This window comes from Micromonospora radicis (genome assembly GCF_003583405.1).
Taxonomy (GTDB): domain Bacteria; phylum Actinomycetota; class Actinomycetes; order Mycobacteriales; family Micromonosporaceae; genus Micromonospora; species Micromonospora radicis.
In genome coordinates this window covers 1-229,024 of the sequence record NZ_QXEC01000005.1, presented here as the reverse complement: position 1 = coordinate 229,024, position 229,024 = coordinate 1, and the positions used below count along the sequence as shown (strand labels likewise).

At 72.3% G+C, this 229,024-nt stretch carries 203 protein-coding genes, 3 pseudogenes and 1 riboswitch (1 of these 207 cut by a window edge); of the genes and pseudogenes, 89 read left to right on the top strand and 117 right to left on the bottom strand.

Translation table 11 applies throughout. The annotated features are described in order from the left end of the window. A protein-coding gene (locus tag D2L64_RS08135; protein WP_119574091.1) for a helix-turn-helix domain-containing protein crosses the window boundary here: on the bottom strand, window positions 1-1,088 show its 5' portion. The gene continues 40 nt to the left of window position 1, outside the view; only the first 1,088 of its 1,128 coding nucleotides appear in the window; the start codon lies at window positions 1,086-1,088; its stop codon lies beyond the left edge, outside the window. A gap of 403 nt (window positions 1,089-1,491) precedes the next feature. On the opposite strand from D2L64_RS08135, the gene D2L64_RS08125 reads away from it, so the two are divergent. Continuing rightward, the gene (locus D2L64_RS08125) at window positions 1,492-1,671 is read left to right on the top strand and encodes a hypothetical protein (protein ID WP_119574089.1); all 180 of its coding nucleotides are present in this window, start codon (window positions 1,492-1,494) and stop codon (window positions 1,669-1,671) included. Window positions 1,672-2,153: 482 nt separating this feature from the next. Here the strand turns inward: D2L64_RS08125 and D2L64_RS08115 are convergent, their stop codons facing one another. After that, window positions 2,154-2,741 carry a GIY-YIG nuclease family protein gene (locus tag D2L64_RS08115; RefSeq protein WP_233558840.1) on the bottom strand — a complete coding sequence of 196 codons (588 nt, stop codon included), beginning with the start codon at window positions 2,739-2,741 and terminating at the stop codon, window positions 2,154-2,156. A 234-nt stretch (window positions 2,742-2,975) separates the two neighbouring features. Here D2L64_RS08115 and D2L64_RS08110 point away from each other — a divergent pair, with 234 nt between their 5' ends. Further along, window positions 2,976-3,695, top strand: coding sequence for a VOC family protein (locus tag D2L64_RS08110; protein WP_119574086.1), 720 nt, complete (start codon window positions 2,976-2,978; stop codon window positions 3,693-3,695). A 30-nt stretch (window positions 3,696-3,725) separates the two neighbouring features. On the opposite strand, the gene D2L64_RS08105 is transcribed toward D2L64_RS08110, so the two are convergent. Next, window positions 3,726-4,775 carry an aldo/keto reductase gene (locus D2L64_RS08105; protein ID WP_119574085.1) on the bottom strand — a complete coding sequence of 350 codons (1,050 nt, stop codon included), beginning with the start codon at window positions 4,773-4,775 and terminating at the stop codon, window positions 3,726-3,728. 106 nt (window positions 4,776-4,881) lie between these two features. Here D2L64_RS08105 and D2L64_RS08100 point away from each other — a divergent pair, with 106 nt between their 5' ends. After that, window positions 4,882-5,301, top strand: coding sequence for a MerR family transcriptional regulator (locus D2L64_RS08100; protein ID WP_119574084.1), 420 nt, complete (start codon window positions 4,882-4,884; stop codon window positions 5,299-5,301). Between the two features lie 88 nt (window positions 5,302-5,389). Here the strand turns inward: D2L64_RS08100 and D2L64_RS08095 are convergent, their stop codons facing one another. The 9 genes from D2L64_RS08095 to D2L64_RS28245 form a co-directional block, all read right to left on the bottom strand. Beyond that, window positions 5,390-6,085, bottom strand: coding sequence for an Ntn hydrolase family protein (locus tag D2L64_RS08095; RefSeq protein ID WP_119574083.1), 696 nt, complete (start codon window positions 6,083-6,085; stop codon window positions 5,390-5,392). A gap of 147 nt (window positions 6,086-6,232) precedes the next feature. Next, the gene (locus tag D2L64_RS08090; RefSeq protein ID WP_119574082.1) at window positions 6,233-6,973 is read right to left on the bottom strand and encodes an ABC transporter permease; all 741 of its coding nucleotides are present in this window, start codon (window positions 6,971-6,973) and stop codon (window positions 6,233-6,235) included. 15 nt (window positions 6,974-6,988) lie between these two features. Further along, window positions 6,989-7,867 carry an ABC transporter ATP-binding protein gene (locus D2L64_RS08085; protein WP_119574081.1) on the bottom strand — a complete coding sequence of 293 codons (879 nt, stop codon included), beginning with the start codon at window positions 7,865-7,867 and terminating at the stop codon, window positions 6,989-6,991. After that, window positions 7,864-8,607 (bottom strand): SDR family NAD(P)-dependent oxidoreductase, encoded by a 744-nt coding sequence (locus D2L64_RS08080; protein WP_199714464.1) that lies wholly within the window; start codon window positions 8,605-8,607, stop codon window positions 7,864-7,866. Before D2L64_RS08080 ends, D2L64_RS08085 begins: the two co-directional genes overlap by 4 nt. Window positions 8,608-8,633: 26 nt before the next feature. Continuing rightward, window positions 8,634-9,275 (bottom strand): TetR/AcrR family transcriptional regulator, encoded by a 642-nt coding sequence (locus tag D2L64_RS08075; RefSeq protein WP_119574079.1) that lies wholly within the window; start codon window positions 9,273-9,275, stop codon window positions 8,634-8,636. 48 nt (window positions 9,276-9,323) lie between these two features. Further along, window positions 9,324-9,869 carry an ADP-dependent glucokinase/phosphofructokinase gene (locus D2L64_RS08070; protein WP_158603475.1) on the bottom strand — a complete coding sequence of 182 codons (546 nt, stop codon included), beginning with the start codon at window positions 9,867-9,869 and terminating at the stop codon, window positions 9,324-9,326. After that, window positions 9,806-10,090: a hypothetical protein gene (locus tag D2L64_RS27230; protein WP_158603474.1), complete on the bottom strand. Its 285-nt coding sequence runs from the start codon at window positions 10,088-10,090 to the stop codon at window positions 9,806-9,808. The genes D2L64_RS08070 and D2L64_RS27230 overlap by 64 nt, the downstream gene beginning before the upstream one ends. 1 nt (window position 10,091) lies before the next feature. Beyond that, window positions 10,092-10,229 (bottom strand): hypothetical protein, encoded by a 138-nt coding sequence (locus D2L64_RS08065; RefSeq protein WP_199714463.1) that lies wholly within the window; start codon window positions 10,227-10,229, stop codon window positions 10,092-10,094. A gap of 407 nt (window positions 10,230-10,636) precedes the next feature. Continuing rightward, complete coding sequence (locus tag D2L64_RS28245; RefSeq protein WP_267898663.1) at window positions 10,637-10,759, bottom strand: hypothetical protein; 123 nt, start codon at window positions 10,757-10,759, stop codon at window positions 10,637-10,639. A 177-nt stretch (window positions 10,760-10,936) separates the two neighbouring features. Between D2L64_RS28245 and D2L64_RS08060 the strand changes: the two genes are divergently transcribed. Next, on the top strand, window positions 10,937-12,166 hold the full coding sequence (locus D2L64_RS08060; protein ID WP_119574077.1) for a glycoside hydrolase family protein: 1,230 nt from the start codon (window positions 10,937-10,939) through the stop codon (window positions 12,164-12,166). 63 nt (window positions 12,167-12,229) lie between these two features. Here D2L64_RS08060 and D2L64_RS08055 read toward each other — a convergent pair whose 3' ends face one another. Genes D2L64_RS08055 through D2L64_RS08045 form a run of 3 tightly spaced genes read right to left on the bottom strand, consistent with a single transcriptional unit; the run spans window position 12,230 to window position 15,443 of the window. Next, on the bottom strand, window positions 12,230-12,544 hold the full coding sequence (locus D2L64_RS08055; RefSeq protein ID WP_119574076.1) for a nuclear transport factor 2 family protein: 315 nt from the start codon (window positions 12,542-12,544) through the stop codon (window positions 12,230-12,232). Then, entirely contained in the window at window positions 12,541-14,415 is a 1,875-nt protein-coding gene (locus tag D2L64_RS08050; RefSeq protein WP_119574075.1) for a hypothetical protein, read from the bottom strand. Before D2L64_RS08050 ends, D2L64_RS08055 begins: the two co-directional genes overlap by 4 nt. After that, window positions 14,412-15,443: a zinc metalloprotease gene (locus D2L64_RS08045; RefSeq protein ID WP_119574074.1), complete on the bottom strand. Its 1,032-nt coding sequence runs from the start codon at window positions 15,441-15,443 to the stop codon at window positions 14,412-14,414. The genes D2L64_RS08050 and D2L64_RS08045 overlap by 4 nt, the downstream gene beginning before the upstream one ends. Before the next feature lie 128 nt (window positions 15,444-15,571). Between D2L64_RS08045 and D2L64_RS08040 the strand changes: the two genes are divergently transcribed. Then, a complete protein-coding gene (locus tag D2L64_RS08040) occupies window positions 15,572-18,253 on the top strand; it encodes an ATP-binding protein (protein ID WP_119574073.1) in 2,682 nt (893 codons plus the stop codon). Between the two features lie 6 nt (window positions 18,254-18,259). Here D2L64_RS08040 and D2L64_RS08035 read toward each other — a convergent pair whose 3' ends face one another. The 3 genes from D2L64_RS08035 to D2L64_RS08025 are packed head-to-tail and all read right to left on the bottom strand — an operon-like array spanning window position 18,260 to window position 22,924. Next, window positions 18,260-19,720, bottom strand: a complete 1,461-nt coding sequence (locus tag D2L64_RS08035; protein ID WP_119574072.1) for a hypothetical protein — start codon at window positions 19,718-19,720, stop codon at window positions 18,260-18,262. Between the two features lie 33 nt (window positions 19,721-19,753). Then, a complete protein-coding gene (locus D2L64_RS08030; RefSeq protein WP_119574071.1) occupies window positions 19,754-22,600 on the bottom strand; it encodes an ATP-binding protein in 2,847 nt (948 codons plus the stop codon). 36 nt (window positions 22,601-22,636) lie between these two features. After that, window positions 22,637-22,924 (bottom strand): hypothetical protein, encoded by a 288-nt coding sequence (locus tag D2L64_RS08025; protein ID WP_119574070.1) that lies wholly within the window; start codon window positions 22,922-22,924, stop codon window positions 22,637-22,639. A 152-nt stretch (window positions 22,925-23,076) separates the two neighbouring features. On the opposite strand from D2L64_RS08025, the gene D2L64_RS08020 reads away from it, so the two are divergent. After that, window positions 23,077-23,721 (top strand): nitroreductase family protein, encoded by a 645-nt coding sequence (locus D2L64_RS08020; RefSeq protein WP_119574138.1) that lies wholly within the window; start codon window positions 23,077-23,079, stop codon window positions 23,719-23,721. A gap of 9 nt (window positions 23,722-23,730) precedes the next feature. Then, entirely contained in the window at window positions 23,731-24,291 is a 561-nt protein-coding gene (locus D2L64_RS08015; RefSeq protein WP_119574069.1) for an NUDIX domain-containing protein, read from the top strand. A gap of 134 nt (window positions 24,292-24,425) precedes the next feature. Here D2L64_RS08015 and D2L64_RS27050 read toward each other — a convergent pair whose 3' ends face one another. After that, complete coding sequence (locus D2L64_RS27050) at window positions 24,426-24,827, bottom strand: hypothetical protein (protein WP_147376212.1); 402 nt, start codon at window positions 24,825-24,827, stop codon at window positions 24,426-24,428. 526 nt (window positions 24,828-25,353) lie between these two features. Between D2L64_RS27050 and D2L64_RS08005 the strand changes: the two genes are divergently transcribed. Then, window positions 25,354-26,382 (top strand): hypothetical protein, encoded by a 1,029-nt coding sequence (locus tag D2L64_RS08005; protein ID WP_147376211.1) that lies wholly within the window; start codon window positions 25,354-25,356, stop codon window positions 26,380-26,382. Between the two features lie 6 nt (window positions 26,383-26,388). Here the strand turns inward: D2L64_RS08005 and D2L64_RS08000 are convergent, their stop codons facing one another. Continuing rightward, a complete protein-coding gene (locus D2L64_RS08000) occupies window positions 26,389-27,243 on the bottom strand; it encodes a hypothetical protein (RefSeq protein WP_119574066.1) in 855 nt (284 codons plus the stop codon). 256 nt (window positions 27,244-27,499) lie between these two features. On the opposite strand from D2L64_RS08000, the gene D2L64_RS07995 reads away from it, so the two are divergent. The 5 genes from D2L64_RS07995 to D2L64_RS07975 all read left to right on the top strand — a co-directional run bounded on the left by D2L64_RS07995 (window position 27,500) and on the right by D2L64_RS07975 (window position 32,008). Next, window positions 27,500-27,928, top strand: a complete 429-nt coding sequence (locus tag D2L64_RS07995; protein ID WP_119574065.1) for a Fur family transcriptional regulator — start codon at window positions 27,500-27,502, stop codon at window positions 27,926-27,928. Window positions 27,929-27,951: 23 nt separating this feature from the next. Beyond that, the gene (gene katG, locus D2L64_RS07990) at window positions 27,952-30,231 is read left to right on the top strand and encodes a catalase/peroxidase HPI (RefSeq protein WP_119574064.1); all 2,280 of its coding nucleotides are present in this window, start codon (window positions 27,952-27,954) and stop codon (window positions 30,229-30,231) included. A gap of 152 nt (window positions 30,232-30,383) precedes the next feature. After that, a complete protein-coding gene (locus tag D2L64_RS07985; RefSeq protein ID WP_091591861.1) occupies window positions 30,384-30,506 on the top strand; it encodes a 50S ribosomal protein L36 in 123 nt (40 codons plus the stop codon). A 161-nt stretch (window positions 30,507-30,667) separates the two neighbouring features. Then, window positions 30,668-31,414 carry an MIP/aquaporin family protein gene (locus D2L64_RS07980; RefSeq protein ID WP_119574063.1) on the top strand — a complete coding sequence of 249 codons (747 nt, stop codon included), beginning with the start codon at window positions 30,668-30,670 and terminating at the stop codon, window positions 31,412-31,414. A gap of 60 nt (window positions 31,415-31,474) precedes the next feature. Next, window positions 31,475-32,008 carry a hypothetical protein gene (locus tag D2L64_RS07975; RefSeq protein ID WP_147376210.1) on the top strand — a complete coding sequence of 178 codons (534 nt, stop codon included), beginning with the start codon at window positions 31,475-31,477 and terminating at the stop codon, window positions 32,006-32,008. 47 nt (window positions 32,009-32,055) lie between these two features. On the opposite strand, the gene D2L64_RS07970 is transcribed toward D2L64_RS07975, so the two are convergent. From D2L64_RS07970 to D2L64_RS07945, 6 genes are all read right to left on the bottom strand, one after another. After that, complete coding sequence (locus D2L64_RS07970; protein WP_119574061.1) at window positions 32,056-32,406, bottom strand: UBP-type zinc finger domain-containing protein; 351 nt, start codon at window positions 32,404-32,406, stop codon at window positions 32,056-32,058. Between the two features lie 97 nt (window positions 32,407-32,503). After that, window positions 32,504-32,671 carry a DUF952 domain-containing protein gene (locus D2L64_RS07965; RefSeq protein WP_233558852.1) on the bottom strand — a complete coding sequence of 56 codons (168 nt, stop codon included), beginning with the start codon at window positions 32,669-32,671 and terminating at the stop codon, window positions 32,504-32,506. Window positions 32,672-32,784: 113 nt separating this feature from the next. Further along, entirely contained in the window at window positions 32,785-34,167 is a 1,383-nt protein-coding gene (locus tag D2L64_RS07960; RefSeq protein WP_119574136.1) for a rhodanese-like domain-containing protein, read from the bottom strand. Window positions 34,168-34,269: 102 nt separating this feature from the next. Next, window positions 34,270-34,698 carry a carbonic anhydrase gene (locus tag D2L64_RS27845; protein ID WP_233558839.1) on the bottom strand — a complete coding sequence of 143 codons (429 nt, stop codon included), beginning with the start codon at window positions 34,696-34,698 and terminating at the stop codon, window positions 34,270-34,272. Then, window positions 34,695-36,437 carry a SulP family inorganic anion transporter gene (locus D2L64_RS07950; protein ID WP_119574060.1) on the bottom strand — a complete coding sequence of 581 codons (1,743 nt, stop codon included), beginning with the start codon at window positions 36,435-36,437 and terminating at the stop codon, window positions 34,695-34,697. The genes D2L64_RS27845 and D2L64_RS07950 overlap by 4 nt, the downstream gene beginning before the upstream one ends. Next, window positions 36,434-37,024 (bottom strand): rhodanese-like domain-containing protein, encoded by a 591-nt coding sequence (locus D2L64_RS07945; RefSeq protein WP_119574059.1) that lies wholly within the window; start codon window positions 37,022-37,024, stop codon window positions 36,434-36,436. Before D2L64_RS07945 ends, D2L64_RS07950 begins: the two co-directional genes overlap by 4 nt. A gap of 140 nt (window positions 37,025-37,164) precedes the next feature. On the opposite strand from D2L64_RS07945, the gene D2L64_RS07940 reads away from it, so the two are divergent. Continuing rightward, complete coding sequence (locus D2L64_RS07940) at window positions 37,165-37,431, top strand: metal-sensitive transcriptional regulator (protein WP_119574058.1); 267 nt, start codon at window positions 37,165-37,167, stop codon at window positions 37,429-37,431. Window positions 37,432-37,564: 133 nt separating this feature from the next. Here D2L64_RS07940 and D2L64_RS07935 read toward each other — a convergent pair. From D2L64_RS07935 to D2L64_RS07925, 3 genes are all read right to left on the bottom strand, one after another. Next, window positions 37,565-38,430, bottom strand: a protein-coding gene (locus tag D2L64_RS07935) for an IS5 family transposase (RefSeq protein ID WP_119574135.1) whose coding sequence is annotated in 2 segments (ribosomal slippage) — window positions 37,565-38,091 and window positions 38,091-38,430 — 867 coding nt in all. Because the reading frame shifts where the segments join, the coding sequence is not laid out codon by codon here. A 209-nt stretch (window positions 38,431-38,639) separates the two neighbouring features. Further along, window positions 38,640-39,200: a GNAT family N-acetyltransferase gene (locus D2L64_RS07930; RefSeq protein WP_119574057.1), complete on the bottom strand. Its 561-nt coding sequence runs from the start codon at window positions 39,198-39,200 to the stop codon at window positions 38,640-38,642. Window positions 39,201-39,317: 117 nt separating this feature from the next. Next, the gene (locus D2L64_RS07925) at window positions 39,318-44,780 is read right to left on the bottom strand and encodes an ATP-binding protein (RefSeq protein WP_119574056.1); all 5,463 of its coding nucleotides are present in this window, start codon (window positions 44,778-44,780) and stop codon (window positions 39,318-39,320) included. A gap of 273 nt (window positions 44,781-45,053) precedes the next feature. On the opposite strand from D2L64_RS07925, the gene D2L64_RS27225 reads away from it, so the two are divergent. The 5 genes from D2L64_RS27225 to D2L64_RS07905 all read left to right on the top strand — a co-directional run bounded on the left by D2L64_RS27225 (window position 45,054) and on the right by D2L64_RS07905 (window position 50,250). Continuing rightward, the gene (locus D2L64_RS27225) at window positions 45,054-45,203 is read left to right on the top strand and encodes a hypothetical protein (protein WP_158603473.1); all 150 of its coding nucleotides are present in this window, start codon (window positions 45,054-45,056) and stop codon (window positions 45,201-45,203) included. Window positions 45,204-45,242: 39 nt separating this feature from the next. Beyond that, complete coding sequence (locus D2L64_RS07920; protein WP_119574055.1) at window positions 45,243-45,686, top strand: helix-turn-helix transcriptional regulator; 444 nt, start codon at window positions 45,243-45,245, stop codon at window positions 45,684-45,686. Window positions 45,687-45,725: 39 nt separating this feature from the next. Beyond that, entirely contained in the window at window positions 45,726-48,110 is a 2,385-nt protein-coding gene (locus D2L64_RS07915) for an ATP-binding cassette domain-containing protein (RefSeq protein ID WP_119574054.1), read from the top strand. 58 nt (window positions 48,111-48,168) lie between these two features. Then, window positions 48,169-48,579: a VOC family protein gene (locus tag D2L64_RS07910; RefSeq protein ID WP_119574134.1), complete on the top strand. Its 411-nt coding sequence runs from the start codon at window positions 48,169-48,171 to the stop codon at window positions 48,577-48,579. Between the two features lie 84 nt (window positions 48,580-48,663). After that, complete coding sequence (locus D2L64_RS07905) at window positions 48,664-50,250, top strand: GGDEF domain-containing protein (RefSeq protein WP_119574053.1); 1,587 nt, start codon at window positions 48,664-48,666, stop codon at window positions 50,248-50,250. Window positions 50,251-50,273: 23 nt separating this feature from the next. Here D2L64_RS07905 and D2L64_RS07900 read toward each other — a convergent pair whose 3' ends face one another. The 3 genes from D2L64_RS07900 to D2L64_RS07890 form a co-directional block, all read right to left on the bottom strand. After that, entirely contained in the window at window positions 50,274-51,647 is a 1,374-nt protein-coding gene (locus D2L64_RS07900) for a permease prefix domain 1-containing protein (protein ID WP_119574052.1), read from the bottom strand. Beyond that, the gene (locus D2L64_RS07895; RefSeq protein WP_119574051.1) at window positions 51,644-52,018 is read right to left on the bottom strand and encodes a PadR family transcriptional regulator; all 375 of its coding nucleotides are present in this window, start codon (window positions 52,016-52,018) and stop codon (window positions 51,644-51,646) included. The genes D2L64_RS07900 and D2L64_RS07895 overlap by 4 nt, the downstream gene beginning before the upstream one ends. A gap of 137 nt (window positions 52,019-52,155) precedes the next feature. Continuing rightward, a complete protein-coding gene (locus D2L64_RS07890) occupies window positions 52,156-52,722 on the bottom strand; it encodes a nucleosidase (protein WP_119574050.1) in 567 nt (188 codons plus the stop codon). A 319-nt stretch (window positions 52,723-53,041) separates the two neighbouring features. On the opposite strand from D2L64_RS07890, the gene D2L64_RS07885 reads away from it, so the two are divergent. The 14 genes from D2L64_RS07885 (at window position 53,042) to D2L64_RS07820 (ending at window position 66,255) form a co-directional block, all read left to right on the top strand. After that, entirely contained in the window at window positions 53,042-53,815 is a 774-nt protein-coding gene (locus tag D2L64_RS07885; RefSeq protein WP_119574049.1) for a (Fe-S)-binding protein, read from the top strand. 17 nt (window positions 53,816-53,832) lie between these two features. After that, complete coding sequence (locus D2L64_RS07880; RefSeq protein ID WP_119574133.1) at window positions 53,833-55,242, top strand: lactate utilization protein B; 1,410 nt, start codon at window positions 53,833-53,835, stop codon at window positions 55,240-55,242. After that, window positions 55,239-55,841 (top strand): LutC/YkgG family protein, encoded by a 603-nt coding sequence (locus D2L64_RS07875; protein WP_119574048.1) that lies wholly within the window; start codon window positions 55,239-55,241, stop codon window positions 55,839-55,841. The genes D2L64_RS07880 and D2L64_RS07875 overlap by 4 nt, the downstream gene beginning before the upstream one ends. Window positions 55,842-56,072: 231 nt before the next feature. Then, window positions 56,073-56,819 carry a cellulose binding domain-containing protein gene (locus D2L64_RS07870; protein WP_119574047.1) on the top strand — a complete coding sequence of 249 codons (747 nt, stop codon included), beginning with the start codon at window positions 56,073-56,075 and terminating at the stop codon, window positions 56,817-56,819. Between the two features lie 70 nt (window positions 56,820-56,889). Beyond that, a complete protein-coding gene (locus D2L64_RS07865; RefSeq protein WP_119574046.1) occupies window positions 56,890-57,786 on the top strand; it encodes a bile acid:sodium symporter family protein in 897 nt (298 codons plus the stop codon). 245 nt (window positions 57,787-58,031) lie between these two features. After that, the gene (locus tag D2L64_RS07860) at window positions 58,032-59,408 is read left to right on the top strand and encodes an FAD-dependent oxidoreductase (protein WP_199714462.1); all 1,377 of its coding nucleotides are present in this window, start codon (window positions 58,032-58,034) and stop codon (window positions 59,406-59,408) included. Between the two features lie 98 nt (window positions 59,409-59,506). Then, entirely contained in the window at window positions 59,507-59,827 is a 321-nt protein-coding gene (locus D2L64_RS07855) for a DMT family transporter (RefSeq protein ID WP_119574132.1), read from the top strand. 71 nt (window positions 59,828-59,898) lie between these two features. Continuing rightward, window positions 59,899-60,357 carry a hypothetical protein gene (locus D2L64_RS07850; protein WP_147376209.1) on the top strand — a complete coding sequence of 153 codons (459 nt, stop codon included), beginning with the start codon at window positions 59,899-59,901 and terminating at the stop codon, window positions 60,355-60,357. A gap of 159 nt (window positions 60,358-60,516) precedes the next feature. Further along, window positions 60,517-60,744 (top strand): heavy-metal-associated domain-containing protein, encoded by a 228-nt coding sequence (locus tag D2L64_RS07845; RefSeq protein ID WP_119574043.1) that lies wholly within the window; start codon window positions 60,517-60,519, stop codon window positions 60,742-60,744. A gap of 117 nt (window positions 60,745-60,861) precedes the next feature. Continuing rightward, entirely contained in the window at window positions 60,862-61,776 is a 915-nt protein-coding gene (locus D2L64_RS07840; RefSeq protein WP_119574042.1) for a cation diffusion facilitator family transporter, read from the top strand. A gap of 154 nt (window positions 61,777-61,930) precedes the next feature. Beyond that, window positions 61,931-63,943 carry a cytochrome c oxidase assembly protein gene (locus tag D2L64_RS07835; protein WP_119574041.1) on the top strand — a complete coding sequence of 671 codons (2,013 nt, stop codon included), beginning with the start codon at window positions 61,931-61,933 and terminating at the stop codon, window positions 63,941-63,943. A 215-nt stretch (window positions 63,944-64,158) separates the two neighbouring features. Continuing rightward, a complete protein-coding gene (locus tag D2L64_RS07830; protein ID WP_119574040.1) occupies window positions 64,159-64,845 on the top strand; it encodes a C39 family peptidase in 687 nt (228 codons plus the stop codon). Between the two features lie 127 nt (window positions 64,846-64,972). Next, window positions 64,973-65,635, top strand: coding sequence for a DsbA family protein (locus D2L64_RS07825; protein ID WP_119574039.1), 663 nt, complete (start codon window positions 64,973-64,975; stop codon window positions 65,633-65,635). Further along, complete coding sequence (locus D2L64_RS07820; RefSeq protein WP_119574038.1) at window positions 65,632-66,255, top strand: vitamin K epoxide reductase family protein; 624 nt, start codon at window positions 65,632-65,634, stop codon at window positions 66,253-66,255. The genes D2L64_RS07825 and D2L64_RS07820 overlap by 4 nt, the downstream gene beginning before the upstream one ends. A 43-nt stretch (window positions 66,256-66,298) precedes the next feature. On the opposite strand, the gene mgtA is transcribed toward D2L64_RS07820, so the two are convergent. Further along, window positions 66,299-68,857 carry a magnesium-translocating P-type ATPase gene (mgtA, locus tag D2L64_RS07815; RefSeq protein WP_158603472.1) on the bottom strand — a complete coding sequence of 853 codons (2,559 nt, stop codon included), beginning with the start codon at window positions 68,855-68,857 and terminating at the stop codon, window positions 66,299-66,301. A gap of 95 nt (window positions 68,858-68,952) precedes the next feature. Continuing rightward, window positions 68,953-69,576: a DedA family protein gene (locus D2L64_RS07810; RefSeq protein WP_199714461.1), complete on the bottom strand. Its 624-nt coding sequence runs from the start codon at window positions 69,574-69,576 to the stop codon at window positions 68,953-68,955. A gap of 106 nt (window positions 69,577-69,682) precedes the next feature. Here D2L64_RS07810 and D2L64_RS07805 point away from each other — a divergent pair, with 106 nt between their 5' ends. After that, on the top strand, window positions 69,683-72,028 hold the full coding sequence (locus tag D2L64_RS07805; protein WP_119574036.1) for a lysylphosphatidylglycerol synthase domain-containing protein: 2,346 nt from the start codon (window positions 69,683-69,685) through the stop codon (window positions 72,026-72,028). Between the two features lies 1 nt (window position 72,029). Here the strand turns inward: D2L64_RS07805 and D2L64_RS07800 are convergent, their stop codons facing one another. The 9 genes and pseudogenes from D2L64_RS07800 to D2L64_RS07760 form a co-directional block, all read right to left on the bottom strand. After that, window positions 72,030-72,833 (bottom strand): polysaccharide deacetylase family protein, encoded by an 804-nt coding sequence (locus D2L64_RS07800; protein ID WP_119574035.1) that lies wholly within the window; start codon window positions 72,831-72,833, stop codon window positions 72,030-72,032. Further along, window positions 72,821-73,984 carry an MGDG synthase family glycosyltransferase gene (locus D2L64_RS07795; RefSeq protein WP_233558838.1) on the bottom strand — a complete coding sequence of 388 codons (1,164 nt, stop codon included), beginning with the start codon at window positions 73,982-73,984 and terminating at the stop codon, window positions 72,821-72,823. Before D2L64_RS07795 ends, D2L64_RS07800 begins: the two co-directional genes overlap by 13 nt. Window positions 73,985-74,088: 104 nt before the next feature. Next, on the bottom strand, window positions 74,089-74,817 hold the full coding sequence (locus D2L64_RS07790; protein ID WP_119574034.1) for a polysaccharide deacetylase family protein: 729 nt from the start codon (window positions 74,815-74,817) through the stop codon (window positions 74,089-74,091). 95 nt (window positions 74,818-74,912) lie between these two features. Further along, window positions 74,913-75,290 carry a sensory rhodopsin transducer gene (locus D2L64_RS07785; protein WP_199714460.1) on the bottom strand — a complete coding sequence of 126 codons (378 nt, stop codon included), beginning with the start codon at window positions 75,288-75,290 and terminating at the stop codon, window positions 74,913-74,915. Beyond that, entirely contained in the window at window positions 75,290-75,928 is a 639-nt protein-coding gene (locus tag D2L64_RS07780; protein WP_233558837.1) for a D-arabinono-1,4-lactone oxidase, read from the bottom strand. The genes D2L64_RS07785 and D2L64_RS07780 overlap by 1 nt, the downstream gene beginning before the upstream one ends. 123 nt (window positions 75,929-76,051) lie before the next feature. Beyond that, window positions 76,052-76,717 (bottom strand): annotated as a pseudogene (locus tag D2L64_RS28240) (MFS transporter); the annotation flags it as partial. Next, window positions 76,699-77,352 carry an MFS transporter gene (locus D2L64_RS28235; protein ID WP_325049899.1) on the bottom strand — a complete coding sequence of 218 codons (654 nt, stop codon included), beginning with the start codon at window positions 77,350-77,352 and terminating at the stop codon, window positions 76,699-76,701. The pseudogene D2L64_RS28240 and the gene D2L64_RS28235, both read right to left, overlap by 19 nt. A gap of 224 nt (window positions 77,353-77,576) precedes the next feature. Continuing rightward, a complete protein-coding gene (locus D2L64_RS07765) occupies window positions 77,577-77,957 on the bottom strand; it encodes a YccF domain-containing protein (protein ID WP_119574031.1) in 381 nt (126 codons plus the stop codon). A 61-nt stretch (window positions 77,958-78,018) separates the two neighbouring features. Beyond that, entirely contained in the window at window positions 78,019-80,118 is a 2,100-nt protein-coding gene (locus D2L64_RS07760; protein WP_119574030.1) for a cellulase family glycosylhydrolase, read from the bottom strand. A 245-nt stretch (window positions 80,119-80,363) separates the two neighbouring features. On the opposite strand from D2L64_RS07760, the gene D2L64_RS07755 reads away from it, so the two are divergent. Further along, the gene (locus tag D2L64_RS07755) at window positions 80,364-81,578 is read left to right on the top strand and encodes an FUSC family protein (RefSeq protein ID WP_233558836.1); all 1,215 of its coding nucleotides are present in this window, start codon (window positions 80,364-80,366) and stop codon (window positions 81,576-81,578) included. A gap of 8 nt (window positions 81,579-81,586) precedes the next feature. On the opposite strand, the gene D2L64_RS07750 is transcribed toward D2L64_RS07755, so the two are convergent. The 4 genes from D2L64_RS07750 to D2L64_RS07735 all read right to left on the bottom strand — a co-directional run bounded on the left by D2L64_RS07750 (window position 81,587) and on the right by D2L64_RS07735 (window position 86,698). Further along, window positions 81,587-82,129, bottom strand: a complete 543-nt coding sequence (locus tag D2L64_RS07750; RefSeq protein WP_233558835.1) for a hypothetical protein — start codon at window positions 82,127-82,129, stop codon at window positions 81,587-81,589. Window positions 82,130-82,154: 25 nt separating this feature from the next. Next, window positions 82,155-82,679: a hypothetical protein gene (locus D2L64_RS07745; RefSeq protein ID WP_119574127.1), complete on the bottom strand. Its 525-nt coding sequence runs from the start codon at window positions 82,677-82,679 to the stop codon at window positions 82,155-82,157. Window positions 82,680-82,887: 208 nt separating this feature from the next. Beyond that, complete coding sequence (locus D2L64_RS07740; protein ID WP_119574029.1) at window positions 82,888-85,665, bottom strand: helix-turn-helix transcriptional regulator; 2,778 nt, start codon at window positions 85,663-85,665, stop codon at window positions 82,888-82,890. An 82-nt stretch (window positions 85,666-85,747) separates the two neighbouring features. After that, on the bottom strand, window positions 85,748-86,698 hold the full coding sequence (locus D2L64_RS07735) for a helix-turn-helix transcriptional regulator (protein WP_119574028.1): 951 nt from the start codon (window positions 86,696-86,698) through the stop codon (window positions 85,748-85,750). A gap of 336 nt (window positions 86,699-87,034) precedes the next feature. Here D2L64_RS07735 and D2L64_RS27835 point away from each other — a divergent pair, with 336 nt between their 5' ends. Together D2L64_RS27835 and D2L64_RS07725 are read left to right on the top strand one after the other, a co-directional pair. Beyond that, window positions 87,035-87,694 carry a hypothetical protein gene (locus D2L64_RS27835; RefSeq protein WP_233558834.1) on the top strand — a complete coding sequence of 220 codons (660 nt, stop codon included), beginning with the start codon at window positions 87,035-87,037 and terminating at the stop codon, window positions 87,692-87,694. 167 nt (window positions 87,695-87,861) lie between these two features. Beyond that, window positions 87,862-89,229, top strand: coding sequence for a cation:proton antiporter (locus D2L64_RS07725; RefSeq protein WP_119574027.1), 1,368 nt, complete (start codon window positions 87,862-87,864; stop codon window positions 89,227-89,229). A gap of 69 nt (window positions 89,230-89,298) precedes the next feature. On the opposite strand, the gene D2L64_RS07720 is transcribed toward D2L64_RS07725, so the two are convergent. Next, entirely contained in the window at window positions 89,299-91,008 is a 1,710-nt protein-coding gene (locus D2L64_RS07720; RefSeq protein ID WP_119574026.1) for a hypothetical protein, read from the bottom strand. A gap of 265 nt (window positions 91,009-91,273) precedes the next feature. On the opposite strand from D2L64_RS07720, the gene D2L64_RS07715 reads away from it, so the two are divergent. The 4 genes from D2L64_RS07715 to D2L64_RS07700 are packed head-to-tail and all read left to right on the top strand — an operon-like array spanning window position 91,274 to window position 96,320. Next, the gene (locus D2L64_RS07715; protein ID WP_119574025.1) at window positions 91,274-92,107 is read left to right on the top strand and encodes an ABC transporter ATP-binding protein; all 834 of its coding nucleotides are present in this window, start codon (window positions 91,274-91,276) and stop codon (window positions 92,105-92,107) included. A gap of 57 nt (window positions 92,108-92,164) precedes the next feature. Further along, window positions 92,165-93,148: an ABC transporter substrate-binding protein gene (locus tag D2L64_RS07710; protein WP_119574024.1), complete on the top strand. Its 984-nt coding sequence runs from the start codon at window positions 92,165-92,167 to the stop codon at window positions 93,146-93,148. Beyond that, window positions 93,145-95,256: an iron ABC transporter permease gene (locus D2L64_RS07705; protein WP_119574023.1), complete on the top strand. Its 2,112-nt coding sequence runs from the start codon at window positions 93,145-93,147 to the stop codon at window positions 95,254-95,256. Before D2L64_RS07710 ends, D2L64_RS07705 begins: the two co-directional genes overlap by 4 nt. A gap of 38 nt (window positions 95,257-95,294) precedes the next feature. Further along, complete coding sequence (locus D2L64_RS07700) at window positions 95,295-96,320, top strand: siderophore-interacting protein (RefSeq protein WP_119574022.1); 1,026 nt, start codon at window positions 95,295-95,297, stop codon at window positions 96,318-96,320. 201 nt (window positions 96,321-96,521) lie between these two features. On the opposite strand, the gene D2L64_RS07695 is transcribed toward D2L64_RS07700, so the two are convergent. Together D2L64_RS07695 and D2L64_RS07690 are read right to left on the bottom strand one after the other, a co-directional pair. After that, window positions 96,522-97,037 (bottom strand): 2'-5' RNA ligase family protein, encoded by a 516-nt coding sequence (locus D2L64_RS07695; protein WP_119574021.1) that lies wholly within the window; start codon window positions 97,035-97,037, stop codon window positions 96,522-96,524. 32 nt (window positions 97,038-97,069) lie between these two features. Next, window positions 97,070-98,116 (bottom strand): NAD(P)-dependent alcohol dehydrogenase, encoded by a 1,047-nt coding sequence (locus tag D2L64_RS07690; protein WP_119574020.1) that lies wholly within the window; start codon window positions 98,114-98,116, stop codon window positions 97,070-97,072. Window positions 98,117-98,314: 198 nt separating this feature from the next. On the opposite strand from D2L64_RS07690, the gene D2L64_RS07685 reads away from it, so the two are divergent. Next, window positions 98,315-99,196, top strand: coding sequence for a DUF72 domain-containing protein (locus D2L64_RS07685; RefSeq protein ID WP_119574019.1), 882 nt, complete (start codon window positions 98,315-98,317; stop codon window positions 99,194-99,196). A gap of 49 nt (window positions 99,197-99,245) precedes the next feature. Here the strand turns inward: D2L64_RS07685 and D2L64_RS07680 are convergent, their stop codons facing one another. From D2L64_RS07680 to D2L64_RS07665, 4 genes are all read right to left on the bottom strand, one after another. Further along, window positions 99,246-99,623 (bottom strand): hypothetical protein, encoded by a 378-nt coding sequence (locus D2L64_RS07680; protein ID WP_119574125.1) that lies wholly within the window; start codon window positions 99,621-99,623, stop codon window positions 99,246-99,248. A 62-nt stretch (window positions 99,624-99,685) separates the two neighbouring features. After that, window positions 99,686-100,336 (bottom strand): hypothetical protein, encoded by a 651-nt coding sequence (locus D2L64_RS07675; RefSeq protein WP_119574018.1) that lies wholly within the window; start codon window positions 100,334-100,336, stop codon window positions 99,686-99,688. Between the two features lie 70 nt (window positions 100,337-100,406). Continuing rightward, window positions 100,407-101,258, bottom strand: coding sequence for an alpha/beta hydrolase family protein (locus D2L64_RS07670; protein ID WP_199714468.1), 852 nt, complete (start codon window positions 101,256-101,258; stop codon window positions 100,407-100,409). 119 nt (window positions 101,259-101,377) lie between these two features. After that, a complete protein-coding gene (locus D2L64_RS07665; protein ID WP_119574016.1) occupies window positions 101,378-102,634 on the bottom strand; it encodes an SGNH/GDSL hydrolase family protein in 1,257 nt (418 codons plus the stop codon). A gap of 342 nt (window positions 102,635-102,976) precedes the next feature. Here D2L64_RS07665 and D2L64_RS07660 point away from each other — a divergent pair, with 342 nt between their 5' ends. Both D2L64_RS07660 and D2L64_RS07655 read left to right on the top strand, forming a co-directional pair. After that, window positions 102,977-105,034 (top strand): DNA gyrase/topoisomerase IV subunit B, encoded by a 2,058-nt coding sequence (locus D2L64_RS07660; RefSeq protein WP_119574015.1) that lies wholly within the window; start codon window positions 102,977-102,979, stop codon window positions 105,032-105,034. 32 nt (window positions 105,035-105,066) lie between these two features. Then, on the top strand, window positions 105,067-107,550 hold the full coding sequence (locus D2L64_RS07655; RefSeq protein ID WP_119574014.1) for a DNA gyrase/topoisomerase IV subunit A: 2,484 nt from the start codon (window positions 105,067-105,069) through the stop codon (window positions 107,548-107,550). 134 nt (window positions 107,551-107,684) lie between these two features. Here D2L64_RS07655 and D2L64_RS07650 read toward each other — a convergent pair whose 3' ends face one another. The 10 genes and pseudogenes from D2L64_RS07650 to D2L64_RS07610 all read right to left on the bottom strand — a co-directional run bounded on the left by D2L64_RS07650 (window position 107,685) and on the right by D2L64_RS07610 (window position 118,156). Continuing rightward, complete coding sequence (locus D2L64_RS07650) at window positions 107,685-108,077, bottom strand: hypothetical protein (RefSeq protein WP_119574013.1); 393 nt, start codon at window positions 108,075-108,077, stop codon at window positions 107,685-107,687. 535 nt (window positions 108,078-108,612) lie between these two features. After that, complete coding sequence (locus D2L64_RS27535; RefSeq protein WP_199714458.1) at window positions 108,613-109,950, bottom strand: uracil-xanthine permease family protein; 1,338 nt, start codon at window positions 109,948-109,950, stop codon at window positions 108,613-108,615. A 226-nt stretch (window positions 109,951-110,176) separates the two neighbouring features. Beyond that, a pseudogene (locus tag D2L64_RS27530) lies at window positions 110,177-110,811 on the bottom strand (alpha-ketoglutarate-dependent dioxygenase AlkB). 20 nt (window positions 110,812-110,831) lie between these two features. Beyond that, window positions 110,832-111,899 (bottom strand): PseG/SpsG family protein, encoded by a 1,068-nt coding sequence (locus D2L64_RS07640; protein ID WP_119574124.1) that lies wholly within the window; start codon window positions 111,897-111,899, stop codon window positions 110,832-110,834. Continuing rightward, window positions 111,896-112,630, bottom strand: a complete 735-nt coding sequence (locus tag D2L64_RS07635; protein WP_119574011.1) for a cytidylyltransferase domain-containing protein — start codon at window positions 112,628-112,630, stop codon at window positions 111,896-111,898. The genes D2L64_RS07640 and D2L64_RS07635 overlap by 4 nt, the downstream gene beginning before the upstream one ends. Next, window positions 112,627-114,435 carry a class I SAM-dependent methyltransferase gene (locus D2L64_RS07630; RefSeq protein ID WP_119574010.1) on the bottom strand — a complete coding sequence of 603 codons (1,809 nt, stop codon included), beginning with the start codon at window positions 114,433-114,435 and terminating at the stop codon, window positions 112,627-112,629. Before D2L64_RS07630 ends, D2L64_RS07635 begins: the two co-directional genes overlap by 4 nt. Further along, on the bottom strand, window positions 114,432-115,268 hold the full coding sequence (locus D2L64_RS07625; protein WP_119574009.1) for a hypothetical protein: 837 nt from the start codon (window positions 115,266-115,268) through the stop codon (window positions 114,432-114,434). Before D2L64_RS07625 ends, D2L64_RS07630 begins: the two co-directional genes overlap by 4 nt. Window positions 115,269-115,279: 11 nt before the next feature. Continuing rightward, a complete protein-coding gene (locus D2L64_RS07620; RefSeq protein ID WP_119574008.1) occupies window positions 115,280-116,437 on the bottom strand; it encodes a DegT/DnrJ/EryC1/StrS family aminotransferase in 1,158 nt (385 codons plus the stop codon). Beyond that, window positions 116,434-117,417 (bottom strand): UDP-N-acetylglucosamine 4,6-dehydratase (inverting), encoded by a 984-nt coding sequence (pseB, locus tag D2L64_RS07615; RefSeq protein ID WP_119574007.1) that lies wholly within the window; start codon window positions 117,415-117,417, stop codon window positions 116,434-116,436. Before pseB ends, D2L64_RS07620 begins: the two co-directional genes overlap by 4 nt. A gap of 229 nt (window positions 117,418-117,646) precedes the next feature. Beyond that, window positions 117,647-118,156 (bottom strand): GNAT family N-acetyltransferase, encoded by a 510-nt coding sequence (locus D2L64_RS07610; protein WP_119574006.1) that lies wholly within the window; start codon window positions 118,154-118,156, stop codon window positions 117,647-117,649. A 78-nt stretch (window positions 118,157-118,234) separates the two neighbouring features. Here D2L64_RS07610 and D2L64_RS07605 point away from each other — a divergent pair, with 78 nt between their 5' ends. Genes D2L64_RS07605 through D2L64_RS07590 form a run of 4 tightly spaced genes read left to right on the top strand, consistent with a single transcriptional unit; the run spans window position 118,235 to window position 121,079 of the window. After that, window positions 118,235-118,486, top strand: coding sequence for an acyl carrier protein (locus D2L64_RS07605; RefSeq protein WP_233558833.1), 252 nt, complete (start codon window positions 118,235-118,237; stop codon window positions 118,484-118,486). Next, window positions 118,483-119,754, top strand: a complete 1,272-nt coding sequence (locus D2L64_RS07600; protein ID WP_119574004.1) for an AMP-binding protein — start codon at window positions 118,483-118,485, stop codon at window positions 119,752-119,754. The genes D2L64_RS07605 and D2L64_RS07600 overlap by 4 nt, the downstream gene beginning before the upstream one ends. Next, a complete protein-coding gene (locus D2L64_RS07595; protein ID WP_119574003.1) occupies window positions 119,747-120,505 on the top strand; it encodes an SDR family NAD(P)-dependent oxidoreductase in 759 nt (252 codons plus the stop codon). Before D2L64_RS07600 ends, D2L64_RS07595 begins: the two co-directional genes overlap by 8 nt. Further along, the gene (locus tag D2L64_RS07590; protein WP_233558832.1) at window positions 120,489-121,079 is read left to right on the top strand and encodes a hypothetical protein; all 591 of its coding nucleotides are present in this window, start codon (window positions 120,489-120,491) and stop codon (window positions 121,077-121,079) included. The genes D2L64_RS07595 and D2L64_RS07590 overlap by 17 nt, the downstream gene beginning before the upstream one ends. Before the next feature lie 383 nt (window positions 121,080-121,462). Here the strand turns inward: D2L64_RS07590 and pseI are convergent, their stop codons facing one another. Further along, window positions 121,463-122,512: a pseudaminic acid synthase gene (pseI, locus tag D2L64_RS07585; RefSeq protein ID WP_119574002.1), complete on the bottom strand. Its 1,050-nt coding sequence runs from the start codon at window positions 122,510-122,512 to the stop codon at window positions 121,463-121,465. Beyond that, a complete protein-coding gene (locus D2L64_RS07580) occupies window positions 122,424-123,554 on the bottom strand; it encodes a glycosyltransferase family 2 protein (RefSeq protein ID WP_119574001.1) in 1,131 nt (376 codons plus the stop codon). The genes pseI and D2L64_RS07580 overlap by 89 nt, the downstream gene beginning before the upstream one ends. Before the next feature lie 248 nt (window positions 123,555-123,802). Here D2L64_RS07580 and D2L64_RS07575 point away from each other — a divergent pair, with 248 nt between their 5' ends. The 5 genes from D2L64_RS07575 (at window position 123,803) to D2L64_RS07555 (ending at window position 128,920) form a co-directional block, all read left to right on the top strand. After that, a complete protein-coding gene (locus tag D2L64_RS07575) occupies window positions 123,803-125,011 on the top strand; it encodes an acyltransferase family protein (protein ID WP_233558831.1) in 1,209 nt (402 codons plus the stop codon). 91 nt (window positions 125,012-125,102) lie between these two features. After that, window positions 125,103-125,576 carry a hypothetical protein gene (locus tag D2L64_RS07570; protein WP_119574000.1) on the top strand — a complete coding sequence of 158 codons (474 nt, stop codon included), beginning with the start codon at window positions 125,103-125,105 and terminating at the stop codon, window positions 125,574-125,576. Between the two features lie 162 nt (window positions 125,577-125,738). Further along, window positions 125,739-126,497: a hypothetical protein gene (locus D2L64_RS07565; protein WP_119573999.1), complete on the top strand. Its 759-nt coding sequence runs from the start codon at window positions 125,739-125,741 to the stop codon at window positions 126,495-126,497. 319 nt (window positions 126,498-126,816) lie between these two features. Then, window positions 126,817-126,958, top strand: a riboswitch (cyclic di-AMP (ydaO/yuaA leader). Between the two features lie 224 nt (window positions 126,959-127,182). Then, a complete protein-coding gene (locus D2L64_RS07560; RefSeq protein ID WP_119573998.1) occupies window positions 127,183-128,055 on the top strand; it encodes a C39 family peptidase in 873 nt (290 codons plus the stop codon). 124 nt (window positions 128,056-128,179) lie between these two features. After that, window positions 128,180-128,920 (top strand): alpha/beta fold hydrolase, encoded by a 741-nt coding sequence (locus D2L64_RS07555; RefSeq protein ID WP_119573997.1) that lies wholly within the window; start codon window positions 128,180-128,182, stop codon window positions 128,918-128,920. A gap of 17 nt (window positions 128,921-128,937) precedes the next feature. Here D2L64_RS07555 and D2L64_RS07550 read toward each other — a convergent pair whose 3' ends face one another. The 4 genes from D2L64_RS07550 to D2L64_RS07535 form a co-directional block, all read right to left on the bottom strand. Continuing rightward, window positions 128,938-130,632: a CDP-glycerol glycerophosphotransferase family protein gene (locus D2L64_RS07550; protein ID WP_119573996.1), complete on the bottom strand. Its 1,695-nt coding sequence runs from the start codon at window positions 130,630-130,632 to the stop codon at window positions 128,938-128,940. Between the two features lie 57 nt (window positions 130,633-130,689). After that, window positions 130,690-132,192, bottom strand: a complete 1,503-nt coding sequence (locus tag D2L64_RS07545; protein ID WP_119573995.1) for a bifunctional cytidylyltransferase/SDR family oxidoreductase — start codon at window positions 132,190-132,192, stop codon at window positions 130,690-130,692. A gap of 150 nt (window positions 132,193-132,342) precedes the next feature. After that, window positions 132,343-133,143 carry an ABC transporter ATP-binding protein gene (locus tag D2L64_RS07540; protein WP_119573994.1) on the bottom strand — a complete coding sequence of 267 codons (801 nt, stop codon included), beginning with the start codon at window positions 133,141-133,143 and terminating at the stop codon, window positions 132,343-132,345. A gap of 10 nt (window positions 133,144-133,153) precedes the next feature. Then, window positions 133,154-134,053, bottom strand: a complete 900-nt coding sequence (locus D2L64_RS07535; protein WP_119573993.1) for an ABC transporter permease — start codon at window positions 134,051-134,053, stop codon at window positions 133,154-133,156. A 218-nt stretch (window positions 134,054-134,271) separates the two neighbouring features. Between D2L64_RS07535 and D2L64_RS07530 the strand changes: the two genes are divergently transcribed. From D2L64_RS07530 to D2L64_RS07510, 5 genes are all read left to right on the top strand, one after another. Beyond that, window positions 134,272-134,871 (top strand): TetR/AcrR family transcriptional regulator, encoded by a 600-nt coding sequence (locus D2L64_RS07530; RefSeq protein ID WP_119573992.1) that lies wholly within the window; start codon window positions 134,272-134,274, stop codon window positions 134,869-134,871. Window positions 134,872-135,074: 203 nt separating this feature from the next. Continuing rightward, window positions 135,075-137,657, top strand: a complete 2,583-nt coding sequence (locus D2L64_RS07525; protein WP_199714457.1) for a DUF6077 domain-containing protein — start codon at window positions 135,075-135,077, stop codon at window positions 137,655-137,657. A 133-nt stretch (window positions 137,658-137,790) separates the two neighbouring features. Beyond that, on the top strand, window positions 137,791-138,102 hold the full coding sequence (locus D2L64_RS07520; protein ID WP_119574123.1) for a hypothetical protein: 312 nt from the start codon (window positions 137,791-137,793) through the stop codon (window positions 138,100-138,102). 101 nt (window positions 138,103-138,203) lie between these two features. Then, window positions 138,204-138,860, top strand: a complete 657-nt coding sequence (locus D2L64_RS07515; RefSeq protein WP_119573991.1) for a response regulator transcription factor — start codon at window positions 138,204-138,206, stop codon at window positions 138,858-138,860. Window positions 138,861-138,870: 10 nt separating this feature from the next. Further along, on the top strand, window positions 138,871-140,322 hold the full coding sequence (locus tag D2L64_RS07510; RefSeq protein ID WP_119573990.1) for a sensor histidine kinase: 1,452 nt from the start codon (window positions 138,871-138,873) through the stop codon (window positions 140,320-140,322). A gap of 10 nt (window positions 140,323-140,332) precedes the next feature. Here the strand turns inward: D2L64_RS07510 and D2L64_RS07505 are convergent, their stop codons facing one another. The 4 genes from D2L64_RS07505 to D2L64_RS07490 form a co-directional block, all read right to left on the bottom strand. Next, the gene (locus tag D2L64_RS07505) at window positions 140,333-141,241 is read right to left on the bottom strand and encodes a TAXI family TRAP transporter solute-binding subunit (protein ID WP_407663063.1); all 909 of its coding nucleotides are present in this window, start codon (window positions 141,239-141,241) and stop codon (window positions 140,333-140,335) included. A 114-nt stretch (window positions 141,242-141,355) separates the two neighbouring features. Further along, a complete protein-coding gene (locus tag D2L64_RS07500) occupies window positions 141,356-142,027 on the bottom strand; it encodes a hypothetical protein (protein ID WP_119573988.1) in 672 nt (223 codons plus the stop codon). 98 nt (window positions 142,028-142,125) lie between these two features. After that, the gene (gene yaaA, locus D2L64_RS07495) at window positions 142,126-142,920 is read right to left on the bottom strand and encodes a peroxide stress protein YaaA (protein WP_119573987.1); all 795 of its coding nucleotides are present in this window, start codon (window positions 142,918-142,920) and stop codon (window positions 142,126-142,128) included. A gap of 62 nt (window positions 142,921-142,982) precedes the next feature. Then, window positions 142,983-144,614 carry an ArnT family glycosyltransferase gene (locus tag D2L64_RS07490; protein WP_119573986.1) on the bottom strand — a complete coding sequence of 544 codons (1,632 nt, stop codon included), beginning with the start codon at window positions 144,612-144,614 and terminating at the stop codon, window positions 142,983-142,985. A 116-nt stretch (window positions 144,615-144,730) separates the two neighbouring features. Between D2L64_RS07490 and D2L64_RS07485 the strand changes: the two genes are divergently transcribed. Further along, window positions 144,731-145,771: an App1 family protein gene (locus D2L64_RS07485; protein WP_119573985.1), complete on the top strand. Its 1,041-nt coding sequence runs from the start codon at window positions 144,731-144,733 to the stop codon at window positions 145,769-145,771. A 134-nt stretch (window positions 145,772-145,905) separates the two neighbouring features. On the opposite strand, the gene glgB is transcribed toward D2L64_RS07485, so the two are convergent. The 3 genes from glgB to glgA all read right to left on the bottom strand — a co-directional run bounded on the left by glgB (window position 145,906) and on the right by glgA (window position 151,509). Beyond that, window positions 145,906-148,008 carry a 1,4-alpha-glucan branching protein GlgB gene (gene glgB, locus D2L64_RS07480; protein ID WP_119573984.1) on the bottom strand — a complete coding sequence of 701 codons (2,103 nt, stop codon included), beginning with the start codon at window positions 148,006-148,008 and terminating at the stop codon, window positions 145,906-145,908. After that, complete coding sequence (locus D2L64_RS07475; RefSeq protein WP_119573983.1) at window positions 147,996-150,023, bottom strand: alpha-1,4-glucan--maltose-1-phosphate maltosyltransferase; 2,028 nt, start codon at window positions 150,021-150,023, stop codon at window positions 147,996-147,998. The genes glgB and D2L64_RS07475 overlap by 13 nt, the downstream gene beginning before the upstream one ends. Window positions 150,024-150,306: 283 nt before the next feature. Next, window positions 150,307-151,509, bottom strand: coding sequence for a glycogen synthase (gene glgA / locus D2L64_RS07470; protein WP_119573982.1), 1,203 nt, complete (start codon window positions 151,507-151,509; stop codon window positions 150,307-150,309). Between the two features lie 71 nt (window positions 151,510-151,580). Here glgA and glgC point away from each other — a divergent pair, with 71 nt between their 5' ends. Further along, a complete protein-coding gene (glgC, locus tag D2L64_RS07465) occupies window positions 151,581-152,813 on the top strand; it encodes a glucose-1-phosphate adenylyltransferase (protein ID WP_119573981.1) in 1,233 nt (410 codons plus the stop codon). Window positions 152,814-152,865: 52 nt separating this feature from the next. Then, the gene (gene pgm, locus D2L64_RS07460; RefSeq protein ID WP_119573980.1) at window positions 152,866-154,509 is read left to right on the top strand and encodes a phosphoglucomutase (alpha-D-glucose-1,6-bisphosphate-dependent); all 1,644 of its coding nucleotides are present in this window, start codon (window positions 152,866-152,868) and stop codon (window positions 154,507-154,509) included. A 56-nt stretch (window positions 154,510-154,565) separates the two neighbouring features. On the opposite strand, the gene D2L64_RS07455 is transcribed toward pgm, so the two are convergent. Beyond that, on the bottom strand, window positions 154,566-156,440 hold the full coding sequence (locus D2L64_RS07455; RefSeq protein ID WP_119573979.1) for a nucleoside-diphosphate sugar epimerase/dehydratase: 1,875 nt from the start codon (window positions 156,438-156,440) through the stop codon (window positions 154,566-154,568). 248 nt (window positions 156,441-156,688) lie between these two features. After that, window positions 156,689-157,618: an NAD(+)/NADH kinase gene (locus D2L64_RS07450; protein ID WP_119573978.1), complete on the bottom strand. Its 930-nt coding sequence runs from the start codon at window positions 157,616-157,618 to the stop codon at window positions 156,689-156,691. Between the two features lie 190 nt (window positions 157,619-157,808). Between D2L64_RS07450 and wecB the strand changes: the two genes are divergently transcribed. Then, complete coding sequence (gene wecB, locus D2L64_RS07445; RefSeq protein ID WP_119573977.1) at window positions 157,809-158,933, top strand: non-hydrolyzing UDP-N-acetylglucosamine 2-epimerase; 1,125 nt, start codon at window positions 157,809-157,811, stop codon at window positions 158,931-158,933. Window positions 158,934-159,109: 176 nt separating this feature from the next. Here the strand turns inward: wecB and D2L64_RS07440 are convergent, their stop codons facing one another. Genes D2L64_RS07440 through D2L64_RS07430 form a run of 3 tightly spaced genes read right to left on the bottom strand, consistent with a single transcriptional unit; the run spans window position 159,110 to window position 162,330 of the window. Further along, a complete protein-coding gene (locus tag D2L64_RS07440) occupies window positions 159,110-159,991 on the bottom strand; it encodes a dTDP-4-dehydrorhamnose reductase family protein (protein WP_119573976.1) in 882 nt (293 codons plus the stop codon). Next, window positions 159,988-161,244 (bottom strand): glycosyltransferase family 4 protein, encoded by a 1,257-nt coding sequence (locus D2L64_RS07435; RefSeq protein ID WP_158603470.1) that lies wholly within the window; start codon window positions 161,242-161,244, stop codon window positions 159,988-159,990. Before D2L64_RS07435 ends, D2L64_RS07440 begins: the two co-directional genes overlap by 4 nt. Window positions 161,245-161,295: 51 nt before the next feature. Further along, window positions 161,296-162,330 (bottom strand): polysaccharide biosynthesis protein, encoded by a 1,035-nt coding sequence (locus D2L64_RS07430; protein ID WP_119573974.1) that lies wholly within the window; start codon window positions 162,328-162,330, stop codon window positions 161,296-161,298. A 236-nt stretch (window positions 162,331-162,566) separates the two neighbouring features. On the opposite strand from D2L64_RS07430, the gene D2L64_RS07425 reads away from it, so the two are divergent. Then, entirely contained in the window at window positions 162,567-163,946 is a 1,380-nt protein-coding gene (locus D2L64_RS07425; protein WP_158603469.1) for a lipopolysaccharide biosynthesis protein, read from the top strand. Between the two features lie 14 nt (window positions 163,947-163,960). Then, complete coding sequence (locus D2L64_RS07420; RefSeq protein WP_147376208.1) at window positions 163,961-165,136, top strand: glycosyltransferase; 1,176 nt, start codon at window positions 163,961-163,963, stop codon at window positions 165,134-165,136. Here D2L64_RS07420 and D2L64_RS07415 read toward each other — a convergent pair. After that, window positions 165,112-166,278 (bottom strand): glycosyltransferase family 4 protein, encoded by a 1,167-nt coding sequence (locus tag D2L64_RS07415; protein ID WP_147376207.1) that lies wholly within the window; start codon window positions 166,276-166,278, stop codon window positions 165,112-165,114. The genes D2L64_RS07420 and D2L64_RS07415 overlap by 25 nt on opposite strands. A gap of 228 nt (window positions 166,279-166,506) precedes the next feature. Between D2L64_RS07415 and D2L64_RS07410 the strand changes: the two genes are divergently transcribed. The 3 genes from D2L64_RS07410 to D2L64_RS07400 are packed head-to-tail and all read left to right on the top strand — an operon-like array spanning window position 166,507 to window position 169,272. Then, on the top strand, window positions 166,507-167,259 hold the full coding sequence (locus tag D2L64_RS07410; RefSeq protein ID WP_119573970.1) for a sugar transferase: 753 nt from the start codon (window positions 166,507-166,509) through the stop codon (window positions 167,257-167,259). Next, window positions 167,256-168,230 (top strand): NAD-dependent epimerase/dehydratase family protein, encoded by a 975-nt coding sequence (locus D2L64_RS07405; protein ID WP_119573969.1) that lies wholly within the window; start codon window positions 167,256-167,258, stop codon window positions 168,228-168,230. Before D2L64_RS07410 ends, D2L64_RS07405 begins: the two co-directional genes overlap by 4 nt. Continuing rightward, entirely contained in the window at window positions 168,214-169,272 is a 1,059-nt protein-coding gene (locus tag D2L64_RS07400) for an LCP family protein (protein ID WP_119573968.1), read from the top strand. The genes D2L64_RS07405 and D2L64_RS07400 overlap by 17 nt, the downstream gene beginning before the upstream one ends. 40 nt (window positions 169,273-169,312) lie before the next feature. Here the strand turns inward: D2L64_RS07400 and D2L64_RS07395 are convergent, their stop codons facing one another. From D2L64_RS07395 to D2L64_RS07365, 7 genes and pseudogenes are all read right to left on the bottom strand, one after another. Further along, on the bottom strand, window positions 169,313-170,689 hold the full coding sequence (locus D2L64_RS07395) for a UDP-glucose dehydrogenase family protein (protein ID WP_119573967.1): 1,377 nt from the start codon (window positions 170,687-170,689) through the stop codon (window positions 169,313-169,315). A gap of 144 nt (window positions 170,690-170,833) precedes the next feature. Continuing rightward, window positions 170,834-172,114 (bottom strand): glycosyltransferase family 4 protein, encoded by a 1,281-nt coding sequence (locus tag D2L64_RS07390; RefSeq protein ID WP_233558829.1) that lies wholly within the window; start codon window positions 172,112-172,114, stop codon window positions 170,834-170,836. A gap of 34 nt (window positions 172,115-172,148) precedes the next feature. After that, a complete protein-coding gene (locus D2L64_RS07385; RefSeq protein ID WP_119573966.1) occupies window positions 172,149-173,483 on the bottom strand; it encodes a lipopolysaccharide biosynthesis protein in 1,335 nt (444 codons plus the stop codon). A gap of 58 nt (window positions 173,484-173,541) precedes the next feature. Further along, window positions 173,542-174,177 carry a sugar transferase gene (locus D2L64_RS07380; protein WP_119573965.1) on the bottom strand — a complete coding sequence of 212 codons (636 nt, stop codon included), beginning with the start codon at window positions 174,175-174,177 and terminating at the stop codon, window positions 173,542-173,544. A gap of 241 nt (window positions 174,178-174,418) precedes the next feature. Then, on the bottom strand, window positions 174,419-175,597 hold the full coding sequence (locus tag D2L64_RS07375) for a DegT/DnrJ/EryC1/StrS family aminotransferase (RefSeq protein WP_119573964.1): 1,179 nt from the start codon (window positions 175,595-175,597) through the stop codon (window positions 174,419-174,421). A 142-nt stretch (window positions 175,598-175,739) separates the two neighbouring features. After that, the gene (locus D2L64_RS07370) at window positions 175,740-176,171 is read right to left on the bottom strand and encodes a hypothetical protein (protein ID WP_233558827.1); all 432 of its coding nucleotides are present in this window, start codon (window positions 176,169-176,171) and stop codon (window positions 175,740-175,742) included. Window positions 176,172-176,247: 76 nt separating this feature from the next. Then, window positions 176,248-178,705, bottom strand: a pseudogene (locus tag D2L64_RS07365) (Tex family protein). Between D2L64_RS07365 and D2L64_RS07360 the strand changes: the two are divergent. Then, entirely contained in the window at window positions 178,704-180,215 is a 1,512-nt protein-coding gene (locus D2L64_RS07360; RefSeq protein WP_119573961.1) for a deoxyguanosinetriphosphate triphosphohydrolase family protein, read from the top strand. The pseudogene D2L64_RS07365 and the gene D2L64_RS07360 overlap by 2 nt on opposite strands. A 10-nt stretch (window positions 180,216-180,225) precedes the next feature. Here the strand turns inward: D2L64_RS07360 and D2L64_RS07355 are convergent, their stop codons facing one another. The 6 genes from D2L64_RS07355 to D2L64_RS07325 all read right to left on the bottom strand — a co-directional run bounded on the left by D2L64_RS07355 (window position 180,226) and on the right by D2L64_RS07325 (window position 187,119). Beyond that, window positions 180,226-180,876, bottom strand: a complete 651-nt coding sequence (locus D2L64_RS07355) for a NeuD/PglB/VioB family sugar acetyltransferase (RefSeq protein ID WP_119573960.1) — start codon at window positions 180,874-180,876, stop codon at window positions 180,226-180,228. A 55-nt stretch (window positions 180,877-180,931) separates the two neighbouring features. Continuing rightward, window positions 180,932-182,074, bottom strand: coding sequence for an MBL fold metallo-hydrolase (locus tag D2L64_RS07350; RefSeq protein ID WP_119573959.1), 1,143 nt, complete (start codon window positions 182,072-182,074; stop codon window positions 180,932-180,934). Between the two features lie 52 nt (window positions 182,075-182,126). Further along, window positions 182,127-183,083, bottom strand: a complete 957-nt coding sequence (locus tag D2L64_RS07345; RefSeq protein WP_233558825.1) for a serine hydrolase — start codon at window positions 183,081-183,083, stop codon at window positions 182,127-182,129. Window positions 183,084-183,728: 645 nt separating this feature from the next. Then, a complete protein-coding gene (locus tag D2L64_RS07335) occupies window positions 183,729-184,490 on the bottom strand; it encodes a succinate dehydrogenase/fumarate reductase iron-sulfur subunit (RefSeq protein WP_119573958.1) in 762 nt (253 codons plus the stop codon). Next, a complete protein-coding gene (locus D2L64_RS07330) occupies window positions 184,487-186,424 on the bottom strand; it encodes a fumarate reductase/succinate dehydrogenase flavoprotein subunit (protein WP_119573957.1) in 1,938 nt (645 codons plus the stop codon). The genes D2L64_RS07335 and D2L64_RS07330 overlap by 4 nt, the downstream gene beginning before the upstream one ends. Window positions 186,425-186,426: 2 nt before the next feature. Next, window positions 186,427-187,119: a succinate dehydrogenase cytochrome b subunit gene (locus tag D2L64_RS07325; RefSeq protein WP_267898661.1), complete on the bottom strand. Its 693-nt coding sequence runs from the start codon at window positions 187,117-187,119 to the stop codon at window positions 186,427-186,429. Window positions 187,120-187,196: 77 nt separating this feature from the next. Between D2L64_RS07325 and D2L64_RS07320 the strand changes: the two genes are divergently transcribed. Beyond that, entirely contained in the window at window positions 187,197-188,129 is a 933-nt protein-coding gene (locus tag D2L64_RS07320) for a LysR family transcriptional regulator (RefSeq protein ID WP_119573956.1), read from the top strand. A 77-nt stretch (window positions 188,130-188,206) separates the two neighbouring features. Then, the gene (locus D2L64_RS07315) at window positions 188,207-189,550 is read left to right on the top strand and encodes an NAD(P)/FAD-dependent oxidoreductase (RefSeq protein ID WP_119573955.1); all 1,344 of its coding nucleotides are present in this window, start codon (window positions 188,207-188,209) and stop codon (window positions 189,548-189,550) included. On the opposite strand, the gene hrpA is transcribed toward D2L64_RS07315, so the two are convergent. Next, window positions 189,517-193,575 (bottom strand): ATP-dependent RNA helicase HrpA, encoded by a 4,059-nt coding sequence (gene hrpA / locus D2L64_RS07310; RefSeq protein ID WP_119573954.1) that lies wholly within the window; start codon window positions 193,573-193,575, stop codon window positions 189,517-189,519. The two genes, D2L64_RS07315 and hrpA, sit on opposite strands and share 34 nt — an antisense overlap. A 176-nt stretch (window positions 193,576-193,751) precedes the next feature. Here hrpA and D2L64_RS07305 point away from each other — a divergent pair, with 176 nt between their 5' ends. Continuing rightward, the gene (locus D2L64_RS07305; protein WP_119573953.1) at window positions 193,752-194,135 is read left to right on the top strand and encodes a cytidine/deoxycytidylate deaminase family protein; all 384 of its coding nucleotides are present in this window, start codon (window positions 193,752-193,754) and stop codon (window positions 194,133-194,135) included. A 104-nt stretch (window positions 194,136-194,239) separates the two neighbouring features. Here D2L64_RS07305 and D2L64_RS07300 read toward each other — a convergent pair whose 3' ends face one another. From D2L64_RS07300 to trmB, 3 genes are all read right to left on the bottom strand, one after another. Continuing rightward, a complete protein-coding gene (locus tag D2L64_RS07300; protein WP_119574120.1) occupies window positions 194,240-194,884 on the bottom strand; it encodes a hypothetical protein in 645 nt (214 codons plus the stop codon). A 139-nt stretch (window positions 194,885-195,023) separates the two neighbouring features. Then, window positions 195,024-197,528, bottom strand: a complete 2,505-nt coding sequence (locus D2L64_RS07295; protein ID WP_119573952.1) for a DEAD/DEAH box helicase — start codon at window positions 197,526-197,528, stop codon at window positions 195,024-195,026. A gap of 47 nt (window positions 197,529-197,575) precedes the next feature. Further along, window positions 197,576-198,199: a tRNA (guanosine(46)-N7)-methyltransferase TrmB gene (gene trmB, locus D2L64_RS07290; RefSeq protein ID WP_233558846.1), complete on the bottom strand. Its 624-nt coding sequence runs from the start codon at window positions 198,197-198,199 to the stop codon at window positions 197,576-197,578. 216 nt (window positions 198,200-198,415) lie between these two features. On the opposite strand from trmB, the gene D2L64_RS07285 reads away from it, so the two are divergent. Together D2L64_RS07285 and D2L64_RS07280 are read left to right on the top strand one after the other, a co-directional pair. Beyond that, window positions 198,416-199,027, top strand: a complete 612-nt coding sequence (locus D2L64_RS07285) for a hypothetical protein (protein WP_407663062.1) — start codon at window positions 198,416-198,418, stop codon at window positions 199,025-199,027. 156 nt (window positions 199,028-199,183) lie between these two features. Beyond that, the gene (locus D2L64_RS07280; protein ID WP_119573949.1) at window positions 199,184-200,002 is read left to right on the top strand and encodes a class F sortase; all 819 of its coding nucleotides are present in this window, start codon (window positions 199,184-199,186) and stop codon (window positions 200,000-200,002) included. Window positions 200,003-200,031: 29 nt separating this feature from the next. Here the strand turns inward: D2L64_RS07280 and D2L64_RS07275 are convergent, their stop codons facing one another. The 3 genes from D2L64_RS07275 to D2L64_RS07265 form a co-directional block, all read right to left on the bottom strand. After that, on the bottom strand, window positions 200,032-200,343 hold the full coding sequence (locus tag D2L64_RS07275; protein WP_119573948.1) for an antibiotic biosynthesis monooxygenase family protein: 312 nt from the start codon (window positions 200,341-200,343) through the stop codon (window positions 200,032-200,034). A gap of 88 nt (window positions 200,344-200,431) precedes the next feature. Further along, window positions 200,432-201,229: an exodeoxyribonuclease III gene (locus D2L64_RS07270; RefSeq protein ID WP_119573947.1), complete on the bottom strand. Its 798-nt coding sequence runs from the start codon at window positions 201,227-201,229 to the stop codon at window positions 200,432-200,434. A gap of 70 nt (window positions 201,230-201,299) precedes the next feature. Further along, complete coding sequence (locus D2L64_RS07265) at window positions 201,300-202,214, bottom strand: proteasome assembly chaperone family protein (RefSeq protein WP_119573946.1); 915 nt, start codon at window positions 202,212-202,214, stop codon at window positions 201,300-201,302. Between the two features lie 189 nt (window positions 202,215-202,403). Between D2L64_RS07265 and D2L64_RS07260 the strand changes: the two genes are divergently transcribed. Further along, the gene (locus D2L64_RS07260; protein ID WP_119573945.1) at window positions 202,404-203,246 is read left to right on the top strand and encodes an EcsC family protein; all 843 of its coding nucleotides are present in this window, start codon (window positions 202,404-202,406) and stop codon (window positions 203,244-203,246) included. On the opposite strand, the gene D2L64_RS07255 is transcribed toward D2L64_RS07260, so the two are convergent. After that, entirely contained in the window at window positions 203,234-204,097 is an 864-nt protein-coding gene (locus D2L64_RS07255) for a GDSL-type esterase/lipase family protein (protein ID WP_119573944.1), read from the bottom strand. The two genes, D2L64_RS07260 and D2L64_RS07255, sit on opposite strands and share 13 nt — an antisense overlap. Before the next feature lie 111 nt (window positions 204,098-204,208). Continuing rightward, complete coding sequence (locus D2L64_RS07250; RefSeq protein ID WP_119573943.1) at window positions 204,209-204,850, bottom strand: antibiotic biosynthesis monooxygenase; 642 nt, start codon at window positions 204,848-204,850, stop codon at window positions 204,209-204,211. Between the two features lie 143 nt (window positions 204,851-204,993). On the opposite strand from D2L64_RS07250, the gene D2L64_RS07245 reads away from it, so the two are divergent. The 3 genes from D2L64_RS07245 (at window position 204,994) to D2L64_RS07235 (ending at window position 207,780) form a co-directional block, all read left to right on the top strand. Continuing rightward, a complete protein-coding gene (locus tag D2L64_RS07245) occupies window positions 204,994-205,257 on the top strand; it encodes a DUF6343 family protein (RefSeq protein ID WP_119574119.1) in 264 nt (87 codons plus the stop codon). Between the two features lie 15 nt (window positions 205,258-205,272). Next, window positions 205,273-206,685 carry an NADP-dependent succinic semialdehyde dehydrogenase gene (locus D2L64_RS07240; protein WP_119574118.1) on the top strand — a complete coding sequence of 471 codons (1,413 nt, stop codon included), beginning with the start codon at window positions 205,273-205,275 and terminating at the stop codon, window positions 206,683-206,685. A 117-nt stretch (window positions 206,686-206,802) separates the two neighbouring features. Continuing rightward, window positions 206,803-207,780 (top strand): TIGR03885 family FMN-dependent LLM class oxidoreductase, encoded by a 978-nt coding sequence (locus D2L64_RS07235; protein WP_119573942.1) that lies wholly within the window; start codon window positions 206,803-206,805, stop codon window positions 207,778-207,780. Window positions 207,781-207,831: 51 nt separating this feature from the next. Here D2L64_RS07235 and D2L64_RS07230 read toward each other — a convergent pair whose 3' ends face one another. Both D2L64_RS07230 and D2L64_RS07225 read right to left on the bottom strand, forming a co-directional pair. Then, complete coding sequence (locus D2L64_RS07230; RefSeq protein WP_119573941.1) at window positions 207,832-208,053, bottom strand: GNAT family N-acetyltransferase; 222 nt, start codon at window positions 208,051-208,053, stop codon at window positions 207,832-207,834. Between the two features lie 291 nt (window positions 208,054-208,344). After that, on the bottom strand, window positions 208,345-210,954 hold the full coding sequence (locus tag D2L64_RS07225) for a glycoside hydrolase family 9 protein (RefSeq protein ID WP_119573940.1): 2,610 nt from the start codon (window positions 210,952-210,954) through the stop codon (window positions 208,345-208,347). A 222-nt stretch (window positions 210,955-211,176) separates the two neighbouring features. Between D2L64_RS07225 and D2L64_RS07220 the strand changes: the two genes are divergently transcribed. The 3 genes from D2L64_RS07220 (at window position 211,177) to D2L64_RS07215 (ending at window position 212,430) form a co-directional block, all read left to right on the top strand. Beyond that, the gene (locus D2L64_RS07220) at window positions 211,177-211,905 is read left to right on the top strand and encodes a PP2C family protein-serine/threonine phosphatase (RefSeq protein ID WP_119573939.1); all 729 of its coding nucleotides are present in this window, start codon (window positions 211,177-211,179) and stop codon (window positions 211,903-211,905) included. A 106-nt stretch (window positions 211,906-212,011) separates the two neighbouring features. Continuing rightward, window positions 212,012-212,173, top strand: a complete 162-nt coding sequence (locus tag D2L64_RS27220) for an epoxide hydrolase N-terminal domain-containing protein (RefSeq protein ID WP_158603468.1) — start codon at window positions 212,012-212,014, stop codon at window positions 212,171-212,173. Between the two features lie 68 nt (window positions 212,174-212,241). Then, window positions 212,242-212,430, top strand: a complete 189-nt coding sequence (locus tag D2L64_RS07215; RefSeq protein ID WP_233558823.1) for a hypothetical protein — start codon at window positions 212,242-212,244, stop codon at window positions 212,428-212,430. Window positions 212,431-212,483: 53 nt separating this feature from the next. Here the strand turns inward: D2L64_RS07215 and D2L64_RS07210 are convergent, their stop codons facing one another. Both D2L64_RS07210 and D2L64_RS07205 read right to left on the bottom strand, forming a co-directional pair. Next, the gene (locus tag D2L64_RS07210) at window positions 212,484-212,684 is read right to left on the bottom strand and encodes a DUF397 domain-containing protein (protein ID WP_119573938.1); all 201 of its coding nucleotides are present in this window, start codon (window positions 212,682-212,684) and stop codon (window positions 212,484-212,486) included. Between the two features lie 43 nt (window positions 212,685-212,727). Next, complete coding sequence (locus D2L64_RS07205; protein ID WP_119573937.1) at window positions 212,728-213,570, bottom strand: helix-turn-helix domain-containing protein; 843 nt, start codon at window positions 213,568-213,570, stop codon at window positions 212,728-212,730. A gap of 144 nt (window positions 213,571-213,714) precedes the next feature. Between D2L64_RS07205 and D2L64_RS07200 the strand changes: the two genes are divergently transcribed. The 3 genes from D2L64_RS07200 to D2L64_RS07190 are packed head-to-tail and all read left to right on the top strand — an operon-like array spanning window position 213,715 to window position 216,494. Further along, window positions 213,715-214,341, top strand: coding sequence for a GOLPH3/VPS74 family protein (locus D2L64_RS07200; protein ID WP_407663061.1), 627 nt, complete (start codon window positions 213,715-213,717; stop codon window positions 214,339-214,341). Window positions 214,342-214,383: 42 nt separating this feature from the next. Next, the gene (locus D2L64_RS07195; RefSeq protein WP_119573936.1) at window positions 214,384-215,904 is read left to right on the top strand and encodes an APC family permease; all 1,521 of its coding nucleotides are present in this window, start codon (window positions 214,384-214,386) and stop codon (window positions 215,902-215,904) included. Beyond that, window positions 215,901-216,494: a GNAT family N-acetyltransferase gene (locus tag D2L64_RS07190; RefSeq protein ID WP_119573935.1), complete on the top strand. Its 594-nt coding sequence runs from the start codon at window positions 215,901-215,903 to the stop codon at window positions 216,492-216,494. Before D2L64_RS07195 ends, D2L64_RS07190 begins: the two co-directional genes overlap by 4 nt. Window positions 216,495-216,554: 60 nt before the next feature. Here D2L64_RS07190 and D2L64_RS07185 read toward each other — a convergent pair whose 3' ends face one another. Next, window positions 216,555-217,379: a SigB/SigF/SigG family RNA polymerase sigma factor gene (locus tag D2L64_RS07185; RefSeq protein ID WP_119573934.1), complete on the bottom strand. Its 825-nt coding sequence runs from the start codon at window positions 217,377-217,379 to the stop codon at window positions 216,555-216,557. 378 nt (window positions 217,380-217,757) lie between these two features. Between D2L64_RS07185 and D2L64_RS07180 the strand changes: the two genes are divergently transcribed. Both D2L64_RS07180 and D2L64_RS28230 read left to right on the top strand, forming a co-directional pair. Beyond that, window positions 217,758-218,471 carry an acetoacetate decarboxylase family protein gene (locus tag D2L64_RS07180; RefSeq protein ID WP_119573933.1) on the top strand — a complete coding sequence of 238 codons (714 nt, stop codon included), beginning with the start codon at window positions 217,758-217,760 and terminating at the stop codon, window positions 218,469-218,471. 122 nt (window positions 218,472-218,593) lie between these two features. Further along, window positions 218,594-218,722 (top strand): hypothetical protein, encoded by a 129-nt coding sequence (locus D2L64_RS28230; RefSeq protein ID WP_267898660.1) that lies wholly within the window; start codon window positions 218,594-218,596, stop codon window positions 218,720-218,722. 59 nt (window positions 218,723-218,781) lie between these two features. Here the strand turns inward: D2L64_RS28230 and D2L64_RS07175 are convergent, their stop codons facing one another. After that, on the bottom strand, window positions 218,782-219,771 hold the full coding sequence (locus tag D2L64_RS07175) for a pirin family protein (RefSeq protein ID WP_119573932.1): 990 nt from the start codon (window positions 219,769-219,771) through the stop codon (window positions 218,782-218,784). An 11-nt stretch (window positions 219,772-219,782) separates the two neighbouring features. After that, complete coding sequence (locus D2L64_RS07170) at window positions 219,783-220,259, bottom strand: MarR family winged helix-turn-helix transcriptional regulator (protein ID WP_119573931.1); 477 nt, start codon at window positions 220,257-220,259, stop codon at window positions 219,783-219,785. Window positions 220,260-220,430: 171 nt separating this feature from the next. Between D2L64_RS07170 and D2L64_RS07165 the strand changes: the two genes are divergently transcribed. After that, window positions 220,431-220,952 carry a GNAT family N-acetyltransferase gene (locus D2L64_RS07165; RefSeq protein WP_233558821.1) on the top strand — a complete coding sequence of 174 codons (522 nt, stop codon included), beginning with the start codon at window positions 220,431-220,433 and terminating at the stop codon, window positions 220,950-220,952. Between the two features lie 121 nt (window positions 220,953-221,073). Here D2L64_RS07165 and D2L64_RS07160 read toward each other — a convergent pair whose 3' ends face one another. Further along, a complete protein-coding gene (locus D2L64_RS07160; RefSeq protein ID WP_119573929.1) occupies window positions 221,074-221,661 on the bottom strand; it encodes a general stress protein in 588 nt (195 codons plus the stop codon). Window positions 221,662-221,789: 128 nt separating this feature from the next. Further along, entirely contained in the window at window positions 221,790-223,151 is a 1,362-nt protein-coding gene (locus D2L64_RS07155; protein ID WP_119573928.1) for a glycoside hydrolase family 6 protein, read from the bottom strand. Window positions 223,152-223,348: 197 nt separating this feature from the next. Between D2L64_RS07155 and D2L64_RS07150 the strand changes: the two genes are divergently transcribed. Next, window positions 223,349-224,284 (top strand): NAD(P)/FAD-dependent oxidoreductase, encoded by a 936-nt coding sequence (locus tag D2L64_RS07150; RefSeq protein WP_119573927.1) that lies wholly within the window; start codon window positions 223,349-223,351, stop codon window positions 224,282-224,284. A gap of 43 nt (window positions 224,285-224,327) precedes the next feature. On the opposite strand, the gene D2L64_RS07145 is transcribed toward D2L64_RS07150, so the two are convergent. Then, on the bottom strand, window positions 224,328-226,454 hold the full coding sequence (locus tag D2L64_RS07145) for an ATP-binding SpoIIE family protein phosphatase (RefSeq protein WP_119573926.1): 2,127 nt from the start codon (window positions 226,452-226,454) through the stop codon (window positions 224,328-224,330). Window positions 226,455-226,642: 188 nt separating this feature from the next. On the opposite strand from D2L64_RS07145, the gene D2L64_RS07140 reads away from it, so the two are divergent. After that, a complete protein-coding gene (locus D2L64_RS07140) occupies window positions 226,643-227,485 on the top strand; it encodes a mechanosensitive ion channel family protein (RefSeq protein ID WP_119573925.1) in 843 nt (280 codons plus the stop codon). A gap of 63 nt (window positions 227,486-227,548) precedes the next feature. On the opposite strand, the gene D2L64_RS07135 is transcribed toward D2L64_RS07140, so the two are convergent. After that, window positions 227,549-227,923 (bottom strand): DUF6401 family natural product biosynthesis protein, encoded by a 375-nt coding sequence (locus D2L64_RS07135; protein ID WP_119573924.1) that lies wholly within the window; start codon window positions 227,921-227,923, stop codon window positions 227,549-227,551. Window positions 227,924-228,087: 164 nt separating this feature from the next. Here D2L64_RS07135 and D2L64_RS07130 point away from each other — a divergent pair, with 164 nt between their 5' ends. Then, entirely contained in the window at window positions 228,088-228,534 is a 447-nt protein-coding gene (locus D2L64_RS07130; RefSeq protein ID WP_119573923.1) for a hypothetical protein, read from the top strand. A 12-nt stretch (window positions 228,535-228,546) separates the two neighbouring features. Here the strand turns inward: D2L64_RS07130 and D2L64_RS07125 are convergent, their stop codons facing one another. Beyond that, window positions 228,547-228,759 (bottom strand): hypothetical protein, encoded by a 213-nt coding sequence (locus D2L64_RS07125; RefSeq protein WP_119573922.1) that lies wholly within the window; start codon window positions 228,757-228,759, stop codon window positions 228,547-228,549. Window positions 228,760-229,024: the final 265 nt, after the last annotated feature.

The window sequence follows — 229,024 nt, the reverse complement described above, 5'->3', positions numbered from 1 at the left end:
AGGCTGTAGACGATAGAGGTTAGTTCCTGACGGGATTGTGGAGAGACGTGGTCGCTGTCCAGGATCCGGATACTGCGTTTGAGGAGCGCGCGGCTTTCGGCAGGGTTGCCGAGGGTGAGGCCACGGCGTACGGCCAGCAGAGCCCAGAGGTTGTGGACGTTGAGGTCGACGAAGGGGTGCGTGGGGTCGAGGCGCTGGACCAGGTGCCGGAAGAGAACCGAGCCGTGCCAGTCTGCGAGCGGAGCCGGCATGAACGAGTCGTCGTGCTGGCGGTACGGGATCTCGCCGACCCAGTAGGCCGAGTAGTTCAGGGCTGCTCGTTCGCAGGTGTCATCCGGATGCGCGCGAGCGAGGAAGTCTCGTAAAGGTTCCGGGTCGCCCTGATTCGCAAGGGATGTGACTACGGAGCGGGCGTCAGGCCACAGCGGTGACCAGCTTCGGAACGTGATCGCCCTGCGGGTACGGGTGGTGGTCTGGGAGAGCCATCCTGCGGCTGTCCTGGTGGGGTCCATGCCTGCGAGAAAGCAGGCTTGTCGATGCAGCAGAACGCTCGGGTCACGTCCGGCGGCTGCCCGTTCGGCGAGCAGGTGAAGCCGGGTGAAGAACGCGCGTCGCTCGTCGGCGGGCAGGGCCGGCCCCGACGCCACCGGACCTCGCCGGGCTTGGGTGGCGGGTATGCCTCTGGCGAAGGTCGGTGTCTGCCCGAGAACAGCCCAGAGGATCAGATCGGTCAGACGGTGGGTGAGTACGCACCAGCCGAGCGGCTGTTCGGCGATGTCGCACCGATCCACCTGAGCGTCGAGGACTGCGGCGAGGATGAAGTCTGCCTCGGCGGCGTCGTCGAGTGCGGCGAGCAGGGTCACGTTCGCTCCGAGCCGACCGAGCCTGTGCCGGACGGCTATCGCCTGCCCGAGCGGTACCGCCGTGAATGGCCGCCGCCCGGACTCCCAGCTCTGCACGGTCACACGGTCGACACTGAGGTCTGCGGCGAGTTGCTCCTGCGTCAGCGGAATGGATTCCCGGATCAGCTTGAGCAGGTAGCCGGTCACCTCGCCCCGCTGTGGTGCTGATCGTCCGCGACCTGCCATGCGTCATCCCTACGTTGACCGGTGGTCGACGTTTCCGCCCTGAAACAACCGCTGCGCCGACATATGGGCTGCTCACCCGTACTGCGGGTGAGTCCCACCGTCGTCGTTGTGATCGTAGCGTCGCAGTTACCGAACGTTCTAGATCCGGTCCCGTGGCTGGGGGTCGGCCATGGGGCGCTGCCCGGCGGAGGGGGCCAGCAATGCGTGACAGGACGCCACCTTGGCGACGAGTGTCCTACGAGCAGTACCTGATCGCCGTAGCGATGACCTTGGCACGGCGACACCGACCGGCATGGTCGTGGCGCAAATGGAGGTGGCTGTGCCGGTGCGGGGCCGACCTGCCCTGTCGTGCTCGGCATCGCATTCCGATCAACCGTGGGCACTGGCCGACAAAGGATGAGCAATGACCAGCGGCGCGGAGCGGACGATCCTGGCGGTGCACGTCCGGGGGCTCGACGGTTGGTGCGTCGGTTGTCGGGTGTGGTGGGCGCTGCTGGTGCCGTACCCGTGTTGGCAGGTGGAGTGGGCGACCAGTCGGCAGGCTCGCGCGAGCGTCGTCCGGTTTCTGGGTGGTGTGCGGTGACCAGTCACGGTCCGGTGATGCCGATCTGGAGTTGTGGTGGCTGTGACCTGCCGTGGCCGTGTCCGACGCGGCGGCGGGAGTTGCGCGCGGAGTACGTGGACGCGCCGGTGTCGCTGGCGCTCTATCTCGGGGCGTACCTTGTCCAGGCCGCCGAGGACATGCCCTGGGCACCCGCCGGCACCCTGCACCGCCGTTTCATCGGCTGGATGAGACAGCCGCCGGAAGTACCGCAGCGAAGTACAGCAACCGTGCCAGCCACACCCGACCGGAAGGAGCGCCACCAGGCCGGATGACCTCGTACGACATCCGATTCGACCGGCCTGCCGTGAGTTCACACCGAAGAGGTCGCCGGTTCGAATCCGGTGTCGCCCCCCGAGTGTCCCTGAACTGGGGGAATGTGAGCCTCTGGTTGGCGGTGCGGGAACCGCCTCGGGCGCCCGCTCGGCCGTAAGCGCGCACCGGCAGGTGTGTCGGGCAGACGGTTACGGCGTTCGCGCGGGCTCGTCCGGTCGGCTGCTGGCGTTGTATGAGTTCTTGGCGGCGACCACAGCCGCCTGGAGGTGCTCGGGGTCGACGCCGTGCACGTTGAGCGGCGGGTGCAAACGCCGGACGAGTTCGGCCTCGATGGTCGCCGGTTCCGCGTCCTCCGCCCACGTCAAACGTAGGTGCGCGGATATCCACGCGGTGAGCCGCGACTCGTCCTCAGGGACCAGGACGACACGATCGGTCCAGGTCGTCCGGTATCCCTCGGACACCAGAAGCCCGGCTAAGGTGCGGCGCAGTGTCGAGCTGCCCGAACGCCTCAGATGGTTGCGCAGGATCCGGCCCCGTAGGCTGGTTGCCCGGCCGAGATACAGCAGCCGTAGCGACGGGATGTTGTCATTCGGTAGCCCGGGAAGGTCGGGAAGGATCGAAGGACCGGCCCACCAGGCGTAGACACCGCTGCCACGGCTGAGCCGCTTGGCGGCGACATCGACTTCGACCGGCGTACCGCAGAGCAGTCGCAGGGCCTCTTCGACCCGGGGTCCGTCGGTGGGGGCACCGTCGGGTCGGGTTTCGGGAATGGTCATCGAGATCATCCTAGGCGTCCCCGGCGGATCCTGGCCGGGGCTGCAGCCATGCTCGCGCGAATCGCGGCAGATCCGGGCGCCTGATCTTGGCGAGCCGTATGGCGGGCAGGAATGCCCGTTGATGGCTCGGCGGGCGGCGTCGCGTACTCAGGTCATCAGCCGATCGGGTGGCCGAAGGCGATGATCGGCTATTTCCATGTGCGATGAGGGCGCTGCGGCGTTTAGGAAGGTGGCATGACCAACGAGGTGACCGTTCCCCTGCTGCCGTGCGCGTCCATTGACGACATCGAAGCCTTCTACGGAGTTCTCGGTTTCCGCACCACGTACAAGCAGCGCAAGCCCCACGCCTGTGTGGGGGTGCAGCGGGAAGACCTACGCCTACAGTTCTTCGAGATCGCCGGGTTCGACCCGGAGCAGTCCTACGGCTCCTGTCTCGTACTCACCGCGGACATCGAGGGACTGCACCGGGCGTTCACGGCCGGCATGCGCGCCGCGTACGGCAAGGTACTGGTGTCCGGAACGCCGCGGATGACCCGGCCCAGGGTGCGGAAGAACGCCGACGGGCTGGGCGGGTTCAGCATCATCGACCCGGGCGGCAACTGGATCCGTGTCTTCCGGGACGCCGCCACCGCGCCCGTGTCGGCCACCACGCCTGCCGGGCGGCTGGCCAAGGCCCTGGAGAATGCTGTCGTGCAGGCCGATTCCAGGGGAAACGTCGGACAGGCCGTGCGGATCCTCGACAGCGCGTTGGCCCGGCCGCAGGCCGACGACGACCCGGTCGATCTGGTAGAGGTGCTGGTCTACCGCGCCGAACTCGCGATGGTGCTGCACGATCCAACGACCGCGGCCGAGATGCTGGCCCGCGCCCAGTCCGTCACGCTCACGGAAGACGAATCCGAAAGAGCGGCATCCGCGTTCGACAACGCCGCCGAACTCGCCGCAGCACTGCGGTGACTCACCACACGGACGCGTGACTTTGTGTGATCAGGCTGCCGCGCGGTCGGCAGTCGGGCGACGGCGCAGCGCCGGGTCGGTCAGCGCCGGTGGACGCCAGGCGCCGTCGGCCCGGTACAGGTTGGTGCCCGGCGGGACGATCTCGTCGATCCGGTCAAGTACGGCATCGTCCAGGGTCAGCGCGGCGCCCTTCAGCGCGGCGTCGAGCTGCTCCATGGTGCGCGGCCCGATGATTACCGAGGTGACCCCGGGATGCGCTACCGGGAAGGCCAGCGCCAGCTCCGGCAGCGTGCAGCCGATCTCCGACGCCAGCTCGACGAGTTGCTCCACCACGTCCAGCTTGCGCGCGTTCTCCTCGATCGCCGGGTCGAACCGGGCGGGGGTGAGCGCGGCCCGGCCGGTGGACAGGTCCACCGGCTGCCCCTTGCGGTAGCGGCCGGTCAGGAATCCGGAGGCAAGCGGACTCCAGGTCAGCACGCCCATGCCGTATCGCTGGGTGACTGGCAGCAGGTCGGTCTCGATCCCTCGGGCGAGCAGCGAGTACGGTGGCTGCTCGGTGCGGAACCGGTGCAGGCCGCGCCGCTCCGCGACGTGGTGCGCCTCGACGATCTGCTCGGCCGGGAAGGTCGAGCAGCCGAAGGCGCGAATCTTCCCCTGGCGTACCAGGTCGGTCAGTACCGACAGGGTTTCTTCGATGTCGGTGGTGGGGTCCGGTCGGTGCACCTGGTAGAGGTCGATCCAGTCGGTGCTCAGCCGGCGCAGGCTCTCCTCGACCTCCCGGACGATCCAGCGCCGCGAGTTGCCGCCCCGGTTCCGTCCCTCACCCATCGGGAAGTGCACCTTGGTGGCGAGCACCACGTCGTCCCGGCGGCCTCGCAGCGCCTTGCCGACGATCTCCTCGGACTCGCCGGCGGAGTACAAGTCCGCGGTGTCCACGAAGTTGATCCCCTGGTCGAGGGCGGCGTGGATGATTCGCGCGCAGTCGTCGTGGTCGGGATTGCCCACGAAGCCGAACATCATGGTGCCGAGGCAGTGGACGCTGGCCTCGATGCCGGTACGGCCGAGGACGCGGTAACGCATGGGTGCTCCTTGTGGTCGTCCGTGCCGGGCGGTCGGCCCGCCGGCTACGCGTGCGAGCACCCTAGGAGCTGGAGTCGACTCCAGGTCAACCCGTACGCTGGCCACCATGTCCGAAGTCGTCGCGGATCTGAGCATCGGCGAGGTCGCCGAGCGCACTGGGCTGAGCGTGCACACGCTGCGGTTCTACGAGCGGGAGGGCATCCTGGCCAACCCGGTCCGGCGCGATTCCGGCGGGCGCCGCGTCTACCACGAGAACGATGTGGACTGGCTCAACCTCTGTATGATCCTGCGCGCATCCGGCATGCCGCTGCCGGCGATCCGGCGCTACACCGAACTGGTCCGCGCGGGCGACGGCACCGAGGCGGAACGGCTGGTGCTACTGCGGAAGCACCGAGAACGGGTGCTGGACCAGATGGACCAACTTCGGAAGTGTCTGGACCTGGTCAACTTCAAGGTCGGGGTGTACGAGGACGCGCTGGACCAGGTCGCCGTCTCGTCCGCCACCGGTACCGATGCCCGCCGGTGACCCCACGGCCCGGCCGCGACCGGCACTGCCATGATGGAGATGGCTCTCGGCTCTCCACCCGCCGGTCGTCGCCGTTCACCCGCCGGAGTCAGTCGAACAGCCGATCGAGCGCTTCCTGTTCGAGGTCGCGCCAGCGCTTGGCGTCCTTCAGCGCCTTGGCGATCTCCTTGTCGTCGAGGTGGTGGGCGCCCTCCTCGCGGATGCACGCGACGCTGAACGGCCCGCCGACCGACGGTGAGGTCCGCTCCAGCGACTCCAGCACCCGTACCACGCCCACCACGCCGTACTCGGCGGTGCGCGTGGTCATCCGGAAGTGGGACAGCAGCGCGCCGGCCTGCTGGGCCATCGGCGCGCCGGAGCCGATGGCGTGGAAGCCCACGTCCTCGTAGCGGCCGATGAGCCCGTTGGGGTTGATCTCCACGATCCACGGTCCGCCCTGGCTGTAGCCGGCCGCGAGCAGGTACGCCGACACCCCGCCGCTACCTTCCTCGCCGGGCACGTCCGGGATGTAGTTCTCGTAGTGCTTCTTGAAGACGGGCAGGACGCGCTCCTGCAACTCGTCACCGATGTCGGGTGCTTCGAGGATCGCGGTGGCCGAGTCCTGGAGGAGTGGGCGCAGGTCGTTGAGCACTCCCCGGGCGCCGCTGCCGCCCCACGCGGCGCAGGAGCCCAGCGGGTGCAGCTTCTGGGCGGGGAAGCTCAGACCGCGGCCGCTCTCGGTGATCTGGGAGTCCGCGCCGATCACCACCCCGTCGCTGCAGACGATGGCGAGTACGACGGTCATAGCGGCCTCCTGAGCAGGGGTGCGGGGTAGCTCGCGAGGTACCCCGCACCCCGCCTGCCTACACCCCGACAGGTGCCTCTGCCGCTCCCCTTCAGCGGGAGCCGGTTCTCCAGCCGTGGTTGATCGAGTCTCCGCGCGGGGCGGGCTTCAGTTGAACCGGCGGACCTGGTCGCGGCGGTGGCCCCAGACGGTGAGTCCGGCGAGGATCGTGATCCACACGGCGAGCATCACCAGTGACAGCGGCCCGACGGACTCACCGGTGAGCGCGACCAGCACCAGGTCGGTCGCGCCCCGGGTGGGTACGAAGGGTGCGATCCGCTCGATGATCTCCGGGGTGTCCGCCTTGTCGAAGAACATCCCGCCGGCCACCGCCAGCGGCAGGAAGCCGACGCTGTTGGCGATGACCGCCGCCCGCATCGACATCAGGTAGCCCATCGCCAGCCCCAGCAGAGTGAAGGTCACCACCGCGATCAGTAGCGCCCCCGCCGCCAGCAGCACCCGTGCCGGCGGTGCCGAGGCGGCGGTGAACAGCCCGGCCACCAGCAGGATCGGGATGATCGCCGCGGCGACGACCGTCAGCCCGACCAGCAGGTAGCCGAACATCTGCGGTGCGATCCCGCCGGGCAGGGTGCGCAGATAGTTTCCCCAGACCGACTCCCGTTGCGACGCGATCGCGATGCTGAAGTGGCCGATGCAGGCCATGAGCACCCCGAACACCACCAGGGTCGCGGTGGCCGAGGTGATCGCCGCCGCATCCTGTCCGATGAACGGTACGACGAAGAACACCATGACTCCGACCGGGACCATCGCCACGGTCAGGAACATCGTGGGCGTACGGATGGTCTCGGCGAGGTTCCGCCGGGTGTACGTCATGGTCAGGGACGACATGGAACGGCCTTTCGGTCAGGTGGTCCGCCGGTCGCCGGTGATCGCCAGGAAGGCGTCCTCCAGCGATGCGGATTCGATCTCGATGTCGGTGAAGGACGCACCGGAGGTCACCAGTTCCCGGACCAACGCGGTGGCGTCGTTGGTGAGCAGGTGGGTGCGGTCGGTGTCTCGCTCGATCGAGGCGACCCCGCTCAGCGGGGGCAGGATCGGGTCGGTCAGGGTGACCCGCTTGAGCCGGACCTGGCCGCGGATCTCGGCGACGCTGCCGTCGGCGATGATGCGGCCCTGGTCCATCACCACGACCCGGTCGGCCAGTGCCTCCACCTCCTCGATGTAGTGGCTGGTCAGCAGGACGGCTCCGCCGTCGGCGTGGAAGGAGCGGATGCCGTCCCACAGCGTCCGTCGGGCGTCCACGTCGAGCCCGGTGGTGGGCTCGTCGAGGAACACCAGCCGGGGCCGCCCGACGAAGGCCAGCGCGACCGCGACCCGCCGCTGTTGTCCGCCGGAGAGGCCGCCGGCCTGCCGGTCGGCCAGCGGGGTGAGGTCGAAGCGGTCGAGGAGTTCGGCCCGGTCCACCGGATCGGGGAAGTGCGCCGCGACGAAGTCCACCAGTTCGGCGATCCGCCAGGTCTCCGGAAGCCCGGTCTCCTGCGGCGTCACGCCGATCACGCGGCGGGTGGACTCGCTGCGCGGGTCGCCGCCGCACAGTTCGACACTGCCGGCACTGGGCCGCAGCAGGCCGGTCATGACGTTGATCAGGGTGGACTTGCCGGCACCGTTGGGGCCCAGCAATCCGAGTACCTGCCCGGCCGGGACATCCAGGGACACACCGTCCAACGCGGTCGTGTCGTGGTATCGGCGGGTGAGGTCGCGTACGCGGGCGAGGACGGTCATGCGGCGGCCTCCGGGACCTGTCGGTGCGGGTCGGACATGATCGACGGGAGGTCGGGGAAGGCGAAGGGGACCGGCTCACCGTGCGGCACGACCGGCCATGCCTGTCCGGTGCCACCGCGGGTCAGCACCAGTTCGGCGACCTCGGCGACGCGCTCGGGCGACAGGACCGCCACCCCCAGCTCGCTGATGAACGGGATCGCCTCCCCCAGGATCGGGGTGTCGATGAAGGTGGGGCACACCGCGTTGACGGTGACGCCCCGGTCGGCCACGATCGGCGCGACGGAGCGGACCAGCCCGATCACGGCGTGTTTGGTGGCCGCGTAGAGCGGGTTCATCGGGCTCTCGCTCAAGCCGGCCAGGCTGGAGGTGGCCAGGACAGCGCCGGAACCCTGCTCGGTGAAGACCGCCAGGGCGGCGTGCAGCCCGTAGACCACCCCGTCGAGGTTGACCGAGACCAGGTCGCGGTAGTGCTCGGGCCGGAAGTCCTCGACGAAGCTGCCCTGTTCACCGATCCCGGCGTTCAGCACGGCGATGTCGAGGCTGCCGAAGTGCCTGGTCGCGGTGCGGACGGCGGCGATGTTGTCGGCCGGTCGGGCGACGTCGGTGCGGACGAAGGCGCCAGCGACCTCTCGGGCGACCGCCTCCCCGGCCGGATCGACGTCGGCGATGACGACGCGGGCGCCGCCGGACGCGAAGCGGCGGGCGATGGCCGCACCGATTCCGCTGGCTCCGCCGGTCACGAGTGCGACTTTGCCGTCGAGGGGGTTCACGGCTCCTCCGTGGTGGACGGGACCGGCCGGGTGGCGTGGTCGACAGCGGTGGTGATCTCCCGCAGGTAACGGTCGATGTCGAGGCCGGGATCGCGGGACAGCGCGGTGGGCACGGCGTCGATCACGCCGCGCACGATCCGGGCCATGACGGTGACGTCGAAGTCCCGGAACTCGCCGGATTCCTGGCCCGCCGTGAACAGTTGCTCCAACGGCAGCAGCATCTGCCGGTCGAATGCGGCTGGGTCGGTGTCGGGCAGGTCACTCAGGCCACCGCCGGTGAGGATCTCGACGAGCGCGATCATCCGGGCCGGGTAGGCGCGCATGTACTCCAGGTTCGAGCGGAGGTAGGCGCGCAACTGACCCGCCGGCGTGGTCTCGGCGGCGATCATCGGTGCCATGAAGGCTGCGGCATCGGTGTAGACGGTGGTGACGACCTGGGCGATCAGTTCGGCCTTCCCGGCGAAGTGGTACGAGATCAGTCCGCGGCTGATCCCCGCCCGGGTGCCGATCCTGCCCATCGACGCACGGTGGTAACCGACCTCCGCGATGGTCTCGACGGCGGCGTGCACGATCTGGGTCCGTCGCGCCTCTTCGATGAAGGAGCGCGACTGGCTGTCGTGTTCAGTAACTGGCACCATGGCCAAAAATTTATCACCACTGCCAGTGGATCGCCAATGCGGTCAGAATCAGGACGCCAGTGGCCGGGCCCCCGGACGGACCGGCAGGGTGGCGTACCGCAGGCTTCGGTCTTTCCGTGCGGCGACGCCAGGTGGGCGTTCGCGAAGCGGCGGGTGCCCGAGGTACGACTGCAACTCGTCCTCGTTGAGCCCGTACACGTCGATCGCGTCGAGCAGCGTGTCGCGGACCTGGCGGCTGAACGCAGGCTCGTGGTACGCCGCGTCCTCGAAGTAGGTCACCGCCCCGGTCGGCAGCCGCCGCAGATAAGCGCGGAGTTCGGTGAGGCGGTGATCGAGTTGGGTCGCGGACCGCATGGCGTTGAAGCCGGAGATCAGGAGCACGTCCGCGGTGCCGAGCCGGTCGCCGAGGTCGCCGCTGAGCCGCAGGTCGCTGTTGTCCGGGTCGTTGACGTAGATCAACCGGTTCGGGAAGGGCGCGGTGACGTCGAGGTCACCGGCGCGGATCCGGAGCCCCTGGTCGTACTGCACGATCAGGTGGGGGTAGTGGGTGTCCTCGACGCCGCTGGAGAAGTAGTCGGCGAAGGTCTCCAGCACCGGGGCGGCGGCGACGAAGTGCTCGCGCCTCCGTCCCGAGCGACGTAGCCGAGGATCGACACCACGAGGTCCCGCTCGCTGGTCACCGTGACCGGCGACGTGAGTTCCGCGGCGGCGATGCCGTACTCGGCGACCAGCTGTTCGAGGACACCGGAGGTCAGCTTCACCTCGTAGTCGACGCAGCCGCCGAGGCCGAGGAGAACACGGGACGCGTCGGCCATGTCAGTACAGGGAGCCCTTGCCGGCGGCGCCGAACAGCTCGATCTTCTGGGCGGCGACCACCTTCATGGCGTCGATGCAGGCGGGCTGGATAGCGTTGGGTTCGCGCGTCTTCGGATCGTTGCCGAGCACCTCGCGCATCTTGGCGTGGTAGGCGGCTCGTCGTCGTCGCCTTCGCCGCTTCGAGCCCGAGGTCGTCGTCGGCCCTCGTGAACACATCGCAGGCCGAGGTCGGCTTACGAGATCATGTGATGTGTCCCGGAACCGCCTCACCCTGATCGCCGGCAGTTTCATGCTGGTAGCGGCAGCTGTGGTCTGCTGCTGCGGTCCCGTCCTCCTGCAACTGCGACCGTCCTGGCCGGATGTGGTCGCCCAACAGGCGGCCTGGGAGAGGGACATGGGGGTGCTCGTCGCGCTCGGCAGTGCCCTTCTGCTTGGCGCGTATCCGCTGCTGGCCTACGGCCTGGTCGGGTGGCGGGCGAAGCGTCGGGCGGCGCGGTCCCGGCAGCCGGCGAGCGTGCCAGCTGCGGGGCAGGTCGACGGTTGCGCTACCACTGCTCCCGCCACCACACCGTGAGCAGCCCGACGGCACCAACGAGGACTATGCAGCCGATGCCGCCGCAGAGCAGCGCGGCAATGCCACCGAAGAAGCCGAAGTCCCCGTAGTCCACGGGCCGACCCTACCCCCACCCCCACCCCGGTTGATCATGGAGTTGTTGTCGGTGCCGCCCGGCGTGTCGTGACAACAACTTCATGATCAACCGGAGTGGGTTTGGCGGGACGGTGAACCGTGGGCGGGTGGGCCTCGTGGTACGCGCAACCAGCGTGGATATCGAGGAGCGTCCGACATGACCGCACGAAGTGTGAGCCGCAGCTGGCTCGTGGGTGCTGCCGCGGCCCTGACCTGCCTGGCGGCCGTGGCCGCCGTACCCGCGGCGAGGGCCGACACCAGCACACCGATCCTCGGCGTGGCGGGCAAGTGCGTCGACGTGCAGTGGTCCGGCACCGCGAACGGCACGACCGTCTGGTTGTGGGACTGCAACGGCACCAACGCGCAGAACTGGGCCGGAGTGGGGCAGCGGGGCGCGCTGCGCGCGTTCGGCAAGTGCCTCGACGTGGCCGGGGGCTCCCACCAGGACGGCACCCGGGTGCAGCTGTGGGAGTGCAACGGCACCGACGCGCAGAACTGGAAGCTCGAGAACCGGAAGCTGGTCAACACGGGCTCCGGCAAGTGCCTGGACACGTTGGGCGGCTCGGCCACCGGGACGCCGTTGCAGATCCGCGGCTGCTCCGGCGCGGCCACACAGACCTGGGCCCCGCCGGGCGCTCCGCCGGTCGCCGCGCCGGTGGCGAAGAAGGGCGTCTCCACCTGGGAGTTCGCGTACGAGGCCGAGGGCATCCGTGACGTGGGCGCGGCCTGGTACCACGACTGGTCCACCTCGGACGACGTACCGGCGTCGGCCGAGTTCGTACCGATGATCTGGGGTGCCGGGTTCGTCAACGACGGCGAGCTGGCCACCGCCCAGCGGTCCGGCCGTACGCTGCTCGGTTTCAACGAGCCGGACCTGCCGGAGCAGGCGAACATGTCGGTCGAACACGCGCTGGACCTGTGGCCCCGACTGCAGGGCACCGGCATGCGGCTGGGTAGCCCGGCCGTCGCCTTCGGCGCCGACGTACCGGGCGGCTGGCTCGACCGGTTCCTCGCCGGTGCCCGCGAGCGCGGGCTGCGGGTCGACTTCATCGCCCTGCACTGGTACGGCTCGGACTTCGGCGACGAGGCCGCGAACCACCTGATGCAGTACGTGCGCGCGGTCCACGAGCGTTACCGGCTGCCGATCTGGGTGACCGAGTTCGGCCTGATCGACTTCAGCCAGGGCCGGCCCCGCCACCCGACGCCGCAGCAACTCGTCACGTTCATCGGCAAGGCGACCGCCGCGTTGGAGGCCACCCCGTACGTCGAGCGGTACGCATGGTTCGCCCTGCCGGCCATCGGTGAGCACGCGCCGCACGGGCTGTACCACGTGAACGGCACCGCCACCGAGGCGGGCGCGGCCTACCGGGCGGCGGGCCGTTCGTAGCCGTCACGCGTCGGCGGCCGTCCCGGTAGGGGGTGGCCGCCGACGTACGTACCAAACAAACAGTCAGGCCAGTTCGACGCGGTCGACGAGTTCGCGTACGGCGATCAGGTCCAGGAAGGCGTAGCAGCGTACGACGCGCTCATGCCGCAGCTGCCAGATCCAGCAGTACTCGACGCCGTCGATCGCCGTCGCGTCGCCGTCGAAGCGGACGATCACGGTGTCGCCGTCGGCCCACACGTCCCGGATGGTCGTCACGAGCGTCGTGGCCAACCGGTCCATGATCGGCGCCGCGCCCTCGGCGAGGAAGTCGGCCTTGGACGGGTAGGTGCGGCCGCCGACCTGCCCAGGGTGTGGCGCCCACCCGAGGCGACCGGTCACCTCCGGTCTGGTTCGGGCGTCGGGGACACCCGGTCCAGCAGGCAGATGCCCGGATTGCCGTCGGCCATCACCACCCGTCGTCCGTGCGCGGAGTTGTCCACCAGGATGAAGGCCGTCTCCGGCAGACCGAGGATCTGTTGCGGTTCCACGATGAACTCGTAGACCCGGCCGGTCGTCGTGGACGTGCTCAGGTTGTCGGCCAGCGACCAGGTGCGTAGGCCCGTCCAGGTGTGCCCGCGCGACTCGGACAGGTCGCGGACGCCGCCCCGGCCGCCGAGGAAGCCGGGCTTCGCGCCGGAGCCGTGGCTGGTGCTGGCGGAGAGGTTGTCGCCACCGCCGTCGGTGAACGTCCTGCCGACCTGGCGAGTGATCTGGTTGACGACGAACCGGTGGCCACGACCGACGAAGTCGGCGGCCATGGCGGCGTCGCGGTGGTTGTACATCTTCATCAGGCAGACGGCACCACCGGTTCCGGCGATCTTCTCCAGTTCACCCTGCGGATGGTCGATCATCAACACCAGCCGTACGCCGGCGGCCCGGGCGTGGCCGGAGAGCAGGTCGAGGGTGGCCACGCCGAGGTGGTCGGCGCCCGCCACCACCAGGCACCCGCCGAGGCCGGGCAGGGATCGCTGGACGAGTTGGACGAGCAGGTGGTCGAGGCGTTCCCCGCGGTCGTCCCGGCCGCCGGTGGTGGCGACCACCGAGACCGTCGACGCCGACCACGGTGTCCGCCCGGTGACCGGTGTCAGCGGACCGAGCGTGTCGAGCTGGTGGGAGAGGAACCGTAGCTGCCTGCCGGTGGACTCGTCCTGGCCCAGTTCGCCGACCTGCTCGGCGAGCCGGGCCAGTTCCGTGGGGGAGAGCCCGGGCCCCGGGGTGACCTGCCGCAGCACCCGTACGCCGGCAGCCAGCCGCGCGAAGGTGACCTCGCCGGTGAGGCAGTCGGCGACGCGCCGGAGCACCTCGGTGGCCAGGGCCCGCTCGTGGCGCAGGTCGCCGGGCTCCCGACGGGCGGTCAGCGCGTACCCGAGGCAGTCGGCGAGGTCGGCGGGGGACAGGCCGGCGAGCAGGTCGACCCGACCGGCGTCGGCCGGTAGGTCGAGCCGGTCGACGGCCAGCCGGCGGGCGCGGGCGACCGCCAGCAGCCCGCCGCCGACGTCCTGACCGGTGAGGTCCAGCACGGTGATCCGGTCTCCGGCGGCCAGTACCGACGTGCCGAGGGTGACCAGCAGGCCGGCCCAGCCGTGCCGGTGCGGATCCCCGCCGAGCACGTCCACGCGGGTGGGCTGGGCGAGCGGGTGCACCGGGTACCAGAGAGGGCCGGCGCGGCCCCGGTTCGCGCCGACCGTCGCCGCCTGGTGCCGGTGGACCGCCGCCTGCCATTCGTCGAGGGCCCGCCGGTGCCGTCGCTGTTCCTCTGCCCGGAACACCCGGTAGGGCTGTTCGAACGCGTCGAGGGCACGCTTGGTGGCGGCGATCGCGGCGGCGGCCCGGAGCAGCCCGATGCCGAGCAGCGCGGCGACCACGAGCAACACGACGGCGTACACCTCGCGGGCGGAGTCGCCGTACGCGTCGACGCCCTCCTCGATCACCAGTTGGTAGGTGCTGAACGCGAACACCGCGACCACGGCGAAGGCGCTCCGCCGAACCAGCCGGGACACCGCCCGCGACCGGGCCTGGCGCAGCGCGGTGGTGTCCGGGTGGGGCGGCTCGACCCAGGCCGGCCGGGGCGGCGGCAGGTCCACCGTGGCGGCCGCCGCCGGCTCGTCGGCCGCCTGCCAGCCCCACCTGGGCGGGGACGTGAACAGTCGGTCGGCGAGCTGGTCGGACCAGGTCGGCAGTACCGGCTGGGCGGATGGCGGACCGGTCACGGCGCGCCGCCAGGGTGGCGAGTGAGGTTGCCGAGCGCCTGCCGCAGCTCATCGGGAAGTTCCTTGACCGCGGAGAGGACCTCCAACACGGCGCTGCGGCGCGCGTTCTCCGCCTCGGCCGCGCCGACGTCGAAGGGGTACGCGTGTCGCAGTGCCTCGATGTCACCGGCGGAGAGGTCCTCGCGGTTGCCGGTGGCCGCGCACGGGTTCGGGTTCGTCCGGTAGTAGGCCGGCGGGAAGCTGTAGAGCATGATGGACGCCGGGTCGAAGGGACCGAGCAGGGCGTCCGCGGCGGGCTTGGGACGTAGGTTGGTGTCCACCCGGGCGCGTTCCCAGCGGTTCGGGTGACCGGCCAGCATCGTGTAGACCCCTGGGCGGCGCCCCTCGGAGTCCGCCAGGTAGCGGCCGCTTTCGTCGGTGGTCGGCAGGTAGCCCGGGTCGTCCTCCCAGCGGAACTGGAGTTCGCAGCCGCTGAGCGGGTGTTGGTGCTCGTGCCGGAAGGCGACCGCGTGCAGGAACTCGTGCCGGACCACACGGCGCCAGTCCGCGGGCCGTTGCAGCGGAAACCCGCTGAGGTTGAGCGAACGTTGGTACGGGCGACCGCCCATCGGCTGGTCCGGTGCGCCGACGGTGGCGTTGACCGCGTCGCGACCGACCAGCGAGTTGAAGCCGCGCTGGTCGAACGAGACCCGGATGTCGGCCCGGTAGTCGGTGTCCGAGGTGGACCAGGTGCGGTAGCGGCCGGTGGCGGAGTCCAGGCCGAAGTCGAAGGTCAGGTTGCAGGCGTCGGTGATCTGCCGGGTGGCGTCCTCGATGTCGTGGTGCAGGGCCGTGTCGCCGCCGAGGAAGGCGACCCGTACGACCGCGCCCGCCGGCCAGCGCAGCAGATCACCGAGGAAGTAGCCGCGCCCCTGGGGAGCCTGGACGGCGACCTCGGCAAACCAGCGGTCGCGTACCTCCATCGTGGCGACCACGTCTTCGGGTAGGACGTCGAGAATCGGGTCGAAGTCAGGTCCCGGGTGGTTCATCCGTCTTCTCCTGTCGCCATGGGTACCGAAAGTGTCCGCGTGCTGGACGGGCAGTTGACGAAGTTGGACAGCGATGGCCAGCCGGACGGCCCTTTACAGCGCATCTGGCGGCGGGAAACCTGGAAACGATGACGGCGGCTGGCCGGAGGTACGTGTTGGCGGCACTGCCCAGACCCGATCTGCCCGACGGCCCGACCCGGGCGCTCTTCGACCAGCTGCACGAGCTGCACCACCGGGCGGGCTGGCCGAGCCTGCGCGACATGGCCCGGGAGGTCGGCTGTAGCCACACCACGATCTCCGCGGCCTTCTCCGAACCGCGGATTCCCCGCTGGGGCCTGCTGGAGCTGATCGTGGAGACGCTCGGCGGCGACACCGCGTGGTTCCACCAGCTGTGGCTGGCCGCCAGCCGACCCGCCGAGAACTTGGACGCTCCGACGCCCTCGCGTCCCGCCCCCGCCCCGCCCGCCCTGCCCGCCCCGCCGCGGGAACTACCGGCCGACGTCGTCGCCTTCACCGGCCGGGCTGGCGCCGTCGCCGACCTCGACGCGTTGCTCGCCCGCGCCGCCGGGGCACCGGCGCTCACCATCGCCGCGATCAGCGGCACCGCCGGGGTCGGCAAGACGGCGCTCGCGGTGCATTGGGCGCACCGGGTCGCCGACCGGTTCCCCGACGGACAGCTCTACGTCGACCTACGCGGCTACGGCCCCGAGCCGCCGGTACGAGCGGCGCAGGCGTTGGAGACGTTCCTGCGGGTGCTCGGGGTCTCCGGCCCGGACATCCCGCACAACCTGCCCGAACGGGCGGCCCGCTACCGCACCCTGCTGGCCGGCCGTCGGGTGCTCGTCCTGCTGGACAACGCCCACTCGGTGGAGCAGGTGAGGGATCTGCTGCCCGGCTCGCCGTCCTGCTTCGTGGTGGTGACCAGCCGCGACACGCTGCCCGCACTGGTGGCGCGGCACGGCGCCACCCGCACCAACCTGGACCTGCTCGCGTCGACCGAGGCGCACGCGCTGCTGCGTACCCTGGTCGGCTCCCGGGTCCAGGCCGATCCGGCGGCGGCCGACCTGCTCGCCGCCCGGTGCGCCCGACTCCCGCTGGCCCTGCGGATCGCGGCCGAGTTGGCCGTGGCGCGGCCTCGGACGGCGCTGGCCGACCTGGTGCGGGAACTCGACGACGAGCCGCGACGGCTGGACCTGCTCGCCGCGGGCGACGACGACCACACCGCCGTACGCGCCGTCTTCTCCTGGTCGCTGCGTCACCTCACGGTGCCCAGCGCACTGGCGTTCACCCTGCTCGGCCTGCACCCCGGCGCCGACCTGGACCGGCGGGCCGTCGCGGCGCTCACCGGCACCGACCCGGCCACCGCGCGCGGTCTGATCGACAGCCTGCTCCGCGCCCACCTGCTCGACGAGGTCGGCGGTGGCCGGCTCGGCCGGCATGACCTACTGCACGCGTACGCCGCCGAGCAGGCCGCCCGACTGGACGAGCGGGTACGCCGGGCGGCCCGCGAACGGCTGCTGAGCTACTACCTGGCCACGGCGGGATCGGCGGTCCAGGTGGCGTTTCCCGGCGCGACGACACCGGCCGACGACGCCACCGCACCGGTCGGCTTCGGCAGCGCCGCCGCAGCCGCCTTCGGCACCGCCGCCGCGGCGATGGCCTGGTTGGATGCCGAACGGAGCAACCTGCTGACGTTGGCGCGGATCGATGCCGAGGGAAGCGGTTCGTTCAGCAGCGCGCTGTCGGCGACGCTGGCGCCGTACCTGGATGCCCGGGCGCACTACCACGACGCGGTCGTACTGCACGGCCTGGCCCGGGCCGCCGCCCACGCCGACGGCGACCTGCGGGCCGAGGGGCGGGCCCACGCCCGGCTGAGCACCGTGCACCGCAGGCTCGGCGACTACCGGGAGGCGATCACCCACGGCGAACGGGCCCTGGCCGTCCAGCGGGAGATCGACGATCGGCCGAGCCTCGGCGCCACCCTGCACCAACTCGGCGTGGCGTACTGGCGGCTGGGGCGCTACGCCGACGCGGTGCACCGCATCGAGGAAGCCCTCACCCACTTCCGGTCCTACGGCGACCACGGCGGCCAGGCCGCCGCGGCCTACGGCCTGGGTATCGCCCAGTTCCAGCTCAACGACTATCCGGCCGCCCAGGCATATCACGAACGGGCGTTGGAGATCTTCCGCCGCATCGGTGACCGCACCGGCGAGGGGCGGACGCACAACAACATCGGCCTGGTCGCCCAGCGGCTCGGGCGGCCGGAGCGGGCGCGGCAGCACTACGGCCGGGCGCTGCGCATCGCCCGCGAGGTCGGCAACCGGACCGGCGAGGCGGTCGCGCTGATCAACCTGGCCGACCTGGACGTCGAGGCCGGCGACCCGGCGCAGGCGCGGCAACGCTACGACACGGCGCTGGTGCTCAGCCGGCACAGCGGATACCGGGTCGGGCAGGCCGACGCCCTGCGTGGCCTCGGCGTCGTCCTCGGCCAGCTGGGGCGCGTCACGGACTCCATCGACCACCTGGTCAACGCGGTCGACCTCTGCCGGGAACTGGGCGAACACGAGACCCAGGTACGCGCGTTGCTGGACCTCGGTGACGCGGTGCGCCGGGCCGGACAGCCCGACGAGGCCGCGGTGCACTACCGGGCGGCGCTCGACCGGAGCACCGAGTCGGGGGACCGGCACGCCCAGCGTCGGGCGCGGGAGGCCCTCGCCGCCCTACCCGAGCCGGCCGCCCCACCCGGTGGAGGTGACCCGCCGCGCACCCCGGTGGTGCGGGTGCCGGCGGAGGACGCCGAGGTCACCTGAGGCCGGCTACTGCCGCAGCTCGGGGTGGCGGACCTGGATGTGTTCCCGGTTGGAGTTCGGCATCTGCAGTTCGAACCGGAGGTTGTCCGCGTCCAGCGTGCGCCGCCAGTTCTCCCCGCGGGCCTTCTCCACCTTGTGGTCGAGGCTCAGCCGCCGCTCGGTCGCCGGCAGATCGGGGCGGTTCGTCGGCAACGTCGGTGCCGTCTGCCTGCTCTCGGGGAACCGGAATCCGGCCTGCTCGAACCGCCGCTGGGCGGCGGGATCAGCACGCACCTCCTGCCAGAACCGTTCCCGCGCCCGGTCGTAGAGCCGGCTGTGGTTGCTCTTGTCGAGCGGTTCGGCCCGGGTCGCGTGATCGCGGGCCCGCTCCCACGCGGCGCGTACCTCCGGGTAGTCGGCCACGTCCTTGCCGATCACCTCCCGGACGCGGGCGACCGCCTCCCGCTGCGTCTCGCCGGGCAGGCGCCGGACGTCCTGGATGTCGAGCCGCTCCGGCTGCGGCGGCGGCACCCGATGCCCGTCGACGCTGGCTCGCGAGCTGCCCTTGACCTTCGGCGCCGTCATCGCCTGCACAGCCGCGTCGATCTCGGGGTCCGTGGCGGCGACGAGGGGCCCGCGGTCGGCTCCCTCGACCCCGGGCGCCGCCCGCTTCACCGACTCCGGGCTGCCGACGCGGCGGGTGGCCGGGCCAGCCTCGGCGCCGGCCGCCTTCATTCCCCCCGCGGCGGCCTCGCTGCCGGCCGCTGTGGTGCCCGCGGCGGCCTTGCCGCCGGCCGCCCGCACACCGGTCCCGGCGGCCGGAGCGGGTGCGCGCAGCCCGTCGAGGATGGTCAGCCAGAAGCCTGGGTCCTGTGCGGCCTCGCGGTTTGCCGCCTTGAGGTGGCGCCAGGTGGCCCCGAAGTCGCCCCGCATCGCCGAATCGACCACGCGAGCGGACTCGCGCTGCCATTCGGTGTTGCCGCCGGTGAGTCCGAAGTAGTTCCCGGCGGCCACCTGCCACCGGTTCGCGGAGATGTCGGTGAAGGGCACCCGGAGCGGCTTCTCGCAGCCCTTGAGGAAGATGTCCACCTCCGCGGGGCCGACCGCGAACTCCACCCGAGCGGTCTGCGGGTTCCACGCGGCGTAGTAGGCCACGTGTGGTCCGTCCGCCTGACGGATCACCTGCGGCTTCAACACGTACGACCCGTCCGGGGCGCGGATGTCGTGGCCCGGAACCCAGCCGCCGGTCGGAAGCCGGTCGGCCACCACATCCTCGATGCCGATGCCGCGGAAGGCGTCCGCGGTCGGTGGGAGCCGGCGACCGGCGCCGACGTCGGTGGCAGGTTTCCCGGCAGTGGCGTCCGCCACCGGGCGACCGGCGGGCTGCGGTGGACGGATCTCCGCCGGTTTGCCGGCCGGTGGCAGGCCGGCCCGGTTGTCGGGCCCCTGCGGCGGCGGGCGGTCGGTCGGTGGTCGCGGTGCGTCCATGGTCTCCTCCGGTCCCGGGTGTCGGCGGGCGGCTCAATCTGTCGGCGCGACCAGCGTGCTCACCGCCCACTCGGCGTCGACGAACTGGCCGAGCAGGTCCAGCGCCCGATGGACGTCGGTGCCGAGCGCCAGCGCCAGGGCCGCCGGTCGGCGGCTGCCGTAGGCGACGCTGTCGCGGTCCGCCTCGGCTGCCGACTCGGCGACCAGCCACGCCTGGACGGTCTGGGCCTGCTCGGCCCGGCTGGCGCCGGGGATCGGCCGCCGGAATCGGGCCTCCCACTCGGCCGAGCGGGGATGCCGGCCCGTTCCGTCGTCGGTGGTGAGGGCGTGTCTGACGGCCTCCCAGCGGTACACCCGGGCGAGATACCGGCGCGCGTCACCGGTGCAGTCGGGGCGTCCCCCGGCCAGCACCTGCCGGATGGTGAGCGACACGTGTGCCGCGAGGTCCGCGGGCGAGACGTCGACCGGCAGGGCGGCCGACCGTACCGCCACGGCGTCGTCGACGGCGTGCGAGACGGCGCAGTCCAGCACCCGGGCCGGCACCGGCGGGGCGGTGGCGGCGAACACCGACGGGGCGGTGAGCGTGGCGAGCACGTCCGGCCGGGGTACCGGCGTCGCCCGCCCGACCAGATGGGCGAGGACGGCGAGTTCGGCCCAGACCAGCAGTGGCGGTTCGTCGGCCAGCCGGTGCTGGGCGGTACGCATCTCCCGCAACGTGCAGGGCTGCTGGCGGCAGGACTGCCCGCAGGTGCCGCTGCGGCGGCCGATCACCTCGGACACCGGCGCGGCGCGCAGCGGTCCGGTGCGTTCCGTGGCGCTGCCGTCGGGTACCCGGACCAGGATCGGCCGGTCCATCCCGTCGCTGAACACGGCCCCCTGGCCGGGGGTGAGCGTCACCAGGAAGCGGGACTGCTCGTCGTCGAGGTTCATCGTCGCCCCGACGCTCTGCCGGTCGTCGGCCGCCGGCAACCGATGGACGATCTTGACAGCGGTGTTCTTGATGACGTCGGGGATCAGCTTGCTCGGTACCTGTTCGGCGATGACCAGCCCTTCCCCGTACGCCCGGATCTCGGCGAGCAGCGTGGCGAACAACTCGACCGCGTGGGCGGCGGCGCCCCCCTCGCCGCCCGGTGGGCGGCGCAGCAGCCGGTGCGCCTCCTCCACGACCGTCAGGTGACGCAGCGACGACCCGGCGCGGTCCCGGGCGGCGATCCGCAGGTGCTCGACGAGCCGTAGCACGATCGCACCCATGAGGAACGCCTTGTCCGCGTCGTCGCCGACGTCCTCGATCTCCAGCACCACGTTGCGGTCGAGCAGCGCCGCGAAGTCGAGCGGATGGCCACCCTCCAGGAACCGGCCGGTGGTGCCCAACCGGAGACTGGCGATGCGTACCCGGATGAAGCCGAGCACGTCGGCGGCGACCTCCCTGCCGTACCCGATCTCGCTGACCACGGTTTCGGCCACCCGTTGCAGGTCGCCGAGGGTCGGGTAGCGCGGCTGGTGCCCGGGGCGGGTCGGTTCGCTCAGCGCGGGATCCCAACCGAACTCCTCGTAGCAGCGACCGATGGCGGCGGCGAGGATCTGCGGGAACGGCTCCTGCTGCTGGAACGACGCGAGGAACAGCGCCCGGAGCAGATCGGCGTGCGTCTGCAGGGGGAAGCCCGGCGCCGGTTCGAACGGGTTCAGCCCGGCCGGTGGCGCCTCGACCGCACCCGGCCGGAGCACCACCAGGTCCGCGCCGAGCGGGGCGATCCGTGCCGACATCCGGGCGTACTCGGCCTTCGCGGGCTCCACCACCAGCCAGGGGATACCGGCCCGGGTCGCCTGCTCCAGCAGATGCCGTACGGTCTGTGACTTGCCCGCCCCGGTCGCGCCGCAGACGAACGTGTGCCGGTTCAGCGCGGCGGTCGAGAGCGTGAGGTCACCGACGTCGGCGTCGACCTCGTCGCGGACCGTACCGATCACGAGGTCTCCAGGACCGCCCGACTCGGGCGTCACGTCGAAGGTGTGCGGCTGGGCAAGCCGCACCCCGGGCAGTTCCCGGGCGGGCGGTCGGGTGAGCGCGACGACGAGTTCGCTGCTGCCGACGAAGGTCACCCCGTCGGCGCGGTCGAAGTGCGTCGGCGGGCCGGCCGGAGTCAGCGCGTACGGCAGGCCGTCCAGTTCCGCCGCCCCGCACAGCAGCGCGGCGGTGCTGCTGGCCTGACGCGGTTGCGTACCGCCGACCAGCACCCGCAGCTGCCAGGCACCACCGCCCTGGGCCCGGCTCAGCTCCCGGTGCCGCGCCTGCTTGCGCTCCAACGCCACCCGCCGTGCCTGGCTGAGTTCGCCCCGCGACAGCGGCAGGATGTCGCCGACCAGCGCGTCCAACTCCGGCTCGACGTCCGGTGGTGGCAGCGGCCGGGCGATCACCAGCCAGCCGTACGCGGCCCGCAGGTGCGCGGCGTGCCGATCGAACGACCCGCGCCGAGGCACGTCCCGGCCCGCCGGTGCCGGGCCCCACAACGCGTCGGGTCGGGCGGCACACGGTACCCAATACGGGAAGGAGTCGAGCAGGTCGACGAGCGCCTCGCCGGGCAACTCCTCGGCGAGGGCCCCCGGTGGGAACAGCACGCGCCGGGCGCCGACGGCCGGCGGGAAGTGCGGTCGCCCACCGAGCACGAAGCAGACCCGCGGGTCGTCCGGGCGGCGTATCCACGCGGCCAGCAACGCCGCCGCCGAATCACCGCTGCCGAGCAGGTCCGCGTGCGCTGCGGTCACCGAGGCGAGCAGCGCCCGGGTGGTGTCGCTCGTCGCGTCGACGCCGTCCGTGCGCTCCCGCCTCGGCTCTCGGGGCAACCGCGTCAACCGGTGGAGATCGAAACCTTGCCAGGTGTCCATCACCCCTCCAATCCGTATCGACGGATGCTGCTCCGGCTACCGGTTGCGCAGCAGCTCCAACGCGACCGGCAGGAGGGCGGCGACGACGGCCAGCCACACCAGGAAGAAGACGAACTTGACCAGCCCGGTCAGGAAGCCGCCACCGGACCGCGGCGGCGGCTGGTGGTGGCGCGGGCCAAGTCGGTGGCCGGCGCGGGCCTGCTCGGCGGCGTGCTGGGCGGCTCGCTGGGCGGCGTCGCCCGCGTGCCGCATCGCCGACCGGTGAGCCTCGTGAGCCGTGTTGGCGGCCTGCTGGGCGGACTGTTGTGCGTTCCAGGGTTGCATCGCCGGGTCCCCTCCGTGATCCGGCACCCCGCGGTGCCGTCACCACAGGGTCGGCCGTACGCGCAGGCCGTTGACGGATCCGGACGAAGCTGGACGCCGGCCGAACCTGCCTGGTGATCGGCTTGACGTCCGCGGGTGGCAGGATCGGCGGCATGGAGTTCGCAGAGGTGATCCGCCGCCGTCGGATGGTGCGGCACTACGCCGACCGGCCGCTGAGTCCCGAGGTCGTGGAGAAGATCCTGGCCAGTGCGCTGCGGGCGCCGTCGGCCGGTTTCTCGCAGGGCTGGGCCTTCCTCGCCCTCACCGACCCGGCGGACCGGGCCAGGTTCTGGCCGTACGTCCCGACCCGGGTCGCCCAGACTCCGACCATGCAGTACGCGCCGCTGGTGGTGGTGCCGTTGGCGCACAAGGCGGCCTACCTCGCCCGGTACGCCGAGGCCGACAAGGGTTGGGGGGACCGGGCCGAGGCCCGCTGGCCGGCCCCGTACTGGTACATCGACACCGGGATGGCGTCGCTGATGATGCTGCTCGCGGCGGTCGACGAGGGCCTCGGCGCGTGTTTCTTCGGCATCACCCCGCAGGCTGGCGACGACTTCACCCCCGAGGTCGACGTGCCCGCGCACACCGCCGCCTTCAAGGCCGAGTTCGGCATCCCCGACGAGTACGCACCGATCGGCGCCATCTGCATCGGCTACCGGGCCGAGGATCTGCCGGGGCAGACCTCCGCCACCACCCGACGACGCCGCGACCCCGACACGGTCATCCACCGCGGCCAGTGGGGCCACCACCTGCACTAGCCTGCGGACATGGACGATCATTCGGGGCGTTCGGCCGACGAACTGCTGGACATCGTCGACGAGCGGGACCGGGTGGTGGGGCAGGCCCGGCGCGGCGAGGCGTACGCCGGCAGGCTGCGCCACCGCTGCGTGTTCGTGCTGGCGCGGGAGGCGACGGGGCGGATCTTCGTGCACCGCCGGACGGCGGGCAAGCTGGTCTTCCCGTCGCGGTACGACATGTTCGTCGGCGGCGTGGTGGGCGCGGGCGAGTCGTACGACGAGGCGGCGCTGCGTGAGGCCGAGGAGGAACTGGGCGTGTCCGGCCTGCCCGCGCCGGTACCCCGGTTCAAGTTCTGCTACGAGTCCGCGGAGCACACCTGGTGGTCCTTCGTGTACGAGGTGCGCTGCCCGGCGGTGGTGAACCCGCAGCCGGAGGAGGTCGACTGGTACGCGTTCCTGACCGAGGATGAGTTGGCCCGGCGGCTCACCGAGTGGGACTGGGTGCCGGACGGGCTGGACGTGTACCACCGGCTGCTCGGCCGCCCCGGCAGCGGACCGCCGGGGCCACGCCCCGGCGCCGTCGACGAGTAACCTACGTCGATATAGGTGACGGTCAGTTGGCGAGTGGTCGGATCGGTTCGGCGATCGTGCTCGGCACGGTCGCCGTGTCGGCAGATCCGGCCAGACGCGGCCTACGCCGTCCGGTGGGCCCGGCCGCCGCATGGCTAACCCGCCGCGAAACCGGTCACGATCGGCGCGTTCAACACTTGGCCCCTGGCGGCGAACTCGACGATGTGCAGGCCCGGCGGCAGGTCGGTGGGCAGCGGGAACCGGTGTTCGTACCGGAACTTGTCGACGTCGGCCTCCACCAACGGGCGGCCGTCGATCGAGACGGTACCCGGGTACGGCTCACCCACCCGGCACGTCCCGAAGCATTCCACCAGCAGTGGACCCTGCACGACCGGGTCCTCGAACGGGATGTCGAGGATCCAGTTCGAGTCGGCGGAGCCGTCGACCGCCGTCGGGAAGGTCACCTCCGCGCCGAGCACCCAGGCGGCCTCCTCGGTGAAGCACTCCACCCGGACGTGGCTGTCCGGCTCCCCCGAGGCGTTGGCGGGAAGCCGCACCACGAGATCGTGCGGGTTGGCGTACGCCACGCGTGGCCACCAGTAGGAGCCCCCGCGTTTCGGTCGGCCACTCTCGTAGACGACGGTCGCGCCGCGGATGATCCGAACACCGCGGCCGGCCTCGTCCGACGTACTTTCCATCCCGGCGGGAAGTCGGCACGGCTCCGCGCCTCGGACGACCAGGAACACCGACCCGTGGGGGCCTCGGTGGCGCTCGGGGTAGACCTCGACGGTCGCGGTGCCGGCCGCCGGGGCGGTCGCCGACGGCGCCGGGGAGTCGCAGGCGACAGCGCCGAGCGATATCACCGCCACGGAGAGGGCAACCACCAGACGAAACCCGACTCGCACCGTGCCACCTCTCGGGACAAGCTCGACTAAGCTCGATGTAACTGTCTCGACAGGCCCGGGACCGCGCCATCGGCCGATCGTCGCCTTGCGGGTCTTGCGGGTCTTGCTGGGTCATGCGGGTCTTGCTGAGTCATGCGGGCCGTCCGGGATGACGGGAGTCGGGCGGAGGGATGAGCGGGTGTCGCCGAGTCGAGGGTCCGGTCGACCGCGCCTGCTGTTGACGATCGCGCTGGTGGTCGTGCTCGCCGCGGCCGGGGGAGTCGGGTTGCGGCTGCTCACCGGGGCGGCGGAAGCCCGGTCGCAGCTCGTACGGATCGTGGCGTCCTCGGTCGTTGCGGAGATCGCCGTACACGGTGAACTGGACGGCGACTGTGTCGAGGCCCCGGAGTTGGACGACTGCCTGCCGGTGGTCACGGTGACCCAGCGACGGGGAGCGCCCCTCCGGGCGGCGGTACTCACCGGGGTCGTCACACCGGGGACGGTGCTCCTCTACTGGGGCTGCCGGGAAGGCGCCGGAGTCACCGAATGCACTCCGCGCTCCCCGGGCCCGGACACCGCGGTCTGCGTGACGACCTCGGACGCCAGGGACGCGTCGGCCCTCGCCTTCTGCGGGCGGTTCGGCGTCGCGGCGACCGGGCGCCCGACCAGGGACCGCACCGAGGTCGTCGAGTTCGTTCCGGTCACCCGCGACGGCCGTCCGGCCGCCGGTCACGTCGTGGTCGACCAGGGCACTGAGCTTCTGTTGGACTCCTGCAGTTCTGCCTTCGCGGCGACGGCGTCCGACATCGTCTCGTGCGGACCCACCGCGGCCTCCGCCCAGGCATGTTGGATCGAAACCAACCGGGCGACGGTGTTGTGCGGCCGGCCGGGCGACAACCGGCTGTACCGCTTCGGCGTGCGTCAGGCGCTGCCGCGATATGAGCCGTTGCCCGAGGCGCGACGCGAGCCGTTGGCCATCGAGCTACGCGACGGGACCATCTGTACGCGGCGTACCGGCGGCCCGGCGCCACCGCTGCCCGAGCCGTTCAGTTCGCAGTACTGGTGCGGCGAGCACGGGCTGGCTGTCCAGGCGCACGGCGAGGATCTCCTCGACCGAAGCTCGCCGTTCTGGACCCTGCGGACCATGCTCGCCGCCGCCGCGGACGGCGGCGATCCGGTACCGATCCGGCGGGAGGTGGCGCTCGTCCACTACGCCGGGCGTCCCTGACGGTGGCTAGGGCTGCTGCTCGACGATCGCGTCGCGGGCGTAGTCACGTACGTAGACCACGTCGTACCTCGGTACGGCCAGCCAGCCGATGGTCCGCAGCGGTCGCCCCGAGTCCAGTTTCACCGTGACCGTTTCCCGGGTGCCGTCCTGTGTCAACTCCAGTACGAGTTCCCACTCGACGACCACGGGCCGGGCTGTCGTCGCGATGACGATGAGGGTGAGCGGCTCGCCCTGTTCGGCGTACCGGTTCTCGACGTCGGTGAAGATCCGCGTGGTGGGCTGGTTGCGTTCGTCGACGGTGCGGGCGTCCTTGCGGTCCGCGTCGAGGTCGATGTAGATCACGTCGGCGGGACCGCCGCCCTGCGGCGGGATGGCCAGTAGCGTGCCGCTGGGCGCCGCGTGCTCCGCAAGGATCTGGGCGCGCATCGACCGGATCTGGACGGGCTGCTTACGGTTGCCGGTGAGGGTCACGTGGTAGCGCGATACGGCGACGCAGTCGGCGCCGTCGCAGTTCCAGCCCACCCGGGAGCCGCCGAGTTCACCGAGTAGCCGTTCCGGGTCCTTCCCGCGCTCGGCCTCCGTGAGCTCGGCTGGTCCGCCGGGCGGGGACAGGGGTGCGAACGATTCCACCGGGAGTCGTTCGGGAAACACCCAGTGGATGCCGTCGTCGGCCTGGTTGTAGGCCTCGCGTACCTCGACGTGAAACGCCGGCTCGCCGAGCTTGACCGGATCCTTGGCGTCCTCTTCGCGCTGCTGGATCACCGGTGCGAAGAGGTAGGCGACGTAGGCGGACACCAGGGCCGCGATCCCCACGAGGGCCAGTTCGCGGAACCGCCTACGGGACGGTGACTCGTCGTTCATCCCAAAGCCTCTCGGTGGACGGCATCGATGTCATCACGATGGTGGCAAGGCCGAGCCAGCGCCAGGCCGACGGACGTGGGCCGTCGGTGAGGTTGTTGGGCGGATCGCACGTATTGTTGCGGCATGTCCGTTCGGCGATGTCGTCCTGCCCGCGGCCTTCCCGCCGGGTCGGGGGCGGGGCGACGTCGACACGCCCGCCGGAGTGAAGTCGCGGCAAAACTTGATTGATTCCAAAAGAGTGGGCTATGGTCGCGGCATGGCGTCCGACTTCGAGACACAGCTTCGGGCGGTCTCGTTGCGCGTGACCCGACCCCGGTTGGCGGTGCTCGCCGCGCTGCGTGACCACCCGCATGTCGACACCGACACGGTGATCGCCCTGGTCCGGGCCGACCACCCGACGGTGTCGCACCAGGCGGTGTACGACGTGCTGCGGGCGCTCACCGACGCCGGTCTGGTGCGACGCATCCAGCCGGCCGGTGCCATCGCACGGTACGAGTCGCGGGTGGGGGACAACCACCATCACGTCGTGTGCCGCTCCTGCGGCGCGATCGCCGACGTCGAGTGCGCCGTCGGCGACGCTCCCTGTCTGACCGCCTCCGACGACCGCGGGTTCGTGGTCGACGAGGCGGAGGTCGTCTACTGGGGCACCTGCCCCGAGTGTGTGACCAGCCGTACCTCCCAGTGATCCGCCAGTTCGGAAGGAAGTAGATGAGCGACACCCGGGACAACGTCCCCTCCAGCGCCCAGGGCGTGGACCAGAAGGCGGCCGCCGGCTGCCCGGTCGCGCACGACTCGGTCACCGCGCAGGGCAGCGAGAGCGAGAACCCGGCGATCGATTCGCCGACCCCGAAGACCGGCGGTCGTCCGCGTACCAACCGGGACTGGTGGCCCAACCAGCTCGACCTGTCGGTGCTGCACGCCCACTCGCCCAAGGGCAACCCGCTGGGGGCGGACTTCCGCTACGCGGACGAGTTCACCAAGCTCGACGTCGAGGCACTCAAGCGGGACATCACCGAGGTCCTCACCACCTCGCAGGACTGGTGGCCGGCCGACTTCGGCCACTACGGCGGCCTGATGATCCGGTTGAGCTGGCACGCCGCGGGCACCTACCGCATCCAGGACGGCCGCGGTGGCGCCGGTGACGGTGGTCAGCGCTTCGCCCCGCTGAACAGCTGGCCGGACAACGCCAACCTGGACAAGGCCCGCCGGCTGCTCTGGCCGGTCAAGCAGAAGTACGGCCAGAAGATCTCCTGGGCCGACCTGCTCGTGCTCGCCGGCAACGTCGCGCTGGAGTCGATGGGCTTCAAGACCTTCGGCTTCGGCTTCGGCCGCGAGGACGTCTGGGAGCCCGAGGAGATCTTCTGGGGCCCGGAGGACACCTGGCTCGGCGACGAGCGCTACGTCTCCGAGCAGGAGATGGCGTCCGACGTCGGGGCGACCGAGATGGGTCTGATCTACGTCAACCCGGAGGGCCCGCGTGGCAACGCGGACCCGCTTGCGGCGGCGTACTTCATCCGGGAGACCTTCGCCCGGATGGCGATGAACGACGAGGAGACCGTCGCGCTGATCGCCGGTGGCCACACCTTCGGCAAGGCGCACGGTGCCGGTCCCGCCGACAACCACGTGGGCCCCGAGCCCGAGGGCGCCCCGCTGGAGGCGCAGGGTCTGGGCTGGCTGAGCACGTACGGCAGCGGCAAGGGCGCCGACACGATCACCAGCGGCCTCGAGGTCACCTGGACCGACCGGCCGACCCAGTGGAGCAACCGCTTCTTCGAGATCCTCTTCGGCTACGAGTGGGAGCTGACCACCAGCCCCGGCGGTGCGAAGCAGTGGGTCGCCAAGGACGCCGAGGCGATCATCCCGGACGCCCACGACCCGTCGAAGAAGCACAAGCCGACGATGCTGACGACCGACCTGTCGCTGCGCGTCGACCCGGCGTACGAGAAGATCTCGCGCCGCTTCCTGGCGAACCCGGACGAGTTCGCGTTGGCCTTCGCCAAGGCCTGGTACAAGCTGCTGCACCGCGACATGGGTCCGGTCAGCCGCTTCCTCGGCCCCTGGGTGGCGCAGCCGCAGCTGTGGCAGGACCCGGTGCCGGCCGTCGACCACGAGCTGGTGGACGAGGCCGACGTCGCCGCCCTCAAGGCGAAGATCCTGGACTCCGGCCTGACCACCGCCCAGTTGGTCGCCACCGCCTGGGCCTCCGCCGCCAGCTTCCGCTACACCGACAAGCGCGGTGGCGCCAACGGCGCGCGGATCCGCCTGGAGCCGCAGCGCAGCTGGGAGGTCAACCAGCCCGAGCAGCTCGCCACGGTGCTGGCCACCCTCGAAGGCATCCAGCAGGAGTTCAACTCGGCCGGTGGCGCGAAGCAGATCTCGTTGGCCGACCTGATCGTGCTGGCCGGTTCGGCCGCCGTCGAGAAGGCCGCGCGGGACGCCGGAGTCGAGGTGACCGTGCCGTTCCACCCGGGCCGGACGGACGCCACCCAGGAGCAGACCGACGTCGAGTCCTTCCGGGTGCTCGAACCGCGGGCCGACGGTTTCCGCAACTACCTGCGCCCCGGCGAGAAGACCCAGCCGGAGGTGCTGCTCGTCGACCGGGCGTACATGCTCGGCCTGACCGGGCCCGAGATGACGGTCCTGGTCGGTGGCCTGCGTTCGCTCGGGGCCAACGTCGGCGGCGCGCCGCACGGCGTGCTCACCGACCGCCCCGGTGTGCTCACCAACGACTTCTTCACCAACCTGCTCTCCCCGGGCACCCGGTGGAAGGCGTCGGAGTCCGAGGAGCACGTGTACGAGATCCGGGATCTGGCCACCGACGAGGTGAAGTGGACCGCCACCGCGGTCGACCTCATCTTCGGCTCGAACTCGCAGCTGCGGGCCCTGTCCGAGGTGTACGCCAGCGACGACGCGCGCGACAAGTTCGTGCACGACTTCGTGGCCGCCTGGACCAAGGTCATGGAGCTCGACCGGTTCGACCTCGCCTGATCCCAGGCTTCCGGGCCGCGCCCCGGTCGACCGCTGACGGTCGACCGGGGCGCGGCCCCTTTCTGAGCTGCCGGGTGACGGGGAATCCGGCTGCCGGTGGGGGCGTTCACCGGTACGGCAGCCGAAGCAGGATCCGACCCAGGAGGACCGGCATGAAGGTACGTAGCTCGCTGCGCTCGTTGAAGCAGAAGCCGGGTTCGGTGGTGGTCCGCCGCCGCGGCCGTGTCGTCGTGGTGAACCGCGCCAACCCCCAGTGGAAGAGCCGCCAGGGCTGACCTGTCCACGGATCTCGGTACGGAACCGCCTCCCCGGGGGGCGCTTCGTGTCAAGGTCTGCGCGTGCGAGGGTCCTGACCGCCACGAGGCGAGCCGGGCCGCCGGGGCGGAACCGCGGCCAACGTCGCCGGGGTGACTGGTCGGCGTCGTACGGTGAGGGCATGACTGCCCGCGGCGACGAGATTCTCGACGGCGCGGACCCGGTCTGGTGGCGGCGGGCCTTCGGTGAGCTGTTCGGCACGTTCCTGCTGGTGCTCGCCTCGGTCGGGCCCGGCGTGGTGAACCAGCGCATCGGCGAGGAGGCGGTGAGCCGGACCGCGACGGTGCTCGCACCCGGGCTGATGTTGGCCTCGATCATCCTGTTCATGGGGGCCATCTCCGGCGCCCACCTGAACCCGTCGGTCACCATCGCCTTCGCGCTACGACGCGACTTCCCCTGGCGACGGGTGCCCGGCTACCTGGCCGCCCAGTTCGCCGGGGCAGTGGCGGCGGGCGGCCTGCTCGCCGGCCTGCTGGGCGGGCACGGCACCGCCGGCCTCACCGTGCCGGGGCCGGGCATCGGCACCTCACTCGCCCTGGTCTGGGAGTTGATCCTCACCGTCGGACTGCTCAGCGCCATCCTGGGCACCGCCTCGGGCGCACAGAACGTCGGGCCGCTGGCGGCCATCGCCGTCGGCGGGTACCTGGCCCTGGCCGGGCTCTGGGCGTCACCGCTGACCGGAGCGTCGATGAACATCGCCCGCTCGCTCGGTCCGGCCCTGGTGTACGGGCAGCCCCGGGCCTGGTGGGCGTACCTGCTCGGGCCGCTGCTCGCGGTGCCGGTGGCGGTCGTCGTGGCGCAGCTGCTGCGGGGCTCCGGCGGCAGCCGGACCAGCCGCCGCGCCGCCCAGGGCACCGTCCGCCACTGAGTGTGCCGGCGGGCCTGCGTAGCGTCATGACCCGGGCGCTCGCCCTCTACCCTGACCCACATGTCGCCATCGACGTCCGACACCGGCCCGCCCCGAAGTCTGGTGTGGGCCTCCGCCGACGTGCTCGCCGACCTCGGGCAACAGGTCCAGCCGCAGCCCAGCCGGCGCCGCCGGGCCGCGGTCGCGGGCCCGGCGGCCTTCGTCTTCACCTGGGTGCCGACCGTCCTCGTGTTCGTGGCCACGACCCTCACCGTGCCGGCGGTGACCGACGCGGCCAGCGCCGGCACCGTCATGATCTGGGCCGCGCAGGTGGCGGCCCTGATCGCGGTCGTCGCCGCGGTGACGACGTTGCGGTCCCGCGACGTGGGGGCCGACGCCGAGACGGATCCGGGGGCCGCTCGGGTCGCCCTGCGGGTCGGGCTGCACGCGTTGGTCACCGCTGGGGCCGCCGGGCTCGTGCTCGCGTTGCAGGGGCTGTCGGCGGGCCAGGTCGCCACGCTGGCGGTGTTGCTCGTCGTCGTGTTGCAGGTGCTGCCGACGGCCGTGGTGAGGTTGCTGCGCCGACGTCACCCTGTTCCGGCTCGACCCGCCTGACCGGTGTCGACGACCAGGTGGGGTGGGCTCGGTCAGGGCGCCCGCCGCTACCGGTGCAGGTGCCGTCGCCAGTCTGGCGGTACCCGGTCGGCAGGCCCTGGTGCGCCCTGTCCGCGCGGTCGGTGGGTGGGGGCGGCCAGCGCCGGACCCTGTTCGTACAACGTCTGCTCGACGTAGTCCCAGAACCATTCCTCGCCCGGTTCGAAGCTGCGCGCGAACCGGTGTCCGGTGGCCGCCGCGTGCGCGCTGGCGTGCTGGTTGGGTGAGGAGTCACAGCAGCCGATCTGGCCGCACCGGGCGCACCGGCGCAGGTGGAACCACCAGCCTTGTGGATCTGCCGCCGTGCAGTCGGCGCAGCCGGTGCCGCTGGGCGGTACGGCGGGGTCGATGCCGTCCATGGGGCTGGTCCTCCGATCAGCTGCGCTCGGGTGGGCGGTACGTCGTGCCGAGCGTACTGGTTCGCTCGGCCGCCGGGTTCCAGCCGGCGCGGGTGGGTCAGTCGGCGGTGGCCGGCGGTCCCGTCCGGTCACGGTCGGGTCGGGGGAAGTTCGTCCTCCAGCGCCGTCGGACCCGCGACGAGCAGTGGACGAACCCGCTGTCCTGGTCGAACGGCGAGCCGGTGAACCGCCCGGCGGCCTGGAACTCGGCCCACTCGTCCGGCAGCAGGATCTTTGTAGATCAGCACGCCGCCATGCTGCCAGTGCCCGATCCGCCGTCGGCGCCGGTATCCGCCCGTGGGGTGGCCGTCGTGCGACGACCACCCCACGGCCCGGTGCTCAGACCTCGGCCGGGTGCAGTGCCTGCCAGGCGCCGTAGCCGCCGAGCAGGTCGGAGACGTCCGGTACGCCGCTGCCGCGCAGCAGGCTGGCCGCGACGGAGGAGCGGTAGCCACCGGCGCAGTGCACGACGACCGGCCGATCGGCCGGCACCTCGGGCAGCCGCCGGGTCAGCTCGGCGAGCGGGATGTGCGTCGACCCCTCGACGGCACCCTGTTCCCGCTCCCCGGCGTTGCGTACGTCGAGCACCAGCGGCGGTCGGGTCGAGGCCAGCGCGGCCCGCAACCCGGTGGCGGTGACCCGGCTGGCCCGGGTCAGTTCGCCGGCCATCTCCAGGAAGGCCGTCTCGGGTGCCCGCAGGTAGCCGACGACCCGGTCGAAGCCGATCCGGGCGAGACGTACGGTGATCTCCTCCTCGCGGTCCTGCGGCGCGACCACCAGCACCTCGCGGTCCGGCGCCACGACGCTGCCGGCGGTCTCGGCGAACCGGCCGTCGGCCGGGATGTTGATCGCCGCACGCAGGTGTCCCGCGGCGAACTCCTGCGGGTCGCGGGCGTCGATCACCACCGCGCCCGCGGCGCGGGCCTGGGTGAACTCGGCGGCGGTGAGCGGCCGGGCCGCCCGGGCCGGGTCGAACAGGGCGCGGGCCTTGCGGTTGAGTACGGCGTCGAAGGCGAAGTAGCCGGGCGCGGCCGGCTGCCCGCCGGTGACCAGGGCGAGGAACTGCTCCTCGCGCATCGGGGCACAGGCGTAGTTGACGCGACGCTGCTCGCCGATGGTGGACTGCCGTTCGGTGGACAGGTTCTTGCCGCAGGCCGAACCGGCGCCGTGGGCCGGGAAGACGCGTACCTCGTCGGGCAGCGCCATCAGCTTGCGTTGGACGCTGTCGTAGAGCATCCGGCCGAGCTCGTCGGCGGTCACGCCGAGCGAGGCGAGCAGGTCGGGTCGGCCGACGTCGCCGATGAAGAGCGCGTCGCCGGTCAACACCCCGTACGGCACCGGGTCGTCGGCGTGTTCGTAGACGAGGACGCTGATCGACTCGGGGGTGTGGCCGGGAGTCTCCATGATCTCCAGGCGCACGTCGCCGAGGCTGATCCGTTCCCCGTCCCGAAGCTGGCGGATCGGGTACTCGGTCTCGGCGCGGTGGCCGTAGCCGATCCAGGCGCCGGTGGCGGCGGCCACCTCGAGGTGCCCGGCGAGGAAGTCGGCGTGGAAGTGGGTGTTGATCACGCCAACGATGGTCAGCCCACGGGCCTGGGCATCGGCCAGGTACTCGTCGATGTCCCGACGCGGGTCGACCAGTACGGCACGTTTCGTGCCCTCGTCGGCGATCAGGTACGACGCCTGGGACAGGCAGTCCAGGTAGTACTGGGTGAACAGCATCTCCATCAGCTCCTCTACGGCGATGTCAATCGATCGGACGCTTCTCGAACATACCCCGGGGGGTATCCGAACGGCCAGTCGGTCTCCCGGGGAGGGCCCTGCTCAGTCGTGCGTGACGGCAGGGCCTCCGGGTGTCTCGGCGACCAGCTCGGGTGCCCAGCACCGCTCACCGCACCGCGCCGCGTGCACGGCGAGGATCCGGGTGCCCGGCAACCGCCCGGTGAGCCGGAGAAGGCTCCGGCGCAGTTGATCGCGGTGTTCGTCGGCGGACACCGGGTTGCCGGCGCAGTCGGCGTGGCCGGCGATGACCAGCGTGGCGCTGCCGTGGGCCCGCCGGGAGACCGCCACCTTCGCCAGGAGCACCCCGAGCTGCCGTTCGTCGGTGGTGGCCAACATCGACTCCGGCCCCGGCTCGGTGATGGTGTCCAGGTACTCGACGCCGAGACGTTGGCGCACCCACTCGTCCAGCGGGCGCTGGATGCGCCCGTCGATACAGGTCACCATCGTGGCGAACCGCTCCGGGCCGGTCACCACACCTCCTGCGCCGTGGCTGGCGGCCGACCGGCCGCCGGGCTCCCACCGCCGGCCAGCGCGGCGGAGATGTCGGGGTGGACCTGCCCCGCGTCGCGGAAGGCCGACCAGACGCCGGCCCGGTCGAGCAGGTCGCGTACCGGACCCCGGACGGTGGCCAGCCGCAGCACCACGCCCCGCGCGGCGGCGCGCTCGCGCAGCTCCGCCAGGGTGTGCGCGCCGTCGGCGTCGACGTCGCTGATCGCGCTGGCGTCCAGCACGATCTCCGCCAGGCCGGTGCGCCGGTCGACCAGGGTGAGCAGCCGGTCGGCGAGGAGTTCGGCGTTGGCGAAGTAGAGTGGGCCGTCCACCCGGATGATCGCTACCCGCGGATTGGTGATCAGGCCGTCGTACCGGTGCACGTTGCGGTACGTGGTGCTGCCCGGCACCTGGCCGAGTTCCGCGGTGTGCGGCCGGGCCGAGCGCCACACGAAGACCGCGAGGCTGAACGCCACTCCGGCGGTGAGTCCGGGTTCGACCCCGAGCACCAGGGTGACCAGGAACGTCAGCGCCAAGGCCAGGCCGTCGGAGCGGCGTACCCGCCACGCGGTGACCGCGGCCCCACGGTCGACCAGGCCGAGCACGGCGACCACCACGATCGCGGCCAGCACGGCCCTGGGTAGGTGGTGGAACGCCGGAGTCAGCACCAGCGCGGTCGCCGCCACCACCGCCGCGGTCACCAGGGTGGCCACCGGGGTACGGGCACCGGCGGAGAAGTTGACGGCGCTGCGGGAGAAGCCGCCGGCCACCGGAAACGCCTGGAACAGCCCGGCCGACAGGTTCGCCGCGCCCACCGCCACCAGCTCCTGGTCGGCGTCGACCGGTTGCCGGGACTTCGCCGCCAGCGCCTTGGCCACCGCGATGCCCTCCAGGTAGGCCACCAGCGCGATGGCCACCGCTGCCGGCAGCAGCGCGACCACATCCGACCCGGACAGGGCGGGCAGGGCCGGTGCCGGCAGCCCGGCGGGCACGTCGGCGAGGATCCGTACGCCCCGCTCACCGAAGGACAGCGCGGCGCTGGCCGTGGTGACGGCGGCCACCACCAGCAACGCGCCGGGCAGCTTCGGCACGTACCGGCGCAGCAGTACCAGGGCGGCGATGCTGACCAGCGAGACCAGGACGGTCAGGCCGTGCGCGGTGCTCGCCGAACCCCACACCGCCGCGACGATCGCCGGAAAGGTCTCCGCGCGCCCGCTGCGCAGCCCGAACAGCTCCTTGACCTGGCTGGCGGCGATCACGATGGCGGCGGCCGAGGTGAACCCGGACAGCACCGAGTGGGACATGAAGTTGACCAGCGCGCCGAGGCGCAGCACGCCCAGCAGTGCCTGGATCCCGCCGACCAGCAGGGCGAGCAGGCCGGCCAGGGCCGCGTACCGGGCCGGGTCGCCGCCGGCCAGGGGAGCCAGCGCCGCGCCGGTCATCAGTGCGGTGATCGCCACCGGACCGACGGCGAGCGTGCCGGAGCTGCCCAGCAGCGCGTAGGCAACGAGCGGCACGATCGCGGCGTACAGGCCGGTGACCGGTGGCATGCCGGCCAGCGCGGCGTACGCCATGCTCTGCGGCACCAGCATGACGGCCACGGTCAGGCCGGCGATCAGGTCGTGGCGCAGGGTGATCCGGTCGTAGTGGCGAAGCCACCCCACCAGCGGTACCACCCGAGCCAGCCCGGTGCGGTCCCGCCGGGGGTGGGCCGTGTTCATGCCCTCCGCCCCGGGGCGTTCAGTCGGGCGAGGGCGGCGTCGACGTCACCGCCCGAGCCCCGGTTGTAGGGCAGCCGGGCCAGCAGCATGCCCATCGCGCAGGTGTTGGTCAGCGCCGCGAAGGTCAGCCCGGCCCCGATGAAGCCGGCCACGAACCGGGCCTCCGGCAGCCAGCTGCTGATCACGATCGACAGCAGGACGATCCCCCCGGCCACCAGCCGGACCTGACGCTCCAGGCCCCACCGCTGCCGACCTCGCTCGACCGGACCGCCCGCGGCGATCCAGGCGTTCATCCCGCCGTTGATCACAGTGGCGCCGGTGAGCCCGGCGGCGGCCAGCCTGGTGCAGGCCTGGGTGGCCCGGCCGCCGGACTGGCACATCAGCAGCATCCGGCCCCCGGCGTCCTCGACGATCCGGCCCAGGTGGGTGTCGACCTGGTCCAGCGGCAGGTTGATCGAGCCGGGTACGTGGGCGGTCTCGAACTCGCCGGGCGTACGCACGTCGACGATCAGGGTGTCCGGATTGTTGGCGATCAACGCGCGGGCGTCGACGACGTCGATGGCGGGTGCGGTGTTCCTCGCGGTCACGGGCCACTCTCCTGGGTAGGCGGGATATACCCCGGGGGGTATCTGGCTCCCGAGTATGCGCCATCGGTCCGTGCAACCGCAAACCCCTGGTCGGATACCCCCGGGTGTACTCTTGGAGTCGGCCGGGCAGAGGGGGAGAGATGCAGGTCGACGAGAACGCGGTCGGCGACGTGATCAAGCGACTTCGCCGCGCGGAAGGGCAGATCCGGGGCGTCATCGGCATGATCGAGGACGGCCGGGACTGCGCCGAGGTGGTCACCCAGCTCGCGGCGGTGTCGCGGGCGCTGGACCGGGCCGGATTCAAGATCATTGCGAGTGGCCTGCAGCAGTGCGTCACCGCCGAGCCCGGCGAGGACCAGAAGGCCAACCTCGACCAGATGGAGAAGCTGTTCCTGTCGCTGGCCTAGGCCGTGTGTCGAAGTCGGCTGCGAGCAGGGGCGAGAAGTCGTTGTGCGTCATGCGAAGCCACCGTCCACGTCGCCGCGAACTGTGCGTGGCGGTGACCGACTTCGACCCAGGCTCTAGGGTCTGTCCTGCCGATCATGGAAGCCAGATGATGGCGGCGATCAGGACGAGGCTTGCGCGATAGAGAGATGCGCGTTTGGCGTAGCGGGTGGCCAGGTCACGCCACTGCTTGAGCCGGTTGAAGCAGCGTTCCACGACGTTGCGCTTCTTGTAGATCGCTCGGTCGAAGGCGGGTGGTCTGCCGCCGGTGCTGCCCTTGGCGGCCCGGCGGGCGACCTGGTCGGAGCGTTCCGGGATGACGTGCCGGATGCCGCGCGATCGCAGGGCGCGTCTGGTGGAGTCGTGGGCGTAGCCCTTGTCCGCGATCAGTACGTCGGGACGCTTGCGGGGCCGGCCCGGTCCCGGCTCGTTGACGCGGATCGCGTCCAGCAGCGCCAGGAGTTGGGGGTTGTCACCGGCCTGACCCGGGGTGAGCAGGATCGACAACGGCCGGCCACGACCGTCGACGGCGAGGTGAATCTTCGTGCTCAGCCCTCCACGGGACCGGCCGATGGCCTCGCCATCTTGCGCACCAGGCGTCGCCGCACTTGTCGGGGAGCCCCTTTTTTGCGGGCGCCAGCGGCATGCTGGTGCGCCCGCACGATCGACGAGTCGATGCTGATCGTCCACTGCACCGGTGTGCCATCGTCATGCACCTGCGCCGCCGCGAGGATCCGATCCCAGGTTCCGTCGGCGGTCCAGCGGCGCAGCCGCTCATGACAGGTCTTCCACGGCCCGAAGCGTTCCGGCAGGTCACGCCACGGCGCACCCGTACGCAGCTTCCACAAGATCCCGTTGATGACCTGACGGTGATCCCGCCAACGCCCCCGCGAACCACCCGCCTCGGGAAGCAGCGGCGCGATCACCGCCCACGCATCATCGGTCAACTCACCACGACGCACCACCAACACATCGTCAACGATCAACCACTACAAGATCGGCAGGACACGCCCTAGCCGACGACGCAGTTCGGCTGGCCGGAGACAGACCCGCGGGTAGGCGTGATTTCACCCTGAAATTTTTATTTCACCATGAAATCAGCGCTCTGGAGGTAACCCTCTCCCGGGCTGCCAGCCACGACGCCACCGTCGATCATCCGCCGTCCGGCGGGTCACTGCCGCAGTACCCAGATCGGCAGCGGGTCGTCCACGGTGTGCACGACCTGCCAGCCGGCGCGGCGGTAGAACTCGACGTTGGCCGGATTGCTGGTCTCCAGCACGGCGGGCAGTCCCTCGGCGGCGGCCCGGCCCAGCCCGATGCTCATGACCGTCCGACCGAACCGCCGTCCGGCGCGGTCCGGACGCGTACCCAGCACGCCGAGGTACCAGTACGGTTCGGTCGGCAGCGCGTCGTGCACCGCCTCGTCGTACGCCCGCATGCGGGCGAGGGCGTCGGCCGGGAGCGCGGCGCGCAGGTCGTCGTCGGCGTGGCCTTCGGTCGTCGGCGGTTGCCACATGGCGGTCGAGGCGCCCGGCCCGATCGTCCAGACCGTGCCCAGTCCGACCCGCCGGTCGAAGAGGTGACCGAAGAAGGCGGCGGCGAACCGCGGATAGTCGGCCGGGTCGGGGAAGAGATGCCGCAACACCGGATCCCCGACGAACGCGGCGACCAGGCCGGCGACGACCTGCGGACGATCCGCCGGGGTGGCCACCCGGACCTCAGTCGACTGCACAGCGTCGTACTTTAACGGTGCCCGGACGCTCGCGCGGTCCCGTCCGGCTTCGCCGGATCGCCGTTCGGAAGCGCCCTCCGGGCGGGGCGCTTCCGAACCAGGATCCGCTTGGTCGGTCTACCGCAGGTGCGCCCCGATGGCCTCGATGACGCGGGGCCGCAGTTCGGCGGCGCGGATCACCGCGTCGACCGAGCCGACCTCGACCGCGCGGTGGATGTTGTGCACCCGGTCGAACTCGGCGGCCACCTCGCCGAGCTTCTCCGCCCGTACCGACGAGCGGAGTTCGTCGAGTTCGGCGGTCAACGCGGCCCGGTCGGCGCCGGTGGCGGCGGCCACCCGGGACTCCAGATCCCGGACCCGCGGATCGGCGGCGGCACGGGCGTCGACGTCGCGGGAGAACACCACCGCCGCGGCGGGCGCGCCGCCGAGCACCGAGGCGTACGAGCCCTCCAACGCCAGCACGGTCATGTTCGGGTTCAACGCCTTGGAGAAGACCACGAAGGCGCCGCCGTGGTAGCGGGAGATCACGCAGAAGACGATGGGCCCGCGGAAGTTCACGATCGCCCGACCGATCTCGGCGCCGTACTCCAGCTGCAGCTTGCGCATCGACTCCGGTGAGCCGTCGAAGCCGGAGAGGTTGGCCAGCACCACCAGCGGACGGTTGCCGCTGGCCGCGTTGATCGCCCGCGCGGCCTTCTTCGACGAGCGGGGGAACAGCGTGCCCGCGGTGTAGGTGTCCGGGCCGTCGGTGGGCGGGAAGCCGTGCCGCGGCACCGACCGGGACTCGATGCCGAGCAGGCAAACCGGCATGCCACCGAGGTGTACGTCCTGCACCACGGCGGTCTCCGCGTCGGCCATGCCCGCCCAGCGCTCCAGCACCGGGTGGTCCTGGTCGGACAGGGCCCGCATCACCGTCCGGATGTCGAACGGCTTCTTGCGGTCCGGGTTGGCGTGCGCGGAGAAGATCTCGCCGACGGTGGTGAAGTCGCTGCCGGCCACCGTGTGCGGGAAGTCGGAGATGTCGCGGTCGGTGGGATCGGTGGTGGTGGTCGGCCGGGGTGCGCTCTCGCCCGGCGCGACGTACGCGTGGTCGTAGTGCGCCATCAGTACGTCCCGCGCGCCCGCCAGGTCCGGCGCCCAGTACTGCGCCTGACCGTTGGGCCCCATCACCCGGTCGTAGCCACCGATGCCGAAGTTGTCCTCGGCGGAGACCCCACCGGAGAAGTCGAGCGACTGCTTGCCGGTGAGCACCATCGCCGAGTCCGGCGTCATCACCAGGATGCCCTTGGTGTGCATGAGCATGGTCGCCTCGGCGTTCCAGTACGGCTGTGCGCCGACGTTGATGCCCGCGACCACGATGTTGATCTCGCCACCGTCCTGGGTGAACTCGACGATCCGCTTGAGCGCCGCGGCGACCCAGTCCATGTTCTCGGTACCCGAGGTCATGGAGATCCGGGCACCGGCGGAGAGCGCGTACCACTCCAGCGGCACCCGCATCCGCTCGGCCAGGTCCAGCGCGGCGATCACCCGGCGGCACTCCGGTTCCGACAGCGCGCCGAGCGCCTTCGTCGGGTCGCCGAGCAGCACGACCCGGGTGACGCCCGCCGGGTGCCGGACGGTCGGGGTGCTGACCACACCGGCGACGATCGCCGCGCTGTTGCGCCCCTTCGGCCGGTCGACCGGCACCAGCGTGTGCGTGTCGTCGAGGTCGTACTCGGCGAAGTCGCCGAGCAGCCGGGTCAGTTCGTACGGGTAGACCGTGTTGCGGCTGCTCGCCCGCAGCACCTTCAGCCGGTAGTCGTCCAGCGGCTCGATCGGATCCACCGGCGGGGCACCGATGGTCAGCTCGGCGCCGCCGGTGGCGTCGAAGGAGATCCGTACGCCGATCTTGGTCAGTTCGCCGGTGGCCCGGTCGCGCTGGCGCGCGATGAACAGGATCTCCTCCAGCCCCGCGCCCGCGGTCGTCGGCCGCACCCGCGCCGCGAGATTCGCCATCTCCTGCCGGGTCAGGCCGCTCGGCGGCCAGACGTAGATCACGATCCGGTTGGTGTTGAAGCGGGTCTTCGACGAGCGCTGGGACTGGGCGCGGCGCAGCGAGTCGAGGCAGGCGGCGATGGTGTCCTCGGTGGTCGGCAGCGCGACCAGTCGGCCGTCCTGCTCGCGCAGCTCGGTCAGGTCACGTACCTGGGCGAACGCGACGAGCCGTTCGTCGGACGGGTTCTCCCGGGCCACGCACCGGAAGAGGTAGACCTCCTCGTCGGACGAGGGCAGCCGGGTCAGGTCGAACTTGTGCAGGCGCTCCAACTGCATCCGCTGGGCGATGTACGGGTGCAGGCCGCGGATCAGCCGCTCCTCGGCCATCCCGGTGTCGGCCGGACGGAACGTGAAGTGGTGGTGCATCACCGCTCCGCCGCTGCCCGCGACGGTGGTGGTGAGCCGGCGCAGCTGCGGCGGCAGCGGCTGCGCGTTGACCACGGCGAGTAGCGCCGCCGCCATCGCGTCGAAGTCCTCCGGCTGGTTCTCCCAGGCGAGGTAGATGTCGGCGTCGACGGCTTCCTCGGTGGCGGCCAGCTCGGCGAGCCCGCGCAGCGCGCCGGCCAGGGCGTCGAAGCCCACCGCGGCCGAGACCAGACTGGAGTCCGCGCGGTCGGCGACCACGAAGGAACAGTCGGCGACCTGCCGGGTGGTGACCGCCCGAAGCTGCTTGTTGCCGTAGTAGCGCCGGGTCAGCACCTCCAACATGACCGTGTTGTCGAGGTAGTCACGCAGCAGCCGCTGGCCGAGCAGCCGGACCAGCGGCTCGGTGCTGCGGACCATCGCCGCGACCCGCTCGGCGCGGTCCGGCGCGTCCGGCTGGGCGTCCAGGTACCGCAGGTGCTTGCGTACCTCGGCGTAGACGCGGGCCCGGTTGCGGCGCAGCAGCGGCTGGGCGAACCAGGCGAAGACCACCCCCCGGGCGAGGTCGGCGACCACCGGGAAACGGACCTGGGTGGCGGCCAGCAGCCGTTCCAGGGCGAGACCAGCCGGCTCCCGCAACGCCTCCTCGGGCGGCAGTTCACGCAGCCAGGCGCGCAGCAGGGTGGCGATGACCGTGGCCTCGGCGGCGGCGCGTTGCTGGGCCAGGAAGATCCGGAAGACGGCGGCTTCCAGCTCGGGCGAGCGGTCGAGTTCGGTGACGCCGTAGTGCGCGAGAGCCCGGCCCAGCTTCGCCTGGAAGCTGGCCGGCAGCGCGGCCCGCTCGACGTCGAGGCTCTGCAGGTAGGTGTGGAAGTACTCGCGGTCACTGTGCACGTGTGCGCCGCCGCCGTCCTCACCGGTGGGTCGGTTGCGGCTCAGCTCGGCGAGGTCGGCGAAGACGTCGACGAGGTCGATCTCCTCGGCCAGCGGCCGTTGCCCCTCCTCGATGGCGACCCGCCGTGCGGCGAGGTAGTCGTCGAGCACCCGCCGGTCGTCGTGCGGGTCGACGTCGAAGCCGAGCAGCAGGCCCCGCAGATCCTCCTGGCCCCGTCGGATGCGCTGCCCGGTGGGGACCTCCCGGGGCGCGGCCGGCAGGTCGAGCTCGATGCCCGGCCCGGCCGGGTCGTCGACGGCCTCGGCGTCGCCGTCGGCGACCGGCTCCAGGCGCAGCAGCGGCGCGCCGGCCTCGACCTGGCTGCCCACCGAGACGGCGCACTCCTTCAACCGGGCCCGGAACGGTGCCCGGAGCACCGTCTCCATCTTCATCGCCTCCAGGACCAGCACCGGGGTGCCCGGCTCGACCTCGGCCCCGACCTCCAGCGGCGTGGCGACGACCAGGGCGGGCATGGGCGCGCGGACGACGCCGCCCTCGTCCCGGCTGATCCGGTGCGTCACGCCGTCGACCTCGACCAGGTGGACCGCGCCGTGGGTGCCGGTGAGCAGGCGGTACCGGGCGCTGTTGACGACGATCTGACCGGTGTGCCGGTCGAACCGGTCGAGTTCCACGTCGGCGGTGCTGATCTCGCCACCGGCCTCGATGCCGACCCGGAACCGGTGCGCGCCGGTGCGGGCCACCCGGGTGCGGTAGGCGACGCCGCGCAGCTTGAGATCCAGCGGACGGCCGCTGGCGTGCTGCACCTGGGGACGTCCGCCGGCCGCGGTACCCAGCAGCCGCTGCCGCTCGACGCGCTCCTCCTCCTCGTACGCCTCGATGGCGGCGGCGGCCAGCGCCACCGCGGAGTGCCGGTGTCCGACGAGTCCGCCGGCACCCCGGACCCGGTCGATCCACCCGGTGTCGGCGGTCGCCTCGATCACCTCGGGCTGGTCGAGCAGGTCGAGCACGAAGCTCTTGTTCGTGGCGCCGCCGTCGATGATCACGGTGGTCTCGGCCATCGCCCGGCGCAGCCGGCCGAGCGCCTCGTCCCGGTCCCGGCCGTACGCGATGATCTTCGCGATCATCGAGTCGAAGTCGGCGGGGATGGTGTCGCCCTCGCTGACGCCGGTGTCCACCCGGATGCCGGGCCCGGCGGGCAGGTCCAGCCGGGCGATCCGGCCCGGGGCCGGTGCGAAGTCGCGGTCGGGATCCTCCGCGTTCAGCCGGGCCTCGATGGCATGCCCGCGCTCCACCGGCGGCGCACCCTCCAGCCGGCCGCCCGCGGCGACCCACAACTGGGCCTTGACCAGGTCGAAACCGGTGGTCGACTCGGTGATCGGGTGCTCGACCTGCAGGCGGGTGTTGACCTCCAGGAAGGCGAACAGCCGGTCGCCCGGGTGGTAGAGGAACTCGACGGTCGCCGCGCCACGGTAGCCGACGGCGACCGCGAGCCGCTCGGCGGAGGTCTTGAGCTCGGCGGCCTGCGCCGCGCTGAGCACCGGCGAGGCGGACTCCTCGATGATCTTCTGGTTGCGCCGCTGCACCGAACAGTCCCGTACCCCGAGGGCCCAGGCGGTGCCCTGGCCGTCCGCGATCACCTGGACCTCGACGTGGCGGGCGCCGGTGACCAGGCGCTCCAGGAACACGATGCCGCTGCCGAACGCCCGCGCCGCCTCCTGGCTGGTGCGTTCGTACGCGTCGGCGAGTTCCGCCTCGTTGGTGATCACGCGGATGCCGCGTCCGCCGCCACCCGCGGTCGCCTTCAGCATCAGCGGGTAGCCGATCTCGGCCGCGGCCGTCTTCGCGGCGGCCAGGTTCTCGACCGCGCCCCGGCTCCAGGGTGCGACCGGTACGCCGACCTCCTCGGCGATCAACTTGGCGCCGATCTTGTCGCCCAGCTGCCGCATGGCGTCCGGGCTCGGCCCGATGAAGGTGACCCCGATCTTCTCGCACAGCTCCGCGAAGGCCGGATCCTCGGCGACGAAGCCCCAGCCGACCCAGGCCGCATCAGCTCGGGTCGCCACCAGCGCGCGTTCCAGCGTGGCCAGGTTGAGGTACGGGCGCGCGGAGGCGGGACCGAGGTCGTAGGCGACGTCCGCCTCCCGGACGAAGGTGGCGTTGCGGTCGACGTCGGTGTACAGCGCGACGGTCTCGATCCGCGTCCCGGTCTGCGCAGCCAGTTCTCGGGCCGCGTGAATGAGCCGCATCGCGGCCTCACCACGGTTGACGATGGCGATACGGCTGAACACCCGAGCGACCCCTCCGGTAGACCTGTGACGAGCGCTGCCCTGGAGCAACGTTGCCGTGGGGCGACAGCCCTCGGCACTGAACACCTTTCTGCCTGCCGGCCGGCCGCGCCATGTCGTAACCGCCGAAGCCTGCACACCCGGTTTGTAGAGACTGAACAAAACCTTTTGGCTGTCTTCTCTGCCGTGGTGGCTGTCGGCGGTCCGCCATCGACCTTCTTCGTGATCGCTCGGCCAGGTTCCCGGTGTCGCCCGTATCGCTCGGCCAGGTTCGCGGTGTCGCCCGTCCGGGCGCAGGGCGCGTACGGGCATCGAAGCGTTGACCGGGGACGGCCGGGCGTCGCCGTCGGTGACGTCACCGGAGACGGCAAACCGGACGCCGTGGCCGTGCGGTACGGCGAGGTGGTCCGCCTGCGGCAGCTCTGAGCTGGGCAACCGCCGGGCTGAGTGTGGCACGATTCCGCAGTGACGAGCAGAGCCGCCGCCGAGGAGCAACTGCGGGACCTGGCCCGGCTGCGCCGGGTCCGGGACCGGATCGACCGGGAGTACGCGCAGCCGCTCGACGTCGAGGCACTCGCCCGTGGGGTGAACATGTCGGCCGGACACCTCAGCCGCCAGTTCCGGCTCGCCTACGGCGAGTCGCCGTACGCCTACCTGATGACCCGGCGGATCGAGCGGGCGATGGCGTTGCTGCGCCAGGGGGACCTCAGCGTCACCCAGGTCTGCTTCGCGGTCGGTTGCGGTTCGCTGGGCACTTTCAGCACCCGGTTCACCGAGTTGGTCGGCGTCGCGCCGAGCGTCTACCGCAGCCGGCTGTCGGGGGCGGCGGCGGAGCTGCCCTCGTGTGTGTCGAAGCAGGTGACCCGCCCGGTCAGGAATCGAGAAGCATCGCGCGGCCGGCGCGGCTAGCGTGACCGGGCCGGCCGCACCCGTACGGATGGAGACACGATGAGCAGGGCCACGAGCACCGGTGCCCGGGCGCCGCACGCCGCTGACAGCCACGACCTGATCCGGGTTCACGGCGCGCGGGGGAACAACCTCAAGGACGTCAGCATCGAGATCCCGAAGCGGCGGCTGACGGTCTTCACCGGTGTCTCCGGTTCGGGCAAGAGCTCGCTGGTGTTCGGCACCATCGCCGCCGAGTCGCAGCGGCTGATCAACGAGACGTACAGCGCCTTCGTGCAGGGCTTCATGCCGACGCTGGCACGGCCCGAGGTCGACGTGCTCGACGGGCTGACCACGGCGATCATCGTCGACCAGGAGCGGATGGGGGCCAACGTCCGCTCGACGGTCGGCACGGTCACCGACGCCAACGCGATGCTGCGGATCCTGTTCAGTCGGCTCGGGCAGCCGCAGATCGGCTCGGCCCAGGCGTTCTCGTTCAACGTGGCGTCGATCAGCGGCGCGGGGGCGGTCACCATCGAACGTGCCGGCACCACGACCAAGGAGCGGCGCAGCTTCAGCATCACCGGCGGCATGTGCCCGCGCTGCGAGGGCATGGGCCGGGTCAGCGATTTCGACCTGTCCGCGCTCTACGACGACAGCAAGTCCCTCAACGAGGGTGCCCTCACCATCCCCGGCTACAGCATGGACGGCTGGTACGGCCGGATCTTCAGCGGCTGCGGCTTCTTCGACCCGGCCAAGCCGATCCGCAAGTTCACCAAGCGGGAGCTGGACGACCTGCTCTACAAGGAGCCGACGAAGATCAAGGTCGACAACATCAACGTGACGTACGAGGGGCTGATCCCGCGGATCCAGAAGTCCTTCCTGGCCAAGGACCGGGAGGCGATGCAGCCGCACATCCGCGCTTTCGTGGACCGGGCGATCACGTTCACCACCTGCCCCGACTGCGGCGGTACCCGGCTCAGTGAGCTGGCCAGGTCGTCGAAGATCGCCGGGCGGAACATCGCCGACCTGTGCGCGATGCAGATCAGCGACCTCGCCGAGTGGGTGCGCGACCTCGACGAGCCGTCGGTGCGGCCACTGCTGGCGTCCCTGGGGCACACCCTGGACTCGTTCGTCGAGATCGGGCTCGGCTACCTCTCCCTCGACCGGCCCTCGGGCACGCTCTCCGGCGGCGAGGCGCAGCGCACCAAGATGATCCGCCACCTCGGGTCGTCGTTGACCGACGTCACCTACGTCTTCGACGAGCCGACCGTCGGGCTGCACCCGCACGACATCACCCGGATGAACGACCTGCTGCTGCGGCTGCGGGACAAGGGCAACACGGTGCTCGTGGTGGAGCACAAGCCAGAGACCATCGCGATCGCCGACCATGTCGTCGACCTGGGCCCCGGCGCCGGTACGGCGGGCGGTGCGGTCTGCTTCGAGGGCACCGTCGAAGGGTTGCGGGCCAGCGGCACGCTCACCGGCCGGCACCTCGACGACCGGGCCGCCGTCAAGGAGCAGGTCCGGACGCCCACCGGCACGCTGCCGGTGCGCGGCGCGGCCACGCACAACCTGCGCCACGTCGACGTCGACATCCCGCTCGGGGTGCTGGTCGTGGTCACCGGGGTGGCCGGCTCGGGGAAGAGTTCCCTGATCCACGGCTCGGTCGCCGGACGCGACGGGGTGGTGTCGGTCGACCAGACCGCGATCCGTGGCTCGCGGCGCAGCAACCCGGCGACCTACACCGGGCTGCTCGACCCGATCCGCAAGGCGTTCGCGAAGGCCAACGGGGTGAAGCCGGCGTTGTTCAGCGCCAACTCCGAGGGCGCCTGCCCCACCTGCAACGGTGCCGGGGTCATCTACACCGACCTGGCCATGATGGCCGGGGTCGCCACCACCTGCGAGGACTGTGAGGGCAAGCGGTTCCAGGCGGCCGTGCTGGAGTACCACCTCGGCGGCCGGAACATCAGCGAGGTGCTGGCCATGTCGGTGACCGAGGCCGAGGCGTTCTTCGGTGCCGGCGAGGCGCGTACGCCGGCCGCGCACGCCATCCTGGCCCGGCTGGCCGACGTCGGGCTCGGCTACCTCAGCCTCGGCCAGCCGCTCACCACGCTCTCCGGCGGTGAACGGCAACGGCTCAAGCTGGCCACCCACATGGCCGAGAAGGGCGGGGTCTACGTTCTCGACGAGCCGACCAGCGGGCTGCACCTCGCCGACGTCGAACACCTGCTCGGTCTGCTCGACCGGCTGGTCGACGCCGGCAAGTCGGTCATCGTGATCGAACACCACCAGGCCGTCATGGCGCACGCCGACTGGATCATCGACCTCGGCCCCGGTGCCGGTCACGACGGTGGTCGGGTCGTCTTCGAGGGCACCCCGGCCGATCTTGTCGCCGCCCGCGCCACGGTCACCGGTGAGCACCTCGCGGCCTACGTCGGCCGGTGAGCGGACCGGTCAGGATTCAAGAAGCGCCCACCGTCCCGCCGCGACTAGCGTGACCAGCATGAACGTCACCATTCACGCCAGTTTCCTGCCGCACGACGACCCGGAGGCCTCGCTGGTCTTCTACCGCGATGTCCTCGGCTTCGAGGTCCGGCTCGACGTGGGGCACGGTGCCATGCGCTGGCTCACCGTCGGGCCCGTGGACCAGCCCGACACCTCCATCGTCCTGACCCCACCGGCGGTGGATCCCGGCATCACCGACGCGGAGCGCCGGACCATCGCCGAGATGATGGCCAAGGGCACCTACGCCGGCATCCTGCTGGCCACCGCCGATCTGGACGGCACCTTCGACAAGCTCCAGGCCGGTGGGGTCGAGGTGGTCCAGGAGCCGACCGAGCAGCCGTACGGGCTGCGCGACTGTGCGGTCCGCGACCCGGCCGGCAACCTGATCCGGATCCAGCAGCGTCGCTGAACCCGGCGGCCCTCGGCACCTCCCCGAAGTCAGGCCACTGACGTACCATCAGGCTGATTCTTACCCGGGCGGTGCGGAGGCCGCATGGACGAGGTCACCCTCCGGGCCCTGGGCCTGATCGAAGAGGCCCAGGCCGGTGCGGCCGCGCAGGTGTTGACGGTCGCCGAGTCGGCGCTTCGGGCGGCCACCGGCGAGGTACCCGACGGCCCGGCCGCCATGCACTTCGCCCGTGTGGTGGCGTTGACCCGGCTCGGCGACCTGCCCGCCGCGATCGCCGCCGCCGATCTGATGCTGGCCGCCGCCGAGCGCGAGAACAGCGCCGGCTGGCGCTCCTGTGCGTTGTCGCTGCGCGCGACCCGGCGGCTGCGCCTGGGCGACCAGGACATCGCCGAGTACGACCTCGACGCGGTGCTGCGCGACCTGGTCAGCGCGGAGACGGCGCTGCTGGTCGACGAACCGGATCCGGTGATCATCGGCAACGCCCGTACCGGGATCGCCATCGGCTACGCCCAGCTGCGCCTCTACGAGCTGGCCGCGCCGCAGTTCGAGGCGGCGTACGACGCGGCGTGCCAGGCGGGCTACCCGGACAACGGCAACCGCGCGATGTGGCTGTGCAATCTCGCCGAACTGCACCTGATGTGGGCGCTGGAGCTGTACCAGGTCGGGCAGGTGGTGGCGGCGGAACGGCACACCACCACCGCCGAGGGGTACGCGACCCGGGCGGTGCGGGAGGCCTCTGGCCCGAAGGCCGAGGTGTGGCGGCTCTCGGCGTTGCTGTTCGCGGCGTGTTCGCGGGCGGACCGCCAGGATCCGGCCGCCGCGGCGGCCGACATCCCCCGGTACGCCGCGCTGTTGGGCCGGTACGGACTGGAGGAGTGGCGGCGGGAGACCCTGCTCTGCCGGCCGTTCCACGCCGTTGCCCTGCGCCGCTCGGGACGGCCGGACGAGGCGCTGCGAGTGATCGAGGACGCCGTCGCCGCCCTGGCACCGGAGGTGGACTGGCTGATCTCGGCGGCCCTGCACCGTACGCACGCGGTGCTGCTGTCGATCCACGGGTCGACCGACGCGGTGCCGGGGCTCACCTACGGTGACGCCCTCGCCGAACTGCTGTGGCGGCAGCGGCAGCGCTGGCTGCACACGGCGATGACGATGCAGTCGTACGACGTCCTGCGATGGCGGCACGAGCAGGCCGAACGGGCGGCGCAGACCGACCCGCTCACCGGGGTGGCGAACCGTCGCGGTCTGGACCGCTTCCTGCGGGAGTTGGCACTGGCCGACGCCGCCGTCGACGATCCGGTGGCGGTGCTGGTCGTGGACATCGACCGGTTCAAGCACATCAACGACTCGCTGGGCCACTCCACCGGCGACGAGGTGCTGCGTGCCGTGGCGCGGCTGCTCACGGTCAACGTCCGCAGGGGCGACTTCGTGGCCCGGCTGGGCGGGGACGAGTTCGTCGCCATCCTGCCCGGCGCCGACGCCACGATGGCCCGGGCGGTGGCGCAGCGGGTGGTGGACGCCGTCGCCGGTCTGACGGACTGGCGGGCACAGCTCAGCGTCGGGGTGGCCGGCGGCCCGGCGTACGCGGTGCAGGAGGCCCTCACCCACGCCGACCGCGCGATGTACGCGGCCAAACGCGCGGGTGGCAACCGGGCGAGCTGCCTGGTGCGGTAGCCGGGGTCGCGCCGGCCGCCCGGTCAGAGATGTTGGAACAACGGTGGGAAGACCAGGACCACGATCCAGGCCCACACCGCGTAGACCGGAAGGTAGCCGGTCTGCCAGCGTTCCAGCGCCGCGAACGGGTTACGCCGCCGGACGAACCCCAGCATCAGCCACGCCGACCAGGCGAGGTTGACCAGCAGGATGACGTTCTCACCGAGCGCCGCCGCCTTGTTGGCAGTGGTGCCGTACTCACTGATCCGGTGGGTGATCTCGGCCAGCACCAGCACGTCGATGACGAGTGCGCTGACCACCAGGGCGAGTTGCAGCTTGTCGAACGGGCCGGGCGGGGCCAGCGGATCGCGGGCCGAGATCGAGTAGAGCAGCAGACCCAGCACCACGACCAGCAGCAGGTCGAACAGGATCAGCGCCTCCCGTTCGACGTCGATGCCGGCCCGGGTCCAGACGAGGACGGCGAGGAACACCAGCAGTACGGCGGTGAACAGGGGAGTGAAGATCCGGGTGAGGATGGGCGCGATGTTCTCCACCACGCTCTGCTTGGCCTCGACGAGCCACCCGGCGACCACCACCGCGGCCACCATCCCGCCGGGCAGCACCCACTGGGTGACGGCGTCCTCGGCATCGATCCCGATGGCCTGGAAGGTGCCGACGGTGAACGCGATCAGCACGCCGCCGCCGAGGGCGATGAGGACGAAGTAGACGAACCACTCCCCGGTGAACCGGATGAAGTCCATCCGCCGACGCGTCGAGCGCAGGTCGTCGGCCAGGTACGCCAGGCCGACCACGATCCACAGGGCGATCGGCAGGTGGATGTTGGTCAGTACGTACGACTGCGAGTCGGCGGCGAGCGGATAGCCGTTGGCGGCCACCGCGCCGAGCGTGAACAGCGCGACGAGTGCCCCGATCAGCGTCGGTCCGGCCCGTCGGCGCCAGGCCAGGAAGGCCGCCAGCCAGGGCAGCGCGAACAGGCTGAGGTTGGGTGCGTAGAAGGCGAAGTCCTGGTCGAACCGCAGCCCGAACAGCTCCGGCAGCTTGATCGACACCGCCGCGCCGAGGGCGCAGACGACCATCGCGACCAGATCCCGCCGGGACCGCTCGTCGACGACCGGGTCGTCGCTGCCGCCAGTCAGCACCAGTTGCTTCCACAGCCGGTCCGAGTGCTCCCGGGCGAACTCGCGGGACAGGTCGTCGAGGCGGCCCAGCCGCTTGACCGCGATCAGGAACGCCTCGTCCGGGCGCAGGCCGGTGGCGACGAGTTCGTCGACGGAGCCGCGCAGGTGGTCTTCGAGTTCGTCGGCGTCGGACCGCCGTAGTTCCGGGCGGCGCCGTACGTACTGACGCCACTGCGCGAACTGGACCTCCAGCTGATCGGGGTCGTCGGCGGTGGTCATGCCGGACCCTCCAGCGGGATCGGGGTGAACCGGCGTGCCTCGCCGGTGCCGAGCCAGATCTCCTTGAGCGTGCCGACGACGGTGTCCCACTGGCGGCGTTGCTCGGCGAGTTCGGCCAGTCCGCTGTCGGTGATCCGGTAGTACTTGCGTCGTCGTTCGCCGGGGGGTGACTGCCAGGTCGACTCGACGTGCCCGAGCCGTTCCAGCCGGTGCAGCAGTGGGTAGAGCAGTCCCTCCGTCCAGTCCAGCTCGCCGCCGGACAGCTCGTTGATCCGTCTGAGGATGGCGTAGCCGTAGCTCTCGCCCTCGGCCAGGATGCCGAGCACCATCGGCGTCGCCGACGCTGCCACGAGATCCTTGGTGACCTTCATGAGGCTCGTCGCCTCCCATGCCTAGAACCTTGATGCATCGTAGTTCTAGGTATCAGGAGCGCGCAAGGAAGCCGGCCGCCTCGGCGGGGAGAGCGCGGACGCGCGCCCCGGGATCCGGCGGCCGGCGTGCGCGGGCCTCAGAGGTGGTCGCGGACCCAGCCGGCGAGCAGCCGGGCGCAGTCGTCCACGGACTCCTGCCAGGTGCGGTCGGCGCCGGCGCCGGCCTCGTCGCTGACCTGCTTGACCAGGCGGACCGGTAGGCCGAACCGGCGGGCGGTCGAGGCCACCGCGTAGCCCTCCATGTCCACCAGTTGGGCCCGCGCGGCCAGCGCGGCGCGGGCGGCGTCGTCGGCGATGAACTGGTCGCCGGTGGCGAGCACCGGCCCGTCACCGAGAGCGAGCGGCGCCCCGACGGTCTGCCCGGTCAGCCGGCGGATGAACTCCGTGTCCAGGTCGTGCTGCAGGACGGTGCCCACCTCGTGGGTGCCGGTCCAGCCGGGGTGCAGGGCGCCGGCGGTGCCGAGGTTGACCACCGTCGACGGCGCCGGGCCCCCGGCCAGCGTCGCCGCGAGGGCGGCCGCCGCGTTGACCTTCCCCATCCCGGTGAGCAGCACCGGCAGGTCCGAGTCGAGGTGGGCGGCCTCCTCCGCGAGGGCCAGGACGAGTAGCGGTCGGTCGGTGCTGATCGTCCCTCGAAGATCCATCCGGCGATGGTAGCGGGCGCCCGGCTCGCCCCGCCGCGCGCAGGACGGCGGTCAGCGGGGGTCGTCCGGCCGTACGCGTCGAGCTGCCGGCGGAACTCGGCAAGCAGCGCGGTGAAGTTCCCCCGGTCCTCCGGGCTGGGTGAAGTAGCCGACCCGGGTGGTAGCCGGTGCGGTGGCGATCGATGAAGCCAAGCGGACCACGGGCCGCGGTCAACAGCCGCGTCTCGCCCTGCGGCGATCGGTACGGCAGACTCGGGGATCACGCGGGCGGACCGTCGACCGCGCGGGCGTCGGTCGATCCGGCGGGTGGAGGTGAGAAGTGCGCATCGCGCTGTTCGTGACCTGCCTGGCCGACACCATGTTTCCCGAGGCGGCGAAGGCCACCGTGCGGCTGCTGGAGCGCCTCGGTCACGAGGTGGTCTTCCCGGCGGAGCAGACCTGCTGCGGGCAGATGCACGTCAACACCGGGTATCAGCGCGAGGCACTGCCGTTGGTGCGCCGGCACGTGCGGACCTTCGACCCGTACGACGTGATCGTGGCGCCGTCGGGCTCGTGCGTCGGATCGGTGCGGCACCAGCATCCGATGGTGGCCCGACGGGCGGGCGACGAGCGGCTGGCCGGCCGGGCCGAGGACGTGGCGCGGCGGACGTACGAGCTGTCCGAGTTGCTGGTCGACGTGCTCGGGGTCACCGACGTGGGCGCCTACTTCCCGCACCGGGTCACCTACCACCCGACCTGCCACTCGCTGCGGATGCTGCGGGTGGGTGACCGGCCGCTGCGGCTGCTGCGCGCGGTGCGCGGACTCGACCTGGTCGCGCTGCCGGCCGCCGAGCAGTGCTGCGGGTTCGGTGGGACGTTCGCGGTGAAGAACGCCGACACCTCGACGGCGATGCTGGCGGACAAGATGCGACACGTCCTCGCCACCGGCGCGGACGTCTGCACGGCGGGGGACGCCTCGTGCCTGATGCACCTCGGCGGTGGGCTGTCCCGGCTGCGTACCGGGGTCCGGACGGTGCACCTGGCGGAGATCCTGGCCGCGACCGAGCACCGCGATACCGCCGACGGGCGGAACCGATTGGGGGTGGGGCCGTGAGCCAGGTCTTCCTCGGGATGCCGGCGACCGCGCCGGCCGGCGTGGGACACCTACGCGGTACGGAGTCCTTCCCGCGCGCCGCGCGGCGCGCCCTGGCCGACCCGCAGCTGCGCCGCAACCTCGGCCACGCCACCACCACGATCCGGGCCAAGTCGGCCGCGGTGATCGACGAGCTGCCGGACTGGGCGCAGCTGCGGGCGGCCGGCAGCGCGATCAAGACCGACGTGCTGGCCCGCCTGCCGGAGCTGCTCGTGCAGCTCGAGGCGAAGGTGACCGAGGCCGGCGGGGTGGTGCACTGGGCCGCCGACGCCAACGACGCCAACCGGATCGTCACCGACCTGGTCCGCGCCACCGGCAGCGATCGGGTCATCAAGGTCAAGTCGATGGCCACCCAGGAGATCGGGCTCAACGAGGCCCTCGCCGCCGCCGGGATCGAACCGGTGGAGACCGACCTGGCCGAGCTGATCGTCCAACTCGGCGACGACCGGCCCAGCCACATCCTGGTCCCGGCCATCCACCGCAACCGGGCCGAGATCCGGGAGATCTTCCTGCGGGCCATGCCGGGGGTGGATCCCGCGCTGACCGACGAGCCCGCCGCCCTCGCCGCGGTCGCCCGCCGCTACCTGCGGCAGACCTTCCTCAGCACGAGGGTGGCGGTCTCCGGCGCGAACTTCGCCGTGGCGCAGACCGGCACCCTCGCCGTGGTGGAGTCCGAGGGCAACGGCCGGATGTGCCTGACCCTGCCGGAAACGCTGATCACCGTGATGGGGATCGAGAAGGTGGTCCCGACCTGGCAGGACCTGGAGGTGTTCCTCCAGTTGCTGCCCCGGGCCTCGACCGGGGAGCGGATGAACCCCTACACCTCGATGTGGACCGGCGTCACCTCCGGTGACGGGCCGCAGGCGTTCCACCTGGTGCTGCTGGACAACGGGCGCAGCGCGGTGCTGGCCGACCGGACGGGCCGGCAGGCGCTGCACTGCATCCGCTGCTCGGCCTGCCTCAACGTCTGCCCGGTGTACGAGCGCACCGGCGGGCACGCGTACGGGTCGGTGTATCCGGGGCCGATCGGCGCGGTGCTGTCGCCACAGCTGACCGGGGTGGCGGACAACGCCTCCCTGCCGTACGCCTCCTCGCTCTGCGGTGCCTGCTACGACGCCTGCCCGGTCGGGATCAACATTCCGGAACTGCTCGTGCACCTGCGCGACCAGGTGCCGCACCCGCGGGCCGAGGCGACGGCGATGGCGGCCGCCGGGTACACGATGGACCGGCCTCGGCTCTACGAGGCGGCGCAGCGGGCCACCCGGCTCGGCCGGCTCGCCGGACGACGTGGGCGTGGACTGCCGCCACCGCTGACCGGCTGGACCGCCAGCCGGGACCTGCCGGAACCGCCGGAGCAGACGTTCCGGCAGTGGTGGGCGCAACGATGAACTCCCGCGATCTGGTGCTGGGCCGGCTCCGCGCCGCCCTCGCCGCCGACCCGCCGACCACGACCGGGGCGGTGCCGCGCGACTACCGGCAGTCCGGTGCGCTCGACCTCGACCGGCTGGTGCAGCGGTTGACCGACTACCGTGCCCAGGTGCACCGGGCGGCCGAGGACACCGTCGCCGAGACGATCGCCGCTCTCCTGCCGTCGGGGGCCACCGTCGTCGTACCGCCGGGTCTGCCCGCCGGCTGGCTGCCGCCGACGGTGACCGTGCTGCCCGACACCGGGCTGGACAACCGACAGATCGGCGCGGCGGACGCGGTGGTCACCGCCGCGGCGGTCGCGGTCGCCGAGACCGGCACGGTCGTCCTCGACGGCTCGCCCGACCAGGGGCGCCGGGTGATCAGCCTGCTGCCGGACCGGCACGTCTGCGTAGTCCGCGCCGGGCAGGTGGTGGCCACCGTGCCCGAGGCGCTCACCCGACTCGTCCCCCACCGGCCGCTGACCTGGATCAGCGGCCCGTCGGCCACCAGCGACATCGAACTCAACCGGGTCGAGGGCGTACACGGCCCCCGGACCCTGCACGTCGTCCTGCTGTCCTGAGCCACGGCCCGTGCCGCCGCGTGGGTCTCGGCCGCCCGGCCGGTGCTGCTGCCGGTGCGCCCGTTGCATCGACCGTGATCGAATGAAAGACTTGGTTCGAGTCGCGCTCGGAGCCGGCGCGACTCGTTGCAGCGCAAGGGGACGCGCGGGCACACCCCGCGCCGGGCCGTCCTCCTCCGGCAGATCCGACCGGGCGCCGCGCGGCGGTGCCCGTCCCCTCAGGAGGCACGGATGAATCGCACGTTCGGCGTGGTGCTGGCCGCCGCGACCTTGACCCTGGCCGCGGCGCTCGCCTCGCCCGCCGCCGCCGGGCCCGCACCCGCGGCGACCCCGGCACCGGCACCGTCACCGACCCCGGTCTGCCCGCCCGCGCTGCCGCTCAGCGCATTGGTGACCGGAGCGACCGCCACCAGCGTGACCATCACCTACAGCGCGTTCATGATCCCGCCCTGCGGCTACGACCTGCCGATCACGGTCCACCTGTTCGGCAGCCGCGACGACGCCGTCGGGTGGCAGGATCCGGTGGCCGACGGCACCTCCGGGCCGGAGCGCTTCGGCACGGTCACCGTCGGCGGGCTGACCCCGGACACCGACTACTGGTTCCGGATCAGCGACGCCACCGGCATCCGCGATCCGTACGTGATCGGTGGACCGGCGCGGACCGGAGGGCAACCGCCGTGCACCGCCACGGCCACGATCGACAGCGCGTGGGGCAGCGGCTTCGTCGCCACGGTCACCGTACGCAACACCAGCGGTGGGCAACTCGACGGCTGGCGCGTGCAGTGGCGCTGGTCCGGCGACGAGCGCATCCAGTCGGTCTGGAACGCGGTGGTGCAGACCACGGCAGCGGACGTGACGGCCGGGCACGCCGGGTACAACGGCTCGCTCGCTCCGGGCGGCTCGACCACCTTCGGGCTGCTGGCGGCGACCAGCAGCGTGCCGGCGGCTCTCGCGCTCACCTGTGCGGGCTCGTCCTGACGCACCCGGCGGCGCATCCGGCCGCATGGGGGATTGTGAATGCGTTACCCGGTGGTAACGATGTCGTGTCATGGACTCCGCCCTGACCTTGATCGGACTACCCGTCGCACTCGGCATCATCATGCTCGGTCTGGGTCTCGGCCTGACCGTCGCCGACTTCCGCCGGGTGGCCCACCACCCGAAGGCCGCCGTCATCGCGCTGGTGTGCCAGATCCTGCTGCTGCCGGCGCTCTGCTTCGGCCTGGTACTCGCCTTCGGCCTGCCGCCGGCGTTGGCCGTCGGGATGATGCTGCTCGCGGCATCACCCGGCGGCACCACCGCCAACCTCTACAGCCACCTGTTCGGCGGGCACGTGGCCCTCAACATCACCCTGACCGCGATCAACTCGGTGCTGGCCGTGTTCACCCTGCCGATCGTGGTCAACCTGTCGGCCGGCTACTTCCTCGGTGACGGCCGGAGCCTCGGCCTGCAGTTCGACAAGGTGTTGCAGGTCTTCGCCATCGTGCTGGTACCGGTGGTCGTCGGCATGCTGATCCGGTCCCGGTGGCCGCGGGTGGCCGAGAACCTGAACCGGCCGGTACGGATCCTGTCGGTCGTGGTGCTGGTCGCGGTGATCGCCGGTGCCGTGCTCGGTGACCGGGACAACCTCGCCGACTACTTCGTCTCGGTCGGCCTGGCGGTGTTGGCCTTCAACGTACTCAGCCTCGCCATCGGCTACGGGGTGCCCCGGCTGGCCGGCGTCGAGCGCAGCGCCGCCAAGGCGGCCGGATTCGAGATCGGCATCCACAACAGCACCCTGGCCATCACGATCGCGCTCAGCCCGGCGCTGCTCGACGACACCCAGATGGCGGTACCGGCGGCCGTCTACGGCATCGTCATGTTCTTCACCGCCGCCGCCTTCGGCTACCTGGTCAACCGGTGGGGTGCCCGGTCCGCCACCACCTCCGGCGAGCCGGCCGCGACCTGAGACCGGGCCATCCACCCCGGCCGTGACCTGAGACCGGGCCATCCACCCCGGCCGTGACCTGAGACCCCGGGCCAGACACCGACTGTCGTGACGCGGACACCCACCGGTGGGTCGGGTGGCGTGCCCTGCCTGTGCAACGATCGTTGAGCGTCATGCCGACCGCCCGGCTCCGCCGGCCAGCGCTGCGTCCCGAGTACGGGCAGACGCGGAATGGCACCCCACCTCGTACCCCTTTGGAGAGCACGATGCCCCTCTCTCCGGCTCGGGTCCTCGCCGCGCTGAACGCGGTGCGACCCCCCGACCAGGCGTCTCCGGTCATGGACAAGGCCGTCGTGATCGGCGGCAGCATCGCCGGGATGCTCGCCGCCCGGGTGCTGGCCGACCACGCGCAGAGCGTGGTGGTCATCGACCGGGACGACCTGCATGTGACCGGCCAGCGTCTCGGTGTCCCGCAGGGCACCCAGCTGCACGCGTTGCTGCCCGGCGGCTTCCTCCAGTTGGAACGGCTCTTCCCCGGCTTCCGGGAGCAGGCCGTGGCGCAGGGGGCGGTCGAGGCGCCGCCCGCGGCCCGCCGGAACTACCTCGACGGCCGGCTGAAGGTCGGCGTGCCCGACGACGCGGACAGCCTGGCCGGCAGCCGGCCGCTGCTGGAGGGGCTGATCCGGCAGCAGGTACTGCGGCTGCCCAACGTCAAGACGGTCACCGCCCGCGCCACCGGACTGGTCTTCGACGGCGCGGTGACCACCGGGGTGCGCTACGACGTCGGTGGTGCGGCCGGCGTCGAGCACGCCGACCTGGTGGTGGACGCGATGGGCCGGTCGAGCCGGCTGTCGGACTGGTTGGCGCAGGCCGGCTGGGAGCGTCCCCCGATGCGGCGGATGCCCGTACACCTCAACTACGCCACCGCCCTGTTCCGCCGCCGGGAGGCGAACCCGGAGCACACCGTGGTCCTGGCGCTGCACAGCCCGCGGATGTCCTCGGACGTGGCCGGCGCGGCGTTCTTCGCGATCGAGGACGGCCGGTGGATGGCGATGATGGCCGGCTACGCGGAGAACCGGCCGGGACGTACCGCCGAGGACTTCGTACGCCGACTGCGTGAGCAGTTCCCACCCGAGTTCCGGGAGGTGGCCGACAGCGAGCTGCTCGGCGACGTGCAGACCTACCGGCACGCCGACAGCCGGCGGCGCGACTTCCACGAGTTGCCGCGGTTCCCGGCCGGGCTGGTGCCGATCGGCGACGCGGTCGCCTCGTTCAATCCGGTGTACGGGCAGGGCATCACCGCGGCGGCGCTGCACGCGGCCTGCCTGTCGTGGTATCTGCGGCCGGGGCCGGACCTGCGGATGCCGGCCCGTGAGTTCCTGGCCCTGCAGCGGGTCGTCGTCGACGCCGCCTGGTCGATCTCGACCTCCGCCGACCTGGCGCTGCCGCACGTGACCGGTCCCTACCCGCGCGGCTACCGGCTCTCCAGCTGGGTCAGTCGGCAGATCGTCGCGGCGACCGTCACCGACGTGGCGATCGCCCGGCGGTTCAACGACGTGGTCTCCATGCGTGCGCACCCGAGTTCGCTGGCCACCCCCGGTGTCCTGCTGGGTGCCCTGCGGGCGAACCTCCGGGCGCGCTGACCGGCATCGCGGCCGGGGGCGCCCGGCCACGGCTGGTGCTCGGTCCGACCGGCGGGCAGAGTTACTCCCGTCGACTCTCCAGTGGAACGGAGTGCATGGTGGCGTACGTCTTCCTGCTGCTCGCCATCGCGGCCGAGGTCACCGGCACGAGCCTGCTCAAGGCCACCGAGGGGTTCACCCGGCTGTGGCCCACCGTCGGGCTGGTCGTGGCCTACCTGACGGCGTTCGCGCTGCTGGCGCAGGCGGTCAAGGGGATCGAGGTCGGCGTCGCGTACGCCGTCTGGTCGGGGCTGGGCACCGCCGCCATCGTGGCCATCGGCGCGGCGGTGCTCGGTGAACCGTTGACGGTCACCAAGGTGGTCGGTGTCGGCCTGGTCATCGCCGGTGTCGTGCTGCTCAACCTGCGGGCGGCCCACTGACCCGCCCGCCCGGGGGGGGCAGTGGGCCGGTGGCGGACCGAGCCGGCCGGCGGGTGTCGTACGCTGCCCTCGTGGTCAGGGTCGGTGCGACGGAGCCGGTGGCGGCGCGGGTGGCCGCCGTGGCACTGCTGGTCGTGCTGTTCGTGCTGCACGTCTGGCAGTGCGTGGCCGGCGCCGACCTGCCGCGTCCACTCGCCGCGGCGGCGTCCGGAACCATGGTGACCGTCGACGCCCAGTGGTCCGCTGTGTCCGGCCCGGCGCCCGTCGATCGGTCCGTCGCGACCGTCGCGGTGGTGCCGTCGCCGGCCGACCCGATGTCGGCGGTGGGCGACGGGCCGGTTGCGCCGGTGCTCGGCGAGGTCGTGCGGGGGGCCTGTCTGGTCCTGCTGACCGTGGCCACCGTGCTCTCGCTCGGCGCCCTGCGGCGATGGATGCTGCGTGCCCCGGTGCACCGGGCACCGGCTGACCGGGCGCCGGACCGCCCGTGGGCCGGGTGGGATCTGTCCCGGCTGTGCGTGCTGCGTACGTAGGCCGACGCCGAGCTTCGCGACCAGCACTCCGGGCCGACGTCGGTAGGTGAACGGGGTCGGCTGGTCGGTGTCCTGGTCGGTGCCGTCCTTCCGGTGCCCCTGACCGGCCTCGGCGTCGGTGGCGGCAGGGTCGCGGCAGTCTCGTCGTCAGAGGACCATGTGAACGACACGATCACCTACATGTTGGCCGTGCCCGGCATCTGCTGTGATCGGTGCGAGTCGGCGGTGCGCCGGATCCTGGAGGCCCTGCCGGGGGTGCACCGGGCCCACGTCTCCGTCGCGGCCGGTCGCGCCGTGGTGGACGCCGATCCGGTGCGGGTGACCGCCGCGCTCCTGGCCACGGCGCTCGGTGCGGCCGGCTATCCGGCCCGGTTGGAACGGCTCTGACCGACTCGACAGCGACGTTCGACGGGGTGGCGATCCCGTCGAGCCGACCGGGATAGTTGCACTCATTGCAATGTCAGCATATGTTGTCGGCGACGGCTTCGGTGGAAGGGGCGCGGGATGGGTGCCGGGCACGACCACGGGCAGCAGGTGCTGCGCGCGGGGGAGAAGCATCGCGGACGGTTGTGGGCGGCCTTCGCCCTGCTGGCCGTGTTCATGGTGGTGGAGGCGATCGGGGCCTGGGTGACGGGCTCGCTGGCGTTGCTCTCCGACGCCGGGCACATGTTCACCGACGTGCTCGGCATCGGGATGGCGCTGGCCGCGATCACCGCGGCCAGCCGCGCCGCCCGGGACGGCCAGCGCACCTTCGGGCTGTACCGGATGGAGGTCCTGGCCGCCCTGGCGAACGCGGTACTGCTGTTCGGCGTCGCCGTCTACGTGGTCGTCGAGGCGGTCCGCCGGCTCGGCGAACCGCCGGAGGTGCTGGTCGGCCCGATGCTGGCCGTCGCCGTGGCCGGGTTGCTGGCCAACATCGTGGCCTTCCTGCTGCTGCGTTCCGGCGCGCAGGAGAGCCTGAACGTGCGCGGGGCGTACCTCGAGGTCCTCGGCGACCTGCTGGCCTCGGTCGGCGTGATCGTCGCCGCTGGGGTGATCGCACTGACCGGCTGGTGGTACGCCGACCCGATCGTCGCCGTGGCGGTGGGCGTGTTCATCCTGCCCCGTACCTACCGGCTGGGCCGGGCCGCCCTACGGGTGCTGGTGCAGGCCGCGCCGCCGCACGTGGACGTCGCCGAGGTCCGTGAGGGGCTGCACGGGGTGGCCGGTGTGGCCGACGTCCACGACCTGCACGTGTGGACCCTGACCTCGGGCATGGAGGTCGCCTCGGCGCACCTGACCCTGACCTCCGGCGCGGACCTGGCCACGGTGTTGGGCGCCGCCCGGCAACTGCTGCACGACCGCTTCGAGATCGAACACGCCACGTTGCAGGTGGAACCGCAGGGCGCCGACGGCGTCTGTGACGGGGCTCATTGGTGACATTCCGGATGGAACCACCGGCTATCCTGCGCCGACTACCAGGGAAACCGCCCGCCTACCGGGAGAACTTCGTGAACCGCCCGCCGCACCGTCCCGCCCCGCTGCCCGTGGGCGAGGCGTCCGCGTCGGCCGCCGTACCGCCGGTGGCCCGGCGATGAGCCGGCCCGCCGTGCTGCGCCGGCCGGTACTGCTGCCCGCCGCCACGGTCCTGCTCGCCGCCGGGGTCGGGGCGCTGCTGCTGCGCTGGGGCGGGGGCAGCACCCCGCCGACCCCACCCGGGCTGCCCGAGCCGGACCGCACCGCCGCGTGGCTGCTGCCGGCCGCCCGGCTCGGCATGCAACTCGGCGCGGTGAGCACCGTCGGCCTGTTGCTCGCCGCCGCCGTGCTCTCTCCGCGTGACGAGGGCGGTCGGCTCTCCGTGCTGGGCTACCGCCGGCTGCGCGCCGCGGCGTCGACGGCGGCCCTGTGGGCGGTCTGCGCCGCGGTCGCGGTCTGCTACACCCTGGTCGACCTGTTCGGGTTGCCCGCGTCGCAGGTGCTCTCGGTCCGGGCGGTGCTCAACTTCGTCGGTACCCTGCCGCTGGGGCAGGCGTTGGCGACCAGCACGGCGCTCGCCCTGCTCACGGCGGTGATCGCGGCCCGTAGCCTGCGCCCGGCGGGAGCCTGGGTGGCGTTGGCGACCGCGCTGGCGGCGGTGCTGCCGCCGGTCTTCACCGGGCACGCCGCCTCGGCCAGCAACCACCAGCTGGCCGTCTCCGGCCTGCTTCTGCACGTCGTGCCGACCACGCTCTGGGCCGGTGGTCTGCTCGCGCTGGCGGTCACCGCCCGGGGCAGCGCGGCGGATCTCGCCGTCGCGGTCCGCCGGTTCTCCCCGCTGGCACTGAGCTGCCTGGTCGCCGTCGGCGCCTCCGGGGTGGTGTCGGCGGCCGTGCGGCTGACCGGCCCGGGCGACCTGACCGGCACCCGCTACGGGCAACTGCTGCTGGTCAAGATCGCCGTGTTGGCCGCGGTCGCGGTGCTCGGGCTGCTGCACCGCCGCCGGGCCGTCCCCGCCCTGCTCGCCGGCCGGCGACGCCCGTTCCGGCGGGTCGCGGTCGTGGAGACGCTGCTGTTCGGCGCCGCGCTCGGCACCGCCGTGGCGCTGTCGCGTACGCCCGCCCCGCTCGGCGGGACCGAGGAGGACGTGGCCACCGCGCTGCTCGGTTTCCCGATGCCCCCGCCGCTGAGCGTCGAGACGGTGGCCCGACTCTGGCTGCCCGAACCGCTGATCATCGCGGTCGCCCTGGCTGCGGCCGGGCTCTACCTGGCCGGGGCGTGGCGGCTGCACCGTCGCGGTGACGCCTGGCCGATCGCCCGTACCGCGCTGTGGCTGGCCGGCTGCGCGGTGATCGTCGTCGCCACCTCCAGCGGGTTGGCCCGGTACGGGCCGGTGCTGTTCTCCGTGCACATGGTGCAGCACCTGCTGTTGATGATGGTCGCGCCGATCCTGCTCGTCCTGGCCGGTCCGGTCACCCTCGCGTTGCGGGCGCTGCGCCCGTCGGCGGACCCGCGCTGGCCCGGCCCCCGCGAGTGGCTGTCGGTGGCCCTGCACTCCCCGGTGTCCCGGGCGTTGACCCATCCGGTGGTGGCGCTCGCCCTCTACGTGGCCAGTCTGTACCTGCTCTACTTCACCGGCCTGTACGAACTGGCGGTCCGCTCGCACGCCGCCCACCTGGCGATGGTCGTCCACTTCCTCGGCGTCGGGTACCTCTTCTTCTGGGCCGTCATCGGCGTCGATCCGGCGCCGCGCCGGATCCCGCATCCGCTGAAGATGGTGCTGGTGCTGATCAGCATGGTGTTGCACGCCTTCCTCGGTGTCGCGCTCATGCAGTCGGCCACCGTGCTCGCGGCCGACTGGTGGGCCGCGCTGGACCGGCCGTGGGGGCCGACCCCGTTGCAGGACCAGTGGGCGGCGGGCGGGATCGCCTGGTCCTTCGGTGAGCTGCCCACGGTGATCGTGATGGGCGCGCTGCTGTATCAGTGGATCAAGGCTGATCAGCGGGAGGCCCGCCGCCGGGACCGGGTCGCCGACCGGGCCGAGGCGCAGGGGCGCGAGGATCCCGAACTCGCCGCGTACAACCGGATGCTGGCCGAGTTGGCCGAGCGGGATCGCCGAGTGGGGCGATGAACCCTCCCGTCCCGCCCTGCGATGACCTGACCGGTTTGTTACCTGAAGTCCGGATTCGTGAGCCACGCCGGGGGAATGGCCGGCGGGGCGGGGTCGTTGTAACCAGCCGACGCCCCGAGCAGCGCCATCCCCGGCCGCTCGGGATCCTCCCTGACGCACGCCGCCGGCCCCCCGGCCGGTGCGCGCTGCCATCCCCCGGACGAGAGGTGAGCACGATGACCACGAACACCCGTTGGCTGCCGGACCTCACCCGCACCCCGCTGCTGCGCAAGACCGCCCTCGCGGTCGCCGGCCTGGCCGTGGCCGGCGGCGCGCTAGCCGGCCCGGCCGTCGCGGCGCACGCCGCGCCGGTATCGCCGGACAAGGCGACCGTCGCCGACCGGGACGCCGGCAAGCGATCCGCCGGCAAGGAACTCGACTTCCGGTACGGCTACCAGGAGACCTACTTCTACTGCGCGCCGGCGGCCACCAAGATGGCCCTGTCCGCGCTCGGCAAGGATCTCAGCCAGGACGAGCTGGCGAAGAAGCTGGGCACCACCGAGGCGGGTACGAACTCCGCCCTGGAGACCACCCGGGTGCTCAAGGACGTCAGCGGCAAGGACTACCGCACGGTCGAGATCCGTGGCGAGAAGGCCGACAAGGCCGAGATCGATAAGCTGCGCGAGGACGCGGTACGGGCCATCGACGACCGGCGCCCGGTGGTGGCCAACATCATCGGCACCGGGGTCGACACCGACGGCGACGCCCACTCCTACCCGGGCGGGCACTACGTGACCGTGGTCGGCTACCGCGACGGCGGGGACACCGTGAAGATCGGTGACTCCTGGTCGGAGAAGGGCCAGTACTGGATCAGCACCGACAAGCTGGCCAACTGGATCGCCTCCCGCGGCTACTCCGCATGACCGACACCGACAACCGGCAGGGCCGGACCCGGGTACGGGTCCGGCCCTGCCGCGTCGTCGGCTCTCAGCTGGCTGGCAGGAAACGCGTACAGCATTGGCGGCATCCACAGGGAAGGTTGGCACCCGCATGACGAGGAACACCCGGCTGACGTTGGCGATGATCCTGGTGGTGATCCTCGCCCTGCTCGGCCTGACCGCCGTCAACCGTAACAGCGGCCCGCGCCCGACCAGCGGTGCCGGCGCGGAGGTCGACCCGGCGGTGCTGGTCCGCGAGGACAGCCACCGGCTCTCCACCGCCCCCGATGGCAAGGTCACCCTGGTCGAGTTCCTCGACTTCGAGTGCGAGGCGTGCGGCGCCGTCTATCCGGCGATCAAGGAGATCCTGGACACCTACCAGGATCGGCTCACCTTCGTGGTGCGCTACTTCCCGATCCCCAGCCACCCCAACGCGGAGCTGGCCGCACGGGCCGCGCAGGCCGCCGCCGAGCAGGGCCGGTTCGCCGAGATGTACACCGTGCTCTTCGAGAACCAGGAGGCGTGGGGGCACCAGCGCACCCCGCAGACCGAGACGTTCGTCGAGTACGCGCGCACCCTCGGCCTGGACGTCGACCGGTTCCGGCGTGACCTGGACGACCCGGCCGTCGCCGCCCGGGTGGCCAGCGACCGCGCCGACGGCGAGACCGCCGGAGTGCAGGGCACCCCGACGTTCTTCCTCAACGGTCGGCAGCTGACCGAGATCCGAACCCAGGCGGACATGATCGCCGCCATCGACGCCGCGCTCGCCCGATGACCGCCACCGCCGAGCGTCGCGGGGACACCACGGCGCCAGCCGGATTCCTCGCCCGGGTGACCGCCTGGGTGCTCGCCCTCGGCGGCGGCGTCGGCCTGCTGGCCGCCGGCACCCTCACCGTCGAGAAGATCAACCTGCTGGCCGACGCCGACTACGTGCCGACGTGCAGCATCAACCCGATCCTGTCCTGCGGTTCGGTGATGACCACGCCGCAGGCCGCCGCCTTCGGCATCCCCAACCCGCTGCTCGGCATCGCCGGCTTCGCCGTGGTCACCACCCTCGGTGTGCTGCTGCTCGGCGGCGTACGCCTGCCCCGCTGGGCGTGGCTCGGCCTGCAGGCCGGCGCCACCTTCGGCGTGGTCTTCGTGCACTGGCTGATCTACCAGAGCCTGTACGTCATCTCGGCGCTCTGCCCGTACTGCATGGTGGTCTGGGTCGTCACCATCGCGATCTTCCTCTACACCACGCTGCGCAACCTGCGTGAACTCCCGTCCTCGTCGCCGCTGTCCCGACTGGCCGGGCTCGCCGGCTACCACAGCGTCATCCTGGTCGCCTGGTACGTGGTGATCCTGCTGGCCATCCTGGTGCGGTTCTGGGACTACTGGTCCACGCTGGGCTGAGCGGAAGCTGCCGATGTCGTCACGGGGGGTGCCGCCGCGACCTTCACCGTCGTCGCCGACTGAGCGGGCGCGCGGCGGTCAACGGGTCCGGTGGCACGAACCGTTTGGCCAGCTCGTTGGCGGCGACGTAGGCGACGGTCAGCGCGGCCAGGGTGGCCAGGACCGGCAGCGGCGGCCGGCCGAGCCCCAGCGGCGCGGCCAGCGGACCGAACGGCAGCGCGACGGTGACCGCCACCAGCAGAGCCCCGGTCACCAGCAGCGGCGTGGACGGCCGGCTGCGCAGGAAACCGCGGTTGGTGCGCAGCACCATCAGGACGATGATCTCGGTCGCGGTGAACTGGATGAACCACGCCGAACGGAAGACGTCGGTGGGGGTGTGCCACCACCAGTGCAGCACCGCGAGCGCGCCCAGGTCCACGGCGATGCTGATGGAGCCGTAGACCAGCATGAACCGGCGGATCGCCGGGACGTCGACGGTGCGGGGGCGGTGCAGCTGCTCCGGATCGGTGTGGTCGGTGGAGATGGTGGTGTACGGGATGTCGGAGAGGAAGTTCAGCAGCAACACCTGACGGGGCAGCAGCGGCAGGAACGGCAGCAGCAGGGTGGCCACGCTCATGCTGACCACGTTGCCGAAGGACGCGCTGGTGTTGACCCGGATGTACTTCAGGGTGTTGGTGAACGTCCGCCGGCCCAGCCGGACCCCGTCGGCGACGACGTCGAGGTTCTTCTCCAGCAGCACGATCGCGGCGGCCTGCTTGGCGACGTCGACGGCGGTGTCGACGGAGATGCCGACGTCGGCGGCGTGCAGGGCGGGGGAGTCGTTGATCCCGTCGCCGATGAACCCGACCACCGCGCCACCGGAACGCAGCGCGGTCAGCACCCGTTCCTTCTGCACCGGGTCGACCTCGGCGAACACGGTGGTACCGGCGACCCGACCAGGCAGGTCCGCGTCGGAACAGGCGGCGATGTCGGCGCCGAGCATCGGCTCACCGGCGAGCCCGACCTGCCGGGCCACGTGCGCCGCCGAGTGCCGGTTGTCGCCGGTGACCAGCCGGACGGAGATGCCCATGGTGCCGAGCCGGTCGATCGCCTCGGCGGCGTCGGGCTTGGCCGGATCCTGGAAGGTGAGCAGGCCGACCAGGGTCATCTCCGCCTCGTCGGCCACGCTGGCCGTGCGGGCGCCGGGAAGGGCCCGCACGGCCAGCCCGAGTACCCGGTGGCCCTCGCCGCTGAGTTCGGCGAACCGCCGTTCGACCCGGTCCCGGACGGCGTCGAGCGGCCGCACACCGGCACCGGTGCGGGCCGCCGTGCAGACCGTCAACATCGAGGCGAGCGACCCCTTGGTGATCAGCGTGGCGGTGCCACCCTCGTCGACCAGCAACGACAGCCGCTGCCGGCTGAAGTCGTACGGAACCTCGGCGATCCGTCGGGCCGGATCGGCCGGCGGCTGCCCGGACATGATCGCGGCGTCCATCGGGTTGCCGAAGCCCTGCTGCAGGCCGGCGTTGAGCCGGGCCAGGCGGGCCACCTCGGGATCCGGCGCGCCGTCGACATCGAGGCCGGCGGCCAGCGTGACGGTTCCGGCGGTGAGGGTTCCGGTCTTGTCCGTCAGCAGCACGGTCATCGCACCGAAGTCCTCGATGGCCTCCAGGCGCTTGACGATGACCCGGTGCGCGGCCATCGCCCGCGCCCCCGCGGAGAGGCTGACCGCGACGATCGCCGGCAGCATCTGCGGGGTCACGCCGACGGCGAGGGCCAGGGAGAACAACAGCGAGTCGATGACCGGCCGGCCCATCAGCAGGTTCGCGACCGCGATACCGACGAGCAGTACCACCATGATCCGTACCAGCAGCAGCCCGAACCGGGTCAGTCCGCGCTGGAAACCGGTGGCCGTGGCCCGGGTGCCGACCCGGGCGGCGACCTCGGCGAACGCGGTGTCCCGACCGGTCCGCATGACCACCGCCCGGCCGGTGCCGCTGACCACGTGCGTGCCCATCCACAGGGCGTTGGTGCGGCCCGCCAGGTCCGCCTCCGCGGGCGTGGGATCCGTGGTCTTCGGTACCGGGAACGACTCCCCGGTCAGCGCGGCCTGGTCGACCTGTAGCCGCTGCGCGTCGACCAACCGGCAGTCGGCGGGGACCACGTCACCGGCGCGCAACACCACCAGGTCGCCGAGGACCACCTCCTCGACCGGCACGGAGACCTCACGGCCGTCCCGGAGCACCTCGACGCCGACCCGTACCCGGGCCTGCAACGCGTCGACCGCGCGCCCCGCCGCGCGTTCCTGCCAGTACCCGAGCCCGCCGCTGGCGGCGACGATGGCCAGGATGATGACGCCGTCGACGAGGTCGCCGACGATCATCGACAGCACCGTGGCGGCGACGAGGATCAGGATGATGGGGCTGCTGAACTGGCTCGACAGCAGCCGCCAGCCGTGGCGACGGGCCAGGGCGATCCGGTTGGGTCCGTGCTCGGCCAGCAACCGGGTGGCCCGTTCACCCGTCAGCCCCTGTGCCGGTGCGCCGACGGCGGCCAGCGCCTCGGGTAGCTGACCGGCCCAGAAGGCCCCGGTGCGGCCGTGCCGGCCGGTCTGTGCCCCCACCCGTCCTCCGCAGCCTCGCGGCGGCACCGGCACGCCCGGCGCAGCTCCGACGCTACCGATCCGGCACCGGCCGCGAAGCCGGTTGGCGGCATCGGTCAGCGGGCCGGTCCGGTGGGTCGCCGCCGACGGTGGTGCCGCCAGAGCGCCAGCAGCGCCCCGACCACGAGCAGGGCGAGCAGGACGTGGGTGCCGATGCCCAACTCGTGCTCCAGATAGCGGTACGACGCCGAGCCGAGGTAGCCCAACAGGACCACCGTCGTCGCCCACACCGACCCACCGGCCACGTTCGCCCAGCCGAAGGTGGACCGGGACATCCCGCTGGCGCCGGAGAAGAGCGGCACCAGCACCCGCAGCACCGCCACCCACCGGCCGATCACCACCGCCGCCGCGCCCCGGGTCGCCACCAGCCGCCGGGCCCGGTCCAGGTCCAGATGCCGCCGGGCCACCGCCGGCGCGCGAGCCAGCACCGCCGGGCCGTAGCGCCGGCCGAGCAGGTAGCCGACCTGGTCGCCGAGGCATGCTCCGGCCGCCGCGACGACGATCACCGCCCACAGCGGTAGCCCGCCGAGGTGCGCCACCACGCCGCCGACCAGGACGGCGGTCTCGCCGGGCACGAACAACCCCAGCAACGTCGAGGACTCCAGCGCCGGCAGCAGGAACACCAGCGCCAACACCGCCACCGGCGGCAGCGCGGCGAGTACGGCCAACACCCGGTCCACCTCCTGATTGTGGCCGCCGCACCGGCCGGGATCCGGGCGATCGGAGCAGCGGAAACGACCGAAGCAGCCGCGACGAGGCCGTAGGTTCGAAACCGACAGGAGGACCGTGGCATCCCGGACACATCGACCGTCACCGGCGCTGCTGGTCAGCCTGGCCGGCTCGGCCGTCCTGGTGGTCGTGGCGAGCCTGCTGGTGCGCAGGTATCCGGTCGCGGCCTGGGAACGGGACGTGTTCACCCTGCTCAACCGCGCGCCGGCCGGGCTGACACCGGTACTGGTCGTGATCATGCAGGTCGGCTCGTACCTCACGGTCTTCGGCGCGGCCCTGCTCGCCGCCCTGCTGCGGCGGCCCGCGCTCGCCCGGGATCTGCTGCTGGCCGGCAACCTGGCCTACTGGCTGGCGATCGTCAACAAGGTCGCGGTGGCCCGGCAGCGGCCGGCGGCCCTGCTGGCCGACGTGGCCCTGCACGACACGGTCACCGGCGCGCTGGGCTATCCCTCCGGGCACGTCGCGGTCGCCACCGCGTTGGCCCTGGTGGCCGCCCGGGCGGGCGGTGTCCGTTGGCGGCGCCTGCTCTGGCTGGTCGTCGTCCTGGTCGCGGTGGCGCGGATACACGTCGGCGCGCACCTGCCCGTGGACGTCGTCGGCGGGTTCCTGGTCGGCTGGCTCGCGGTGTGCCTCACCCGGCTGGTCGTCGGCGAGGTCGGGCCGCAGCGCTCCGCTGCCGCGCTGCGTCGGGCACTGCGGCACCGCGGCTTCGAGGTGGTGGAGCTGACGCCGGTGACCGGCGACGCCCGTGGGTCGTGGCCCTGGCAGGTGGTCACCACCGACCGGCGGCGGCTGTTCGTCAAGGTGACCGGCGGTCAGCAGCGCGACGCGGACTGGGCATACAAGCTGTACCGGCGGCTGCGCTACCGGCGCGTCGCCGACGAGCCGCCCTACCTCAGTGCCAAGCAGCAGAGCGAACACGAGGCGTGTCTGACGCTGCTGGCCGAGCGGGCCGGCGTCCGGGTTCCGGCGGTCGTCACCACCGCCACCCTGCCCGGCGGCGACGCCGTGCTGGTGCAGGAGTTCGTGGACGCGGTCGCCTGGGACCACCCCGTCGGGCCGCTGCCGGTGGCCGCGGTGGCCGACGTGTGCCGGCAGGTGGCGTTGCTGCACCGGGCCGGCATCGCGCACCGCGACCTGCGGGCGGCCAACATCCTGGTCGGCGGTGGCGGCGCCCACCTGGTCGACCTGGGGTTCGGGCTCGACGACGCGCCGGCCGACCAACGGGACCGGGACGTCGTCGAACTGCTCGTCACCCTCGCCGGCCGGGTGGATCCGGCGACGGTGGTCGACGTCGCGATGGCCGAACTCGGCGTCGACCAGGTCGCCGGCAGCCTGCCGTACCTGCAGCGGCCGGTGCTCTCCCGAGCCGGCCGGAACCTGCTGCGGCGCCGCCCCGAGCTGCTGGAGCAGTTGCGGGCGCAGATCCTGCGCCGCTGCCCGCAGCGGGAACGACGACTGGCCCGGGTGGTGCGGATCACCCCGCGTGGTCTCCTGCTGCTGCTCGTGCTCGGCCTGCTGGTGCACGTGCTGCTGCCGCAGCTCGGTGAGGTACGTACCGCGCTGCGGCTGATGTTGCACGCGCATCCGCCGGCTCTCGCCGCGACGCTGCTCGGCTCGGCCGCCACCTACCTGCTCAGCGCGGTCGTCCTGCGGCTGTCCACCGCCAACCGGGTGCCGTTGGGCGAGGTCACCCTGATGCAGGTGGCCGGGTCGTTCGCCAACCGGTTGGCACCGGGCAGCGTCGGTGGTGCCGCGTTGAACCTGCGCTACCTGCACCAGAAGGGCTTCGGCACCGCCGAGTCGGCGACCGCGGTGGCGATCTCCCGAGCTGCGGGCGTGGTGTCGGTCGCGTTGCTGCTGCCCGTGCTGCTGCCGTTCGCGCGGCAGCCGGTCCGTACGCTCGAACACGCCGTGCTGGGCCGGGCGCTGCCGCTGCTGCTCGGCGTGCTGGCGGTGCTGCTGGCCGGCGCGGCGCTGCTCGCCCTGCCGCGGCTGCGGCACCGGGGCCGGACGGTGGCCCGGCAGAGCCTTGGCACGCTGCGCGCGCTGCCCCGCCGGCACCGGCTGTCCCGGCTGCTCGCGGCGGCGGTGGCACTCACCCTGGCGTACGGGTCGAGCCTGTACTTCGGGCTGCTGGCGGTCGGTCAGCCGATCAGCCTGGCCCTGTTGCCGCCGGTCATCCTGGTGTGTGTGGTCGGCGAGGGGGTGGCCTCCGCCGCGCCCACCCCCGGCGGGCTGGGCGCCACCGAGGCGGCCCTGGTGTCCGGGCTGCTGCTCTACGGCGTACCCGTGGACACCGCGGTCGCCGGCGTGCTGGTCTACCGGTTCGCGACGTTCTGGCTGCCCGCCCCGGTCGGCTACGTCGCGCTGCGGATGCTGGCCCGGCGGGAGTTGGTCTGACTCAGCTGGACCGGACCGCCAGCAGCTGCGACACCGTGACGAACCGGTATCCGTCGGCCTGTAGCCGCTCGATGATCTGCGGCAACCCGTGCAACGACACCAGCCGGCGATGGTCGCCCACGTCGTGCGCGAGCAGGATGGTGCCGGGCTGCACGTCGGCGCTGATCTGCCGGGCGTGCCCGTCGGGGTCGTCGGGGAACTCCGCCTCCCGCATCTGCCGCGACCAGAGCACCACCTGGTAATCCAGCCGGACCGCCGCCACCGTCGTGCTGCCGGCCAGGTGACCGTACGGGGGGCGCAGCAGGGTCGGCTGCTGACCGGTCACCGCCACCAGTTCCCGATGGGTACGCGCCAGATCCTGGTACGCCTGCTCGGCCGACATCCGGGTCAGGTCGTGGTGTGCCCAGCTGTGGTTGCCCACCTCGTGCCCGGCCAGCCGGTCGGCCACCAGCGCGGCGTGCCGGCGGGCCCGCTCGCCGACCATGAAGAAGGTGGCCGGTACCCCGTGCCGGTGCAGGATGTCCAGCACCATCGGGGTCCAGCGGGGCCCCGGTCCGTCGTCGAACGTCAGCGCGACGAGCTTGCGGTCGGTACGGGTGCACCAGTGCACCCCGAGCTGTCCGCCGCCGAGCAGGTCCGGTCGCTCGGGCAGCACCGCGCTGGCGGCTCCGCCCCGGATCGGCAGCTTCCGGTCGGTCACGTCCGCCGCCTCGGCGAAGCCGACCACCCCGAGTCCGGCCCCGAAGGTGACCAGCGCACCGCCCCGGAGCAGATCCCGCCGCCGGCTGCGGCTCAGTCGGGCCATCCCCGCCTCACCGGGGATGCCACCTCGGCGACCACGGCCGCCATGTCGGCCCGGGGGTCGTCGCCGGTCGCGTCGCCCCCGTGGGCCACGAGTGTGGTCAGCGCCGCCCGTAACCGCTGCGGGGAGGCGATGTAGCTGGTCAACGCCGAGCGGCGCAACAGCGCCGCGTTGGCCCGGCCGTGCCCGGGCAGCGGCCGGTAGGTGATCGTGGGGCGGCCGGCGGCGAGGGCCTCCTGACAGGTCAGGCCGCCGGCGTTCTCCACCACCACGTCCGCCGCCCGCATCAGGGTGGGCATGTCGTCGACCCAGCCGAGCACGTGTCCGGGGAAGCGACGCAGCCGCCGGAACAGGCGTCGGTTGCGCCCGCACACCACCACCGGCACGGCGCAGCCGGTGACCAGCACCTCGGTCGCGGTCCGGGCCACGTCGCCCATGCCCCAGGAACCGGCGACGATCAACGCGAGGCGGGACCGTTCCGGCAGCCCGAAGCGTTGCCGGGCGGCCCGGGTGCTCAACCCGACCGGTGTGGCGAAGCGGGCGTTGACCAGCGGCCGGACCACCCGTACCGGGTTCGCTCCGGCGGCCACGGCCTGCTCGCGGGAGAGTTCGTGCACGACGCAGTACAGGTCCACGCCGGGGGAGATCCAGGTCGGGTGTACGGCGAAGTCCGTCACGTAGGTGATCAGCGGCGCGTCGAGCAGCCCGGCGCGGCGCATCGGCCCGAGCAACTGGTTGGCGAACGGAAAGGTGGTGACCACGGCCCGGGTGTCCGGCGGCAGCCGGTCGCGCACGCGCCGCACCACCGGACGCAACGCGGTGCGGAGCAGTCGCGCCGAGCCCGGCGTGCGGCCGGTGGCATCGAACAGCGCGTGGTAGCCCCACGGCAGCCAGCGCAGCATCCCCCGGTAGGCCTCCCGCACGGTGCTGTCCAGGGGGCGGGGGAGCAGGCTCAGGAAGTTCAGCTGGTCCACCTGGAGGCCCTGGCGGGCCAGGCGTTCGGACAGCTCGACCGCCGCGGCGTCGTGTCCGGCACCGATGTCGGCCGAGACCACCACGACCCGCCCGGCGGCTCGGCTGCCGCCGGGTCGGTCCGGCGCCCACCCCGGGTCTGCCGGAGCGGCCCACTGCGCCGCCCGCCTGCACTCCGTCACGCGGGCGCGCATACCCGTCGCGGCGCAGGTCACTCCCGCTGCGCGCGGTCTCGGCCGGGTGGAAGCGGGGCCGCCCCACGCCTGCGGTGCGGGAGGGGCCCCGGTCACCAGTCGAGATCCGGGGAGTCGCAGGGGTGGTGTTCACCGAGTGGGCCGACGGTCAGCTGCCGTTCGGTGGCCCACTCGAGCAGCGCCGGCAGCGCCGCCAACGAGGAGCGCCAGGCGCCGGGGACCGCCATCCGGTCGGAGTCGTGCAGCAGGATGGTGCCGCCGGGGCGCAGCGTACGCAGCACGGTGCGGCGGACCGACGGGCCCGTGGCACCCGCCTCCCAGTCCCGTCCCCAGGCGGTCCACAGCCGGGGCCGCAGCTCCAGCCGGGCGCAGGCCACCAGTGCCGCGGTGGTCAGGATCCCGTACGGGGGCCGGTACCAGCGGGGTGCCCGCCCGGTCTCCGCGGCGACCCGGTCGCGGGCACGGGCGATGTCGGCGTACGTCGAGTGGGGTGGGCGGCAGAGCAGATTGCGGTGCTCCCAGCCGTGGACGGCCACCTCGTGACCGGCGGCGGTGATCTCCCGGCCGAGGGCGGGATCCCGGTCCAGCATCGCGCCGAGCAGGAAGAAGGTGGCGCGTACCCCGGCCCGGTCGAGCAGGCCCAGGAAGCGGGGCGTGGAGCGGCGGTCCGGCCCGTCGTCGAAGGTCAGCGCCAGGTGCCCGGGCCGGCCGATGCCGGAAAGCCCGGGAAACAGGTGCCGGCGAAGGGGCGGCACCGACGTCAGCACCGGCGCGGCGTGCAGCGCGAGCAGGGCGCCGGCGAGGACGCGGGGCGACAGCACAGCCTCTTTATACCGGCCGGATCACCGGCGACCGGGGGGTTCGGCGACCTCGACCGGTCGGTGCGGGCCCGAGCGGGCCGTCGCCGGGCGGTCCGTCACCCGGCCGGGTGGGCGATCACGTCGGTCAGCGCGATCGTTCCGGGCAGCCGGGTGTCCTGCCGCTGGAACTGCACCACCACCGGTACGGCGCCGGTCAGCACCGCACCGTACGGGCGGGTCAGCCGGATCGCCTCGGGGTCGACGAGGTCGTTGAGGCGTACGTGCCGGATCCGGCGCGGCGGCACGGTCAGCGGGTACGGGCCGACCGGGTCCTGGTCCTCGTAGTAGACGGTCAACTCCAGTTCGGCGGGCCGGTCGCCGGTGTTGAGCACGCACAGCTGGTCGAAACCGGTGAACTCCGGTTCGTCGCCGTGACTCGGGAACGGGATCCGCCCGCCGGGCACCACCCAGGTCTTCGCACCGATCGGGTCCATCAGCTCTCCTCCAGCAGGCGGGCCAGGTCCGGCGTGAGCAGCACCCCGTCGGGGTCGAGCCGGCGGCGGATCCGCGCGAAGGTGTCCCAGTCGGGGTACAGCTCGCGCAGCTCCTTCGCGGTCAGCGTGTGCTTCTTGCCCCAGTGCGGGCGACCGCCGAAGTCCCGGAAGACCGACTCCATGTCGGCGAAGTACTCCTCGTGCGGCAGCCCGGCGTTGTGCAGGCAGGCGATGGTGGTGGTCGCCCGGCCGTTGGCGTTGCTCAGGTAGTTGTCGTCGGCGGCGACGGTACGCACCAGCAGCCGCCAGGCCACCGTCACCCGGTGGCGGTCCAGGATGCGTCGACGCACCTCGGCGAAGCACTCCTCGAACGCCTCGCTGGGCAGCATGTACTCGATCTCGTCGAAGCGCAGGTCGCGGTCCTGCGGCAGCTTGTGGTGCAGCGGGCCGGTCTCCCGTTCCCGGATCGGGCCGGTCCAGACCGGTGGCGGCGGGTCACGGTGGTCGTCCAGCGCGCGTACCTGGGTCAGGTTGCTGCGCGGGTACCAGTAGAAGTCGAGGTTGCGGTGCTGCTGCTGCATCTCGTCGTGGTGTTCGAGCGTCCAGTCCAGCGGCGCACACCAGGTGCGGCGGACCACCTCGAAGTGCGGCTGGACGTCCAGGGTGAGGCGTCCCGCAGCGCCCCGGAACGCCGAGGGGTGGGCACTGCTTCGGTGACCTGCGCTGCTACCCGACGGCCCGCGCCCACAAACAAGACCGGCTCAGCGGACGGCGCCCGGACCGTCCGGTCCGCCCGGACCGTCTGGTCCGCCTGGGCCGTCTGGTCTGCCCGGACTGTCCGGTCGGGCTGGGCTGTCCGGTCGGGCTGGGCCGTCGAGGGCGTCGAGCAGTCGGCGGCGGCGCAACCAGGCCACCACCAGGCTCAGCGCCACCCCGGTCAGCGCGACCGCCCAGCGCACCCCGATCAGGTCGGCCAGCCACCCCTGCACCAGCGCACCGGCGGGGTAGCCGCCGGCGAACGCCATCCAGTACAGCGAGGCGACCCGGCCGCGCAGCGCGTCGGGTGCCAGCACCTGCACCGTCACGTTCGCCGTGGAGAGCACCGCCAGGTAACTGATCCCGAGCACGATCACCGCGGCGAGGCCGGTCCAGAGCGTCGGCGCGGCGGCCAGGGCGAGCGTCGCGAAACCGTGTACGGCCAGCGCCACCCCCGCCACCGTGGCGCGTCGCCGGGTCGGGCCGTAGACGCTGAGCAGGATGGCGCCCAGCACGGTGCCGACGCCGAGTCCCGAGGCGAGCAGGCCGGCGCCCCCGGTGCCGGCCTGGTAGACGTCGGTGGCGAAGACGGCGGCGAGCTGCACGATCGGCGTACCGACGAAGGAGACGCAGCCGGCCAGTACCACCGCCATCAGCAGCCCGGTACCCGGCGGGTGTGCCGGATGCCGGCGCGCAGCCGGGCGAGCATCGACTCCCCGGGCGCGCGGGCGCCGGTCGGGCGGGGCCGGACCAGTACGAGGGCGAGCAGCATCAGGACGTTGGCCCCGGCGGCGACCAGGAAGGCCGCGGTGGCGCCGAAGCGGACCAGTACCGCGGTGGCCAGCACCGGTCCCAGCGCGCGGGCCAGGTTGGCCTGCATCGCGTTCAGGGCGATCGCGTTGAGCAGGTGCCGGGCCGGTACCAGTTGGGGGATCAGGCTCTGCCAGGCCGGAGTCTGCACCCCGTTGGCCGCGCCGGCCGCGGCCACCAGCGCCAGCAGCGCCAGGGGTGCCGTGGTGCCGGCGCGACTGACCAGCGCCAGCACCACGGCCACGACGAGCGCGACCAGTTGGGTGGCGGCCAGTACGCCCCGGCGGGGGAGCCGGTCGGCCAGTACGCCGCCGACCGGTGAGCCGAGCATCGCTGGTACGAACTGGGCGAACGCCCCCAGTCCGGCCCACAGTGCCCGCCCGGTGGCCTGGTAGAGCAGCAGCGGCACGGTCAGGTTGAGCATCCAGGTGGCGGTGCTGGCGCAGACCGCGCCGACCCAGAAGGCCCGGAACGGCCGGCAGCCGAGCGCCGCCACCGCGCCCGCCCAGTGGACCCGCCGTGGCGGCGTCGGCACCCCACCGCCCGGCGGTACGAGCACCGCGCCACCGGGCGGGGTGCTCCCGGCGGCGGGCCGGCTCGGTTCCGGTTCGCTGCGCACGTCGTTCTCGGTACCCGGTGCGCGCCGGTCAAACGTCCGGTGGGTGGTGCTGCCGATCCCGGCCCGCCTGGCTTTGACGCGGGCGCGCGGCGGTGCCGGGGCTACGGCGCCGGGACCACCTCCTGGCCGAGCGGCCAGATCGCGGCCGGCACGAGCTTGAAGTTGGCCACGCCGAACGGGATGCCGATGATGGTGAGGCAGAGGCTGACGCCGGCGACGATGTGCGACAGGGCGAGCCACCAGCCGGCCAGCACCACCCAGATGACGTTGGCCACGCCGGAGGCGACGCCGACGCCGGGCTTGGGCACCAGGGTGCGGCCGAAGGGCCACAGCGAGTACGAGGCCAGCCGCAGCGACGCCACCCCGAACGGGATGGTGACGACCAGGACGAAGCAGATCAGGGCCGCGATGCCGTAGCCGACCGCCAGTACGAGCCCGCCGCCGAAGATGAGCCAGAGCACGTTCAGTACGAATCGGATCATGAATCAATCATGACCGGCGGGCGCCACCGGCCGCCGACGCGGTCGGTGGCGCCCGGATGGGTCAGCCGGTCACACCGGTGACGCTGCCGCCGGAGCGGGTGACGCGGTAGGTCACCTGGGCACCACTCCAGAAGTGGAAGGTGAGGGTGACCGGGGCGCCGTCGCGTACCTCGCCGAAGAAGGTGTCGGTCAGCGTGATCCGGTTGCCGGTGTAGTCGGGGGCGAAGGTGACGTCGAACTCCTTGTACGAGGTCCAGTCGTGCGGACCGGCGTTGCTGCCGTCGGCGTACCTCGCCTCCATGGTGGCGAGCTGGTCACCGCGGAACTGGGTTCCGATGGCGAAGGAGGCGGTGGATCCGGTGGCGTTGGACAACACCGGCGGGTCGTGGCTGATCACGTCGATCCGCCAGGGCACGCCGGCCGAGAACCGGGCCTGCAGGGTGGCGTTGACGCCGTACGCCCGGTTGCCCACCAGCCGGGTCAACGCGCTGGCGGTCAGCGTCAGCTGGTTGCCGGAGACGGTGTAGTCGGTGCCCCGGACCAGTTCGGTGCTGCCCTGTCGCAACCCCGAGAAGGTGGTGCCGTTGAGGTTGAGGGTCAGCGACTTGGCGGTGATCGTGCCGGTACGCGGCACGTACACCTGGTCGGCCGAGGCGGTGCCGGAGCGGGTCGTCCAGCTCGACTTGATCTGGTTGATCAGCTCCGTGTCGCGCCAGCCGAAGGTGGTCCGGTTGAAGTGTTGGCCGTTGTCCCAGAGCTGGGTGGTGAGCTGTCGGTGGCGGGCGTAGTAGCCGAAGTACTCGAAGAACTTCAGCTTCTCGCCCTGCTGGATGGTGCCGGTGTGCCGGTCGAAGCCGAGCAGCCCGTACTCGCCGATGACGACCGGGATGCCCCGGGTGACGAAGGCGTTGTACACCCGGTCGAAGGAGTCGACGAGGTCCTGCTGGGTGGTGGCGTCGAAGCGGGTGCCGCCGGCGACGTTCACGCTGAACGGCCAGTAGCCGTAGAAGTGCACGGTGGCGATCAGGTTGCGGTCGTTGAGCTGGTTGATCGTCGTGGTCAGTTCGTTGATCCGGGCCTGCTCGGAGGAGGTGTGCAGGGTCGGCAGGACCAGCATCCGGGTGGCGTTGGCGCCGCCGGAGGCGCGGACGATCCGGTGGAAGTTGACGTTGAGTTCGTGCAGCAGCTGGGCGTTCTGGGCGTCCCCGGAGCTGTTGGCGAACTGCGGTTCGTTGACGCTCTCGAAGTGCAGGCGGGGTGAGGCGTCCCGGAACGCCGCGGCGATCTGGGTCCAGAGCGCGTTGTAGCGGTTGAGCACGGTGGTCCGGTTGGTCGGCATCTCGTGGATCCACTGCCACGAGTCGTGATGCAGGTTGATCATCACGTAGAAGCCGTCGTCCAGCGCCCAGCCGACGACTTCCTTGATCCGGTTCAGCCAGGCCGGGTCGATGGTGTACGACGGGGCCGGGCCGTGCCGGTTGCTCCAGGTCACTGGGATCCGGATGCTGTTGAAGCCCTGGGCCCGGATGGCGTCCAGCTGGGCCTGGGTGACGCGCGGGTTGCCCCAGGCGGTCTCGTCGGCGCCGACGGCGTCGAAGGTGTTGCCGAGGTTCCAGCCGGGCTGCATCGCGGCCACGTAGGCCATCGCGTCACCGGCCGGCGGTGGGCTGGTCGGCGGTGGCGTGGTGGGCGGTGGGGTGGTGGGGGGCGGAGTGGTCGGGCCGACGCTGCCGGTGCAGACCGTCCCGTTGAGCGTGAACGAGGTCGGTGCCGGGTTGCTGCCGGACCACGAGCCGTTGAACCCGAAGGAGACCGTCTGGTTGGTGCCCAGCGCCGCGTTGTAGCCGACGTTGGTGGCGGTGACGTCGTTGCCCGACGAGGTGACGTTGGCGTTCCACGCCTGGGTGACCCGCTGCCCGGAGGGGAACGTCCAGGTCAGCCGCCAGCCGTTGAGCGGGTCGCCGAGGTTGGTCACGTCCACGTTCGCGGTGAAGCCGCCCGGCCACTGGCTGGGCGCGGAGTAGACCACCCGGCAGCCGGCCGCCGCGTTGGCGGGGCCGGCGCCGATCAGGCCGACCCCGGCCAGCAGCGCGGCGATGCCGCCGCCGACCAGGCCCAACCGCCATCGTGTCCGTCTTAGGGTGCCGCTCAGCCCGGCCATGGTGCTCCTCGTGTGGTGTGGTGTCGACGGGTGGCTGGCCGGGCGCCGCCGGGGAACCGGAAACGTCCGGCCGGCTCGCACAATAAGTTGGGATCATGAACTTTGTCAATCGACGTACTGCTATCTTGGCGGTATCCATGCAGGTAGCTGTCCCGTCGGGTGAAGTGGCCCCGGTGCCCGGTCGTCCAACTCCACAGTCACCGCCGGTAGGTGAATGACCGCTGCCCGGGCGGGTAGTCGGCGGAGTGATCACGGCGGACGGGCAGGACGGCGGGCGGCCGCGTGGTGCGTCGAATCGGCTGGTCGCCGTGGTGGCCCGGACGGTCAGCGGCGTCAGCCGGTGGATCGGGTGGCCGGAACGGCGCCGCACCCTGGAGCTGTACGCCATCCTCGCCGTGCAGGCCGGAGTCGCCGCCGCGCTCGCCTGGTTCGTGGCGCACACCGTGCTGGGCCACCCGTCACCGGTCTTCGCCCCGAGCGCCGCCGTGGGCACCATCGCCGCCGCGATCGGCAGACGGACCCGCCGTACCGTCGAACTGCTGATCGGCGTGCTGGCCGGGATCGTGGTCGGCGACGCCCTGGTCTGGGTCATCGGCACCGGCCCGTGGCAGACCGGCACCGTGGTCACCCTGGCCATCCTGCTCGCCCTCACGCTCAGCCGGGGCGGGCAGGTGGTGACCCAGGCCGGCGGTACGGCGGTGCTGATCGTCACCCTCGCCCCGGTACAGCGCGGCCTGGAGGTGCCGCGGATCATCGACGCGGTCGTCGGCGGGGTGATCGCCGTGCTCGTCGTGGCGGTGCTGCCGGTCAACCCGACCCGGCTCATCCAGCGGGCCGCCCGTCCGCTCTTCGCGGCCCTGATCGAACAGCTGCACGAGGCGGCGGAAGGGCTGTCCAGCGGTGACGCCGACAAGCTGGCCGCGGCCCGCGACGGGCTGGCCGAACTGGACGCCCCGCTGAAGCTGCTGCACGACGCGGTGTCGGGGGCCGAGGAGGCGGTGGCCGTGTCACCGGCCCGCTGGCACCGGCGCCGCGAGTTCGACCACTACCGGCGGGGCACCCGCTACCTGGGCCTGAGTATCCAGGGCGGTCAGGAACTGCTGCGCCGGGCGGCCACCGCGGTGCGCGACGGCGAGCCCATCCCGTCCGGGCTCCCGTCCGCGGTGCACTACTTCGGCGACGCCCTGGCGCTGTTGCAGATCGAGATGGAGAGCCGGCACGAACCGGACCGGTCCGAGCGGTTGATCCTCACCGCGGTCGACCGGGCCGCCGAGGCGTACCGGGAGGGAGTCGGCTTCTCCGGCAACGTCGTGGTGGCGCAGATCCGTACCGTCGCCACCGACCTGCTGCGTGTCATCGGCCGTACCGAGCAGGAGGCCAGCGCCCGGGTCCGGGAGCGATTCGACCGGCGGCAGGGTGACGGCGCGGCGGAGGACTCCGCCGCGCCGGGACGCCCCTGACGCGGATCTCAGAGCCGACCGGCCACCATACGCGCCAGCTCGGTCATCCGGTCGGCGTACCTCGCCATGTCGTCGAGCCGGACCAGGCGGATCGCCACCCAGACCCCGGCGACGCTGACGAAGACCGTCCCGTCCTCCAGGTACGCCTCGTCCCCGATCCCGGTGAGCGTCTCGAACTCGTGCCCGAGGTCGCGGTCGATCTCGTAGAACTTCTTCGCCCCGTCGCCGACGTGGACCTCCACCTGCGCCGTCGGCCCCGAGACGGGCCCGGTGTACCAGCAGCTCTCCTGGTTCTGCCCGCTGGGCGTCGGATCCTCCAGGGGCGTGCCGGCCAACTTCTCGGCCTCCTCCTTGGTGACCAGGGCGCAGGCCTGGAGCTGTGCCGCCGGTGTCGGCTCGGCCGCCTCGGTGGGCTCGGTCGCCGGTTCGGTCACCGTCGTCTCGACCGGGGCCGGCGGCGCCGCCGCGGGTTCCGCGCCACCGCAGGCGGCGAGGGCGGCCACGGCGACCGCCGTCACGGCGAGCCGGGTGGCCGAGGTCAGGTAGCGCACGGGTTCGTCTCCTTCGTCGCGGGACTCAGCGGGGCAGGGCGTCGAGTAGTTGACGCACCGCCCGGAGGTAACCGTCGGGCTGGCCACCGAGTCGCTGGAAGCTGCTCAGCGTCACCGTGAAACTGCCCACGTTGTTGATCACCACGGCTTCCGCCCCGATGTCCTTGACGGCCAGGTAGCCCTTGCCGACGCCATCGAGATCGGTCACCTCCTGGTAGATCTGGTCGGCCTGCTGGCGCTGGTAGTCGTAGGTCGTCTCACCGGCGAGTCGGGAGGCCGTCGTCACGGTGAGCTGGGCGACGCCCTTACCGTCACCGAAACTGCAGGTGCCCTGGTCCACCATCGGCTGCCCGACGAACCCGGAGATCTGGTCGGCGGTGAACGGGCAGGGCGGGGCGACCGTACCGGCACCGTCACCGGGCAGGTCGAGGTCGACGTCCGCGTCGGCGCCCGGGCCGGAGCCGGTGCCGGGCGTGGCGCGTTCGCTGCCGCCGCAGCCGGTCAACGCGAGGACCGCCGCGAGGAGCGCGGGCAGGATCAGTCGCCGCACGTTCTGGTTCCCTTCTTCCCGCCGGCCCGACCGCTGTCCGTCCCGTCCGACCAGCATCGGCGCGGCGTCGTCGGCGCGTCGGTGGCGGATGATGACGTTCGTGGTCCGCAGCCGGCCCGTTCGCGCGGGCGCGCGCGGTGGCGTACCGCTCTCGGCGTACCAGCCACGACGCTACGGGCCGGGGCCGGGGAAGGAATCCGGTGTTTCCCTAGCCTTTGCGGCCCCCGCCGGCCGGCTCGGCGTCGACCTCCGCCCCGGCCCGGGCCAGCGCCGCGTTCAACTCCGCCCGCCGGGAGATGCCCAGCTTGCGGTACACCCGGGAGAGGTTCGTCTCGACCGTCTTGGGGCTGACGAACAGCTCGTCGGCGATGGCGCGGCTGGTCCGGCCCTGGGCGGCGAGCCGGGCCACCCGCTCCTCGGTCGCGGTCAGTCCCGACGGTGCCGGCGGCCGCCCGCCCAGCCGCGCCGCCTCGGCCCGGGCGCGCTCGGCGAACGCCACCGCGCCGAGCGCGTCGAACTCGGCCGCCGCGGCCTGCAGCGCCTCCCGGGCCGGTCGCTTGCGGCGCAACCGGCGCTGCACCACGCCGGCGACCAGCAGACAACGTGCCCGATCCAGCGGCAGGACGTCCGGTGCCACGGCGGCCCGGGCGGCGTCGAGTTCGGCCAGCGCCGCCGACGGGTCGGCACCACCGGCGCTGTCCAGCAGGGCGCGGCTGCGGGCCAGCCCCAGCAGCGTCCAGGGTCGGGGCAACCGTCGGTGCCGCTGCGTCAGCCGGTACAGGGCGGCGCGGGCGGTGGTGAGGTCACCGGCGCCCACACAGGCCTCGATCCAGTCCGGCTCGAAGCGCTGCGCCAGCGGCTCGGTCAGACCCATCCGGTCGACCGTCGCGGCGAGCCGGCCGTACCCGGCCGCCGCCTCGGTGATCCGTCCCGCGCTGAGCGCGGTGAACGCGCCCAGTTGCAGGTGGATTCGCCGGCACCAGTCGTCGTCGAGCTGGTCGCCCAGCCGTACGCCGGCCTCGGCCACCCGCGTCGCCGCGTCGAGCCGGCCGCGCAGCGCGTCGAGCAGCCCGCCCAGCCAGGTCTCCGCGGTCAGCTCGGTGCCCAGCAACTCGCCGAGGTCGCGGGCCGCCGCGATGTGCCGTTCCGCCGCCGACCAGCGTCCGGCGAGCAGTTCGGTCTCGCCGAGGTGCTTGAGCAGTTCGTACTGCGAGGGTTCGTCGCCGCGGGTCGCCGCCTGGTCGAGCAGGCCGGTCAGGCGGTTGCGGGCCCGGTCCGGGTCGTCGATGGCCTTCCACCAGACCGCCGGGATGGTGCCGGCGAGCCACGACGGTTGCGCTCCTTCCATCCGAAGCGCCCGTTCGAGCAGCTCGCTGCGGGGCGGCTCACCGGCACGTACCTCGCTGTAGAACAACTGCAGCAGCGCCGCGGCCAGCAGCGAGCGGTCACCGCCGGGGCCGGTGAGCAGGGCGACGGCCGCTTCCGCGTGCGTGCGGGCCGGATCCGGCAGGTCCACGAAGAGGGCCAGGTGGGCGTGGATCCGGCCGGCGAGCGGGGAGTCGGGCTGGGCCGCGGTCAGCGCCCGTCCGGCGGCGGCCACCGCGGTGCCGCCCGGCTCGTCGGCGCTCCACGCGACCACGGCCCGCAGCAGCAGCGCCTCGGCGCGGATGTCGCCGGTGTAACCGGCGGCGACGTCCTCGGCGGCGGCGCGCGCCCCCGGATGGTCCCCGCAGTCGAACCGGCACCGGGCCGCGGCCAGCAGCCGTTGCCCACGGGCCGCCCGCTCGTCGCCGGGGGTGAGCCGCGCCGCCGCCTCGTAGAGGTTCGCCGCGGCCTCCGGCGCGCCCCGGGCGTGCTGCCGTACGGCGGCCGCGGCGAGGGCGTCGGCCGCCACCGCGTCGGCGACGGTGGTGCACAGGGCGAGGTGGCGTACCCGTTCGTCCGGGTCGGCGACGACCTCGGCGAGCCTGCGGTGCAGGCCACGCCGTACCCCGGGCGGGATGCCGGCCCGGACCGCCGCCGCGTACACCGGGTGGGCGAACTCGACGCGGGTCGGTTGTACCGTCAGCAGTCCCGCCTCCTCCGCGGCGTCGAACGCCTGGGGTGGTACCCCGGCGGCGGCCAGATCCGCCAGCAGCGGGACGCTGAGCAGCGCGGCCAGCCGTACGGCGTCCCGGCACCAGGCCGGTAGCCCGGCGAGCACCTCGCCGAGGAGTTGGTGCATCGAGGAGGCGACCGGTAGGTCCTGCGCTGGCTCCGGGGGTTCCGGCAGGCGCTGTACCGCACGGGCCACCTCGATGGCGACCAGCGGGTTGCCCCCGGACTCGCGGGCGATCCGGGCGAGCAGCGGGCGGCTGAGCGTGGCGCCGAGCCGTTCCCGCAGTACGTGGTGCAGCGCGCTGACGCCGAGCGGGGTGAGTGCCAACCGGGTCGGCTGGCCGGGGTCGGCGTCGAGGCCGAGCGGCGCGGCCGGCAGCGCCGGGCCGCCGGTGCTGCGGCTGCTGACCAGGGTGGCCAGTCCCGGGCCGACCCGACGCAGGGCGAACCGCAGGGCGCGTTGGCTCGGCCGGTCCAGCCATGGTGCGTCGTCCACGGCGACCAGCACCCGCCGGCCCGAGGCGAGGGCGGCCTCCAGTAGCGACCGGGTCGCCGCGGCAACCACCCGGTCTTCGATGGTCTCGTTGCCGTCGCGGGTGACCAGCACCATCTCCGCGGCGACGCGCTGTGGGCGCGGCAGGTCCGCGGCGAGGTGGGCGACCGGGCGTAGCAGGTCGGCGAGGGCGGCGAACGGCAACTCGGCCTCGCACTCGGTCGGGGCGCAGGACAGCACCCACCAACCGGCCTGGGTCGCCTTGCTGACCAGTGCCCGGAGCAGGGCGGTCTTGCCGATCCCGGCCGGTCCCTCCAGCAGCACCGGCCCGTGCTCGCACAGTGCGTGCCAGGCCTGGTCGAACACCTCGTCCCGGCCGACGAGCACACCCCGCATGGGCCGATTCTGGCACCGCACGCCCGTCGGGACCATCATGCGTACGGTGACCGGCGGTCGGCGGTTCGCCGACAGATCGTGGTCAGGTGTGCAGGGTCCGGCTGGGCGGGAACCCGTAGGTGGCGTGGTATCGCGCGGTGAACCGGCTGTGGCTGAGGAAACCCCAGCGGGAGGCGATGGCGGAGACCGTTGCCTGACGCGGGTCGGCGCTGAGCAGGTCGCGGTGGGCGCGGTCGAGCCGGACACGGCGCAGGTGTGCCATCGGGGTGGTGTCGAGGTGCCGGCGGAACGCCAGTTGCAGGGCCCGCAGCGAGACCTGGGCCGCGGCGGCGATGTCCGCCGCGCCGATGTCCCGGTCGGCGTGTTCCTCGATGAACGCCGTCGCCCGACGCAGCGTCGCGGTGGTCGCGTCGCGCCGTTGCGTCGCGGTCGGCCAGGCGGTACTGGTGTTGGGGAAGACCGCCAGGGCCGATGCGGCGAGCATCCGGGCGGCGTTGGCGATCACCAGCGGCTGCCGGTAGGCGTGCGGATTGCCCAGCACCACGTGGTTGAGGTAGCTCGTGGTGTGTCGCCACAGCCGGGCCAGTGCCGACGAGACCGGCGCCAACCCGGTGAACTTGACCGTTCCCGGTCGGTCGGGGCCACCGGCGACCCGGGCGAGCACGGAGAGATCGAGCAGGCAGCACGTGATCTTGCCGGGCCACCAGCGGACCGAGTACGGCAGGCCGGGCGCGGCGGCGAGGAAGACGTCCCCGGGCCCGAACCGGCCGGCCGTCCCGGCGCAGGCGCGGTCGACTCGACCGTTGACGACCTGTACGACCACCAGGGCATTGACCCGTCCGACATCGACCTCCAGGCGGGTGGACTGTTCCACCGTCTCCAACCAGAACGGTCCGGCGTCGACGCGGTGATGGCGGAACCGGTAGCGCTCTGTCGCCCGGATCGTCATCCCGGTGCCGTAGGCGTTGGTCAGGAAGTCGTGGATGGTACCCGGGTCGCGGCTGTCGAATCGGTGGGCGGTCGGAACGTTCATGTTCAATGCGTCTCCATCGACATGGACGGAGTGCGTTGTCTTGGCGGTCAGTGCCCGAATGATGTCTTAAGCGGACGATCTAGGTGCGATCTCGGATCGATAGCCGGGATTCCCGTCGATGGTATCCACAGTGGTGGCAAATCCTACGAGTTTTCCGCGGCATATGCGTCTCGTGGGAGGATTGTCACTCGTTGCGACGGCTAGAGGCTTCGTTTTCGGGCTAGCCGGGCACCGCCCGTTGCGTACTTCGAGCTAGCCGGCAACCGAGGGTGGCCATGATCATGCGAAGGGTGTCGAACGAGAGGTAGCTGATCGACCGAACGGACAAAGGAGTGGGTGTTGGAGATCAAGGATCCGGCTGACATCGTCCGCCTGGCGACGGCCGAAGCGCTCCGGCGGATCGCCGGAGAGACACTCCTGACCGGAATCATGGGTACCCGGCTGGCGGCCTTCGGCGAGGGCCTGCGGGAGGTGCTGCGTACCGCCCTGGTGGCGCAGCGGGTGACGGCGCCGGCGCGGCTGATCGCGTTGTGTCGGGAAATGGACCTCGGCCCGGAGGCCTTCGACCTGATGGGTCACCACGTACTGGGCAGCCTGGTCGGCTACCGGCCGGGCCCCGACGTGCTGGTACGGGTCGGCGGCGCGCTCGGGCTCGCCCGCCGGAACCTGTTCAGCCCCAGGCGGCAGGTGCCCCGCGAACCGCTCCGCGGCCGCGCCCGGACCGCCAGGTCCAACAGCGCGACGGCCCGCTACCGCGCGGTGCGGCCGCCGGAGCACCTGCCGTCGCCGCCGGACTGGACCTGCACCGGCTGTGGTCGGGAGTGGCCGTGCGCGGTGAAGCAGAGCCAGTTGCTGGCCGAGTTCGGCGGGGCACGTGCGGCGCTCGCCGTCTACCTGGGATCGTGCCTGCTGGCTGCCGCTCGGGACCTGCCCGGGCTGCCGCTGGCCCGCGTCCGGAACCGGTTCCTCGGCTGGCTGCCGCGCCGACCGAACTGACCGCGTACCCGGCTCGGAGGGCGCCGGGGCGCGGCGGGACGCTTGATCACCAAGGGTTGTACTTGTGTCGACCCATCGTGGGATCTATTATCGTCGATAATTCTCTGGGGGGGAATTTCGGCCGAATACTGTCCCCGGTTTCGTGTCGATCGAGAAATGGACGGCGCATGCCATCGATGCTCGAAATCGCTATGCATCTCTTTCTTCAAATGGCGGTGATCCTAGCCGTGTACCGCCTGCTCTGGCCGCTCTTCCGTAGGCTCGGGCAGGTCCAGGTAGTTGCGATCATGGTCGCCGGGTTTCTGTTGGGACCGTCGCTTTTCGGACTCGTGTGGCCGCAGGCCCAGGAGTGGATGTTTCCGCTGACACTTGAGGTCGGCGGCGAATCCATGCCCCACCCGTCGCTGACCGCCATCTACGTCATCGGTCAGCTCGGGCTGGTCGTGTACATGTTCCTCGTCGGCTGCTCGTTCAACCTGGGCATCCTTCGGGAACACGTACGCACCGCGGGCGCCACCGCCTCGGCCGGCCTGGTCGTACCGTTGCTGATCGGCGGCGTGCTCGGCTGGTGGTTGACGCAGGCCAGCGACGACTACTTCACCGCCGAGGTCGCGCCGTGGCAGGGCGCGCTCTTCATCGGCTCGGCCATCGCCATCACCGCCTTCCCCATGCTCGCCTGGATCGTGTACGACTCCGGCCTGCTGAAGACCCGGCTGGGCACCATGGCGCTGGCCTGCGCGGCCTCGGATGACGCCTGCGCCTGGATCCTGTTGGCGATCGTGGTGGCCACGGCCAGTGGCGGCATCGCCGGTGGTGTGGTGGCGCTCGGCGGTGGGCTGGCGTTCCTGCTGCTGATGATGTTCGTCGGTCGGCCGCTGCTGAGTCGGCTGGACGGTTGGGCCGCACGGCAACGCAGCAGTGGGGAGACCGCTGCGCTGCCGGTGGGGCCACTCACCGTCACGCTGATCGTGGTGCTGGGCGCTGCGTGGTTCACCGACTTCGTCGGGATCTACTCGGTCTTCGGCGCCTTCGTCGCCGGTGCGGCCATGCCGCGTGGTGCCTTCGTGACCGCCCTGCGGGACCGCGTCGAACCCCTCGCCGCCTACCTGCTGCTGCCGGCGTTCTTCATCTACTCCGGACTGAACACCAAGCTCAGCCTCATCTTCGAACCGTCCGTGCTGCTGGTGGCCGTCGTGGTGCTGGTGGCGTCCTTCGCCGGCAAGTTCGGTGCCGTCGGTCTGGCCGCCCGCTGGCAGGGCATGACCTGGCGGGAGGCCGGATCCATGGGGGCACTGGCCAACGCCCGTGGCCTGATGGAGCTGATCCTGCTCAACATCGGGCTCTCCGCCGGGCTACTCACCCAGCAGCTCTACACGGTGCTGGCGATCATGGCCATCGTGACCACGTTCGCGGCGACCCCGCTGCACCGGATGTTCGAGCGGGGAGTCCGCCGCGCCGGTCTGGTCTACGGACCGTCCGGCCTGGTACCGGATCCGACCGCGCAACCCACCGAACTGGTGGGCACCCGCACCTGAGCCGGCAACGGCTGCCCCACCCCGGTCGGGTGGGGCAGCCGTCGTTCGTCGAACCCGGCGGAGCCGGGATCAGTTCGTCGCCGGCTCCGGAGCCCGGTCGACATCGGTCGAACCGGCCGCCGCCCGCTCGGCCTCCTCGGCCCGCGCCGCCGCCTGACCGGCGAACCAGTCGATACCACCGGGGCCGCCGGCCGCCACCGCCGCGGCCGCCCGGGCCACCGGGTCGGGCAGCGCGCGGCCGTCGTTCTCCGGCTGCGGCTGACCGGATCGGGGGGCCGGGATGACGGCACTCTCCCGGGTCGCCTGGTCGAGGCTGCCGTCGACCGGGCGTTCGGCGTCCGGCGTGACCCGCTCGGGATCCTGCGTGACCTGCTCGGGCTCCGGGGTCGCCGCCGCCGGGTCGGGTGGACCGGCGGTCGGTGCGGCCTCGCCGCTGCCCGGCTCCGGGTCGGCCCGGTGGCTGCCGCCCCGGGCCGCGACCACCGGGTACTCGGCGGTCTCGCTGCCGCCGGCCGCGGCGGCCATCACCGCTGCGGCGGCCAGGTCGGCGACCCGCTTGGCCTCCCGTTGCACCCGGGCCCGGGTCTCCTTGGCCTGCCGCTCGGCCGCATCGGCGGCCCGGCGCACCTCGTCCAACCGCTGGCTCTCCGCGTTGAGTTCCCGACCGGTCTCCTCCAACTGCTGGCGCAGCCGGGTCAGCTCGGTGTCCGTGGTCTCCCGCTCCCGCCGGGTCTCGTCGAGCTGCTGACGGGCCTCGTCGAGCTCCTGTCGCAGCTGGGCCAGCGCGTCCTGCTGCGTGCCGACCTCCAACTGCACCGCGTGCAGCTGCTCCTCGGCGGCGGCGGCCTGCTCGTCGCTGTGCTCCCGGACCTCGGCGGCCTGGTCGTCGGCGCGCTTGCGGATCTCCGCGGAGTACTGCTGGGCGTCCGCGATCATGGAGCTGACCCGCTGCTCGGCGGCGGCACGCTGGGCCGCCAACTCGCGTTCGACGGCCGCCCGCTGCTCGGCCAGGTCCTCGTCGGCGACGGCGCGACGCTCCGCCAACTCCTCCTCGACCTGCGTACGCCACTGGGCCAGCTCCTGCTGGCTCTTCGAGCGGGCCGCCTGGATCTCCTGGTGGATCTGGGTACGCGCGGAGGTGGTCAGCGCCTCGGCGGCGGCACGAGCCTGTTCGATCTGTTCCCGGCACTGCGCGCCGATCCGCTTGGCCTCCTGCTGGGCGCGCTCGTGCGCGGCCTCACCGTCGGCGTGCAGCTTGTCGGCCCGTTCCCGACTCTCCGCCAACTCGGCGTCGGCGGCGGCCTTCAGCTCCTCGTACTTCTTGTGGTGCTCGGCGCGCCGGGCGGCCAACTCCTCGTCCAGGTCCGCGAGGGCCTTGACCGTGCGTTCGCGGGCGTTGGCGAGCGTCTTCTCCGCCTCGCTCTGCAACGCGGTGGCGGTCTCGGTGGCCCGCTCGACGATCTCCCCGGCCTGCTTCTCCGCCAGGGCGATGATCTGCGTGACCGTCGGGCCCAGATCCTGGAACGTGGCCCGGTCCAACTGCGCCGGACGTTGCCGCAGTTCGGTGGCCTCGGCCTGGACCGTCTGGAGCTTGGCGGTCAGCTCGCGGATCCGGCCGAGCGCCCGGTCGCGCTCGGTCGAGACCGTGGTGAGTCGACCGTCCAACTGCTCCACATAGCGGTCGACCTGCTTCTTCTCGTAACCGCGCAGGGTCACCTCGAAAGTCGGCCGCGAGGCCAGGTCGTCGCGCATTGCGAACGGCTCCTCGCCGATGGACATGCCTCATCCTCCGTACGATCGCGGGTCGGCACACCGGCGACCCGGCGGCGATGACGCGCAACGCTACCGCTGCCCGGGCCGATCTGTCCTCCCACCCCGGTACGGTTTCGCGCTGCCAAAGGCCGGTGTCGGGGCTGCCCGACCGCCGCGGCCGGGTCACGACCGGGCGCCCATGACATCGAGGGGCGTCGACCGGATGCGCCGTGCGGGGGTGTGAGTGGAACCCGCGTCTTGACACGGAGTTAGGTTAGGTTAGCCTAACCACATGTCGAGCGGACTGGCGTCGGACGACGCTGAGCAGCGGCTTTGTGGTGCCGACCTCTGCCTGGGCTATCACGGCACGACGGTGGTCCACGAGGCATCGATAACGCTACGTGCTGGTGCGGTGACGGCTCTGGTCGGGCCGAATGGCAGCGGCAAGTCCACCCTGCTGCGCGCCCTGGCCCGGTTGCACCCCATCGACAGCGGCACGGTGCGCTGCGCCGACGGGACCGCCGCCGCCGGCCTGCCGGCCAAGGAGTTCGCCCGCCGGGTCACCCTGCTCGCGCAGAGCCGACCGGTCCCCAGTGGCGTCACCGTCCGGGACGTGGTCGGCTACGGCCGCCACCCCTACCGGGGGCGGTGGCGGGCCGACGACCCGGACGGGCCCGCCGCCGTCGCCCGCGCGATGGCGGTCACCGGGGTCACCGCGATGGCCGACCGTCCGGTCGACGAACTCTCCGGCGGCGAACTCCAGCGCGTCTGGCTGGCCACCTGTCTGGCCCAGGACACCCCGGTGCTGCTGCTCGACGAGCCCACCACCTTCCTCGACCTGCGCTATCAGGTCGAGATCCTCGACCTGATGCGTGACCTCGCCGACGACCACGGTGTCGCGGTCGGCGTCGTGCTGCACGACCTCAACCAGGCCGCCGCGGTGGCCGACGAGGTGGTCCTGCTGCACGGCGGCCGGGTCCGGGCCACCGGCACCCCGGCCGAGGTCTTCACCGAGGCGGACCTGACCGAGACCTACGGCATCCGCATCGAGGTCCACACCGATCCGGTCAGCGGCCTGGTGACCACCCGTCCGGTGGGTCGGCACCTGACCCGCATCCCGGTCTGAACCCGCATCCCGATCTCAACCAGGCCACCCGCAGAACCGAACCCGAGAAAGAGCGTCATGTCACGTACCCGTGTCACCGCCCTGGTCGCCGCCGCTGCCACCGTGCTGCTGCTGGCTGCCTGTGGAACCACCGAGAACACCTCCGCCGAGCCCTCTGCCGCGCCGACCGGCGGCCCGGTCACCGTGACCGACAGCCGCGGTAAGGAGATCAAGCTCGACGCCCCCGCCACCAAGGTCGTCGGCCTGGAGTGGGGTGAGGTCGAGATGCTGGTCAGCCTCGGCGTCATGCCGGTCGGTGTCGCCGACCCCAAGGGCTACGCCACCTGGGTGACCGCCGCGAAGCTCGACGCGGACGTCAAGGACGTCGGCACCCGGGGAGAACCGAGCGTCGACTCGATCGTCGCGCTGCAGCCCGAACTGGTGGTGATGACGGACGACCGTGGCGCCGGCACGATCGCGCAGCTGGAGAAGTACGTCCCGGTCCTGGTCACCAAGAGCAGCGACGCCACGGACAACATCGGCCGGATGCGCGCCGACCTCGACATGATCGCCACCGCGGTCGGCAAGACCGCCGAGGCAGAGAAGTTGCTCGCCGACTTCGACGCCGCGATCGCCGACGGCAAGCAGAAGATCGCCGACGCCGGTGCCGCCGGTAAGCCCTTCGCCATCGCCGACGGCTGGAAGGAGGGCAGCACGGTCAGCATCCGGATGTTCGGCCAGGGCGCCCTGGTCTCCCAGATCGGCATCCAGCTGGGCCTGACCAACGCCTGGCAGGGCAAGACCGACGAGGCGTGGGGGCTGGGCCAGACCGACGTCGAGGGGCTCACCGTGCTGAAGAGCCCGGACCTGCACTTCTTCTACAACGCCTCGGACGGCACCGACGTCTTCGCCGACGGCCTCGCCGACAACGCCATCTGGAAGTCGCTGCCCTTCGTCCAGCAGGGCAACCTGCACCGGATGCCGGACGGCGTGTGGACCTTCGGCGGCCCGCTCTCCGGCAAGCAGTACATCGACCAGCTCGTCAACACCTACGCGGTGTGACCACGCTGACCGCGCCCCCGCGCCCGGAGCCGGCCCTCGGGTCGGCTCCGGACGCCGGGCGGCTCTCCGCCCCCCGCGTCGTCGGGGCCTTCGTCGCGGCCATCGCGCTGCTGCTGGTGGTCGCCGCCGTGCACCTCACCCAGGGCACCTCGGCGGTGGGCGCGTCCGACCTGCTGCGGCTGCTCACCGGGGGCGACGACGAGACCGTCCGGGTACTGATCGCCTCCCGGCTGCCCCGGCTGCTCGCCGGGCTGGCCATCGGTGTCGCCCTCGGCTTCGCCGGTGCGGCCCTGCAGTCGATCGCCCGCAACCCGCTCGCCTCGCCGGACACCCTCGCCGTCAACGCCGGTGCCCACCTGGCCATCGTCTCGGTCGCCGCGTTCGGCATCGCGCTGCCCGCGCTGCCGGCCGGTGGTCTCGCCTTCGGCGGCGGGCTCGCCGCCGCCGGACTGGTGATGGCGATGTCGGCCGGTGGGCAGGCCGGCACCACCCGGCTGATCCTCGCCGGCTCCGCCACGGCACTGGCCCTCAGCTCGGTGACCATGCTTCTGCTCCTGCTCTTCGAACAGGCCACCATCGGCCTGTTCGCCTGGGGCAACGGTTCGCTGGTGCAGAGCGACCTGAACGCGCTGCGTCAGCTCGCCCCGGTCATCGGTCTCGCCGTCGTGGCCCTGATACTGCTCGGTCACCGCCTCGACATCCTCGCCCTCGGTGACGACACCGCCACCGTGCTCGGTCTCGACGTGCGGCGGACCCGGCTGATGGTCACGGTGCTGGCCGTGCTGCTTTCCGCCGCCGCGGTGACCCTCACCGGGCCGGTCGGCTTCGTCGGCCTCTGCGCACCGGTGATCGTCCGGCTGCTCGGACCGCTGGTGCCCGGCGTACACCGGCACCGGATCCTGCTGCCGCTCTCCGGCATCGCCGGAGTGATCATCGTGCTCGGCGCCGACGTGCTGCTGCGGGCCGTCATGGGCGGCCAGGCCGGCGTCGACATCCCCACCGGTGTGGTCACCACCCTGCTCGGCGCGGCCATCCTGATCTGGCTGGCCCGGCGGCACCGCGACGCCGGCCCCACCCGCCGCCCGCCGGGCGGCCACGCCGCCGTCCGGACGGCCGCCTTCCACCGCACCGTGGTCACCGTGGCGGCCACCGTCACCGCCGCCGCGGTACTGGTCGGCATGCTGCTCGGCGACACCTGGGTGCTGCTCGGCGACATCGTCAACTGGGTCAACGGCGCCACCGGGCCGGCGTACACCTTCGTGCTGGACCAGCGGTGGCCGCGGGTGGCCGCCGCGCTGCTGGCCGGCGCGGCCCTCGCGGTCGCCGGCACCACCGTGCAGGCGGTCTGCCGCAACCCGTTGGCCGAACCCGGCATCCTCGGCATCACCGCCGGTGCCGGGCTGGGCGCGGTCTCGCTGCTCACCTTCGTACCGCTGGCCGGTGTCTGGGCCGTCTCGGGGGTGGCCGGGCTCGGCGCGATGCTGGCCTTCGCCCTGGTCTACGGCGCCGCCTGGCGCGGCGGGCTCAGCTCCGACCGGCTGGTCCTGATCGGCTTCGGTGCCTGGCAGGGCGGCATGGCGATGATCACCTTCATGATCGTGGCCTTCGATCCCTGGAACACCGGCAAGGCCCTGACCTGGCTCTCCGGTTCCACCTACGGCCGCACCGCCACCCAGGTGCTGCCGGTGGCGATCGCCCTGCTGGTGCTCACCCCGGCCGTGGTCGCGGCCCGCCGTGAACTGGACCTGCTCGCCCTGGACGACGACACCCCCCGGGTGCTCGGCGTCCGGCTGGAACGCACCCGACTGGTCGCGCTCGGCGCCGCGGCCCTGCTCACCTCGACCGCGGTCTCCGCCGTCGGCGTGATCGGCTTCGTCGGCCTGGTCGCCCCGCACGCCGCCCGGGCCCTCGTCGGCGGCCGGCACGCCCGGGTACTGCCGGTCGCCGCGCTGCTCGGCGCGGCCCTGGTCAGTCTCGCCGACACCCTGGGCCGCACCGTCATCGCGCCGGCCCAGATCCCGGCCGGCCTGGTCACCGCCATGATCGGCACCCCGTACTTCGTCTGGCTGCTGTGGCGCTCCCGCGCCACGGCGACGCAAGCCCGGTAGCGCGCCGCCGCGACCCGGTCCGCACAAGGAGAGGCAGCATGACCCACACCCTGCCCGTCGCGCCCTGGCGGCTGTTCGCCGTCGAGGTGCGCGCGGTACGCCGGCTCAGCCCGTCCTTCGTCCGGGTCACCTTCACCGGGCCGGACCTGGACCGTTTCGCCGACAACGGCTACGACCAGCGGATCAAGCTGGCCCTGCCGCTGCCCGGCCAGCGCGGGGTGTACCTGCCGCAGGGCCCCGACTGGTACGCGCAGTGGCGAGCCCTGCCGGAGCATCGACGCAACCCGATCCGCACCTACACCGCGCGGGCGGTCCGGCCCTACCGCAACGAACTCGACGTCGACCTGGTGCTGCACGGCGACGGCGGTCCGGCCTCCCGGTGGGCCCACCGGGTACGCCCCGGCGACGAGATCGCCATCGCCGGCCCGGACGCCGGATACGACGGCGACCACGGCGGCTTGGAGTTCCGACCACCGGCGGCCGGACGGCTGCTGCTGGCCGGGGACGAGACGGCGGTGCCGGCGATCAGCGGCATCTGCGAACGGCTGCCGCTCGACGCGCAGGGCCGGGTGCTGCTGGAGGTGCCGGCAGCGGCGGACGTGCTGCCGCTGCTCGCGCCGCCCGGTGTCGAGGTGACCTGGCTTCCCCGCGACGGCAGCCGGCACGGCGACCGGCTGGTCGACGCCGTCGCCGCCGCCGCGCACGAACTGCTCCGCGGCCGGGCGGACCTGCCGCTCGGCGTCACCGCGCCGACCAGCCCGGGCGCTGCTGCGCCGGTCGACGTGGCGGCGCCGACTCGTGCGGGCACGGTTGCGCCGGTCGACGTGGCGGCGCCGGCTCGTGCGGGCACGGTTGCGCCGGTCGACGACGTGGACGTGGATCGGGCGATCCTCTGGGAGGTGCCCGACGCACTCCCGTCGGCCCCGCTCTACGCCTGGCTGGCGGGGGAGGCGGGCGTCATCCGGACCCTACGTCGACACCTTGTCAGCGACTGCGGTCTGGACCGCCGCGCTGTCGCCTTCATGGGCTACTGGCGCCAAGGCCGCCCCGACCCCTCCACCTAACCCACCCCGTTACCCCACCCCTCACTCTCCCGCCCCCGCCCCGCCCTTCACCCGGCCCCGCGATCTTGCACTTTCTGTCGCGACAAAAGCGGCAAAGGCGGCGAGTCTGCGACCGAAAGTGCAAGATCTGAGGTTCACACCAGCCGACCGCTGGTGCGGGGGTGGGGGTGGGGCGAGGGGCGGGGCGGGAGGAGCGGGGGGTTAGGGCAGCGGGTGGGAGATGCCTCGGGCGTGGTCGGTGAGAGCGGCACCGACCACTGTGGCCTCCAACGGAAGCATCTCCAGGCAGCGGCGTACGGCGATGGCCATCAGCGGGTTCGGTACCCGCATGGACAGCGTGCAGTGCGGCACCCAGCACCCCGGACGGTAGTGCTCGGCCAGCCCGACGCCGGCCGCGGTGAGCCGATCGTGGACGAGCCGGTGGTGCGCCAGCAACTCCACCGTGGGTGCCGGGCCCAGCCAGAGCACCCGGCCGACGAACTGCCCGGCGTGCTGGAACGACAGCCGCAGCGGTGCGGCCACCGTGGTGCCGGCCAGCGCTGCCGCGACCTGCTCCGGGTCGAACCGGGGCGCGACCGCGAGGGAGACGTGGGGCCGGTGCCGCTGCTCCAACAGCGACCGCAGGCTCTGCACGCCCTCGGCCTCCAAAGCGTCCCAGAGCACCCGGATCCGGCGGGTGGCGACGGTGTCCAGATACAGCTCCAACGCGGCGACCACGTGATCATTCTAGGTGGCCGTGCCCGGCTCGCTCAGGGCACGATGACCGCGCGGCCCTCCAGCGTGCCGTCCTGCAACCGGTGGTACGCGTCCATCGCGTTGTCCAGCGTGAACGTGGTGGTCTTCGGCCGCAGCAGCCCCCGGGCGCCCAGGTCGAGCACCTCGACAAGTTCGGGCCGGGTGCCCCAGTAGGTGGTCTGGATGCTGACCTCGTACGGGACCGAGAAGAAGCCGACCGACAGTGAGCCGCCGCCGATCCCGACGATGGTCAGATCGCCCAGGGTGCGAGCGGCGGCGGCGCCGGTGCGCAGCGTGGCGTCGACGCCGACGAAGTCCAGCACCAGGTCGGCGCCCCGACCGCCGGTGGCCGCCCGGATCTCCTCGGCGGTGCGCTCGCCCGAGCGCAGCGTCAGGTCGGCACCGTACTCCTCGGCGAGCCGCAGCGCCTCGTCGCGGTTGTCCACGGCGATGATCCGGGCCGCGGTGGTGGCCTTGAGGATCTGCACGCCGAGGTGCCCGAGCCCGCCGACGCCGATCACCACGGCGGTGCTGCCGGGTGGCAACTTCGACCAGGACCGGCGGATCGCGTGGTACGGGGTGAGGCCCGCGTCGGTCAGCGGCGCCGCGGCGACCGGGTCCAGCCCTTCGGGCAGCGGTACCAGGTGCCGGGCGGCCGGCACCAGCAGGTACGCGGCCATACCACCGTCCAGACCGAGACCGCCGCCGCCCCCGGGCACCGGTGCGGCGGCCGGGTTCTCGCAGTAGTTGTCGGCACCGACCCGGCAGCGAGCGCAGACACCACAGCCCCACGGGCCGTACACGGCCACCGGCTGGCCCACCTCCAGCCCGGTCACCCCGGCGCCGATGGTGTGCACCCAGCCGGCGTTCTCGTGGCCGAGCGTGAACGGCGGATTCCACGGTACGGCGCCGGCCTCGAAGTCGTGCATCAGGTGCAGGTCGGAGTGGCAGGCACCGGCGCCACCGATCTTCACCACCACCTGGCCGGTGCCGGGAGTCGGCTCGTCGACCTCGACCAGCTCCGGCTCGGTCTTCCAGGCGGGCAGCCGTAGCGCGCGCATCCTTGCCTCCCAGGGTCTGGTGTCGCCTGCCGGACGGTGTCCCCGCTGAGCACCGGTGCAAACCCGACCCCGGCCGCGCGGCGCCGCCACCCGCCCTGGACCCGCTGCCGCCCGCCGGGGCCCGGCGCCACCTGCCGGACCCGGCCCGGCACCGCCCAGCGGTTGCCGATCCGGACCGGCGGCGGTGCACTTAACTACATGAGTGTCATCAAGGTGGGCACGTGCTCGTGGGCCGACCGGACGCTGCTGCGCTCCGGCTGGTACCCGCGTGAGGTGAACACCCCGGCCGGGCGGCTGGGCTACTACGCCGGCCGGTTCGGGCTGGTCGAGGTGGACACGTCGTACCACGCGATACCGGCCCCCGAGACGACGCAGGGCTGGGTCGACGCCACCCCGGACGGCTTCACCTTCAACGTCAAGGCGTTCAGCCTCTTCACCGGCCACCCGACCCCGGTGGCGACCCTCCCCGCCGACCTGCGCCCCACCGGCGGGTCGGACCGGATCCGACGCCGTGACCTGCCGCGGCCGGCGTACGACGAACTGTGGCGCCGGTTCCACGCGGCGCTGGCCCCGGTCGCGGCGGCCGACCGGCTCGGCGCGGTGTTGTTGCAGTTTCCGCCCTGGCTGGCCCGCGGCGACGCGGCCCGGCGGCGGATCGCGGAGCTGGCCGACCGCTGCCGGCCCGCGCGGGTCGCCGTCGAGCTGCGTCACGGGTCCTGGTTCGACGGTCCGGCGGCGGTGGAGACGCTGGCCTTCCTGCGCGCGCACGAGCTGACCAACTGCGGCGTGGACATGCCGCAGGACCATGCCGAGTCGGTGCCACCGATCCTGGTGGCCACCGCGGACCTGGCGATGGTGCGGATGCACGGGCACAGCGCCGACTGGGACGGCGGAAGCAAGGAAGATCGGTTCCGCTACGCCTACGCCGACCGGGAACTGCGCTGCTGGGCGCAGCTGCTGACCGAACTCGCCGAGCAGGCCGACGAACTGCACGTGCTGTTCAACAACTGCTGCGCCGGTCAGGCACAACGGGACGCGGAGAAGCTGGCCGGGCTGCTCACGGTGCCGGTGCCGTCCTGACTCGGCGGCGGGACCCCCGCCGGGCACGGCCCGCCGCCGGGTCGGCGACTCAGCCCCGGGTGATCCCCTCCGGGTGCATCCCGGTCGTCTCCTCGAGCGAGTTGTCCGGCAGATCCTCGCCGGCCACGTCGTCGGGGAACGGACGCCGCGCCGGTGCCGGGTCCGGTGGCGCGCCGGGCCCGGCGGCCGGTGTCCGGGTCGGCTCGACCGACCCGAACCCGTGCCGCCCGGCGTCCGGATGCTCCGCCGGCTGTTGTCCCGCGCGCCGCTCACCGCGCCGCCCCCCGGGTACGGCGGTCTCCTCACTGCCCTCGTTCATCGGCGAGTCCGCGCCCACCCCCCAGGGCGGATCGGCGTCGAACCCGTCCGTGGTGCCCCAGGGCGCGACGCCCTCGGGCCCCCGTTCCTGCCTGTCGCTGTCGCTCATGGCCACCTCGCTGGTCGGTGCGTCGGTACGCAAGCCGGCGGTCGGGGTGCTGCCGTCCGGCCTCAGCGGCCCGACATCGCCATCCGGCGGGCACCGTTGCCCATCGACTTCGACAGGTGCATCATCCCGATGCCCTTGCCCATGGACTTCGACGCGTGCATCAGGCCGGTGGCCCGACCGAACATGCCGCGCAACACCTGACCGGGCTTCTGCTGCTCACCCATGTACGCGGTGACCACGATCAGCGCCCCGGTCAGTGCCGGGATCGTCCACTGGAGCATCTTCAGCTGCCGCTGGCTGGCGGCCACCTTCGCCGGGGTCTGCGGGTTCGGTTCGGTGGCGCCCCGTACGGACGGCCCGCCCGCCTTGTCCAGGCGCATACCGAGCAGCCGGCTGTACCCGGTCACCGCGAGGGCGCCCAGGGTCAGCGCCGTCTTCACGGTGCTCGCCCGGCCCACGCCCTTCTGGGCGATCATCCGCGGGCTCTCGGTCACCAGCTCACCGACCGCGCCTGCGAGGTGTGCGCCGATCGCCGCCGCGTTGACCGGGGTCCACCGGGACCAACCGGCCGAGGCCACCGGAAGCCGCTGGGTCGAGTCACTGACCCGGGCCGCGGCGCCGTTGACGCCGAAGGCTCCCATCAGGGAGCCGCCGAACCAGGCCGCCAGGCCCAGGTCGTGCATGGAACGCAGTGCGGTGTGACTGTCAGACATGTCGGTCCCCCTCCGCCGTATCGAGCGCTGCGGCTTACCCCCGATGCGCGGCGCTAATCGCGGGACCGGATCAGCGCGGGGGCAGGGTGGCGGCGAACTCGGCGATCCGCGCGGCCAGCGGCCCGGCGGCGTGCCGTACCCAGGTGAAGTGGTCGAGCGCGGTGCCGTCGGCCGGGGCCTGCCGCTCGCGTACCACCGGGGCCGCGGTGAGCTTGGCGCAGAGCCGGTCCAGCGTCGGGTGCGGGGTGTACTGGTCGCCGTCGACGCTGACCGCCAGCACCGGTGTGCTGATCCGTCGTACCGCGGCCTCGACGTCCACCCCACCCAGCTGCGGGAACCGGCCGGTCCGGGCGGTGTACGCCCAGTCGCGGATCACCCCGTGCGCCTGCCGGCCGCCGAAGCCCCACCCCGGCCAGACCCCGAGCAGCCGGGCCGTGGCGGCGATGCCCTGGGTGTACGGCAGGACCCCGTAGCGCCGGGGCGCGGCGAAGTCACGCCAGTGCGGGATGCCGACGGCCACCAGCGCCAGCCCGTCGACCTCGTGGCCGCCGTGCAGGGCCAGGTGCAGCACGGCGGCCTGCCCGCCGAGGGAGTGCCCCAGCAGCAGGGTGCGCCGCCCGTCGAGCCGGTCCTTGAGCGCCGCCCGTACCGCGCCGATGTCGGCGGCCAGTTCGGCGTAGCCGTACCGGCAGGCCCGGCTCGGCCGGGGCGTGCTCTCGCCGGTGCCCCGCAGGTCGGCCACCACCACGGCCAGCCCGGCGGCGCGGAGCGCGGCGGCCAGCGGACGGTAGTACCGGGCTCGGACGCCCATCGCCGGCACGACCAGCACCACCGGGGCCCGCACCGAGCCCTCCGGCTCCGGGTAGACCTGGATGCCGAGGCGGGCGTCGTCGACCTGGACGAAGTCCTGCACGTATTCCACCGTCGCACTCACCCGGACAGGTTACCGGTGGGTAGGGATGCGGCCGGGTGCGGCCCCGGACGGTCGGCGGCGCCCGACCCGCTACCGGGATCGGGCGCCGCGGCGGTGCGCGTCGGAGGTCAGGAGACGCTGATGGCGCCGTTCGAAGCGCGTACGCAGGCCACCGAACGGGCGGCGGTGCCGGCGGCGCCGGACAGGCACTGGCCGAGCACCTGGTGTCCGGCCGCGTTCGGGTGCCACGACTCCTGGCAGGTCTGGAAGTAGCTCACGCAGGTGTTCGCGATCCGCTGGATGGCGATCTTGTCCTTACCCGACAGGCTGGTCACGAAGGTGCCGTTGGGCGGGTTGTCCATCAGCCGGATCGGGGTGGCCAGGGTGCCGGTCGGGCTGTCGGAGTTCTCGCAGAGCCGGGCACCGTCGAAGGCCCGTTGCACGTTCAGGTAGACCAGGTCGGCGCCGGGGAACTCGGCGGCCAGGCTGTCCCGGGTCGACCGCACGATGGTGCCGAGCCCCTGGGAGAACCGGTGGCCGGGGGCGAGGCTGGCCCGGTGGATCGGGCAGCCGGCCGCGTACCGTTCGGCACCGAGGGCGCGGAACTTGTCCCGGGTGTCGTCGCGGCTGTCCTCCGAGTGGTACGGCGCCGCCAACTCCAGCGGCAGCGGGTTGGTGTAGTCCTGCAACACCACCCGGTGCTGGCCGTCGGCGTCCACCTCGCGCAGCGTGGTCAGGATCTGGCGTACCGCCGCCGTGGTCTCGGCGGTCGCGGCGCTGATCTGCGCGGCGGTGGCCAGGTCGGCGTCGCTGCACGGCTTCTGCTCCACCGGACCGTTCAGGTACGCCCAGAACTCCCACCAGCCGGTCCAGGCGTCGGCGATGAACCGGTTGGCGCACTTCTCGGCGACCCCGCCGAAGGTGAACGAGCTGTTGTTGGAACCCAGGCCGACCAGCACCAGGTCGATGTCGTGGGTCCGGGCCACCGCGCGCAGCTGGTCCAACTGGGCGGCGACCTGCCGGCCGTTGGCCCGCGCGGACGAGGCGGCGGCGATGTCGTGCGGTTGGCCGCCGGAGCAGGCCAGGTTGAACCGGTCCTGGATGCCGGGGAGTGTCGCCCGGTGCAGCGAGGCGTTGGCCGAGCGGTGGCAGAAGAAGGCGTTGCTGTTCGGCGCGGTCCAGCCCGGGAAGCCCTGCGCCGCCCCGGCGGCGTCGGCCACCGGTTGGTACGCCCCGGCGCCCTCGCCGCTGATGAAGCTGTCACCGAGGGCGACCGCCGCGGTGGGCAGCGCCGCCCCCGCTGGTGCGCTCGGCACGGTGGTGGAGAGGGTCGCCGCGGCGACGGCCAGGGCCAACGCGGCGGCGGTACGACGTAACCCGGACACGGCATCCCATCCGTTCATAGAAATATGAAAGATCCTCTGAGGTGTGATGACATCACGCAGGTGTGACGCACGTCAACAGGGGGAAACGCATGTGATACGTGGGTCAGAAGGGTGTTAAATCCACACCCCGAACCCCGCGGGCCGCCACCCACCGGGCATAAGGCCGGACACCGGGGCGTTGCCCCCGGCAGGTCCACCAGCAGCGACCGCCCACGGCGCGCCGAACGGGTGTCCGCATCACGTGTCGGGGCGTACGGCTACGCTCGCTGCGGCCGTGCCCATGCCGGGGCCGACCGCCGACGGTGCGGAGCAGCACATCGCCGAGACCGGGAGTACGACCAGTTGACCGCAGAGCCTGAGACCCTGTACGGGGCCGACGACCTCACGCACCTCGAGGGGCTGGACGCCGTCCGCAAACGGCCCGGCATGTACATCGGCTCCACCGACAGCCGTGGCGTGGGTCACCTCGTCAACGAGATCCTCGACAACTCCACCGACGAGGGCGTCGCCGGCCACGCCAAGAAGATCGAGGTCACCCTGCACGCCGACGGCTCGGTGCAGGTCGACGACGACGGCCGGGGCATCCCCACCGACGTGCACGCCCGCTCCGGCATCTCCGGCGTCGAACTCGTGCTCACCCGCCTGCACGCCGGCGGCAAGTTCGGCGGCTCCGGCTACAAGACCTCCGGCGGCCTGCACGGCGTCGGCGCCTCGGCGGTCAACGCACTCTCCCGCCGCTTCGACGTCACCGTCCGCCGGGGCGGCAAGGTGCACACCATGTCGTTCCGGCACGGCGCACCCGGCATCTTCGACGGCGACGGACCGGACGCCCCGTTCACCCCCGGCCCCGGCCTGCAGGTCGTCGGCGCGATGAAGCGCGGCCAGCGCACCGGCACCTCGATTCGCTACTGGTACGACCCCCGCTACTTCGAAACCGGCGCCACGCTCGACCACGACGCCGTACGCGCCAAGCTGCGCAACACCGCCTTCCTGGTGCCCGGGGTCAGCTACACCCTGCGCGACCGCACCGCCGAGGAACCGACCGAGGAGCAGTTCCACTATCCCGACGGGCTCACCGACATGGTGGAGTTCCTCGCCCCCTCCGGCGACCGACCGGTCTCCGGCACGCTACTGGTCACCGGCGAGGGCACCTACCGGGAGAACGCCGCCGACGCCAACGGCGTGATGCAGTCCAACGTGCAGCGGCGCGCCGAGATCGAGGTGGCCTTCCGCTGGGGCACCGGCTACGAGCGCACCGTCGAGTGCTTCACCAACACCATCCGCAACGCGCACGGCGGCACCCACCGCAAGGGCTTCGAGCGGGCCCTGGCCCGCACCATGGCCGACGCCGTACGCAACACCCGCGGCCTGCTCAAGGCCAAGGAGGACGCGCCCACCCTGGACGACGTCCTGGAGGGCATGACCGCGGTGGTGCACGTCCGGGTGCCCGAACCGCAGTTCACCTCGCAGACCAAGGACGAACTCTCCACCGCCGGGGTCACCAAGGTCGTGCAGGGCCTGGTCGAGCAGCACCTCAAGTCCTGGCTGGACGACCGGAAAACCAAGACCGAGGCGCGGACCATCCTCCAGAAGATCGTCGACGCCGCCCGGGTCCGGCTCACCCAGAAGCAGCAGAAGGACGCCGCACGGCGCAAGACCGCCCTCGAAGGCGCCGCCATGCCGGCCAAACTGGTCGACTGCCGCGCCTCTGGCATCGACAGGAGTGAGCTGTTCATCGTGGAGGGGGACAGCGCCCTGGGCACCGGGCGACTCGCCCGGTCTGCCGAGTACCAGGCGCTTCTCCCGATTCGAGGCAAGATCCTCAACGTGCAGAAGGCCAACCTTCAGCAGGTGCTGGACAATGCCGAGTGCGCGGCGATCGTGCAGGTGCTGGGGGCCGGCTCGGGGCGTACGTTCGATCTCTCCGCGATGCGGTACGGCCGCGTACTCATCATGGCTGACGCCGATGTCGACGGCGCGCACATCCGGACGCTGCTGATCACCCTCTTCGCCCGCTACATGCGTCCGCTGATCGAGGCCGGTCGGCTCTACGCCGCGATGCCGCCCCTGCACAAGATCACCACCAAGGGGCGCAACCCGCAGACCGTCTACACCTACACGCAGGTGGAGATGGAGGCGACGGTCCGCAAGTTCGAGCAGGCCGGCAAGCAGATCGTCACCCCGATTCCCCGGTTCAAGGGGCTCGGCGAGATGGACGCCGACGAGTTGTGGGACACCACCATGAACCCGGCGACCCGCGCGGTGCGCCGGATCACCCTCGACGACGTCGAGGCCGCCGAGCGGATCCTCGACCTGCTGATGGGGGAGAAGGTCGAGCCGCGCCGCAACTGGCTGATCAACTCCGCCGACCGTGTCGACCGCGACGCCATCGACGCCTGAGCACCGGCTCTTTCGGAAGGACAGCGCAGCCCATGGCACGCCGCAAGGAAACGAAGGTCGACCACTCCGCGTTCGACCGGGCCGGTGCGCGGGTCTTCGACAACCCGCTGGTCACCGAGGTCTCCGACTCCTACCTGGAGTACGCCTTCTCGGTCATCCACTCGCGGGCGTTGCCGGATGCCCGCGACGGCCTCAAGCCGGTGCACCGGCGCATTCTCTACGCCATGCACGAGGCGGGTTTCCGGCCGGACCGGGCGCACGTCAAGTCGGCCCGCGTGGTCGGTGACGTGATGGGCCGCTACCACCCACACGGGGACACCGCGATCTACGACGCGATGGTCCGGATGGCGCAGGACTTCTCGCTCAACGTCCCGCTCATCGACGGGCATGGCAACTTTGGATCTCCGGACGATGGACCGGCTGCCGCGCGTTACACCGAGGCTCGGATGTCGCGGGAGGCGATGCTGCTCGTCGGCGAGTTGGGCGAGGAGACCGTCGACGTCGAGCCCAACTACGACGGCTCGCTGACCCAGCCCACCGTGCTGCCGGCCGCCTTCCCGAACCTGCTGGTCAACGGCACCTCCGGCATCGCGGTGGGGATGGCGACCAACATGATCCCGCACAACCTGGGTGAGGTGGTCTCCGCCGCCCGCTGGCTCATCCGGCACCCGGACGCCACGCTCGACAAGCTGATGGAGTTCGTGCCCGGGCCGGACCTGCCCACCGGGGGTCTGCTGCTCGGCCTGGACGAGGTGCGGCGGGCGTACGAGACCGGCCGTGGTGTGGTGCGGATGCGCGGCAAGGTGGAGATCGGCCCGCTGGAGGGCAGTCGTGGCCGGCAGGCGATCACCGTGGTCGAGTTGCCGTACGGCATCGGCGCGGAGAAGGTCATCGCGGCGATCACCAACGAGGTCACCAAGACCAAGCGGCTCACCGGGATCGCCGACGTCAAGGACCTCACCGACCGGGAGAACGGCACCCGAGTGGTGATCGAGTGCAAGGTCGGGGTCAACCCGCAGGCCCTGCTCGCCGACCTGTACCGGCTCACCCCGTTGGAGCAGTCCTTCGGGGTGAACAATCTGGTGCTGGTCGACGGTCAGCCGCGCACCCTCGGGCTGAAGGCGCTGCTGGAGGTGTTCCTGGCGCACCGCTATGAGGTGGTGACCCGGCGCAGTGCATACCGCAGGCGTAAGCGCGAGGAGCGGCTGCACCTGGTCGACGGTCTGCTGATCGCCCTGCTCGACATCGACAAGGTGGTGAAGCTGATCCGGGCCAGCGAGGACGCCCAGGACGCCAAGGACGGCCTGATGCGCCGGTTCAAGCTCTCCGAGATCCAGGCCAGCTACATCCTGGACACTCCGCTGCGTCGGCTGACCAAGTACGACCGGCTGGAGCTGGAGGCCGAGCAGGAGAAGCTGCGCGCCGAGATCGCCGAGCTGTCCACCATCCTGGACGACGAGAACGTGCTGAAGAAGCTCGTCTCCGACGAACTGGCCGCGGTGGTGAAGCAGTTCGGCGCGCCCCGTCGGACGACGCTTGTCGACGGGGACCTCAAGGAGGTGCTGGCGGCGTCGGTACCGGCCGGTCCGCTGGAGGTGGCCGACGACCCGTGCCAGGTGATCCTGTCGGCGACCGGTCTGGTCGCCCGCACCGCGGCGGAGTCGGAGGAGGCCGCCGAGGGGCGCCGTCGGCACGGTCGGGTCAAGCACGACGCGGTACGCGCGGTGGTGCACTCCACGGCGCGGGGTCGGGTGTTGCTGGTGACCAGCGCCGGTCGGGCGTTCAAGGTGGACGTGTTGCCGTTGCCGGTGTTGCCGGAGCAGACCGGCACGGTGTCGCTGCGCGGCGGCATGTCCGCGGCCGAGCTGGTGCCGTTGGAGCCGGGGGAGACGGTGGTGGGGCTGGCGCCGCTCGGTACCGGTGCCGAGGGCTCGCCGGGCCTGGCCCTGGGTACCCGCCAGGGGGTGGTCAAGGTGTGTGCCCCGGACTGGCCGGTGCGTTCCGACGAGTTCGAGGTGATCGGGCTGCGCGACGGCGACGAGGTGGTGGGTGCGACCTGGTTGACCGACGGTGCCGAGTCCCTCGCCTTCCTGACCAGCGCGGCGTCGCTGTTGCGGTTCCCCGCTGGCACGATCCGCCCACAGGGGCTCCGGGGTGGCGGGATGGCCGGTGTCGCCCTGCCGTCCGGGGCTCGGGTGGTGTTCTTCGGTGCGGTCCGCACCGACGATCCGCAGCACGGTGAGCCGATGGTCGTCACCTCGACCGGCGCGACGGTCAAGGTGACACCGCTGTCGGCGTACCCGGCGAAGGGACGGGCCACCGGCGGCGTGCGTGCCCATCGGTTCCTCAAGGGTGAGACCGATGTGCTGGTCGGCTGGGTCGGCCCGCGCCCGGTCGGCTCGACGGTCAACGGTGAGGCGGTGGAGCTGCCGGCGGCCGATCCCCGTCGCGACGGCTCCGGCTTCGCCGTCATGCTCGGCCCGGCCGTCGTTGGCCACCAAATCGACCGTGACTGACCCCCAACCGACGGGTTGACCATGAAGTTGTCGCCACTGCACTCGGCGTGTCGCGGCAACAACTTCATGGTCAACGGCCGCGCGGGACTGCGGAAGCGGGAACGGCTTCCGCAGCCGCGCGCCTGAGCGGAAGGTCAGCTCCGGTACAGGCAGAAGGAGTAGAGGGTGCGACCGGTGGTCGTGCTGTCACCCCTCGGCTCGAACCACAGCGTGCCGTTGCCCTTGTTGCGATAGCCCACGGCGACGTCCTTCGTGACCTTCTTGCCCGAGGTGCCCAGCAGTGTGGTGGAGGTGCTGGTGCCTCCCTGGGACATCCGGACCCGGATCGACTTGACCGTTCCGGAGATCTTGTACGTGGCCTTCACCCGTGCATTGCCCCCCGGCCATCCGGAGTAGCTGAATCCGAGTCCACTTCCGACCGAGTCGCCCGCTGAGGCGCTCCAGGAGCGCACACAGGTCGCTGCTTCCGCCTTCGTCGCGGTCGGCACCACCAGCGCGGCGGTCGCCAGCAGGGCAAGCGCCGGCATTGACAAGATCATTCTTCGTGCGGATAGGGCCACCCGTACTCCTTTGTGGTGCGAGGCGCTGGGCGATTCAGGCCGGACGACAAGGGCCGGCCGGCAATTCCCACCCCTGGCGCTGGTTACTGTAGCCGTGGATTTGTCCGCAAGGGGCGGCTGGGTTGGTCATGCCGCTCGGGTGCGACGGCCAACGGCGAACCGGTGGAGCTGCCGGCGGACGGCCCTGGTCGCGACGGCTCCGGTTCCGCCGTCATGCTCGGCCCGTCGCCGAAGGCATCGACGTCGGCCGTCGACGTGTGACGTATGACGTATGACGTGTGACGTATGACGTATGACGTATGACGAGGCTACGTTGAGGCTCGCCAGCAGGGCAGCTCGACGTGTGATGCCACCACCTTGACGTCGGCTCCGGCGCGGCAATGCGCGTCCGTCCCGAGCGCGCACGATCCCAGTTCGCAGTTCTGACCCGGTCCGTCGAAGTCCTCAGCTGAGGACTTCGACGCCCGGCTGGGGCACGCCGGGAGGCGTGCCCCAGGGTCCGTCAGAGTTCCGGCTCGGGGCCGGAGGTCGGGGTGGTGTTGCGCAGGCGGGCGATCGCCCGCATGCCGTGGTAGACGACCAGGGCGGCGGCGGTGCCCAGGGCGATGCCGTGGAAGGAGAGGTCGCCGGCGGTGAGGGTGTAGTCGGCGGCGCCGATGATCACCGCGACGGCGGCGGTCAGCAGGTTTACCGGGTCGTGGAAGTCGACCCGGTTGTCCAGCCAGATGCGGGCGCCGAGGATGGCGATCAGCCCGTAGAGAGCGGTGGTGGCGCCGCCGAGTACGCCGGCCGGCACGGTGAGGATCAGCGCGCCGATCTTGGGACTGAGCCCGAGCAGCACGGCCGCTGCCCCGGCCACCCAGTACGCGGCGGTGGAGTAGACCCGCGTCGCGGCCATCACGCCGATGTTCTCGGCGTACGTGGTGGTGCCGGAGCCGCCGCCGGAACCGGCCAGCACGGTGGCCAGGCCGTCGCCCATGAACGCCCGGCCCAGCTGGCGGTCCAGGTTGCGGCCGGTGGTGGCGGCGACGGCCTTGACGTGGCCGGCGTTCTCCGCGATCAGCACCAGCACCACCGGGATGATCAACACCACGGCGCGGAGGCTGAAGCTGGGGGTGTGGAACTCGGGCAGCCCCACCCAGGCGGCCTCGCGTAGTCCGGTGACCGTGGCCGGGTCCAGCCCGCCGCTGAGCGCGGCGACCAGCCAGCCGACGAGCACGCCGAGCAGGATGGACAGTCGGGCCAGGAAGCCCCGGAAGAGCACGGTGAACAGCAGGATCGCGGCGAGGGTGAGCACCGCGATGAGCGGTTGGGCCCTGACTCCGCCCTCGCCGCCACCGTCCCAGGCGACCGGGGCGAGGTTCAGCCCGATCAGCATCACGATGGCACCGGTGACCACCGGCGGCATCAGCCGGTTGATCCAACCGGCCCCGACGAGTTGCACCGCCAGGCCGACGAGGGCCAGCGCGGCGCCGGCCACCACGATCCCGCCGAGCGCCGGGCCGATGTCGCCGCCGGACTTGGCGGCCAGCACCGGGGCGATGAAGGCGAAGGACGAGCCGAGGTACGACGGCAGCCGGTTGCCGGTGATGACCAGGAACAGCAGCGTGCCCAGTCCGGAGAAGAAGAGCGTGGTGGCCGGTGGGAAACCGGTGATCAGCGGCACCGTGAAGGTGGCGCCGAACATCGCCACCACGTGCTGTACGCCGACCCCCATGGTGCGCGGCCAGGACAGTCGTTCGTCGGGGTGTACCACGTCGCCGGGACGGATCGTCCGGCCGTCGCCGTGCACCGACCAGGGGGACCAGCGGGAACGCGGCTCGGTGGGGGACTGGGTCATGGGTGGCCCTTCGCGTCGGAGTGCTGACGGGGGCGATCGACCCTGAGCGTTGTTTCTAGCACGGCCGGTCGGTGGGCGGGATGCCCGCTCTGTAACGACGGGATGTCGGCGCCACCCGAAGACGAGTCCCGGCCCGGGCCTGGGCGCCCGCGCGGCCATGCCGCTGGCCTGGCTGTTCGACACCGATCCGGCCGAACACAAACTGGGCTGACCTCCGCCGGGCGGCTCAGGCGACGCCGGCGGGGCGGAACTGGACGCTGACCCGGGGGCCGACCGGACGGGCGGTCTTGGGGAGGCGTGTTCCCAGGTGCGTTGGCAGGAGCCGCCCATCACCAACAGGTCGCCGTGGCCGAGCGGGAAGCGCCGGCTGGCTCCGCCGCCGCGGGGACGCAGCAGCAGGTCGCGGGGGGAGCCGAAGGAGACGATGGCGACCAGGGTGTCGGTGTGTGCGGACCGGCCCTGGGTGTCGCCGTGCCAGGCCACGCTGTCCCGGCCGTCGCGGTATCGGCACATGCCGGCGGTGACGAACGGTTCGCCCAGCTCGTCGGCGTAGTGATGGGTGAGTGCCTGGCGGGCGGCCGGCAGCACCGGGTGGGGCAGTGGGCGACCGGCGCCGTACCAGCAGAGCAGTCGGGGGACGTCGACCTCGGTGTCGTACATGGTGCGCCGCTCGGCCCGCCACGGCACGTCGCGCAGCAGCACGTCGAGGACCTGGTCGGAGCCGTGCACCCAGCCGGGCAGGTGGTCGATCCAGGCGCCCCGGCCCAACGGGTGCCGGCGCAGGTGGCCGGGCAGCGGCCCGAGCGTGGGCGGTGCGTCGGTGACGTCGAGCATCGACGGCTGGTACGCGGCCTGCGGCATGAGGCCACCGTAGCAGGGTGTTAGTACACGCGTGCTACTGATCGGTCCGGGTCGGGGTTTCGGCGCAGGGCGTCGAGTACCGCGTCGACGACCCGGGCCCGCCCGCGGCCGTCGACCACCGCGCGGGCGCGCACGGACAGCGCCGCCCGGCGGGTGCCGTCGGTCAGCAGCGGCGCCAGGACACCGGCGGCGGCGGTGCGGGCGGCGGGATCGGCGGCCAGCGCGGACAGCTCGCCGAGTCCGGCGACCAACCCGGCGTCGACCACCCGCCGGTACGACTCGCGCTGGTTGTCCACCACGCAGACCAGCGCCGCGGGTGCGCCCAGGCAGCACAGCTCCCAGGTGGACGTGCCGGCTGCGCTGACCACCAGGTCTGCGGTGGCGATCAGGGCGGGCAACGCGCCGGTGGGCGGCACCGTACGCAGCGACTGCCCCGGGCCGCGGGCCAAGGCGGCGATCCGCTCGACGCTGTCGGCGCGACCGGCGACGACGGTCAGCTCCATCGGGCGTCCGGTCGACAGCAGCACCCCGGTCAGCAGCGGTGCCGCGTCGGCCGCGTCGGTGCCGCCGAAGAAGGCCAGTACCGACGGCCGGGGCAGGTCCGTCGCCGGGCGGGGCGCCACCGGCCGGGCGGCCAGCACCGAATCGCGCAGCAGGGCGTACGTGCTGCCGGTCAGCAGCCGGCCCGCCGGTACGACGAGGTCGGTGCCGAAGTTCTGGTCGAGGTAGAGGTCGGCGTCCTGGCCCCGGGTGTCGCCGTCGACGATGGCGAGGGTGAGCACACCGGCCGCCCGCAGTGCGCCCGCGCCGGCCGGATCGAGGTCGTACGAGTCGAGCACCAGCACGTCCAGGTCGTGTCGCCGGGCCGCGGCGACCAGTGCCGCCGGGGTGTCCGGGCCGGGTCGCTGCGGGATGCCCCGGGCGGCGAGCTGCCCGGTCGCCCAGTCGGCCCCGCTGACCGTGCCGAACAACTCGACCGCCGCGCCCCGGGCCAGGAACTCCTCGCCGAGGGCCAGACTGCGGACCAGGTGCCCGACGCCGCGTTGCGGGCCGGCGTCGCAGCGCAGGCCGACGCGTACCGTGTTCAGCTCTCCTCCAACCGCTTCTGCCGTACGTCGGCGTTGAGGGCCCGTAGCGCGGGTTGCCCGTCGAGCCAGTCGGCCAGCTTGGCCAGCGGGACGCTGACGTCGCCGAAATGATCCACCACCGCGTCGACGAGTCGCCAGTCCGGTTCGGTGTCCAGGGTGAGGCGCAGTGCTGAGCGGTCCGGGGTGAGGGTGACGCCGAGTACCCGGAACAGTTCGGGGTGGGTGTAGGCGTACGAGGTGACGTGCACCCGGTGGTGGTCGGCGGCGAGGCGGTCCACGGTCCGCAGCGCGTCGGCCCGGATGATCTCCACGTCCAGGCCCCGGGGCAGGGTACGGCCGATCGAGGTGCTGGCGTAGTCCAGGCCCGGCACCGCCGCGTACACCGCGGCGACCAGCGTGACGATCTCCGGGTCCAGCAGCGGGCAGTCGGCGGTGAACCGCATGACCGCGTCGGCCGGATGCGCGTCGAGCGCGCCGACGAAGCGGGCAAGCACGTCGTCGACCGGTCCCCGGTGCCAGGCCACCCCGAGCCGGTCGCACTCGGCGACCACCGGGTCGTCGCCGACGTCGGTGCTGGTCGCCACGACCAGGTCGGTGAGTACCCCGCTGTCCTGTGCGGCCCGGACCACCCGGCCGAGGACGCTGCGCCCGGCCAGCGGACGCAGTACCTTGCCGGGCAGCCGGGACGAGCCCATCCGGGCCTGGACGATTCCGACTATCCGGTCACTCACGACGCTCCGTCCTTCCGGGACATGGCGGTCCGGGCCCGGCGCTTGACGGCCCGCGCGCCGCGTCGGGCCAGCCGGGCGGGGGAGCTGGCCAGCCGGGCGGCCCGGTAGCCGAGCGTCCCGCTGAGCAGGTCGAGTTTCGCCTCGGCCCGACGCAGCGCGTGCTCCCGGGAGGTGAGCAGCTCCTCGGTCCAGCTGAGCAGCGCGGTCAGCCGGGTGTTCTCCTCGCGCTGGCGCAGCCACGCGTCCCGCAGCTGCTGGTAGCCACGCGGTCCGGGTGGCGGGTCGGTGGGGGTGACGGCGCGCGGGTTGGCGGTGAGATCGGCCCGCGGGTCGGCGGCACCCCCGCGCGTCGTGGCGGCGAGGACCGCCTCCCACCGCACCGCGCTGTCCACCACGGTCCGGTCGAAGTCGCGTCCCGCCACCCCGCCGAGCACCACGGTCAGCCCGGCCACGTCCAGGGTGGAGGTCCACGGGTGGGCGTACCCGCCGGTGGTCAGCTCCACGGCGAAGCGCCACAACGCGCGGGCCAGCACCACGTCGACCGGGAACGGGTCGTCGGCCCGCCAGCTCGGGTCGAGGACCGCGACGCGGTCACCGGCGACGACCAGGTTGTCCACCCCCGCCAGCGCCACCGCCCCGGTGACCCGGCCGGCGTCGGCCTGCGCGTCCAGCCAGTCGGCGTATCCGCGCAGCAGCCGGCGCAGCCGGGCGGTGTCGCGACGCAGGCAGCCGTCCAGCAGCAGGCTGCGCAGCAGCCGCCCGTCGGGCACCGGCCCGTCCGGTGCCGCCGGGTCGCGCCGGGCGACCTCCCGGCTGGCGTACGGCGCCGGCACCGGCCCCGACCGGGGCACCCGGGGCGGTTCCCACTGCCAGCCCTGCGGGGTGTCGACGACCGCGACCACCGGACCGCCGGGGCCGCCGGCCGGCAGCACCGCCACCGGCCACCGGTCGGGCCGGTCGGGCCGGTCGGCGGCGGCACCGTCGGCGGTCGGCCGGTGGGCGTACACCAGCCAGGACGGGGCCAGGTCGGCGGCGCGGCCGGCGTACAACGCGTCCACCGCCAGCCGGGCCGGGTCGGCGAGGACGAACCGGTCGGCGTACCCGGCGGTGCAGGCGTGGTGCAGCGCCGCGTCGAACAGGCCGCAACCGCCCGGCCGGGTCAACTGGTCGGTGGCCAGCAACACGGTGGTCGACTCCGGCCGCGGGTAGGCGGCGTAGCGGACGTCGACCCGCAGGCCGACGTCGGTGAGCCGGTCCCGCAGCTGGTCCAGGTTGGCCGGGCGGGTCGCGTCGAGTACCCCGCCGACCGTCCACTGCGCGTCGTCGCGGCCGGTGTACCAGCCGGACGCGGCGACCAGCCGGTGCACGCCGAGCGGGTTGTCCAGCCGCAACAGCAGCGCGCCACCCGGGCGGACCGCCGCGGCCAGCCGGGACAGCACCCCGTGCCAACCCAGCCGGACCCCCTCGACCGACTCGACGGCGTCCAGCCCACCGGCGGCGATCACCAGGTCGTACTCCTCGCCGGCCGGCAGGCCCTGCGGGCCGGCGACCACCACCTGCGTGACCCGGCCGGCCAGCGCCGCCGCGTCCGGGTAGCCCCGGACCAGGCAGGTGACCCGGGCCGGGCCCAGCACGTCGAGCAGCGCCGGGTCGGGCGGCCCGGCCAGCAGCACCCGGGCGCCGGCCGGCGCCAGCCGGGCCACCAACTCGGCGAGCGGGGCGTTGCCGCCCTCGTCGGGCCGGTCGGACCAGCCCGGCATCTCGCCGCCGGGCAGCGCCACGTTCGGCGCCGTCTCGGTCGTCACGTCGTCTCCTTCCGCGGGGCCGCCCAGCCGAGCAGTTCGCGCAGCGCGGCGGGTGGGTGACGGTGGTCGATGCCCAGCTCCTCGCGGGCGATCTCCACGGCGGTGGGCAGGTGCAGCTGTTCGCCGTGCAGTTCCGGCCACTGGCGGCGGATCCGGGCGGTGCCGCCGAAGGTGGGATCCTCGGCGGCCAGCACCATCGGGTTGCCGTACACCGCCGGTTCACAGCCGGCCGCGATGCCGTAGAAGACGGCGCTGGTCAGCCGGTTGGACGCGACCCGGGTGTGGCGGCGCAGCTCGGCGAGCTGCCGGTCCAGGAAGTCGGGGTCGGTGCCGGTCCACCAGTGGCCCCGGTAGCCGTGGCAGACGATCCGGAACCCGGCGTTCTCGTAGAGCCGGCGCACCCGGCGCATCCGGTGCTCGTGCCAGTAGAGGCAGACGGTGACCGGCCCCGGTTCGGTGTCCCGGATCCGGGCGATCAGTTCCTTGTGGTCGCCGCTGACGTGCTGGCCCTCCCAACCGTGGAACGGGTACCAGATGGTGCCCGCTCGGGGTTGCGTCGGCGGTGGCTCGGGACGCGTCGCCAGCAGGTAGGCGAACGGGGCGCCGATCACGGTGACGTTGCGTCGCCCCACCGACCAGGCCCGCCGCCGGGTCTGCTCGGACCAGAGCAGGCTCGGCGTACCGGCGGCGTACGGATGCCCGGGCGCGAGGCCGTCGCCGATGTTCCAGCCGTGCTGGACGTACCCGTTGATCCGGGGTGGGTGCCCGTCGCCCAGCCCCGCGTAGCGGGCCAGCACGTGCGCGTGACCGTAGAAGTGGTTCGCGTGGTGCATCCGCGTCCCCTTCAGGCGGCGGGCCGCACCGGCACGCCGCGCAGCGCCGAGGTCAACGCGTCGACGACCCGTTCCTGGTCGACGTCACGCAGGCCCGGGTAGAGCGGCAGCGACAACTGCTGGGCGTAGAACGCCTCGGCCACCGGGCAGCTGCCCCGCCGGTAGCCGAGGTCGGCGAAGGCCGGATGCCAGTGCACCGGGAGGTAGTTGACCTGTACTCCGATGCCGGCGGCGCGCATCCGGTCGTACACCTCGCGGCGGCGCCCGTCGAGGACCCGGATCGGGTAGAGGTGCCAGGCCGGTGTCGCCCAGTCCCGCCGGCCGGGGGTGCGGACCCCCGGCAGGTCGGCGAGGGCCTCGTCGTAGCGGGCCACCAGCTCGGCCCGGCGGGCCAGGAAGTCGCCGAGCCGGCGCAACTGGCTGCGGCCCAGCGCGCAGAGCACGTCGGGCAGCCGGTAGTTCAGCCCGAAGTCGTGCACCTCCTGGTGCCAGCCGCCCTCGTCTGGCCAGCGCAGCTCGTCGCGTTCCCGGACCAGGCCGATGTTGCGGAACCGGCGGGCGCGGGTGAGCAGCCGCGGGTCGCCGGTGGCGACCGCGCCGCCCTCGGCGGTGGTCATGTTCTTGGTGGGGAAGAACGAGAAGGTGGTCAGGTCGGCCAGCGAACCGACCGGCCGGCCCCGGTAGCCGGCCCCGATCGAGTGGGCGGCGTCGGCGAGCAACAGCGCGTCGCTGCCGTGTAGCGCGGCCCGCAGGGCGTCGTAGTCGGCCGGGTGGCCGGCGTAGTCGACCGCGGCCACGACCTTCGTCCGGTCGGTGGTGGCGGCGGACACGGCGGCCGGGTCGAGGGTGAACGTCTCCTCCTCGACATCGGCGAAGACGATCCGCGCACCCAGGGCCGCGGCGCTGCTCGCGGTGGCCACGAACGTCATCGGCGGCACGATCACCTCGTCGCCCGGGCCGACCCCGGCGGCCGCGTACGCCACGTGCAGGGCCGCGGTGCCGTTGCAGACCGTCGCCACCCCGGCCCCGCCGGCCCAGGCGGAGAGGTCCGCCTCGAAGGCGGCGACCTGCGGTCCGGTGGTGAGCCAGTCGCTGCGCAGGGCGGCGACCACGGCGGCCACGTCGTCGTCGGTCACCGACTGCCGGCCGTACGGCAGGAAGGAGGTCACGCCGGCAGGCCGAGCATGTCGCGCAGCTGCGGCACGCTGAGCCACTCGTCGTTGGTGTCCGACTGGTACGCGAAGCCGTCCGGCACCGGCTCGCAGTCCAGCGGCGGCTGGTAGCCCCAGGTGGCGATGGTCGGCTGCACGATGAACCGGTCCTTGGCGATCAGCGTCCGGCGGCTGTCGTCCGGGGCGATCATCTCCTCGTGCAGCTTCTCGCCGGGCCGGATCCCGATCTCGTGCGTGGTGGCGTCCGGGGCGACCGCCTCGACCAGGTCGAGGATGCGCATGCTCGGGATCCGTGGCACGAACAGCTCGCCGCCCTGCATCTGGTCGAACGAGTCCAGGACGAACTGCACGGCCTGGTCCAGGGTGATCCAGAAGCGGGTCATCCGCTTGTCGGTGATCGGCAGGCTCCTGCCCTCGGCGGCGAGGCGGCGGAACAGCGGCACCACCGAACCGCGGCTGCCGACCACGTTGCCGTAGCGCACCACCGCGAACCGGGTGGGGTGCTGGGCGGCGTAGTGGTTGGCCGAGACGAACAGCTTGTCGCCGACCAGCTTCGTCGCCCCGTACAGGTTGATCGGGCTGGAGGCCTTGTCGGTGGAGAGCGCGATGACCTTCCGTACGCCGGCCTCGATCGCCGCGTCCACCACGTGCTGGCAGCCGGTGATGTTGGTGGCGATGAACTCCGACGGGTTGTACTCGGCGGTGTCGACCTGCTTGAGGGCGGCGGCGTGCACCACGTGGTCGACCCCGTGCATCGCCCGGGTCAGCCGGTGTCGGTCCCGCACGTCGCCGATGAACCAGCGCAGCCGGGGGTCGTCACCGAGCTGCTGGCGCAACTCGTACTGCTTGAGTTCGTCCCGGGAGAAGACCACCACCCGGGCCGGGTCCGCCTCGGCGAGGACGTGCCGCAGGAAGGTCCTGCCGAAGGAACCCGTCGCCCCGGTGACCAGGATCGACGCTCCGCTCAGCTCGCTCAATGTGGTGCTCCCGTGTTCGTCGGTGATCCGCCGGGACGTGGTGCGACCCGGCCGGCCGGGTGGGAACGCTAGAGCCGGTGGGTTAACACGCCCACGCCCCGCGGTTAACCGGACCCGCTCGGGTGGTGAATGCCGGGCGCCGGGGGCGGCGAGCCGTTTCGGGGAACTCCGGCCCGACACGCGCACCGCCGAACAATGCGTGAACAATGCGTGGACAGGGTCGGAACAATCAGCGCCGGCGGCGGTTCGCCCGGTCCAGGGAAATGGGAACAACGGTGATCTCCCGACCGTCACGCACCTGCCGAATGCCGGGGCTCTCGACGAAACGGAACCGGCGGTTCATCCGGCGTACCACGGTGTTGTGGGCGAGCACCTCGCCGTCGAGTCGGTCCAGCTCGAGCACGTCGAAGGCGTAGTCCACCGCAGCCCCCATGACGCCCAGCCAGGCCGGCAGCGTCGCACCCCGTTCGGCCAGTCCCTCGGCGTCGAGGTAGAACCCCCACGCGCCGGTGCGCGGACACTCCCACCGCAGGTCGAAGAAGGTGACCACGCCGCACGGTCGCCCCTCGCGCAGGTACGTCAGCACCCGCCGGCCGGGGTCGTCGCGGGTCGCCGCCCACCACCGTTCGTGCTCGTCGGCGGTGATGACATGACTCGTTTTGCTGGCCTGTCGATTGATTTCCTGATTACGCCAGGACAACATCAGGTTAACGTCGTCCTCGGTGGCGTCACGTAGCACGTACCGCTCGCTTTCCGGCTTGTTTCTTCGGCCACCGGGCACCCTAATTCTGATTCACCTGGCTGTACACTCCGCCGCATGACGGAATTGAGTCGCGCCCGGATTCGTGGCCTCATGGGTGAGGTTATGGCCAACCAGGGCAAGGTGCTGCCCGACGACGACGCCGCGGAGTTGCGGGAGATCGGTTTCCGCTCGCTGGACTTCTCCGAGCTGGCGCTGCGGGTGGAGGACGAGACGGAGGAGGAGCTCAACTTCGACGCCCCCGGGCTGCGACGCATCGCCACCGTCGGCGACGTCCTCGACTTCCTCGCCGAACTACAGCGGCAGTGAGCCTCGACACCGCCCACCCGGCCGGGGCGCTGCCGGCCGGTGCCGACAACCGGGTGGTCGCGGCCGGCGGCGTCCGGTCCTGGCGGGAGCTGCCGGAGCTGACCCTGCCGGCTCCGGCGGTGGTGCTCGCGCACTCCGCCCGGTACGCGCTGGCCGCCGCCCGCCACCACGCGGCGTACGGCACCGAACTGCTGATCACCACCGCCGGCCGGGTCGATCCGGCGATGCGGGACGAGCTGCGCGACACCGGGTTCACGTTGGTCGAGGCGGATGGTCCGGCCGAGGTGGCGGCCCCGACCCGTACCCGCCGGGCCGAGGCGGGCCGGCTGTGGCTGCTGACCTCCGGAACCACCGGCCGTCCCAAGCGCGTCGGACACACCCTGGAGTCGCTGACCACGGTGCGGGGCCGGCAACCCGACCGGACCTGGCTGTGCCCGTACACCCCCGGCACCTACGCCTGGTGGCAGGTGGTGACGCTGTCGTTGACCCAACCCGGGCAGCACCTGGTGGTGGTGGAACCGGAGCAGCTCGACGACTGGCCGGCGCTGGCCGCCGCACACGGCGTCGACGCGGTCTCGGGGACGCCGACGTTCTGGCGGCGGGCCCTGCACCGTGATCCCGACACGCTCGCCCGGGTGCCGCTGCGCCAGCTCACCCTCGGCGGCGAGCCGGTCGACCAGGCGATCCTGGACCGGCTGCGGCAGGTCTTCCCGAGCGCCCGGGTCTCCTGGATCTACGCCTCCTCGGAGGTCGGTGCGGCCGTCGTGGTGCACGACGGGCGGGCCGGTTTCCCAGTCGAGTGGCTCGACCGGGCGGCACCGGACCGGCCCACCCTCGGCGTACGCGACGGCGAGCTGGTGGTCACCTCGCCGTACCACGGTGCCGGGCTGACCGGCCCGGTCCGCACCGGCGACCGGGTGGAGGTCGTCGGTGACCGGGTGCTGATCACCGGCCGGCTCGACACCGACGAGATCAACGTCGGCGGTAGCAAGGTCTCCGCCGGTCGGGTCCGTGACGTGCTCACCGCCCACCCGCGGGTCGCCTGGGCGCGGGTCACCGCCCGGCGTGCTCCGCTGCTCGGCCACCTGGTCGTCGCCGAGGTGGTGGCGCACGGGTCGCCGTCGCCGCGGCCGGATCCGCCCGGCGCGCCCGACGAGGCCGCCCTGGTGCGCTGGTGCGCCGACCGGCTGCCCGACTACGCCGTACCCCGCCGGATCCGGCTACTGCCCGAGATCCCTGTCAAGGAGACCCTGAAGAGCGATGTCTGACCTCGCCACCCGCGTCCGACCCGTCCCACCGTCCACCGTGGTGCTCGTCTCCGGTGGATCCCGCGGCCTGGGCCTGGCCATCGTCACCGACCTGCTCGACGCGGGACTGAAGGTGGCCGCCTTCGCCCGTACCGTCACCCCCGAACTCGCCAAGCTCGCCGACGCCCATCCGGAGCGCACGCACGTCGGGCCGGTCGACGTCACCGACCTGGCCGCCGCGCAGGCCTTCGTCCGGGCGGCCGAGGACCGCCTGGGTCCGCTCGACGGCCTGGTGAACAATGCCGCCGTCGGGCAGGACTCACTGCACGTACACACCGCCGCCGCCGACCTGGCCCGGATCATCGAGACCAACCTGACCGCGCCGCTGCAACTCACCCGACTGGCCGTACGGCGGATGCTCGCCCAGGGCCGGCGCGGCCGGATCGTCAACGTCACCTCGATCTGCGCCCAGCGTGGCTTCCCCGGCCTGGTCGCGTACTCGGCCACCAAGGGCGGGATGGATGCCGCCACCCGCTCACTCGCCCGTGAACTGGGTGGGCGGATGCTGGTCAACGCCGTGGCACCCGGCTTCTTCGCCTCGGAGATGTCGGCGGTGCTCGGTCAGACCCAGCTCGACCAGATCGTGCGCCGTACCCCGACCGGTCAGCTGACCGAACCGGCCGAGGTGCTGCCGGTGGTGCGGATGCTGCTGTGCGACCAGACCAACATCAACGGCCAGGTCATCGTGGTCGACGGTGCCGCCTCGATCTGATCCCGCCCGACCCCGCGCCCACGCCGCCGCCCAACTGTCGCCGGTGACCGCGTTGCTCGCGGTCGCGCACCGGCACCTGCGGGTGGCGGCACCGGCCGAGTCGGCCGCCGCGGTGACCCGCAGCCACCTCGACGACGGACGCTGCCTCGGCTGGTACGGCCCGCCCGTGCCGGGCTGGCGGGTGGCCGTCGACGCCGAGCGGGTCACCGCCGAGGTGCCGCCGGCATTGGCCCGTCGCTTCGGTACGACGGACTTCTGGGCCCGCTGGACCCGTACCGAATGCCTGGCCAAGCTCGCCGACGTGCCGGTGGCGACCTGGTGGCGGCGGCACGGCCTGGCCGTGCCGCCCGGCACCTGCTGGCTGTGGCGCACCCTGACCCTCGCCGGGGCGGCCGACCTGATCGTCACCGTGGCCTTCGCCGCCGCCCCGGCCCCGGCCGCCGCCCGGTCGCTGCCGACTGGGTCGCCGGCCGGGGCGCCCGGGTTCGGTCCGAGCCCGACCGGGTCCACAAGGGTTCGGGGACTGTCGAGCTGGCCCGTCCGCGCTATCAACCGGCACCGCCCCGAGGCATGACGCCGCTGCCCGGCATCCCACAGAGCCATCCCGGTGCGGACCGTCCCGTCGAGTCACGTCGGTGTCGGCTGCGGTGGTGGGCGGTCTTGTTGAGTCACGTCGGTGTCGGCTGTGGTGGTGGGCCGTCCCGTTGAGTCACGCCGGGGTTGGCTGTGGTGGTGGGCGGTCTTGTTGAGTCACGTCGGGGTTGGGTGTGGTGGTGGGCGGTCCCGTTGAGATGCGTCGGGGACGGCGTTACGGACGTGGACCGTCCGGCCGGCATGTGTCGCGCGTCGCCGTCGGGCGCGGCGATCCGTTTGTGCTATCAGCTCGACAGCGTGCACAAGTGACACCGGCAGGGCTGGCGGCCCAGCCCTCCCGAGGAACCCGCGCGGCTGGGCCGATCAGATCAGGTCCCAGCTCAGCGGGGTGCCACGGGGCACGTCGGCGGTGAACCGGCGACCCAGTACCCGGCCGATCTCGACGGGCGGCAGGCCGCCGGCCGGGCGGATGGAACGGACGTTGGCCGCGGTGACCTCGTCACCGGCGCGCACGTCGGTCACCACGTACAGCGAGCGCCGGAAGCGCAGCCCCTCCCGCTCGGCCGAGGTCGGGCCGACGGCGCTGCCGCCGAGGGCAGCGTGGGCCCGCTCCGACTCGACGACCAGGGCCGCCAGTTCCGTCGGGTCCAGCGAGAAGTCGGCGTCCACGCCGCCGTCGGCCCGGTCCAGGGTGATGTGCTTCTCGATGAAGCAGGCCCCGAGCGCCACCGAGGCGACCGGTACCCCGATGCCCGGTGTGTGGTCGGAGAGCCCCACCGGCAGGCCGAACGCGTCGGCGAGCACCGGAATCCGCCGCAGGTTGCTGTCGGCGGGCGGGGCCGGGTAGGCGGCGGTGCAGGCCAGCAGCACGATGCCGGCGGCGCCGGCCGCGCGGGCGGTGCGCACCGCCGCGTCGATCTCGGCCAGGGTGGCCATCCCGGTGGAGAGGACCAGCGGCTTGCCGGTGGCGGCGACCAGTTCGATCAGCGGCAGGTCGACCAGCTCCGACGAGGCGATCTTGTACGCGGGTGCGTCCAGGCTCTCCAGCAGCTCCACGGCCGAGGCGTCGAACGGTGAGGAGAAGACCGTGAGGCCGTGTTCCCGGGCCCGTTCGAAGATCGGCGCGTGCCACTCGTACGGGGTGTGCGCCCGCTCGTAGAGCCGGTACAGGTTCTCTCCGCCCCACAACTCGTGCCCACCGGAGATGCGGAAGGCGGGAGCGTCGACGTCGATGGTGATGGTGTCCGGCCGGTACGTCTGGAGCTTGAGCGCGTGCGCGCCGCTGGCCGCCACCGCGTCCACGATGGCCAGTGCCCGGGACAGGTCACCGTTGTGGTTGCCGGACATCTCGGCCACCACGAAGGGGTGTTCCCCGGTGCCGACCAGCTGCGGCCCGATCTTCAGCGTCGTCATCGTGTTCCGTTTCCGTGGGTGTCCACCAGTGTGCGGTCATGCGTCGTGCCCGCCGCAACGCGGCGTACGCCAGGTAGCTGTCCCGGCCGACCAGCCGGTGCTTGAGCCCGGCCACCCCACCCGGCCGGGGGTAGCCGCTACCCGGCAGGTACCGGCGATAGTGCCCGGCGACCCGACGGAAGAAGTCCCGCCGCAGGTTCGGGTGCAGTCGGCCGTCGTTGCCGACGACCACGAGGAAGTGACTCACCATCAGGTCGAACAGTTCGGCGTGCCAGCGTCCGTCCGGGTGCCGCCGACGTAGCCAGGCGAACAACCGGTCGTACTGGTCGAAGGCGTCGAAGTGCCGGCTGCTGCGGGTGGAGGTGATGGCGCCCTGTCGACCCTGGCGGTACAGGTAGCAGATCCGGTCCAATACCGAGATCCGCTCGGCGCTGATCAGCAGGGGATGGCTGAACGGAATGTCCTCGTACCAGCCGGGGTGGAAGCGCAGCCCCAGTTCGGCCATGAACTCGCGGCGTACCACCTTGTTCCACGCGGTGTGCTGCACCCGCAGCAGTTGGGGCCGGTCGGCCAGCCGCACCACCCCCGGCGTACCGCGCAGCAGGTGGCTGCTGGCGTCGACCTCCCGGCGCCCGCACTCGTGTACCCGCAGGTGGTCGAGCATCAGCACGTCGGGCCGATCGGCGCGCAACCGGTCCAGCACCGCCGCGATGGTGCCCGGCGGCAGCCAGTCGTCGCTGTCGACGAACCAGACGTACCGGCCGGTGGCCACGTCCAGGCCCGCGTTGCGGGCCGGGCCCAGGCCGACGTTGGTGTCCAGGTGCCGCACCCGTACGCCCGGATGGTCGGCGGCGTACCCGCCCAGCAACTGCCCGCATCCGTCCGGCGAGGCGTCGTCCACCGCGACCAGCTGCACCTCCGCCGCCTCGTCGGGCGGGATGTCGGCGAGCACGGAGTCGAGACACTGCCGCAGGTACGCCTCGACGCGGTAGACCGGCACGACGATGCTCAGCAGCGGCGTTCGCGTCGGCTGAATGACCACCCGGTCACCCTCTGCCGTGCGGATGGACGGGGCGGGAACCAGACATGACCGGCAGCGGTGAGGAGATTGAACAGCGATCCGGTGTCCCCGTGGTGTCGATCCCGGCGGATGGGCCGGTGCCCGAGCGGGTAGGGTGCCCGGCGGGCGGCGTCGATCGGGCCGCCTCCGGTGGCCGATCGGATCGGTCCGCCCGTCCGTGGGGAGGATGAGCAGGTGCTGGTGCCGCCGTCGACGACCGGGGTACCGGTATGACCAGCGCCCCGGTGACCATCTCGGCGGGCCCCGCCGCCGGCCGGGCCGACCTGAACCGGTTGCCGTCGCTGACCGGGCTGCGGTGGGTCGCCGCCCTGCTGGTCTTCGGCTTCCACGCCGGCACCATGCGGATCATCGCCGAACCGGCCTACCAGGCGGTGGTCGGCGACATCTTCACGCTGGGTCTGTCCGGGGTGCAGTTCTTCTTCATCCTCAGCGGCTTCGTGCTGGTCTGGTCGGCCCGCCCGGGTGACTCCCGGCGGCGGTTCTGGCGGCGGCGGCTCGCCAAGATCTATCCGAATCACCTGCTGCTGTGGGCGCTGGCCATGCTGGCGGCCCTCTGGTTCGCCGACCCGATCAACCCGGTGGCCGCCCTGGAGAACCTGTTCCTGCTGCAGGCGTGGGATCCCCGACCCGGCTACTTCTACAGCGTCAACAACGTGAGCTGGTCACTCTCCTGTGAGCTGTTCTTCTACCTGTGTCTGCCGCTGGCACTGCCGCTGGTCCGGCGGGCCCGGCCGTGGCTGCTCTGGGCCGTCGTGATCGCGGTTCCGCTGCTGATCCTGGCGCTCTGGCCCGCGCAGACGCTGGTGCCGGAGCAGAGCCGGTGGTGGTTCACCCAGGTGTTTCCGCTGGTCCGCTCGCTGGAGTTCTGGATGGGCGTGGCCGCCGCCGAACTCATGCTCCGTGGCCGCTGGCGCGGGCCCCGGCTGCCCCTGGCCAGCCTGATCTTCGTGGCGACCTGGGTGGCGGCCTCCCAGTGGATCCGGGCCGAACTCTGGGCGGCGCTGCTGGCCGCGGCGTACGTGCTGGTCATCGCCGCCGCGGCGGACGCGGACGTGCACGGGCGTCGCTCACCGCTGCGCGCGCGCCCGATGGTCTGGCTCGGCGAGGTCTCGTTCGCCTTCTACCTGGTGCACGTCTTCGTGATCATGACGATCCTGCGGGTCACCGGCGACTGGGGGACCGGCCTGCCCGGCTGGTGGGGCCCGGCGGCGGTGATCGGCTTCCTGCTGCTCACCCTGGGGCTGGCCGCACTGGTGCACCGCTTCGTGGAACAACCGATGATGCGCCGGCTGGCCCCGCGCCGCCCGGTCCCGCCCGACGGGGCGACACCGGCCACGTCCGAGTCGGCCACGTCCGAGGTCACCACCTCCGAGTCGACCACCTCCGTCCACTCCGGACAGTCGTCCGACCGGTCCTGACCTGCGTCTTCGGCGCCACAGCGGACGCTTTCCCCGCGCGACACGCCGGGCGGCGGTGCCGCTCGGCGACCCCGACGGGTAGCGTGACGACGTGCTCCCCGTCGCCGCCACCCATCCTCTGTGGTGGCTGGCGCGCCGGGCGGCGCGGTTGCTGACCAGCTTCGCGGTCGCCGCCGCCTTCACCCTCGGCGCGTGGGCGGTGCCCGCCCACGCCACCCCCGGCGCGCTGCCCGGTCTGGCGACCGCCGCGCCGGGACAGGCCGACCGGGCCGAGGTGGCCCCGCCGACGAGCCGGCTCGACCTGCACTCCGGTGCCGGTCGAGCCGTGGTCGGGCCCGTCGTGCCGGCCGGGAGTGGCCCGGACCGGTTCACCGCGGTGCCCGCGCTGGGGTCGAGCGCCGCGACGGGTGGTGACCGCAGCGACCACGCCGGTCCCGCGCAGCCACCGGCGACGCCGGGTCGGTCGCGGCCGTGGGCCGTCGGGCCGGTCGCCGTCGGACCCACACCGGCCCTCGTGGCGGCAGTCCCGGGCGCCCATCCCACGCGCGGTCCGCCCCGCGGCTGACGCCGCCACCCGCATCGCCGGGGTTGGCCGACGTCGCACCGGCCGTCCCGGCCACCGTCCGTCCGGTCACCCGTACCCACCGCCGATCCGGCCGGTGCCCGCTACCGGAGCCGGCTCTCGGCGAACCAGTCGTAGTCGCACATCTTTCCGCGAGGAACCGCCATGGAACAGACCGTTCTCTACCAGTTCCTGATCGAGGTGCCACGGGCCGCCGCCATCTGGTCGGTGCTGCTCGTGCTCGCCCTGGGCGTACTCACCGCCCTGGTGGCCCGGCCCGAACCGGCACCGCCGGTCGAGCGGGAATCCGACGACCCGGCCGGGGACCCCGTCGCGGCCGCAGCCGACCTGCGTCGGTACGCCGGTGAGGTGGCGGTGGCCGCCGCCGGTGCCGCGCAGAACGCCCAGCGGCACCGCGACGGATGGCAGCGCGCCCACACCGAACTCGACCGCGCCTTCGCCGCGTACGACGAGGCGGAGTCCGCCGCCCGTCGGCTCGCCGCCGCCGAAGCCCTACCCGTCCCCGGTACGCCCCGGACCCCGACCGAGTACGCCGCCCGGGAGCGCTGGCTGCACCGCGCCGCGATGACCGCACACTGGCGCGGGGACCTGACCGCCCGGCAGCTCACCGACGTACTGGCGCACCGGGGCGGCTGGGATCCACGACGGCACCCGGTCGAGCAGGAGATCATCCTGGCCCGGGTGGTGCGGGACGGCCGGCTGGCCGCCTACCGGGCGGCGCAGCAGCGTGAGCGCGACGCGTGGCGGGCGGCGGAGTCGGCCGTCGACGCGGCCCGTGCCCTCTCCGCCGAGGCGTACGCCGCCGTGCAGCGGCTGCGGCCCGAGCCGCTGCCGGCGCCGCGTCGGGTGGCCGTCGGCCGGCCGGCCGCGATCCTGCGCTGGCGGCCCGCCCGGGTCGGCTGATCGCCCTGCCGTGCGGGCAACCGCGACGAGCATGGTCGGAGGATTCCGTGACCCCGGTCACATGCTGTGGAGAATCGGTCACCCGGTGCATTCTGGCCCCATAGTCGGCGCGCTGGCCGGGACATTGTCGACAGCCGGTCCCGTTCTGACCCGATCGAACCGCCACGACCCCGAATCCCATTGAACGACGACAGTTCCCGGATATCCGAAAAAAACTGATCCCGATCATGTTTAGGCAGGTCGGGGAGGGTTGGCATGGCCTTGACCGGCCAGTAATGTCGGCGCGTCCGGTGCGGTTACCGATCGCAAGTGGCGACGCCGCGCCGACCCGCTCAATCGTGATCTCACGAACCGGGGACCCACTGCACCACTGGGGTGAATCTGCGAGCCTCGGCCCGCGGTAGGGCGATCTTCCCGCCCGAATCCGTCAGCTAACCCGGTCGGCGGTGTCGGAAGGAGTTCCATTCTCGTGCAGCAACGCTCGATCCCCCCGTTGTTCCCCCGCCTCCACGGCACCGTGGTGCCCGCGCTCGCGGGCCCGTCGTCCGCGAGCTGATCCCGGCCCACCGCAGCCGCCCGGTTCCCGGGCGCACACCCCGCAACGGCATGTCCACGTGACCGGACGGTCGTCGGTGCCCCGTGCCGACGGACCGCGGTCGACGGTGTGCCGTTCACCCCTCAGCCCGTGGAGGATCCCGTGAAGCACACCGTCAAACGTCAGCTCCGTCGCCTGTCCACCGAGCGGTCGTACCAGCTGGTGGCCGCGTCGGCGGCGGCACTCGTACTGGCCACCGGCACCGGTGCCCTGCTCGCCCGGACCGACGAGGGCCCGGCCGACGCGAACACCACGACCGCCGTCGCCGAACTGCGTGACGACAGCGCGGCATCACGCAGCCAGGCCCGGGTCGACTCGGCCGCCGTCGTGGACAGCGCCGCTCCGGCGACCCGCGCCGCCGCGCCGAGCAGCGCTGCCGCCGTACCGTCGCCGCAGGCCACCTCCGCCGCCCCGGATCCGGACGTGACCAGCGAGAAGGCGACGCCGAAGCCGCCGGTCAAGAAGGTCCTAGACTACGACTACCAGGCGCAGACCACCGGCTACTACTGCGGCCCGGCCGCGGTGCGCAACGCGCTCAGCGCCGCCGGTATCGACCGCGACCAGGACACCCTGGCCGGGCAGCTCGGCACCACGTACGCCGGCACCAACTCGGCCGAGGACACCACCCGGGTGCTCAACTCCGTGGTCAAGGGCGACCCGTACACGACCACGATGATCCCGGGCGGCGCGGCCACTCCGGCCCAGATGGACCGGCTCCAGTCCGACGTGGTGGCGGCGGTCACCGACGGACGCAGCGTCGTGGTCAACGTCGCCGGCAGCGCCACCGACACCGTGGGTGCCTGGCACTCCTTCCCGGGCGGTCACTACATCGCCGTGGTGGGCTACGACGACGACGGCCGGCTGGTGAAGATCGCCGACTCGGCCGACCCGTCGTACTACTCGTACTGGATGAGCACCATCGACCTCGCGAACTGGGCAGCCACCCGCGGCTACTCCTCCTGAGCGAACCGTACGAGCGAGCGAGCCGAACGCGCCGGGCGCCGATCCCCACCCGGGGGTCGGCGCCCGTGTCGTATCCCGGTCGGCGCTCTCGCCCGACGGCGACCGCCGGTGGCAGACTGCGCGCATGATCACGGAGTCGGGTGACCGGGCCAGCCGGCCGGTCCTGCTGTTGCTGCACGGCATGGGCGCCACCGGTGCGGTGTGGTCACCGTGGTCGTCGATGCTGCGTCGACACCGGCCGGGGCGCTGGTCGGCCCCCGACCTGGCCGGCCACGGTGCGGCGCCGCCGCTGTCGCGGTACTCGTTCACCGCCCTCGCCGAGCGGGTCGCCGCGGGCCTGGACACCGGCGACCGCGTCGTGGTGCTGGGCCACTCGCTCGGCGGCGTGGTCGCGCTGGCGTTGGCCGCCGGCAGCGGACTGCCGATCGACGCGGTGATCGGGCTCGGCATCAAGGCGGTGTGGTCCCCGGCCGAGCTGGCCCGCGCCGGAGAACTGGCGGATCGACCGGTCACCTGGTTCGCCACCCGGGACGAGGCGGCACAGCGCTTCCTGCGCGTCGCCGGCCTGACCGGGCTCCTCGACCCCGACGACCCCGCCGTGGACACCGGGCTGCGGGAGGTGGCCGGTCGGTGGCGGCTGGCCATGGATCCGGCCGCGTTCGGTGTCGGCGAGCCGGACCTGGACGGCCTGCTCGCCGCGATCGACGTACCGGTGCTGCTGGCCCGCGGCGAACACGACCTGATGGTCTCCGAAGCCCAACTCCGGCGGTACGGCGTGCCGGTGGTGACGTTGCCCGGTCTCGGGCACAACGCCCACGTCGAGGATCCGGCGGCCGTGCTCGCCCTGCTCGATCACGCCGGCTGACCGGCGGCCGGCGTGACTCAGGTGGCGGGGGAGAGCGGCGCGTCGCTGGCCGCGCGCGGCGTCGGCGCGGCCCAGGTCGGGTCGAGTTCACGCCGGGCGGCGGTCAGGAAGCCCTCGGCGTACGCCTCGGCGGGGAAGTCGCCCAGGTAGCGCCGCCGGGTCACCCAGCGCGCATCGGCGAGCGGGTCGGTGTCGAGCAGCCGGGTCAGCACGTCGTCCAGGTCGGCCAGGTCGCGGTGCAGCACGTACCCGGCGGCGGCCAGCGGGAACCGTTCGGTGAACCGGTCGCCGTGCACTCCGGTGTCGACCACCGCGTACGGCTTGCCCGAGTACAGCCAGTCCGAGACGACCCCGGAGACGTCGGAGACCAGCGCGTCGGCCCGGTTCACCGACTCGGTGAGGGTGAGCCGGGCCGCGGCGGCGCCGAACAGGTGCGGCCGGCCGGTGCCCGCCCGGTCGGCAGCGAGCAGGTCGTGCAGCCGCCCCAACTGGCGGGCCGAGGACGGGTTCTGCGCGGTGTACGGGTGGGCTCGCAGGATCACCGTGGCACCCCGGTCGAGCAGCCGCCGCAGCAGCTTCTCGGCCACCGGCAGGGAGCAGTAGTCGGCGTCGGCGTGGTGCCCCGTCCAGGTCGGGGTGTAGAGCACCGTCGGGTTCGCCGACCGCACCGGGCCCCGGCGTACCTCGATCGCCTCGACCTGGGGCCGGCCGACCACCACGAACTTCTCGGCCGGGATGTTCAACCCGGCCCGGGCGTAGCGGTCGACGGCGGCCGTACCGGCGACGAAGATCCGGTCGAAGATCGCCGACACCGGGTTGGCGCTGGACGCCTTGTCGCTGTCGCCGTGGTGCAGCTGCACGTGGGTGAGTTGGTTGAAGCGGAGGAAGTGGCTGTTCTTCGCGCCGTGGTTGACGTAGAACGCCGCCCGCAGGCTCGGCACCACGATCTCGTCCATCCCACGCAGGGTGGGGCAGTAGACCACCGGGGCGGTGGTCGCCGCCGCGATGGTGGGCAGGAACTCCGGCTCCCGCAGCAGCACCAGGAACGGCCGGCCGATCCGTTCCAGGTACGGCAGCCACATGGTGACCTGGTACTCGGAACCGGGTGGGGCGGAGAAGTAGAGCACGAACTCCGGCTGGTGACGGCGCAGCGCCCGGGCGACCGGTGAGCCGCCCGTGCCCGGCCGGAACCGGCGCCGGACCAGGCGCAGCGCGACCGCGCCGACGGTGGCACCGGCCAGCAGGCTCGCCGCCAGGGCCACCCAGGCGGGCAGGCCCATCCCGGCGGCGAGCGCCAGCCCGGCGAGCAGACCGGCCACCACGTCGTCGAGGCGTGCGGCGACCTGCGGCGCCCAGGCCCGCACCGGCAGATTGGCGGTGCGGGTCTCCAGGTTCCCGGCGTCGCGCAGCGGACCGGTGACCAGCACCAGACCCAGCAGCACCAGGGCGGTCGCGGCCAGGGCCGGGTCGAAACCGGCGTCGAGCTGCCGGGCATAGCCGACCAGGACCCCGGCCGCGATCAGCGTGGTCTCCGCGACGTTGTCCGCGCCGGGGCGTACCCGCCGCTCCCAGACGGTGGCGGCGAGCGCGAGCACCGCCAGACCGAGCCCCCAGCCGGTCGCGCCGGTGAGCGCGACCACGAGGAACGCCAGGACGGCCACACCGGTGGCCAGGCCCCGGGCGGCCAGTTTCCTGACCAGGTCACCACGCATCTCGGTGTAGCCTCCGCGCTCGGTGTGCGTCGGTGAGTCGACGGGTCGTGGGTGGGGTCAGCCGACGGGGGCGGTGCTGGCCGCTCGGCCGGCCTGGGCCGGTACCACGGCGGCGGGCGCCTCCCCCGGCGGCCGGCGGACGTCGATCACCTGACCGGTGAGATCCGAGATCAGCACGTCCAGCGACGCCTGGGCGACGGTCTCGGCGGCGAGCAGGGTGTGCTCGGGTTCGCTGCCGAACGCCTTGGTCCGCATCGGGGTGGCGGTCCGCTCCGGGTTGATGACGTTGACCCGTACGCCGAACTCCGCCCACTCGTCCGACAGCGCCTGGGTCAGGTTGACCAGGGCGGCCTTGGTGGCCGAGTAGAGCGCGTAGTCCGCCCGCCCCCGGGTGTACGAGCTGGAGGTGTAGAGCAGCAGCTGACCCTTGGTCTGCTGGAGGTAGGGCAGCGCCTGCCGGGCGACCGTCACCGGGCCGACGAAGTTGACCTGGAGCACCCGGTCGATGGTCGCCTGGTCCATCTCGGCCAGCGCGCCCTTCTCCAGGATGCCGGCGGTGACCACCACGTGGTCGATCCGGCCGGTGGCCTCGAAGGCGCTCTTCAGCGCGGCCTCGACGTCCTCGGGCCGTTCCACGTGGGTGCCGGTGCTGGAGCGGCTGAACGGGAAGACCTGGGCGCCGTGGCGCCGGGCCAGCTCGGTCAGGTCGTGGCCGATGCCGTAGCTGCCGCCGAAGACGACGATGGTGCGGCCCGAGACCTCGTCGCTGTAGGCGCGGTGGTCGGCCAGCCGGGGCACCTTGGCGGCGGCCAGTTGGAAGAGCTTGTCCGCCAGGTGCACGTCGACCGGGTGGGTGACCTTGATGTTCTCGTCCGAACCGTCGATCACCTTGATCGGCACCTCGGGCAGGTAGCGCAGCACCACGCCGCAGTCGTCGGTGGCGGCGAAGTTCGGGTCACCCGCGGCCCGCCGGTACGCCTCCCGGATGGTGCTGGAGCGGAACGCCTGCGGGGTCTGTCCCCGGCGCAGCGTGGCCCGGACCGGGATGTCGGTGATGCACTCGTTCTCGTCGACCTGGATGATCGTGTCGGCCGACGGGATGGCCACGTCGACCGCCGGGTACGTCCAGAGGGCGTTCACGCACTCGCGGACGATCCGGCCGCTGAGCAGGGGCCGGACCGCGTCGTGGAAGAGGATGTTGCAGTCGGCCTCGCCGACCGCGTCCAGGGCCACGCGGGTGGTGGCGTTACGGGTGTCGCCGCCCTCGATCACCTTGGTGACCTTGCGGAAGCCGGCCTTGTCGACGATCTGCTGCGCCTCGGCGACGTGGCCGCTGGCCATCAGCACGATGATCTCGTCGATCTCCGGCGCGGCCTCGAACACGGCCAGGGTGTGCTCGATGATCGGCTTACCGGCGATCTTCAGTAGTTGCTTGGGGATGCCGAGGCCGAGCCGCGTGCCGGTGCCGCCGGCCAGCACCACGGCCACCGTTCGTGAGGGTCGCCACGGCGCCGTGCTCTGCGGCGTGGTGCCCGAATCGGTGGTCTGGTCCTGCGTCATTGCCGGTCCTCACTCTCGGTGCATGGCTTCGGTGGGGTACGTGAATGGAAGGTTCCGTCGACACGGCGACGGAATGAACGATAACGCGCGGCCCGCGTGGGGTCGGACGGAGCGATGCCGTCCGCGCGATGCCGCGCGTTCATCGGAACTCTACTTGCCGTTGGTGAATGCCTCGTATTCCTTCAGCACCTCGGCGGTGGGCCCGTCCATCCGGATAAGCCCCGATTCCAGCCAGATTGTCCGTTCACACGTGTCGCGTACCGAGGAGAGCTGGTGACTGACCAGGAACACCGTTCCGGCGTTCTCCCGCAGCTCCCGTACCCGCGCCTCGCTGCGCTTGCGGAACCGCTTGTCGCCGGTGGCCAGGGCCTCGTCGATCAGCAGCACGTTGTGCTGCTTGGCCGCCGCGATCGAGAACCGCAGCCGGGCCGACATGCCGGAGGAGTAGGTGCGCATCGGCAGCGAGGCGAAGTCACCGCGCTGGTTGATCCCGGAGAACTCGATGATCTCCGGCAGCTTGCGCTGCGCCTCGGCCGGCGACATGCCCATGGCCAGGCAGCCCAGCGTGACGTTGCGCTCCCCGGGCAGGTCGTTGAGCAGGGCGGCGTTCACCCCGAGCAGGGACGGCTGGCCCTCGGTGTAGACCGCGCCCCGCTCCACCGGCAGCAGCCCGGCGATCGCCCGTAGCAGGGTCGACTTGCCGGAGCCGTTGGTGCCGATCAGCCCGATCGCCTCGCCCCGGTACGCGGTGAAGGTGACTCCGCGTACCGCGTGCACCTCGCGGACGTTCGGCGCCGAGGTGCGGCTGACCATCCGCTTGAGCGCGGCCACCGGGCTGGTGTTGCCGGCGGCGCCCTTGTGGATCCGGTAGACGACGTGCGCGTCGTCCACCACCACGGTCGGGATCCGCTCCTGGACCCGGGGCAGGGTCACCGTCACGTCGTTGGACATCGCCAGGTGATCAACCACGGCCGTACTCCTGTTCGCCGCGCCAGAAGTAAAGGTAGCCCCCGACGCCCATCACGACCGACCAGCCGATCGCGACCAGCCAGGTCAGCGGCAGGGAGTCGTTGAGCAGCGGGGTGTTCTCCAGCAGCGCGACCCGGGCCAGTTCGATGTAGACAAGCATCGGGTTGAACTGCACGATGGCGGTGGCCCAACCCGGCAGGTTCTCGGCGAACAACTCGACGCTGTAGAGCACGCCGGAGCCGTACATCCAGGCCCGCAGGACGAAGGGCATGACCTGCTTGAGGTCGGTGGCCTTGGCGCCCAGCCGGGCCACGACCATGGTCAGGCCGGCGTTGAACACCGTCTGGAGCAGCACCGCCGGCACCAGCGTCAGCCACATCAGGGTGATCGGCTCGCCGGTGGCCAGCACGATGCCGAGCAGTACGATCATCGAGCCGAGCAGCTGCTGGAACTGGGTGGTGGTGATGGCCAGCGGCAGGGCGGCCCGGGGGAAGTGCAGGGCCCGGATCAGGCCGAGGTTGCCGCTGATCGCCTGGGTGCCGTTCTGCACGCTGGTCTGGGTGAAGTTGAAGATGAACAGCCCGGCGGTCAGGTAGGCGATGAAGTTGTCCATCCCCCGGGTCTGCTGGAGCACCAGACCGAAGATCAGGAAGTAGACCGCCGCGTTGGTCAGCGGGGTGAGCACCTGCCAGAGCTGCCCGAGCCGGGCGTTGCTGAACGAGGCGGCCAGCTTGGCGTTCGCGTACGCGCTGATGAAGTGCCGGTAGCGCCAGAGCTGGCGGGTGTAGCTGGCCAGGGAGGGGCGTTGGCCGGCCATGCGCAGCCCGTGCCGGGCCGCCAGCTGGGCTGGGGGCAGGCCGGAGTCGGGATCGGCCAGCGTCGTGATGGCCATGGGGATGGGCGCTCCGATCTTGTCGTGCCGGCGGGTGCGTTCGCGACGATGGAATCTAGCGTGTTGGTACCGGGAGCGCCGCCTCGCCGCTGCGTGGACAGTAGTCCGAAACACGTCGGGACGCAACCGTAGCGTCCTTGCGGTACATTGTTCTGCGTGACAGCCGAGAAGAGTCCCAGGTGACGACCGGGAAGAGGCGTGCGCCAGCCGGTGCGGCGGTGCTCCGCGGGGAGATCACCGCGGCCATCCGCCGCGCCCTGATGCAGGAACTCGCCGCGGTCGGCTACGGCCGGCTCTCCATCGAGGCGGTGGCCCGCCGGGCCGGGGTCAGCAAGACCGCGATCTATCGCCGATGGAGTTCGAAGCTCGAACTCGTCCTGGAGGTGGTGGCCGCCGCCGCCGGTGGTCGGCTGCCCGCGCTGGACACCGGCGGGCTGCGCGGCGATCTCGCCCTGCTGTTCCAGGTGGTGACCCACGCCCTGCGCCACCCGCTGGCCTCGCAGATCATCCCGGACCTGCTGGCCGAGGCGGCCCGCAACCCGACCATCGACGAGACGCTGCAACGGGTGCTGCGTGCCCGGCAGCAGGAGATCCTCGGTCAGCTGATCGAGCGGGCGGTGCGCCGCGGCGAACTGCCCGCCAGCACCGACCCGGGCGTCGCGGCCGACCTGATCGTCGGGCCGCTGTACTGGCGGCTCGCCATCGCCCGGACCCCGCTCACCGACAGCTACCTGGAGAACCTGGTCGAGTCGGTGGCGCTCGCGCTCGGCGCGCCGGACACGCTGCCCCGGCAACGGGCGGCACCGATCACCGGTTGAGCTGGTCCGGTCCGGGGTACCGCTGGCAGTGCCGGCGTCGGCACCCGGGCGACGGACCTCGTCTGGCGCGTCGGCTCGACCGGTCTCGCCGGACGTACTACTACTCTCGGTGTGGTTCGCGGCGTGGTGGCCGCCGCGGTGGGCGACCCGGCCCGCCCGAGCCGCACCTACCCGTACGACGACAAGGACACCTGCCCGTGTCGATGACCGACCAATCCGTCGCCGCGCCCGCGCCGGTCGCCGCGCCGGCCGACTCCGCGCCCGCGCCGGTCGCCGCGCCGACCGGCTCCGCGCCGCTCCGTACCACCGAGCCGACGACCCGTGGCACCGCTGTCCGCCGGATCCGTACCGTGCTGGGCGCGCTGCGGGCGGGGTTCGCCGCGATTCCGGCCGTGCTGACGGACTGCGCCGTACTGGCGTTCGCGCTCTGGACGCTGCTCTACCACGCCGCCCTGCCGCTGGGCCTCGCCCCGTCGCTGACCCTGCGGATCTGGCTGGTGGCCGGCACGGTGCTGGCCGTGCTCGCGGTGCTGGTCCGGCTGGGCCTGCGCTGGCGCCGCCTGGCCCGGCGCCGGGCCGCCGCGCCCGGGCCGGCGACCGACGCTCCGGCGGACCCGGACGCGGGTTCCGCGCTCGATCCGGACCGCCAGCCGACGGCGGCCGACCCGCAGCCGGACCAGGACGGGTCGGACCAGGACGGGTCGGACCAGCGCGGGTCGGACCCGAGCGCGCCGGACTCGACCGTCACTGCGGCGGAGCCGTCGGCCGGCTCGGCTGCCGACGCCACCACCGACCCGGCCGTCGACCGCGCCGCGGCGGCGCAGGCCACCGCCGATCGAGCGGTGGCGTCGGCCACCGCCGACCGAGCGGTGGCGTCGGCCACTGCCGACCGACCGGCGGCACCGAACACTGTCGGCCGACCGGCGGAGCAGGGAGCTGCCGACCGACCTACGGAGCAGGGTGCGGCGGTCGAGGCGGCGGCGGACCGGGCCGTGCGGATGTCCGCCGCGCAGCGGTGGTGGACCGCGCTGGTGCTGCTGGTCGGCACCGGTGCCGCGATCGCCGCCGGCGTGGCGGGCACCCCGGCCGGGGCGGGGCTGTCCTGGTGGGTACCCGCGTCGGCCGGTCTGGTGGCCGCCGTCGGAGCGGTGCTGCTGACCTGGCGGACCTGGCGGAGCACCCCGGCGACCTGGCCGCCCGCCCCGGCCACGACCGCCTGGCAGTCGGCGTACGCGCTGCTGATCGCGGCGGTGGCGGCGGTCGCCTCGCTCTACCTGGCCCGCAGCACCCCCGACGACATCTACTACGTGGGCCGCTCGGTGTGGGTGGCCGAGCGCGACATCGTTCCGCTCAACGACTTCCTGTTCAGCGAGAACGTGCTCCCGGCGATGGCCTCGCAGCCACCGATCGCCAGCGTCGAGGTCTTCGCCGGGGCGCTCGCCCGGCTCCTCGGCATACCCGGTGCCTCGGCCGTCTGGTACGTGCTGCTGCCGGCCTTCGCGGTGCTCGCGGTGCTGGCCCTGTGGCGGTTGGTGCAGCGGTGGGCGCCGCGCCGACCGGTGCTCGCCTTCACCGTCGCAGTGGCCTTCCTCGCTCTGGTCTGCGGCCCGGACGCCGCTCTCGGCACCTTCCACCTACCCCGGCTCTACCAGGGCAAGGGGATGTTCGTCTCCGCGGTCGTGCCGTTGATGTGGCTCTACCTGACCCGCTGGTTCGACGACCGGTCGAAACGGGGTCTGGTGTTGATCGTCGCCCTGTCGATCACCGCGATCGGGCTGACCACCACCGCGGCGATCATCCTGCCGCTGCTGGTCGGCGGGGCCGCCCTGATGATGCTGCTGGTGGGGCGCTGGAAGTCGGCGCTGGCCGCCGGGGTCGCCGCCCTCACCTATCCGGTCGGGATGGTGGTGGTCACCCAGCTGGTGCTGGGTACGTCGGCCAACGAGGCCGCGGCGGACGTCAACTTCTACGACGCGGCGCACACCTACCGGCGGACCTTCGAGATCGGCATCGTGGGGGTCATCGGCGGGCTCGGGTTGTGGTGCGGTGCGCTGCTGGCCCGCCGCCGTACGCCGGCGCTGCTCGCGGCCGGCGGCGCCCTCACCCTGAGCGTGTTGCTGGTGCCCGGGGTGTTGGAGTGGGTGGGTTCGGTCACCGGCATCTCGGTGGTGCTCTGGCGGGTGTCGTGGCTGCTCGCCCTGCCGGCGTTGATCGGGCTGCTGTGCACCGTCTGGCTGCCCACCCGGTTCAAGGTGGTGCGGGGCCTGGTCGGCGTGGTGCTGGCCGCGGGCATCGTCACCTCGTTCACCAACTACGCCATCCCGATGTGGGACGAGCGCAGCGGGGTGCTGGTGCACGAGGAACCCACCTGGAAGATCCGGCCGGAGCGGCAGGCCATCGCACAGTTCGTGATCGACCTCGACCGTCCGGACGGCCTGGTGCTCGCACCGGCCAGCATCATGCGGACCATCCCGCTGATGACCACGCAGGCCCGGGTCGTGCTGCCCCGCGACTTCTTCCTCGTCGAGTACGACATCAACTCCCAGTTCTCCCAGGACCGGCTGTTGCTGATGCGCTTCGCCAACGGCGGGCCCGCCGCGGAACGGCCGGACCGCGACGAGGTGGGTGCCGCGCTGGAACGCCTCGACGTGGGCACCATCTGCGTCTACAGCCAGAACCGCTTCGCCCAACGGACCGGCCAGCGCTTCGGCTACACCCTGGTCGCCGAGCGGCCCGCCGATCCCCCCGTGCACCCGAACGCCGTCACCTGCCTGGTCCGCGAGTGAGGACCGGTCGGGTCCGGTGCGGCGGCGCCGGGCCGGACCCGACCGCACCAGCGCGGTTTTCCTCCGGTACCGGCCCGATCCGACGCCGCGGCGGGCATGCTCGAAAGGCAGGCCGGCGCACAGGGGGATGGGCATGGAGAGCTACCACGAGGACTGGACCGACAGCCAGCGCGCGCTCTACGACGAGTGCTACCGGGCCGGCGCGGACTGGGCGGACGACCCCGCCACCCCGTCCGAGGACGTGCAGCAGGTGATCAACCTCGGCGAGGCCGACGACGACACCCTCGCCGATGCCGAGATCGATTTCCCGCCGCTGGTCGACGCGGTCACCCAGGCCACCGGTGAACTCGTCGCCACCGTGCCGGCCAGCCACGACGACCCCGCGTTCAAGGGCTTCGTGGACGGTGTCCGGGACACCACCGCCGACGAGGTGTTCGGCCTCTGAGCACTGCCCACCCGGCCCCGGGCCTGTCACCGCGGGCGGTCGTCTGCCACCATCAACCGAAACCATTCGGGGCTGCGGAGCAGACCTAACGGGGAGGCCGGGTGCGCATCCTGCTGGTCGAGGACGACCGTCGGGTGGCCGCTGCGCTCTCGTCAGCTCTGACCCGGCGGGGGTACGAGGTGGAACATGCCGCCACGGTCGCCGCCGCCATCTCCGCCGCCCCGTGTGACCTGGTGCTGCTCGACCTGACGCTGCCCGACGGTGACGGCACCGAGCTGTGCCGGGAGCTGCGTCGGCGCAGCAGCCAACTGGGCATCATCGCGGTGACCGCCCGGGGCGAGGAGCGTGACCGGGTGCTCGGGCTGCGGCTGGGTGCGGACGACTACGTGGTCAAGCCCTTCTCGATGGTGGAGTTGCAGGCCCGGATCGAGGCGGTGCTCCGGCGTGCCTCGCACGCCGCGCCCGAACGGAACCTGATCGAGGTCGGTGCGGTCCGCGTCGACGCGGCCGCCCGTACGGTCAGCGTGGCCGGACGGGCGGTGGCGCTGACCCGCAAGGAGTTCGACGTCCTGCTCTCGTTGGCCCGGCAACCCGGCGTCGCGGTACCCCGCGACCGGATCCTGCTCGACGCCTGGGGGACCACCTTCGCCGACCGGCACACCGTGGAAGTGCACGTCGGTTCGCTGCGCGGCAAGCTGGGCGACCCACGCCTGGTGGAGACCGTACGCGGCGTCGGCTACCGGCTGCGGGCCGAGTGAGGGGCCGACGGTGCGACGGCGCCTGGTGATCAGCTACCTGCTGCTGATGGTGCTGGTGTTGGTGGCGCTGGGCACACCGCTGGCGGCGACCCTGGCCACCCGGGAGACCGAGCGGGTGCGTGCCGACCGGCTCGCCGACGCCACCCGGTTCGCCTCGCTGGCCGGGCCGGTGCTGCGCGGCGGCACGCCCGGCCCGCTGGACAACGAACTGGACAGCTACGACCAGCTGTACGGCATCGGTGCGGCGGTGGTCGACCGGGACCGGCAGGAGGTGGTCCCGTCACCGAGTTGGCAGTGGTCGCTGGGCACCCAGGAGGCGTTGGACATCGCGCTCTCCGGTCAGCAGGCCAGCGGGCCTGACTCGGTCTGGCCCTGGGTGGCGGCGCCGGTCGTGGTGGCGGTGCCGATCAACGACGGTGGCGAGGTGCTCGGCGCGGTCGTCACCACCACTCCGTCCGACGGGATCCGACGGACCGTCACGACCTGGTGGCTGCTGCTCGCCGCGCTGGGGCTGCTCGCCGTGCTGGCCTGCGTGCTCACCGCGTTCGGGTTGGCCGGCTGGGTGCTGCGCCCGGTCACCGAACTGGACGCCGTCACCCACGAGATCGCCGAGGGGGATCGGGGTGCCCGGGTGCAGCACCGGCTGGGCCCGCCGGAACTGCGCCGCCTGGCGACGAGCTTCAACCACATGGCCGACGTGGTCTCCGACGTGATGGACCGGCAGCGGGCGTTCGTCGCGCACGCCAGCCACCAGCTGCGTAACCCGTTGACGGCGTTGCGGCTGCGGGTGGAGGAACTCGGGCCGAGCGTGACCGACGCGTCGGGCCGGGCCGAGCACCGGCTGGCGCTGGAGGAGACCGACCGGTTGGCCCTGCTGCTCGACGGGCTGCTCACCCTGGCCCGGGCCGAGCGCCGGGAGAACCAGCGGATCACCGTGGACGCGACGGCGGTGGCGGTGTCCCGGGTGGCGGCCTGGGAGCCGCTGGCCCGGCACCGGTCGGTCACCCTGTGCCTGTCGGTCGGCCCGGAACCGGCGTACGCCCGGACCGTACCGACCGCGATCGACCAGGCCCTCGACGCGCTGATCGACAACGCGGTGAAGTTCAGCGGGGCCGGCGGTGAGGTGACGGTGACGGTCGTCGCCCGCGACGGTGGTGTCGTGCTGGAGGTACGCGACACCGGCCCGGGGATGACCCGCAGTCAGCTCGGACAGGCCACCGAACGGTTCTGGCGCGCCCCGGAAGTGCAGAACGTCGACGGCGCCGGGCTGGGGCTGACCATCGCCGCCGTGCTGGTCGACGCCTCCGACGGCCGCCTCACCATGCACCCGAACTCACCGCGTGGGCTGGTCGCCGCCCTGTGGTTCCCGGGTGCGCCCACCGCCGCCGAGACGCCCGCCGCAGGGTTGCCGACTCCGTCCGACGCGGCCGAGCCGGCACCGCCCGCGTCCGTCGTGGCCTGACCGGGCCCGTTCAGGGCTTGCTGGCGCGGTAGTACGCCGCCGCTCCCGGGTGCAGGGGCAGCGGCGCGGTGGCGATCGCCGCGCGGGGGCTCATCCGGCCGGCCGCCGGGTGCGCCGCGGCCAGCTCGGAGCGCCGTTCCATCAGCAGCCGGGTCACCGCCCGCACCAGCGGCTCCGGCAGGTCGGCCCGGACCACCAGATAGTTGGGGTTGGCCACGGTGGTGACCGGGTCGATGCCGTACACCGAGCGGGGGATGTCGCGCATCACGTACACCTCGGGGTTGCCCCGGCGCAGCGGTTCGGTCCAGGCCCCGAGGTCGACGATCCGGATCGGGGTGTCCCGGGCCAGTTGGGCGACCGCGCGTACCGGCAGTCCACCGGAGAAGAAGAAGGCGTCGATCTCGCCCCGGCGCAGCGCGGCCACCGAGTCGTCCAGCCCGAGCCGCGCCTTCTGCACCTTCGCGTCCTGCAGGTTCGCGGCGGCGAGCAACCGGTTCACGGTGATCTCGGTGCCCGACCCGGCCGCACCGATCGACACCCGTCGTCCGCCCAGGTCGGCCAGTGTCCGTACCGGGCTCTCGGTGGTGGTGACCAGGTGCAACAGGTCGTCGTAGACCCGGGCGACCGCCAGCACGGCCGGGTCCGGGTCGGCGGGCAGTACGTCGGCCTGGGTGAAGCCGAGTTCGGCCTCGCCGGTCTCCAGCAGCCGCACGTTCGCCGCCGACGCGGCGGTCACCATCACCTCGGCGCGTACGTTGGGCAGCTCGCGGTTGAGCACGGTGGCCAGCGACTGGCCGAAGGCGTGGTAGACGGCGGTCGGGCTGCCGGTGGCGATGCGGATCCGCACCACCTCCTCGGGTGAGTCCCCGCAGCCGCCGAGTCCGGGCATGGCCAGCAGCACGACGAGCAGCACGGCCACGCGGGCGCCGTGCTGCCGGGCTCGGGCGGCGTTGCGGGTACGGCTCACGGGCAGCACTGTGCGCCGCCGGAGGCCGGTGGCGCAACCCCGGGCGGCACAGTGTGGGCCAGCTGATCAGGCGACCGGGCGGTGCGCCTCCTCACCGGCGTGCTGCAGGATCCGTTCCCGATCCCGGCCGTGGGCGACGCTGACCAGGTAACAGCCGGTACCGGGGCGCAGCAGCGCGGGCACGTCCAGCAGGGCGGCACCGCGCACCAGCACGGCGGCGAGTTCCCGGTCGGTGATCCGTACCCCGAGGATGTGCCGGCGGACGTGCCGGCCGCCGGCCAGCAGAGTGGCCCGCCAGGCAGCGGCGGCCAGCCGGGTGCGCCACTGCCGACGGGCTGTCGAGGCGCCCGGCACCGGCCCGCCGAGCAGTTCCCGGCGGCCCCGACGCCACCCGTTCTCCACCATGGCGGCGTACGCGGCCCGGTGTTCCCGGGCCACGTGTAGCTGGTGCAGCTCGTAGCGGCGACGCAGCCCGCCGACGGTCAGCTCGTGGCGGACCGGGATGTCGAGGCGGTCGAGCAGTTGCCGGGTACGCCGGGCCGCCTCCTCGCGGTTGAACTCGACGGTGGCCGGGAGGCTGGGCTGCTGACCGGCGTTGCGCTGGCCGGGTGCCGCCGGTGGCGGCATGCAGCGCAGCAGGCAGGCTGTCTCGAAGGCGTCGGCCAGGGTCGACCAGTCCAGCGGCGGCAGCGCCGAGGGTGGACGGGGCCGGTCGAGCAGAATCGGTTCGGCAACCACCGGAGGGCCTCCTCGTGGTGTCGGGTCTGTTCACGGTGACCCAGGGCACCCTCCGGTGGTACAGATCCGGCTCAGCCTTGAGGAAATCTTGCGGCTGTTTACAGCTCGGAAACCACCAGGTCGACCTGACGTGGGCGGCCCGACGCGGACGGTTGTTCGCTGACCGTGTACTTCAGGTCGCGCAACGCGGTCAGCAGACCGTCGGCGGTACGCGGCCGTACCCCGTGCACCAGCAGGTCCCGGACCAGCCGACCCTTGGTGGCCTTGTTGAAGTGGCTGACCACCGAGCGCACCCGTTCCCCGTCGACCTCCCACTCGTGCAGTACCCGTACGGTCAGGGTGCGCCCGGCCAGTTCGCCGCGCGGCGTCCAGGCGGCGGCGTACGCGCCGGAGCGCAGGTCGAGCACCGGTCCGGTACCGGCCGCCGCGGTCAGCGCCGGGCCCAGCGCCGGCCGCCAGAGCGCCGGCAGCGCACCGGTGCCGGGCAGCCGGGCGCCGATGGGGCAGCGGTACGGCGGGATCCGGTCGGTCAACCGGACCGCCCCCCACAGGCCGGAGCTGACCAGTACCTGCCGTCCCGCCGCACGTTGCGCCGTCGGTGGGAGCGTGCCGAGTTCGAGCGCCTCGTAGAGCACCCCGGTGTAGATCCGGCCGGCCGGTGCGGTGGCGGCCCGGGTCAGCCGCGCGTTGCGGCGCAGCTCGTCGTGCTGGCCGGCGCCCAGCCCGAGGGCGGCCAGCGCCGTCTCCGGGGGCTCGGCGGTCAGCGCGGTCAGCGCGGTCAGCACCCGCTCGCGGACCGGGTTCAGCTCCGGCAGCGAGAGCCGGGCCAGGTCCAGCCGGCGACCGGCACCGGCGTCGGCCTTGCCCTCGGAGGGTGGCAGCAGGATCAACATGGTGGCTCCTCGGCGTCCCGGTCCGCACCACGCGCCGGGCCCGGCCAGCGTACGGCCCGGCGTCAGCGCCACGGCCGCAGCGGCGTCGCCGGGTGGTACACGCGATACCCGCCGACCTCGGCCACCAACGCCGCGTCGGCGCGGTCGCCGAGCAACTCGCGCAGGCGGCGGTCCGCCGGTGTGTCGGTGCCCAGCACGTAGCCGGGCCGCGCCGCGCGGGCCAGCCGCCACCAGTACGGCGGGTAGCGGTTCTGCCCGGGGTGCAGGTCGTCGTCGAGGACGCCGCAGACCACCTGTTCGGCGGTGTTGAACACCAGTCGGTTGCAGGTCCAGTACTCGCCGTACACCTCGTGCAGGCCGGCCGCGCGGACGGTGGCCGCCAGCTCGCGGGCCTGCCGCTCCTCCACCCGGCCCGGTGCCGCGCCGACCGTGGCGAACAGCACCGTGACCACCAGCGACGTCGCCGCCAGCGCGGCCAGTACGGCGGTGGCCAGCGCGCCGGCCAGCCGCCCCAGCGCGCCGACGGTGCCACGCCAGCAGGCCACCGCCGCCACCCACAGCGGCCACAGCACCGCCGGCAGGGACAGTTGCAGCACCGACAGGTAGCGGGCGTTGCCCAGCGGATCCGACGCGGCCAGGGAACTGCGCACGTACGCCAGCAGGGTCAGCGCCGCCCCGGCGAGCAGCGCCAGCTGTACCACCGGCCCGACCCGCGCGGCCCGTCCGACCGCCCGCCGGTACGCGCGCCCGGCGAACACCGCGGCGACGACCAGCAGCAGCGGGTAGAGCAGGCCGAACCACTCCTGCCAGCGGGTGCAGCCGTCGACCGGGCAGAGCCCGGCGGCCAGCGGCACCCCCTCCAGCAGCCCGCCACCGAGCCGCCGCGGCCAGGGCGGTGCGGGCCCGGACTCGCCGCTGATCCGGCGCAACACCGACAGCGAGTCCTGCCCGGGTGGGGCGACCAGGTTGTCGCGGATCATCGGGGCGACGCCGACGACGGACCCGACGGCCAGCGCCAGTCCGGCCCAGCCGAACAGTTCCCGGCGCAGCACCCAGAGCAGCGCCAGCCCGGCCACCGCCAGGTACGGCACGATCAGCCAGTCCGACCACAGCGCCAACCCGGCGAGCAGGCCGAAACCGCCGACCGCCGGCCACCGGCGGCGTACCGTGCCGCGGGCCAGCCCGACCACGACGAGCAGCATGGCCAGCACCGCGACCTTGACCTCCGGCCGGCCGCCCACCGTCGTCACCTGGTCGCGGATGACCCGTTCGGAGCCGAGCACCAGCAGGCCGACGATCGCGGTGGCGAACCACGGCGAGCCGATCCGCCGGGTCAGCCGGTGGATCAGCCACAGGAAGAGCGCGTACAGGGCCAGCACCGGCAGCCGCAGTGCCGGCCAGTTCGGACCGGTCACCGCGAGCAGTGGCGCGGCCAGGTAGGACTGCAACATGCCCATGTAGCGCTGGCCGTAGAGGAAGACCGGATGTTCCCGGCCCTGCGCGATGTGCAGCGCGGCCAGCCCGAAGGTCGCCTCGTCGCTGTTGGCCACCGGCACGGTGTTCAGCACCAGGTACAGCCGGTAGCCGACGCCGATCACCCCGAGCAGGAGCGCGACGAGTGCCGGCCGGTCCAGCCATGGTGGCCGGCGTCCGCGTCGTCGTGGTGCTGCTGATTCTGCTCGTGGCACGACCATCGCCCCCGTCGCCGTCCCGATCGGAGTCTTACACGGCACCGGGTCACCCCGGAGCCGGTTGCCCTTGATCGGCTGCCGCGTGGCCGAGCCCGGCGGGGTGTGGCAGGGTTGCAGGCGTGCCACCCACTCCCGCTGGCCAGCTGGCCATACCGACCCTGCACCGGGCCGCGCGGATCGAGGACGCCGTACACGCGCTGGTCGAGCGTCGACTGCGGCGCACCGGCTGGCGGACCAACATCATCGCCTACACCGGCTACGGCGCGCCCGGTTGGGTGCGGGTGATGTGCCGGGTGCTGCTGGGGCGCCCCGACACCCGCCAGCGCGGGCGGCTGGAGAAGGTCCGGGGCTGGCGCAGCTTCGCCACCCTGCCGGCCAAGCACGTCGCCGTGACCATCGAGACCGGTGGGGTGGTGCACGAGGCGCGGGCCGACCGCAGCGGCTTCATCGACACCGTGGTCGAGGCGGAGCTGCCACCCGGTTGGGGCTCGGTGCGGCTCAGCATGCCCGACGCCGAGCCGGTCGAGGCCCCGGTCCGGATCCTCGACCCGGAGGTCCGCTTCGGGGTCATCTCCGACGTCGACGACACGGTGATGGTGACCGCGCTGCCCCGCCCGCTGCTCGCCGGCTGGAACACCTTCGTCCTCGACGAACACGCCCGGATGGCGGTGCCCGGGATGGCGGTGCTCTACGAACGGCTGGTCACCGCGCACCCCGGTGCCCCGGTGTTCTACCTCTCCACCGGCGCGTGGAACGTCGCACCGACGCTGACCCGCTTCCTGTCCCGGCATCTCTACCCGGCCGGGCCGCTGCTGCTGACCAGCTGGGGGCCGACCCACGACCGCTGGTTCCGCAGCGGGCGGGAGCACAAGCGGGCCACCCTGGCCCGGCTGGCCCAGGAGTTCCCCGACGTACGCTGGCTGCTCGTCGGCGACGACGGCCAGCACGACCAGGAGATCTACCGGGAGTTCGCCGCCGCCCACCCGGACAACGTGGCCGCGGTGGCGATCCGTCGTCTCTCGCCGACCCAGGCGGTGCTGGCCGGCAGCCTGCCCGTCCCGCACGACCGCCCGGCGGAGGGGCCGGTGGGGCAGAAGTGGCTCTCCGCCCCCGACGGCGCCGGCCTCTGGACCCTGCTGCGCGGCGCCGGCCTGGTCTGAGCTGATCCTCCGCGCCTCGTCCGTCGCCGTCCTGCACGGTTACGGACGTGCCCTCACCCGCGGTTGACCCGTATAGATCCTGGTACGTCTCGGCCCCGGCGCGGGCGTCAACGTACCGAGATCTGCGGTCGACGTCAGGCGGGGCGGAGCCAGAGGGCGCCCAGCGGGGGGACGCGCAGGGCCACCGAGGCGGGTTGACCGTGCCAGGGGAGGTTCTCCGCGTACACGGTGCCGAGGTTGCCCACGCCGGAGCCGCCGTAGTGGTGGGCGTCGGTGTTGAGCACCTCGGACCAGGCGCCGGCCGCCGGCAGGCCGACGCGGTAGTCGTCCAGGGGCAGGGCGGAGAAGTTCGCCACGCAGACCAGGGCGGCGCCGTCGGGGGCGATCCGGATGAAGGAGACGGTGTTGTTGGCCACGTCGTCGCCGGCCAGCCAGCGGAAACCGGCGGGGGAGGTGTCCTGCGTCCACAGCGCCGGGGTGTCCCGGTAGACCCGGTTGAGATCGCCGACGAGGCGTTGCACACCGGCCCGCGCAGGGTCGTGCAGCAGGTACCAGTCGAGACCGCGTTCCTCGCTCCACTCGCGGTCGTCGGCCAGCTCGCAGCCCATGAAGAGCAGCTGCTTGCCCGGGTGCGCCCACATGTAGGCCAGCAGCGCGCGGACGTTGGCCAGCCGCTGCCACTGGTCGCCGGGCATCTTGGCCAGCAGCGAACCCTTGCCGTGCACCACCTCGTCGTGGCTGATCGGCAGTACGTAGTTCTCGCTCCAGGCGTACGCCAGGGAGAAGGTGAGCTGGTTGTGGTGGTGCTGCCGGTAGATCGGGTCCTTCGAGGTGTAGAGCAGGGTGTCGTGCATCCAGCCCATGTTCCACTTGAAGCCGAAACCCAGCCCGCCGTCACTGGTCGCCCGGGTCACCCCCGGCCAGGCGGTGGACTCCTCGGCGATCATCACCACCCCGGGGTGGTGCTTGTAGACCGTGGCGTTGGTCTCCTGCATGAACGCGATGGCTTCGAGGTTCTCCCGGCCGCCGTACTGGTTGGGTGCCCACTGCCCGTCGGAGCGGGAGTAGTCCAGGTAGAGCATCGAGGCGACCGCGTCCACCCGCAGCCCGTCGACGTGGAACTCGTCCAGCCAGTACAGCGCGTTGGCGACCAGGAAGTTGCGTACCTCCCGGCGGCCGAAGTCGAAGACGTACGTGCCCCAGTCGGGGTGCTCGCCGCGACGCGGGTCGGGATGCTCGTAGAGCGGGGTGCCGTCGAAGCGGGCCAGGGCCCACTCGTCCTTCGGAAAGTGGGCCGGCACCCAGTCCAGGATCACCCCGATGCCGGCGGCGTGCAGCCGGTCCACCAGGTAGCGGAAGTCGTCCGGGTCACCGAAGCGGGCCGTGGGGGCGAAGTAGCCGGTGACCTGGTAGCCCCAGGAGCCGCCGAACGGGTGCTCCATCACCGGCAGGAACTCCACGTGGGTGAAGCCCAGTTCGACCACGTACGCGGTCAGTTGCTCGGCCAACTCCCGGTAGCCCAGGCCGGGCCGCCACGAGCCGAGGTGCACCTCGTACACGCTCATCGGCTCCTGGTGCGGCTGGCGTTGCGCCCGCCGGGCCAGCCAGTCCGCGTCGCTCCACTCGTACGTCGAGTGGTGCACCACCGAGGCGGTGGCCGGCGGCACCTCGGTACGCGCGGCGAGCGGGTCGGCCTTGTCCCGCCAGTACCCGTCGGCGCCGAGGATCCGGTACTTGTACCGGGTGTTCGCCGGTGCGTCCGGTACGAAGATCTCCCAGACGCCGGTGGCGCCCAGCGAGCGCATCGGCCAGCCGTCGTCGGGGGCCCAGCCGGTGAAGTCGCCGACCACCCGGACCCCCCGGGCATTCGGCGCCCAGACGGTGAACGCCACGCCTCCGTCGCGTACCCGGGCGCCGAGTACCTCCCAGAGCCGCTCGTGCCGGCCCTCGCCGATCAGGTGCAGGTCCAGTTCGCCGAGGGTGGGCGGGAAGCGGTACGGGTCGTCGTGCGGGTGCCCGTCCCACTCGACCCGGTAGTCGAGCACCTCACCGGGCACGGTCGCCTCGAACACACCCACGTCGTGCACCCGGGTCATCGGGTAGCGGCGGTCGCCGACCAGCAGGCACACCTCGGACGCGCCCCGACGCAGGGTGCGGATCACCGTCCGACCGTTCGCCGGGTGCGCCCCGAGCACGGCGTGCGGGTCGTGGGTCTCCCCGGAGATCAGCTGGTCCATCGGGTGTCGTCCTTCGTCACGGAAACGGAGCCGTCCCGGGGACCGGCGGCAGTGGAGTCGGGCAGGGTGAACACGTGCGCGGGCTGCAGGTACGGGTCGAGCCGTACCGCGTTGCGCTGCCCCCACTCGTAGCGGGCGCCGGTCAACTCGTCGTGCACGGTGAACCGGTCGTGCCAGCCCAGCCCCAACGCCGGCAGGTCGAGGCTGGTGTTGCCCCACTGCACCGTCTGCGCGTCGAACGAGCAGACCACCAGCACCGTGTTGCCGGTGGCCGGGTCGCGTTTGGACCAGCACAGCAGCGCCGGGTTGTCGATGTCGTGGAAGACCAGGTTGCGCAGCCGGTGCAGGGCCGGGTTGGCCCGGCGGACCCGGTTCAGGGTGGCGATGAACGGGGCCAGGGAACGTCCCTGCGCCTGGGCGCCGGCCCAGTCCCGGGGCCGCAGCTCGTACTTCTCGTTGTCCAGGTACTCCTCGGCGCCGGGGCGGGCGACGTGTTCGAACAGCTCGTACCCGGCGTACATGCCCCAGGCGGGGGAGAGCAGGGCGGCCAGCACCGCCCGGATCTTGAACATCGGCGGGCCGCCGTGCTGCAACGAGGAGTGCAGGATGTCCGGTGTGTTGGGCCAGAAGTTCGGCCGCATGTAGTCGGCCGCCGCGACCAGCTCCGTGCAGTACTCGCGCATCTCGGCGGCCGAGGTACGCCAGGTGAAGTACGTGTACGACTGGGTGAAGCCGACCTTGGCCAGCCCGTGCATCATCGCCGGTCGGGTGAACGCCTCGGCGAGGAAGAGCACATCCGGATCGACCCGCTTGACCTCCCAGATCAGCCAGTGCCAGAAGTCGACCGGCTTGGTGTGCGGGTTGTCCACCCGGAAGATCCGCACGCCCTCACCGACCCAGTGGAGCACCACCCGCAGCACCTCCGCGCGGATGCCCTCGGGGTCGTTGTCGAAGTTCAGCGGGTAGATGTCCTGGTACTTCTTCGGCGGGTTCTCCGCGTACGCGATGCTGCCGTCGGCCCGGGTGGTGAACCACTCCGGGTGCTCGGTCACCCACGGGTGGTCGGGGGCGCACTGCAACGCCAGGTCCATCGCCACCTCCAGGCCGTGTTCGGCGGCGGCGACGACGAAGTCGCGGAAGTCCGCCGGCGTACCCAGGTCGGGGTGGATGGCGTCGTGGCCGCCCTCGGCCGCGCCGATGGCCCACGGCGAACCCACGTCGTGCGGCCCGGCGACCAGGCTGTTGTTGGGGCCCTTGCGGTTTACCCGGCCGATCGGGTGGATCGGCGGCAGGTAGAGCACGTCGAAGCCCATCGCGGCCACCCCCGGCAGCCGTTCGGTGGCGGTGGCGAAGGTACCGGAGCGGGCCGGTGCGTCGACGGTGGCCGGGATCGCCCCCTCGGAGCGGGGGAAGAACTCGTACCAGGCGGAGAAGAGGGCCCGTTCGCGGTCCACCCAGACGTGGTACTCCGCGCCGGTGGTGACCAGTTCCCGCACCGGATGTTCCCAGAGCAGGTCGGCCAGTTCCAGGGCCGGGCTGACCCGCGCCGGCAGCGGCAGCGCCGGGTCACCCAGCGCGGCGACGGCCGTGTCGAGGCGGGCCTGCTCGCCGGTGGGCACCAGGTCGGCGGCGGCGCGCAGCACGCGCACCCCCTCGGCCAGGTCGTTGGCGAGGTCTTCCGGGCCCTGGCCGGCGGCGATCTTCTTGGTCACCGCGTTGTGCCAGGTCAGGTACGGATCGCTGAACGCCTCGACGGTGTAGCGCCACTCGCCGACCGCGTCCGGGGTGATGGTGGCGTGCCAGCGGTCCCGGCCGGGCTCGCCGGGGCGCATCCGGGTGAACGGCCGGGCCCGCCCGTCCGGGCCGAGCCAGACCACGTTGCAGCCGAGCGCGTCGTGCCCCTCGCGGTAGGCGCGCGCCGACACCGGCACCAACTCGCCGACGACCGCGCGGGCCGGGTAACGCCCGCAGGAGACGACGGGGGAGACGTCTTCGATCGGGAACCGTCCGCTCACCGCCTCAACCTACTGTGCGAGATCCCCTCGCGCTCGTCCGACCGTCGAACCAGATCTTGGCCGCCAGCCCCCCGCGCCGCACCGTGCTGCTTCCGCGCCGTACCCGCGTCGGCTGCTGCCCCCAGATCTTGGACAGTTTCCGTTACTCGCGAACGGTAAGTGTCCAAGATTCACGAGGGGTCGGGGATGCCGGTCCGGCGACGTCCCGGGTGGAGTGCTGCGGGTGCGGGCTGGTTGGTGGGGCCAGCCGGCCGCCGCGCCGGGCAGCCCCGCGCCCTTCCCCTTACCGCGACAGCGAGCGGTAGAGGTCCAACGTCTGGCGGGCGATCGCGTCCCAGGAGAAGTGCTCGACGGCGCGCTGGCGGCCGGCGCGCCCCAGCGTGGCGGCCCGTTCGGGATCCGCCAGCAGCTCGTTCAGCCGGGCCGCCAGGTCGGCCTCGAAGCGGGCCGGGTCCACCGGGCGGCCGGTGCCGTCGGGAGACTGCTCGATCGGGACCAGCAGGCCGGTCTCGCCGTCGGCGACCACCTCGGGAATGCCGCCGGTGGCGGTCGCCACCACCGCCGTCTCGCAGGCCATCGCCTCCAGGTTCACGATGCCCATCGGCTCGTAGACCGACGGGCAGACGAAGATGGTGGCGTGGGTGAGCACCTGGATCACCTCGGTCTTCGGCAGCATCTCCGCCACCCAGACCACCCCGGAACGGCGGCCCCGCAGCTCGGTGACCAGGCCCGCCACCTCGGCGGCGATCTCCGGGGTGTCCGGTGCGCCGGCCAGCAGCACCAGCTGCGTCTCGGCGGGCAGGTCACGGGCGGCCCGCAGCAGGTGCGGCAGGCCCTTCTGCCGGGTGATCCGCCCGACGTAGACCACGCTGGGCCGGGCCGGGTCGATGCCCAGCCGGGCCAGTACGGCGGTGCCGCGGTCCGGGGCGTACTGCGCGGTGTCGATGCCGTTGTAGATCACGTGTACCCGGTCCGGGTCGACCGAGGGGTACGCGGCCAGCACGTCGCGGCGCATGCCGGCGCTGACCGCCACGATCGCGTCGGCCGACTCGTAGGCGGTGCGCTCGCACCAGGAGGAGAGGGCGTAACCGCCGCCGAGCTGCTCGGCCTTCCACGGCCGCAGCGGCTCCAGGCTGTGCGCGGTGGCCACGTGCGGCACCCCGTGCAGCAGCTTCGCGGTGTGCCCGGCCAGATTGGCGTACCAGGTGTGGCTGTGCACCACGTCCGTGCCCGCGCACCCGGCGGCCATCTCCAGGTCCACCCCCATCGTCCGCAGCGCGGCGTTCGCGCTGGCCAGAGCCGCCGGTTCGGCGTACGCCTGGACTCCCGGCTCCGTGCGGGGCGCGCCGAAGCAGTGCACCCGCACCGCGGCCAGCCGGCGTAGTTCCCGGGCCAGGTACTCCACGTGCACCCCGGCGCCGCCGTACACCTCCGGTGGGTACTCCCGGGTGAGCAGGTCGACGCGCAGCGGTGTGGAGTCCGTCATGCCCGGCACCCTAGTGCAGAAGTGTGCCCGTACGAGTGGTGAAGCGGCAGCGGGATGGATAGCGTCTGCTCATGGCTGTCAAGGTGCTCGCGATCGTCCTGGCCGGCGGAGAAGGCAAGCGCCTGATGCCGTTGACCACGGACCGGGCCAAGCCGGCCGTCCCGTTCGGCGGGATGTACCGCATGGTCGACTTCGTCCTCTCCAACCTGGCCAACGCCGGCTATCTCAAGATCGTCGTGTTGACCCAGTACAAGTCCCACTCCCTCGACCGGCACATCACCAAGACCTGGCGGATGTCGACGCTGCTGGGCAACTACGTCACGCCGGTGCCGGCGCAGCAGCGCCGCGGCCCGTGGTGGTTCGCCGGTTCGGCCGACGCGATCTACCAGAGCTTCAACCTGATCTACGACGAGCAGCCCGACTACGTGATCGTCTTCGGCGCCGACCACATCTACCGGATGGATCCCCGGCAGATGGTGGAGGACCACATCGCCTCCGGCGCGAGCGTGACCGTGGCCGGCATCCGGCAGCCGCTGTCCACGGCCGACCAGTTCGGCGTCATCGAGGTCGGCGAGGACGGCCGGCGGATCCGGGCGTTCCGGGAGAAGCCCACCGACGCGGTCGGGCTGCCCGACGCGCCCGACGAGATCTACGCCTCGATGGGCAACTACGTCTTCACCACCCGGGCGCTGATCGACGCGGTCGAGCGTGACGCCGAGGACAAGACCAGCAAGCACGACATGGGCGGCAGCATCATTCCGATGCTTGTCGAGCGCGGCGAGGCGAACGTCTACGACTTCCGCGACAACGAGGTGCCGGGCAGCACCGACCGGGACCGGGGCTACTGGCGCGACGTGGGGACGCTCGACTCCTTCTACGACGCCCACATGGACCTGATCAACGTCCACCCGGTGTTCAACCTCTACAACTTCGACTGGCCGATCTACACCGAGCAGCCGCCGTACCCGCCCGCGAAGTTCGTCCACCAGTGGGGGGAGCGGGTCGGCCGGGCGGTCGCGTCGATGGTGTCGCCGGGCGCGGTGATCTCCGGCTCGCTGGTGGAGAACTCGATCGTCGCGCCGAAGGTGAAGGTGCACTCCTGGGCGCACGTGGACGGCGCGGTGCTGATGGAAGGCGTCGAGATCGGCCGGCACGCGGTCGTCCGGCGGGCCATCCTGGACAAGAACGTCTACGTGCCCGAAGGTGCCGAGATCGGGGTGGACCTGGAACGGGACCGGCAGCGTTACACCGTTTCCGACAACGGCATCGTGGTCATCGGCAAGGGACAGAAGGTGGAGCCTTGAGCGCGAGGAGTGAGCTTGCGAGCCCCGCAGTCGCGAACGAGAGGCAGGCGCCGTGAGTAGTCATCCGCGGGCCGGTCAGCCGGCTCAGCCCGCCGACCTGGTCGACGTACCGCGGCTGGTGACGGCCTACTACGCCGAGCATCCCGACCCGGCGGACCCGGCGCAGCAGGTCTCCTTCGGCACCTCGGGGCACCGTGGGTCGAGCCTGCGTAACGCGTTCAACTCCGACCACATCCTCGCGGTCACCCAGGCGCTCTGTGACTACCGGCGGGAGCGGGGCGTCGACGGGCCGCTGTTCCTCGGCCGGGACACCCACGCGCTGTCCGCCCCGGCGGCCGTGGACGCGCTGGAGGTGCTCGCCGCCAACGAGGTCACCGTGCTGCTGGACAGCCGGGACGGCTACACCCCGACCCCGGCGGTCTCGCACGCGATCCTCGCCCACAACCGGGGTCGCACCGGCGGGCTGGCCGACGGCATCGTGATCACGCCGTCGCACAACCCGCCGGACGACGGCGGGTTCAAGTACAACCCCACCCACGGCGGGCCGGCGGACTCCGACGTCACCCGGTGGATCCAGGACCGGGCGAACGCGATCCTCGCCGCCGGGCTCAAGGAGGTCCGGCGCATCCCGTACGCGCGGGCCCGCGCCGTCGACACCACCGGCACGTACGACTTCCTCGGCGCGTACGTCGACGACCTGCCGGCCGTGCTCGACCTGGACGCGATCCGGGCGGCCGGGGTGCGCATCGGCGCCGACCCGCTCGGCGGGGCCAGCGTCGACTACTGGGGCGAGATCGCCCAGCGGCACCGCCTCGACCTGACCGTGGTCAACCCGGACGTCGACCCGACCTGGCGGTTCATGACCCTGGACGGGGACGGCAAGATCCGGATGGACTGCTCCTCGCCGAACGCGATGGCGTCGCTGATCGCCGTGCGCGCCGACTACCAGGTGGCCACCGGCAACGACGCCGACGCCGACCGGCACGGCATCGTCACGCCCGACGCCGGGCTGATGAACCCGAACCACTACCTGGCGGTGGCGATCGCCCACCTGTTCCGGACCCGCGAGCGGTGGGATCCGGCCGCCGCGGTCGGCAAGACGTTGGTCTCCTCGTCCATGATCGACCGGGTGGCGGCCGACCTCGGTCGTCGGCTGTGGGAGGTGCCGGTCGGCTTCAAGTGGTTCGTGCCGGGGCTGCTCGACGGCGCGGTGGGCTTCGGCGGCGAGGAGAGCGCCGGCGCGTCGTTCCTGCGGCGCGACGGTGGCACCTGGACCACCGACAAGGACGGCATCCTGCTCTGCCTGCTCGCTTCCGAGATCATCGGAGTGACGGGACGGACCCCGAGCGAGCACTTCGCCGCGTTGGCGGACCGGTTCGGTGCGCCCGCGTACGCCCGGATCGACGCGCCCGCGACCCGGGAGCAGAAGGCGGTGCTCGGCCGGCTCTCCCCGGATCAGGTGCGGGCCACCGAGCTGGCCGGCGAACCGATCACGGCCACGCTGACCAGCGCCCCGGGTAACGGTGCCCCGATCGGTGGGCTCAAGGTGACCACGGAGAGCGGCTGGTTCGCCGCCCGGCCCTCCGGTACCGAGGACGTTTACAAGATCTACGCCGAGTCGTTCCAGGGCCCCGAGCACCTGGCCCGCCTCCAGCAGGAGGCGCAGGATCTGGTCACCGAGGTCCTCGCCGGCTGACCGGCAAGGGGCCCGCGCGCCGTTGCGGCGCGCGGGCCCCTTGCCTGTCGGGTGCTTCAGCGGGCGAGCGGGATGCCCGTCGGAGGCTTGAGTACGGTGTCGTCGACGACGCCGCAGAGCCGGGCGAGCTGGTCGATGACCTTGTCCGGCTCGTCGAACGGGTCGAGTCCGCTGACCTCCAGCGGGTCCAGCACGGGCACGGTGACGTGCGAGATCAGCGGGTGCAGCGGGCGGTGGTCGGCCTCGCCCCGGCCCAGCAGGTCCTCGTGCAGCTTCTCGCCCGGGCGCAGCCCGGTGTAGACGATCTCGACCGGGTTGGTGGCCTGCTCGACCATCCGGCGGGCGATGTCGTCGATGCGTACCGGCTCGCCCATGTCGAGCACCAGGGCCTCCCCGTCGCGGCCGATGCTCGCCGCCTGCAGGACCAGGTGGACCGCCTCCTGGACGGTCATCAGGTACCGGGTGACGTCGGGGTGGGTGACGGTCAGCGGTTGCCCGGTCTCGATCTGCCGCTGGAAGGCGGTCACCACCGAGCCCCGACTGCTGAGCACGTTGCCGAAGCGGACACTGAGGAAGGTACCCGGGTGGCTCGCCGCCGCGTGGGCGGTCAACATCTCGGTGATCCGCTTGGAGTAGCCGAGCACGCTGATCGGGTCGGCGGCCTTGTCGGTGGAGATGTTCACGAAGCGGGCCACATCGCGGCAGGCGTCGAGGACGGTGAGGGTGCCCCAGACGTTGGTCTTGACCGCCTCGCCGGGGTGGCGCTGCAACAGGGTCAGGTGCTTCAGCGCCGCGGCGTGGAACACGATCTCGGGGCGGCGTTCCCGCATGATGCGCCGGATGCCCTCGTCGTCGCGCAGGTCGGCGAGGACGAGTTCCGGGCCGTCCAGCAGCGCCCGTCCGGTCAGCGACATCTGCAGGCTGTGCAGCGCGGATTCGTCGCGGTCGAGCATCATCAGCTCGCCCGGGTTGGCCCGCATGATCTGCCGGCACAGCTCCGAGCCGATCGAGCCACCGGCGCCGGTGACCAGGATCCGCCGGCCGGTGAGCCCGTTGTCGTCCAGGGCCAGGTCACCGACCACGGGGCGGCGGCCGAGCAGGTCGCTGATCTGCACGTCCCGGACGTCGGTGACGGTGATCCGGTGGTCCACCAGTTCGCGGACCGGCGGCAGGATCTTGAACGCCGCGCCGGTCTGCAGGGTGGCTTCCCGGATCTGCCGGATCAGGGCGGCGTCGGCGTTGACCGCGGCGAAGATCAGGGCGCTCGCCCCGGTCCGCCGGATCGCGTCGGCGACCTCGTCGCGCCCACCCAGTACGCGGACCCCGGCGATGCGCAGGTCGTGCTTGTCCGGGTCGTCGTCGAGCGCGCCGACGGGCAGGTAACGGCCCTTCGGGTCGCCGAGCATCGCGCGGACCAGTCCCTGTCCCGCTTCGCCGAAACCGAACAGCAGGACCGGTGTCGCCGACCGGGCGTCGGGGCGCATGGCGCGGTCACGCTGGTGCCGGTGGACGAAGCGGAAGCCGAGCATCAGTAGCAGGGCCAGGCCGGTGCCGAGCACCGGTGTGCTGGCGGGGATCGGGCGGTCGTCGAGGGCGAGCAGGGCGAGCAGCACGACGGCGGCGGTGCCGCCGGCGGTGCCGACGATCCCGCGGACCTCCTCGATGCTGCCCAGTGGCTGGCGCCCGGAGTAGACCCGGCGCAGGGCGGCGATCCCGAAGTGCAGTACGGCGGCGGCGCCGCCGAGCAGTACGGCGTTGATCGCCTGTTCGGCGGGGAGTGCCTGCTCGTACCTTGCCCAGCAGGCGACGAGGAAGCCACCGACCCAGGCGAAGGCGTCGGCGGCCAGGAACCTGACGGTACGGCGACTCACCCTGGACCAACGTTCGGTCATTGCTCCCGTTCGTTGGACACGCTGTGCTTCCGGCGGCATGTACGACTCCCTGTCCTGTCCATGGCGCACGGCGACCTACGGCAGGTCAGGGGCCACGTGCGTCCCCTAACTACTAGCGGAAGTTTCACCCTTGGAGTCCCGTTTTCACGTTTTCGGGCTGACTGTCGCCTTGACGGACGACTGTCGTCAAACCGACAGTCGCCCTGATTGTCTGATTAGTCGAGCTATCTCGATCTTGGTCGTACCCGCCGCCGGCACCTTCCGGGACAGCCGGTACCGGAGCGCCGTCAGCCCAGGGGAGGTAGCCCGCGGCGGCCGAGTTGGCGGCGCAGCCCCTCGGGCAGCAGCTCGCGTAGCTGCTCGGGCAGCAGTGGCAGGTCCAGCAGGCTCAGCTTGAGTTGGCTGCGCTCCTGGTAGCGGCGCGGGTCGAGGCGTACCACCAGCCCCGCGTCGTGGCGGTAGCTGATGTCCACCACCCCCGACGTCGACCCCTCGCGGATCACCTGCCCGTCCACCTCGATCGCGACCGGGCCGGAGTCGGGCCGCAACTCCAGCCGGACGGTCTCCTCCGGGGAGAGCACCACCGCGCGGGAGATGCCGGCCATCGGTGCGCTCGGCGTCACCACCACCGCTCGCGTCGCCGGCGAGATCAGCGGCCCGCCGGCCGCATAGCTGTAGGCGGTCGACCCGGTCGGCGTACTGACCACGAGCACGTCGCAGCGGTAGTAGCCGTACCGCTGGCCGTCCACGGCCAGGGTCGCGGCGACGAAACCCTGACCGGGCGTACGGATCAGGGCGATGTCGTTGAACGCGACCACGTCGTCGCCGCACACCTCGCAGGCCAGGCAGCTGTGCCCCTCCAGGGTGTAGTCACCGGCTCGGATCCGGTCCAGGGCCGCCGGCACCTCGGGCGGCTCCACCTCCACCAGGAACCCCAGCCTGCCCAGGTGCACGCCGAGTACCGGCTTCGGGTCGTCCACGGCCAGCCGCAGGGCGCCCAGCATGGTGCCGTCGCCGCCGATGCTCACCAGCACGTCCGATGCGGCGGCGAGTGCCTCCGGTGGCACCGCCCGGACGGACCCGGGCACCCGGGACCGGTCCTCGGCCCGTACCGCCAGGTCGGCGCCGTGCCGGTCGGCCCAGGCCACGACGGTGTCCACCACGGGCGCCACGTCCCGGGTGGGGTGGAGCACCAGGCCGAGCCGGATCCGGTCCATGTCCCCAGCTCACCACAGTCTGGCCGGGCGCACGGCGGTACCGGTTAGGGCGGTCGGCCCCGAGCGGCGCGTAACCCGCCCCGACCCGGCGCGTTGCACTTCGGTGGGCCCGGCCGTAACCCGCCGGTGGCCCACATCGACGCGATCGAGCCCACCACCCGACCGGGTTCGGGTGTCGAAGGAGCGAGTGATGACCCGAGTGATGACGGTGGTCGGCACCCGGCCCGAGATCATCCGGCTGTCGCGGGTGATGGACCTGCTCGACCGTACGGTGGAGCACGTCCTGCTGCACACCGGGCAGAACTGGGATCCGAACCTGTCCGAGATCTTCTTCACCGAGCTGCGGCTGCGCCAGCCCGACCGCTTCCTGAACGTCGACACCTCGTCGCTGGGCCGGGTGCTCGCGGGGGTGCTCACCGGGATGGAGGAGGCGATCCGGGACTACCGGCCGGACGCGCTGCTGGTGTTGGGGGACACCAACAGCAGCATCGGTGCGTTGATGGCCCGGCGGATGCGGGTCCCGGTCTACCACATGGAGGCGGGTAACCGCTGTTTCGACCTGAACGTGCCGGAGGAGACCAACCGCCGGCTGGTCGACCACATCTCCGACTTCAACCTCGTCTACACCGAGCACGCCCGCCGCAACCTGCTCGCCGAGGGGCTGCACCCGCGCCGGATCCTGCTCACCGGCTCACCCATGCGCGAGGTGCTGGAGCACTACCGGGCGGACGTCGAGAACTCCACCATCCTGTCCCAGCTGGCGCTGAACCCGGGCGACTACTTCGTGGTCAGCGCACACCGGGAGGAGAACGTGGACAGCCCGCAGCGGCTCGGCCGGCTGCTGGACTGCCTCCGTGCGGTGCGCGACGAGTGGGCCCTTCCGGTGCTGGTCTCCACCCACCCGCGTACCCGCAAGCGCCTTGAGGCCCTCACCAGCGACGCGACCACCCTCGACGGGATCTCGTTCCACGAACCGTTCGGGCTGATCGACTACGTACGCCTACAGTCCGACGCCCGCTGCACGCTCTCCGACAGCGGGACCGTCAGCGAGGAGGCGGCCATCGTCGGGTTCCCGGCCGTGACGTTGCGCGACGCGATGGAGCGGCCGGAGGCCCTCGACGTCGGCAGCATCGTGATGACCGGTCTGGACCCGGCGGGCGTGGTGGAGGCGGTGCGGGTGACGATCGACCAGGTGGCTCGCGACGGGGTGCCCTGCCCGGTCGACTACCAGGTGGCCGACACGTCCCGCCGGGTGCTCGACTTCATCCTGTCGACCGTGCGCCGGCACCACGACTGGGCCGGCATCCGCCGCTGAAACCGCCGTCCGCCGCTGCGCCGTCGAAACCGCCGTCCGCCGTCCGCCGTCCGCCGTCGCGCCGTCGCGCCGTCGAGCCGTTGAGTCGTTGAGTCGTTGAGTCGCCGTCGGCGGCTGCCACCGACAGCCGGTGCTCGACGGCTGGCCCCGCCGCCGACGATGCCGGGGCTGCCCGGTCAGCTCTCCGAGCCCCAGCGGGCCCGTGCGGTGTGCAACTGGCGGATCATCTCCGGCCAGGTGGGCGGCTGGTAGCCGGTCACCGCGCGGAGCCGGTCGGCCGACAGCGCCCGGTCGCAGCGGAATCCGTCCTCGGGCACGATCCGTCCCGGCCAGCCGTACACGTCGGCGACGATCCGCAGCAGGTGGTACTTCGAGATCGGTGCCGCCGCGAGGTGGTACAGCCCCGTGAGGTCGTCGCGCGGGATGACGACCGTACGCAGGAAGCGGGCGAACTCGACGGTGGTGACCCCGCTGTAGTTCGCCTTGGTGTAGCCCTTGACCTCGCCGTGTTGGCTGAGGAACCAGTCCACCAGCGACCGGTTGGTGCCCAACTCGTGCCCGACGATGGAGGTGCGCAGGGTCAGCGCGGGCGCCGCCACCTCACCGAGCAGCTTGGACCGCCCGTAGAGGTCCGGCGGGTCGGGGATGTCGGTCTCGAGGTAGTTGCCGCGGTCACCGGAGAAGACGCAGTCCGTGCTCACCGTGACCAGTCGGATGCCCCTGGCCGCGCACTCCTGCGCCAGCAGGTGTGGGAAGAGGGCGTTGAGCCGGATGGTGTGGACGGCGTCCCGGACGGCGGAACGTTGCTTGATCACTCCGATCGCGTTGACCACCAGATCGGGTCGGAGCTGCGCCAGCAGCGTGAGGGTCCGATCGGGGTCGAGCGCGTCCACGTCCGGGATGATCCGCCCGGCCAGCCGCCGGGGGAAGTGCCGCGGTAGATCTTCGTGGCGGCGAGCGGTACCGAAGACGTCCGACCCGCCGCCCGCGTCCAGCTCCCGGATCAGCGTGTGCCCCAGCATCCCGGTGGCACCGAGGACCAGTACCCGGCGATTCATCTCTGCACCTGTTTCGGGTTGTGCCGCCGTCGGCCCCGGCGTTCGGCGGCGGCGGTGAGCACGTCGGCGAGCAGCCGCGAGCCGGCCTGCTCGCTCATCTGGTCGTGGTAGTAGGCGTGTCCGGTCCGGCCCATCTCCCGGAGCCGGTGCCGGGACGTCGAGTGGGCCTGCCGGATGGTCGCGGCGAGCGCGGTCGGGTCACCCGGTGCGCAGGTGAAGCCGGCTCCGGCGGAGCGGGCCACCCGGGCGGCGTCACCGGCGGCGCTGACCACCATCGGCTGCCCGCAGGCGAGGATCGACGGGACCTTGCTCGGCATGGTGATCCGGAACAGCGGCTCGTCGGCGAGGCAGACCAGCTGGATGTCGGCCGCCGCCGCGACCCCGGCCATCCGCTCGGGCGGTTGGGCGGGTACGAAGTGCACGGTGCGCAGCCCGAGTTCCGCCGCCATCGCCTGCAACGAGCGTTTCTCTATCCCGTCGCCGACCAGTACCAGGTGGACGTCGGGCAGGTCGGCCAGTCGGGCCATCGCCTCGATCGCAGTGTGGAGCCCCTGGGCCGCGCCGTGGTTGCCGCCGTACATCACGACGAACTCGTCGGTGAGGCCCAGCCCTCTCCGCAGTTCGGCGTCCGGCTCCGTCGGGTGCAGCAGCTTCTCGTCGGCCCAGTGGTAGACCAGGGAGATGCGGTCGGCCGGTACGCCCCGGGCGACGACCGCCTCGCGTTGCCCCGGTGAGGCCACCGTGACGTGCTCCGCCCACCGGTACGTCTGGTTCGTGAACCAGCCGAGGGTGCGCTCCGCGAGACGGCGGGTCAGACCCCCGGTCAGGAAACCGGAGGCGAAGACCGAGTCGGGCCAGAGGTCCATGACCATCGCCACGTACGGCGTACCCCAGCGCAGCCGGGCCGTCATCGCCGCGCAGGCGGCGGTGGCCGGGCCGGAGTAGACCAGCGTGACGTCGGCGTGGCGGAGCACCGGCCCGCCCAGCAACGAGCTGGACGCGGCGTAGCTGAGGTAGTTGGCGGCTCGTCCCGGCGCCGAGCGGTCGTGGCTGGGATACAGCGGGGTACGCAGGACCGGCACGCCCTGCTCGCGGTCGGCCGTCCGGCGCCACGCCGGGTAACCGGCCCGCAGGCGGCCGTCCGGATAGTTCGGCATACCGGTCAGCACGTCCACGGTGAACCCCTGCCGGTCCAGGGCGTGGGCGATGCCCAGCGGGATCGGTGCGGGTTCGGGCGGGAACCACTGGGTCACGTACCCCACCCGGCAGCGGTCCGGGGCCTCGTCGTGGTGCGGCACGGCGCGTCAGACCCGGTCCGCGAGAGCCCGGGGCAACTGCGCCCGTACCTCCGGCAGGGTGGCCAGCAGCCGCATCACCGCGGGTACGTCGAGCCGTTCGGCGTTCTCCGAGGTGTAGTCCGGGCGGTCGTGGCGGCCGGAGTCGCCCTCGTCGAAGTAGAGCGAGTAGTTGAGGTCCCGGCTGTCCACCGACACCCGGAGGAACTGCCCGAGGTCCTCCGCCCGGGTCAGCTCCTCCTCGCTGACCAGCGTCTCGTGGAGCTTCTCGCCGTGCCGGGTACCCAGCGCTTCGATCTTGGCCGGTACGTCGAACAGGTTGCAGACGGCGGTGGCCAGGTCCCCGATCGTGCAGGCCCGTGCCTTCTTGATGAAGATGTCACCGCTGCGCCCGTGGACGAAGGCGTGCTCCACCAACTCCACCGACTCGGTCAGCGACATCAGGAACCGGGTCATCGTCGGCTCGGTGACGGTCAGTGGTACGCCGCTGTTGATCTGTTCGATGAACAGCGGGATGACCGATCCCCGGGAGCACATCACGTTGCCGTACCGGACGATGCACATGCGCGTGGGTGAACTGCTGTTACGGACGGCCGCCTGGGCGACCTTCTCCATCAGCCCCTTGCTCATGCCCATGGCGTTGACCGGGTGGACCGCCTTGTCGGTGCTCAGGAAGACCACCGCCGCGACGCCGTTGCGCTGCGCCGCGTCCGCGACGTTCGCACTGCCGAGCACGTTGGTCCGGACGGCCTCGAGCGGGAAGAACTCGCACGAGGGAACCTGCTTCAGCGCCGCGGCGTGGAAGACGAAGTCGATGTTCCGGCTGGCCTTGCTGACCGAGTCGTAGTCGCGTACGTCGCCCACGTAGTAGCGGACCCGGTCGTCGCGCAGCCGCAGCCGCATGGCGTCCTGCTTGGCCTCGTCCCGGCTGAGGACTCGGATCTCCGCGGCGCCGCTGGCCAGCAACCGGTCGACCATGGTCTGTCCGAACGAGCCGGTGCCTCCGGTGACCAGGAAGCGGCCGTTCGATAGCGAGATGTCCACGCTTCTCCTCCCGTCGCGACCTCCGTGCGGGAGGCGGGACGCAGCTCTGACGATGGCTGAGGCTAATCCCCCTAAAGCAGCCTCTTGCGATAAATCGGAAAAACTGCTGCGGAACCCCCAGAATGGTCGAAAGCTGTCGTTGTCACCAGAGGGCGCCGCCGGCCCCGGAGCGTCGGCGTCGTTGCGCTGCCGCCGAGCCGGTCAGCGCGGTGGTGTCGAGGAAGGACGACCCCGTGGTGGACAGGAGCCCAACCGTCGGACCGGCCCCCGGCCGGGGCCGCGGCCTCGTCCTGGGCGTGACCACCTCGGTGGCCGGCAAGGGGCTCGGCCTGGTGGCGCCGCTGGTCATCACCCCGGTCACCTTCGGCTACCTGGGCGCGGAACGGTACGGGCTCTGGATGACGGTGACGGCGCTGGCCGGCATGGCCTGGTTCGCCGACCTGGGCCTCGGCGACGGGCTGCTGACCCGGCTGAGTCACCACGTACGCGGCAGGGACGAGGCCGCCCGGGAGATCGCCAGCGCGTACGCCCTGCTGGGCGGCGTCGCGGTGCTCTTCCTGGCCGGTGTCGGGGCGGCCAGCCAGGCCGTCGAGTGGGCGGCGCTGTTCGGGATCCGGAACCCCACGCTCGCGGGGGAGGTGTCGACGGTGATCCTGATCTGCTTCGGCGTCTTCGCGGCGAACATCCCGCTATCCCTGATCCACCGGATCCAGTACGCCGAGGGACGGGTGGCGCAGAGCAACGCCTGGCAGGCCGGCGCCGCGCTGCTGTCGATCGGCGTCGTGCTGGTCGCCGTGGCCACCGGCGCGGGCCCGCTGACGGTGATCCTCTGCGCGGTGGCTGCGGTGCCCGCCACGAACCTGGTCAACACCCTGGTCTACTTCACCGTCGTCGACCCCGGGCTGCGCCCGAGGTGGGGCCGGGTCGACCTGCGGCGGTCCCGGAGCCTGTTCCGGCTCAGCTTCCAGTTCTTCCTGCTCTCGGCGATCTGGTCGGTGGCGCTCAACGTGGACAATCCGCTCGCCGCGCAGGCCGTCGGGCTGGCCCAGGCGGGCGGGTACATCGTCGCGGCGAAGCTCTTCGCCGTACTCGGTGCCTTCGTCACGGTGATCGGGATGGCGACCTGGCCGGCCGTCGGTGCGGCCCTGGCCCGCGGCGACGTGGCGTGGGTACGCGCCACCACCCGCCGGATGGTGCTGCTGCTCGCCGTCGTGTTCTCGGTGACCGGCCTGCTCCTGGTCACCACCGGCAAGATGCTGCTCGCCGCCTGGGTCGGTGCACCGGAGGTCACCGCGCTGCCGCTGGCGGTACTCGGCTGGCTGGCGGTGTGGCCGCTGCTCACCGCCGTCGTCTCGCCCCTGTTCATGGTGCAGTGCGGTGCCGGGCGGCTGGGTGCGCAGTTCTGGGGTTGGGGTCTGTTCCTGATCCTGTCGGTGCCGCTGAAGCTGGTCGCGGTGACCCACCTGGGGCTGTCCGGAATCCCGGCCGCCGGCTGCCTGGCGTACCTGCTCACGATGTGGCCGGCGGCGGTGATCGGGTACCGGCGGGCGCTGGCGTCCGCCCGCGACGACTCGTCCGACGACACCCGGCCGGCACCCGTGCCGGTGCCGGCCTGACCAGAGAGGTCCACATGCTCGACAAGGTGGTTCGCGCCGACCCGACGCCCCGCCCACGACCCCGGCGACCGGCAGCACCGGCGCGACCGCGGGTGGTGGTGCGGGTCGTCCCCGAACTCAGCTTCGGCGGTACCGAACAGTGCGTGGCCAGCGTCCTGCCCGGCCTCGCGGCACAGGGCGTGCTCACCCACTTCGTGACCCTCAGCGACCACGTGGGCCCCGGCCCGCTGGCCGACCTGGCGACCCGGTACGGCGGCCGGATGGTCACCATGCCGCTGAACGCCCGCTTTCCGGTCGACTTCGTACGGCTGCTGCGCCGGATCCGGCCGGATGCCGTGCACGTGGAGTGCGCCAACTTCTCCGGCGCGATCCTGTCCCTCGCGGCGGTCGCCGGCGTACCGATCCGGATCGCCCACTTCCGGGGCGACGACAACATGCCGCGCAACGCCCGCAGGCAGGCGCAACGGTGGCTGCTCCAGCGGATGCTGGACGCTTCCGCCACCGACCTGCTCGGGATCTCGCCGAGCGCGTTGACCTTCGGCTACCGGGCCGGTTGGGAGGCGGACCCCCGCTGCCGGGTGATCCTCGACGGGCTGGCGCTGGACCGGCTGACCCGCCCGAGCGACCTGGAACTGCGTACCGCCATCGGAGCCGCCCCGACGGACCTGGTGTGCCTGACGGTCGGTCGCGCCTCGACCGAGAAGCGGCGTTGGCTGCTGCCACCGATCCTGGCGGCGCTGCGGGCACAGGGTGTGGCGGCCCACGCGGTGCTCGTCGGCCCGGGAGACGCCGGGGACGATGCCCGGGTCCGGCGGGCGGCGGCGGAGCACGGGGTGGCCGACCGGGTGCACCTCCTGGGCGCCCGCGACGACGTCGGTGGCCTGCTCGGGCAGGCCGACGTCGTCGTGCACCCGTCCTGCCTGGAAGGGCTCCCCACGGTGATCCTGGAGGCCGCGGCGCTCGGCGCTCCGGCGGTGGCGGCCGATCTGCCGGGGGTGCGGTTCATCGCCGAACGACTCGGCGGGGTGGAGATCGTCGCGACCGAGGCGGCGGCGTCGACGTGGGCGCGGGCGGTGCGGCGGGCCGCGACTGCCGAGTCGGACCGGGCCACCGCGTTGGCCCGGTTCCGGGCCAGCGTCTTCGACGCCGACGCGGCCGTGGCGAGCTACCTGGAGCTGTACGGCCGCTGACCGACCCGGGGCGCCGGACCCGGCCGGTCGGCCAGCCGCATCTGGTCGAGGATGTGGACGCCGCGCTCGCCCGCCGCCCAGGTGCGGTACGCGTCGGCGGCCGAACCGCGCAGGGCCAGCCGTTCGGCGGGCGACATCCGCGCCAGCCGTTCCAACTGGTCCGCGAGTTCGTCCTCGGTGAGCCGGGTGAGCACCACCCCGCCGCCGGCCGCCAGCACGCCGGTCCACGGTGTGCGATCCGAACAGAGCACCGGACACGACGCGGACAGACTCTCCACGATGGTGTAGCCGAAGTTCTCGCCGAGCGTCGGCATCGCGTACGCGTCGTACTGCGCGAACGTCTCCCGGACCAGATCCGGGTGCAGTTCGCCGCGGTACGCCACCTCGACCGTCGACGGCAGTTGCGAGATCAGCTGCCGGCACCGCGCCCAGTACGCCGGATCCTCCGCCGGTCCGTAGATGTCGAAGGTGATCGGGCTGGTGGTGCGGGCCAGCGCCGCCAGGGTCAGGGTCAGGTTCTTCATCGGTGAGACCCGGCCGACGAACACTAGCCGGAGCCGGTCGGCCAACCGTACGGGTGGGATCGGCTCGGCGGGGAGGTCGACCTCGTCGGCGCAGACGAGCGCCGTGGCCCAGGGCAGCCGGCGCCGGATCAGGTCGGCCTCCAGCTGACAGGTCGCGTGCCAGCGGACGTCACCACGGCGCAGGAACGGTCCCCACAGCCGTAGGAAGATCTCCTTCTTGGTCGCCTTCAGGGCCAGCGCCGCGGGGGAGAACTCGCCCCGGGGGGCGATCGTCACCCGGGCCGCCCGGATCAGCCGCAGCCGGGTGGCGAGGATCGCCGTGATCGAGAACGGGCACCACAGGCTGTTGACGTACAGCAGGTCGAACGGTTCCCGGCGCAGCGTCCGCCACAGCCCCCACCACTGCCGGGGGCTCCTGGTCGACAGGTAGAAGATGCGGGACCGGCCACGGTCGAGCCAGCGGCCGGACAGCCCGGGATAGGGCTGCGGCACGCCGAGGTCGTGGTCGCCGGTCACCAGCGTCACGGTCACCTGTTCGGAACACGAGTCGAGCAGCCGGGCGATGGCCCGGACCGGGCCGCCGGCCCGGAATCCCGGCTCGAAGAACCGATGCGTCATCAACACCCGGTACGGCCCGTGGACCGCCGCGTCGTCGCGTGGCATGCCCGACCAACGAGCAGTCGGGGAGCCGGTGACGAGGGTCGGCCCCGCCCACGCCGTCGACCCCCCGACCGGGTGACGGTGGGATCGGCCGGTATAAGGTGCCGGCTCACGTTGATTCCCGTTTAGGGTTTTTGTTGCAATTTTCTCCTTCTTATCATCGTCTGTACTGATAGGACTTGGGGCATGCAGAAAGGCACGCTCGAAGAGCCTGCGGGGACGGGTCCGGAAGTTCCCGTCGCGGACTACCGCGCGGATGACTCCCACGCCTCCGCCCACCACCGCTACGACCGGTGGAAGCGACTGTTCGACATCGTCGGCGCGGTCGCCGTCCTGATCGTCGCCGCCCCGCTGATGGCGGTCCTGGCCGCCGTCGTGCTGGTGACCATGGGGCGGCCGGTGTTGTTCCGGCACACCCGTCCCGGGCGCGACGGCAAGCTGTTCGACATGGTCAAGTTCCGCACCATGCGGCCGGTCGACCAGCAACGAGGTCAGGTCAGTGACGGTGACCGGCTCACACCGGTTGGCCGCTGGCTTCGCGCCACCAGCCTGGACGAGATACCGGGGTTCTGGAACGTGCTCCGCGGGGAGATGAGCATCGTCGGTCCGCGACCCCATCTCGTGCGTTATCTCGGCCTGTACGACGCCCGGCAGGCGCGGCGGCACGAGGTACGGCCGGGCATCACCGGGCTCGCCCAGGTGCGCGGCCGCAACGCGCTCAGCTGGGAGCAGAAGTTCGACTACGACATCGAGTACGTCGACCGGCGCTCGTTCCGGCTCGACCTCAAGATCCTCCTCGCGACGGTCTGGGTGGTGCTCCGCCGACAGGGCATCACGGCCCCCGGTGCCGCCACCTGGCACGAGTTCACCGGCAACCCGCCCGTCGGGAGCCGGCCGGCGCAGCCCTGGCCCGAACCACCCGAACCGGGGATCAGATGAACACCGCGCTGCTGCTCGGGGGCAGCGGATTCCTGGGCCGGCACATCCGCCGTGCCCTCGCCGCGGACTGGTCGATCCACGCGCCCAGCCGGCAGGAGTGCGATCTGGTCGCGATCGACCCGACCGCGCTGGTCTCCCTGCTGCGCCGCGAGCGACCGGACGCGGTGGTCGTCGCGGCGGGCCGGATCGTCGGCTCCGGGTACGACTTCGTGCAGGCCCACGCGGTGGTCGCGGCCAAACTGGTCGAGGCGGTGACCGCCGGAGCGCCGCAGGCCCGCCTTGTCAAGATCGGTTCGGCGGCCGAGTACGGCGCGGTGCCGTACGGCACCGTCGTCGCGGAGACCCAGCCCACCCGGCCGGTCAGCGAGTACGGGGTGAGTCACCTGGCCGCCACCCGGCTGATGGAACTCGCCGCCGAATCGGGTCGGCTCGACGCGGTGGTGCTGCGGGTGTTCAATCCGGTCGGTCCGGGACTGACCCCCGGCAACGTGCTCGGGCAGGCGGCGTCGCTGATCCGGGCGGCGATGGAACACGGCGACGAGCACATCTCACTGGGCCTGCTCGACGCCTACCGGGACTTCGTCGACGTACGCGACGTGGCCGACGCGGTCCGGGCGGCGCTCAGCTGCGGTTCGCTGCGGCAGCGGGTGTTCAACATCGGCAGCGGCCGGGCGACGGCCGTCAAGGATGCCGTCGCGCAGCTCGCGGGCGTGGCCGGCTTCCCGGGAGAGATCCGCGACGGCGCGTTCACCGCGGCGGCCGGACGCTCGACCGGGGTGCCGTGGATGTGCGCCGACATCCGCTGCGGCGCCGACCAACTCGGCTGGCTGCCCGCACACCCACTGACCGACTCACTGGCCGCGCTCTGGCGGGAGGTCGGCGGCGCCGACCGCAACACCGTGGCCGCAGTCGCATCCGACCAGCCGCAGGGATTCACCACGAGCGGAGCGGACCATGCCCAGAGACTTTGACCTGACCCGGTGGGACCACGTCGGTACCACCGACGCCGGCACCCCGGTGGGCCGTACGTCACCCCACCGTTGGATTCGGCTGACCGCGCTGATCGGTGCACTGGTCCTGGCGCTCGTCGTCGTCGGTGGTGGCCTCGGTGGTTGGCTCTACATCCGGTCGCTGGAGCAGCGGATCAGCAAGGTGGACGCCTTCCAGGGACTGTTGGCGGAGCAACGGCCGCCACGGGCCGTCGACGAGGCGCTCAACATCCTCGTCGTCGGGCGGGACGAGCCGGACGGGACGGACACCACCGCCCGGGCCGACAGCATCATGCTGGTCCACATCCCGCACAGCCGTGACCGGGCGTACCTGATCTCGATCCCCCGGGACACCTGGACCGACGTGCCGACCTCACCGGACGGTGGGGACACCCGGAAGGGGAAGATCAACGCGGCACTGGCCTGGGGTGGTGTGCCGCTGCTGGTCCGCGCGGTAGAGAACTTCACCAGCGTCCGGGTCGATCACGTGGTGCTGCTGGACTTCACCGGTTTCACCAAGGTCATCGACATCCTGGGCGGCGTCGACGTCACCGTGGACACCTCCTTCACCTCGGCCTACGCCGCGGGCCGGGTCTTTCGGCCCGGTGTGCACCGGATGGACAGCACGGTGGCGTTGGAGTACGCCCGCGAGCGCCACCAGTTCGCCGACGGCGACTTCAGCCGGATGCGTCACCAGCAGGCCATCGTCGCCGCCGTGCTGCAGGAGGTGACCCGCAAGGGAATCCTGACCAGCCCGGGTCGGCTCGACGACTTCCTCCGCGTCGCCGCCGGTGCCGTGGAGGTCGACCACGACCTGCCGGTGGCCGAGACGGTGTGGGGTCTGCGGCTGATCGGCGCCGAGGACCTGACCTTCCTGACCTCTCCGAACGTCGGACCCGGCATGGTCGGTGACCAGAGCGTCATCCTGCCCGACGAGCCGGCGGCAGCGGAGCTGTTCGCGGCCGTACGCTCCGGCACCGTCAACAAGTGGCTGGCCGAGCACCCCGAGGCGACCGTCCGCTGAGTGAGGTCTCAGGGCCGACCCAGGCCGGCGCTGAGGTCAGTCAGGGCCGGCCCAGGCCGCGGTACCGCCAACCGGCCCGGACCCACCGCACGGGGTCGAGACAGTTCCGGCCGTCGATCACGCGGCGCTCGGCGACCAGCTCGCCGAGGGCGTTCGGGTCGGCGTCGCGGAAGTCGGCCCACTCGGTGAGGACGCAGACCAGGCTGGTGTCGCGGACCGCCTCGGCCATGGTGGGGGCGTAGCGCAGGTGCGGCTGGGCGCGGCGTGCGTTGGCCATGCCCTGCGGGTCGTAGACGTGCACGTCGGCCCCGGCCTTGGCCAGCATGGCGGCGACCGCGAGGGAGGGGGCGTCGCGTACGTCGTCGGAGTCGGGCTTGAAGGTGGCGCCGAGCACCGCGATCCGGACGCCGGACAGGTCGGGCCCGGCCGGGCCGTAGCGACGGTCGAGCAGTTCGGCGGCGAGCTGCACCACCCGGGTACGGCGGCGCTGGTTGATCAGGTCGACCTCGTGCAGGAAGCGCAGTGCCTCACCGGCGCCGAGCTCCTGCGCCCGGGCCTGGAAGGCGCGGATGTCCTTCGGGAGACAGCCGCCGCCGAAGCCGACGCCGGCCTTGAGGAAGCGGTTGCCGATCCGCGGATCGTGGCCGATGGCGCGGGCCAGCTGGGTGACGTCGGCGCCGGCGACCTCGCAGACCTCGGCCATCGCGTTGATGAACGAGATCTTGGTGGCCAGGAAGGCGTTCGCGGCGACCTTGACCAGCTCGGCGGTGGCGAAGTCGGTGACCACCACCGGTACGTCGCGCCCCTCGGCGGCAGCCAGGTCGCAGACACCCTTGTGGGCGGCATCGAGCAGCTCCCTGGCCCACTCGCTGCGGACGCCCACCACGATCCGGCTGGGCCGCAGCACGTCCTGCAGGGCGAAGCCCTCCTGGAGGAACTCCGGACTCCAGGCCACCTCGACGCCCAGGTCGGCGGGGGCGTACTTGTCGACGAGTCGCTCCACCCACTCGGCGGTGCCGACCGGCACGGTGGACTTGCCGACGATGAGGGCCTTGCGGGTCAGGTGCTGGGCCAGCCCCGTGACGGCGTCCTCGACGTAGGACAGGTCGGCGCCCATTCCACCGGCGAGTTGCGGGGTGCCGACGCAGATGAAGTGGACGTCGCCGAAGGCGGCGACCTCGGCGAGGTTGGTGCTGAAGCGCAACCGGCCGCCGGCCAGGCTCCGCTTCAGCACCTCCTCCAGGCCGGGCTCGTGGAACGGCACCTCACCGGCGGAGAGTTTGGCGATCCGGTTGATGTCGACGTCGTACCCGATCACCTCGTAGCCGAGTTCGGCGAAGCAGATCGCGTACGTCGCGCCGAGATAGCCGGTGCCGTGGAAGGCCAGCCGGGGAAGTGCTGCGGTGGTGGTCGACATCTGCGGCTCCGACAAGGTGAGGACGGTGGGTGGTACGCGGCGATGCCGCCCATTGGTTATATCCGGAAAAATAGGATTCCAGGTCGGATTCCGGATTCCTGGCTCTCTTCCGGATAGGGCACCCCGGGCGGGAACGGTGCGAACCTAGCGGTCATTCACCGGCACGCCGGCCTCCTCGGAACGCCGCATCGTGGGTGCCCGATGGGGATTCACCGCATCGACGAGCACCTTCTCGAACCGGTCGAAGAGCAGGTCCCGGTCGAAGCGGGACTCCGCCAGCCGCAGCGCCGCCCGACGGGCCGCCGCGACCCGTTCCGGGTCGGCCAGGAAGTCGCTGACCATGATCGCGGCGGCGGCCGGGTCCGCGGCCGGCAGGACCAGCCCCGCACCACTCTCGCGCAGCGTCTCGGCGATCCAACCCTCGTGGTTGACGGCGACCGGCCGTCCGGCCGCCAGCCCGTCGAAGAACTTGTTCGCCGAGTTGGCGTGCAACACCGGATCGTCCCGGAAGACCGACAGGGACAGGTCGCAGGCACCGAAGAGGGCGGTGACCGTCGCCTTGGGCATCTGGCCCAGCATGAACAGGTTCCGGTCCAGTACGCCGAGCTGCCCCGCGAGCCCGCGGACATGGTCGTGCTCCGCGCCGCTGCCCGCGATGGCGAACCGCAGCTCCGGATGACTGTGCCGGGCCGCCTCCGCCATCCGCACCACGTACTCGACCCGGTTGGCGAAACCCAGCGTGCCCGCGTAGAGCACCAGTGGACGGTCACCGAGCCACGGCGTACCGCGCCGGAGTTCGGCCGCCGCGTCACCGGCGGACGCGAACAGCGCCCGGTCGCAGCCGTTGGGCACGACGGTGACCGGTACGTCCGGGAACCGTCGGGTGATGCTGTCGGCCATGCCGGGGGAGAGGGCGACCACGTGTCGCGCCCGCCGGTAGGCCCAACTCTCCAGTCGGTACGCCGCCCACCGCGACCCTGGTGAGGTCAGCGCACCGAGCGCGATCGGCACCTCCGGCCAGACGTCGCGCACCTCGAGCACCATCGGCACCCCGCGGCGGCGGGCCGAGTAGGCCGCCGGCAGCGCGATCGTCAGCGGTGTGCTGGTGGCGAAGACGATGTCCTGCGGCAGACCGGCGGCGCGCTGGGCGGCCAGCCGGGCGAACCGGAAGAACGCCCGGATCCGGTCCCGGTAAGGCATGGCGTTGCCGTACGGCACCGTGATCCAGTGCACCGTCGCCCCCGCCTCGGTCGTCGTACGCCACTGCTCCGACCCGCCGCCGCGACCCTCGGTGTCACTGGTCACCACGTGCACCCGGTGACCTCGATCGACCAGCCGACGGGCGAACTCGAACGAACGGGTGCCTCCCGACATCTCCGGAGTGCGGAAGTACTGGTGCAGGTAAACGATGTCCACGGTGCTCACTTCCCATGTGGTACGCGGATTTTCTCGGGTTTCTTCAGGACCGCGACCACCGCGAGAATCCAGAAGAATCGGCTGTCGTATCAATCGCCGGCCGGCCGCCACGTCCCTGGGCCAGCAGGGCGAGAACGGCACCGACGCCGTACGCGACGGCGGAGCCGGTGGCCGCTCCCATCGCGCCGTACCGGGGGATCAGCACCAGGTAGGCGGTGAGCGCCACCACCATCGCCGGGATGTCGGCGACCAGCGCACCGCGGGCCCGGCCGGTGGCGACACCGAGACCGATCGCCACCCGGCTGACGCTGTAGCAGGCGGTACCGACGGCCAGTGGCACGAGCAGCGCCACCGAGTCGCGGTACTCGGCCCCGAACACCGGCACCACCAGCAGGTGACCGGCGAGCAGCAGGACCGCGCCGGCGACCAGGCCGTAGCCGACCGCCGCCAGCAGCGCGGGCGTGCGACGCAGCTTTCCGGCGAGGAACCGTTGGTGCCAGCGCGGCGACTGGGCGTCGACCCAGCTCTGCACCGGCCAGATCGCGAACTCGGCCACCGTGGCCACCACGATGTAGAGGCCGAGCTGTTCGTAGGTGCCGAGCCAGGGCAGCATCAGCCGGTCGGCGCGGAGCATGACCAGGCTGGCGATCGCCGCCGGCAGCAACCGTAGGCCGAGCCGCCGCGCCGGGGCGAGACTGTGCGGCGGGTCCGGCGGGTCGGGTCGGCGCCGCAGGGTCAGCCACGCGACCGCGCAGCCGGTGGCGAGGGCCAGGCCGTACACCAGCAGCCACACATCGGGCGAACTCACACCCGTGACCGTCAGCGCCCCCGCCGCCGCCACCAGCGTGAGCTGACCGGTGATGGTGGCGATGAAGTACGGCCGTACCGCGCCGCTCGCCGCGGCGCCGGTCCGCAGGGCCGCGGTACCGAGCAGGGCACAGGCGCTCACCGTGAAGCCCGCGACGACCAGCATGGCGCCCGTGGAGGCGTCGGTGCCGATGGCGTAGACGACCGGTCCGGCGACCAGGAGGACCACCGCCGCCGCGGGGGCGACCAGCCGAAGCGTGTCGAGGGAGGTACCGCGTACCCCGCGCCCGGCCACCACCGTGGCCGGATACGACCGGTCGGTACCGGCGATGGCGAGCAGATTGGCCACGTAGGCGATCTGCAGCAGCAGCGCCAGGTTGCCGCGTCCGGCCGGTCCCATCGAGCGCGCCGCCAACACGTTGATGGCCAGGCTGGCGACCCCGACGGCCAGCTGGGCGGCCACCAGGTAACCGGCCGTGGCCAACGACGATCGGGCCGCCGGGCGCCGTGCGACCGCCGGGTCGACCTGTCCTGCGGACGGCAGGGCCTGCGGTGGTGGGGGAACCGTCATCAGGTCGATTCCAGCGTGGTGCGACGCGCCGCCGCGGGCCCGACCGGTGGCGGGTCGGTCAGGACGAGGTCCACGCCAGCTGCCGTTCCTTGTCGAGGTCGAGCAGCTCGGCGCTGGAGTCGAGCACCACACCGCTGGCCCGGCAGACCTTGCCCACGGTTGCGGCGAGGATGCGTACGTCCAGCCAGAGGCTCCACTCCTCGACGTACCGCGCGTCGAGGGCCAGGCGTTCGTCCCAGGGGGTGAGGTTGCGGCCGTTGATCTGGGCCAGTCCGGTGATACCCGGCCGGATGTCGAAGCGGCGCCGCTCGCGCTCGGTGTACCAGGGGTCGTAGCGCCGTAGCAGGGGTCGGGGGCCGACCAGGCTGAGATCCCCCCGGATGACGTTCACCAGTTGGGGTAGTTCGTCGATGCTCAGCTTGCGCAGTACCCGGCCGACACCGCGGCAGCGAATACCGTCGGGCAGCAGATTGCCGTCGTGGTCGCGCTCGTCGGTCATGGTGCGCAGTTTCAGGATGCGGAATGGGCGCTGCCAGCGACCACTGCGCTCCTGGACGAAGAAGACCGGCGCACCGAGTTGGATTCTTACCAGCAGTGCCGCGATCGCCACGACAGGCACGGTGAGTATCAGGAGCAATAGCGAGATCACGACGTCCAACGTTCGCTTCACTCGAAGTTGCACGTTTTTTGACATGGCTCCGCCTCGGCGTCCGTTCATTGCGGTCATCAGAATTCTTATCAGCCGGCCGCTTCGTTCGTGGCTTGTTTCGCGTTAGCGGCAATTCCTGAAACGGTTTAGTCTTTTCCGTTCGGCGGATCGGCAGGAGATTCGTGAATTCCTTTCGTTGCCGATTCGTCGCCGCCGGGATACCCGTCGAGGCGACGGGCGGCCGGCGTGGATCAACCCGTTTGGGACTCGCCGCCCGGCGGGCCGCTCACTGCTCGGCCAGGAAGTGACCGATGGCCGCCGCCACCCGATCGGCCTGCCGGTCGGTCATCGCGGAGCCGCTGGGCAGGGTGAGGCCGTCGACGAAGAGCTGCTCGGCGGCGCCGGAGAGCACGCTGTGCGCACCGGCGAAGACCGGTTGCAGGTGCATCGGTTTCCAGATCGGCCGGGTCTCGATGCCGAGCGAGTTCAGCCGCGCGGCAAGGTCGGCGGCGCGCCAACCGGCCCGCGCGGGGTCCACGACGATGCTGGTCAACCAGCAGTTGGCGCCGGTGTCGCCGTCGCCGAGCAGCCGGACGCCCGGCACGGCGGCGAAGAGCTTGGCGTAGCGCTCACGGTGGGACCGTCGGCGGGTCAGCATGCCGTCGAGCCGACGTAGCTGGGCCCGGCCGAGGGCGGCCAGCAGGTTGCTCAGCCGGTAGTTGTAGCCGGTGTCGGTGTGCTCGTAGTGCGGTACCGGCTGGCGGGCCTGCGTGGACAGATACCGGCAGCGGTCGACCAACTCGACGTCGTCGGAGACGAGCATGCCGCCGCCGGAGGTGGTGATGATCTTGTTTCCGTTGAACGACAGTACCGCCGCATGGCCGAAGGAGCCGGCCGGAGCGGTGCCGCGCACCGCGCCCAGCGCCTCCGCCGCGTCCTCCACGACGGGTACCCCGGCCGCCGCGCAGATCGGCAGGATGCGGTCGTACTCGGCGCACTGGCCGAACATGTCGACCGGCAGCACCGCCGCCACCCGGCGGCCGGCGCGCCGCAACTCGTCCAGCGTCCGTTCGAGCAGGTCCGGATCGAGGTTGCCGGTCTCCGGCTGGCAGTCCACGAAGATCGGCTCGGCGCCGGTGTAGACGACGGCGTTGGCGGTGGCGACGAACGTGAGCGTGGGTACGACGACCACGTCACCGGGGCGCGTACCGAGCGCGAGCAGAGCCAGGTGCAGGCCGGCGGTGCCGGAGGAGAGCGCCACGGCGTGGGACCGCCCGGTCCGCGCGGCGATCTCCCGCTCGAACGCGTCGACCTCCGGGCCGACCGGCGCGACCCACCCGGAACGCAGCGCGCTGATCAGGTATGACTCTTCCAGTGGCCCGACGTCTGGTGGCGAGAGCAGGATCCGCTCCGCGATCTGCTCCACCGACCCTCGGCTCGCGTTCTCCCGTTCACGTACCGCCATGCGCAGCCCCCGTCGTCGCCGGGTGTCGACCCTGTCCGTCTTCGGGAGGGACAACGAGGCAGCGGGTTGCCGGTGTTGCCTGAATGCAACCAAGATTTCCGTTCGCGTTTCACGTTTCCGTTTTCCGCCGGATGTCCGACGGTCAGCCCCAGTCGTCACCGGCGTCGAGACGCCGGTCGAGCAGGTCGCGCAGGGGGATCGACTCACCGTCGCGGCCGCCCCGCCCGACGACCAGCGGCGCCGGGGCCGGCCGCGGGTCGGCGCCGAACAGCCGTGCCCGCAGGCTGGCCGGCACGGTCAACAGGTAGAAGCGTCCCGCCGGGTCGACCGCCCGGCTGTGGGCCCGGTCCACGTACCAGCCGGTCAGCCGGGTGCGGTAGCGGGAACGACCGTCGTAGGAGCGGACGGCCAGGGCGGTGGTACGCAGGCCCCGGCGGTTCGCCTCGGCGGCGAACCGGGCCACCAACCCGGCGGCCTCGGCCTGCTCCGCCGCCCGCTGCCGCGCGTCGGCCGCCGCGTGCGCCTGGACCGCTCGTCGTTGCCGCTCCTGCCACTGCGGCCCGTCATCCGTCACGCCGGCCACGGTACGCCGTCACCGGCCGCCGAGCGGGCGCCGCGTCGGACGCGGGCCCCGGCTCGGCGGCGTCGACTCAGGCCAGACCGGCGCGGCGCAGCGCCTCCGCCATCGCGTCGTTGGCCGGCGGCGGCGTACCACCGCGCCCCTGCCGCTGCTGCGGACCGCCCCGGGAGCCGCGGTCGGCACGGGACGCGCCCTGGCCGCCGCGCGACCCACCCTGACCACCGCGTGCTGCGCCACCCTGTCCACCGCGCTCCCGGCGGGCGCCGTCGCCGGTCGGGAGGTCGTCGTCGAGCCGCAGGGTCAGCGAGATGCGCTTGCGGGGTACGTCGACCTCCAGCACCTTGACCTTGACCACGTCGCCGGACTTGACCACCTCGCGGGGGTCCTTGACGAAGTTGCGGGACATCGCCGACACGTGCACCAGGCCGTCCTGGTGCACCCCGACGTCGACGAAGGCACCGAAGGCGGCCACGTTGGTGACCACCCCCTCCAGGACCATGCCCGGGGTCAGGTCGCCGATCTTCTCGACGCCCTCGACGAAGGTGGCCGTCTTGAACTCCGGTCGCGGGTCGCGGCCCGGCTTCTCCAACTCGGCGAGGATGTCGGTGACGGTGGGCAGGCCGAACGTGTCGTCGACGAAGTCGGTGGCCCGCAGCCCTCGCAGGATGGCGCTGCGGCCGATGACCGACCGCAGGTCCTGACCGGTCGAGGCGAGGATCCGCCGGACCACCGGGTACGCCTCCGGGTGCACGCTGGAGGAGTCCAGCGGGTCGGCGCCGCCGGGGATGCGCAGGAAGCCGGCGCACTGCTCGAACGCCTTCGGCCCCAGCCGGGCCACCTTCTTCAGCTCGGCCCGGGTGCGGAACGGCCCGTTGGCGTCCCGGTGCAGCACGATGTTCTCCGCCAGCCCGGCGCCGATGCCCGAGACCCGGGTCAGCAGGGGAGCCGACGCGGTGTTGACGTCCACCCCGACGGCGTTGACGCAGTCCTCGACGACCGCGTCCAACGAGCGGGAGAGCTTCACCTCGGACAGGTCGTGCTGGTACTGCCCGACCCCGATGGAACGCGGATCGATCTTGACCAGTTCGGCGAGGGGATCCTGCAACCGCCGGGCGATCGAGACCGCACCGCGCAGCGACACGTCCAGCCCGGGCAGCTCCTGCGCCGCGTACGCGGAGGCGGAGTAGACCGACGCACCCGCCTCGGAGACCACGATCTTGGTCAGCCCGAGCTGCGGGAACCGCTTGATCAGGTCACCGGCCAGTTTGTCGGTCTCCCGGCTGGCCGTACCGTTGCCGATCGCCACCAGCTCGACCTGGTGCGCCGCAGCGAGCCGGGCCAGGGTCTCGATCGAGGCGTCCCACTGCCGGCGTGGCTCGTGCGGGTAGATGGTGTCGGTGGCGACCACCTTGCCGGTGGCGTCCACCACGGCGACCTTCACGCCGGTCCGCAGGCCCGGGTCCAGCCCCATCGTCGCCCGCGCCCCGGCCGGCGCCGCCAGCAACAGGTCACGCAGGTTGGTGGCGAAGACCCGGACGGCCTCCTCCTCGGCCGCCTGCCACAGCCGCATCCGCAGGTCGGCCCCGAGGTGGATGAGGATGCGGGTCCGCCACGCCCAGCGCACCGTGTCGGCCAGCCACCGGTCGGCCGGCCGGCCCTGGTCGCTCACCGCGAACCGGCCGGCGATCGCCGCCTCGTACCGGGTCGGGCCGGTGCCGGCCGCGTCGGCGGCGTCGTCCGCCTCGGGCGCCATGGTCAGGTCGAGCACACCCTCCTTCTCGCCCCGGAACATCGCCAGGATCCGGTGCGAGGGCAGCTTCGGGTACGGCTCGGCGAAGTCGAAGTAGTCGGCGAACTTGGCCCCGGCGCTCTCCTGGCCCTCGCGTACCTTCGCCACCAGCCGGCCCCGCGACCACATCTGCTCGCGCAGGGTGCCGATCAGGTCGGCGTCCTCGGCGAACCGCTCGATCAGGATGGCCCGGGCACCGTCCAGCGCGGCAGCCGCGTCGGCCACCCCCCTGTCGGCGTCGACGAAGCCGGCGGCGGTCTCCCGCGGGTCCCGCGACGGGTCGCCGAGCAGCGTGTCCGCGAGGGGCTCCAGCCCGGCCTCGCGGGCGATCTGCGCCCGGGTGCGCCGCTTCGGCTTGTACGGCAGGTAGATGTCCTCCAGGCGGGACTTCGAGTCGGCCGCCATGATCTGCGCTTCGAGGGCCTCGTCGAGCTTGCCCTGGGTGCGGATCGACTCCAGCACCGCCGCGCGCCGCTCGTCCAACTCGCGCAGGTAGCGCAGCCGCTCCTCGAGCGTACGCAGCTGGGTGTCGTCGAGCAGCCCGGTGGCCTCCTTGCGGTACCGCGCGATGAAGGGCACCGTCGCACCGCCGTCGAGCAGCTCCACGGCCGCGCGTACCTGGCGCTCGGCGACGCCGAGTTCCTCGGCGATGCGCTGATGAACAGAGAGGGTCACGATGTCGCTCCGCCTTCGGGTGTGGGTTCCGTGGTGCATTCTGCCGGGCTACCGTGGCGATCATGGAACCACCTGTGGAGCCCCGGGCGCGGCGCCTCTTCGGCGGCAGCGCACGGGCCCTCGGCGACCTCGCGACCAGCCCGTTCCGGGCCGACCGGGACCGCATCGTCGGCTCGCCGTTCTTCACCCGGCTCGGCGGCGTCACCCAGGTGGTCAGCCCGGGCGGATCCGGGCTGCTGGTGCACAACCGGCTCACCCACAGCCTCAAGGTCGCCCAGGTGGCCCGGGCGATCGCCGAACGCCTCACCGTCGACGGGTGGCAACGCGACCTGGTGGAGAAGCTGGGCGGCTGCGACCCGGACGTGGTGGAGGCCGCCGCGCTCGCCCACGACCTCGGCCACCCGCCCTTCGGACACCTGGGGGAGCGGGTGCTGGACCGGCTCGCCCGGCACCGCCTCGGCCTCACCGACGGCTTCGAGGGCAACGCCCAGTCGTACCGGATCGTCACCTCGACCGAGATCCGTGGCGCGGCCACCACCGGGCTGGACCTGACCGCCGCGGTCCGGGCGGCGATGCTGAAGTACCCGTGGACCCGGCTCGACCATCCCGACCCGCACCCGCGCCTGCTGGACCCGCCGCCGCGGGGGGCCGCCCCGCCGCCCGACGATCCGGACAGCGGTTCGGCGAAGTTCGGGGCGTACCGCACCGAGCTGGACGACCTGCGGCAGGCCCGGGCCCCGTTCGTCGGCCGGATCGCCGACTGGCAGCAGACCGTAGAGGCGTCTGTGATGGACACCGCCGACGACATCGCGTACGCCATCCACGACGTGGAGGACTTCTATCGGGTCGGGGTGCTCCAGCAGGGCGCGGTGGCCGCCGAGCTGATGGCCTGGCAGCGCGAGGGCGGCCACCTGCGGGCCATCACCGACGCGGCGTTGATCACCTCGGCCCGCCGCCCCGGCGCGTCGATCGAGCGACTGCGCCGGCAACTGCACCGCAAGGACGGCTGGATAGCCGACGACGAGGCGTTCGCCGCCGCCGTCGAGCACGTCCGGGAGGAACTCGTCGACGGGCTGCTCGCCGTGCCGTTCGACGGCTCGATCGAGGCGGAGCAGTACGTGGCCCGCTTCTCCGCCCGCTGGACCACCCGGTTCGTCGACGCGATCACCGTGGTCGAGCAGCCGACGATGCGCTCCGGCCACGTGCTGCTGGCCCCGGCGCAGTGGCACGAGGTGCAGGTGCTGAAGTTCGTCCACCACCGGTTCGTGCTCGCCCGCCCCGACCTGGCGCTGCACCAGCGGGGCCAGGCCCGCCTGCTCGGCACCCTGGTGGAGGCGCTGCTGGAGTGGCTGCTCGACCCGGAGGAGGAGTCCCGGCTGCCCCGGCGCCTGCACGACCTGGTGGAGTTGGCCGAGGCGGAGCTGCACCCGCGTACCCCGGACCGGGTCGGCAAGGCCCGCGGCCGGGCCATCGTCGACTTCGTTGCCCAGTTGACCGACGGGCAGGCCGTCGCGATGCTGGACGCGCTCTCCGGCCGCTCCGGCGCCCTGTGGACCGACGCCTTCGTGCTGTGAGAGGTCGGGCTCAGCGTGCCGGCACGCCCTTGACCACGCTCTCCGGCGGCACGTCCCGCACGACGCACGCACCGGCGCCGACCGTCGCCCCCGCGCCGACCCGCAACCCGGGCAGCACCACGGCGCCCGCGCCGATCAACGCGGCGGTGCCGAGGTGACACTCGCCGGAAACGGCGGCGAGCGGGTGCAGCGAGACGTGGTCGCCGACCGCACAATCGTGGGCGAGGGTGGCGTTCTGGTTGACGTGCAGATACCGCCCGGCGGTGACGTTGGTGGTGATCCGGGCACCGGCGAACACCACCAGCCCCTCGGCCGACACGAGGTCGGTGCCGACGGTGGCGTCCGGATGCACCAGGCTGGCCACGGGCAGGCCGAGTACGTCGATCCGACCGGCCACGGCGCGGCGTACCCGCGGGTCGCCGAGGCCCAGCGTGACGTGGGTCTGTGGGGGCAGCTGCCCGAGCGTGGCCAGCGTGCCGAGGTACGGCGCACCGGCCAGCTCGGCCCGCTTGCGGTTGCGGTCCGAGGGGGCGTCGTCGACGAAACCCACCAGCCGCCACACCTGCCGGCCGGCGGCCTCGTTGATCGCCGCCGCCACCTGGGCGATCTCCCTACCGTGGCCGCCGCAACCGACGACGACGAGGTCGACACTTGTCGTCACCCGCTCAGCGTAGTCGGCTGTGCGCGTAGGGTGGCCGACCGTCGTTCGGTGAGTCTCAGGCGACGGACTGCCACCAGCCGTCGACCGGTGGCGGGTCGTCGACCACCACCCGCTCGCCCGGACGCGGCACCGCCAGCCGGACGTCGCGCGCCTTCGCCTCGGCCCAGAGCCGGTCCACCGGCTCGGACCAGTCGTGCACCGCTAGGTTGAACGTCGCCCAGTGCACCGGGATGAACAGCCCGCCGCGCAGATCCAGGTGGGCGGAGACCGCCTCCTCGGGGAACATGTGGATGCTCGGCCAGGCCCGGTCGTACGCGCCGATCTGCACCAGCGTCACGTCGAACGGACCGTGCTCGGCGCCGATCTCGGCGTACCCGGCGAAGTAGCCGGAGTCCCCCGTGTAGTAGACCCGGCGCTGCCGGCCGGCCACCACCCAGGAACTCCAGAGCGTGCCGTTGCGACGCAGCCCGCGCCCGGAGAAGTGTTGCGCCGCGGTGCAGGTGATCTCCAGGTCGGCCACCCGGTGGGTCTGCCCCCAGTCCAGTTCGACGATCCGGTCGGCGGGCACCCCCCACCGGTCGAGGTGGGCGCCGACGCCCAGCGGCACCAGGAACGGTGCGCTCTGCCGCGCCGTCAGCTCCTGCACGGTGGCCATGTCCAGGTGGTCGTAGTGGTCGTGCGAGATCAGGATCGCGTCGAGCCGGGGCAGTTCGTCGAGGCGTACCGGCGGCTCGTGCAGGCGGCGCGGGCCCACCGACGCCGACGGTGAGCACCGCTCGCTCCAGACGGGGTCGATCAGTACCCGCCGCCCCTCGATCTCGATCAGGGCAGAGGCGTGGCCGTACCAGACCACGTTCAGCTCGCGGGCCGGGTCGACCGCCGGTCCGGCGGTCGGCCGCACCAGCGGCACCGGCGCGGTCGGCCGGCGCCGCTGCTTACCGAAGATCAGCTCTCGGACCAGGTTGCGGTCGGGCGCGGGGACCATGGTCCGGGTGTCGGCCCGGTTGTGGAAGACACCGTCGCGGAACTGCGGGGACCGGGCGGCCCGTTCGGCGCGGGCGCCGGCCAGCCGGCCGCCGAGGGCGGCGGGTACGTTACGGGCCGCCCAGGCCAGTCCGGCCAACGCCAGCAGGCCCGCCAGCGATCCGCCGACCCGTGGGCCGGTCCCCGACTGTGTCGGCTCCTTCGGCGCCCGCATGTGTCCCCCTCCGCCCGTGCCTCGGGGTCCACGTTAGCCCTCGCCGTCGGGTTCAGCCGCCGTTGCTGGGACGGTACGGCCGCACCCGGTGGGTGCCGCCGCTGCCAGCGACAGCGGCGGTGAGCTCCAGTATCCGACGTCCGAAGCGGGCGCGGGCCTGCACCGCGGGATGGGTGGCGCCGTAGTCGTCGGCGCCGGGCTGGCCGTCGGCGAAGAGCGCGTACGTCACCAACGGAGCGCCCGCGGTGTCGAAGATCACGCCGGCTTCGTGCCGGGCGTCGGCGAACCAGCCGGCCTTGGTGGCGATGCGGGACCGCTCGGCCGAGGACATCTCCCGCCGGATGCCGTCGGTGCACGCCACCGGCGAGCGCAGCAGCCGCAGCACGAGGTCTGTCGAGGCCGGGCTGAGCAACGCACCGGCGACGAGCGCCCGGAGCAGGTCGTGCGTCTCCCGGGGCGTACTGGTGCCGAGGTAGAACCGGTTCGGGTCGGCCACCGGCTGGACCTGCGTGTTGGGGAAGCCCTTGGCCAGCAGGATCTGGTTCAGTTCGGCGGCCGGGCAGACCAGCCCGCACAGCCGTACGGCGGTGTCGTCGGAGACGGTCAGCAGGTTCGCCAGCACGTGGCCGAGCGTGACCTGACTGGGGTAGGCGCCGGCGAGGCTGAAGATGCCGTCGCCGCCGGGCACCACGATCGCGGCGCTCACCTCCACCTGCTGGTCGAGGGTGAGCAGGCCCCGGTCGACCTTGTCCAGCACCGCGACCGCCACGGCGATCTTGTTCACGCTGTACGCCGCGGTCCGGCGGTCCGGCGACTCGGCCACCGCGACCGCCGGGGCACCGCCGGCCGGGCCGGCGAGGCTGACGTACGCCTGCCAGTCGCCGCCGGCCCGGGTGCGCTCCCGGCGGTACGCGGCACCGATGCGTTCGGCGACCCGTTTCCGTACACCGCCTCCACCGGCCGGCCCGGGATCGCTGGCGGCCCGGCCGGGATCAGCGGAGGTCGGCACGGCCGGGATCAGCGGAGGCCGGCACGGCCGGGCCGAACACGGTGCCGGCCGTGGCCACGGTGCCCAGGCCGAGCGCGGTTCTGCGGTTCACTCGGATGGTCAATCGTCTCTCCCGTCGGTCCCCGCGAGCGCGATCGCGTCGGCCGGTTCCTCGATCTTCGGGCCGGGGACCTCCTCGGCCCGTACGTCCCGCCTGCCCTGCCACGTCAGCGCCCGCATGCGGTTCCCTCCGGGCTTGTCGCGTAGCCGGACTGCTACCCCGATCAGCGCTGTTCAACCGGCCTGCCTGGCCCGACGGCGGGCGCTGTCGGGGGTGGTCGGGCCGCTTCGGGGCGGTGCCTCGGCACGGGTGTCGGCCCTGTCGAGCTGATGGCGTGAACGGTTCTGTTGATGTTGGGCCGGTAGCCGGCCCGGAGGCCAGCCAGCCGCGGGCGTCAGCCGGACGGGTGCGAACCGGCCGGCCGGCAACGGAGGCTCGGACGTTCCTCGACGGGCAGCACCTCGGCGGGCGGCGCTACTGCCGTGCGATAGCTCAGGCGGTTCAGCTCGACAGTGTCGAGTGCGCACACCTGGCAGAAGGACGAGCCGACCGCCGTGCCCACGGGGGCAGCGGCGGCCGGTCGGTCGTGGTGCGGTGTCGGCGGATCAGGTGCCGGGGGTGTCGCCCCGCTTGGCGGTGGCCGCCAGGTAGTCGCGGTTCAGCCGGCCGATAGTGGTCAGCGGGATGCCCTTCGGGCAGACCACCGTGCACTCGCCGGCGTTGGTGCAGCCGCCGAAGCCGGCCTCGTCGTGCGCGTCGACCATGCCGATCACCCGGGTGTGCCGTTCCGGCTGGCCCTGCGGCAGCAGCCCGAGCTGGGTGACCTTGGCGGCGGTGAACAGCATGCCGGAGCCGTTCGGGCAGGCCGCGACGCAGGCGCCGCAGCCGATGCAGGCGGCCGACTCGAAGGCGGCGTCCGCGTTGGCCTTGGCCACCGGGACCGAGTGGGCCTCCGGCGCGCTGCCGGTCGGCGCGGTGATGTACCCGCCGGCAGCGATGATCTTGTCGAAGGCGTTGCGGTTGACCACCAGGTCCTTGATGACCGGGAAGGCCCGGGCCCGCCACGGCTCGATGTCGATGGTGTCGCCGTCGGAGAACTGCCGCATGTGTAGCTGGCAGGCGGTGGTGCCGCGCTGCGGCCCGTGCGCGTCGCCGTTGATCATCAGGCCGCACATGCCGCAGATGCCCTCACGGCAGTCGTGGTCGAAGGCGACCGGCTCCTCGCCGGCGAGGATGAGTCGTTCGTTGAGTACGTCGAGCATCTCCAGGAACGACATGTCCGGCGAGACGTCGTCGACCTGGTAGGTCACCATCCGACCCTTGTCCTCGGGGCCGGACTGGCGCCAGATGCGCAGGGTCAGGTTCACTTGTAGCTCCGCTGCGTGGGGTGGACGTATTCGAAGGTCAGGTCTTCCTTGTGCAGCACCGAGGGCTGCCCGGTGGCGGTGAACTCCCAGGCCGCGACGTAGGCGAAGTTGTCGTCGTCGCGCTGGGCCTCACCGTCGGGGGTCTGGTGCTCGGCCCGGAAGTGACCGCCGCAGGACTCCTCCCGGTGCAGGGCGTCGATGCACATCAGCTCGGCCAGCTCGAAGAAGTCGGCCACCCGGCCGGCCTTCTCCAGCGACTGGTTGAGCCCGTCGGCGTCGCCGACGATGCGTACCCGCTGCCAGAACTGGTCGCGCAGCGCCCGGATCTCGTCGATCGCCTTGCGTAGCCCGGCCTCGGAGCGCTCCATGCCGCAGTGCTCCCACATGATCTGGCCCAGCTCGCGGTGGAACGAGTCCACCGTCCGGTCGCCGTTGATCGCGAGCAGCCGCTGGATCCGGTCCTCGACGTCGCGGCGCGCCTCCACGGCCGCCGGGTGGCTGCCGTCGACCTTCTCGAACGGGCCGTCGGCCAGGTAGTTGGCGACCGTGTTCGGCAGCACGAAGTACCCGTCGGCCAGCCCCTGCATCAGCGCCGAGGCGCCGAGCCGGTTGGCGCCGTGGTCGGAGAAGTTCGCCTCGCCGATCACGAACAGGCCGGGGATGGTCGACTGCAGGTCGTAGTCGACCCAGAGGCCACCCATCGTGTAGTGCACGGCGGGGTAGATCCGCATCGGGACCTCGTACGGGTCCTCACCGGTGATCCGCTCGTACATCTCGAACAGGTTGCCGTACTTGGCCTCGATGGCCTTGCGGCCGAGCCGGTTGATGGCGTCGGCGAAGTCGAGGTAGACGCCGAGCTTGGTCGGGCCGACACCGCGGCCCTCGTCGCAGACGTTCTTCGCGGCCCGGGAGGCGATGTCCCGGGGTACCAGGTTGCCGAAGGAGGGGTAGATCCGCTCCAGGTAGTAGTCCCGCTCGTCCTCGGGGATGTCGCGGGGGTTGCGGTCGTCGCCCTTGACCTTCGGCACCCACACCCGGCCGTCGTTGCGCAGCGACTCGCTCATCAGGGTCAGCTTCGACTGGTGGTCGCCGGAGACTGGGATACAGGTCGGGTGGATCTGGGTGTAGCAGGGGTTGGCGAAGTAGGCGCCCTTGCGGTGCGCCCGCCAGGTGGCGGTGACGTTGCAGCCCTTGGCGTTGGTGGAGAGGTAGAAGACGTTGCCGTAGCCGCCGGAGGCGAGCACCACCGCGTCGGCGAACTCCGTGGTGATCTCGCCGGTGACCATGTCCCGGACCACGATGCCCCGGGCCTTGCCGTCGACGACGATCAGCTCCAGCATCTCGTGCCGGGCGTTCATCTCCACGTTGCCCAGGCCGATCTGCCGCTCCAGCGCCTGGTACGCGCCGAGCAGCAACTGCTGCCCCGTCTGGCCCCGGGCGTAGAAGGTGCGTTGCACCTGGGCGCCGCCGAAGGAACGGGTGTCCAGCAGGCCGCCGTACTCGCGGGCGAACGGCACGCCCTGCGCCACGCACTGGTCGATGATGTTGACCGAGACCTCGGCCAGCCGGTGCACGTTCGACTCGCGGGAGCGGAAGTCGCCGCCCTTGACCGTGTCGTAGAAGAGCCGGTGCACCGAGTCGCCGTCGTTGCGGTAGTTCTTGGCGGCGTTGATGCCGCCCTGCGCGGCGATCGAGTGGGCCCGACGCGGGCTGTCCTGGTAGCAGTACGACTTCACCCGGTAGCCCTGCTCGCCCAGCGTGGCGGCGGCGGCGCCACCGGCCAGGCCGGTGCCGACCACGATCACCGTCATCTTGCGGCGGTTGGCCGGGTTGACCAGCTTGGCCTCGAAGCGGCGGCGTTCCCAGCGGGTCTCGATCGGGCCGTCGGGGGCCCTGGTGTCGGCGATCGGGTCGCCCTCGGTGAAGAGATCCATGGTCAGGACACCAATCCGGTGAGTACGGCGAACGGGACCAGGAGGTAGCCGGCGCAGAGCGCGACGGCGAAGACCAGCGCCACCGCCCGGGCTCGCTGCTCGCCGCGCGGGGTCTGCTGGCCAAGGCTGCGCAGGGCGCTGAACACGCCGTGGCGCAGGTGGAACCCGAGGGCCACGATCGCCAGCGTGTAGAAGAGCGTGACGTACCAGCGCTCCGGCGCGAAGTCGGCGACGACGTTGGCGTACGGCCGGGACGGGTCGCCGACCGGGTTCAGCGTGCCGGTGGTCAGGTCCAGGATGTGGTAGATCACGAAGAGCAGGATGATCACGCCGCCCCAGCGCATGGTGCGCGCGGCGTAGCTGCCCCGGACCTTCTTGCGGTGGGCGTAGCGCACCGGGCGGGCGGCGCGGGCCCGCAGGGCGAGGACGGTGGCGGCCCAGATGTGCCCGAGCACCGCGACCAGCAGCCCGACCCGCATGATCCAGAGGAACCAGACGTTCGGCAGGATCGGAGCGCCGATCTCGCGCAGCCAGTGCGCGTAATGGTTGAACGACGCGTCGCCGGCGAAGACCTTGAGATTGCCCAGCATGTGCGCGATGAGGAACAGCACCAGGAGGATGCCCGTCACCGCCATGACGGCCTTGAGGCCGACGTTGGAACGGATGGGCGACCGCGCTCTTGTCGTGACTACCACGCGACCGACGCTAGGAGGACTTTGATCAGTCGTCCAATGCATCGACACCGCAGTCTTGATAGCCATAAGCTATGTAGATGCAGCTCCATCAGCTGAAGTACTTCGTGGCGGTGGCCGAAGTACGACATTTCACCCAGGCTGCCGATGTCGTCGGCATAACCCAACCCTCGTTGAGTAAGCAAATTCACGCCCTGGAGGACACCCTCGGGGCCCCACTGTTCGAGCGGGTAAGGGGGAACATCACCCTCACCGCGGCCGGCGAGGTGCTGCTGCCGCTGGCCAAGCGGATCCTCGCCGACGTGGAGACCGCCACCCGCGAGGTGCAGGAACTGGTCGGCCTGCGGCGCGGCCGGGTACGCCTCGGCGCCACACCGAGCCTGGCCACCTCGCTCGCCCCGCCGGTGCTGCGCCGGTTCCGCGACGTCCACCCCGGCGTCGACCTTCGGGTGGAGGAGGGCGGCTCGCAGGACCTGGTCCGCGACCTACTCCGGGGCGACCTCGACCTAGCATTGATCATCATGCCGGCCCAGGGCACCGACCCCGGACTGCGCGCCGACCCGATCCTGACCGAGAGCCTGGTCGTCGCCTCGGTCGATCCGCTGCCGGCTGCCCCCGCCGGCAGCGACCTGCGCATCACCGATCTGCGCGACCAGCCGCTGGTGATGTTCCGGGAGGGCTACGACCTGCGCGACGCCACCCTCCAGGCCTGCCGCGCCGCGGGCTTCGAGCCGACCCTGTCCGTCGACGGCGGCGAGATGGACGCCGTACTCAGCTTCGTCGAGGCCGGCCTGGGCGTGGCCCTCGTACCGGGCATCGTGGTCGCCCGCCGACCCGGCATCCGGGTCACCCGGTTGGCCCCGCCCGGCGTGCGACGCACCATCGCGGTGGCCCGCCGCCGCGACGTGGTGCCCACCCACGCCGGCCGGGAACTACGCCGCATCCTGCTCGAATACGTCCACACCGCGACCGCCGCCCGGGAACTCCCGCCCGGCGTCGAGGCGCTGGCCTGAACGAGGCCGGCGACGCCCACGCCATCGAGCACGGACGAAGACGCCCCGGCCCCCGGCGGCGCCATAGGCTGCCCGGCATGGCAGCGTCCGGTCACGCCGTCGTCGTCGGAGCCAGCCTGGGCGGTCTGCTCGCCGCCCGGGCACTGGCGGAAACGTACGCACAGGTCACCCTCTTGGATCGCGACAAGCTGCCCGCCGGGCCGGCCCCCCGGCGCGGGGTGCCGCAGGGCCGTCAGGTGCACGTCCTGCTCGCCCGGGGGCGACAGATCCTGGAGGAGCTGTTCCCCGGCCTCGGCGCGGAGCTGTACCGCCAGGGCGCCACCCCGGTCGACCTGCACGGCCAGGTGCACTGGTACAACGACGGCCACCGGATGCGCTCCGCGCGGTCGGACCTCACCGGCTTCGGCATGAGCCGCCCGCTGCTCGAACACGCGGTACGGGACCGGGTGACCGCCCTGCCCGGGGTGCGCGTCCTGCCCGAGTGCGAGGTCACCGGCCTGACCGCCACGCCGGACCAGTCCCGGGTCACCGGGGTGCGGCTGGCCCCGGCGACCGGCCGGCCCGACGAACTGCGGGCCGACCTCGTGGTCGACGCCGCGGGCCGGGGCAGCCGCAGCCCGGTGTGGCTCGCCGAACTCGGCTATCCGGCGGCACCGCAGGAACAGGTGGAGGTCGGCGTCACGTACGTGACCCGCCGGTACCGGCGCGAGGACGGCCAACTGGACGGCATGCTCGGCGTACTCGCCAACGCGATGCCGGGCCGCCCCCGCTACGGGGTGGTGGCACCGCAGGAAGGCGGCCGGTTCGCGGTCACCATGGCCGGCATCCTCGGTGAGCAGCCCCCGACCGACGACGAGGGCTTCGCCCGCTTCGCGGCCTCGCTGACCGCACCACAGGTCGGCGAACTGGTCCGGCACGCCGAACCGCTGGACGATCCGGTGCTGATGCGGTTCCCGGCCAGCGTCCGACGCCGCTACGAGCGGCTGCCCCGGTTCCCCGCCGGCTACCTGGTCTTCGCCGACGCGCTGTGCAGCCTCAACCCCGTCTACGGCCAGGGCATCACGGTCGCCGCCCTGCAAACCCTGCTGTTGCGTAGGCTCCTCGCCCGCGACCGGGACCGGCTGGCCCGGCGGTTCTTCCCGCGCGCCGCCCGCCTGATCGACGCGCCGTGGTCCATCGCGGTCGGCGCCGACCTGCGCTTCCCCGGGGTACGCGGCCGGCGTACCCCGGCTGTCCGGCTGGTCAACGCCTACCTGGCGCGGCTGCACGCCGCCGCGTCGAACGACGCCGTGCTCGGGGCCGCGTTCCTGCGGGTGCTCAACCTGATCGACCCGCCGGCCCGGCTGCTCGGCCCGGACGTGCTGCTCCGGGTGCTCGCCGGCCGGCGTCAGCGGCCTTCGGCGTCGTCCATGGCCCGGTAGATCCGCTGCTCGGACACCGGGTACGGGGTGCCCAGGGCCTGCGCGAAGACGTTCACCCGCAGTTCCTCGATCATCCAGCGGATCTGCCGCACCGCGACGGAGGTGCGGCGGGCCGGCGGCAGCGCGGCGAGCATCTCGTCGTACTCCCGTTGCACCACCGCGATCCGGTCCTGCTGCTGCTTGTCCCGCGCCGGGTTGCCGGGCAGCCGGTCCAGCCGCCGCTCGATCGCGGTCAGGTAGCGCAGCAGGTCGGGTAGGCGGGCGTAGCCGGCCTCGGTGATGAACCCGGCGTGCACCAGGCCGGTGAGCTGGTTGCGGATGTCGGCCAGGGCGGCCACCACGGCCAGGTTCCTCGTCGCGCCGAGCCGCTGCTGGACCGCGTACCCGGCGGCGAGCACCGCCCGGACCCGTTCCATCACCTCCACCACGGTGTCGACCAGCGCGGCCCGCACCTTGTCCCGCAGCGCCGCGAAGCCCTCGGCGTCCCAGACCGGACCGCCCGCGTCGGCGACCAGCTTGTCGATCGCCGCACCCGCGGCGTCCTCGATGAGTGCCTGCACCCCGCCGTGCGGGTTGCGCGACAGCGCCAGCTTCGCCTCGTTGCTCAGCCGCCCCTGCAGGAACTTCGCCGGTGACGGCACGGTCAGCCGGAGCAGCCGTCGGGTACCCGCCCAGTGCGCGGCCTCCTGCTCGGCGGGGGAGTCGAAGACCCGCACCCCCACCGTGGCACCCTCGTCGACCAGCGCCGGGTACGCCGTCACCGCATACCCCGCCCGCACCTGTTCGACGGTGCGCGGCAGGGTGCCGATCTCCCACGAGGTCAGGCCGGTGCGGGTCACCTCCGGCGCGGCGGCGGCCACCACCTGCCGTACCTCGGTCTTGAGCTGGCGTTGCAGCGCCGGCAGATCCTTGCCCTCGGCGACCGGTCGGTCGTCGTCACCGAGCACCCGGAAGGTCACCCGCAGGTGCGGCGGCAGCTTGCCCGGATCCCAGGCGTCCCGGGGCACCGTCACGCCGGTCATCCGGCGCAGCTGCCGGGTCAGCGCGTCCAGCAGCGGCTCGTCGCCGGGGGTGATCGCGGCCAGCGCGGCGCGGGCGTAGTCGGGTACCGGCACGAAGTTGCGGCGCACCGGCTTGGGCAACGACCGGATCAACGCGACCACCAACTCCTCGCGCAGTCCGGGTACCTGCCAGTCGAAGCTCTCCGCCGGCACCTGGTTGAGCAGCGGCAGGGGGATGTCCACCGTCACCCCGTCGGTGGCCGTACCCGGTTCGAAGGTGTACGTCAGCGGCAGGCTGACCCCGTCGGCGCTCCACCGGTCCGGGAAGTCGGCCTCGTCCACCCCGCCCCGGCCCGCGTTGACCAGCAGCTCCCGGGTGAAGGTGAGCAGCTCGGGCTGCTCCCGCCGGGTCTTCTTCCACCAGGTGTCGAAGTGCCGTCCGGAGACCACCTCGGCCGGGATCCGCTCGTCGTAGAACTGGAAGATCGTCTCCTCGTCGACCAGGATGTCCCGCCGTCGGGCCCGGTTCTCCAGCTCCTCCACCTCGGTCAGCAGCCGCTGGTTGTCCCGCCAGAACTGGTGGTGGGTGGACCAGTCGCCCTCGACCAGGGCGTGCCGGACGAACAGCTCCCGGCTCAGCACCGGGTCGATCCGGCCGAAGTTCACCTTGCGGGAGGTCACCAGCGGTACGCCGTACAGCGTCACCTTCTCGTACGCCATCACCGCCGCCTGCTTCTTCTCCCAGTGCGGCTCGCTGTAGCTGCGCTTGACCAGATGGCCGGCGAGCGGTTCGACCCACTCCGGTTCGATCCGGCCGTTCACCCGGCCCCACAGCCGGGACGTCTCCACCAACTCGGCGGCCATCACCCAGCGGGGCGGCTTGCGGAACAACGCCGAGCCGGGAAAGAGCCCGAACTTCGCTCCCCGGGCACCCAGGTACTCGTTCTTCTGCGCGTCCTTCAGGCCGACGTGTGACAGCAGGCCGGGCAGCAGCGACTGGTGCACCCTCGGCGTGTCGATCTCCTCCGGCAGGTCGGCGCCGACCTGGCGCCGTCCGCCGCCGTCGGACCCGTCCGCCGCGGCGTCGCGCCGGCCGCGACCCCGGCCACTGGATTCGGCGGTACGCAGCACCTGGCGCAGTTGGCTGACGATGTCCTGCCACTCGCGTACCCGCAGGTAGTTGAGGTAGTCGGCCCGGCACATCCGGCGGAACGCGCTCGATGACAGCTCCCGCTGCTGCTCGCGCAGGTAACGCCACAGGTTCAGGTACGCGACGAAGTCCGACTCGGCGTCGGCGAACCGGGCGTGCGCCTGGTCGGCCTGGGCCTGCTTGTCGGCCGGCCGTTCGCGCGGATCCTGGATCGACAGCGCGGCGGCGATCACCATCACCTCGGTGGCGCAGCCGTTGCGCTCACCTTCGAGGACCATCCGGGCCAGCCGGGGGTCGACCGGAAGCTGGGCCAGCCGCCGCCCGAGCGGGGTGAGCCGCCGCTCCGGGTCGGTCTCGGTCGGGTCGAGCGCCCCCAACTCGTGCAGCAGGTTGACCCCGTCGGTGATGTTGCGGCGGTCCGGCGGGTCGATGAACGGGAAGGCGGCGATGTCGCCGAGACCGATGGCGGTCATCTGGAGGATGACCGAGGCCAGGTTGGTACGCAGGATCTCCGGGTCGGTGAACTCGGGCCGGGACTCGAAGTCCTGCTCGTCGTAGAGCCGGACGCAGATGCCGTCCGAGGTCCGCCCACAGCGACCCTTGCGCTGGTTGGCACTGGCCTGCGAGACCGGCTCGATGGGCAGCCGCTGCACCTTCAGCCGCTGTGAGTAGCGGCTGATCCGGGCGGTACCGGGATCCACCACGTACTTGATGCCGGGCACGGTCAGCGAGGTCTCCGCCACGTTGGTGGCCAGCACCACCCGCCGGCCGGTGTGCGCGGCGAAGACCCGGTGCTGCTCGGCGACGCTCAGCCGGGCATACAACGGCAGGATCTCGGTGCCGAGCAGCGAACGCTTGTTCTGCACCAGCTTGCCCAGCGCGTCGGCGGTGTCCCGGATCTCCCGCTCGCCGCTGAGGAAGACCAGGATGTCGCCGGGTCCCTCGGCGGCCAGCTCCTCGACCGCGTCGCCGATCGCCTGGACCTGGTCGCGGACGTTCTCCTCGTCCGCCTCCTCCTCGTCGGAGGCCGCCACCTCGACCAGCGGCCGGTAGCGCACCTCGACCGGGTAGGTCCGACCGGAGACCTCGACCACCGGCGCGGGCACGCCGTCGGGATGCTCGGCGTCCGGCGGGCCGGCGAAGTGCCGGGCGAACCGGTCGGTCTCGATCGTCGCCGAGGTGATGATCACCTTGAGGTCGGGCCGGCGGGGTAGCAGCTGCCTCAGGTACCCGAGGATGAAGTCGATGTTGAGGCTGCGCTCGTGCGCCTCGTCGATGATCAACGTGTCGTACTGGCGCAGCATCCGGTCGGTCTGCAACTCGGCCAGCAGGATGCCGTCGGTCATCAGCTTGACCAGGCTCCGCTCGCCGACCTGGTCGGTGAAACGCACCTTGTACCCGACCACGTCGCCCAGTTCGGTGCCCAGCTCCTCGGCGATCCGGTCGGCGACCGTACGGGCGGCCAGCCGCCGGGGCTGGGTGTGCCCGATCAGCCCGCCGATCCCACGGCCCAACTCCAGGCAGATCTTCGGTAACTGGGTGGTCTTGCCCGAGCCGGTCTCGCCGGCCACGATCACCACCTGGTGGTCGCGGATCGCGGCGGCGATGTCGTCCTTACGCTCGCTGACCGGCAACGCCGCCGGGTAGGTGATCGTCGGCAGCGCGGCCCGGCGCCGCTCTAGCCGGGCCTCCGCGGCGGTCACTTCGGCCGCGATCTCGGCCAACGCCGACTCCCGCCGCTGCGGGTCACGAAGCCGGCGTACTCCGTCGAGGCGCCGCCGCAGCTGGCGCTGGTCGCGGAAGATCAGCGGAGGAAGGCGACGCTGCAACTCGCGCATCGGGTCGGTCGCGGCGGGTGTGGCTGGATTCTGCATGTCGTCGCCAAGGATAGGCAGCCCGTCGCCGGACCGCCTCCTGGTTACCCGCCCGGTTGCTCGCCCGTCGGTCCGCGGCTCGGGCGTCCACCGGTGCCGCCCGCTCGGGTGTCCGCTCGCCCGCGGTGGCGGCGTCTATCGTTGTCGGCCGGGCCGGAGCGAGCACGGAGACGACGATGACGATGCGGGACACAGATCGGGCGCTGGTACAGGCCGCCAGCGCGGTGGCCAAGCTGCGCTGCCGCAGCGCGGCCCACACCGTCGCCGCGGCGGCCCGGACCACCGACGGTCGGGTCGTCTCGGGGGTCGACGTGGTGCACGACAGCGCGGGTGCCTGTGCCGAGGTGATCGTGGTCGGTTCCGCGGCGACCCAGGGCGTGCAGGACCTGGAGACCATCGTGACGGTCGGAGACCGAGGCCGCAGCCTGCTCACTCCCTGCGGCTCGTGTCAACGGCTGCTGGCCGACCGCTTCCCGGCGCTGCGGGTGATCGTCGGGCCGCTCGGCGACCCACGGGTGGTACCGGTGGCCGAACTGCCCACCGCCCACCACCCCACCTGATCGCCCCGCCCCGCCCGGCCCTTGTGAACGGCCTGGCCCCCACTCGCCGGGTGGGGCCCAGACCGGGTCGTCGTTGTCGTGGTGGAGCGACCGGGTGGTCTTGGTCAGGCGGCGGCGGACCAGATGGCGCGGAAGGCGGCGGCCTCGCCGGCCAGCCAGCGTTCGATCTCGTCGGTCTTGACCCCCTCGGGCGTCCGGTGGGCCAACCCGCGCCGTACGTCGACCAGGACCGGCTCGGCGTGCGGCAGGACGGCGTCCATGTGCCGGGCCATCAGGTGCAGGGTGGCCAGTGCCGCCTCCTCGCTGGGTGGAGCCTCGTCGAAGTGCAGCCGGACCGCCTCGACCCGACCGTCGGCGTGGCGTACGCCGAACTGGGGGTTGATCTTGACGGGGAGGTCGCCGAGCAGGGCGAGGGCGTCGCGGGTCTGCGCCAGGTCGACCGATCGCGGCTCGCCCAGCGAGTGCAGCCACGCCGTGGCTCCCGGCATGAGGGCCTGGTAGAGCGGGCGCCAGCGGGGCTTGACGATCTCGACCACCTGGGACAGGTGGGTGCCGCCGGTGTGGAAGGCGATGTCGGCCTTGAGCGCCTTGACGAACTGACCGTGTGGGTTGAAGCCGGAGCGGCTGGCCCGTTGTCGGCGCAACCCGCCGACGAAGGTGGCCTTGGTCGGCCCGGTGCGGTCGACGTACCGGGTGAAGCCGAGGAGAGTGGCGTACGGCGTGAGGGGGCTGGAGGTGGGCGCGCTCACGAGCATCCTCCCAGGTCAGGAACTCGATTAGTACACACATTCTAATCGATGGGCCTGACATCGCCCAGGGGAGACAAGGGGCCATCCGGACACTCCGGGTGGCCCCTTGCGAAGAATCTCTGCTGACCGTCGGGCGGCCTCAGAGCTGGCCGACGTCGGTGATCCGGACGACCGCGGCGCCGGCCTCGTCGGAGGCGGCCAGGTCGACCTCGGCGCTGATGCCCCAGTCGTGGTCGCCCTGCGGGTCGTCGAGGATCTGCCGCACCGTCCAGCGCTCCCGACCCTGCTCGATCATCAGCAGCGCGGGGCCGCGGGCGTCCGGGCCGGTGCCGATCCCGTCGTACGAGTCGAAGTACGGCTCCAGCGCGTCGGCCCAGGCGTCGGCGTCCCAGCCGGACGGCCCGTCCAACTCGCCGAGCGCGTCCCAGTGCCGCAACGCGGCCAGCTCCACCCGGCGGAACAGGGCGTTGCGCGCCAGTACCCGGAACGCCCGGGTGTTGCGGGTGACCGCGGCCGGGCGGTCGTCCAGGGCGGCGGCGACCTCCGGCAGGTCGGTGGGATTGCGCAGCCGCTCCCACTCGTCGATCAGGCTGGAGTCGACCTGCCGGACCAGCTCGCCGAGCCACTCGATCAGGTCGACCAGTTCCTCGGTCTTGGCCTCCTCGGGCACCGTCTGCCGCAGCGTCTTGTAGGCGTCCGCGAGGTAGCGCAGCACCAGCCCCTCGGAGCGGGTCAGCGAGTAGAACTGCACGTACTCGGTGAAGGTCATCGCCCGCTCGTACATGTCGCGGACCACGGACTTGGGGGAGAGTTGGTGGTCGGCCACCCACGGGTGGCCCTGCCGGTACATCTCGTACGCGTTGTCCAGCAGTTCGGCGAGGGGCTTGGGCCAGGTCACCTGGTCGAGCAGTTCGAGGCGCGCCTCGTACTCGATGCCGTCGGCCTTCATCGCGGCGACCGCCTCACCGCGGGCCTTGAACTGCTGCGCGGAGAGCACCTGGCGGGGGTCGTCGAGGATCGACTCGATCACGCTCAGCACGTCGAGGGCGTACGACGGCGACTCGGTGTCCAGCAGCTCGATGGTGGCCAGGGCGAGCGGCGACAGCGGCTGGTTGAGCGCGAAGTCGAGTTGCAGGTCGACGGTGAGCCGGACCCGCCGGCCGGTCTCGTCCGGCTCGGGCAGCTCCTCGACCACCCCGCCGGCCTTGAGCGCGCGGTAGATGGCGATGGCCCGGCGGATGTGTCGACGCTGGGCGGCGGCGTCCTCGTGGTTGTCGGTGAGCAGGTGCCGCATGGCGGCGAAGGCGTCGCCGGGGCGGCCGATGACGTTGAGCAGCATCGAGTGGCTGACCTGGAAGCTGGAGGTCAGCGGCTCCGGTTCGGCCGCGACGAGCCGGTCGAAGGTGGGCTGCCCCCAGCCGACCGCACCCTCCGGCGGCTTCTTCTTGACCACCTTGCGCCGCTTCTTCGGGTCGTCACCGGCCTTGGCCAGCGCCTTCTCGTTCTCGATCACGTGCTCGGGCGCCTGCACGACCACCCGGCCCAGGGTGTCGAAGCCGGCCCGACCGGCCCGGCCGGCGATCTGGTGGAACTCGCGTGCCTTCAGTAGCCGGGTACGCACCCCGTCGTACTTGGACAGGCCGGTGAACAGCACCGTGCGGATCGGCACGTTGATGCCGACGCCGAGGGTGTCCGTACCGCAGATGACCTTGAGGAGTCCGGCCTGGGCCAGGGTCTCCACCAGTCGGCGGTACTTGGGCAGCATCCCGGCGTGGTGCACGCCGATGCCGTGCCGGACCAGGCGGGACAGCGTCTTGCCGAAGCCCGAGGTGAACCGGAAGCCGCCGATGGCCTGGGCGATCATGTCCTTCTCCGCGCGGGTACAGACGTTGACGCTCATCAGCGCCTGCGCGCGCTCCAGGGCGGCGGCCTGGGTGAAGTGCACCACGTACACCGGGGCCTGCTTGGTCTCCAGCAGTTCTTCGAGCGTCTCGTGCATCGGCGTCATCGCGTACGAGAAGAGCAGCGGGACCGGCCGCTCGGCCGAGCGGACGACGGCGGTCGACCGGCCGGTGCGTCGGGCCAGGTCGTCGACGAACCGGGTGGTGTCGCCCAGCGTGGCCGACATCAGGATGAACTGGGCCTGCGGCAGCTCGATCAGCGGTACCTGCCAGGCCCAGCCCCGGTCGGGCTCGGCGTAGAAGTGGAACTCGTCCATGACCACCTGGCCGACGTCGGCCCGGGTGCCCTCGCGCAGCGCCAGGTTGGCCAGGATCTCCGCGGTGCAGCAGATGATCGGCGCGTCGGCGTTGACGCTCGCGTCGCCGGTGAGCATGCCGACGTTCTCGGCGCCGAAGACCTCGCAGAGCGCGAAGAACTTCTCCGATACCAGGGCCTTGATCGGCGCGGTGTAGAAGGTGGTCCGGTCGTCGGCCAGGGCGGCGAAGTGCGCGGCGATCGCGACCAGGCTCTTGCCGGAGCCGGTCGGCGTATTCATGATCACGTTGGCGCCGGAGACGATCTCGATGACCGCCTCCTCCTGGTGGGGGTAGAGGTCGAGACCGCGCTCGGAGGCCCAACTGGCGAACGCGTCGTAGAGGGTGTCGGGGTCGGCGGTCTTGGGCAGCGCGGCGGTGAGTGTCATGGCCGGTCCATCGTGCCTGGATCATGCCCTCCGGCGCCAACCCGTCCTCAGCGGCGGCGGTAGACCAGGTCCGCGACCGGCCGGCCGACGGCCAACGCCCGGCGCTCGAACCGGGTCACCGGCCGGTGCGCGGGCCGGGGTGCGTAGCCATCGTGCGGGTTGACCAGGCCCGGATCGGCGTCCAGGGTCGCCCGCATCGACTCGGCGTACTCCGCCCAGTCGGTGGCGCAGTGCAGCGTGCCGCCGACGGCCAGCCGGGAGCGCAGCAACGCCACGTGTGCCGGCTGGATCAGCCGCCGCTTGTGGTGCCGCGACTTCGGCCACGGGTCCGGGAAGAAGACGTGCACGGCGGCCAGCGAATCCGGCGGCAGCAGCGTCATCAGCTCCACCGCGTCGCCCTCGGCGATCCGGACATTGCCCAGCTCACGGCGGTGGACCAGGTCCAACAGGTTCGCGATTCCGGGCGTGTGCACCTCGACTGCCAGATAGTCTCGATCCGGGTCGGCGGCGGCCATCTCCACGGTCGTGTCGCCCATGCCGGAGCCGATCTCCACCACCAGCGGGGCCCGGCGGCCGAACAACCCGACGGGGTCGAACGGCGCGGCGTCGGGCACGCGCAGGCCGTACACCGGCCAGAGCTGCTCCAACGCCGCGGTCTGTCGGCCGCTCATTCGGCCGCGCCGCGGGTGGAAGGTACGGATCGCCCGCGCCGGGTGCGGCGCGGCGGGCGCGGGGGTCGGGTCGGTGGAGGTCACAGCCAACCGAGCCTACGCGAGTACCGCGCCGGATCGGATGTGATGTACGACCCGGGGTGAGACCATCATCCCGTACGGCAGACCGGGTGTCCGGCGACGCTCGGCGACTGCTCCGTCGCGCCGGGAGGGGCCATCGTGTCAGTGACCCGCACTCGTCCGGCGCGTTCGTCCGCCGTGTTCGCCGCCCCGGCGCTCGCCCTGGCGGCGCTGACCCCGCTGCTCGCCGTAGCCCTGGCCGCGAAGCCGGCTTCGGCGGCACCCTCGCTGGCCGCCGTGCCCGCGCTGGCCGCGGCACCGGTCCTGGCCGGGCCGGTGGCCGCGCCGCAACCGCCCGGCCCACACGTGTTCGTCGAGGTGAGTCCGAGCACGGTGGAACCGGGGCACCTGGTCGGCCTGCGGGCCAGCTGCCAGGACAACTCGGTCGGTGCCATCGTCGTCTCGGACGCCTTCGGCCGGGTCGCCGTGCAGCCCCAGCGCGGGTTGCTGTACGGAACCGCGCAGGTGAAGGACCGGGTGCTGCCCGGCAACTACCGGGTCAAGCTGGAATGCCGAGGCGGTGAGAGCGCCTCGACGATGCTCCAGGTGGTACGCACCGTCAAACCCAGCCGTGGGCCGGCGACCGGGTTCGGCGGCGGCGCTGCGGATGTCACCTCCGGTCTGCTGCTGCCCGGCGGGCTCGCGCTGACCGTCAGCGGCATGGTCCTCTGGGTCGTGGCCGCCCGCCGTCGTCGCGCCGGCCGGTGACCCGCGATGGCCGCCCGCGCCTCCCGCCCCGGCAACCCCGGCCGCACGCCGCGCCCCGGCGGCTCCGGCCAGCACGGCCGTGCACCGTGGCCCGGCGGTTCCGGGCGGACGTCCCGCCCCGCCGGCAGCCCACCGCGCCCCGGTCCCCGACCGGAGATGTTCATCCCGCCCGCCGCCGGTGTGCCGCGTCGACCGGCGGATCTCGCCACCGATCCCGATCTCTTCGTGCCGCCGGCGGCCGTCCCGGCCGACGACCATCCCGCACGCGGCGTGGTCAGCCCGCCCGCTTCGCCCGGCCCGACCGGCACCGCGCCCGGGTCCGCCGGGCGGGCCCGCCAGCCGGACAGCTCCGGCCGTAGGCCGTGGTCGCTGCCGCTGGCCGTGGTACTGGTGCTGCTCGGTGTCTTCGCCACCGGCGCCGGGCTCGGGCGCAGCGTCGGTGATCCGCTGGAGTGGGCCACCGCCGCCGGTGGCGAGGGGCAGCCGAATCGTGGCACGACCGCCGCGCGGAACACCCCCCGGCCGGTCAGCATCACCGTGCCGTCGGTCGACATCACCGCCCCGGTCAAGCCGGTGGGCGACGCGCCGGACGGCTCGATCGCCGTACCGTCGCTGAGCCGGCACCAGGAGACCGGCTGGTACGACCGGGGGCCGGTGCCGGGCGACCCCGGTCCCGCCGTCATCGTCGGACACGTCGACACCAAGAGCGGACCGTCGGTCTTCTACGACCTGCGCAAGCTCCGGGTCGGGGACACCGCCGAGGTGACCCGGGAGGACGGGTCGGTGGCGGTGTTCACGGTGGAGTCCGTCGAACACTTCCCCAAGGACCAGTTGCCCGCCGACCGCGTCTACGGTCACGAGGGCCCGCCGAGCCTGCGCCTGATCACCTGCGGTGGTGAGTGGGTCGGCGGTCGGACGGGCTACGCCGACAACGTGATCGCCTTCGCCACCCTCACCACCACCCGGCCCGCCTGACCGGCTCGGTCCCGCGGTTGCGGCCCGGATCAGGGGACCTGCTGGACGACCTCGAACTCGAGCAGGGTGGCGCCGGAGGCGACCGGCGGGCGGTTCTCGGCGCCGGGCGAACCGGCGTGCGCGGCGCGGGCGGGGCCGGCGGCCCAGTCCTGATACGCCTGCTCGCTCTCCCAACGGGTGTAGACGAAGTAGCGGTTCTCGCCGGCCACCGGGCGCAGCAGCTCGAAGCCGAGGAAGCCCGGCGAGTTCTCCACCGCGCGGGCCCGGGCCGCGAACCGCTTCTCCAACTCCTCGCCGGCCCCGGGCGGGACGTCGATCGCGTTGATCTTCACGACTGCCATGATCCCACCCTAATCCCCGGCCGCCGCCGGATCTCGGCACGCCGACGCCCCGGCGGGGGCCGTTCGTACCAGACTCCGGCAGCGCTGCTCAGAAGGACTCGACGGGGGGAACGAGGTCGGCGTCGACCACGATCGGGGCGTGATCCGAAGGACCCTTCCCCTTGCGGGCCTCCCGGTCCACGTACGCCGAGCGGACCCCCCGGGCGAACTCGGCCGAGGCGTACACCAGGTCGATCCGCATGCCCTTGTTCTGGTGGAACATCCCGGCCCGGTAGTCCCAGTAGGTGAACGGGTGCGGCCCCTTCATCGGGGTGGGTACCACGTCGACCAGACCGAGGTCGCGCAGCGCGGCGAGGGCCGCCCGCTCCGCCGGGGTGACGTGGGTGGAGGTCACGAACACCGCCGGATCCCATACGTCGTCGTCGGTCGGGGCCACGTTGAAGTCGCCGCACACCGCGAGGGCCGCGGCGTCGGTCAGTTCGGCGTCCAGCGCCTCCCGCAACGCCGCCAGCCAGGCCAGCTTGTACGCGTAGTGCGGGTCGTCGGTGCTCCGCCCGTTCGGCACGTACACCGACCAGACCCGCAGTCCGTCGCAGGTGGCCGCGATGGCGCGGGCCTCCGGTTCGGGGAAGCCCGGTTCACCGGGGAAGCCGACCGTGACGTCGGCCAGCCCGACCCGGGACAGGATGGCCACCCCGTTCCACCGGCCGTCGCTGTGGCTGGCCACGGTGTAACCCAGCTCGCCCACCTCGGCCACCGGGAACGCGCCGTCGGGGCACTTGGTCTCCTGCAGGCAGACCACGTCCGGCCCGGTACCGGCCAGCCAGTCGAGCAGCCGGGGCAGGCGGGCCTTCACCGAGTTGACGTTCCAGGTCGCCAGGCGCATGGTGCCAGCCTGCCGTATCCCGCGCCGTCCCGCCCGCCGCCACACGAGCACGGCGGGCCGCGACGAGGTGTCAGGAGGACTCGGGCGGGCGGGTCTGCTCGGCGAGGAAGCGTTCCAGTTCGGCGCCGAGTTCCTCGGCGGTGGGCAGCGGGCCGCTCTCGGCGGCGAGCAGGTTCCGTTCGCCCTTGCCGCGGGCGTACGCGTCGTACTGCTCCTCCAGCGCCTGGACCAGCGCGCTCGCCTCGTCGTTCTGCGCGACCTGCCGGTCGATCTCCACCCGGACCACCTCGGCGGCCGAGTGCAGCCCGTCGCGCGGCAGCAGCAGCCCGGTGCTGCGGGACACCGACGCCAGCAGCACCTCGGCGGCGGCCGGGTACTCGGCCTGCGCCACGTAGTGCGGCACGTGTGCCGCGAAGCCCAGCGCGTCGCGGCCCGCCTCGCCGAGGCGGAACTCCAGCAGGTGACCGACGCTGCCCGGCACCTGGACCCGTTGCAGCCACGGCTCGTAGCCGGCGATCAGCTCACGCCGGGTGGCGTGCGCGGTCACCCCGGTCGGCCGGGTGTGCGGCACCGCCATCGGGATCGCGTTCAGCCCGACGGTCAGGCGTACGTCCAGCCGGGCGGCGAGCCCGGCGACGGCGGCGGTGAACCGTTCCCACTGCAGATCCGGCTCCGGCCCGGTGAGCAGCAGGAACGGGGTCTCGTCGTCGTCGTGCAGCAGGTGCAGCAGCAACTCCGGCGCGTCGTAGCTCTCCCAGTGGTCCTCCACGAAGGTCATCACCGGGCGCCGGGAGCGGTAGTCGAAGAGCTGGTCCAGATCGAAGCGGGCGATCGGACGGGAATCCAGCGAGGTCAGCAACTGTTCGCGGGCCAGCCGGCCGGCGTTGCCGGCGTCGACGAAACCGGTGAGTGCCTGGATCAGGACCGGTTGACCGAGGTCGGGCAGATCGTCGGTGAGTTCGTAGAGCTCGTGTGGATCGAGCACCGGTGCGGCCTCCCTGGTTGCGCGTAACGGGTTGCCGGGTTGACGGCCCCCGATCGCCAGAACGTACCCGCCATCCTGGCGCATTCCTGCCGCGCCGCTCCGCGCGGCCCGGTACCCCGGGACGCCGCGCCCGATCCGGCGTTGCCGGACCGAGGTACACATGGATGAGCATCCCCGAAGGGAGGGCCGATGAGCGACCCGGTCGACGGACAGCCCGTGACCCCGGCCCCGTCCGGGTCCCGGCCCGCCGCCGAGGCCACCGAGGCCCCGCCAGCCACGCTCTGGGACCGGATGCGCCAGGATCCGCAGTACGCGCCGGAGCACCTCGCGTTGGAGGCGGTGCGCCGGCTCGGGCCGGAGGCGGCGCGGTGGGCCCGGCAGGCGCGCGCCGAGCGGCCCGAGGTCACCGGCGAGGCCCTGGCCGAGCAGGCGATACGCCGGTTCGTCAGCCGGGCCCGGCTCTCGGGTGCCGTCTCGGGCGCGGCCGGGCTGCCCGGCGCGGTGATCGACGTGGGGGTTCTCGCCTGGACCCAGGCCCGGATGGTGCTGCACGTCGCCGCCGCCTACGGGGTGGACCCGACGCATCCGGACCGCGCCGCCGACCTGCTGGTGCTGCAGAAGGTGCACAAGGTCGCGGCGAGCGCCCGGCTGGCGCTCGGGGTGGCGGCCGGGCGGGAGCGGGCCGGTGCGCTGTTCGGCGGTGGCCGGCAGGAGACGATCGGCCGGGTGATGCTGCGGTTGGGCGTCCGGCTCGCGCAGATGGCCGGGATACGCGCGGCGCGGCGGGTCTTCGCCAAGGTCGTTCCCGGTGCCGCGATCGTCCTCGGCACCTGGGCGAACTCGTCGGCCACCAGGAGCCTGGCGGAGCGCTCCCAGGCCCTCTACCGGCAGCGCGGCAACCCGCACGTCCCGGCGCCCCGCCGCTCGCCGGAGTCCGCCACCGAGGCGGACGGTCCCGCGGCTCCGGACGGCCGGTCGGCGGCCGGCCACGCGGCCACGGACGATCCCGCGGCGGACGGTCAGTCGGCGTAGCCGGAGGCGCGCCAGGTCACCTCGGCCAGGCGGGACTGGCCGGCCGTGTTGGGGTGGAAGTAGTCCAGCGCGTTGACCAGATCAAGGTCGAAGCGGACCCGGTGCACCGCGCCGCCGTCGTACCGGCACCGGGAGCCGTACGCCCGGCAGGCCGCCCGGAGCTGGCCGTTGTAGGCGGAGATCCGCTCCTTGAACTCCGCCCGGCGAGCCCGGTCGGCCGGTGCCGTCGAGGTCGGCTCGGCCAGCAGCGCCGGGCAGACGCCCCGCCGCCAGGCGCGCACCGCGCGCGGGTCGTCGCGGCCGACCTCCCAGAGCCGGTACAGGTCGGGGATGCTGACGACCAGCACGCGGGCCTTCGGGCGGCCCTCGCGCAGCACCCGCAGCCCCCGGTCGACCTCGGTCCGGAACTCGGCCACCGGGGTCATCGCGTCGATGCTGCCCCGGCAGGCGTCGTTGGCGCCGACCAGCACCGTCACGTAGTCGGCCCGGTCGCGTACCGCCGCCTCCGCCTGTCCGGCCAGGGCCGCCGCTCGGGCTCCCGGGCGGGCATGGTTGTACGCCTTGTCCCGCAGCCCCGGATTGCGGTCGAGCAGCCGGCGGTAGTGGCTGTCGACGCGTAGCCCCGAGCCGGTCGACCAGGAGTTGCGCTCGCACGAGGTGAGCACGAGGCAGGAGCCGAAGCCGGTGGTGATGGAGTCGCCGAGGGCGGCCACCGCCTTGGGTGAGCCGGCGGCGGGGGTGCCGCTGGGTTGTGGGGTCGCCTCGCCGTCGGCCTCACAGGCCAGCGCGACCAGCGCGAGCAGGCAGACGGCGGCGGTGGTCCAGCGTCCAGGGGTCCAGCGTCCAGGCATGACTTCCCAGCCTCACGGCACAGAGCGACGGCATGGTGACTCTACGCGCGGGCTTGGTGATGCTCGGGGCCTGTTGTCGGTGATGCGGCAGAGCGCTTCCGTGGTCGCCGGTCAGCGTGGTAGGCGCCAGGGCGCCCGCTGCCCGTGCAGCCACCACTGCAGGGCCCGGGTGATCCGGGGCAGCACCAGGTAGGTCATCAGCGGGGTCAGGGTCAGCGTCATCACCAGTACCCGGGCCGCGGTCGGCAGGCCCGGCAGGAAGTGCCCGGTCAGCAGGGTGGCGGTCAGACTGAGCGGGAAGAACGCCAGCCAGATGGTGATCGCCTGCTTCCAGCGCGGCGGAGAGGGCGGCGCGGCGGCCGGCGCCGCGTCGAGCCGCTCCACGGCCTCGGTGCGGGGCGGGTCGAAGGTACGGGGCGGGTCGAAGGTACGGGGCGGGTCGAACCAGCCCTCGATGCCGGTGCGCCGCTCGACCCGGGTGTGCTCGACGATGCCCTGCGCCGAGGTGAGCCACCAGTGCCGCTGCGGCGACTCCTCCCAGCGGCGCAGCGTGTCCGGATCGGCGAAGCGGTAGAGCATGTGCCACTCGCCCGAGCCGGGGGCGCTGCGGACCCAACCGGCGCCCAGGAACCCCGGGAACGCCTCGGCCAGCCCCGTGCCGGCCCGCATCCACGCCACCATCTCGTCGGTGCGGGCGGGGTCGGCGCGTCGGGCGACGGCGACGGTCACCGGCACGGCGTGGCTCACGGTCATGCCTCCATGTTCCCCGCCGGCCGCCGGATCGGCAGGTTCCCGAGGGCATGGTGTAACGCAACCCACCACGGAAACACCGCGGGCCGGGCGAACCGGCGCTCCGGGCGACGGTTAGCGCGGATGGTGCGGGGTAGGTGGGGGTGATGACGAGATCACAACCCCGGCGTGCCCGTGGCACGGTCGGCCACGCGTACAGCGCACTGAACCTGCGTCTCGTGCTGGCCGGCTTCGGGCTCGTCACGATGATCGTCTTCGCGGTGCTGGCGTTCCGTGCCGACCTGGCCTGGCTCGGCATCGTCTGCATGACCTTCGCGGTGGTCGCCGTCGTCGACCTGGCCGTCATCCAACGTCGCCGTGCCGCCCGCCGCCGTGAGGAACCCGGTGTGCGGCATTCGCTCTTCGAGTGACGGGAGCAAGCCATGATCCCCATCGCCACCACCAACCCCGTTACCGGTCAGGTGCTCAAGACGTACGAGCCTATGTCGGACGAGCAGCTCGACGGCGCGATCGACCGGGCCGACCTGGCGTACCAGCAGCTGCGCGGCACCACCATCGACCAGCGCGGGAGCTGGCTGAACGCGGCGGCGGACCTGCTGGAGGCGGAGCGTGACGAGATCGCCCGGCTGATGACCACCGAGATGGGCAAGACGTACGCCGCCGCCAAGGCCGAGGTCACCAAGTGCGCCGCCGCCTGCCGCTTCTACGCCACCCACGCCGCCGAGTTCCTCGCCGACCAGCCGGCCGACGCCCAGGCGGTCTCCGCCACCCGGGCCTTCGTCCGGTACCAGCCGATCGGGCCGGTGCTCGCGGTGATGCCCTGGAACTTCCCGCTCTGGCAGGTGCTGCGCTTCGCGGCGCCGGCGCTGATGGCCGGCAACACCGGCCTGCTCAAGCACGCCTCCAACGTGCCGCAGACCGCGCTGCTGCTGGAGGACGTGTTCCGCCGGGCCGGTTTCCCCGAGGGTGCCTTCACCACCCTGCTGGTCGGCTCCGAGGCGGTCGAGAAGATCCTGGGCGACCCCCGGGTACGGGCCGCCACGCTCACCGGCAGCGAGGTCGCCGGCCGGTCGATCGCGCAGATCGCCGGCCGGGAGCTGAAGAAGACCGTGCTGGAACTGGGCGGCAGCGACCCGTTCGTGGTGATGCCCTCCGCCGACGTGGAGCTGGCCGCCGAGGTGGCCACCACCGCACGTTGCCAGAACAACGGCCAGTCCTGCATCGCGGCCAAGCGCTTCATCGTGCACGCCGACGTCTACGACGCCTTCGCCGAGGCGTTCGCGCACCGGATGTCGGCGCTGCGGATCGGCGACCCGATGCAGGACGACACCGACGTGGGCCCGCTGGCCACCGAGCGGGGCCGCGACGAGGTCGACGCCCAGGTCCGCGACGCCGTCGACAAGGGAGCCACCGTGCTCTGCGGTGGCGAGAAGCCGGTCGGCGAGGGCTGGTTCTACCCGCCGACGGTGGTGACCGACCTGGACCCGGGCATGCGGATGTGGGCCGAGGAGGTGTTCGGGCCGGTGGCCGGGCTGTACCGGGTGTCGTCGTACGACGAGGCGATCGAGTTGGCCAACGGCACCGCGTACGGACTCGGCTCGAACGCCTGGACCCGCGACCCGCGGGAGCAGGAGCGCTTCGCCACCGACCTGGAGGCCGGTGCGGTCTTCGTCAACGGCATGACCACGTCCTATCCGGAGCTGCCCTTCGGTGGGGTGCGGAACTCCGGCTACGGCCGGGAACTCGCGGCCCAGGGCATGCACGAGTTCTGCAACACCAAGACGGTCTGGATCGGCGAGGGTACGGCCACCGCCGGCGTCGGCGCGCACGCCGAGTAGCGCCCGCCGAGTAGCGCCCGCCGAGTAGCGCGCGCCGAGTAGCGCGCGCCGACGCGGTGCCAGCCGCTGGCCGGGCCCCTGCTTAGCGTCGGCCCGGGGTGGGTAGGGAAGCCCGACATGACGGCGATCGGCTTCCACGCTTCCCACGAGCAGATCCACCCTCGCGCGTTGTTGGAGTCGGTGATCCATGCCGAGCAGGTCGGCTTCGACGCCGCGATGTGCTCCGACCACTTCGCCCCGTGGAGCGAGCGTCAGGGCCACTCCGGGTTCGCCTGGTCCTGGCTGGGCTCGGCGTTGCAGGCCACCGAACTCCCCTTCGGCGTGGTCAACGCGCCCGGGCAGCGCTACCACCCGGCGATCGTCGCGCAGGCGATCGGCACCCTGGCGGCGATGTACCCGGGGCGGTTCTGGGCCGCGCTGGGCTCGGGCGAGGCGGCCAACGAGCACATCACCGGCGAGGTCTGGCCGCGCAAGGACGTCCGCAACGCCCGGCTGCGGGAGTGCGTCGAGATCATCCGCGCCCTGCTCGCCGGTGCGGAGGTCAGCCACGACGGTCTGGTCCGGGTCGACCGGGCCCGCCTGTGGAGCCGCCCGGAACAGCCGCCGGCCCTGGTCGGTGCCGCGGTCAGCGTGGAGACCGCCCGCTGGTGCGCCGAGTGGGCGGACGGTCTGATCACCGTCAACGCCCCGACCGAACACCTGCGCCGCATGATCGACGCCTACCGGGAGGCCGGCGGGCGTGGGCCGGTGCACCTGCAGGTGCACCTGAGTTGGGCGCCCGCTCAGGCCGACGCCGAGGCGATCGCGTACGACCAGTGGCGCAGCAACGTCTTCGCCCCGCCGGTCTGCTGGGACCTGGACACCCCCGAGCACTTCGACGTGGTCTCCGCCGAGGTGCCGATGAGCCGCCTCGCCGAGGTGGTCAACATCTCCGCCGACCTGGGCCACCACGTGGGCTGGCTGGAGGAGTACATCGACCTGGGCTTCGACCAGATCGCACTGCACCACGTCGGTCAGGAACAGCGCCCCTTCCTCGACGCGTTCGGCGACCGCGTACTGCCCAAGCTCCGCAGCACCCCCACCCCCTCGCGTTGATCATGAGGTTGGCGGCAGTGGTCGATCTTCAGGCCGCCGTCAACCTCATGATCAACGCGAGGGGGTGGGGTGAGGCCAGGGTGGGCGGCCGGGGGCGCCGGACCGTGAGACGGTTCGTGGGGTGCAGCCCTGGCGTTCGTACCAGCGCACCAGCGCGCCGGCGTAGCAGTCCACTCGTAGCAGTCCGACGCCGAGTTCCCCGGCCAGGTCGGCGGCGTGCGCCAGGAGCCGGCCGCCGATCCCCGCCCCGGCGTACGAGCGGTCGGTGACCAAGAGGTTTGACGTACAGCTCCGGCTCGGTGGCCGGCGGCACGTACTCGGTGGCCGTCCCCACCACCAGGGCGCCGACCGGCCGTTCGCCGGCCTGCGCAAGCCACAGCCCGTCGCCGGTGGACCAGGTCTCGACCCGGGCGATCCGGCGCGGGTCGGTCATGGTCGCCATCCTGAGCAAAGCGCCCAGCAGCGGGATGTCACCTCAACCCGGCTGGTCTGGGTCCGCACCTGGACGCGGTACGGCAGGGGGCCGGGTGGGGCGCCGGTCGCCGACGGCGCCCCACCCGGGGATCAGGACGCGGCGCAGGGTGCGCCGTTGACCGTGATCAGGTGCGGGGCGGGGTTGGCCCCGCCGGTGGTGGTGGCGTTGAAGCCGAACATCGCCGTGCCGCCGGGGTTGATCCGGGCGTTGTACGACTCGTTCTTCGCGGTCACCGTGGCACCGGACTGCGTCACGTTCGCCATCCACGCCTCGCGTACCTTCGCGTCACCGGTGAACGCGAAGCGGGCGGTCCAGCCGTTCACCGCGCTGGTGCCGGTGTTGCGCAGGGTCACCTGGGCGGTGAAGCCGGTGCCGCCCTGCCAGGTGCCGTAGTTGGTGTACGTGACCGAGCAGGTCGGTGCGGGTACCGCCCGGGCGTCGCCCTGGTCGGCCAGGAACGAGGCGATCCAGGCAAGTGCCGAGTTCCAGTTGATCGCCACCTCGTTGGTCGAGTACGAGGCGATGTCGTCGACGAAGCAGAACATCGGCGCGCAACCGGCGAGCAACTGCTCCACGAACGGGTCCTGCAGGGCGGCGTTCGGACCGCCGGCCAGCGATCCGGCCGGTGGCTTCGGCATGCTCGGGTCGAGTTGGTGGCCGAAGATCCGGCTGTGCTGGTTCTCCGCCGCGTGCTCGCCCCACCCGGTGACGTACGAGATGTTCAGCGCGTTGCGGCCGAGGATGTAGTCCATCGCCTGCACCGCCCCGTCGCGGTACTTCGCCTTCCCGGTCAGGTCGAAGGCGGTGGCCAGCACGATCGCGTTGTTGATCACGTTGCTGTTGCCGCCCCAGAAGTAGCTGCCGGCGTCACCGGGCATCGGCAGCCCGTACGCCTGCCGCCCCAACTCGGCGAGGTAGCCGTCGGCGGCGGCGGTCACCGAGGCCCGGACCCGGGCCAACTCGGCGGCCGGCAACCCGTTGGGCACGGTCGCCAGGTCGAGGCGGCCCAGCGCGGCCACGCTCTGCCAACCGAAGCCGCGGGGGTCGAAGACGTTACCGGTGTGGTGCGGCGAGGCGGTCAGGTCGGCCAGGTAGCCGGGCTGGCCGGTGGTCAGGTACAGCTCGGCGGCGGCCCAGTAGAACTCGTCGGTGACGTTGTTGTCGTCGTACGCGCCGCCGCCGTTGCCGCTCGACGGGGCGTACCGGGCCGGGTTGGCCTTGGCCGCGGCGTACGCGGTCTTCGCGGCGGTGTCGCAGCGCTGTGCGAACGCGGCGTCGTACGGGGCGAACAGCCGGGCGCACTGGGCGGCGACGGCGGCCAGGTTCAGCGTGGCGGCGGTGGACGGCGGGTGCAGCTCGCGCGGCTCCGGGTCGTCCTCGGGTTGCAGCGGCAGCCCGGTCCAGTTCCGGTCGTGGATCTTGTGGTGGGCCATCCCGGCCAGTGGCTTGCCGGCCGGTACCTGCATGCGCAGCAGGAACTCCAGCTCCCAGCGGGCCTCGTCGAGGATGTCCGGTACGCCGTTGTCGCGCTCGGGCAGCCGCAGCGTGCCGTCGCCGAGGGCGGCGCCCAGGCCGGCGGTGGCGGCGGTCTTGGTCCGCTCGAAGGCGCTCAGCAGCTGGTAGGTGGCGATGCCGCCGTTGACCACGTACTTGCCGTGGTCGCCCGCGTCGTACCAGCCGCCACGCACGTCGAGCCGGTAGTCGCAGGTGTCGGCGACGCAGGGTACGTCGGTGTCGCCTTGGTTCGGGGCGACGCCCAGGTGTCCGGCCGGCCGGGCGTACTCCTCGCCGACCAGGTCGCCGTCGATGGCGATGCCGCTGCGCTGGACGTAGAAGAACTGCAACGCGTCGGAGCGGAGCTGGTCGTAGAGCGTGCCGGAGATGTCGAACGGGTGGCTGACCTCACCGTCCACCGCCAGCGTCAGGCCCTGACCTGGGGTGCGGTACGCCGAGAAGTCGACCGAGTGCACGTTCTGGGCCGAGGCCTCGTCGACGCCGCGCGGGGTGGTGGTGCCGCTGGCCAGTACGGCGCCGGAGGCCGCGCGCAGCTGCCAGGGCAGCGCCCCGGTGGCCTCGGTGACCACCGTCGCGTTCTTCGGCCCGTGCGGCAGGTAGCCGACCTGGTTGACGCGGACGGCGGGGCCGGTGTCCGGCTCGTACGGCGCGGGCGGGTTGCCGCCGCGCAGCGAGACGTTGTCCAGGCAGATGGTCTGGTCCTGGGCGGCGCCGCCGATCTGGAAGATCAGCTGGGCGCGGGAGTCGTCTTCGGGCGCGACGAAGGTGCGCTCGACGCGCTGCTGGGCGGGGGTGGCGGCGGCGACGACCGAGTAGTAGCCGGTGTAGGGGGCGCTGCCGAGTTGCAGCACGGCGGTGACCGAGCTGCCCGGGGTGGCGGTCACGTCGAAGCCGAGGGTGTACTCGGCGCCGGCGACGAGCGGCACCCCGTCGTGACCGATGCCGGCGTCCCAGGGGTTTGCCAGGCCGCCGGCGACGGTGGTGCAGAGCTGGCCGTCGGTCACCCCGAGCGGGCCGGTGCCGTAGGAGAACCAGGGCGACACGCCGTCGCTGAAGTCGCCGTTGGTGATCTGTTCGGGGGCGTCGGCCGGGGGGTCGGCGTGGGCGGTGCCGGCGTACGCGCCGACCAGCGCCACGGCGGTCGCCGCGGCGAGTACCGCGAGACGACGTCGGGATGGCGTCACGGGGGATCCTTCCGACGAGCGGGACGGGAGGTGTGGTGGGGGTCGAGATGTCGCTGGGAGCGCTCCCAGGTATCGGGCATGTTTCCAGGGACGACGGACGCTTGTCAATCGATCCCGTCCGATGGGTTTCGGGGCGCGCCGGCAGTGAGATTCGCCGCGCCACGCCCGGTCGTCCTGATCTCCTAGAGACAACCCCGCCCTTCGCCTGGCAGGCTGCGTGCCATGACCCTGAAGCTGCGTTCCGCCGGGAGGAGCGACCGTGGGCTGATCCGCAGCGGCAACCAGGACGCGCTGCACGCCGGCACCTGGCTCGTCGCCGTCGCCGACGGCATGGGTGGCATGGCCGCGGGCGACCTGGCCAGCGCCATCGCCATCGGCGCGATGGCCCCGCTGGACGTGGCGACGCCCGAGGACGCGCTGGTCGCCGCGCTGCAGAACGGCATCCTGGTGGCCACCGACCGGATCCGCCAGGCGGTCGCGCAGGATCCGCAGCGGGAGGGGATGGGCACCACGCTGACCGCGCTGCTGTTCGCCCGGACCGGCAGCTGCCTGGCGCTGGCGCACGTGGGTGACTCGCGGGCGTACCTGTTCCGTGAGGGGGTGCTCAAGCAGATCACCCGCGACGACACCTTCGTGCAGTTGCTCGTCGACCAGGGCCTGATCACCCCCGACCAGGCCGGCAGCCACCCCCGGCGGGCGGTGGTCACGCAGGCGTTGCAGGGCGACGAGGTCAAGCCGACGTACGCCACGATGCTGCCCCGGGCCGGCGACCGGTGGCTGCTGTGCAGCGACGGGCTGTCCAACGTCGTACGCGCCGACACGCTGGCCGAGGTGCTGGCCGAGACCGTGGACCGGGACGCCTGCGCGGCGCGGCTGATCGACCTGGCGCTGCGGGCCGGCGCTCCGGACAACGTCACCGTGGTCGTCGCGGACGTGGTCGACGAGGACTGAACCGGTCACCGGCGGACGGATCCCCCCGGCCGTTCCCGGTGGGCTTACCAGGCCGAAGGCCGGGAATCCCAACTGCCCGTTCCGCGAGGTCGAGCAGGAGGCAGGTATGGCAGTCAGGACCGAGGCGCCGGTACGTACCGACCAGATTCGGCCGTTCACCGTGGAGATCCCGGAGGCCGAACTCGACGCGCTGCGCCGGCGCAGCGCGTCGACCCGTTGGCCGGACGGGGAGACCGTCGGCGACCAGTCGCAGGGCGTGCCAGGCTGACGAACACGGCGGTCTCCGCGTCGCGGCTCTACGCGGAGAACCCGCTCTCGTTCTTCGCCACCAAGGGCGTGAACGTGCCGGTCGCGGTCAGCGCCTTCCCCGACGAGCTGTACCAGGCCCCGCGGAGCTGGGTCGAGCGGGCGTACCCGAATCTCGTCTACTACCACCGGCTCGACCACGGCGGGCACTTCGCGGCCTGGGAACAGCCGGAGGTCTTCGCGCAGGAGCTGCGCGCCGGGTTCCGCTCCCTGCGCTGAGCCCGGTGCGCCGGCCACCCGTCGAGGTTGCTCGGCCGGGTGGCCGGCGCGGATCAGCAGGTGGGGACCGCGTCGAGGCCGCCGACGAAGGCGTGCCAGGCCGCCCGCGGGAACGCCAGGACCGGGCCGTGGCGGTCCTTGCTGTCCCGTACCGCGACGTGACCGTCGACGGTGGCGACCTCGACGCAGTTGCCGTTGCCCACACTGCGCGTACTGGTGCGCCACTCCGCTCGGGACAGGTCGAGCGCGGTCATCGCGATCCCTTCGTCGATACCGACCGTGACCGCGCAACAGCGGTCACGTTAAGTAGCGAGAAGCTTCTTTCAGGCGGACCAAGGATGCCGCCGGATCGAGCGCCAGGCGGCGCAGCCTCTCGTGCACCAGGCTATACGAGCGGACCTGCGAGACCTCTTCCAGTGCCAGGCCTGTCGTGAGATTTTCCAGGTAGACCACGGCCTCGTCGGCGGCGTCGGCGAACGTGAGGATGACGTAGGGCGAGTTCATCGCGGGATGCCCACCGGCGGCGAACGGAAGTACCTGGATCGTCACGTTCGGTAGCTGAGCCATGGTCTCCAGATAGGACAGTTGGTCGGCCGCGACGGCCCTGTTGCTGACGGGGCGTAACAACACCGCCTCGTTCAGCACCACCGACAACTCCGCCGGATCATCCCGGCGCAGCACGTCCTGCCGGCGCAGCCGGGCGGCCACCTTGCGGTCCACGTCCTCCTCGCCGGCGGTCAGCCGGTAGATCTCCCGGGCGTACGCCTCGGTCTGCAACAGGCCGGGTACCACCTCGGCCTCGTACGTGCGCAGGGTGGCGGCCTCGGCCTCCAGCCCGACGTAGAACTCGAACCACTCGGGCAGTACGTCGCTGTAGTGCTGCCACCAGCCACGTTGCTGGGCGCCCCGGGCGATCTCGATGAGCGCCTCGGCGTCGTTGCCGGTGACCTGGTACAGCGCCAGCGCGGCGCGTACGTCACGGGGCTTGATGCCGATCTGCGCGTTCTCGATGCGGGACAGGTTGCTTTTGGACATGTCCAGTTGGCGGGCGGCGACATCCAGCGTCATCCCGGCGCGTTCGCGCAACTGGCGAAGTTCCCGGGCGATGCGGCGGCGGCGGACGGTGGGGCTCGCGGTCACCCTCCGAGTCTGTCATGGGAAAAGGCGCAGGTCGCTTCAGCACGGAGTGCAACTGTCGAATACGGGAGTTGCATTGCAAGGGTGCGAGGTGCATTCTTTCCCGGGTTAGCGATCACAGTGGACACGGCGATCCTGGGAGGACAGTTGCTCATCGCCGACGAGTTCTTCCTGATCGCGCACAACGACACCCGGGGCAAGGCCAAGCTGCACCCGGCGGCCACCGGCCTCGGACTTGCCGGCGGCCTGCTCGGTGAGCTGGTCCTCTACGGGCACATCACGGTCGCCCAGGGCCAGGTGACCGTGCTCGACCGCCGGCCGCCGGCCGACGCGCTCGCGCACACCGTGCTGGACCAGCTGATCGGCGAGGCCCAGCACCAGGCGGTACGCACCTGGCTCAGCTTCCTCGCCCAGACCTCCGTGACCTCGGTGGGGGAGCGGCTGGCCCGAGCCGGCGTGCTGCGCCGGCAGGAGACCCGACGGCTGCTGCGCAGCAGCGTCAGCTACCTGCCGATCGACCTCAACGTGGCGGCCTGGCCGGCCACCCGACTGCGCGCGCTGCTGGATCGGGCCGAGTCGCCCAGCGTGCCCGACGCCCTGCTGCTCGGCCTGGTCGCCGCCGCCGGGCTGACCCGCGAGGTGCTCTGGAGCGCCGGTCCCCGGGCCCACCACCGGCTCAACCTGATCATTCCGGCGTTGCCCGCCCCGTTGAAGGAACTCGTGGCGCACACCGAGGCCGCCGTGGGCGCGGCGGTGCTGCGCGGCACTCCCTGAACCGGTACAACCCCTACCCCCTCCCTCAAACCGGAGCAGTCCATGTCCTCCACAGCGACAACCGAACGACCAAGCAACGTCTCCGAGGCGCTGGCCCGTGGCCGCCTCGGTGTCCCCTCGGTGGTCTTCTTCGTCCTCTCCGCGGCGGCGCCGCTGACCGTGGTCGCCGGTGTGGTGACCACCGGATACGGGGTCGTCGGCGTACTGGGCATCCCGCTGGCCTTCCTGACCGTCGCCGCCGTACTGGCGCTGTTCTCCGCCGGCTACGTCGCGATGGCCCGCCGGATGGCCAACGCCGGCGCCTTCTACGCGTACGTCTCGCGCGGCCTCGGTCGCCCGGCCGGGGTGGGCACCGCCTGGGTGGCGCTGCTCGCGTACAACGCCCTGCAGGTCGGGCTCTACGGCACCATCGGCGCGGCGGCGACGCCGGTGCTGGACCGGCTGTTCGGCATCACGCCACAGTGGTGGCTCGTGGCGCTGGTGGCCTGGGCGTTGGTGGGGCTGCTCGGCCTGCTGCGGGTCGACATCAACGGCATGGTGCTGGCGGCGCTGCTCTGCGCCGAGATCGCCGTCATCGTGGTGTTCGACCTCGGTCAGCTGAGCAACCCGGCGCCCGGCGGCGTCAGCTTCGCGGCGTTCTCACCGGACAACTTCTTCGTACCCGGGATCGGTGCGGTCCTGGTGTTGGCGATCCTCGGCTTCGTCGGCTTCGAGGCGTCGGTGGTGTTCAGCGAGGAGAGCAAGGATCCGCGGCGGACGGTGCCGATGGCCACGTACCTGTCCGTGGCGATCATCGCGGTGGTCTACGCGCTTTCCTCGTGGAGCATGACGGTCGCGGTGGGGCCGGAGCGCATCGTCGAGGAGGCCGGCACCCAGAGCGTCGAGTTGATCTTCAACCTGGCCGGGGCGCATCTGGGCGACACCGTGCTCACCATCGGGCAGGCGCTGTTCCTGACCTCCGTGATCGCGGCCATGATCTCGTTCCACAACACGACTGCACGCTACGCCTTCGCGTTGGGCCGGGAGCGGGTCCTGCCGGCGGTGTTCGGCCGCACCTCGCCGACCACCGGCGCGCCCCGGGCCGCCTCGCTGGCGCAGAGCGCGCTCGGCCTGGCGGTGATCGTGCTGTACGCGGTCAACGGCTGGGATCCGGTGCTCCAGCTGTTCTTCTGGCTGGGCACCAGCGGCGGTTTCGGTGTCCTGCTGCTGATCGCCACCACCGCGGTCGCGATCATCGTGTACTTCGCGCGCAGCGGTGAGCAGGAGACGCTCTGGCGGCGGTTGATCGCGCCGGGGATCGCCGCGGTCGCGCTGTTCGCGATCGTGGTGCTGGCCGTGCAGAACTTCGCCGACCTGCTCGGCGTGGAACCCGACTCGCCGCTGCGTTGGCTCTTCCCGGCGGCCTACCCGGTGGCGGCGCTGCTCGGCGCGCTGTGGGGCCTGGTGCTGCGGCGCAACCGACCGGAGACGTACGCCCGGATCGGGCTGGGCGCGGAGAGCGCCGCGGCGGTCGTGGTGCCCCCGTCGTCGGTCACCGAGTCGGCGCCGGAGGTGCCGCGGTGACGCCGCCGGAGATCGAACGGCTCGGCCCGGCGGACGCCCGGTGGGCGGCCGAGCGGATCGCCGAGGCGTTCCTGGTGCTGGACGCCACCCGGTGGCTGGTGCCCGACGAAGCCAAGCGGGAACCGGTGCTGGCCAGCCAGTTCGAGATCGTGGTCGAGCACGCCCTGCGGCACGGCCTGGTCTTCGCCACCGGGGACCGGGCTGGGGTGGCCGTCTGGCTGCCGTCGGTCGGCGACCCGCTACCCGCGCCGGCGGACTACGACGACCGGCTGGCCGCCGCGTGCGGCGAGTGGACGCCCCGATTCGTGCACCTCGACGAACTGTTCGCCGCCAACCATCCGCACGCCGACCACCACCACCTGGCGTTGCTGGCGGTCCGGCCGGACCGCCAGGGCCAGGGCGTCGGCAGCGCGTTGCTCCGGCAGCACCACGCCTGGCTGGACGCCAACGGCGTACCGGCCTACCTGGAAGCCAGCAGCGAGACCAGCCGGGATCTGTACGCCCGGCACGGCTATCAGGTCTCGGAGCCGTTCCGGCTACCGGACGGGACGCCGTTCTGGCCGATGTGGCGCGAGCCGGTCGCCGGCTGAGACGGGTCCGGACACGACGGTGGCCGGGCCCTGCGGCCCGGCCACCGTCGCCACCCCCTCCTAGTACGTTCCGTCGAGCTGCCCCCGCAGCTTCGTCAGTGCCCGGGCCAGCAGCCGGGAGACGTGCATCTGCGAGACACCGATCTGCTCGGCGATCTGCGACTGGGTCAGGTTGCCGTAGAAGCGCAGCGTGAGGATCTTCTGCTCGCGCTCGTCGAGCGTGGCCAGCGCCGGCCCGAGGGCCACCCGCAGCTCGGCCAGCTCGAACTCGCTGTCCTCGCCGCCGAGCATGTCGCCCAGCTCGGTCGCCCGGTCGCCGTCGCCGGTCGGGGTGGACAGCGACACCGCGTTGTACGCGCGGGCACCCTCCAGCCCCTCCAGCACCTCTTCCTCGGTGAGCTTGAGGTGGGCGGCGATGTCGGCCACCGTCGGCGAGCGGCCCAGCGTCTGCAACAGCGAGCTGTTGGCGTCCGAGATGGCCAGCCGCAGCTCCTGCAGGCGGCGGGGGACGCGGATGTCCCAGGTGCGGTCGCGGAAGTGCCGCTTGAGCTCTCCGATGATGGTGGGGATCGCATAGCCGGCGAAGTCGACGCCGCGGCTCGGGTCGAACTTGTCGATGGCCTTGATCAGCCCGACCGCCGCGGTCTGGGCGAGGTCGTCGGTGGGTTCGCCGCGACCGCTGTAGCGGTGGGCGAGGTGGTTCGCCAGCGGCAACCACGCCTCGATCGCCCGGTCACGCAGCGCGGCGCGGGACGGATGCCCGGCGGGCAGCGCGGCCATCGCGTTCAGTAGGTCGGTGGCGCTGTCGGTAAGCGCCCGCGGGTCGAGCTTCGGGGCCGCGGGCGCCGCGACGGTCGCCGGCTCGCTCATCGTTGACGCGGTCATGGTGGTCCTCCCTGCACCTCGTCCGCGGTGGAAGACGTGACGCTTTGGTTTAGGCGTTGTTAGTCCGTTCGGGAGTCACCATAGCCTGATGGTGCCGCCTAAATCTAGCCGAACGGACGATGTACTTAAGTGACTTAACATCAGATAACTGACAAATCGCTCGAAGGCTGTGGGTTTGGAGCGCCGAACGGTAGGGCGGAAGGGGGTCAACTGGCCGGTTCGTAGGGTTGCGCTTGGCCGGACGCCCCCCCGCCACCCCCGCCGGTCGGCTGCGGCGTACGACCCGACCGGCTGATGCGGGGCGCAGGTCATCGACGGAGTGTCACCTTTCAGTCCTTGTCCCGTAGACGGGACTGCCCGTAGCGTCATGACACACCCCTGTTCGGAGGCGCCGTGCTCGACTCTGCCGTTCCCCATCTCGTGGTGAACTGCCGCACGCTCTACTTCAGCTGGCTGCCGGCGGACCCGGACGCGGTGGCGGCGCTGGTCCCGTACGGGCTGCGGCCGCATCCGGACCGGCAGGTCTTCATGAACCAGTACGTCGTGGACGACGCCTCCCAGACCTCCGGGTTCGGCTCGTACTCACTTACCTACCTCGGGGTGACCCTGCTCGACGCGGACGCCCCCGACGGCGTCACCCCGGGGGGGTGGTGGACCCACTACGTGACCTCCAGCGCCCGGGTGCGCGGCTACGCCCTGGCCCGTGGGGCCCCCGCCCTGCCCGGCGACACCACGATCGCGGTCGACGGGGACCAGGTGGTCGCCGAAACCGACATCGACGGCGTGCCGATGATCCGGGCGCAGGTGCGCGTCGGGGAGAGCGGACGCCACATGCACAACGGCCACCACCGTTACCTGACCGCCCTCGACGGCCAACTGGTCAGCAGCATCTACCCGGTGGTGGCCGAGCCGGTGAACTCGTTCGAGATCGAGTCGGTGGAGTTCCTGGAGCCCGACCACCCGGTGTACGCGCTGCGACCGGAGAACCCGCTCACCATCGCCTGGGGCTATTACTCGCCACGCTCGTCCTTCGCCTACCCGGGCGGGTTGACCGTGCTGGGTGAACTGGAGGCGTCCCCGCTACCTCGCTGACCGGGTTCCGCCCGGGCCGCGTTCTGCCCGGCAGATCACAGGATCGGCGAGGTTTCGGCCGACGCTGAGGGGTAACCCACTGCCGGATCGGCAACCTACCCCTTCAGCGAGGAGGCCTCACCATGCCCGGCGAGACGACGAGCGCCGTGACCGAGCACCGCGAGCAGGCGGTGGAGAGCGAGCGGGGTGCGCTGTTGGCCGTACTGGTGATGGTCCTGCTGGGTGTGGCCGGCATCTTCGCGGTGTCCTGACCCGTCGAGCGGGCGCCCCGGTCGCACCGGGGCGCCCGCTCGGGCATGGTCGCCGTCGATCAGGGGCGGTCGCCCTGGCCGTCGGTGTGCGGCACCCGCTCCGCCGGGATGACCCCGAGCCGACCGGCCTGGTAGTCCTCGAAGGCCTGGATCAGCTCGTCGCGGCTGTTCATCACGAACGGGCCGTACTGCGCCACCGGCTCGCGGATCGGCTGCCCGCCCATGATGTAGAGGTCCAGCGCCGGGGTGCGGCTGTCCTGTCGGGCGTTGGCCCGGAAACGCAGGGCGTCGCCCGGACCGTGTACGGCGAGTTGTCCGGTCTTGACGCCACGGCCGTTCGAGCCGACCGTGCCGCGACCGCCCAGCACGTAGACCAGGGCGTTGAAGTCGGGACGCCAGGGCAGGTCGACCTGCGCGCCGGGCTGCACGGTCACGTGGGTGACCGTGATCGGGGTGTACGTCGAGCCCGGCCCCGAGTGCCCGGCGATCTCACCGGCGATCACCCGGACCAGCGCGCCACCGTCCGGGGTGGTGAGCAGCGCCGCCTGGTTGCCCCGGATGTCCTGGTACTTCGGTGGGGTCATCTTGGCCACCTTCGGCAGGTTGACCCAGAGCTGCGTGCCGTGGAACAGCCCACCGCTGACCACCAGGTGCTCCGGCGGCGCCTCGATGTGCAGCAGGCCACTGCCGGCGGTCATCCACTGGGTGTCGCCGTTGGTGATGGTGCCGCCGCCACCATGGCTGTCCTGGTGGTCGAAGATCCCGTCGATGATGTACGTGACGGTCTCGAAGCCCCGGTGCGGGTGCCAGCTGGTGCCCTTCGGCTCACCCGGCGCGTAGTCCACCTCGCCCATCTGGTCGAGGTGGAGGAAGGGGTCGAGTTCAGTGGTCGGCACCCCGGCGAAGGCCCGGCGCACCGGGAAGCCCTCGCCCTCGAAGCCGGACGGCGCGGTGGTCAGCCGCCGGACCGGCCGGATGACTGTGGTGGACTCGTCCAGCTTGGGCAGTCGGGGTAGGACGAGGACGTTGTCGACGGTGATGGCGGGCATCGCAAGCTCCTTCAACTGTTGCTCAGGGTGGCGTCGACGGTTCCCTGCAGCCGCCGGCCGAGTCGGGTGAAGATCCTGGTCAGGCAGGCGATCTCGGCGTCGTCGAGGTCGTCCATCAGCTGGGTGCGTACCGAGTGCAGGTGGTGCGGGGCGGCCTCGCGCAGGGCCATCAGCCCGGCGGCGGTGAGCACCGCCTCGCTGCCCCGGCCGTCCTGCGGACAGGGCTGCCGGGCCACCAGGCCACGCCGCTGCATCGACGAGACCTGGTACGTCAGCCGGCTGGGTGAGAAGACCAGCCGGTCGGCCAGCTCGCCCATCCGCAGCCGTTGCCCTGGTGCCTCGGAGAGCAGCACCAGGACGTGGTAGTCGGCGAAGCTCAGCCCGCTGGCGGCCCGAAGGTCGTCCTCCAGCCGGGTGAACAATCGCTGGCTGGCCTCGATGTACGCCCGCCAGGCGGTCAGGCGGGCGTGGTCCAGGCTCTCGGTCATGGCCCCACCGTAGCACAGTATTAAAAATTTGAACAACTGCTCCGGATGTCGGCCGCATCGGCAGTAACAGCGCCGGTCAGCTTCGGTGATGAAGGTTTGAACTAGTTTCCTGGGAGGGGAGTCCGGGCAGGGCTACCGCGCGGCTGCGGCCGGTGTGCCAGACTGCCCCGCGTGGAACTGACCGGCCCGGGCCTGCTGTTGCGTGGGTGGCGTGACGCCGACGCCCCCGCCGCGCTCGACGCCTTCGGCGACCCCGCCATCGCCCTGTGGAACCCGCAGGGCGAGGGTCTCGACCTGGCCGCCGCCCGGCGCTGGGTGCGGCGGCGCGCCGACTGGTCGGCCGGCGACCACGTCTGCCTGGCCATCGCCGATCCGGACGACCCGGCGGCGCTGCTCGGCTCGGTGTCGCTGCACCGCATCCACCAGGGCGACGCCTCGATCGGGTACTGGACGGTGCCCGCGGCGCGTGGCCGCGGGCTCGCCTCGGCGGCGGTCAGCCGGCTCACCGCGTGGGCCTTCGCCGACCTCGGGATCGAACGGATCGAGCTGTGCCACGCGGTGGCCAACGTGGCTTCCTGCCGGGTCGCGCAGCGGGCCGGCTACCCGGCCGAGGGCACCCTGCGACAGTCACACCGGTACGGCGACGGGCGCCGCCACGACGAACACCTGCACGCCCGCCTGGCCACCGACTGACCGCGCGGTGGCCGGGCGGGTCGCGTCGGGTCGGCCGCTGGGCACGGGCCGACGGGGGAAGCCGCCGGCCATCGGCCGACGGCTTCCCGTCCGGACGCGGGGCTGCCCCCGCGTCGGTCGCTCAGCCCGCGGTCTGCGGCGTACGGCCGCCCAGGTGCAGCCGGCCCAGCAGTTGTCGGGCCTGGTCGGCCGCGTCCGCCTCGACCGTCACCGCGTACTGGTTGGCGCGCAGCGAACTGGCGGAGGTGAAGTCCCGCTGGCCGCCCGTCATGGCGTGCGCCACCGCGCCGAACACCGCGCCCCAGATGGCGCCGATGACCAGCCCGGCCAGGATCACCGCGATCCAGTTGCCGATGGTGAAGATGCCGAACAGCAGCCCGATGAACAGTCCGAACCAGGCGCCCGTACCGGCACCGATCAGCGTCGCGCGACCGGTGGTCAGCCGGCCCAACACGGTCTCCACCAGGGTCAGGTCGGTACCGATGATGGCGGTACGTTCCACCGGGAACCGGTTGTCGGCCAGATAGTCCACCACCCGCTGGGCGGACGGATAGTCCGGGTACGCGCCGAGCGTCACGGTGGGCGCACCGACCGGTGGGCCGTGCCCGTCACCGCTGGGGGCCGCGGTGCGGCCACCCGGGCCCGATGGAAGGGTGCCGCCGCCGGTCACACCGGGCTGCCATGCCGAGGGACTCGACTGTGTGCTCATGGGTCTCCTCCTTCGTCGGCTTTCGCGTTCCCGTCCGCGGCCAGCGGTAACGCGGCCGGGCCGGCCGACCGGGCGGCGAACGGTGCGACGGTGGGCCACGAAGGGGCCCACCGGCGCGGATCGGACGATCAGGCGCAGGCGGTGCCGTTGAGCGCGAAACCGCCGGGCGCGGGCAGGCTGCTGCCGCTGAAGGTGCCCTGGAAGCCGGTGCTCAGCGTGCCGCCGCTGGGCAGGCTGCCGTTCCAGTCGGCGTTGCGGACCTCGATCCGGTCACCGGACTGGCTCCACACGCCGTTCCAGCCGTTGGTCAGCCGCACCCCGGAGCCGGGGTTGAAGGTGAGCGTCCAACTGTTGACCGCCGCACCGCGGTTGGTCACCCGGATCTCGGCGGTGAAGCCACCGGTCCACGCGTTCGGGGTGAACGTCACCGCGCAACCCCCGCCGGGCGGGTTGGTCGTCGGCGGCGTGGTGGTGGGTGGGGTGGTGGTGGGTGGGGTGGTGGTCGGCGGCGCGGTGGTCGGTCCGGCCGCGAGGGCCATGTCGTACGCCCGCTGCGGCACGAACTGGCCCGCCGCGGCGATGCAGCCGTCCGCCTCGCCGGGCAGCTTCACCCAGAGGAACGCGTCGATGGCGGAGTCACCGGTGGCGGTGGTGCTCGGCGTGCCGATCGCCCGTCCCGGCGGGTCGCACCACTCGGCACCGGCGGGACCGTTGCCGTTGCGGCTGGTGTCGATGACCGCCTTCAGGCGGGAGATGCCGGTGGCCGCGATGATCTGCTTGGCGTACGACACCTCGTCGGCGGTACGCCGGTAGTTCGACACGTTCACCGAGATGCCGTCGGCGCTGTTGGCGATGTCGGCGGCGGTCAGCCGGGCGGCGGCCTCAGCGGGGGCGAGCCAGCCCCCGTGGCCGATGTCGTAGTAGACCTTCGCCGACGACGAGCCGGCCTTGAGCGCCTTGCCGGCGTACGCCATCGAGGCCCGCACCTCGGCCTGCTGGCTGGCGTTCATGCAGCTGGTCATGATCGGGAGCACGTCGGGCTCCAGGATGATGGTGGCCGGGCGACCACCCAGCCCGGCCGCGACCTGGTCGACCCACTGTCGGTAGGCGGCGTGGCTGGGCGCGCCGCCCGCGCTGTGGTTGCTGCAGTCCCGATTCGGGATGTTGTAGACCACGATGATCGGCACCTTGCCGGCGGCGGCCGCCGCGCTGGTCAGCGCGTTGATCTCGCCGCGTACGGTCGAGGTGTTGGTGGTGGTGAACCAGCGGCCCTGTGGGACGTTGGCGATCCGGTCCCGGATCACGGCGGCCCGTGGGTCGTTGGGGTTGGCCGCCACCCAGCGCGCGGCGCTGGTCTCCGGGTCGACGTAGAAGGTCGAGTCCGCGGCGGCGGCGGGTGCCGGTTGCAGCGCGCCCAGCCCGACGGTGGCGGCGACGGTGAGCGCGGTCGCCGCCACGCCGACCACAGCGAACATGCTTCGGGTTCTCATGGTCCACTCCTCAGTTGCATAGACATACTTCCGTGGAAGCGCTCCCATATGTCGGCCAAGGTACGGGCTCGTTGCCGAGTTGTGAAGACTTTCCGGAAGGCGCGCCGGTCGGACGGCCCGGTCCGCAGCGGCTTCGGGACCACGGCGACCGCGGGCGCGACGCCTAAGATCACCGGGTGACTCTGGACCGGGCGGGTGTGGTGGTGGTCGGCGGCGGCATCGCCGGGGTGGCGTGCGCGCGGGAGTTGTGGCGGGCGGGCGTACCGGTGGAGATCCGGGAACGTGGCCGGGTGGCCGGCGGCCGGCTGGCCAGCAAACGCTTCGACGGCCGCCCCGCCGACCTGGGCGCCGCCTACCTGACCGTGAGCGATCCGGACTTCGCCGAGGTGGTGGGCGAGTGGCAGGCCGCAGGACTGGCCCGGGAGTGGACCGACACCTTCGTCGCGTACGGCGTCGACGGCCGCACCGACGCGCCCGGGCCGATGCGCTGGGCCGCGCCACGCGGGCTGCGTTCCCTGGTCGAGCACCTGGCCCGCGACCTGCCGGTGACGGTGAACCGGCTGGTGCTCGGGGTCGAGCCGGGCCCGGCGGTCGACGGGCGCGAGTGTCGGGCGGCGGTCCTGGCGATGCCCGGCCCGCAGGCCGCACTGCTGCTCGATCCGGCGCTGACCGCCGCCACCGAGGTGGTGCGGCGGCAACGGTGGTCACCGACGCTGGCGGCGGTGCTGCGCTTCCCGGCCCGCCGCTGGACGGCCTTCCGTGGCGCCTTCGTCAACGACCACCCGGTGCTGCGTCTGGTCTGCGACGACGGGGACCGACGCGGCGACGACGCCCCGGTGCTGGTCGCGCACAGCACGCCGGAGTTCGCCGCCGGGCACCTCGCCCAGCCCACCGCCGCCGCTCCGGCCGTCGAGGCGGCCGTACGCGACCTGCTCGCCCTGCCCGAGCCGGCCACCCACGTGCACGTGCACCGCTGGACGTACGCCACCCCCACCGTCGGCTTCACCGCCGGGTTCCACCTCGACGACGACGGGATCGGGCTGGCCGGCGACGCGTTCGGTGAGCCGCGGGTGCAGACCGCCTGGCGCTCCGGCCGTGACCTCGGTCGGGCCCTGGCCCACCGCCTGGCCTGACTCCCGGAACGGGGGAGCCCGCCGGGGGTCCGCCCGGTCGGCGTTACTCCGGCGGAGTGAGGATCTCGAACCAGACCGTCGAACCGCGCACGGTCGGGTCGGTGCCCCAGGCGTCGCTCAGCTCTTCGATCAGGCCCAACCCGCGGCCCCGGCTGCTCAGCGTGTCGGTGCGGGCCCGGGTGACCGTGCCGCGCGAACCCGAGTCGGCCACCGACACGAGCAGCCGTTCCGGGCTCAGGTCGATCTCCACCCGGGCCGCCGTCCCGGCGTGCAGCAGCGCGTTGGTGGTCAGCTCGCTGGTGCACAACACCGCCGCGCCGATCACCGACTCGGCCACCCGCCACTCGGTGAGCTGGGCGGTCAGCCAGTGTCGGACCCGGCTCGGCGCGGTCGGCTCGGCCGGCACCTCCATCCGGGCCGATCGGCTCGGTCGTAGCGCGTACTCGACGGCCAGCACGGCCACGTCGTCCTCGGTGGCACCGGGCACCGCGGCGGTGGCGGCGGCGCACAACGCCCGTGGGTCGCCGCTGTGCGCGGCGGCCACCGACTCCGCCAGGCGGGCCAGGCCGTGCGACAGCCCTTGCCGTCGGCGTTCCACCACGCCGTCACTGAACAGCAGCAACGTGTCCCCGGGCGGGAACGCCACGGTGCTGGTGGCGGGGCGGTAGCCGACGCCCAACGGCGCGCCGGCCGGCACCTGGAGATACTCGGCTCTCGGCTCACCCGCCGACGAGCAGCGGCGGATCAACGGTGCCGGGTGTCCGGCGCTGGCCAGGGTGACCCGTTCCCGGTCGACGTCGATGACGCCGAAGACCACGGTGGCGAACAGCTCGTACGTGCCGGCCTCGGCGCCCAGGCTGCTGACCAGGTGGTCGAGCCCAGCGAGGACGTGGTCGGGTCGGGGATCGTTGAGGGCCAGCGCACGCAGCGCGGCACGGACCTGGCCCATCCGGGCAGCGGCCTGCACGTCGTGTCCGGCGACGTCACCGAGCACCACACCCAGCTCGCCGGTGGGCAGCACGAACGCGTCGTAGAAGTCGCCGCCGGCCGCGTTGCCGTCGACACCCGGATCGTAGCGGGCGGCGATGCGCAGCCGGGGCAGCCCCGGCAGGTTCTCCGGCAACATGCTGCGCTGCAGCAGTTGGGCGGTGCCGTGCTGGGTCTCGAAGCGACGGGCCCGCTCGGCGGCCTGCCCGACCAACTCGGCCGAGGCGGACAGCAACGCCCGTTCCGGCGCGGACCAGGCGTGCGCGGACCGGTAGCCGACGGTCAGGGCGCCCCGGACCGCGGAGGCCCGCAGCGGCACCGCCGCCAGGGCGCGGATCTTCTCGTCGTGCCGGTCCGCGGCGACGTCGCGCAGCGGCTGCCCGTCGTCGGTGTAGCTGGCCCGTCCGCTGCCGGCGCTGCGTACTGCCGGTGCCGCCCAGTCGGCCGGCCCGCGCCGCCACAGCGGCGGCAGCCGCTCGTCGGCCTCGTCCACCAGTTCGCCCCGGATCCGCCGCACCATCCGCCAGCCGCCGGTGCTGCCGCCGTCGTCGACGGTGAAGGTGACCCGGTCGGCGTCGAACGCGGTGAGCGCGTAGCGCAGCGCGACCCGCGCCACGTCGTCCAGGGTGAGGGTGCCGGACAGCGCCGCGGCGAACTCGCTGAGCTCCTGCAACTGCCGGGTGGCCGGGCTGGTCTCGGCGACCACGGAGAGCACCCCGCAGATGTCGCCCCGGCTGTCCCGGACCGCCGAACAGGCCCGCAGGTAGACCGCCTGGTCCAGCTCGCCGGCCGGACCCAACGGCAACGCGACCTGCCGCTCCAGGTAAGGCTCACCGGTGCGGTAGGTGTGCTCGACGACGTCACCGACCCCAGAGGTCTGCCAGACCTCGGCGAAGACCTCGGCGGCGGGCTGCCCGACGGCGCGCGGATGGCGGTCGCCGATCAGTTCGGCATAGGCGTCGTTGTAGATCAGCAACAGCTCGTCGCCGAGGTGCAGGGCCATCGGCGCGGGCGAGGCGAGGACGATCTCGACGGCCGCCCGGACCGCCACGTCCCAGGACTCCCGCGGGCCCAACCGCGTACCGTGCCACTCGTCCGGCCCGCCCACACCCGCGGTCCCCGGCGCCCGTGCGCCCGGGACGGGGCCTGCTGGCGTGGGGACTCGGCCGACCGTTCCTGGCATGACAGCAGCCTAGTCCGACCCTTCGATCGGTGTTTTAGATCATGCGTCCGGTCGATCGTTTGGCCCGATAAAGCCAGGTCAGATGGGCTCTGTAGTGATCTGTCGAGAAAAACGAAGGGGCCGGCGCGGCGTGTGACCGGGTCGAAGGGGTATGCGCGCCGGGCAGACCATGCGACAGGAGGGACATCATGCCGGAAACCCTCGCGGCCAGGCAGGTCGACATTGGTACCGCCGTGGCCGACATGTGGAGGTCGGTGCTGCTGTTCGTACCAAGGGCCATCGCGTTCATCGCGATCCTGGTGGTCGGATGGCTCATCGCCAGAGCCGTGCTCAAGATCGTCGATGCGGCACTGGAACGGGTGGGGTTCGACCGAGCGGTCGAACGGGGCGGTATCAAACGCGCGTTGGAACGAACCAGGTACGACGCCAGTGACATCCTGGCGAGGCTGGCGTACTACGCCGTGCTGCTGTTCACGCTGCAGTTCGCGTTCGGCGTCTGGGGGCCCAACGCGATCAGCAACCTGATCGCGGGCGTGGTGTCCTGGCTGCCGCGCGCGTTCGTCGCGATCGTCATCGTGGTGATCGCCTTCGCGATCGCCAACGCCGTACGGGACATCGTCAGCGGTGCGCTGGGCGGGCTGTCGTACGGCAAGGTCCTGGCCGATCTGGCGGCGGTCTTCGTCATCGCGCTGGGTGTGATCGCGGCGCTGAACCAGGTGGGCATCGCCACCACCGTGACCACGCCGGTACTGATCGCGGTGCTCGCCACGGTGGCCGGCATCCTGATCGTCGGCGTCGGCGGTGGTCTGGTCCGCCCGATGCAGAACCGCTGGGAAGGCTGGCTGAACCGGATCGCCGAGGAGTCGCGGGCCGTGCGTGAGCAGCGGCAGGGCGCCGAGGCCGGTCGCGGTGACATGCAGCGGCAGATGGCCGACCGGGCCGGCGCGGAGCGCGGTCAGGCGATGGCCGGTGGCCGCGGTACGTACCAGTCCGGCACCGCCGGTGACGAGACCCAGCAGTTCCGTCCGTGAGGTCGGCACCGACCGGGTCGGGGAGAGAACGGGTGTCCGCCGTCGGCGGGCACCCGTTCCACGTCACAGCGGCGGTGGCTGCGGGGCCGGCGTGTCCAGGGTCGCGGTGAGCGCGCAGACCGCGAGCAGTCGGACCAGCACCCAGTCCGCCTCCGACCAGTCCAGCGGGGCGGCCGGCGGTTGCCAGCCGTGCTCAGCGGCAGCGGAGCGGATCCCCTCGGCGTAGCCGGCGAGGGCCGCCGCGCTCAGCGGCCGCTGCCCGACCCGCAGGCTGTCCCGTACCGCGGCGGCATGCTGGTCGACCGCGGCGAGCAGGCCCGGCAGGTCGGCGGCGGCGGCGAGCCCGTCCAGGCCGACGGCGTTGGCGAGCGCCACCAGCGTGGTTCGCGTCGAGTCGACGGCGGTGGCGGTGGGGACCTGGTTCGGCGGCACGCGCATGGGGAACGAATCTAGTCCAACCGGTATCGCCCGTGACCTCGGCCGCACGGTTGGCCGGGGGATCCACCGCCGGGTGGCCGAGGACTGACCGAGCGGACCGAGTCGGTGCGGACCGGGCAGGCGGGAACCGCCGGAGCCGGCACGGCCGGTACAGGGAGGCACGAATGGACACCACGGACGGCCCCGACGAGCGGCACCGGCGACCCCCCGGGGTGACCGACGACACGGTGGCGGCGCTCGGCAAGCTCAGCGAGGCGCTGGAGTGCGTGGAGCGGGCCCGCGGCCAGCTCTACTCGCTGCACCAGCTGATCGGCCACGCCGACCTGATGCTCGACGACGCGGTGCGGATGTTCCGGGCCGCGGGACACGAAGCCATCGCCGACCGCATCGCCGACGAACTGGTCGGGCGCAACGTCATCGCCGGTCGCTGGACGTTCCAGATCGTGGAGGACTTCGACGACGGGTACTACGCGCTCTTCCGGGAGCTCGACCGGGTGGCCCGTACCGACCTGGTGGGCGGTCGGCGTCACCTCTACGAGGCGGAGATGAAGGAACGGCGCCGGAGCCGGGGCCGGCCCGGGCACGAGGCCCGCCCGGGCGGGCCGCTGTGAGCTGCGGCGTCCTCAGTCCGAGGAGCGGGCGTCGGCGGGGCGCCGCCGAGCGGCGTCGTCAGCGATGATCACCGTGGCGACCATCAGCGCGACGCAGAGGCTGAACAGCCAGGAGCTGTCCTCGACCAGCCTGGCGGAGACGGGTGCCTGGACGGCGGCGAGGAGGAAGCCAAGCCATGCCAGGCGGCGCTGACGCGTGGTGAGGAAGCCGGAGCCCTGATGCATTCCGAAAGTCTTGCGCGCGCTGCGGGCATTGCCGTCAGCCGAACGGCCGATTCTGGCTGACCTGTCCGAATTCCTGGCTGTTCGGGCGCTACCGGCCCACCCTCCGTCCGGATGGTGGGAAGCGTCGGTCCGGTGCGGGGACGACGAGTCGGCCCGCCGAGGGCCGGGTGCGGGCCGTGCCGGTCTAGCTTAGCTAGCCGACGACGCAGTTCGGCTGGCCGGAGGCAGACCCGCGGGTAGGCGTGATTTCACCCTGAAATTTTGA

Bases quoted from the DNA above. Each gene is read 5' to 3' on its own strand.
- D2L64_RS07540 (WP_119573994.1), bottom strand. From the start codon at position 133,143: ATGTCCAACGACGTGACGGTGACCCTGCCCCGGGTCCAGGAGCGGATC.
- D2L64_RS08060 (WP_119574077.1), top strand. From the start codon at position 10,937: ATGACCGCACGAAGTGTGAGCCGCAGCTGGCTCGTGGGTGCTGCCGCG.
- glgB (WP_119573984.1), bottom strand. From the start codon at position 148,008: ATGGACCAGCTGATCTCCGGGGAGACCCACGACCCGCACGCCGTGCTC.
- D2L64_RS07575 (WP_233558831.1), top strand. From the start codon at position 123,803: ATGACCAGCGCCCCGGTGACCATCTCGGCGGGCCCCGCCGCCGGCCGG.
- D2L64_RS27535 (WP_199714458.1), bottom strand. From the start codon at position 109,950: ATGACCCAGTCCCCCACCGAGCCGCGTTCCCGCTGGTCCCCCTGGTCG.
- D2L64_RS27230 (WP_158603474.1), bottom strand. From the start codon at position 10,090: ATGGCCGACGCGTCCCGTGTTCTCCTCGGCCTCGGCGGCTGCGTCGAC.
- D2L64_RS07825 (WP_119574039.1), top strand. From the start codon at position 64,973: ATGACGAGGAACACCCGGCTGACGTTGGCGATGATCCTGGTGGTGATC.
- D2L64_RS07255 (WP_119573944.1), bottom strand. From the start codon at position 204,097: ATGCCTGGACGCTGGACCCCTGGACGCTGGACCACCGCCGCCGTCTGC.
- D2L64_RS07330 (WP_119573957.1), bottom strand. From the start codon at position 186,424: ATGGATCTCTTCACCGAGGGCGACCCGATCGCCGACACCAGGGCCCCC.
- D2L64_RS07525 (WP_199714457.1), top strand. From the start codon at position 135,075: ATGACCGACCAATCCGTCGCCGCGCCCGCGCCGGTCGCCGCGCCGGCC.
- D2L64_RS07980 (WP_119574063.1), top strand. From the start codon at position 30,668: ATGACTGCCCGCGGCGACGAGATTCTCGACGGCGCGGACCCGGTCTGG.
- D2L64_RS08025 (WP_119574070.1), bottom strand. From the start codon at position 22,924: ATGCAACCCTGGAACGCACAACAGTCCGCCCAGCAGGCCGCCAACACG.
- pseI (WP_119574002.1), bottom strand. From the start codon at position 122,512: ATGACGACGCTGAAGATCGGGCCGCAGCTGGTCGGCACCGGGGAACAC.
- D2L64_RS07245 (WP_119574119.1), top strand. From the start codon at position 204,994: ATGACGAGATCACAACCCCGGCGTGCCCGTGGCACGGTCGGCCACGCG.
- D2L64_RS07860 (WP_199714462.1), top strand. From the start codon at position 58,032: ATGCCCCTCTCTCCGGCTCGGGTCCTCGCCGCGCTGAACGCGGTGCGA.
- D2L64_RS08065 (WP_199714463.1), bottom strand. From the start codon at position 10,229: ATGCGCGAGGTGCTCGGCAACGATCCGAAGACGCGCGAACCCAACGCT.
- D2L64_RS07690 (WP_119574020.1), bottom strand. From the start codon at position 98,116: ATGCGCGCGCTACGGCTGCCCGCCTGGAAGACCGAGCCGGAGCTGGTC.
- D2L64_RS07520 (WP_119574123.1), top strand. From the start codon at position 137,791: ATGGAGAGCTACCACGAGGACTGGACCGACAGCCAGCGCGCGCTCTAC.
- D2L64_RS07835 (WP_119574041.1), top strand. From the start codon at position 61,931: ATGAGCCGGCCCGCCGTGCTGCGCCGGCCGGTACTGCTGCCCGCCGCC.
- D2L64_RS07455 (WP_119573979.1), bottom strand. From the start codon at position 156,440: ATGCCGCCGGAAGCACAGCGTGTCCAACGAACGGGAGCAATGACCGAA.
- D2L64_RS07295 (WP_119573952.1), bottom strand. From the start codon at position 197,528: ATGACACTCACCGCCGCGCTGCCCAAGACCGCCGACCCCGACACCCTC.
- D2L64_RS07275 (WP_119573948.1), bottom strand. From the start codon at position 200,343: ATGGCAGTCGTGAAGATCAACGCGATCGACGTCCCGCCCGGGGCCGGC.
- D2L64_RS07900 (WP_119574052.1), bottom strand. From the start codon at position 51,647: ATGACCACCGCCGACGACCCCGATCAGCTGGAGGTCCAGTTCGCGCAG.
- D2L64_RS07440 (WP_119573976.1), bottom strand. From the start codon at position 159,991: ATGAATCGCCGGGTACTGGTCCTCGGTGCCACCGGGATGCTGGGGCAC.
- D2L64_RS07940 (WP_119574058.1), top strand. From the start codon at position 37,165: ATGCAGGTCGACGAGAACGCGGTCGGCGACGTGATCAAGCGACTTCGC.
- D2L64_RS07915 (WP_119574054.1), top strand. From the start codon at position 45,726: ATGAGCAGGGCCACGAGCACCGGTGCCCGGGCGCCGCACGCCGCTGAC.
- D2L64_RS08045 (WP_119574074.1), bottom strand. From the start codon at position 15,443: ATGAACCACCCGGGACCTGACTTCGACCCGATTCTCGACGTCCTACCC.
- D2L64_RS07490 (WP_119573986.1), bottom strand. From the start codon at position 144,614: ATGGTCGTGCCACGAGCAGAATCAGCAGCACCACGACGACGCGGACGC.
- D2L64_RS07870 (WP_119574047.1), top strand. From the start codon at position 56,073: ATGAATCGCACGTTCGGCGTGGTGCTGGCCGCCGCGACCTTGACCCTG.
- D2L64_RS07405 (WP_119573969.1), top strand. From the start codon at position 167,256: ATGAACACCGCGCTGCTGCTCGGGGGCAGCGGATTCCTGGGCCGGCAC.
- D2L64_RS07145 (WP_119573926.1), bottom strand. From the start codon at position 226,454: ATGCCAGGAACGGTCGGCCGAGTCCCCACGCCAGCAGGCCCCGTCCCG.
- D2L64_RS07785 (WP_199714460.1), bottom strand. From the start codon at position 75,290: ATGGACCCGATCGGTGCGAAGACCTGGGTGGTGCCCGGCGGGCGGATC.
- D2L64_RS07865 (WP_119574046.1), top strand. From the start codon at position 56,890: ATGGACTCCGCCCTGACCTTGATCGGACTACCCGTCGCACTCGGCATC.
- D2L64_RS07710 (WP_119574024.1), top strand. From the start codon at position 92,165: ATGTCACGTACCCGTGTCACCGCCCTGGTCGCCGCCGCTGCCACCGTG.
- D2L64_RS07155 (WP_119573928.1), bottom strand. From the start codon at position 223,151: ATGAGAACCCGAAGCATGTTCGCTGTGGTCGGCGTGGCGGCGACCGCG.
- D2L64_RS07800 (WP_119574035.1), bottom strand. From the start codon at position 72,833: ATGGCCCGACTGAGCCGCAGCCGGCGGCGGGATCTGCTCCGGGGCGGT.
- D2L64_RS07415 (WP_147376207.1), bottom strand. From the start codon at position 166,278: ATGACGCATCGGTTCTTCGAGCCGGGATTCCGGGCCGGCGGCCCGGTC.
- D2L64_RS07715 (WP_119574025.1), top strand. From the start codon at position 91,274: ATGTCGAGCGGACTGGCGTCGGACGACGCTGAGCAGCGGCTTTGTGGT.
- D2L64_RS08035 (WP_119574072.1), bottom strand. From the start codon at position 19,720: ATGGACGCACCGCGACCACCGACCGACCGCCCGCCGCCGCAGGGGCCC.
- D2L64_RS07880 (WP_119574133.1), top strand. From the start codon at position 53,833: ATGCCGGCGACCGCGCCGGCCGGCGTGGGACACCTACGCGGTACGGAG.
- D2L64_RS27220 (WP_158603468.1), top strand. From the start codon at position 212,012: ATGGCAGTCAGGACCGAGGCGCCGGTACGTACCGACCAGATTCGGCCG.
- D2L64_RS07605 (WP_233558833.1), top strand. From the start codon at position 118,235: ATGACGGAATTGAGTCGCGCCCGGATTCGTGGCCTCATGGGTGAGGTT.
- D2L64_RS07125 (WP_119573922.1), bottom strand. From the start codon at position 228,759: ATGCATCAGGGCTCCGGCTTCCTCACCACGCGTCAGCGCCGCCTGGCA.
- D2L64_RS07320 (WP_119573956.1), top strand. From the start codon at position 187,197: ATGCAGCTCCATCAGCTGAAGTACTTCGTGGCGGTGGCCGAAGTACGA.
- D2L64_RS07675 (WP_119574018.1), bottom strand. From the start codon at position 100,336: ATGTCTGACAGTCACACCGCACTGCGTTCCATGCACGACCTGGGCCTG.
- D2L64_RS07725 (WP_119574027.1), top strand. From the start codon at position 87,862: ATGCCATCGATGCTCGAAATCGCTATGCATCTCTTTCTTCAAATGGCG.
- D2L64_RS07175 (WP_119573932.1), bottom strand. From the start codon at position 219,771: ATGCCCGCCATCACCGTCGACAACGTCCTCGTCCTACCCCGACTGCCC.
- glgA (WP_119573982.1), bottom strand. From the start codon at position 151,509: ATGACGGACTCCACACCGCTGCGCGTCGACCTGCTCACCCGGGAGTAC.
- D2L64_RS07875 (WP_119574048.1), top strand. From the start codon at position 55,239: ATGAACTCCCGCGATCTGGTGCTGGGCCGGCTCCGCGCCGCCCTCGCC.
- D2L64_RS08095 (WP_119574083.1), bottom strand. From the start codon at position 6,085: ATGACCGTCGTACTCGCCATCGTCTGCAGCGACGGGGTGGTGATCGGC.
- D2L64_RS07740 (WP_119574029.1), bottom strand. From the start codon at position 85,665: ATGCGGGGTGTGCTCGTCGGCCGGGACGAGGTGTTCGACCAGGCCTGG.
- D2L64_RS08115 (WP_233558840.1), bottom strand. From the start codon at position 2,741: ATGACCATTCCCGAAACCCGACCCGACGGTGCCCCCACCGACGGACCC.
- D2L64_RS08000 (WP_119574066.1), bottom strand. From the start codon at position 27,243: ATGAACGACGAGTCACCGTCCCGTAGGCGGTTCCGCGAACTGGCCCTC.
- D2L64_RS08105 (WP_119574085.1), bottom strand. From the start codon at position 4,775: ATGCGTTACCGCGTCCTCGGCCGTACCGGCATCGAGGCCAGCGTCCAC.
- D2L64_RS07910 (WP_119574134.1), top strand. From the start codon at position 48,169: ATGAACGTCACCATTCACGCCAGTTTCCTGCCGCACGACGACCCGGAG.
- D2L64_RS07535 (WP_119573993.1), bottom strand. From the start codon at position 134,053: ATGGCCATCACGACGCTGGCCGATCCCGACTCCGGCCTGCCCCCAGCC.
- D2L64_RS07820 (WP_119574038.1), top strand. From the start codon at position 65,632: ATGACCGCCACCGCCGAGCGTCGCGGGGACACCACGGCGCCAGCCGGA.
- D2L64_RS08085 (WP_119574081.1), bottom strand. From the start codon at position 7,867: ATGACCGTCCTCGCCCGCGTACGCGACCTCACCCGCCGATACCACGAC.
- D2L64_RS07130 (WP_119573923.1), top strand. From the start codon at position 228,088: ATGGACACCACGGACGGCCCCGACGAGCGGCACCGGCGACCCCCCGGG.
- D2L64_RS07760 (WP_119574030.1), bottom strand. From the start codon at position 80,118: ATGGCCGGGCTGAGCGGCACCCTAAGACGGACACGATGGCGGTTGGGC.
- D2L64_RS07830 (WP_119574040.1), top strand. From the start codon at position 64,159: ATGACCACGAACACCCGTTGGCTGCCGGACCTCACCCGCACCCCGCTG.
- D2L64_RS07650 (WP_119574013.1), bottom strand. From the start codon at position 108,077: ATGCCGGCGCTTGCCCTGCTGGCGACCGCCGCGCTGGTGGTGCCGACC.
- D2L64_RS07250 (WP_119573943.1), bottom strand. From the start codon at position 204,850: ATGACCGTGAGCCACGCCGTGCCGGTGACCGTCGCCGTCGCCCGACGC.
- D2L64_RS07720 (WP_119574026.1), bottom strand. From the start codon at position 91,008: ATGTCCATCGGCGAGGAGCCGTTCGCAATGCGCGACGACCTGGCCTCG.
- katG (WP_119574064.1), top strand. From the start codon at position 27,952: ATGAGCGACACCCGGGACAACGTCCCCTCCAGCGCCCAGGGCGTGGAC.
- D2L64_RS07385 (WP_119573966.1), bottom strand. From the start codon at position 173,483: ATGACGGTTCCCCCACCACCGCAGGCCCTGCCGTCCGCAGGACAGGTC.
- D2L64_RS07235 (WP_119573942.1), top strand. From the start codon at position 206,803: ATGACGGCGATCGGCTTCCACGCTTCCCACGAGCAGATCCACCCTCGC.
- D2L64_RS08090 (WP_119574082.1), bottom strand. From the start codon at position 6,973: ATGTCGTCCCTGACCATGACGTACACCCGGCGGAACCTCGCCGAGACC.
- D2L64_RS07995 (WP_119574065.1), top strand. From the start codon at position 27,500: ATGGCGTCCGACTTCGAGACACAGCTTCGGGCGGTCTCGTTGCGCGTG.
- D2L64_RS07975 (WP_147376210.1), top strand. From the start codon at position 31,475: ATGTCGCCATCGACGTCCGACACCGGCCCGCCCCGAAGTCTGGTGTGG.
- D2L64_RS07270 (WP_119573947.1), bottom strand. From the start codon at position 201,229: ATGCGCCTGGCGACCTGGAACGTCAACTCGGTGAAGGCCCGCCTGCCC.
- D2L64_RS07680 (WP_119574125.1), bottom strand. From the start codon at position 99,623: ATGAGCGACAGCGACAGGCAGGAACGGGGGCCCGAGGGCGTCGCGCCC.
- D2L64_RS07985 (WP_091591861.1), top strand. From the start codon at position 30,384: ATGAAGGTACGTAGCTCGCTGCGCTCGTTGAAGCAGAAGCCGGGTTCG.
- D2L64_RS07555 (WP_119573997.1), top strand. From the start codon at position 128,180: ATGATCACGGAGTCGGGTGACCGGGCCAGCCGGCCGGTCCTGCTGTTG.
- D2L64_RS07260 (WP_119573945.1), top strand. From the start codon at position 202,404: ATGAGCGACCCGGTCGACGGACAGCCCGTGACCCCGGCCCCGTCCGGG.
- D2L64_RS07565 (WP_119573999.1), top strand. From the start codon at position 125,739: ATGGAACAGACCGTTCTCTACCAGTTCCTGATCGAGGTGCCACGGGCC.
- D2L64_RS07315 (WP_119573955.1), top strand. From the start codon at position 188,207: ATGGCAGCGTCCGGTCACGCCGTCGTCGTCGGAGCCAGCCTGGGCGGT.
- D2L64_RS07160 (WP_119573929.1), bottom strand. From the start codon at position 221,661: ATGAGCACACAGTCGAGTCCCTCGGCATGGCAGCCCGGTGTGACCGGC.
- D2L64_RS08015 (WP_119574069.1), top strand. From the start codon at position 23,731: ATGGACGATCATTCGGGGCGTTCGGCCGACGAACTGCTGGACATCGTC.
- D2L64_RS07765 (WP_119574031.1), bottom strand. From the start codon at position 77,957: ATGATCCGATTCGTACTGAACGTGCTCTGGCTCATCTTCGGCGGCGGG.
- D2L64_RS08110 (WP_119574086.1), top strand. From the start codon at position 2,976: ATGACCAACGAGGTGACCGTTCCCCTGCTGCCGTGCGCGTCCATTGAC.
- D2L64_RS07950 (WP_119574060.1), bottom strand. From the start codon at position 36,437: ATGAACACGGCCCACCCCCGGCGGGACCGCACCGGGCTGGCTCGGGTG.
- D2L64_RS07185 (WP_119573934.1), bottom strand. From the start codon at position 217,379: ATGACCGCGTCAACGATGAGCGAGCCGGCGACCGTCGCGGCGCCCGCG.
- D2L64_RS07895 (WP_119574051.1), bottom strand. From the start codon at position 52,018: ATGAAGGTCACCAAGGATCTCGTGGCAGCGTCGGCGACGCCGATGGTG.
- D2L64_RS07625 (WP_119574009.1), bottom strand. From the start codon at position 115,268: ATGCACCACGCGAACCACTTCTACGGTCACGCGCACGTGCTGGCCCGC.
- D2L64_RS07970 (WP_119574061.1), bottom strand. From the start codon at position 32,406: ATGGACGGCATCGACCCCGCCGTACCGCCCAGCGGCACCGGCTGCGCC.
- D2L64_RS07420 (WP_147376208.1), top strand. From the start codon at position 163,961: ATGCTCGACAAGGTGGTTCGCGCCGACCCGACGCCCCGCCCACGACCC.
- D2L64_RS07170 (WP_119573931.1), bottom strand. From the start codon at position 220,259: ATGACCGAGAGCCTGGACCACGCCCGCCTGACCGCCTGGCGGGCGTAC.
- D2L64_RS08100 (WP_119574084.1), top strand. From the start codon at position 4,882: ATGTCCGAAGTCGTCGCGGATCTGAGCATCGGCGAGGTCGCCGAGCGC.
- D2L64_RS07375 (WP_119573964.1), bottom strand. From the start codon at position 175,597: ATGGCGGTACGTGAACGGGAGAACGCGAGCCGAGGGTCGGTGGAGCAG.
- D2L64_RS07305 (WP_119573953.1), top strand. From the start codon at position 193,752: ATGACGATGCGGGACACAGATCGGGCGCTGGTACAGGCCGCCAGCGCG.
- D2L64_RS08075 (WP_119574079.1), bottom strand. From the start codon at position 9,275: ATGGTGCCAGTTACTGAACACGACAGCCAGTCGCGCTCCTTCATCGAA.
- trmB (WP_233558846.1), bottom strand. From the start codon at position 198,199: ATGAGCGGCCGACAGACCGCGGCGTTGGAGCAGCTCTGGCCGGTGTAC.
- D2L64_RS07350 (WP_119573959.1), bottom strand. From the start codon at position 182,074: ATGCGGGCGCCGAAGGAGCCGACACAGTCGGGGACCGGCCCACGGGTC.
- D2L64_RS08125 (WP_119574089.1), top strand. From the start codon at position 1,492: ATGACCAGCGGCGCGGAGCGGACGATCCTGGCGGTGCACGTCCGGGGG.
- D2L64_RS07360 (WP_119573961.1), top strand. From the start codon at position 178,704: ATGGAACCACCTGTGGAGCCCCGGGCGCGGCGCCTCTTCGGCGGCAGC.
- D2L64_RS07380 (WP_119573965.1), bottom strand. From the start codon at position 174,177: ATGTCAAAAAACGTGCAACTTCGAGTGAAGCGAACGTTGGACGTCGTG.
- D2L64_RS07195 (WP_119573936.1), top strand. From the start codon at position 214,384: ATGTCCTCCACAGCGACAACCGAACGACCAAGCAACGTCTCCGAGGCG.
- hrpA (WP_119573954.1), bottom strand. From the start codon at position 193,575: ATGCAGAATCCAGCCACACCCGCCGCGACCGACCCGATGCGCGAGTTG.
- D2L64_RS07890 (WP_119574050.1), bottom strand. From the start codon at position 52,722: ATGGATCTTCGAGGGACGATCAGCACCGACCGACCGCTACTCGTCCTG.
- D2L64_RS07400 (WP_119573968.1), top strand. From the start codon at position 168,214: ATGCCCAGAGACTTTGACCTGACCCGGTGGGACCACGTCGGTACCACC.
- D2L64_RS08030 (WP_119574071.1), bottom strand. From the start codon at position 22,600: ATGGACACCTGGCAAGGTTTCGATCTCCACCGGTTGACGCGGTTGCCC.
- D2L64_RS07450 (WP_119573978.1), bottom strand. From the start codon at position 157,618: ATGGACCGGATCCGGCTCGGCCTGGTGCTCCACCCCACCCGGGACGTG.
- D2L64_RS07550 (WP_119573996.1), bottom strand. From the start codon at position 130,632: ATGCGTGGTGACCTGGTCAGGAAACTGGCCGCCCGGGGCCTGGCCACC.
- D2L64_RS08040 (WP_119574073.1), top strand. From the start codon at position 15,572: ATGACGGCGGCTGGCCGGAGGTACGTGTTGGCGGCACTGCCCAGACCC.
- glgC (WP_119573981.1), top strand. From the start codon at position 151,581: ATGGCTGTCAAGGTGCTCGCGATCGTCCTGGCCGGCGGAGAAGGCAAG.
- D2L64_RS07735 (WP_119574028.1), bottom strand. From the start codon at position 86,698: ATGAACGTTCCGACCGCCCACCGATTCGACAGCCGCGACCCGGGTACC.
- wecB (WP_119573977.1), top strand. From the start codon at position 157,809: ATGACCCGAGTGATGACGGTGGTCGGCACCCGGCCCGAGATCATCCGG.
- D2L64_RS07655 (WP_119574014.1), top strand. From the start codon at position 105,067: ATGGCACGCCGCAAGGAAACGAAGGTCGACCACTCCGCGTTCGACCGG.
- D2L64_RS28230 (WP_267898660.1), top strand. From the start codon at position 218,594: ATGCCCGGCGAGACGACGAGCGCCGTGACCGAGCACCGCGAGCAGGCG.
- D2L64_RS07700 (WP_119574022.1), top strand. From the start codon at position 95,295: ATGACCCACACCCTGCCCGTCGCGCCCTGGCGGCTGTTCGCCGTCGAG.
- D2L64_RS07140 (WP_119573925.1), top strand. From the start codon at position 226,643: ATGCCGGAAACCCTCGCGGCCAGGCAGGTCGACATTGGTACCGCCGTG.
- D2L64_RS07395 (WP_119573967.1), bottom strand. From the start codon at position 170,689: ATGTCGACCACCACCGCAGCACTTCCCCGGCTGGCCTTCCACGGCACC.
- D2L64_RS07685 (WP_119574019.1), top strand. From the start codon at position 98,315: ATGAGTGTCATCAAGGTGGGCACGTGCTCGTGGGCCGACCGGACGCTG.
- D2L64_RS07960 (WP_119574136.1), bottom strand. From the start codon at position 34,167: ATGCTGTTCACCCAGTACTACCTGGACTGCCTGTCCCAGGCGTCGTAC.
- D2L64_RS08020 (WP_119574138.1), top strand. From the start codon at position 23,077: ATGGAGTTCGCAGAGGTGATCCGCCGCCGTCGGATGGTGCGGCACTAC.
- D2L64_RS07545 (WP_119573995.1), bottom strand. From the start codon at position 132,192: ATGACGCAGGACCAGACCACCGATTCGGGCACCACGCCGCAGAGCACG.
- D2L64_RS07595 (WP_119574003.1), top strand. From the start codon at position 119,747: ATGTCTGACCTCGCCACCCGCGTCCGACCCGTCCCACCGTCCACCGTG.
- D2L64_RS07840 (WP_119574042.1), top strand. From the start codon at position 60,862: ATGGGTGCCGGGCACGACCACGGGCAGCAGGTGCTGCGCGCGGGGGAG.
- yaaA (WP_119573987.1), bottom strand. From the start codon at position 142,920: ATGTTGATCCTGCTGCCACCCTCCGAGGGCAAGGCCGACGCCGGTGCC.
- D2L64_RS07210 (WP_119573938.1), bottom strand. From the start codon at position 212,684: ATGACCGCGCTCGACCTGTCCCGAGCGGAGTGGCGCACCAGTACGCGC.
- D2L64_RS07280 (WP_119573949.1), top strand. From the start codon at position 199,184: ATGTTCATCCCGCCCGCCGCCGGTGTGCCGCGTCGACCGGCGGATCTC.
- D2L64_RS07905 (WP_119574053.1), top strand. From the start codon at position 48,664: ATGGACGAGGTCACCCTCCGGGCCCTGGGCCTGATCGAAGAGGCCCAG.
- D2L64_RS07410 (WP_119573970.1), top strand. From the start codon at position 166,507: ATGCAGAAAGGCACGCTCGAAGAGCCTGCGGGGACGGGTCCGGAAGTT.
- D2L64_RS07135 (WP_119573924.1), bottom strand. From the start codon at position 227,923: ATGCGCGTGCCGCCGAACCAGGTCCCCACCGCCACCGCCGTCGACTCG.
- D2L64_RS07220 (WP_119573939.1), top strand. From the start codon at position 211,177: ATGACCCTGAAGCTGCGTTCCGCCGGGAGGAGCGACCGTGGGCTGATC.